Raw genomic sequence first — 230,686 nt, 5'->3', positions numbered from 1 at the left:
CCAGGCTGGCAATCTCATGCGTTGTGCCAAAACGTCGCAAGGGAATCGAAGGCTCCGCGTCAGGCTTCACGTCGCCGCCATCCATGCCGTTCATTGGCGTGGCGATCGCCCCAGGTGCGACTGCGTTCACCAAAATTTTATGCCTGACCAACTCCAGCGCCATTGCTTTGGTTAACCCGCCGAGCGCATGTTTAGCGGCTGTGTAGGCGCTGGCATCCGGCAGCGGCGTATGTTCATGTACCGATGTAATGTTGATGATGCGACCGCCCTGCCCTTGCTTCACCATCTGGCGGGCAGCAATTTGCGAGCATAAAAATGCACCATCGACATCAACGGTAAAAATCTTGCGCCACTCATCGAAAGCCATATCAAGAAACGGCGCTTTGGTCATTGCGCCCGCATTATTCACCAGCACATCAATACGCCCCAGCCGTTGAATAAGTTTCTCCAGCGCCTGCGCACCTTCTGGTAGATTGCCGAGATCCAGTTGCACGATCTCCGCACGTACGCCGTGGCTAACCACCTTACGCGCGGTATCTTTTGCCCCTTCTTCATCTGAGTGCCAGGTAATGCCAATATCAAACCCCTGCTGCGCCAGTAATAACGCGCACTCTTTGCCGATCCCCGAATCGGAGGCGGTAATTATCGCGACCTGTGCCATCGAGTTCTCCACTTAACGCTGAATAAATGTTAAGTATAGAAGGCGCATATCATCAGCGTTTGTACCCCCCGCCCAGCGCACCGGTGAGTTGAATGGAGGCATCCAGCCACTGCCCTTGCAATAACAGGCCATTGGCCCGCTCACGCAGCGCCGGGATTCTGGCTTCGCTGACCCGGGAACCAGCAATGAGGCCCGCGTTAAAGCGGGCCTGCGCAAGACCTACTACACGCAAGGCATCGCGCTCAATTTGCGCCTGATGCTGGTTTTTCTCCGCCAGTGTCTGAACCTGACTGGCTGCCCGCGCCACGTCATTCACCGCTTCAACCACCGCTTTGTTGTAGCTGGCGATAGACAAGTTGCTTTCGGCTTTAGCGATATCGAGGTTGGCGTTAAGACGACCACTATCGAAAATGGGTAGCGTCAGGCCTGCCGTAACGCCCATTTGCTGCGCGGAATGACGGAACAGATCGCTTAAGTGCAACGCATCCTGTTGCAGAAAGGCCATCAGGTTGATGTCAGGATAAAATGCCGCTTTTGCCGCATCAATAGTGCTTAACGATGACTCAACGTACCAGTGCGCCGCCTGCAAATCTGCCCGCCGCGCCAGTAAGGAGTACCCCAGTTCATCAGAAAGCTGGCTTGCCACTTTCGGCAACGCGACCGGTTTAAGCTTCAGTGACTTTGTCTGGTGATTTGTGAGTGCATTTAACCGTGCCTCAATAATTTTCATTTTACCCGCGACATCGTTGAGCTGCTGCCGGGTTTTGCTGGCATTAATATCGGTTTCCACACCTTCAACTGAAGAAGTAATCCCGTTCTGATATAGCTGGCGATCGGTCGCGATAATGGTGTTCTGCTCTTTTTCGATTTGCTGCAAGACCGTGTTTAACGCCGCCTGGGTTTGCCACTCCCAGTACAGGCGGGCTACGCTGCCAGCCAGCAATTGGCGGGTTTGCTCGCGTTCCGCCGCCCGTGCTTTAACCGTACCCAGTCGAGCAGTAACCTCCGCCCGATTCTTTCCCCAGATATCGAGATGCCAGCCCGCCGTTAAGCCAAAAGTACCGTTGGTGTACCACGGACCGGTCGTACCTGCGGCCGGATCGTTCAAAGCAAACGGCCCCATTAACCCTTCTGCCGACATTTTTTGCCGCTCCATATCCGCAGAAAAGTCGAGCTGCGGACCATCCTGAGTGGCAACTGCCTTCGCCTGGGCTTCAGCCAGCTGAATGCGCTGTTCAGCCACCTGCATATACGGTGCGTTCTGTAGTGCATTGTTAATTAATGAAGTGAGTTGATCATCGTGATACTCCAGCCACCATTGGCTGTCTGGCCAACCATTTTTCAGTGCCGTGGGTAATGCGGTGTCAACTTGCACAGCGAGCGTGTGCTGGCTTAACGCCTGGCGGGTTTCATGCATAGGCGCACACCCGGCCAGCATCAGTAACAGCGGAAAACAGGCGATGGCGGGATAAAAGGAATCACGATTCATGGGGGAATAATCAGGTAAGAAAAGGTGCGCGGAGATTACCGTGTGTTGCGATATATTTTTTAGTTTCGCGTGGCAATACATCAGTGGCAATAAAACGACATATCCAGAAAAATATACACTAAGCGAATGATATCTCCCGATTTATCTTAATCGTTTATGAATAGCGGCAAAGGGCTTCGTTTTTTCCTATACTTATTCAGCACTCACAAATAAAGGAACGCCAATGAAAATTATACTCTGGGCTGTATTGATTATTTTCCTGATTGGGCTACTGGTGGTGACTGGCGTATTTAAGATGATATTTTAAAAATCAGATATGGCATATAAGTTGTCAGGTCAGGAACTAGATATTTTGTGTACTTGATTTGCAAACAGCTCCGGTGTTGGTGGCGTCAAAATCGCTGAAGCGTTCCCCGAAGGCCGGGGCAGCCCACATGGATGTGGGCTGAGGGCGCGTCTTACAAGGACGTTACCTCGCGCCCGACCCGGTAGCCGAAGGGGATAAGCTGAAGGTACCGCGCAGCGGCGATTTTGTTCGCCAGAGCCCGGGGGTGCAGGGGGAGGAGGCGATTGTCCTCCCCCTGCGCGCTCCTTGCGCCAGTGGCAATATGTGGCTTAGCTCATGAAAGGAGCGCAACAAGATGATGAAGCTGAATAAGCGATTCATTGTCTCAGATAAGCTGCGATTCCACTATTATCGCAGCTTATCGATATCAATGGCCTGAATAGCCCTTGCAATATCAGGGGAATTATTCAACACCCGAACATGCTGAAATAATTCCGTTGCTTCATCGTATTCTTTACGCAAATAACTCAACCACTGTTTAATCCGCGCAACGTGATATAACCCGGTATCGCCCTGCTTTTCCAGACGGGTATATTTTTGCAGCAAAGCAACCACCTCCGGCCACGGCATTCGCGGTTCGTTATATTTCACCACACGGCTCAGGTTGGGAATATTGAGCGCCCCGCGACCAATCATCACTGCGTCGCAGCCGCTGATCGCCATGCATTGTTGCGCACTCTGCCAGTCCCAGATTTCACCGTTGGCAATCACCGGAATATTAAGCCGCTGGCGAATCTCGCCAATCGCCTGCCAGTCAATATGTTCCGCGCGGTAACCCTGCTCTTTTGTCCGCCCATGTACTACCAGCTCCGTAGCACCAGCCTGTTGAACCGCATCGGCGATTTCAAATTTCTTCTCACCGCTGTCCCAGCCCAGACGCACTTTTACGCTGACAGGCAAATGCGCCGGTACAGCTTCGCGCATCGCTTTTGCACCCTGGTAGATGAGTTCAGGATCTTTCAGTAACGTTGCCCCACCACCGCTACCGTTAACCGTTTTCGACGGGCAGCCGCAGTTAAGATCCACGCCCCAGGAACCTAACTCCACCGCACGGGCGGCGTTCTCTGCCAGCCACTGCGGGAACTGCCCTAACAACTGCACGCGAACCAGCGTACCGGATGGTGTCCGGCTGGCATTTTGTAGCTCAGGGCAAATGCGATGAAAGACTTTTACTGGCAGCAGTTGATCCACCACGCGGACAAACTCGGTGATGCACAGATCGTAGTCGTTAACTTCGGTCAGTAATTCCCGCACCAGAGAGTCAAGTACACCCTCCATCGGAGCCAGTAACACACGCATATCATCACCCGCAAAAAAATGAGGCGCTATGTTAGCGCCTCCGGTCAACGGATTAAAGGTCTGCAAAGAGGGATTGCTGCAAACTGCAATCCCTCTCTATGCTTGATGTATGCCTGAGTTCGCTGCGCATTGCGTAATACCGGGGAGCGAAAAAATAAGCGCTGATTTCTTAATGTGATCGGTAGCACGTTTTACGAATTAATTGTATGATGAATCCATCTCATCTGGGGTGTTGATTATGAGTAAGACACTGAACATTATCTGGCAATATTTACGTGCTTTTGTCCTGATTTATGCCTGCCTGTATGCAGGCATTTTCATTGCTTCCCTGCTACCGGTAACCATTCCGGGCAGCATCATCGGGATGCTGATCCTGTTTGTCCTGCTGGCCTTGCAAATTCTTCCGGCGAAATGGGTCAATCCGGGGTGCTACGTACTGATTCGCTATATGGCGCTATTGTTTGTGCCGATTGGCGTAGGCGTCATGCAATATTTTGATTTGCTCCGCGCACAGTTTGGTCCGGTAGTGGTTTCCTGTGCAGTCAGTACGCTGGTGGTTTTTCTGGTGGTGAGCTGGAGTTCACAACTGGTGCACGGTGAACGTAAAGTCGTAGGTCAGAAAGGATCAGAAGAATGATGGCGAATATCTGGTGGTCATTACCGCTGACGTTGATTGTCTTTTTTGCCGCCCGCAAACTGGCGGCACGGTATAAGTTTCCCCTGCTTAACCCGTTGCTGGTAGCAATGGTGGTGATCATTCCTTTTTTAATGCTGACTGGCATCTCTTACGACAGCTACTTTAAAGGTAGCGAAGTGCTAAACGATCTGCTGCAACCGGCGGTCGTCGCACTGGCCTATCCTTTATATGAGCAGCTACACCAGATCCGCGCGCGCTGGAAATCGATCATCACCATCTGTTTTATCGGCAGCGTGGTTGCGATGGTGACGGGGACTTCTGTGGCATTGTTGATGGGCGCTTCACCGGAAATCGCCGCGTCAATCCTGCCGAAATCAGTCACCACGCCTATTGCAATGGCAGTTGGCGGCAGTATTGGCGGTATTCCGGCAATCAGCGCAGTTTGCGTGATTTTCGTCGGCATCCTCGGCGCTGTGTTTGGCCATGCATTGCTTAATGCGATGCGTATTCGTACCAAAGCTGCGCGCGGTCTGGCAATGGGCACAGCCTCGCACGCCCTCGGTACGGCGCGCTGCGCCGAGCTGGATTATCAGGAAGGTGCATTTAGTTCGCTGGCGCTGGTGTTATGCGGGATTATTACTTCGCTGATCGCACCGTTCCTTTTCCCGATTATTCTGGCAGTAATGGGCTAAAATTTGCGATGCGTCGCGCATTTTTGATGTAAGTTTCACGCGTTGCATAATTAATGAGATTCAGATCACATATAAAGCCATAACGGGTTCGTAAACTGTTATCCCATTACATGATTATGAGGCAACGCCATGCATCCACGTTTTCAAACCGCTTTTGCCCAACTTGCGGATAACTTGCAATCTGCACTGGAACCTATTCTGGCAGACAAGTACTTCCCCGCTTTGTTGACCGGGGAGCAAGTCTCATCGCTGAAGAGCGCAACGGGGCTGGACGAAGACGCGCTGGCATTCGCACTACTTCCGCTGGCGGCAGCCTGTGCGCGTACGCCATTGTCGAATTTTAATGTTGGCGCAATTGCGCGCGGTGTGAGCGGAACCTGGTATTTCGGTGCCAATATGGAATTTATTGGTGCGACAATGCAGCAAACCGTTCATGCCGAACAAAGCGCGATCAGCCACGCCTGGCTGAGTGGTGAAAAAGCGCTTGCAGCCATCACCGTTAACTACACGCCTTGTGGTCACTGCCGTCAGTTTATGAATGAACTGAACAGCGGTCTGGATCTGCGTATTCATCTTCCGGGACGCGAGGCACACGCGCTGCGTGACTATCTACCGGATGCCTTTGGGCCGAAAGATCTGGAGATTAAAACGCTGCTGATGGACGAGCAGGATCACGGCTATGCGCTGACTGGTGATGCGCTTTCTCAGGCGGCGATTGCGGCGGCAAACCGTTCGCACATGCCTTACAGTAAGTCGCCAAGCGGTGTCGCGCTGGAATGTAAAGACGGTCGTATTTTCAGCGGCAGCTACGCTGAAAACGCCGCATTCAACCCGACTCTGCCGCCGTTGCAGGGGGCGTTAATTCTGTTGAATCTCAAGGGTTATGATTACCCGGATATCCAGCGCGCGGTTCTGGCAGAAAAAGCCGATGCGCCGTTGATTCAGTGGGATGCCACCTCCGCAACGCTGAAAGCTCTCGGCTGTCACAATATCGACCGCGTGCTTCTCGCTTAAGCCTGGTGCCGGATGCGGCGTGAACGCCTTGTCCGGCTTGCCAGCCCTTTCCTGGTGTCGAAAATCCCGGCAAACAGTTTGCCGTTTCTTGCGCAAAACCAGCGGGTAAAGTAGCCTGATGGAAATTTTCCTTAGATCGAGTCTCCTGCATGTTAAAGCGCGTGTTCCTCAGCCTGTTAGTCCTGATCGGCTTGCTGCTGTTGACTGTGCTCGGCCTCGATCGCTGGATGAGCTGGAAAACCGCGCCTTATATCTACGACGAATTGCAGGATCTCCCCTACCGCCAGGTCGGTGTGGTGCTCGGCACAGCAAAATATTATCGGACTGGCGTAATTAATCAGTATTATCGCTACCGCATTCAAGGAGCGATTAATGCCTATAACAGCGGTAAGGTAAATTATCTATTACTGAGCGGCGATAACGCATTGCAAAGTTATAATGAGCCGATGACCATGCGCAAAGATTTAATCGCAGCTGGTGTCGACCCATCAGATATTGTTCTCGATTACGCAGGCTTTCGTACGCTGGATTCCATCGTGCGTACACGCAAAGTTTTCGATACTAATGATTTCATTATTATCACCCAACGTTTCCACTGTGAGCGGGCATTATTTATTGCGCTGCATATGGGGATTCAGGCTCAGTGTTATGCCGTACCGTCACCGAAAGATATGCTGTCAGTACGTATTCGCGAATTTGCCGCCCGTTTCGGTGCGCTGGCTGACCTTTATATTTTTAAACGTGAACCGCGTTTTTTAGGGCCGCTGGTCCCTATTCCGGCTATGCACCAGGTGCCGGAAGATGCGCAGGGGTATCCCGCCGTCACACCCGAACAGTTACTTGAATTACAAAAGAAACAAGGAAAGTAGTTATGGATGTACAGCAGTTTTTTGTCGTTGCCGTTTTTTTCCTTATTCCGATATTTTGTTTCCGCGAAGCATGGAAAGGCTGGCGCGCAGGCGCGATTGATAAACGGGTTAAAAATGCACCAGAACCGGTGTATGTCTGGCGAGCGAAAAATCCCGGACTCTTCTTCGCTTATATGGTGGCATATATCGGCTTCGGAATTTTATCTATCGGCATGATTGTTTATCTTATTTTCTATCGTTAATATTTTCCCTTTTCTGTTAATTATTGAGAATAATTATTACTTCACTCAATAAGCTGCGGATATAACATTCTGAACCGCAGCTATTTGTGAATCCTTTCACAGTTTAAATTTCCCCACGCGCATAGCCTTAATATCAGCACGCAATATTTATTTAGCGTTCGCCTTAATTACTCATAGCATTAAGGAAGATCACATGCCGCAACAAAATTATCTGGATGAACTCACTCCGGCTTTTACGCCTTTACTGGCGATTAAAGAAGCCTCTCGCTGTTTATTATGTCATGACGCTCCCTGTAGTCAGGCTTGCCCGGCACAGACCGATCCGGGGAAATTTATTCGCTCAATCTACTTTCGTAATTTTAAAGGCGCTGCCGAGACAATTCGCGAAAATAATGCCCTCGGTGCCGTTTGTGCCAGAGTGTGCCCGACGGAGAAATTATGCCAAAGCGGTTGTACACGTGCCGGTGTTGATGCTCCCATTGATATCGGTCGTTTACAGCGTTTTGTTACTGATTTTGAACAACAAACTGGGATGGAAATTTATCAGCCCGGTACTAAAACGCTCGGCAAAGTCGCCATTATTGGCGCAGGTCCTGCCGGATTGCAGGCCAGTGTGACGCTGACAAACCAGGGTTATGACGTCACGATCTATGAGAAAGAAGCACAACCCGGTGGCTGGTTGCGTAACGGCATTCCGCAATTCCGGTTACCGCAATCGGTGCTGGATGCAGAAATCGCCCGTATAGAAAAAATGGGCGTGACCATTAAGTGCAATAACGAAATCGGTAAAACACTTACCCTGGAGCAGCTGAAAGCGGAAAACCGCGCGGTACTGGTCACCGTAGGGTTATCGAGCGGTTCCGGGTTATCGCTGTTTGAGCATAGCGACGTTGAGATTGCCGTCGACTTCCTGCAACGTGCACGACAGGCGCAAGGCGATATCAGCATTCCACAAAGCGCATTAATTATCGGCGGCGGTGATGTCGCGATGGACGTAGCCAGCACGCTGAAAGTTCTCGGCTGTCAGGCGGTAACCTGCGTAGCGCGTGAAGAGTTAGATGAGTTTCCGGCAAGCGAAAAAGAGTTTACCAGCGCCAGAGAGCTGGGCGTTTCGATCATCGATGGATTTACACCAGTAGCCGTGGAAGGCAATAAAGTCACCTTTAAGCATGTTCGTTTACCGGGTGAACTAACGATGGCGGCAGATAAAATTATTCTCGCCGTCGGTCAGCATGCCAGACTGGATGCCTTTGCGGAGTTAGAGCCGCAGCGTAACACCATCGAAACGCAACATTACCAGACCCGCGACCCGCAAGTCTTTGCTGCTGGCGATATTGTTGAGGGTGACAAAACCGTGGTCTATGCAGTGAAAACCGGGAAAGAAGCCGCCGGGGCGATTCATCACTATTTAGAGGGAGCTTGCTCATGTTAACGAAAGATCTTTCGATTACTTTTTGCGGCGTGAAGTTTCCCAACCCGTTCTGCCTTTCTTCTTCGCCGGTAGGCAACTGCTATGAGATGTGTGCCAAAGCCTACGACACAGGTTGGGGCGGCGTGGTGTTTAAAACGATCGGTTTTTTTATCGCCAACGAAGTCTCGCCGCGTTTTGATCATCTGGTGAAAGAAGATACCGGTTTTATCGGCTTCAAAAATATGGAGCAGATTGCTGAACATCCGTTGGAAGAGAATCTGGCCGCCCTGCGTCGGCTGAAAGAAGATTATCCGGACAAAGTATTGATCGCTTCAATCATGGGCGAAAATGAGCAGCAATGGGAAGAGCTGGCGCGTCTGGTGCAAGAAGCTGGCGCGGATATGATCGAGTGTAACTTCTCCTGTCCGCAAATGACTTCTCATGCGATGGGTAGCGATGTCGGGCAAAGCCCGGAGCTGGTAGAAAAATATTGTCGGGCAGTAAAACGTGGTTCCACGCTGCCAATGCTGGCGAAGATGACGCCGAATATTGGTGATATGTGCGAAGTGGCGCTGGCGGCGAAGCGCGGCGGCGCAGATGGCATTGCGGCGATTAACACCGTTAAATCCATCACCAATATCGATCTTAATCAGAAAATTGGTATGCCGATCGTTAACGGTAAATCGAGTATTTCCGGATATTCCGGTAAAGCGGTAAAACCGATCGCCCTACGCTTTATTCAGCAAATGCGCACCCATCCAGAACTGCGCGATTTCCCGATCAGCGGTATCGGCGGCATTGAAACCTGGGAAGATGCGGCGGAGTTTTTATTGCTCGGTGCAGCGACGTTGCAGGTGACCACCGGCATTATGCAGTACGGGTATCGGATAGTGGAAGATATGGCAAGCGGGTTGTCGCATTATCTCGCCGATCAAGGGTTTGATTCGTTGCAGGAGATGGTAGGTCTGGCGAATCACAATATTGTCCCGGCGGAAGATTTAGACCGCAGTTATATTGTCTATCCCCATATCAATCTTGATAAATGTGTTGGCTGTGGACGCTGTTATATTTCCTGTTACGACGGCGGTCACCAGGCGATGGAATGGAGCGAGAAAACCCGCACACCGCATTGTAATACCGAGAAATGCGTGGGTTGTCTGCTTTGTGGTCATGTCTGCCCGGTAGGTTGTATTGATCTTGGGGAAGTGAAGTTTAAGAAAGGCGAGAAAGAACACCCGGTAACGTTGTAAAACCAGCGACGCATCCGGCATTTAGTTCCTGTCGCCGGATGCGGCGTGAACGCCTTACCCGGCATACAAAACAATATAAATCAGTATGTTGTGCTCATTGTAGGCCGGATAAAACGCGCCAGCGTTGCATCCGGCATTTGGTTCCTGTCGCCGGATGCGGCGTAAACGCCTTATCCGGCATACAAAACCATACAACTCATGATGTTATGTGCATTTCTGACCGGATGCGAACTACATTCACATCACTTCTTACGCGCGTATTTCAGTGAATCCAGCGCCACGGCGAAGATAATAATCGCCCCTTTGATGATGTACTGCCAGTACGGGTTTACGCCGATATACGTCAGGCCATAGTTAATGACGGTAAAAATAATTACCCCGGTCACCACACCAATTACCGTCCCCACACCGCCGCTGAACGATACGCCGCCTACCACGCACGCCGCGATAGCATCCAGCTCATACATAAAGCCGAGGTTGTTGGTGGCTGAGCCGATACGTCCGGCTTCTAACATCCCGCCGAAGGCATAGAACACACCAGACAACGCGTAAATCATCAGCAGGTTCAGGCCGACGTTGACACCAGATACTTTCGCCGCTTCCGGGTTACCGCCAATGGCAAAAATGTTCTTACCGAAGCGGGTTTTGTTCCATAACACCCAGACAAACACCACCGCAATCAACGCATAGAAGGTGATGTAAGAGAGACGGAAACTCCCCAGCGCAATAAAGCCTTGGGCAAAAGTGGAGAAACCACTGTCAAAACCGGAAATTGGCGACGCCCCGACAAAGTCGTAATAGAGCGAGTTAATGCCGTAGACGATAATCATCGTACCGAGCGTGGTAATGAACGGCGTCACGTTGAGATAAGCGATAATCAAGCCGTTGATCAAACCGATCACCGCACCAATGGCACAGACAATCAGAATAACCAGCGCAATCGGCATCGTCGCCATTTCCGGGAACACTTTGTTGGCGTTATCCATGGACTGCAATAACGTCGCTGCTACTACTGCCGCCAGCCCCACCTGGCGACCTGCGGAAAGGTCAGTCCCTTGGGTGACAATTAACCCTGCCACACCAAGCGCGATAATAATACGCACCGATGACTGGGTGAGAATATTACTTAAGTTCAACAGACTTAAAAATGTTGGGTCCTGGAAAATAATAATCGCCAGCAAAACTAAAAGAACGACGTAAATACCGCCCTCTTTCAGGTAAGTAAGAAAACTTTTCTTATTTAACGCACTCATGGGAAGCCCCTAATCTTAAAGGTGCAAAGACGCAAGACGCAGAATTTCGCTTTGCGTTGTTGTTTTTGTATCGACAATACCGGAAACGAGACCATTGCTCATGACCAGAATACGGTCTGTTATCCCTAACAACTCTGGCATTTCGGAGGAGATAATAATAATCCCCTTGCCTTTCTTCGCCAGTTCGGCAATTAACTGATAAATCTCAAACTTAGCCCCAACATCAATACCGCGCGTCGGTTCATCGAGCATTAATATTTCTGGTTGCGTTAACAGCCAGCGACCAATAATCACTTTTTGCTGATTACCACCGGAGAGCGAACCTATTTGCGTCCGATGACCTGGCGTTTTTACCCGCATCGAATCAATGACCCACTGGGTATCGCTTTTCATCCGCGAGTTATCCAGTAAACCAACTTTATTTTTATAGTTGCGGATATTGGAAATTAACGAGTTAAAGCCAATATCCAGATAGGCATAAATTCCCGTTGAGCGGCGCTCTTCAGTTACCAGTGCAAATCCGTGGTTTATGGCTTCGTTGGCATTATGGTTATTGATCTTTTTGCCGTGCAACGTAATGGTGCCAGCCGATTTCTCGCGAATACCAAATAACGTCTCAACAATATCGGTACGTTTCGCTCCCACCAGACCGGCTATACCGAGAATCTCCCCTTTATGCAGATCAAACGAGACATCGCGAATCGACGGCTGGCGCAGCGACGTCAGGTTACGCACTTCCAGAATCACTTCGCCCGGCTTGTTTTCTTTGTCAGGGAAACGCTGGTTAAGAGAACGCCCAACCATCATGGCGATGATCTTGTCCATCGTCAGCCCTGCCAGCGGTTCGGTAGCGATCCACTGACCGTCGCGCAATACGGTAACTTCATCACATAACTGGAAGATTTCTTCCATTTTATGCGAGATATAAACAATACCGCAGCCGCGCTCTTTTAATTTACGAATAATAGTGAACAGATGATTGACCTCTTTTTCGGTTAACGAAGAAGTCGGTTCATCCATAATCACAATTTTCGCGTTATAGGAAAACGCTTTGGCAATTTCGATCATCTGCATTTGCGAAACGGATAATGTGCCGACGCGTGCACGCGGATCGATATCAATATCCAGTTCATCAAAAATCGCTTTGGTTTCGCGGTACATTTTGTCCTGATCGACAAACATGCCTTTGGTGGGATATCGCCCCAGCCACATGTTGTCCATCACCGAACGTTGTAATACCAGGTTTAACTCCTGGTGTACCATCGAAATACCATTTTCCAGTGCTTCTTTGGCGGAATGGAAATCGATCTCTTTACCCTGGAATAAAATGGTGCCGGAGTCTTTTTGATAAATACCAAACAGGCATTTTAATAATGTCGATTTTCCTGCACCGTTTTCCCCCATTAATGCATGGATAGAATGTGGTCGGACTTTTAAATTAACGTTATCAAGTGCCTTAACACCAGGAAAAGACTTGTTGATACCGCTCATTTCCAACAAGTATTCCCCGGAAGACGGAGTCGTTGAGCTGACCATATAATTTTACCTTGTTGGCCATACAATAAGGGCGCAGTAAACGACTGCGCCCAATCAGTCTTATTTCTTGCTGAATTCAGCCAGGTTGTCTTTATCTACGCCAACATAAGGTACGCGGACCACTTTGTTGTCGATTTTCCAGTTGGTGCCATCAGCCGCACCTTTGCCATCGGCCAGGTTTTTCGCCAGATCAAAGGTCGCTTTCGCCTGGTTGTTAGCATCGTTCAGTACGGTGCCCGCCAGTGCACCGGATTTCACCAGCGCCAGCGCTTCTGGCAGCGCATCGACGCCAAACACCGGAATGCTGGACTTGTTGTGTGCTTTCAGTGCTTCTACCGCGCCCATTGCCATCGCGTCGTTGTTGGCGATAACCACCTCGATTTTGTTGGCGTTCGGGCCAGACAGCCAGGCGTCCATCTTATCTTTCGCCTGAGCGGTATCCCACATAGCGGTATCTAACTGTAACTGTTCAGTTTTAATGCCTTTGTCGTTCAATTCTTTAATCACGTAAGTGGTACGTGCTTCTGCATCCGGATGCCCCGGCTCACCTTTCAGCAGTACGAATTGAATCTGACCGTCTTTGTTCAGATCCCAACCCTGATTCGCCGCCCAGTGTTTAGCAATCAAATCGCCCTGAATAATGCCGGACTCTTTGGAGTCAGTGCCAACGTAGTAGGCTTTGTCGTAGCTATCCAGCGCCTTACGAGACGGTTCTTTGTTGAAGAAAACCACCGGCACGTTTTGCCCACGCGCTTTCTCAATCACCGTACCCGCAGCTGCCGGGTCAACCAGGTTGATTGCCAGTGCCTTCACCCCTTTCGCCAGCAATACGTCGATCTGATCGTTCTGCTTGGACTGGTCATTCTGAGAATCATTCATCAGCAGCTGAACATCTGGCGCGGCTTTCGCATCTTGCTCAATAGCCTTGCGCACTACAGACATAAAGTTATCGTCGTACTTATAGATTGTTACACCAATGCGAGTATCAGCAGCGTGTGCAGCGGCACCGAATAACATGCTGGCCATCACAGCAGACAGGGTTAACACCTTCTTATTCATGGTATCTCCGGTTTTTCTTATGCAGGGTAGTGCTTGAGATAAATGCTCGGCGGGGCAGTAGAGTTAATGAAGTGTTACTGAACGCCGAAGCTCACTTTTTAAAATTCGTTCTTCCATGCCCGGTAACGCTCCAGAAAACGGCTTTAATTGTTGTTATGACGCTATTACCTCGGTGAAAGTGATTATTCACTGTTACATACTGGTTACAACGTTAAAACGGTGCAATCATAGCCATCACATTGTTAAGATACTGTGAAATCACTCACAGATTGAAAGCGGTTACATCGCCTGATTTGTTGAGTTAGTGATCGCCGCCGCATTCTGGCGTGTTGCGACAGAATGGCGACGCACTAACGTCGGCATAAAACAGTGGCTGGCACGAGGATCAATATTGTCTGCTGCCCCCTGCAAGGCCAGTTCGGTAGCTAATTTAGCCATTGAAGCAATGGGATAACGCACCGTCGTTAATTGCGGGTCGGTGTAACGGGCGATGGGAATATCATCGAAACCAATGATTGAGAGATGTAACGGAATCGCAATGCCATTATCTTTTAATGCTGTCAGTGCGCCAGCGGCCATATTGTCGTTATAAGCAAATACAGCGGTTAGTTGTAGGTTGCGCCCCAGCAGTTCAACCATCGCCGCCTCACCGCCCGGCATGTCCGGCGTGCCAGTGCCAATCCAGCTTTCCGGCGGAATAATATCCTGCTCTTTCAACGCACTCATCCAGCCTGCTTTACGCATGGCGTCATCTTCAATGCCGTGGCTGGAAGAAAGATAACCAATACGTTGATGACCGTTATTCAGCAACATGCGCGTCGCCATTCGGGCACCGCTGAGATTATCCAGGCAAACGCAACGATGGGCGTACCCCGGCACAACGCGGTTGATTAACACCATACCGGGAATGTTATCCATAAATTGTGCCAGTTCATCGTCACTCAATGCTTTTGAGTGAACAATCAACGCATTACAACGCTGGCGAATTAACACCTCAATGGCGTGACGCTCTTTTTCCGCTTCATGATAGCTATTGCCGATTAGCACGTATTTCTGATGCTGCTGGGCGACCAGATCCACCGCTTTTACCAGCGCGCCGAAAAACGCATCAGAAACGTCCATCACCACCACGCCAATGGTATCGCTAACCTGAGTTGCCAGCGCCTGGGCATTGGCGTTTGGCCGATAATCCAGCTCACTCACGGCTTTCATTACTGCTTCACGCGTATCGGCACTGACCAGCGTGCTGTTATTGAGCACCCGGGAAACCGTTGCCACAGAGACGCCAGCCTGACGCGCTACATCACGAATGGTGATCATATTCACTACCTGTTATGAGATTGCAGTAAATGACTGCTCGCTGGCGGCTATTTTGTCAGCACTGAATACAGGACTTCGTGAATCGAGTCACAGCAATGGAAACGGTTACAGCCGTTTTGTTAACGAATGTGATCCAGATCGTTATCTTGATGTTTTAGATATTGTCGGTCCGGCAGCACGCAAAGTTAACTGACGCCAGAGCCATTCCACCGGCCCCTGGCGGAAGTAACGCAGCCAGATAACAGAGAAGAAGATATTCGCCAACCATACCGGAATAACAAACGCCAGCAGCTCCAGACGGTCAAACTGCATAAACAAACCGAGGTGGTAAAAAAGCGTAGTACAAATCAGCGTTTGCAATAGATAGTTGGTCAGTGCCATCCGTCCGACACAGGCGATTGCCAGCACCAGCTTAAAGCGGCTTAATTGCGGCCAGAAGCCATAAAACAGCGACGCATAGCCAATCGCCTGAAACGGCGCACTCAGTTCCCGCGGCATCTGAAGTAAGAAGGCGCACCAACGATACGCCCAGTCCAGTCGCCATTGCAGGGCGATGGCAGGAAGGTTAATGATCACTCCAATCGCCACCAGCACAAAACCAGTACGACGATAGTGACGAAAGCTGAACTGCCCTTTCAGCCAGCCACTGCGCATCAATGCGGCACCAATGAGCATCATCCCTGCCAGTTGCCAGCCATACTGTGCGCCCAGTGCCAGTAAACTGTTGCCAACACCATCGGCACGATTACTGATCGCGTCAACACCACTGTGAAGTTTCCAGTGCTTTTCATACAAAATAGCCGATGCATCAGGTGTCCAGGCGCGGCTGGTCTGGCTATCGGAAATCAACCCCAATAACAGCAAAACGCCAAGCCCCACCAGATAAAGCATGACGCCGGTATTAAACAGGCTTTTTACCGATGGCGCATCGCGCACCAGCCGCCAGCAGATTAAGCCCACCAGCCCGTAAGCCAGCAGAATATCGCCGTCCCAGAACAATAAACCGTGAATAAAGCCCAGCAAGACTAACAGCGTTAACCGCGACTGGATCCATCGTCTGCCACGGGGCAGCAACATTTGCAGGCCCGCACCAAACAACAGCGCAAAAAGCGTGAGGAATTTCACCTGGCCGATGAGATCGAGAAATGCCCAGGTCCATGCATCCTGTGGCGTAATAGCGCCGTACCAGGCGGGATTGAGATAAGCCGCCTTTGGTAACCCAAAGGCGCTGATGTTTAATAGCAGGATCCCCAGAATGGCGACGCCGCGAACAAAATCGAGCGTGACGTTGCGCTCCACGGTTCCTGCCTTTTTATCAGTTGTGATGACGCACAGCGCGCAGAAACTCGTGGCGCGTATTCTGACTGGATTTGAACAATCCACCAAGAGAGGTCGTTGTCGTGGCACTGGTTGCATCGCGGATGCCACGCGCCTTCACGCAGTAATGCACCGCGTCGATAGAGACAGCCACGTTATTGGTGCCCAGCAGCGTTTGTAGCGCAATGAGAATTTGCTGCGTCAGACGTTCTTGTACCTGCGGACGCTGGGCAAAGAACTGCACAATACGGTTAATTTTTGACAGACCGATGACCGAATCTTTCGGGATATAGGCCACCGTCGCTTTGCCATCGATGGTAACAAAATGGTGTTCACAGGTGCTGGTCAGAGTGATATCGCGCACGGTGACCATTTCATCGACCTTCATTTTGTTTTCAATGAGGGTGATTTTCGGGAAATTGGCGTAATCCAGACCGGAGAAAATTTCATCGACATACATTTTAGCGATGCGATGCGGCGTTTCCATCAAACTGTCATCAGCCAGGTCGAGATTCAGCAGCTGCATGATTTCGGTCATATGACCAGCAATAAGGCTTTTGCGCGTTTCGTTATCCATTTCATGCACGGGCGGGCGCAGCGGTGTTTCCAGTCCTCGCGCAACTAACGCTTCATGAACCAGGGCCGCTTCTTTACTGAGTGATGGCATTTATGATTTCTCCTGCAGGTGTGACGCCTCCGCCCTGCGTGGGGGCAAAGTTATTAAGCTGATTTACAGCCTGATTATTGTGCGTGAGGCAGCGCACATAATCCAGTATTCACAGCGATAATTATTGTAATTGCCGCTGCCTTTCATCAGCAGATGTTAAAACATCGTTATGCAAATACGGAAGTGAAAGTTACTCACAGCACATTGAATAAACGGTATGATGAAGAAATTGCAAACAACACAACAAGGAGCCACGCATGGAAATGCTCGAAGAGCACCGCTGTTTTGAAGGCTGGCAGCAACGCTGGCGACACGACTCCAGTACCTTAAACTGCCCGATGACGTTCAGTATCTTTCTCCCACCACCTCGTGATCACACCCCGCCACCAGTGCTGTACTGGCTTTCCGGATTAACCTGCAATGACGAGAACTTCACCACCAAGGCGGGTGCCCAGCGCGTGGCGGCGGAACTGGGGATTGTACTGGTGATGCCAGACACCAGCCCGCGCGGCGAACAGGTTGCCAACGACGATGGCTACGATTTAGGCCAGGGCGCGGGGTTTTATCTTAACGCCACGCAACCACCGTGGGCGACGCATTACCGGATGTATGATTATCTGCGCGATGAATTACCGGCGCTGGTTCAGTCGCAATTTAATGTCAGCGACCGCTGCGCTATTAGCGGTCATTCCATGGGTGGTCACGGTGCGCTGATTATGGCGCTGAAAAATCCGGGTAAATACACCAGCGTTTCCGCCTTTGCGCCAATTGTGAATCCGTGCAGCGTCCCGTGGGGAATCAAAGCGTTTAGCACTTATTTAGGTGAGGACAAAAATGCATGGCTGGAATGGGACAGTTGCGCGTTGATGTATGCCAGTAACGCGCAGGATGCAATCCCGACGCTTATTGATCAGGGTGATAATGATCAGTTTCTTGCTGACCAACTGCAACCTGCAGTACTGGCAGAAGCCGCGCGCCAGAAAGCGTGGCCGATGACGCTGCGTATTCAGCCGGGATATGATCACAGTTACTACTTCATCGCCTCTTTTATAGAGGATCACCTGCGCTTCCATGCGCAGTATTTACTGAAGTGAAAGTCCGCCCGGTTCGCCGGGCATCTTCTCATCAGAAGCGATAATCCACTGCCATAAAGTAACGACGTCCGTCTTCGTTATAGCTGTAGTCGTCACGACTGAGATCCTTGTCGCCAAGGTTCAGCACGCCTGCGCGCAGTTTGACGTCTTTAGTCACCTGCCAGGCCGCGCCGGTATTCCAGATGGTATAACCGCCCGGTGTTTTAGCCGTCGCGCTGTCGGCGCGTTTCTGCCCGGTATAGTGACCAGAAACATAGAATGACCAGTCTTCCAGCGCCAGCGGTTTCCAGTCCAGCGTACCGTTAGCAGTATGGAACGGCAGATCGGATAGCGGTTTGTTTTCGCCGTTGCTGACATCACGACCATCGTTGTAGGTGTAGTTGATCGACAGTTTCCATTCATCGTTGAACGGAATTTTCAGTTCGGTTTCCACGCCCTGAATACGAGCTTTGTTAACGTTGTAGTAGCTAAATACCGGTATGCGCCGTCCGTTAGCGCCCGTCTCAAAACCGACAAAGTTTTGGTAGCCCGGTGCAGCATTGACGTCAGACGTACGGCTAATGCTGATACGATCTTTCACATCGTTACGGAAAACGGTAACGCTGGATTCAACCCCTTCCAGCCAGCCTTCTTCACCCATGTAGTAAAGCCCCAGCTCCCAACTTTCGCTGGTTTCTGGTTTCAGATCCGGGCTACCCACAATCTTACATGCGCCACGGCAGGAATTGCTCGTCCAGTCAGGGCTAAGTTGCAACAGAGAAGGGGCTTTAAATGCCGTCGCCCAGCCCCCTTTCACCGTTACGGTGTCGGTGGCGTTATAAACCAGGTAGGCACGCGGACTCCAGTGTTCACCGTAGGTTTCGTGATCGTCCATACGCACGCCGGTCGTCAGCGCCAGCGGCTCGAAGATCCGCCATTCATCTTCCACAAACAGCGCGTACTGGCTGGCAGACGTTTTGGAGCTGGTTCCCCCGGTCAGGTTCACCGCATCGCTAAGTTTGTCGTGACGCCATTCACCGCCAACCGTGAGAAACTGATTAATCGCCGTCAGCGGCAACGTGTATTTGCCGTCGACCGTATTGCTTTCGGAAGTTATCGGGCTGCTGTTGCCAGGGTTTTTGTTCTCGACTTTCTCACCGTAGTATTTCAGTTCGCTGGTGCCGTAATCCCAACGCCCATTATGGCTGACGGAGTAGTTCTGGCGTTCCAGGCGGTTTTTGTCCAGCGAGTCGGAATCACGATCCTGACGGTCGAAACCGTATCCGGCAGTAAAATCGTGATTTTGATTCGGTGTCCAGGCAAATTCGACATTGCCGTCGCGGCTGGAGAATCCTTCAATACGCGGCGTTTCTCCGGTATCGGTGGTCGTTGAGTTTTGCGGGTCATCCTTTTCACGTTTTGCCAGGCTGCCGTAAGCTTTCATTCCCAGCACGCCGTCAATTAATGGTCCGCTGGTAAAGAATTGACCGTTATAGGTATCACCGCGATCGCGATGTTCCTGAACGGTAGTATCGACGGTAACGGTGCCCGACCATTTCTGACCGATTTTTTTGGTGATGATATTCACTACACCGCCGAGCGCATCGGAACCGTACAGCGACGACATCGGGCCACGGACCACTTCAATACGCTCGATGGAATCGACCGGGATCCAGTTCAGATCGAAATCATTGTGGCGGAAGACGGCATTGCGGGAGTTAACGCGTTTACCGTCGACAAGAATCAGGGTGTAGCTGCTGTCCAGACCACGAATACTTACGCCCTTACGGTTATCCCCTTCGTTCGTCAGTTGTACGCCAGGCACTTCTTTGAGGACATCCTTCAGATTCTGTACCGGTTTTCGCTGCAGGTCTTCCTGGGTAATGACGCTGATACTGGCGGGAGCATCTTTAAGGTTTTGTTCAACGGAAGATGCAGTGACAACCATCGTTTCGCCATCATCATCGACCGCTAACACAGGCCATGCACAAGAAATAGCGGACAAACACAGCCCGACCCGTACGAAAGGGTTCAACCTAAACATTCCATATCTCCATGAGGTAACTACGAAAATAAAATGGGTATCGCTCACATCTTCTTTACGTCCCCTTGCGTACGGCAGCATCGCGGTGGACTTATTTGTATGCAGGTGATCATCCCAGAAAGCCGGAACAGCCTCTGATTTGTCAGCCTTTTTTGATTGCGGCGTAACGATAATGCAAACGATAACAATTATCAATCCAAATGTTAAATTTTATATCCGCATGATTTGTCAGGGAAATGGAATTGAAAAAGCCCTCTCGGTTGAGAGGGCTTAGCAAGGAAGCGAGGAAACTTATTTCTTATCGTTCTGCGGGAACTTCATTTCGCTGTAGCGTACGAAGTGAGTTCCTTTAATCAGCTTGTAGCCGAACCAAATAATCAGGAACAGCGGGATACCAATATACGTTGCCGCTACGCCGCCCCAGTCAATGGTATCTTTCAGGAACGCTTCGTAGTTCTGGCCCAAAGTGATAATCAGACACAGAATGAATGCGAAGATCGGCCCCAGTGGGAAGAAACCTGAACGGTACGGCAGATCGTTAATGTCGTGTCCCTGCAATACGTAACCGCGACGGAAGCGATAGTGGCTAATGGCAATCCCCAGCCAGGCGATAAAACCCGTCATCCCGGAGGTGTTCAGCAGCCACAGGTATACCGTCTGGTTGCCAAACATGGAGGTCAGGAAGCACAAACCGGCAATCACCGTCGTCGCATACAGCGCATTACGCGGCACGCCACCACGCGACAGTTTAGCGAAAATGCGCGGCGCTTTACCGTCACACGCCAGGGTATACAGCATACGAGTAGACGCATACATACCGGAGTTACCTGCTGACAGCACCGCCGTCAGAATAACTGCGTTCATCACCGCCGCCGCAGAGAGCAGACCCGCGTGCTGGAACACCAGGGTGAACGGACTGACGCTGATGTCTTTAACATCGTTACGCAGCAGGCTCGGATCGGTATACGGAATAATCAGGCTGATAATCAGGATCGCGAACACATAGAACAACAGGATTCGCCAGAATACCTGACGTACCGCGCGTGGAATGTTTTTCGCCGGATCTTCGGACTCGCCTGCAGCAATACCGATCAGCTCGGTTCCCTGGAAAGAGAAGCCGACAATCATAGCTACGCCGATCATCGCCGCAAAACCACCAGCAAACGGCGCTTCGCCGATTGTCCAGTTGCTCCAGCCTGCAGGCTGCGCGCCTTTGAAGATACCGATAATCATCAGCACGCCAACGATGATAAAGACAATAACTGTCGTGACTTTGATCAGTGAGAACCAGTATTCCGCTTCACCAAAGCCGCGAACAGAGATGTAGTTCAACAGGAAGATAACGCCGAGGAACAACGCACTCCAGATCCAGCCCGGTGTATCCGGGAACCACCAGCTCATGACCAGCTGTGCTGCAACCAGGTCAACGGCAATAGTTACCGCCCAGTTGTACCAGTAGTTCCAGCCCAGCGCGAAGCCAAAGCCTTCTTCAACATAGTTCTGACCGTAAGTGGCAAACGAACCGGAAACCGGCATATATGCAGCCAGTTCACCGAGACTGGTCATCAGGAAGTAAACCATCAGGCCAATCAGCATATACGAGAGCAATGCCCCGCCCGGACCTGCCTGAGAAATCGTTGCGCCAGAGGCAACAAAAAGACCTGTACCGATGGAACCGCCAATGGCAATCATCGTCAGGTGACGCGCCTTCAATTCACGGCGTAAGCCCGGCGCTTCTGTAGTTTTAGTTTCGGAACCCATACAAAAATGCTATCCATCTTAAAAATGAGGCGCGATTGTAGCAGACGATTGGCAATCCTTCCGGCAGAAATACACGGTTATAAGACACCTTCATGATCGCCCAGGGATTATAAGTAAAGCAGCCAATCTCTTTTCTGGCGAATGCATGCTGAGGGCGCTGCGTCACGAAATCGACACAGCACCAGCATGTTCTTGTACAGCACCTTAACGCGGTACATTCGCGGGATCGCAATAGTCCAGAAAGCGCCGTAGCGCGTTGGAAAGGTGTTTTTGCCGATGATGTATACGCCACAACGTACGCATCAGGCGCGGCAGAGGGACCGCAACTTCACTTAATGTGCCTGCCTGCAATTGATCTTCAATCACCCGTCGCGACAGGCAACTAATTCCCAACCCATGACGCACCGCATGTTTGATTGCCTCGGAGTTACCTAATTCCATCGCCATCTCAAACTTCGGTAAATGTGACAGCAACAGATAATCGACAATCTCCCGCGTGCCGGAACCGCGTTCACGCAGGATCCACGGCGCAGCGGCCAGCTGTTCTAAGGTGACCGGACCACGAGCCAACGGCGAAGTCGGCGCGGCGAAAACCACCAGCTCGTCTTCCAGCCACGGTTCAGAAATGATTTCAGTGCTGTGGCACGGTCCTTCAATAAAGCCAATATCAACGCGGAAATCCAGCACCGCTTGCATCACGTCCTGGCTATTCCCAACGCTAAGTTCAATCGGCAACTGCGGATAATCATGGCGATAACGGGCGATAACTGCAGGCAGAATGTAGTTACCGATGGTACTACTGGCATAGATACGAATCGCGCCGTTGTCTTCGCGAAACAGTTGTTCGATTTCAACCGCCTGTTCAAGCAGTGCCAACGCACGCGGATAGAGCAGCCGCCCGTGTTCATTAACAACCAGTCTTTTCCCCACGCGATCAAACAGTTGAACGCCAAGCTGCCCTTCCAGGTCGGTCAAGGCTGCGCTCACTGCTGATTGCGACAACGCCAGCATCACCGACGCCTGGGTGGTTGATCCACTTTTCAATACTTCTGCAAAAACTTCCAACTGCCGGAGGGTGATGTGCATAGTCGCTTACCACTTATAAAGATTAATTATAAATATATAATCAATTTTATTTTTAAACCAGTTAGTCGTAACCTTATGCCCGGTTAAAGGAGAGGGTTATGACGAATATCACCTTACAGAAACAACATCGTACACTGTGGCATTTTATTCCGGGGTTAGCCCTGAGTGCAGTTATCACCGGGGTCGCCCTGTGGGGTGGTTCCATTCCCGCTGTTGCGGGTGCCGGGTTTAGTGCCCTCACCCTCGCAATCTTGTTGGGGATGGTTTTAGGCAACACCATTTACCCGCACATCTGGAAAAGCTGTGACGGTGGTGTGCTGTTTGCCAAGCAATATTTATTACGTCTGGGTATCATTCTTTATGGCTTCCGTCTGACGTTCTCGCAAATTGCCGATGTCGGTATCAGTGGGATCATCATTGACGTGTTGACGCTGTCCAGTACCTTCCTGCTGGCTTGCTTCCTGGGGCAGAAAGTGTTTGGTCTGGATAAGCACACCAGCTGGTTGATCGGTGCCGGTAGCAGTATCTGTGGTGCTGCCGCGGTACTGGCGACTGAGCCGGTAGTAAAAGCAGAAGCCAGTAAAGTAACCGTGGCTGTTGCAACCGTTGTTATCTTCGGGACCGTCGCGATTTTCCTCTACCCGGCGATATATCCGCTGATGTCTCAATGGTTTAGTCCGGAAACTTTCGGTATCTACATTGGTTCTACTGTGCACGAAGTGGCGCAGGTGGTGGCGGCAGGTCATGCCATCAGCCCGGATGCAGAAAACGCAGCAGTTATTTCCAAAATGCTGCGCGTGATGATGCTGGCTCCGTTCCTCATCCTGCTGGCGGCGCGTGTTAAACAGCTGTCTGGGGCGAACAGCGGCGAGAAAAGCAAAATCACTATTCCGTGGTTTGCCATCTTGTTCATCGTCGTTGCCATCTTTAACTCGTTCCACCTGTTACCGCAGAGCGTGGTGAACATGCTGGTAACGCTGGATACCTTCCTGCTGGCAATGGCGATGGCGGCGCTGGGTCTGACCACTCACGTCAGCGCGCTGAAAAAAGCCGGGGCGAAACCTCTGCTGATGGCACTGGTACTGTTTGCCTGGCTGATTGTTGGTGGTGGTGCGATTAACTATGTGATTCAAAGCGTCATCGCATAAACCACTACATCTTGCTCCTGTTAACCCGCTATCATTACCGTTTTCCTCCAGCGGGTTTAACAGGAGTCCTCGCATGAAATACATTGGAGCGCACGTTAGTGCTGCTGGCGGTCTGGCAAATGCCGCAATTCGCGCCGCCGAAATCGACGCAACCGCGTTTGCCTTGTTCACCAAAAACCAACGTCAGTGGCGTGCCGCACCGCTCACGACGCAAACCATCGATGAATTCAAAGCCGCCTGTGAAAAATATCACTACACATCGGCGCAAATTCTTCCCCACGACAGTTATCTGATTAACCTCGGACATCCGGTTGCTGAAGCTCTGGAAAAATCGCGCGATGCCTTTATAGATGAAATGCAGCGTTGCGAACAACTGGGACTTTCTTTGCTCAACTTCCACCCTGGCAGCCATCTGATGCAGATTTCAGAAGAGGATTGCCTTGCGCGTATTGCCGAATCCATCAACATTGCGCTGGATAAAACTCAAGGTGTCACCGCGGTGATTGAAAACACCGCCGGTCAGGGCAGTAACTTAGGGTTTAAATTCGAACATCTCGCAGCGATTATCGACGGCGTGGAAGATAAATCCCGCGTCGGCGTCTGCATTGATACCTGCCATGCTTTCGCTGCCGGGTATGATTTGCGTACTCCTGCCGAATGCGAGAAAACGTTCGCTGATTTTGCCGGTATTGTTGGCTTTAAGTATCTGCGCGGGATGCACCTCAACGATGCGAAAAGCACCTTTGGCAGCCGCGTTGACCGTCATCATAGCCTCGGCGAAGGCAATATCGGTCATGATGCGTTCCGCTGGATCATGCAAGACGACCGTTTCGACGGCATTCCGCTGATCCTTGAAACCATCAACCCGGATATCTGGGCAGAAGAGATCGCCTGGCTGAAAGCGCAACAAACTGAAAAAGCGGTGGCCTGATCGATGAACGACAGGGAAAAGCAGATTCTTAAAATTTTACGGCGTAACCCGCTGATTCAACAGAATGAAATCGCCGATATTCTGCAAATCAGCCGCTCACGTGTTGCCGCTCATATTATGGATTTGATGCGCAAGGGTTTGATTAAAGGCAAAGGATATATCCTTACCGAGCAGGATTACTGTGTGGTTGTGGGTGCAATCAATATGGATATTCGCGGAATGGCGGATATCCGTTACCCGCAAGCAGCCTCTCATCCAGGTTCTGTTCACTGTTCCGCAGGCGGCGTCGGACGTAATATCGCGCATAACCTGGCTCTGCTTGGTCGGGATGTGCATTTAATTTCAGCTATTGGCAACGATTTTTACGGCGAGACATTACTGGAAGAAACGCGCCGCGCGGGCGTGAACGTTTCAAACTGCATTCGTCTGCATGGACACAGCACTGCAACTTATCTCGCTATCGCTAATAAGCAGGAAGAAACTATCCTGGCAATCAATGACACACATATTCTGCAACAGCTAACGCCTCAACTGCTCAATACTTCACGGGACTTGATTCGCCATGCTGGTGTGGTGCTGGCTGATTGTAATCTCACACCTGAAGCCCTGGAGTGGGTCTTTACCATTGCTGATGAAATTCCGATGTTTGTCGATACCGTTTCCGAATTTAAAGCGAACAAAGTAAAAAACTGGTACAGCCGGATCCACACTCTGAAACCGACACAAAATGAACTGGAAATTTTGTGGGGGCAACCGATTAAAGACGACAACGATCGCATCAGAGCTGTAAATTCGCTGCATCAACAAGGTGTTAAACGCATTTTTGTTTATCTGAAAGATGAATCCGTATTTTGCAGCGATAAGGATGGAGAACAATTTTTGCTGACCGCGCCAACGCATACGACAGTAGACAGTTTTGGTGCTGACGATGGTTTTATGGCGGGCCTGGTATATAGCTTTCTTGAAGGATACAGTTTCCGCGACAGCGCCCATTTTGCGATAGCCTGCGCGGCAATTTCGCGCGCCAGCGGCAGCTTAAACAACCCTACCCTGTCTGCCGATAACGCGCTTTCATTAGTGCCAATGGTGTAACAATGTTGCCGGATTCGACGCTTGACCGCATCTTATCCGGCTCATAAATTGCGCACTACGCTAAACCAATAAAGAATCCTGCAATAGTAGCGCTCATCAGGTTACTGACAGCAAAAACGCAATAGCCAGTAATACCACCATTCCCAGAACACTTCTCATGACATCCATAGTTATTATCTCTTCATGTCATTTTGGGCGACGGCTCTCTGCCCATCATAAATAGCCGGGCCTGCATCTTGCGATACTGACCCGGCTTGTTATCAACACTTAATGGGTTTTTATGTAGCCGCGTACGCACTCTTCGACTAATCCCCAGAACCAGTCGGTATCAATAGTGATGCCGACTTTGGTATTGGCGGGCTTGCCAAGAACACCCAGCTCGTCGCAGACGGTACGCCCATAGCAAGGGCCACTGTTAACGTCCACTTCGACGTACATTTCCTGGGTTTTAATGCCATCAGGGTTAATCAAATAACCGATGCAGGTGGCGTCGTGCACCGGGCCGCCAGCCAGGCCGTAGTTTTCGAACTGCGTTTTGAGAGTGAAGTTCATGATGTCGCTGAACAGCTCTCCGGCAGGGCCGCCAGCCCTTTCCATCCGAGCAATCACATCCGGGGTGCAAACGGTCTGGTTGGTAAGATCGAGGCCCATCATCACTAATGGAACGCCGGAGGTGAACACCACACGTGCGGCCTCCGGGTCAGCAAAGATGTTGAACTCAGCAGATGGGGTGAAGTTGCCAGTACCATAAGCACCGCCCATCAGAACAATTTCACGGATTTTCGGCAGGATCGCGGGTTGCATACGCATTGCCACCGCGATGTTTGACAACGGACCAACCGGCACCAGAGTGATATCGCCATCGCTTGCCATAAGGGTATCGATGATATATTTCACCGCATGAGTGTTTTCTGCCTGGCGGGTCAGCGGCTCGAATACCGGGCCATCCAGTCCGGTTTCACCGTGAATATTATCGGCAACAATTTGTTGACGCATAATGGGCTGCGGCATCCCCGCATAAACCGGAACATTAATCTCCAGTTTCTGGCAAACATTCAGGCCATTAATTAATGTTTTATCGAGGGTTTGATTACCCGCTACAATGGTGATACCTAATAAATCAATCGCCGGATGTTTCGCCGCCATCATTATAGCAATAGCATCATCATGACCCGGATCACAATCCAGAATAATTTTTCTCTTTTCCATTGTTTATTTCCTCTGTTTCCAGTTGCGTTATTGTTTCTACAGCAAAGAATATTCGACCTGGCCGATGATTGAATCTTAACAACAGCGTACGTATGCTAAATATGAGAAATCTCATAGCGGATAAACATCGTGAAAGAAATCCACAATAATGATCTTAAGCAGCAATTGATGAGTGAATCTGCGTTTAAGGATTGCTTTTCAACGGATGTTTCAGCCGATACGCGGCTGTTTCATTTTTTAGCGCGTGACTACATTGTGCAGGAAGGGCAACAGCCGTCCTGGCTGTTTTACCTGACGCGAGGCCGCGCCAGGCTTTATGTCACGCTTGCTAATGGTCGCGTGTCGCTGATCGATTTCTTTGCCGCGCCCTGTTTTATTGGCGAGATTGAGTTAATCGACAAAGACCATGAACCACGTGCAGTGCAGGCTATTGAAGAGTGTTGGTGCCTTGCGCTCCCTATGAAGCATTACCGCCCGTTGTTATTAAACGACACGCTATTTTTACGAAAACTCTGCGTCACCTTAAGTCATAAAAATTATCGTAATATTGTTTCTTTAACTCAGAATCAATCATTTCCGTTAGTGAATCGCCTGGCAGCTTTTATATTACTCTCGCAGGAAGGTGATCTTTATCACGAAAAGCATACGCAAGCGGCAGAGTATTTAGGCGTTTCTTATCGACATCTTTTATATGTTCTTGCGCAATTCATTAATGACGGTTTATTAATTAAAAGCAAGAAAGGGTATCTCATTAAAAACAGAAAGCAGTTGTCAGGACTGGCGCTGGAGATGGACCCGGAGAATAAATTCTCCGGGATGATGCAGTAAAAATTATTGGCAATAGTGCGATTGCCGGATGCAACGCTTAATAAGGCGTACATCCGGCAATGAAACTCAAGCTAAACCAATAAAGAACCCGGCAATGGTCGCGCTCATCAGGTTGGAAAGCGTCGCCGCCGCCAGCGCCCGTAAACCAAGCTGGGCGATTTCCGGCGCGCGTTTTGGCGAAATAGCCGAAAACGCTCCAACGACAACACCGATAGAACCAAAGTTTGCAAACCCACAGAGGGCGAACGAGATAATGGCAATGGTCTTGACATCCAGCGTGCCGCTCGTTTGCAGATAGGGCGAGAAATTGAGATAAGCAACAAACTCATTAATCGCCAGTTTCTGCCCAATCAAACTTCCGGCAAGATTTGCATCACTCCAGTCCACCCCCATAATCCATGCCAACGGGGCCAGCACATAGCCGAAAATGCTTTCCAGAGAGACATTGGCAAAACCAAACCAGCCGCCAACTCCACCAATAATGCCGTTGATCAGCGCAATGATCGCCACAAATGCCATTACCACCGTCGCCACACCGGCGGCGATTTTCAGCCCGGTCATTGCACCGTTCGCCGCAGCTTCAATAATGCTTTTTGGCGGTGTTTCGCTAAACGACAGATTTTCAAACGTAACTTGCGAAGGTTCCGTCGCCGGACTAAGAATACGTGCAAACAGGATACCGCCAGGAATAGCCATCAGCGAAGCGGCTAACAAATAGTCAATCGGCACGCCCATTCCGGCATAGCCAATCATCATCGAACCCGCAATAGACGCCATGCCGCTACAAATAGCCGTAAATAGCTCGTTGCGATTCATGCGATCAATAAAAGGTTTAACGATCGCCGGGATCTCATTTTGCCCGAGGAAAATAGTGGTGACTGCGACAAAAGATTCGATTTTGCTGATGTTGAGGGCTTTCTGAAAAATACTGCCAAGAATACGAATCAGCAGCCCCATTACGCCAATGTAGTACAGCAAGCTGATAAGCGCGGTAACGAAAATAATCGCCGGGAGTACGCGAAAGGCGAAGATAAAGCCCGCACCGTCAAACAGAACATCCATTTTGGGACCGACCAGCGAACCAAAAATAAAGGCACTTCCTGCGTCACTGTAGGACATCACTTTATGGACGCCTAATGCCGCCTGCTCTACTGCCCATTTTCCCGGGGGAAAATAGAGCATGATGCCACCAATGGCAATTTGCAGCAGCAGCGCAGCCCCAACCGTGCGCAAGCTGATGCTCTTTTTATTTACCGACAACAGAAATGCTATTGCCAGTAACACCACCATCCCCACAACACTTCTCATTATATCCATAATGATTTTCCCTTCATGCCAGTAAACCCGGCGTCAGCGCCAGGTTTTGGTATGTTTGATGAGTACGGGCGACGGCTTTCTGCCCACCAGAAATTAACCCACGAGACGCTGATATTCTTTGGCAATTTCGCTCGCCAGAATGGCGTTATTAAAGACCAGTTGAATATTGGATTTCAGGCTATCACCGCCGGTTAGCTCCGCAACACGCGCCAGCAGGAACGGTGTACTCTCTTTCCCAATAACACCCTGTTCTTCGGCTTCAGCAACGGCTTGATCAATTGCTGCATTGATGGTTTCTTCTGGCATCGCAAACTGTTCCGGGATCGGGTTCGCTACCACCAGGCCGCCGTTCAAACCGGTTTGCCACTTCACTGCCATCGCGCGAGCAATTTCGCGGGCACTGTCAAGACGAATGCTGACTTCAAATGGGCTGGTTCGGCAGAAAAACGCAGGCAGCGCTTTTGTCTGATAACCAATTAACGGTACACCGAAGGTTTCTAAATATTCTGTTGTTAATCCTAAATCGAGAATAGATTTTGCCCCCGCACAAACAACAGTGACATTGGTATTTGCCAGTTCCTGTAAATCGGCAGAAATATCGAAGGTATGTTCCGCTCCGCGATGCACACCACCAATACCTCCGGTTGCAAAAACTTTAATCCCAGCCAGTGCTGCAATAATCATGGTTGATGCAACGGTAGTCGCGCCATTTTTCCCTGCAGCAACGACAAAAGGTAAATCACGACGACTAACTTTCGTCACGTTATGTCCTTCACGGCCCAGCAATTCAATTTCTTCTTTACTTAAGCCCACTTTCATCACGCCGCCAATAATGGCGATAGTGGCTGGTACTGCGCCCTGTTTACGAATTGTTTCTTCTACTTCAATTGCGGTTTGGGCATTTTGTGGGAATGGCATTCCGTGAGAAATTATGGTCGATTCCAGCGCAATAACCGGTTTTTTATTTTTTAAAGCATCCTGTACTTCAGCGGATATTTGTAATAATTCAGGGGACAGAGTTAATTCAGACATTCTGTGTTCTCCACTAACGATGTAACATTGGCAATTGATAATTCAGGGTTGTTGGTATATTCACAGGCAAGTGCCATTGACGAACATCCCTGCGCAAATCGAACAGAATCGATAAACGGCATACCGTCTACCCAACAGGAGGCCAGCCCCGCCATCATGGCGTCGCCTGCCCCAGTAACATTGATGACATTCGTTTTAATAGGGGCCGACCACCCACTTTCACCGTTGATATCACTGTAGTAAACGCCATCCCCTCCCATGCTCAGCACCAGGCGGTTCAGGCCGTGTTGATGAAACCAGGCGGCGACCTTTGCGACATCTTCACGTCCGGAAAGTGCAATTCCGCTCAACGTTTCGGCTTCAAGACGGTTAGGTTTTAACGTATGGATTTTGCTCAGATGATCGCGGATTTTGACGCATTTCCATGCCGATACCGGATCAATAAATACAGGCGTTTCCCCGCTATTTTCCAGAACCCAGACCAGCGCCTCTTCACTAAGGTTGCAATCCGCGACAATAACCTTTGCACCGCGAATAAACTCCTGATGCTGGGCAAGAAATTCTGCAGAAATACAGTCACTAATACTCATATCATTTATCGCGACAAGCATTTCTCCTGTATTATCGAGCAGTGATAAATAGCTGGATGTATTCTCACCCGGAACAATTAAGCATTTATCGACATAAACACCGGATTGATTAGTTTGCGCCAGTAATGATTGCCCATAAAAATCACCACCTACTGCACTTAAAAGCCAGGCATTTTTCCCCAGTAACGCCAGATTATGAGCGATATTCCTTCCCACGCCACCTGGGGTAAATTTAATTTTTCCGGGATTCGAATCCGCATAATTCAATGGATGATGTGAATACCCAGCCACATCAATATTCGCCGAGCCAATAATTACTATGTAGTCCTTTTCGCGCATAGCACGCCCCCTGGCAATAAATTGCCAACGAAGAAATTGGGTAAAATAGTCATTACAGTCAATAAGACTATTAGAGCACGTGTTCAGATTTAAACACATGTTCATAATAAGCATGTTTAACGTAATGTAAATCGATCAGAAAAAACGAAATCGGCCAGATATGAAGGCGGTCACAAAGTTTGTCTATTTATGCAGCAACAAAAGAGAAAGTTGTGATGTGTAACACACAATATGGCAGGCAAGAAAAAGGGCAGAGATGTTTCTGCCCTCAGATTGTTGACAACGCGCGCTTTGTTCATGCTGGATGTGGCGTAAACGCCTTATCCGACCTACAAAAGCGCAAAAATTCAATATATTGCAGGGTTCATGTAGGTCTGATAAGCATAGCGCATCAGGCAATTTTGCGTTTGTCATCATCGGGGCAGAGATGTCTCAGCCCCGATGATGAAGAGAAATTATGCGTTTTTTTCTACTATTTGTGTTTCCGGGCGTTTGAGGAAGGCATAGGCCAAACCCGCCACCAGCGTACCGGCAATAATTGCTACCAGGTAACCCAATACCGGCGTAATAGCGCCAGGGATCAGCAGAACAAACAGACCACCGTGTGGTGCCATCAGTTTCGCACCAATCGCCATTGAAATTGCGCCAGTCAGCGCCCCACCAACGATACAGCACGGTAGCACACGCATCGGATCACGAGCAGCAAACGGAATTGCACCTTCCGAAATAAAGCACAGACCAAGTACCAGAGCGGCTTTGCCACCTTCCTGCTGCGCTTTGTCGAATTTGCGACGCGCCACCATTGTTGCCAGACCCATTGCCAGCGGTGGCACCATACCTGCCGCCATAATCGCCGCCATCGGGCCATAGGTTTGAGTACTCAGCAGACCCACACCGAATGCGTACGCTGCTTTGTTTACCGGACCGCCCATGTCAGTACACATCATGCCACCGAGGATCGCCCCCAGCAGAACCGCATTCGCAGTCCCCATGGTCTGCAGCCAGTGAGTCAACCCATCGAGAATGCCAGCAACCGGTTTACCGATTAGGTAGATCATCGCCAGACCGACCACCAGACTGGAAATTAGCGGAATGATCAGGATCGGTTTCAGTGCCTCCATACTCTGTGGCAGTTTCAGTTGCGTGCTGATTAACTTCGCAATGTAACCCGCCAGGAAGCCCGCAATAATACCACCAATGAAGCCAGAACCGGTGCTAACCGCCAGCATACCGCCAATCAGGCCCGGCGTGAGACCCGGACGATCGGCAATGGAGAAGGCAATATAACCTGCCAGTACCGGCACCATCAGCGCAAAGGCTGAACCACCACCAATCTGCATCAGCGCCGCTGCCAACGTACCCGGCTCTTTAAACGCTTCGATACCAAAAGCAAAAGAAAGCGCGATACACAGACCACCTGCAACAACCATCGGCAGCATGTAAGAGACGCCCGTCAGCAAGTGACGGTAAGCGCCTGCACCCTCTTTCTTACCTTCAGTGGTCGCTGTTTGAGCTTTGCCCGCTGGTTCATACGGCGTTGCTTCAGCAACCGCTTTATCCAGTTCCTGCGCAGTTTTCTTCAGCGCCAGACCGGTAGAGGTGCGATACATCGGTTTACCAGCAAATTTCGCCAGATCCACTTCGATATCTGCCGCCACAATCACCAGATCCGCTGCTGCGACTTCTTCAGGGGTGATTGCATTGCCCGCGCCAACAGAACCACGGGTTTCAACTTTCACCCACCAGCCACGTTTTTTCGCTTCGGTTTCAATGGCTTCAGCCGCCATAAAGGTGTGTGCTACGCCAGTCGGGCAAGCAGTCACCGCAACTACGCGTTTCGGACCGCTGGCAGCAACCGGTGCTGTCGCAGCGACCGGCGCAGTGTAAGGTTTCGCATGGCCTTTGGCTTCACTCAGGAACAGCTCAGGGTGCGCAACTGCCCGGGAAATATCACCCAGCCAGACATTTTTACCGTTCAGCGCGCTGTCATTCGGGATGGAATCACCGAGAACAATCGCCATTTCTGCGTCGTTCGGATTGTCGATGATTTCCAGTTTTGCTTTTCGCGCCGCCGCGCCCAGCAGGGTCTTCGCCATATAGGCGCGTGCCTGACCGAGATTAGCGTCAATAATCAGCAGCGTTTTCATTATGCCTCTCCTGCTGTCAGTTAAAAGGTTGTAAGTCGACGCGCGCCATCATTGCGGCCAACTGCGGACGATCGGTAATACCCACATTGCTTTGACTTACCGCCAGGGCTGCAACAGCTGTCGCCAGACGCAGTGTGTGTTCACTGGATTCACGCATCAGCAAGCCATAAATCAGGCCACCAACCATAGAATCCCCTGCGCCAACGGTGCTTACGACATCGACTGACGGTGGTTTGGCGATCCATTCGCCGGAGGCATTAACCCAAAGCGCGCCTTCGGCACCCAGTGAAATAACAACATGCGCAATACCTTGTTCACGCAGCGCATGCGCAGCTTCAATCACATCTTTCATTTCAGGCAGTTTACGGCCTGCCCAGATTTCCAGCTCGCGGCGGTTAGGTTTCACCAGCCACGGTGCCGCTTTCAAACCTGCTACTAACGCTTCACGGCTACTATCAAAGATAATGCAAGGACACTGACTACGCAGGCGAGTCATCCAGTCGGTGAACGCTTCCGGGCTGACGCCTGACGGTAAGCTTCCGCTGACACAGACCATATCGAACTGACCGAGCCAGCTCAGAGAATCAGTCACAAAGCGTTCCCAGTCGGCGGGGGTGACTTCAAAACCCGAGAAGTTGAAGTCGGTCACTTCGCCGTCTTTTTCCGTCAGCTTAACGTTAATTCGGGTGCGCCCCTGTACAACCTGGAAACGGTTGGCAATGCCCAGCTCGCTGAACAGTTGCTGAAAACCATCCTGATTGTCTTTACCGAGGAAGCCGCCAACGGTGACATCAATTCCCAGGTCTTTTAATACTTTGGCCACGTTGATGCCTTTACCCGCCGCATGCAGACCGGTGGTTTTCACCAGGTTCACTTCGCCGCGTTCAATTTCCGGGCAGAAACCAACAAGGTCATAAGCCGGATTAAGGGTGATAGTAGCAACACGTCTGCTCATTATGCGCCCTCCCCAAGACCAGCAGCGATAGCGTCGCCAATGGCTTTCAGCGCCTGTTCAGCATCTGCCCCCTGGGCGGTAAAGCGTAGGCGATGACCTTTCTTAACGCCAAGTGCCACAACTTTCATCAGACTACGTCCGTTTGCCGGTTTGCCGGTGCCATCAAGGTTTGTCACGGTAATATCACTGTTAAATTGTTTAATGGTATTGACCAGCATGGTACCTGGACGAGCATGCAGGCCGTGTTCATTGCGCACCACAAACTCCGCGCTTAACACGTCGTCGGTCAGCGCATCATCGCTGGTCAGCAGCGCCAGCAACGTTGCCGCATCCGCTTTCAGCAAGCGGTCAGCTTTATTGTCGAGTAACAAATCAGCGAGACGCTTAAGAACCGCAATGGGCTGATCGTCATTCATCGCCACACTCACCAGCATGGCTGCCGTTTCGCCGTCCACATCAAAAGCATTTGCCGCACGGCTTACCGCAATCGCGCTACGCAGATTGCCTTCGGCGCTATCGCTCAGCCAGATACCCTGTCCGAGGTTCAGCGGTTGTTCATTGATGGCTTTGGTGACGAAAGTGGCGTCAACTGCCCCCGCCTCTTTCAGACGCGCAGCGTTCAGCGCCTGAAGAGTCAGCAGATCGCTGGCGACGATATCCAGCGTCAGCATTTCGTTGTCGAGCTTCAGCTGCTCACTCTGCTTTTCGCCCATCAGCAATGCGCGAAGTTCTTCTGCTGTTGTTGCTGACTTCAGTTGTTCAGCAACGGAATCATCGCTCAGTACGTGGGTCAGCTGGCGTAGCAGGCCCAGATGTTCATCCGAGCTGGCAGCAATACCGATCGCCACGTACGCTACCTGGCCGTCACCCCAGGTGACGCCTTCCGGGAACTGAAATACCTGAACGCCGGTTTTCAGCACCTGATCGCGGGTGTCGGTAGTGCCGTGTGGAATAGCAATACCATTGCCGAGGAACGTTGAGGTTTGCTGTTCGCGCGCCAGCATGCCATTGACGTAGCCTTCAGCTACATTACCGGCCTGCACCAGCGCCGCAGCGACCTGGCGAATCGCCTCTTCTTTGTCTCCGGCCTTTTCGCCCGGATGGATGTCCTGTATGGATAACTGGAACATAGTTCTCCTCTCTTGCTGAATTGAAACGATTCAGCTTCTATGAGAAAAAAAGCGCCAACCTGGCTTAGGGTTAAAGACAAGATCGCGCTGAAACGTTTCAAGAAAGCATAATACTTTTGTTTCAGCACGCAAGGAAAGCCGTAAAGTTATGAGCAAAAGTTTGATGTGCTGCACAATTTTTTGTCATTTTTCCTAATTGCTGATGGGAAAATCCGTTATCAGCAATTTCATTTCAGCAGCGTCAGCAGCCAATCAGCAACAGTGAAATGGCATTTTGATTATTCGTGGCGCTTTTGATTTCGCTGTCTGTTTATTTTCTGACAAGCAGCGTAAACTCCGCGTCTTCCTCTTCCAGTGATCGACCAGCATGCATAACTCCCCCGCAGTCACCAGCGCGAAATCGTTTGACCTGACCTCGACGGCGTTTTTAATCGTTGCCTTTCTCACCGGTATTGCGGGCGCTCTGCAAACCCCGACACTCAGTATTTTTCTTACTGATGAAGTACATGCCCGTCCGGCGATGGTGGGATTCTTCTTTACCGGCAGCGCAGTCATTGGGATTCTGGTGAGTCAGTTTCTCGCCGGGCGCTCTGATAAGCGCGGCGATCGCAAATCGCTGATTGTCTTTTGCTGCCTGTTAGGCGTGCTGACCTGCACCCTTTTTGCCTGGAATCGCAACTACTTTGTTTTGCTATTCGTTGGCGTCTTTCTTAGCAGCTTTGGCTCAACCGCTAACCCGCAAATGTTTGCCCTTGCCCGTGAACATGCTGACAAAACCGGACGTGAGGCGGTGATGTTCAGCTCTTTTTTACGCGCTCAGGTTTCACTGGCATGGGTCATTGGCCCACCGCTGGCTTATGCCTTAGCGATGGGTTTCAGCTTTACGGTAATGTATCTGAGCGCAGCGGTAGCGTTTATTGTTTGCGGCGTGATGGTGTGGCTGTTTTTGCCGTCGATGCAAAAAGAGCTTCCGCTGGCGACCGGCACGGTTGAAGCGCCGCGCCGTAACCGTCGCGATACGTTGCTGCTGTTTGTCATTTGTACATTGATGTGGGGCTCGAACAGCCTGTACATCATCAACATGCCGCTATTTATTATCAACGAACTGCATCTTCCCGAGAAACTGGCCGGTGTGATGATGGGGACCGCCGCCGAGCTGGAAATCCCGACCATGTTGATCGCCGGATATTTTGCCAAACGTCTGGGTAAGCGCTTCTTAATGCGCGTTGCTGCCGTGGGTGGCGTCTGTTTTTACGCAGGAATGCTGATGGCGCATTCACCTGTCATTCTGTTGGGCTTGCAGCTGCTAAATGCTATTTTTATTGGCATTCTGGGCGGCATCGGGATGCTCTATTTTCAGGATTTGATGCCCGGTCAGGCAGGTTCAGCCACCACGCTCTATACCAACACGTCGCGCGTGGGCTGGATCATCGCAGGATCAGTGGCGGGCATCGTCGCCGAGATCTGGAATTATCACGCTGTGTTCTGGTTTGCGATGGTGATGATTATCGCCACTCTGTTTTGCTTACTGCGAATTAAAGATGTTTAAGGCGCGGTCAACATTTCCAGATCGATAAGCCAGGTCATTGCCTGCTGACGCGAGTTACCGCACATTTCAGCGCTGGCTTGTAAGCCTGCACAGACTTTCGGTCGCAGTGGCGAGGTGAAAATTTTACAGCGTTGCTGTTCATCAAGCTGAATGCAGGGCGTATTGGCGGGCTTGCCATCTGGCATACCGGGAATAGGGCTGGAAATTGAAGGGGCAGTGCAACACGCCCCGCAACCCGGACGGCATTCCATACGTTGTTCTCTTAAGGTTAACCACCGGATTGATGAGCGCGCACAGTACCACCTTTTTTGCACCAGCAAAAGTGCGAATACCACTTGCCCGAAAGGCCCGTCGCGAGTACTTTGTCGCGATATTTTTGACATTTTTGACTACAGGAATTTTTCGATGCCAAGAGCGAACGAAATTAAAAAAGGTATGGTACTGAATTACAACGGCAAACTGCTGCTGGTTAAGGACATTGATATTCAGTCGCCCACTGCCCGCGGTGCCGCTACGCTGTACAAAATGCGTTTTTCTGATGTCCGTACCGGGCTGAAAGTAGAAGAGCGTTTCAAAGGTGATGATATCGTTGACACCGTGACGCTGACCCGCCGTTACGTTGACTTCTCCTATGTCGATGGCAACGAATATGTCTTTATGGATAAAGAAGACTATACCCCGTATACCTTCACCAAAGATCAGATTGAAGAAGAGTTGCTGTTTATGCCTGAGGGCGGCATGCCGGACATGCAGGTGCTGACCTGGGACGGTCAATTGCTGGCGCTTGAGCTGCCGCAGACCGTTGATCTGGAAATCGTTGAAACTGCACCAGGCATCAAAGGGGCATCTGCCAGCGCCCGTAACAAACCGGCGACATTGAGCACTGGTCTGGTGATTCAGGTACCAGAATACTTAAGCCCGGGCGAAAAAATTCGTATCCATATCGAAGAACGCCGTTATATGGGTCGTGCTGACTAACTTCAGCCGCTTGCAGAAAAGGGATAGCTCAGGCTGTCCCTTTTTTAATTTATTATACCAATCTTCTATTTTGCGCTTCCTGAACACCTTACGCCCGCAATTTTCACTCGTTGATTGATCGCCCTCACACTTCATCGCATTAACAATCCAGACCAATTTCAATTGTTGTCATATAACTTTACACTGTCATTGTTAATTAATCGTTACTAAGACGTGACTCCTATGAATACAATCGCCTCCATTACGCTCCCGCATCATGTACACGCTCCACGCTACGATCGACAGCAGTTGCAATCACGTATCGTTCATTTTGGCTTTGGAGCCTTTCACCGCGCACATCAGGCGTTACTGACCGATCGTGTGCTGAATGCCCAGGGCGGCGACTGGGGGATCTGTGAGATCAGCTTGTTCAGCGGCGATCAACTGATGAGCCAGCTCCGCGCACAGAACCATTTATATACCGTGCTGGAGAAAGGGGCGGACGGCAATCAGGCGATAATTGTCGGTGCCGTTCACGAATGCCTGAATGCAAAACTGGATTCCTTAGCGGCAATTATTGAGAAGTTTTGCGAGCCACAGGTGGCAATTGTTTCCCTGACGATTACCGAAAAAGGCTATTGTATTGACCCGGCCACCGGTGCACTCGACACCAGCAATCCGCGGATTATTCACGATCTACAAACCCCTGAAGAACCTCACTCCGCGCCAGGTATTCTCGTCGAAGCACTGAAACGCCGCCGTGAGCGCGGCCTTACACCGTTTACCGTGCTCTCCTGCGACAATATTCCCGACAATGGCCATGTGGTGAAAAACGCGGTGCTGGGGATGGCGGAAAAACGTTCACCAGAACTCGCCGGGTGGATAAAAGAACACGTCAGTTTTCCGGGAACCATGGTCGACCGCATTGTTCCGGCTGCAACCAACGAATCACTGGCGGAAATAAGCCAGCATCTGGGGGTGAATGATCCCTGCGCGATTAGCTGCGAACCGTTTATCCAGTGGGTGGTTGAAGATAACTTCGTCGCTGGGCGTCCTGCCTGGGAAGTCGCAGGTGTACAAATGGTGAATGATGTCCTGCCATGGGAAGAGATGAAACTGCGTATGCTTAATGGCAGCCACTCTTTTCTCGCTTATCTGGGTTACCTCTCAGGATTCGCCCATATCAGTGATTGCATGCAGGATCGCGCATTTCGCCATGCCGCCAGAACATTAATGCTGGATGAGCAAGCGCCGACACTGCGGATTAAAGATGTCGATTTAACACAATATGCGGATAAGTTAATTGCACGTTTTGCTAATCCGGCACTGAAACATAAGACCTGGCAAATCGCGATGGATGGCAGCCAAAAATTACCGCAACGCATGCTGGCAGGTATTCGCATACATCTGGGGCGCGAAACGGACTGGTCGTTGCTGGCATTAGGCGTTGCAGGCTGGATGCGTTACGTCAGCGGCGTTGATGATGCCGGAAATGCCATTGATGTTCGCGATCCGCTTAGCGATAAAATTCGTGAACTTGTTGCGGGCAGCAGCAGTGAACAACGCGTAACCGCCCTGCTTTCCCTGCGTGAAATTTTCGGTGATGATCTGCCAGATAACCCGCATTTTGTGCAGGCCATCGAACAAGCCTGGCAACAAATCGCACAATTCGGCGCGCATCAGGCGCTATTAAACACCCTCAAAATTTAACGATTTCTGCGGTTAAAGCGGATGAAGCTCGCCTTCGTCCGCTCTCCCCTTCTCTTTTCTGCCTTTTTTAGCCAGGATTAACGCTCAGTTAACTTACCAGAGTATTGCGGAGCCGTTGTGACCAGAACCAACCTCATCACCGGTTTTCTCGGCAGCGGGAAAACTACGTCGATTCTTCATCTGTTAGCCCATAAAGATCCCAACGAAAAATGGGCGGTACTGGTTAATGAATTTGGGGAAGTCGGAATTGATGGTGCTTTGCTCGCCGATAGCGGCGCACTGCTGAAAGAGATCCCCGGCGGTTGCATGTGCTGCGTTAATGGTTTACCCATGCAGGTAGGGTTGAATACCTTACTGCGTCAGGGAAAACCAGACCGCTTGTTGATAGAGCCGACCGGGCTGGGCCATCCGAAACAGATCCTCGATCTCTTAACCGCACCCGTCTATGAACCGTGGATAGATCTGCGCGCCACGTTGTGCATTCTCGATCCACGCCTGTTGCTGGACGAAAAAAGCGCCAGCAATGAAAACTTCCGTGACCAACTGGCTGCCGCAGACATTATTGTCGCCAATAAATCCGACCGTGCGACGCCCGAAAGTGAGCAAGCGCTAGAGCGCTGGTGGCAGCAAAATGGTGGCGATCGGCAATTAATTCACAGCGAGCATGGAAAAATTGACGGTCATCTTCTGGATTTGCCGCGTCGCAATTTAGCCGAGTTGCCCGCCAGCGCCGCGCATTCTCATCAGCATAGCGTGAAAAAAGGGTTAGCAGCGTTAAGCCTGCCAGAGCATCAACGCTGGCGTCGCAGTCTGAACAGCGGACAAGGGCATCAGGCCTGTGGCTGGATATTCGACGCTGATACGGTATTCGACACCATTGGTATTCTGGAATGGGCGCGACTTGCACCGGTGGAACGCGTCAAAGGCGTGCTACGTATTCCCGAAGGGCTGGTGCGAATCAACCGTCAGGGCGATGACCTGCACATTGAAACGCAAAACGTTGCGCCACCGGACAGTCGTATTGAGCTGATTTCCAGCAGCGAAGCTGACTGGAATGCCTTGCAGAGCGCGCTGTTGAAGCTTCGTTTAGCGACTACCGCGTAAGGTTGCCTGCGTTTTTCAGTAAGATAATTAGAGAAAATATGATTAAAAATTTGCCGCAAATAGTGTTGTTGAATATTGTCGGCCTCGCGCTGTTTCTTTCCTGGTATATTCCCATTAATCATGGATTCTGGTTGCCGATTGATGCGGATATTTTTTATTTCTTTAATCAGAAACTGGTCGAAAGTAAGGCCTTTTTATGGCTGGTTGCATTGACCAACAATCGCGCTTTCGACGGTTGTTCACTGCTGGCGATGGGAATGTTGATGCTGAGTTTCTGGCTGAAAGAAAACGCCCCAGGCAGACGACGTATCGTGATTATTGGTCTGGTCATGCTATTAACTGCAGTGGTATTAAACCAGCTGGGTCAGGCACTAATTCCTGTAAAACGGGCCAGCCCAACGTTGACTTTTACCAATATTAACCGCGTCAGCGAACTGCTCTCTGTTCCCACGAAAGATGCCTCACGAGATAGCTTTCCCGGCGATCACGGTATGATGCTGCTTATTTTTTCGGCATTCATGTGGCGTTATTTCGGCAAAGTTGCAGGCCTTATCGCCCTTATTATTTTTGTGGTTTTTGCGTTTCCCAGAGTAATGATTGGCGCACACTGGTTTACTGACATCATCGTCGGTTCCATGACCGTGATATTGATCGGTTTGCCCTGGGTGTTGCTGACGCCATTAAGTGATCGATTAATCACCTTTTTTGACAAATCACTTCCTGGAAAAAACAAACATTTCCAAAACAAATAACTCACAGTAATTAACATCATCAGGTTTATTTTTATAGTGAGGATAATCCTGATGATGCGCCTCCTGCTTTCATCCATCGAGCGCAAAAATCATTCTCTAAGTAAATGAATGGATTGCATGCGTTTCACTCAATCGTACTTTAATTGACCAATCCCGCTGATTAACTTTCTGTATCACTTTTTCTTATAAAAAATCATGTAAAACCGCTCGCCAAGACCGCACCAATCGGGTAATCTCGAACTCGTTTTGCCTCGGCGGTAGATTATCCTCACAGCATATAATTTTGTGCGTTAGTCCACAGATTTGGCCTTAAGGAATTGTTTCAACATGCCCAGGTAATTAGTCTCGTGTCGCTTGGCATTTTTTTATAACGATATTTGTCGTTAAGGACTTCAAGGGAAAACAAACAACATGGTCAAATCTCAACCGATTTTGAGATATATCTTGCGCGGGATCCCCGCGATTGCAGTAGCGGTTCTGCTTTCTGCATGTAGTGCAAATAACACCGCAAAGAATATGCATCCTGAGACACGTGCAGTGGGTAGTGAAACATCATCACTGCAAGCTTCTCAGGATGAATTTGAAAACCTGGTTCGTAATGTCGACGTAAAATCGCGAATTATGGATCAGTATGCTGACTGGAAAGGCGTACGCTATCGTCTGGGCGGCAGCACTAAAAAAGGTATCGATTGTTCTGGTTTCGTACAGCGTACATTCCGTGAGCAATTTGGCTTAGAACTTCCGCGTTCGACTTATGAACAGCAGGAAATGGGTAAATCTGTTTCCCGCAGTAATTTGCGTACGGGTGATTTAGTTCTGTTCCGTGCCGGTTCAACGGGACGCCATGTCGGTATTTATATCGGCAACAACCAGTTTGTCCATGCTTCCACCAGCAGTGGTGTTATTATTTCCAGCATGAATGAACCATACTGGAAGAAGCGTTACAACGAAGCACGCCGGGTTCTCAGCCGCAGCTAATAAACCGTTTGGATGCAATCCCTTGGCTATCCTGACGAGTTAACTGAAAGCACTGCTTAGGCAGTGCTTTTTTGTTTTCATTCATCAGAGAAAATGATGTTTCCGCGTCTTGATCCAGGCTATAGTCCGGTCATTGTTATCTTTTAAATGTTGTCGTAATTTCAGGAAATTAACGGAATCATGTTTATACGCGCTCCCAATTCTGGACGTAAGCTCCTGCTTACCTGCATTGTTGCAGGCGTGATGATTGCGATACTGGTGAGCTGCCTTCAGTTTTTAGTGGCCTGGCATAAGCACGAAGTCAAATACGACACACTGATTACCGACGTACAAAAGTATCTCGATACCTATTTTGCCGACCTTAAATCCACTACTGACCGGCTCCAGCCGCTGACCTTAGATACCTGCCAGCAGGCTAACCCCGAACTGACCGCCCGCGCGGCGTTTAGCATGAATGTTCGTACGTTTGTGCTGGTAAAAGATAAAAAAACATTCTGTTCATCTGCAACTGGTGAGATGGACATTCCACTCAATGAATTGATTCCGGCGCTCGACATTAATAAAAACGTCGATATGGCAATCTTACCCGGCACGCCGATGGTGCCGAACAAACCCGCAATCGTCATCTGGTATCGCAACCCTTTGCTGAAAAATAGCGGCGTGTTTGCCGCTCTGAATCTCAACCTGACGCCTTCACTCTTTTATAGTTCACGGCAGGAAGATTACGATGGCCTAGCCCTCATTATTGGTAATACTGCGCTATCTACCTTTTCTTCACGTTTGATGAACGTTAATGAATTAACCGACATGCCGGTCCGTGAAACTAAAATTGCGGGCATTCCTCTGACTGTTCGGCTTTATGCAGATGACTGGACATGGAACGATGTGTGGTACGCATTTTTACTGGGTGGCATGAGTGGAACTTTCGTTGGACTTCTCTGCTATTACCTGATGAGTGTGCGTATGCGCCCAGGCAGAGAAATCATGACCGCCATCAAGCGCGAACAATTTTACGTGGTGTATCAACCGGTGGTTGATACACAAGCTTTGCGGGTAACGGGCCTGGAAGTACTGCTACGCTGGCGGCATCCAGTAGCAGGTGAAATCCCCCCGGATGCCTTCATTAACTTTGCCGAAGCGCAAAAGATGATTGTGCCACTGACTCAGCACCTGTTTGAGTTGATTGCCCGCGATGCCGCAGAATTAGAAAAAGTACTGCCGGTAGGCGTCAAATTTGGCATTAACATTGCGCCGGCCCACTTGCACAGCGAAAGCTTTAAAGCGGATATCCAGAAACTGCTCACTTCCCTGCCCGCACACCATTTCCAGATTGTGCTGGAAATTACCGAGCGCGATATGCTGAAAGAGCGAGAAGCCACACAACTCTTCGCCTGGCTGCATTCGGTCGGCGTAGAAATTGCTATTGATGACTTCGGCACCGGGCACAGCGCGCTTATCTATCTTGAGCGTTTTACGCTCGATTATCTGAAAATTGATCGTGGATTTATCAACGCCATCGGTACGGAAACGATCACTTCACCCGTACTTGACGCGGTGCTGACGCTGGCGAAACGTCTCAATATGCTGACAGTTGCTGAAGGGGTCGAAACGCCAGAACAGGCACGATGGCTAAGCGAACGCGGCGTTAATTTCATGCAAGGCTACTGGATTAGTCGCCCGTTACCGCTGGACGATTTTGTTCGCTGGCTGAAGAAACCGTATACGCCGCAGTGGTAAGGTGTGCTTACGTCCCTTATTATTCATAGTGAAAGCATGCCGGATTGCGGCTAATGATGAGTAAAAGGAAATCCGTTGCAGATGATTGTGCGCATACTGCTGCTGTTTATCGCTCTGTTCACCTTTGGTGCGCAGGCGCAGGCTATCAAGGAAAGCTATGCCTTTGCCGTACTGGGCGAACCCCGGTACGCATTTAATTTCAACCATTTTGATTATGTGAACCCCGCCGCGCCAAAAGGTGGGCAAATAACGTTGTCCGCCCTCGGCACCTTCGATAATTTCAACCGCTATGCACTACGCGGCAACCCGGGCGCACGCACCGAGCAGCTGTACGACACGCTATTTACGACTTCCGATGACGAACCAGGCAGTTATTACCCGCTGATTGCTGAAAGCGCACGCTATGCTGACGATTATTCCTGGGTGGAGGTCGCTATTAATCCGCGCGCCCGTTTTCATGATGGTTCGCCCATTACTGCCCGCGATGTAGAGTTTACTTTTCAAAAATTTATGACCGAAGGCGTGCCGCAATTTCGTCTGGTCTACAAAGGCACCACCGTCAAAGCCATTGCGCCGTTAACCGTGCGCATTGAGTTAGCTAAACCCGGCAAAGAAGATATGCTGAGTCTGTTTTCGCTGCCGGTATTTCCAGAAAAGTACTGGAAAGATCACAAACTTAGCGACCCGCTCGCCACGCCTCCGCTTGCCAGTGGTCCGTACCGCATTACGTCCTGGAAAATGGGGCAAAATATTGTCTATTCCCGCGTGAAAGATTACTGGGCAGCAAACTTACCGGTAAACCGTGGACGCTGGAATTTCGACACCATTCGCTACGATTATTACCTCGATGATAATGTCGCCTTTGAAGCGTTTAAAGCAGGTGCCTTTGATTTGCGTATGGAAAACGACGCCAAAAACTGGGCCACGCGCTATACCGGTAAAAATTTCGATAAAAAATACATCATCAAAGATGAGCAAAAGAACGAATCAGCCCAGGATACGCGCTGGCTGGCGTTTAATATCCAACGTCCGGTATTCAGCGATCGCCGGGTGCGGGAAGCGATCACTCTCGCCTTTGACTTTGAATGGATGAACAAAGCGTTGTTTTACAATGCCTGGAGTCGCACGAACAGTTATTTTCAGAATACCGAATATGCGGCCAGAAATTACCCCGACGCCGCGGAACTGGTGCTTCTGGCACCAATGAAAAAAGATCTACCGCCAGAAGTCTTCACGCAAATCTACCAGCCGCCGGTATCCAAAGGCGATGGCTACGATCGTGACAACCTGTTAAAAGCCGACAAACTTCTCAACGAAGCAGGCTGGGTGCTGAAGGGTCAGCAACGCGTTAATGTCACAACGGGTCAGCCACTCAGCTTTGAATTATTGCTTCCCGCAAGCAGCAATAGTCAGTGGGTATTGCCGTTCCAGCACAGCCTGCAACGGCTGGGTATCAACATGGACATTCGTAAGGTGGATAACTCGCAAATCACCAACCGCATGCGCAGTCGCGACTATGACATGATGCCGCGCGTATGGCGGGCGATGCCGTGGCCCAGTTCCGATTTACAGATTTCCTGGTCATCGGAATATATCAATTCCACTTATAATGCCCCCGGCGTGCAAAGCCCGGTTATCGACTCGCTGATCAACCAAATTATTGCCGCGCAGGGAAATAAAGAAAAATTACTGCCGTTGGGGCGAGCACTGGATCGCGTATTAACGTGGAATTATTACATGCTGCCAATGTGGTACATGGCGGAAGACCGTCTCGCCTGGTGGGATAAATTCTCCCAACCCGCTGTACGCCCTGTTTACAGCCTGGGTATCGATACCTGGTGGTATGACGTTAATAAAGCGACGAAACTGCCGTCAGCCAGACAACAGGGAGAGTAGATGGGCGCTTATCTGATTCGCCGTCTGTTGCTGGTGATCCCAACGTTATGGGCGATTATCACTATCAACTTTTTCATCGTGCAAATTGCGCCTGGCGGTCCGGTCGACCAGGCCATCGCCGCCATTGAGTTTGGTAATGCCGGAGTATTACCCGGCGCAGGCGGTGAAGGTGTTCGCGCCAGCCATGCGCAAACGGGCGTCGGCAATATCAGCGACAGTAATTACCGTGGCGGACGCGGATTAGATCCAGAAGTGATCGCCGAGATCACTCATCGCTACGGTTTCGATAAGCCGATCCACGAACGTTACTTCAAAATGCTCTGGGACTACATCCGTTTTGATTTTGGCGACAGCCTTTTTCGCAGCGCCTCGGTGCTGACGCTGATTAAAGACAGTCTGCCGGTCTCCATCACCCTCGGATTGTGGAGCACGCTGATTATCTATCTGGTGTCGATTCCGTTAGGCATTCGCAAAGCTGTTTATAATGGGAGCCGTTTTGACGTCTGGAGTAGTGCATTTATCATCATCGGCTACGCCATTCCGGCCTTTTTGTTTGCCATCCTGCTGATTGTCTTCTTCGCGGGCGGCAGCTATTTCGACCTGTTCCCTCTGCGCGGCCTGGTTTCCGCTAACTTTGATTCGCTGCCGTGGTATCAGAAAATCACCGATTATCTGTGGCATATCACGCTGCCGGTGCTGGCGACAGTGATTGGCGGCTTTGCGGCTCTGACCATGCTGACAAAAAACTCATTCCTTGATGAAGTGCGTAAGCAATACGTGGTGACGGCACGTGCGAAAGGGGTAAGTGAAAAAAATATTCTCTGGAAACATGTGTTCCGCAACGCCATGCTGCTGGTGATTGCCGGTTTTCCGGCGACGTTTATCAGCATGTTTTTTACCGGCTCGCTGCTGATTGAGGTGATGTTTTCACTCAATGGCCTCGGCTTACTGGGCTACGAAGCGACCGTCTCGCGCGATTATCCTGTAATGTTTGGTACCTTGTATATTTTCACCCTGATTGGCCTGCTGCTGAATATTGTCAGTGATATCAGCTATACGCTGGTCGATCCGCGTATAGATTTTGAGGGACGTTAATGTCGCGACTCAGCCCCGTCAATCAGGCCCGTTGGGCGCGTTTTCGCCATAACCGTCGCGGCTACTGGTCGTTATGGATTTTCCTCGTCTTGTTTGGTTTGAGTTTGTGTTCTGAACTTATCGCCAACGATAAACCGTTGCTGGTGCGTTATGACGGCAGTTGGTATTTCCCGTTGTTGAAAAACTACAGCGAAAGCGATTTTGGCGGCCCGCTGGCAAGTCAGGCTGATTATCAGGACCCGTGGCTGAAACAACGGCTGGAAAATAACGGCTGGGTACTGTGGGCTCCGATTCGCTTTGGTGCTACCAGTATCAACTTTGCTACCGATAAGCCCTTCCCTTCTCCACCCTCCCGGCAAAACTGGCTGGGAACGGATGCCAATGGCGGCGATGTACTGGCACGCATTCTCTATGGCACGCGGATCTCAGTTCTGTTTGGCCTGATGCTGACCCTCTGCTCCAGCGTGATGGGCGTGCTGGCGGGGGCGCTACAAGGCTATTACGGTGGTAAAGTCGATCTCTGGGGGCAACGTTTTATTGAAGTATGGTCGGGGATGCCGACGCTGTTTTTGATTATTTTACTTTCCAGCGTCGTACAGCCTAACTTCTGGTGGCTGCTGGCAATTACTGTCTTGTTTAGCTGGATGAGTCTGGTCGGCGTGGTGCGGGCGGAGTTTTTACGTACCCGTAATTTCGACTACATCCGCGCGGCGCAGGCGCTTGGCGTCAGCGATCGCAGTATCATCCTGCGTCATATGTTGCCAAATGCCATGGTCGCTACCCTCACTTTTTTACCGTTTATTTTATGTAGTTCGATAACCACCCTGACCTCACTCGATTTCCTCGGCTTCGGTCTGCCGCTCGGTTCACCGTCACTCGGTGAACTGCTGTTACAAGGGAAAAATAACCTTCAGGCCCCGTGGCTTGGGATCACCGCCTTCTTATCGGTGGCGATATTGTTGTCTTTGCTGATCTTTATTGGTGAAGCCGTCCGCGACGCATTTGATCCTAATAAGGCGGTGTAGCATGACGCAAACTCTGTTAGCGATTGAAAATTTGTCAGTGGGTTTTCGCCATCAGCAAACCGTACGTACAGTAGTCAATGATGTTTCACTACAGATTGCGGCTGGCGAAACGCTGGCGCTGGTAGGTGAGTCTGGTTCAGGTAAGAGCGTTACCGCGCTGTCAATTTTACGCCTGCTCCCTTGCCCGCCGGTTGAATATCTCTCCGGCGATATTCGTTTTCATGGCGAATCGCTGCTTCATGCCAGCGATCAAACGTTGCGCGGTGTACGCGGTAATAAGATCGCCATGATTTTTCAGGAGCCGATGGTGTCGTTAAATCCATTACATACCCTGGAAAAACAGCTTTATGAAGTGCTTTCACTCCACCGCGGGATGCGTCGGGAAGCGGCTCGTGGCGAAATTCTTAACTGCCTTGATCGCGTCGGTATCCGCCAGGCGGCAAAACGGCTGACAGATTATCCGCATCAGCTCTCCGGCGGCGAACGCCAGTGGGTGATGATTGCGATGGCGCTGTTAACGCGACCGGAATTATTAATTGCCGATGAACCAACCACCGCGCTGGACGTCTCTGTCCAGGCGCAGATTTTACAGCTGTTGCGCGAACTGCAAGGCGAGCTGAATATGGGCATGCTGTTTATTACTCATAACCTCAGCATTGTCAGAAAACTGGCCCACCGCGTGGCGGTAATGCAAAACGGTCGCTGTGTCGAGCAAAATAACGCTGCTACGCTATTTGCCTCACCCACTCATCCTTACACACAAAAGCTACTCAACAGTGAACCATCTGGCGACCCGGTGCCATTGCCAGAACCTGCCTCAACGTTGCTAGATGTTGAACAGCTTCAGGTTGCCTTCCCCATCCGCAAAGGGATTTTGAAGCGCATTGTGGATCATAATGTGGTGGTGAAAAACATCAGTTTTACGCTACGGGCGGGTGAAACACTGGGTTTAGTGGGCGAGTCCGGTTCCGGGAAAAGCACGACGGGACTGGCGCTGCTGCGACTGATTAATTCTCATGGCAGCATCGTCTTTGACGGTCAGCCACTGCAAAATTTAAATCGCCGCCAGCTGTTACCTATTCGTCATCGCATTCAGGTGGTATTTCAGGATCCAAACTCCTCACTCAACCCACGACTCAACGTTTTGCAAATTATTGAGGAAGGCTTACGGGTTCACCAGCCGACGCTTTCTGCCGCACAACGCGAACAACAAGTGATAGCCGTGATGCATGAAGTGGGATTAGATCCTGAAACACGCCACCGTTATCCGGCGGAGTTCTCTGGTGGTCAGCGGCAACGTATTGCGATTGCCAGGGCGTTAATTCTTAAGCCCTCGCTGATCATTCTTGATGAACCAACATCATCACTCGACAAAACGGTGCAGGCGCAAATATTGACGCTATTGAAATCATTGCAACAAAAGCATCAACTGGCCTATTTGTTTATCAGCCACGATTTGCACGTTGTCCGCGCGTTATGTCATCAGGTTATCGTACTGCGACAAGGGGAAGTAGTGGAACAAGGACCGTGCGCGCGCGTGTTTGCCGCACCGCAGCAGGAGTATACGCGTCAGCTACTGGCGTTGAGCTGACGCTTAAAAAGGATTGTAGTTTGAAAAGGGTTCGGCAATTGCCACACCAAAATTTTTCAATCGGCATGTTGCAGCAAATTCGTCCTGGCGATTTACAAACAGGCACGGCTCACCTTCACACTCCAGCACCGAACATGGAACTTCGATGTCGCTTAACGCCTGGCTTAGTTTGTACATCACCGACCATGCATTATCACCATCCGGGCTAAGCAATTTAAGCGCCACCAGGCTGTTGTCACCGCACGGTCCATTTTGCGGAATCGGTTCAACCTTCGAACCTGCGAAACCAGCAGACCAGCGATAGTTCTGCGGCAGTCGATGGACGATTGAGAGTTGTAATGGAGTCACTTATTTTCCCCGGAAGCACATTTATTTCACAGTTTATTTACATCAACTTTAACACATCATCAACAATCCGTCTTTATACAGATCGTAAAGATTGATGCCTCGCCAGCGTGGCCTCTATGGCTCTGATTTAAATAATATCTGCGGGCGTGGTCACGTTTGCGGGGCTATATGTACCCGTTTCTGCGATCTAACTCAACCTTTTTAACTACAATGATGTGACTTTTTACATAAATTGATTTTACATAAAATATACATACATCGGGGGAATGATAGATTTGTGGTTGACATGTATCAACAAAGGAAGCCTTTTAGCTTCCTCGTTGTGCAATAGATCACCGTTTTTTCGGCCGACTGGCGTACAAACAGAAGAGAATGGAACTGGTTGCGCAGAATGCAATTGACCAAATCATCGGCCATGCAGAGTTAAAGGTCGCAAGAGAAAGTAATGCGCCAACAATTGCCCCTATGCCGAAACGGAAGGTTCCTGCCAGCGAAGATGCCGTTCCCGCCATATGGGGAAACTCATCAAGAATGACCGCCATCGCATTGGATGACACCATCGACACGCAGCCCACAAACGCCGCAACGCCAACCACCAGCGACCAGAATCCCAGCCCCAGCAGCGCGCTAATGACCATCCACGCTGCCATAATAAACTGTATCCACAACCCCGAGCGGAACATATTTAACGCGCCAATACGGCGGACGAAGCGGCTGTTAAAGATGGTCATCACGAACAGAAAAAGAATGTTTAGCGCAAAGTAATAACCAAAGTTTTCCGGCGCGACGTGGTTGATTTCAATGTAGACAAACGGTCCGGCGCTTAAGAATGAGAACATCCCGGCAAAGCTGAAACCGCTGGCCAGCATATAACTCAGGACACGCTTATGACGGAACAGCGCCGCAAAGTTACCAATAGTGGTACGAATGTGAAAAGGCTGGCGACGCTCCGGTGGTAAGGTTTCTTTGATCAGAAAGAAGATCATTGCCGAAGCCAGAATCGCCGCCACGGCGAGGATCCAGAAGATGTAATGCCAGCTCAGCCACACCAGCACCCAGCCGCCAACTATCGGTGCCATCAGCGGTGCAATGGTCGTCACCAGCATGACAAACGACATCATCCGTGAGAACTCTTCTTTCGGGTAGATATCACGCATCAAAGCGTTGATAACCACGCTGGCCGCAGCCGCAGCCAGCCCGTGGAAGAAACGCATCACAATCAGCTGATCGATGGTTTGCGCCAACGCACACGCCACCGCGGCGGCGGCAAACACCAGCGTACCGCCAAGAACCACCGGCTTACGCCCGAAGCTGTCTGCCATCGGCCCGTAGATTAACTGCCCCAACGCAAAGCCCAGAATATAAGTACTCAGGGTCATCTGCGTACTGCCCGCCGGTACACCAAACTGCGCTGAAATTACCGGTAGCGCAGGCAGATACATATCAATCGACAGCGGCATCAACATGGCCAGCAGGCCAAGGATAAAAACAATAGCAAACGACGAATGCTGTCGGGTGGTCACAACGGGCTCCTGAAAGTCATTGAAAAGTTAGACGACGCTGGCAATTTCTTCTTCAGTTAACGGACGATATTCACCGGGGGCTAAATCAGCATCCAGCGTAATGCCGCCAATACGTTCACGATGCAGCTCAACCACATGGTTACCCACGGCGGCGAACATGCGTTTCACCTGATGATAACGCCCTTCGCTGATGGTCAGACGAACCTGCGTTGGGGTAATCACTTCCAGCACCGCCGGCTTAGTGAGATCTTTTTCGTTATGCAGCTGCACGCCTTTAGCAAATTGCTCTGCCGTATCGTCAGCTACGGGTGATTCCAGCGTCACCAGATAGGTCTTCTCGCAATGATGGCGCGGGGAAGTAATGCGGTGCGACCACTGACCATCATCTGTCATTAGTACCAGACCGGTGGTATCGATATCCAGACGCCCTGCAGCGTGCAGTTTCCACGCTACCGGTTCATCAAGAAAATAGAGCACCGTTGGGTGATCCGGGTCGTCCGTGGAGCAAACATAGCCCTGAGGCTTATTGAGCATGAAGTAACGTGGACCGTGTTGCTGCGCCAGCGGGTTGCCATCGTAAGCGACATCATGTTCAGGGAGCAGTTTGAACGCTGCATTACGGACGATTTCGCCATCGACGGTGACACGATTGCCGCGGATTTCACGCCCGGCAATAGCACGGCTAACGCCGAGTTGCTGTGCGATAAATTTATCAAGTCGCATGTGTGTGATTTTGCCTGTAAAAAACGGAGGTCGGGTAATGACCCGAAAATCTGAACTGTTGTCTGCCCAGTATAGCGGTCTAATAACTTCCCTCAAGGGAAAAAGATCCGTGGCATACTATTAGCAGAATAATCTACCTACGCGAGACCATGATTTTTACACTCCGCCCATATCAGCAAGAAGCCGTGGATGCCACGCTCAACCATTTTCGTCGTCATAAAACCCCTGCCGTAATCGTGCTGCCCACCGGTGCAGGTAAAAGCCTGGTGATAGCGGAACTGGCGCGGCTGGCGCGTGGTCGCGTGCTGGTGTTGGCACACGTTAAAGAACTGGTGGCACAAAACCATGAAAAATATCAGGCGCTGGGGCTGGAAGCCGATATTTTTGCCGCCGGGCTAAAGCGCAAAGAGAGCCACGGTAAAGTGGTATTTGGCAGCGTGCAGTCGGTCGCCCGTAATCTTGATGCCTTTCAGGGTGAATTTTCGCTGTTGATTGTCGATGAATGCCACCGTATTGGTGACGATGAAGAGAGCCAGTATCAGCAAATCCTCACTCACCTGACCAAAGTGAATCCCCACTTACGCCTGCTGGGGCTGACTGCCACGCCTTTTCGACTGGGCAAAGGCTGGATCTACCAGTTCCATTATCACGGCATGGTACGCGGCGATGAGAAAGCCCTTTTCCGTGACTGCATTTATGAGCTGCCGCTGCGTTATATGATTAAACACGGCTATCTGACGCCGCCAGAACGGCTGGATATGCCAGTAGTGCAATACGATTTCAGCCGCTTGCAGGCACAGAGTAACGGACTGTTCAGCGAAGCCGATCTCAACCGCGAGCTGAAAAAACAGCAACGCATTACGCCACACATCATCAGCCAAATCATGGAGTTTGCTGCAACGCGCAAAGGGGTGATGATTTTCGCCGCGACGGTCGAACACGCAAAAGAGATTGTGGGATTACTGCCTGCCGAAGATGCAGCACTGATTACTGGCGACACACCCGGCGCTGAGCGCGATGTATTAATTGATGATTTTAAAGCCCAGCGTTTTCGCTATCTGGTCAACGTCGCGGTACTGACCACCGGATTTGACGCCCCGCACGTCGATCTTATCGCCATTCTGCGCCCTACCGAATCGGTGAGTCTTTACCAACAAATTGTCGGGCGCGGCCTGCGCCTGGCCCCCGGCAAGACTGATTGCTTAATTCTTGATTATGCGGGTAACCCTCACGATCTCTACGCGCCGGAAGTTGGTACACCGAAAGGCAAAAGTGACAACGTTCCGGTACAGGTTTTCTGCCCTGCCTGCGGTTTTGCCAACACCTTTTGGGGGAAAACGACTGCCGACGGGACATTGATTGAACACTTTGGTCGTCGCTGTCAGGGATGGTTTGAAGATGACGACGGACATCGCGAACAGTGTGACTTCCGTTTCCGTTTTAAAAATTGCCCGCAATGTAACGCAGAAAATGATATTGCCGCCCGCCGTTGCCGCGAGTGTGATACCATTCTGGTTGACCCGGATGATATGTTAAAAGCGGCGCTACGACTGAAAGGCGCGCTGGTATTACGCTGTAGCGGCATGTCTTTGCAGCATGGGCACGACGAAAAAGGCGAATGGTTGAAAATCACCTATTACGATGAAGACGGCGCGGATGTGAGTGAGCGTTTCCGTCTGCAAACGCCCGCCCAGCGAACTGCCTTCGAGCAGCTTTTTATCCGCCCGCATACGCGCACACCGGGCATCCCGCTGCGCTGGATCACCGCCGCCGATGTCCTCGCCCAGCAAGCCTTATTGCGACACCCGGATTTTGTCGTCGCCCGCATGAAAGGCCAGTACTGGCAAGTGCGTGAAAAAGTGTTCGATTACGAAGGTCGTTTTCGTCGGGCGCACGAATTACGCGGTTAATGGTAGTTTTGATTGATGTATAAGGCGATTGAGTATAGAATCTCGCCCGCTTTTGCATACGCAAAGCAGATCACTTACCTGTTGCTGGGTCGCCTGTAGCAGGATTAATTTAAGAGAGAAAGAAATGTTTACTATCAACGCAGAAGTACGTAAAGAGCAGGGTAAGGGTGCGAGCCGCCGCCTGCGTGCCGCTAACAAGTTCCCGGCAATCATCTACGGTGGCAAAGAAGCGCCGCTGGCTGTCGAACTGGATCACGACAAAGTCATGAACATGCAAGTTAAAGCTGAATTCTACAGCGAAGTTCTGACCATCGTTGTTGACGGTAAAGAAATCAAAGTTAAAGCTCAGGACGTACAGCGTCACCCGTACAAACCGAAGCTGCTGCACATCGACTTCGTTCGCGCTTAATTGCTGAATAAGTTGTAAAAAACCCCGCTCCGGCGGGGTTTTTTGTCTCTGCAAATTATGCCTGATTACGGTATCGCTATTTTTTGCAGGCCAGATAAGGCGTTCACGCCGCATCTGGCATTCAGAACACAAAACCGATTAATTGCCGCCAGACGTCCGGCGCTGCAATTGATCGCGCAAGTTCGGCGGCGTGCCTTTAATGGTCAGGGTATCGGTTGCTGGATCCCAGAAGATGCGTTCACCTAACAGCATCGCATCAAAGTTAATAGTCAAGCCACCGCCGCTACCGGCAAACTTCGTCAACTGACGCAGTGTGCTACGGTCTGCCGGGAAGCTCTCTTCCAGTTCGTAGCCTTTTTCAGCCGCAAACTCCGTGAAGCTCACTTCGCTGACGCCTGCCAGCTCTTTCGACAGCGATTCCAGTTCAATCTCTTCACCTGCCTGCAGCTGCTCATTACAGTAGCTATAAACCTGCTGGCGCACGTTCTGTCGCTCTGCTTTATCCAGTTGTGCTTCGGCAGTGAAATCATCGACCGCTTGCAACAGCCCACGGTTTTGCGCTTTCGCGTTTAACCCTTCGCTGGCACCGAGGAAATCCATAAAGAAATCCGCCACTTTGCGCCCTACTCGCCCTTTCAGGAAAGTGAGATAGCGGGTCGACTCTGGATTGGTTTCCCACTCGGTTAAATCGATACGCGCAACAATATCCGCATGATTGATATCAAGATAATGGGTTGGGTTGATGTCGAGATTTTCGTTAACACGCATACTGCTCAGGTTGCTCAGAACTGCCACCAGCAGATACTCCACCGCCAGATAGCGATAGTGGCAAAACAGCACGAATCCACCGTCAGCAAAAGGATATTTCGCTAATTCGTCACGCAGGCGACCGGTTGCCGCGCGGCTAAATGCCAGAAAGTCCTCTTCGCCCTGACGCTGTAAGCGCAGCGTCTGCGCCAGTTCACTCTCTTCGCTAAACAAGCCGTAAGCTTTATTTTTGGCGCTATAGACCCGATGCAGTTCTGCCACCATCTCAACGACGGTTTCCGTCGGTTCCAGCAATGAATCGCGCAACACCAGCTCAAGGTTCTGCTCATCACGCTTGATAAGCTGGTGCAGAGCAATCTGGTTGATATCCAGACTCATGATAAACTCTCCTTTAAGACCGGGCGGTATTCAACCACCGCCGGTTAAGCGACGCAATAAAAGATGGCGGTCATTTTACAGAAGGCAGCGTAACGAGAATGATTTAACGCATAAAAAAGCAGAAAAAAAACCGTTGCTACGGTAATATGTTGCCCTTTCATCAACTAACTGATTTCGATTTATGCCACAAATTTCCCGCTACAGTGATGAACAGGTTGAACAATTGCTCGCAGAGCTGCTCAACGTACTGGAAAAACATAAGGCTCCGACCGACCTTTCCCTGATGGTGTTAGGCAACATGGTCACTAACCTTATCAACACCAGCATTGCCCCGGCCCAACGCCAGGCAATTGCCAACTCTTTTGCCCGCGCCTTACAGTCCTCTATCAACGAAGACAAAGCGCACTAAGGGAAACAGATAACAGGTTATGGTAACTCATCGTCAGCGCTACCGTGAAAAAGTCTCCCAGATGGTCAGTTGGGGGCACTGGTTTGCACTGTTCAATATTCTGCTTTCGCTCGTCATTGGCAGCCGTTACCTGTTTATCGCCGACTGGCCGACAACGCTTGCTGGTCGCATTTATTCCTACGTAAGCATTATCGGTCATTTCAGCTTCCTGGTGTTCGCCACCTACTTGCTGATCCTCTTCCCGCTAACCTTTATCGTCGGCTCCCAGAGGCTGATGAGGTTTTTGTCCGTCATTCTGGCAACGGCGGGAATGACGCTATTACTGATCGACAGCGAAGTCTTTACTCGTTTCCATCTCCATCTTAATCCCATCGTCTGGCAGCTGGTTATCAACCCAGACGAAAATGAGATGGCGCGCGACTGGCAGCTAATGTTCATCAGTGTGCCGGTTATTTTATTGCTTGAACTGGTGTTTGCGACGTGGAGCTGGCAAAAGCTGCGCAGCCTGACGCGTCGTCGGCGCTTCGCGCGCCCGCTGGCCGCATTCTTATTTATCGCCTTTATCGCCTCGCATGTGGTTTATATCTGGGCCGATGCCAACTTCTATCGCCCGATCACCATGCAGCGCGCTAACCTGCCGCTTTCGTACCCGATGACGGCACGACGTTTTCTTGAGAAGCATGGCCTGCTTGATGCGCAGGAGTATCAACGCCGTCTTATTGAGCAAGGCAATCCAGACGCCGTTTCCGTTCAGTACCCGTTAAGCGAACTGCGCTATCGCGATATGGGCACCGGGCAGAATGTGCTGTTGATTACTGTCGATGGCCTGAACTACTCACGCTTCGAGAAGCAGATGCCTGCGCTGGCAGGTTTTGCTGAGCAAAATATTTCGTTCACGCGTCATATGAGCTCCGGCAACACTACAGACAACGGCATCTTTGGCCTGTTTTATGGCATCTCGCCAAGCTATATGGACGGCATTTTGTCGACCCGTACGCCTGCGGCGTTAATTACTGCGCTTAATCAGCAAGGCTATCAGCTGGGGTTATTCTCGTCAGATGGCTTTACCAGCCCGCTGTATCGGCAGGCATTGTTGTCAGATTTCTCGATGCCGAGTGTACGCACCCAATCCGACGAACAGACCGCCACGCAGTGGATCAACTGGCTGGGCCGCTACGCACAAGAAGATAACCGCTGGTTCTCGTGGGTCTCTTTCAATGGCACAAACATTGACGACAGCAATCAGCAGGCATTTGCACGGAAATATAGCCGAGCAGTAGGCAATGTCGATGACCAGATCAACCGCGTGCTCAATGCACTGCGTGATTCTGGCAAACTGGACAATACGGTGGTGATTATCACTGCCGGGCGGGGTATTCCGCTGAGCGAAGAGGAAGAAACCTTTGACTGGTCCCACGGTCATCTGCAGGTGCCATTAGTGATTCACTGGCCAGGCACGCCGGCGCAGCGTATTAATGCGCTGACTGATCATACCGATCTGATGACGACGCTGATGCAACGCCTGCTACATGTCAGCACACCTGCCAGCGAATATTCGCAAGGTCAGGATTTGTTCAACCCTCAACGCCGCCATTACTGGGTTACCGCCGCGGATAACGATACGCTGGCAATTACCACCCCGAAAAAGACGCTGGTGCTGAACAATAACGGTAAATACCGCACTTACAACTTACGTGGTGAAAGAGTGAAAGATGAAAAACCACAGTTAAGTTTGTTATTGCAAGTACTGACAGACGAGAAGCGTTTTATCGCTAACTGATTAATTATAAATCAGTTAGCAAAATATCTTACTTGCAATCGGTGTGGAAAACGGTAGTATTAACAGCCACGAGTCGGCACGTAGCGCAGCCTGGTAGCGCACCGTCATGGGGTGTCGGGGGTCGGAGGTTCAAATCCTCTCGTGCCGACCAAAAATCCCAAGAAAACCAACCTATTGCGGTTGGTTTTTTTATATCTGCATTTAATTCGATAAACAGACAGCGACACATCACGACCTGTTTATTTTCTGTTATCAGAACGTCCAGACTACACCCGCCTGAGTTGTGCTGCTTTCTTCACGGGAGAAACGACTATCGATACCGAGCGTCAGGCCCGTCAATGTTTGCTCAAAGCCAGCTCCCGCATCAGTGTTCACGTTGTTGCAGCTGTTAATTGCCGAACTCCACATCGCCGTATCGTAATTAACGCCTTTTACGCTACCAAGACGCCCACGCACGGTGTCCAGTTCTGCATCAAATACCAGCGGTTGTGCTGCCGCCATATTCAGCACATCCGTGGTTGAAGGGGGCATTTGTACGCGATTCTCTGCGAGACTCCAGCTATGGTTGCCATTATCCAGCAAGGTATATTCATACGTACTGATATCAACAACGCTTCCGGCATTGCCCAACGTAAATGCCGCATCACCGCGCCCTCCTTTAATCGTGGGATCAGTCGCCGCGCCATAAACCTGTAGCACTCCATTATTGATCGTAGTCTGGTTTACCGCGCCACCCATTTGAACAATTTGATAACCATCATTTAATACTGAGTATTCTGCGGTGCCATTTATTTCAATGTACTGATATCCCCCGTTAATTTCAGTATTACTACTTACACCTAATTCTTATATATGCTGTTCTCCGCCAGGATTGATTTTCGTATTATTGGCGGTCCAATAAACCAGCTGGATATCTTTTTCCAGGACAACACCATCAACTGTCTCACCATACTCAACAGTTAATGCCAATGCTATGGGTGAATATAACGCTGTAGCCACCAGAACAGATATTGCGGAACGACAAAGAGAAACAGAACCAGATTGGTGCATTAAGCTTTCATCCTATGAAATTAATTGCTGTTAAAAGCATTGGGGACAGAAAATACCCATAGCTCCATACCCGGAGTCAGTTTTTAAAAACTGTTTAAAGAAATGCACAAGTATTGTGATTGATTTTTTAGTTGTTTTTCCTGATGAGAAGCTGATGCAAAATTCCGTCTTTATAATGAAGATGATGCCAAAGCGAACGACAAAGTTGTAGTTTTCACTACATGTCCATACATAAAATGGGGTAACATTCACGCGCCTGGTAGCGTTACCAACGCTACGCTCAAACATAATGATTCTAATAAAACCTCAGGAGACTACTATGCCTGAAGCAACGCCTTTTCAGGTGATGATTGTGGATGATCATCCACTTATGCGACGCGGTGTTCGTCAGTTACTGGAGCTTGATTCTGGCTTTGAAGTGGTCGCCGAAGCGGGCGACGGCGCAAGCGCGATCGATCTGGCGAATAGACTGGATATCGACGTGATCTTGCTGGATCTCAATATGAAAGGCATGAGTGGCCTGGATACCCTCAATGCCTTGCGCAGGGATGGCGTTACCGCGCAAATTATTATCCTGACCGTATCAGATGCCTCCAGCGATGTCTTTGCACTGATAGACGCAGGCGCAGACGGTTATCTGTTGAAAGACAGCGACCCGGAAGTGTTACTGGAAGCAATTCGTGCCGGAGCGAAAGGCAGCAAAGTCTTTAGCGAACGCGTCAATCAGTACTTACGTGAACGTGAAATGTTTGGCGCGGAAGAAGACCCCTTCAGCGTGCTGACAGAACGCGAGCTGGATGTTCTGCACGAGCTGGCACAGGGGCTGTCAAATAAACAGATTGCCTCGGTGTTGAATATTTCCGAGCAGACAGTAAAAGTCCATATTCGCAATCTGCTGCGTAAACTCAACGTCCGCTCACGCGTGGCGGCCACCATTCTGTTCCTGCAACAACGCGGGGCACAATAAAAATAGCCCGATGGCATCACCATCGGGCCACTTTTTATTTACTCTCCTGCGGCGACAAATGTTGCATCGCCTGCGCGATACTACGTTCGATCACCGCACGGCGAGTATCGTTGGCAGGTAAGAGTTTCAACATCATCTCCCACGCGGCAACGGCTTCGCCAAATCGTTGCTGCTCAAAGGCATTAAATGCATACATGCTTAACACACGGATATTGCTATGGTCCGTTCTCACCAACTGGCGCAGCAGTTCGCCGCCGAGGCGGTTGTCGTTGGGATCAGATGAACGTGTCAACGCTTCAGCGTATCCCAGTGCAGCATCGCTGTTTTTCGGATCGAGGCGATACGCAGTGGCGTATGCATCGGTGGCGATACTGGCGTTACCCAGCGCCATGCCAACGCGGCCCAACATAATCCAGCCTTCTATATCTCCCGGATTTTTTTGCAGTTGAGTACGCATCCCCAGCGCAAGGCGCGACATCTCTTCTTCGTTGAGCGGATCGGCTTTCGGATCCAGCGCCCTGTCCAGTAACGCCGGAGCCTGTGCCGTGGCCTGCTGCCAGATTTTCACCTGCTGATAATTGCCAGTCTGGTAGTAGCTGACGCCAGCCACAATTAACGCCACCACAATACCCGGCAGATAAACAATATATCCGGCACGCTTACCTTCCGGCACGCTTTGTTCTGGAAACGCTTCCGGCACCACGCGTACCCGACGCCGCGAACGGGCGTATATGACCCAACCGCCAATGCCAATAGCCACTACTGGCAGCACCCACAGCAGCACGGTCAGCGGCGTTAACGGCGGATCGTAAGTGACGAAGTTGCCGTAACGCGCCACCATATAATCGACAATCTCTTTCTTACTTTTGCCTTCCTGCATCAGTTCATACACTTTCTGGCGCAGGTCGGTGGCAATCATCGAGTTGGAATCGGCAATGCTGTTGTTCTGGCATTTCGGGCAGCGCAGTTCTTCAGTGAGCTGACGGAACTGTTGTTCCTGTGCTTCATCTTTAAACTGCAACACGTCGATAGTCGCCAGCGCTGAGCCGGAGATCATCAGCATCAGCACGCCCAATAAAAACCTCATTGTGCGGCCTCCTTACTGTATTTCTCCCACAGTGGCTTGATCTCTTCTTCCCAGACGCGAGGATTGAGATCGCCCGCATGGCGATAGCGAATGATGCCGTTGCCGTCAATAAGGAACGTTTCTGGCGCGCCATAGACACCGAGATCCAGCCCTAACATGCCGTCGCCATCAAACAGGCTTAGCGCGTAAGGATTGCCCAGCTCTTTCAGCCAGCTGATTGCCTTCTGGCGATCGTCTTTATAGTTCATGCCGACCACGCGGATGCCCTGCGCAGAAAGCTGATTCAGATATTGATGTTCCGCACGGCAGGTCGGACACCAGGTCGCCCAGACGTTAAGCAGCACCGGTTTGCCCTGAGTCAGCACATCCGCCTGATAAAACTGCCCCGGATTGTCCAGTGATTCGAGGCGAAACTTCGGCACTGGCTTGCCAATGAGCGCCGATTCCAGATTGGTCGGATCATCCCCTTCGGCATTACGCGCCAGCTGCCACAGTAGCGCCGTGGCAATCGCCAGGAAGATAATCAACGGAATTAACAATACTTTGCGCTTCATACAGCCTCCGGCGCAGTTTTCTGCGGGTTCACGCGCTTACGATAGCGAGGATCAAACAGGCACAGCAGCCCGCCCAATGCCATCATCAGCCCGCCCGCCCAAATCCAGCGAACAAACGGTTTGTAGTAAAGACGCACGGCCCACGCGCCGTTTTCCAGCTCTTCACCGAGCGCGGCGTACAGGTCACGCGTGATGCCGCCGTCAATCGCCGCTTCGGTCATCATCGACCCGGCAGTGTTGTAATAACGTTTTTCCGCATACAGCACCGTTTCCGGCTTGCCATCGCGCGTTACGCCGATAGTCGCCACACCGCCACGCCAGTTCGGGCCAGTCACCTCTTTGACATCACGGAAGGTGAAGCGATATTCATGAATATCGACACTATCGCCGGACTTCATGCGCACATCACGCTCAACGCTATAGTTCTGGCTAAAGGCAATACCAACAATTGTCACTGCCAGCCCCAGGTGAGCCGCCACCATTCCCCAATAACTGAAGGTGGTTTTCGTACCGCGTGAAATACGCAGCGCAGCTTCCGCAATTGCCAGCACCGCAATCCAGCAGGCCATTGCCAGGCCGAGCACCGTCATCGCCACAACTTTGCTTTCGAACAGCCACGGCAGCAGCAGCGACAGCACCAGCGTTGAGATGAAGGCGATAATCAATAAATTGCGGATTTTACGTGGGCGATCGCGCCCCCAGCGCACCAGAGGACCGACACCAAGCAGCAGCGCAAACGGCACCATCAGCCAGGTAAACATGGTGTTGAAGAACGGTTCGCCAATCGAAATGCTGCCCAGTCCCAGTTGCTTGTGCACTAACGGCAGCAGCGTCCCCAGTAATACCACCAGCATCGCGGCGACCAGCAAAACGTTGTTCGCTAACAGCAGAGATTCCCGCGACCACAGCGCATTGTTTACGCGTGAGCGAACTTTGTGTCCACGCGCGGCAAACAGCAGCAGCGAACCACCAATCACCAGTACCATAAAGGCGAGGATAAACATACCGCGTGCCGGATCAGAGGCAAACGCGTGTACCGATACCAGCACGCCGGAACGCACCAGGAAAGTCCCCAGCAGACACAACGAGAAGGCACTGATTGCCAGCAGTAATGTCCACGCTTTGAAGCTGGCGCGTTGTTCAGTGACCGCCAGTGAGTGCATCAGCGCAGTCCCCACCAGCCACGGCATAAACGAGGCGTTTTCTACCGGATCCCAGAACCACCAGCCGCCCCAGCCGAGTTCGTAATAGGCCCATGCGGAACCGAGCACAATGCCGAGCGTCAGGAAGATCCACGCAGCCAGCGTCCACGGACGAGTAAAACGCGCATAAGTGCTGTCCAGACGCCCACTCAACAAAGATGCAATGGCAAAAGCAAACGCCACCGAGAAACCGACGTACCCCATATAGAGCAGAGGCGGGTGGAAAATTAGCCCCGGATCCTGCAACAGTGGGTTAAGATCGCGCCCTTCAATCGGGAAATTCGGCAGCGTGCGTGAGAACGGGTTAGAGGTAAAGAGAATGAACAGCAAAAAGCCGACACTGACCATCCCCATTATCGCCAGTACGCGGGCAACAATATCCAGCGGAATACGCTGACTAAAAATCGCTACCGCAAAGGTCCAGCCGCTCATCAGTAGCACCCACAGCAGGAGCGAGCCTTCATGCGCGCCCCAGGTAGCCGCCACGCGATACCACACCGGAAGCTGGGTATTGGAGTTGCTGGCAACATAGGTGACGGTAAAGTCGTTGACCACGAAAGCATTGACCAGCACCAGAAATGCGCCAGCCACAGACATAAACAGCAGCCAGGCAAACAAGCGGGAAGACGCCATCATGCGCGCGTCCCCGCGCGCCACGCCCCATAGCGGATACACGGACAGCAGCAGCGCAATTCCTAGCGCCAGACACAGCAGCCCGTTACCAATTTCTGGCATCATGATGCTGGGTCCTTATAAACACTCGCCGGGCGACGGTGGTTAGCTTCCATCGCTTTCTCAACTTCTGGCGGCGTGTAGTTTTCATCGTGTTTCGCCAGCACTTCTTTCGCGAGGATATGATTGCCTTTTTCCAGTTCGCCCTGCACCACAACGCCCTGCCCTTCACGGAACAGATCCGGCAAAATGCCTTCGTAAGAGACATCTACTGAACCTTCAGCGTCGTAAATGGTGAAAGTTACTTTTAGCGAATTGGGATCGCGCTGCACACTCCCCGGCATCACCATCCCGCCAACGCGCAGACGCTGACCGACTTCCGGCATCTGCTGAGTTTCACGCTTGCCGTAGAGAATCTCCCCCGGCGTATAAAAGAGATCAATATTCGAGCGCAGCGCATATAGCACCAGACCGATAGTCAGCGCCAGCCCCGCCAGCACGGCACAGGCAATCCACAAGCGGTTTTTACGGCGAATATTCATGCAGCCTCCTGCTGTTGCGCAGCACGTAAACGCGCCTCACGCGCCCGCTGTTGCGCCACGCCACGCAGAATTGCGCGATGTTGCATCACCGAGTGCACGACCAAAACCACCAGCGGAATAACGGTCATCACCACCGCCAGCCAGACAAAAAAGGCGTAACCGCCCATTGCGAAAAATTCATTCCAGGAAGCAAATGCAGGGGTCATTTACGGCCTCTTTTCAGTATCAGTTCACTCACCCACGGACGGCGTTTTTCCATCAGCAAAATCAAATTACGCATCCGCATCAGCGTCAGCGTGGCAGACAGGAGCAGGAAGCCAAAAATCGACCAGCGCAGCGGCGAACGCATCGCCGGATCGATACTTTGCTGCATCCGCGTTGATCCCTGATGCAGGGTGTTCCACCACTCAACGGAGTAATGAATAATCGGCAGATTCACCACGCCAATCAGCACCAGGATACCTGCCGCACGGCCAGCCAGACGACGGTCGTCGAAGGCGTGCCACAGGGCAATGACACCAACATACAGAAACAGCAGCACCAGTTCAGAAGTCAGACGTGCATCCCATACCCACCAGGTGCCCCACATCGGTTTTCCCCATGCAGAGCCGGTAACCAGGGCAATAAAGGTAAACACGGCACCAATGGGGGCCATCGCCGCCACCGCCAGGTTGGCCATTTTCATCTGCCAGACCAGGCCAATAAACGCTGCCACCGCCATTGATGCATAAATGCCCATCGACCAGATCGCCGCAGGCACATGCAGGTAGATAATGCGGTAGCTATTTCCCTGCTGATAATCAGCCGGAGCAAAGCCGAATCCCCAGATCCAGCCGACGGTAAGCACGACCACACTGGCAATTGCCAGCCACGGTATAAACCAGCCACAGATTTGATACAGCCGTGGTGGGATCGCCAGTTGATGCAGTGTTTTCCACATAGTTTCGATACCAGACTCGAACAAAAATCAGTAATCCAGCGTTATTGAATGCTGATTCGTAACGCTGCCGCCGTCGCAAAAGGACTTAATGTCGCGGTGCCTGCCAGCAACGCGCCTAAAATTGCCAGATACCCATCAACGGGCAAATGCATAGAAGCCGCGTCCATCGCGGCGGTGGCAAAGATGAGTAATGGGATAGTCAGCGGTAACACCAGTATGCTGAGCAGCACACCACCGCGCTTAAGTCCCACTGTCAGCGCCACGCCCGGCGCACCAAGAAAGCCAAGCGTAGGGGTTCCCAGCAGTAGCGTTAACGCCATCACTTGCCAGCCATAAACATCCATTCCCAGTAGCATTGCTACCAGGGGCGAAAGGATGAGTAACGGCAGACCGGTTACCATCCAGTGCGCCATCACCTTCGCCAGCACAGCGGCGGGCAAGGGTAACGGCAACAACATCAATTGTTCAAGACTGCCGTCCTGCAAATCGTCACGGAACAGTCGCTCGAGTGCCAGCAAGGATGAAAGCAGCGCAGCAACCCAGATAATGCCCGGCGCAATACGCGCCAGCAGTTGCGGCTCCGGACCGATACTGAGCGGAAAAAGGGTAATTACAATCAGGAAGAACCACAGCGGGTTGGCGATTTCGGCGCTATGGCGAAACGCTACGCGCAGCTCAAGACGGAAAATGCGCCAGAACATCATGCGGCCCCCGTTTGCGTCAGTGAAATGCGGCGAATTTTACTTTCAGCAACGTTGAGCGGCTGGTGGGTAGTCAGAATCACAATCCCCCCCTGCTCCGTATGCTGCGCCATACGCTGGGTCAGACGATCGACGCCGTTAACGTCAATCGCGGTAAAAGGCTCGTCGAGTATCCATAACGTGGCACGGGTCAGCCACAGACGCGCTAAAGCGACGCGGCGTTGTTGCCCGGCAGAAAGTTGATTTACAGGAATATCTTCGAATCCGGCAAGCCCGGCCTGCGCCAGGGCTTCCAGACATTGTGCGGTATCGCCATCGCGATGATAAAAGTGCAGATTTTCTAACGCCGTCAGCCGGGTTTTGATCCCCGGCTGATGGCCTATCCATAACAGGTTTTGATGGTAGCTGTCGCGTACCTGATGCAAGGGCTGCCCTTGCCAGAGAACCTCGCCTGCGTCAGGGCGAGACAACCCCGTCAGCAAACGGAGAAGCGTTGTCTTCCCCGCGCCGTTGCTACCGGTGATTTGTACCCACTCTCCTGCGTTCAGCGTAAATGATAAACCACTAAATAAGGTTCGTTCATCCCGCTCGCAAAGTAACTCTCTGGCTTCAAGCATACCCACGCAATAACCCTGTTAAAAACCTGGCTCGACTTCACGCATGTCGGGCAGCTTGTGCGCTATCCCTTTATGGCAATCAATACAGGTTTGCCCATCTTTCACCGCCTGGTCATGCATCTTCGCGGCAACCGATTTCTGGGCGGTTGTATCCATATACTCGAAGTTGTGACAGTTACGGCACTCCTGCGAGTTGTTGTCCTTCATGCGCCGCCACTCATTCTGTGCCATCGTCAGGCGATGAGCTTCAAATTTCTGCGGCGTGTCAATAACGCCAAAAATTTTACCATACAGCTCTTTACTTGCTTTGAGCTTGCGTATCATCTTTGGCACAAACTCGTGCGGAACGTGACAATCCGGACAGGTCGCACGGACGCCGCTACGGTTGTTGTAGTGCACGGAATCCATGTATTCCTGATACACCGTGTTACGCATTTCGTGGCAGCTAATGCAGAACTCTTCGGTATTGGCTTTTTCCATCCCGGTGTTAAAGCCGCCCCAGAAGACGATGCCGCCGACAAAACCGATCAACAGCAGCGTCCCTAGCGCCAGACGGCTGGGGGTACGCCACCATTTCCACAGGCGCTTAATCAGACCAGGCTTACGGTCAGAATTTCCCATAATAACCTCTTATTTCCCGTAACCTTTTGATGGGGTAAAGGTATTCCCCACGATTGGCGCGGTATCGGCCTGCGGTACGTGACATTGCAGACAGAAATAACGACGCGGAGCCACTTCCGCGCCCACTTTGCCGTCGCTGTCCATAAAGTGAGTAGGACTAATGCGCGGCGCGCCAGTGGTGCGATAACTTTCGACACCGTGGCACTGCAAGCAGCGGTTGGTATTGGTCGTTACCTGATAACCTTCAACGCTATGCGGGATCATTGGCGGCTGATTCACATAGTTCAGCGGCATCCGATCCTGCTCTTTTGGCATCCGAATGGCCCCTTCCTGCGTCCCGGATACTTCCGGCGACTGGCTAAAATCGACGCCATTAGCCGCCCAAACCGCGCCGCTTACCACCAGGGCCAGCATCGCCGTCCATTGACACAGCGCTTTCTTCAGGTCATGGCTTTTCATGATTTCGCTCCCGAACTCCATCGTGTAGTTATTGTAAATACATCCTCAGAACAGACATCCACGCAGCGACCGCACGTCATGCAATCGCGGCTGGTGACCTGCACCGGGCTTTGTTCATCCAGCACCGGGGCACGTAGCACATGCGGTTCCGGGCAAACATGAAAACAATCCATACAGCGGTTACATTTCTGCCGATCGGTGGCCGCAACGGTAATCACACCTTTGCTACCCAGCACGCCATACAGTGCACCAACCGGACAAATGTGCCCGCACCAGCCGTGTTCAACGACCAGTAGATCAAATAAAAACAGCGCGAGAATAAGCAGCGCGCCGCTGCCGAAGCCCATTACCAGGCTACGCCCCATCAGAGAAACGGGGTTGATCCATTCCCAGATGAACGTGCCAGTTAAGGCCGATCCCACCAGAATGACCACCAACAGCACGTAGCGAATATGGCGAGGGATCGTCGCAGACTGATTGAGGTCAAATCGTCTGCGTAACCAATTTGCTAAGTCGGTAATCGGGTTCAGCGGACAGACCCAGCTGCAAAATAATCGCTTTCCTGCCAGGGCGTAGAGCACTGTGATAATCACCGCACCGGTCAACGCCACCGTGGCAGGCAGATGACCGCTGGCAAGACTTTGCAGTGTCATCAGCGGATCGGTCAGTGGAACGGTGTCGAATAACAGGCTACTGCTGTAGTTGCCGTGCAAGATCCACACACCAAACCACGGACCGCTCAAAAACATCCCCAGCACGAAGAACTGACAAAGGCGACGTAACACTAACCAACGGTGACTGCGCCACCAGCCTTTTTTCTCCAGCGCCTCGCGCCCGGCGTCACGTTTACGATTTGCCATTGTTCCCCTCCAGCCAGCCGAAGCGGTAATGGTGACCTAACTCCCCTTTCGCCAGTGACAGCGGTAACACCTTGATTGCCGGTTGTTCCAGCACGCACACTTTTTCGCACTTACCGCAGCCGGTACAGGCGTCGCTGTGAACCGTCGGCAGAAAGCGGGCGTGCTTACCGGTACGCGTGTTGCGCTCCAGCTCCAGGGTGATGGCCTCATCAATTTTCGGGCATTCGCGATAACAAACATCGCAGCGCAGCCCCTGAAAGTTGAGACAGTTTTCCTGGTCCACCAGTACCGCCAGCCCCATCCGCGCGTCGTCGATCGATTCGATCTCACGATCCAGCGCACCGCTCGGGCACACTTTGGCGCACGGAATGTCCTCACACATTTCGCAAGGAATATCCCGTGCGACAAAATATGGCGTGCCCGCCGACAGACCAGAGGCCAGGGTCGCCAGTTTTAAGGTGTCGTAAGGGCAAGCCTGAACACACTGACCGCAACGCACACAGGCACTGGCAAAGGCGTTCTCGTTTATGGCTCCGGGCGGGCGCAACCGCACGCCAGATGCGCGTGCGGTTTGCTGTTGTAACCCCAGCGCCACACCCACGGCAGCCAGCCCGCCTGCTGTGCGAACGACATCGCGCAGAAAGCGGCGGCGACCATTTTGAGGTTTCGCTGACCGGGACATAATGGCTTACACCTTCTCCAGTTTGACCGCGCACTTCTTGAAGTCCGTCTCTTTCGAGAGCGGATCGGTCGCGTCCAGCGTCAGTTTGTTAACCAGCTGTGCGGCGTCGAAGAACGGCATGTACACCAGGCCCTGCGGCGGACGGTTACGACCGCGCGTTTCGACAATCGAGATCACTTCGCCACGGCGAGAAACCACTTTCACTTTGTCGCCACGACGCAGATCGCGCGCTTTCGCATCCAGCGGGTGAATAAACAGGACCGCTTCAGGGAAGGCGCGGTGCAGTTCCGGTACACGGCGAGTCATACTGCCGGTATGCCAGTGCTCCAGGACGCGTCCGGTAGAGAGCCACAGGTCGTACTCTTCATCCGGTGCTTCCGCCGCCGGTTCGAACGGCAGCGCGAAGATCACCGCTTTGCCATCCGGTTTACCGTAGAACTTGTAGCCTTCGCCCGCTTTCACGTACGGGTCGTTACCTTCGCTGTAACGCCACTGCGTTTCTTTACCGTTCACCACCGGCCAGCGCAGGCCGCGTGCTTTGTGGTAATCATCGAACGGCGCGAGATCGTGACCGTGACCGCGACCAAACCATGCGTACTCTTCGAACAACCCTTTTTGCAGATAGAAGCCCAACTCGCGGGATTCGTCATTCAGCTGATCTTCCGCCAGTTCGGATACCGGGAATTTGCTCACTTCCGGAGTGGCATACAGAACCTCATACAGCGTTTTGCCACGCAGTTCAGGTTTCTTCGCCAGCAACTCTTCCGGCCACACTTCTTCAGTTTTGAAGCGGCGGGAGAACTGAACTAACTGCCAGAGATCCGATTTCGCTTCGCCCGGTGCCTGTACCTGCTGACGCCAGAATTGAGTACGGCGTTCGGCGTTACCGTAAGCCCCCTCTTTTTCTACCCACATTGCGGTCGGCAGGATCAAGTCGGCTGCCAGCGCACTGACCGTCGGATACGGATCGGAAACGATGATAAAGTTGCGCGGATCGCGCCAGCCCGGCATACGCTCTTCATTAATGTTCGGTCCGGCCTGCATGTTATTGGTACACATGGTCCAGTAAACATTCAGTTTGCCGTCTTTCAGCGCACGGTCTTGTGCCACCGCGTGCAGACCGATTTTCGCCGGAATGGTGCCACTCGGGATATTCCACTTCTTCTCGCAAATATCACGATGTTTCTCGTTAGTCACCACCATGTCCGCAGGCAGACGGTGAGCAAAGGTGCCCACTTCACGCGCAGTACCACACGCGGAAGGCTGCCCGGTCAGGGAGAACGGACCGCAACCCGGCTGGGAAATTTTGCCGGTCAGCAGGTGCAGGTTGTAGACCAGGTTGTTGGCCCATACACCACGGGTATGCTGGTTGAAGCCCATCGTCCAGTAGGAGATGACTTTCTTGTTCGGATCGGCATACAGCTGCGCCAGTTGTTCTAACTGGTCTTTCGGCACGCCGGTCATTTCGGCGGTTTTTTCCAGCGTATATTCAGCAACGAAGGCTTTGTAATCTTCAAAGCTCATTGGTTCGGAGGCGTCAGAACCCGGATTCTTCGCTGCTTTTTCCAGCGGATGGGTCGGACGTAAACCGTAGCCGATGTCCGTCGCCCCTTTGCGCAGGTTAACGTGTTTGCTGAAGAAGTCCTGATTTATCGCATTGTTTTGAATGATATAGTTGGCGATATAGTTCAGGATCACCAGGTCAGATTGCGGCGTAAAGATGATGCCGTTATCCGCCAGCTCGAAGCTACGATGCTGGTAGGTAGAAAGCACCGCCACGGTGACGTTCTGGTTAGAAAGACGACGGTTAGTGATGCGCGACCAGAGGATCGGGTGCATCTCCGCCATGTTTGCGCCCCACAGCACAAACGCGTCAGCCTGCTCGATGTCGTCGTAGCAGCCCATCGGCTCATCCATACCAAAGGTACGCATAAAGCCAACTACTGCCGACGCCATACAGTGACGCGCGTTCGGGTCGATGTTGTTCGAACGGAAGCCCGCTTTAAACAGCTTGGACGCGGCATAACCTTCCCAGATAGTCCACTGACCAGAACCGAACATACCGATCGATTCCGGCCCTTTTTCTTTCAGGGCGGTTTTGAATTTCTCTTCCATCACATCGAAGGCCTGATCCCAGGTGATTGGGGTAAATTCGCCTTCTTTGTCATATTTACCGTTTTTCATACGCAGCAGCGGCTGCGTCAAACGGTCTTTACCGTACATGATTTTGGGCAGGAAATAGCCCTTAATGCAGTTCAGGCCACGGTTAACCGGTGCGTCCGGGTCGCCCTGACAGGCCACCACACGCCCCTGCTGCGTTCCGACCAGAACGCCGCAACCCGTACCGCAGAAACGGCACGGCGCTTTATCCCATTTAATGGCTTCCTGCTGACCAACAACGGCGCGGGCAACGCCCGGCACGCTGAGACCGGCAGCCGCCGCAGCGGCCGCAACGGCGTTAGCTTTCATAAAGCTACGACGACTGAGTTTCATGGTGTTTCCTCACCTTGCTCTTCCTGCTGGTGATAAACCAGCGACACCGCCAGCACGCCCTCTACGTTGCGTACTGACTCAATGGTTTGGATCAGCGTTTCGCTGTCTTCTGCTTCCACCACCACAATCAACTGACCGCTCGGCGCGTCGCTGACAGCAACTTCACAGCCGGTAAAGGCGTTCAGTTGGGTGCTGATGTCTGAAATTCGTTCGCTTTTGGCCTGCACGACCAGGCTGCAAACTTGCCAGTTAGTGTGCATGGAGATACTCCGCAGTTATGGCTGATACCGGACAGCTGGCTGCACATGCTCCACATCCGTTGCAAAGTTGGCTATTAAGTTGCGGCTGGTAGATCCCGGAGAGCGTCGGGCGAAAGATAATTGCCATTGGCTCACAGCTATCCTGACAGCGGCGGCATTCAACTGACTGATACGCCAGGCAGGCTTCCCCGATAGTGAACTGCAAATCCCAGGCCCTGGTGTGGCGCGGAGAAAATAGTGATTCGGGGCAAGCCTGCGCGCAGGCGTAGCAGAAGCTGCACTCGTTATTTTTGAAATTAACGCTCGGATAACCACCCGCGCCGCGTTGCAGAATGTTGTTTTCACAAGCATTAATACAGGCGTCGCAGCGGGTGCAATGGGTCAGAAAATGAGATTCATCACCGGACCAGGGCGGACGGATACCGTTACTGGCTTTGCGCCAGCGACCAGTGAGTATGCCCCGACGGGATGCATCAATCTTCACATTGACCTTCCATCATTAACGCGCTCTGAAAATTGAGAGCGACCAAATAAACCGCATAATTAATAAGCCATTTTTATAGCCGCTAAGATATTAAAGGATGTGTCAAAGATGCATACCCCGATCGGGGTAAAACCTGTAGCAGGATCAAAAGAGTGGCGGGAAGCGTGGCAAAAACGGGCTTTTGCTCACATTTCAAATGGTTATAAACATATTTATATAGCGATTAATTCGCCAGAGATATTTCTGCTGGTTTGTTTTCTCATCAGAATTTAACACTAAAAGAGCAGGTAAAATTATCTGAATGTTCTTTAAGTTATTCATAAAGCAAATTAATAAATCTGATGAATATGTTAACCTTCAGCGACATCATCGGTGAAAACCTATAAATGAAGAAGGAAAGCAAAAAAATGAAGACCATTCTACCTGCAGTATTGTTTGCCGCTTTCGCCACCACTTCCGCCTGGGCGGCAGAAAGCGTCCAGCCACTGGAAAAAATCGCACCTTATCCACAAGCTGAAAAAGGCATGAAGCGTCAGGTGATTCAGTTAACTCCGCAAGAAGATGAATCTACCCTGAAAGTAGAACTGTTAATCGGTCAGACGCTGGAAGTCGACTGCAATTTGCATCGTCTCGGCGGGAAGCTGGAAAGCAAAACGCTGGAAGGCTGGGGCTATGATTATTATGTCTTTGATAAAGTTAGCTCGCCGGTTTCCACGATGATGGCCTGCCCGGATGGCAAGAAAGAGAAGAAATTTGTCACCGCGTATCTGGGCGATGCTGGAATGCTGCGTTACAACAGCAAGCTGCCGATCGTGGTGTATACGCCAGACAATGTGGATGTGAAGTACCGTGTCTGGAAGGCGGAAGAGAAAATTGACAACGCGGTTGTTCGCTAAACTGCTGTGAAGTGCTGCAACCTGTAGGCCGAATAAGGCGGTTACGCTGCATCCGACATCTAACGCCCGAGCCGGTTGCCTGATCCGACGCTGAAAGCATACGCCACATCCGGCAAACCATGCCGGATGTGGCACATCATTACAACGCAATATCCGCCACTTCTTTTTGAACGGGTTGCGGTTTCAACTGCGGTTTCGGCGTACTATCTACTGCCTGCGGCTTGTCGTATTTCAGCCCCAGCACTTCGCTGGTGTACTGCAACTCGCGTTCTGTTGCCGCTACATCACCGTTCAGCTTGCGTCCATAAGACGGAACGATCGCTTTCAACGTAGCCTGCCATTGCGGGCTGGAAACGCGATCGCCAAATACTTTTTCCAGCAGATTCAACATAATCGGCGCGGCGGTTGACGCCCCTGGCGATGCCCCCAGGAGCGCGGCAATGGTCCCTTGCTGGTCACTGACGACTTCAGTACCCAGACGCAGTACGCCACCTTTATCGGCATCACGCTTGATAATCTGCACGCGCTGCCCCGCTTGCCACAAACGCCAGTCCTCTTTTTTCGCCTGCGGATAGTACTCTTTCAACGCTTCAAAACGATCCTCTTCACTCAACATCACCTGACTCACCAGATATTTCACCAGATCGAAATTATCCAGCCCAACGTGTATCATCGGCATCACGTTAGAGGTGGTGGTGGAACTCATCAGATCCCACAATGAACCGTTTTTGAGGAATTTGGTTGAGAAGGTGGCAAATGGCCCAAACAGCACTACGCGTTTACCGTCAAGAACACGGGTATCGATATGCGGAACCGACATCGGTGGTGCGCCAACGGATGCTTTACCGTAAACCTTCGCCAGATGGTGATTAACCACGTCCGGGTTTTCCGAAACAAGGAACTGTCCACCCACCGGGAAACCGGCGTAGTCTTTCGCCTCCGGAATCCCCGATTCCTGTAACAGTTTCAGCGCCGCACCGCCCGCGCCGATAAAGACAAATTTGGCGCGGATGTTCTGTGCAGTGCCGTTTTTCAGATCGGCAACGGTGACGGTCCAGCTGTTATCGTCATTACGCTTTAGGGCGCGGACTTCGCTGCTGAGTTGCAGCGAGAAGTTAGATTTCTTCTGTAAGGAGGCGATCAACTGGCGGGTGATCTCGCCATAGTTCACATCAGTGCCAATTTCTGTGCGTGTTGCCGCTACTTTCTGTTGCGGATCGCGCCCTTCCATCACTAACGGTGCCCACTCTTTGATCTGCGCGTGATCTTCAGAGTAACGCATACCGCGAAACAGCGAGCTTTGTTGCAACGCGGCGTAACGGGCGCGCAGGAAATTAACGTTATCCTCGCCCCAGACAAAGCTCATATGCGGAACGGTATTGATAAATGAACGCGGAGTACGCAGCACACCGCGCTCGACCTGGTGCGCCCAGAACTGGCGGGAAATCTGAAATGCTTCGTTAATGGCGACTGCTTTTTCAATACTGATGCTGCCGTCGGCATTTTGCGGGGTGTAATTGAGTTCCATCAGTGCAGAATGCCCGGTTCCGGCGTTGTTCCAGCCGTTCGAACTCTCCTGCGCGACACCTTCCAGGCGCTCCACCATGGTCATCGACCATTCAGGCTCCAGCTCGCGTAAATAGGTCCCCAACGTGGCGCTCATAATGCCGCCGCCAATCAACAGTACATCAGTTTCCTGCTCCTCGGACGCTTTCGCTTTTGCCGCCATCGAAACGGCATTAAGCCCCACGGCCATCGAGAAGAGCATGGCAGTCACTTTTTTCATCTTGTTAATGCCTTACTTTTAGTCGCTTTATTGCAGGTGAGATTTGCGCGGCATCAACGGTAACACTTAAGTAACAACATTTAAATAATGTTTATAAATTATATTCTAATTTTAGAAACATTATAATTTCGTTGATTAATTATAGGGTTATTAGAAACGAAGGTATTTTTAGAATATTGACCTGCCGGCAGCAGTCCGCCAGGTCAGCGTCGTAATATTATGCCGTCCGGGCAACGGCATCACGCGAAGCAGCATCGCGCTCTTCGCCTGTCAGCTCGCTAAGTTGCCCGTTGCGCATTTCCAGCAGGCGGTCGGCGTGGATAAAGTAATGATCATCATGACTGATGGCGAAAATAGTTTTACCCATCTCCTGCATCAGCGGCAGCAGCACCTGATAAAACTCACGACGGAAGTGTGGATCCTGATCCGCCGCCCATTCATCCAGCAGGATAATATCGCGTTCTTCTGCCAGCGCCAGCAACAGCGCCACGCGTTTTTTCTGCCCTTTTGATAACTTCAGGTTAACAATACGCCCGTTGCTTAACTCAAGCTTATGAGCCATTTTCAGCTGCGCCAGCCACTTCTCAACCAGTTGCGGGTTAGCGGGTTGCCCCTCCGGCCCCAGCAGTTGATCAAACAGCCAGACATCGGTAAACACTGCCGAAAACAGTTTGCGATAATCTTCCGGTTGTTCGCCGCTGACAGGTTTGCCATCCAGCAAGATTTCGCCGCTTTGTGGTTGGTACAAGCCCGTCAGCAACATCGCCAGCGTCGATTTTCCACTACCGTTGCCACCAATCAGAAACAGCAGTTCACCACGTTTGATGGTGAGGTTAATCGGCCCAACGGAAAACGCGTTATCCTGATAAGCAAACGTCACGTTACGCAGCTCCAGCGTTTGCCAGTTGGGAAAAGCCTGCGGGCGCGGAAACTCTGCTTTGAAAGGCGCGAGCGCGAATTTGTTCAGCTTGTTAAACGCCACCTGCGCCGTCAGCAGCGTCGGTAATGCGCCAACCGCCGAAAGCAGCGGCGTACGCAGGAATAACAGCGTCAACGAATAGGTCGCGGCAACGTTGGTATCAGCCCAACCGAGACTGTTCGCCATCCAGAACACCAGGCCGATAGCGCCCAGCATCATGATGTTTGACCAGTTCACGGCACTAAGATGGAAGGTGTCTGCGCGAATAATATGATGGCGATACTCTTGCGCATCAGGAATGTAGAGGTTGTTAAACACATACTCGGCGCGTTCACGGTTCAGAGTCAGCTCTTTGCGCCCTTCGAGTACGGTTTGAAAATCCGTGTACAGCTTATCTTCGGTTTCACGCAGGGTCGCCATATGTTTGTACACCCGCGCCACCAGCACAAAACCGCCCCAGATGGTGACTGCCATCCAGATAGCCGTTACCAGCAACATTTTGCCCGACAGCATCCACAAATACGCCGCTGAACCGATAGTGAGAATGATCCCCTGCACCAGTTCCGGCAGACGCACAAAAGCAATGGTGATATTGCGCACATCGCTGGTTAATCCCGCCAGCAACGAGGCGCTACCGAGTTGTTCAATGCGCTCGACGTGAGTATCGAGAATCCGCTTGATAAATTCACTACGCAGTCGGTAAACGAAGTGATGCCCCAAAGTGGTGAGCGCCAGTTGCGATCCGAGAGTGACGGCCATCAACAGCAGCAATAACCCCAGAAACTCCGGCAATACCAGCAGACTGGTATCCGCCGTTTCGATAAGGCGCTGATTGATAAAAGCAATTAAGCCAATGCCTAATGCCGCACTGGCGAGGCTTAGCGCCATCACACTGATAAATGGCCAGCGATACTGCCGCCAGACAAGTACAAGAAGTTCCATGCAGAAAACCCGGACAATGAATTACAGCCCGCAGTTTAAACATCTTCGTGCGCACAGCAATAATAATTCTTATTTTTATTCTTTTTTACCTGCCTGACGGAATGTCAGGTTGTAGCGGCAGTCGCCGGCGAGTGGATGAAACCCCGCTTTCAACGGTTGAATGCCATGATAAAACAGCCGCGATTCACCGCCCCATACCACCACATCGCCATGTTCCAACAACAATCTTTTTAGCGGATCATTTCGTTTCAGGCCGCCAAATTGAAAAATCGCGGGTAAGCCCAGAGAAACAGAAACAATTGGCGCGCGCAGATCCGGTTCGTCTTTATCCTGATGCAGCGACAGTTTCGCGCCAGGAACGTAGCGGTTGATCAAACAGGCATCTGGCTGGAAATCTGGATAGCCCGCCGCCGTAGCCGCACGTTGACATAAATGATGAAAACTCTGCGGCATGGCGGGCCACGGTTTATTTGTTTGCGGATCAATGGGCGAATAGAGATAACCTTGCCGATGGGTCGTCCAGCCCAGATGCCCACAGTTGGTCATCGCCACCGACATGGTATATCCGCCTGGAGTGACCATCTGGCGAAACGGCGACTGGCTGGCAACGTCATTAATATCGCGGATCAGTTGCTCCGCAGCGTTAAAAGCAAAACGGTGCAAAATCACCGCTCCAGCCGCCAGTGGTTCTTGCCACGGTTCAGCATCAGCAAACAGATCCAACATTACCTTTCCTCATTTTCAGCTTCGCGGCGCAGCAGTTGCGCTTTGCGCGACACGCCCCAGCGGTAACCGGAAAGTGTGCCATCACCACGGACCACCCGATGACAAGGTATAACGATAGCCAGCTTGTTGGCGGCACAGGCACTGGCAACGGCCCGTACCGCTTTCGGTTTGCCGATGGCATTAGCCAGTTGCTGATAACTGACGGTTTCACCGCAAGGTATCGTGCGCAGTGCCTGCCAGACTTGTTGCTGAAAAGCAGTGCCGCGAATGTCCAGCGGTAACGTCAGCGGCGTATCGCGTTGATTGAGGCTGGCGATCACTTCACGCACATGTTGCTGAAACGTCAGATCGGCAGGCGCGCTGTCGGCAGCGGGAAACATCTGCTGTAACTCGCTGATTAGTGTCGCGTCATCATCGCCCAGTAATATCGCGCAAATCCCCCGCTCACTTTCTGCCACCAGGCAACGGCCCAGCTCACAATCAGCCAGCGCGTAACGCACCGCCAGATTTTCGCCACCGTGACGGAATTGTTTAGCCGTCATGCCCAGCGTTTCGTCGGCTTTGCGGTAGTAACTGCTGCTGTCGGGGAATCCGGCGTTAATAATAGATGTAGTCACGCTCTCCCCTTTCGCCAGCAATTCGCGCAAACGGCGAGCGCGCCAGGCCTGTTGCCAGGCTTTAGGCGTCATTCCGGTAGTCGCTTTAAACAACCGATGCAAATGAAATGGACTCATCGCCACCTGGTCGGCTAAGGCTTCCAGCGTTACAGGCGTTTCCTGTTCCAGAAGTCGGCAGGCGTGGGTAATTTTATCAAGGCGATGTTGCCGGGGATTGGCTTTGTCTGGCTGACAACGTTTGCAGGGACGAAAGCCAGCGGCAAGCGCCTCGCTGGCATTTGCGTAGAAGGAGACATTTTCCCGCAAGGCATGTCTGGCTCGGCAAGACGGACGGCAAAAGATACCCGTGGTGCGCACGGCGAAAACGAATTCGCCGTCGGCATTCGAGTCGCGGGCTAAGACAGATTGCCAGCGTTGATCGTCAGTTAAGCATGTGGCGTATTTCATAATCAGCTCCCTGGTTAAGGATAGCCTTTAGTCTGCCTGGTCACCATCGCACAAAAACCAACAATCTTGCGCTTTAATTTTTTTCGCTGATAAGGAAGCTTTTAAACTGCGGCGACATCCAGGTTTTAAAATTATCACCCTCTTTGGTGATCATATAAACCGCCAGCCCTTCCCGACGAACAACCTCTTTGGCTTTCTCCGGCCCCAGTACCATCAAGCCAGTATCCCAGGCATCGGCTTCCAGCGCCGTCGGGGCAATCACCGTCACGGATACCAGATTGTGTTCGATAGGACGCCCGGTTTGCGGATCGATAACATGAGAAAGACGTTTGCCGTCCAGTTCGTAATAGTTACGGTAGCTGCCAGAGGTGCTAATACCATGACCGTTGATATCCACCACGGCCTGAACCGCGTTTTCTTTATCGGTTGGTTTTTGAATCGCTACCCGCCACGGCTGGCCAGCACCGTTCATACCACGGCTGTTCAGCGCGCCGCCCACCGACACCAGATAGCGGGAAATCCCTTCCTGCTCCATCAAGCGTGCCAGGTGATCCGCCGCATAACCTTCGCCGACGGTGGAGAGATCGACATATAAATCCGGCAGGTCTTTTTGCAGATATTGCTGATGCGACTGATTAATGACCGTCAGGTGCTGTAAGCCGGTTTTGGCTTTCATCGCATCGATCTGTTCCTGGCTCGGAATTTGAACCGGTTGTTGTTCCGGACCAAAGCCCCACAGATTCACCAGCGGCCCGACGGTAATATCCATCGCACCATCGGTCCTTGCGCCAATGCGCAGCGAGGTAGTGACGATATCGGCCATCGCTTCACTTACCGGCCACGGCGACAAACTTTGCGAGTCGTTAAAGCGCATCAGCGCGGAATCTTTTTTATAGGTCGAAAGCAGCTGATCGTCAGCGTCCAGTTGGGTCTGAATCTTTTCTTTAAGTTCGGCACTGCGTTTGGCGTCAATGCCCGGAATGCTGGCACGCCAGAAGGTACCCATGGTTTTGCCTTCAAGAACGGTAACTTCAGTAGCGTGGGTTTTGGCGGGTTGTGGTTTTTGATCGCAACCAACAAAGAAGAGCGCGGCAGCCAGCAGTGCCACGCGGGTAAAGCTTATTTCCATACGTGATTATCCTCATGCGAACGGTCGCAAGAGTACACCAAAAAACTGTGTTTGTACGCTGAAAACAATGAAAAAAGGGCCCGCAGGCCCTTTGTTCGATATCAATCGAGATTAGAACTGGTAAACCAGGCCCAGAGCTACGATGTTATCAGTGTTGATGCCAGCGTCACGAGTGAACTGGTTGTCGTCCAGCAGGTTGATTTTGTAGTCAACGTAGGTGGACATGTTTTTGTTGAAGTAGTAGGTCGCACCAACATCAACATATTTCAGGATATCTTCGTCGTCGTAGTTACGGCCATTGATGACACCCAGGTTTTTACCTTTAGACTGCAGGTAAGCCAGGGACGGACGCAGACCGAAGTCGAACTGGTACTGAGCAACAGCTTCGAAGTTCTGTGCTTTGTTCGCCCAACCCAGGGAACCTACGCGAGTTGCGTTGTAGGTCTGGGTGTACTGAGCAGCCAGGTAGATGTTGTTAGCGTCGTATTTCAGACCACCAGTGTAGGTTTCAGCACGGTCGCCAGTACCGATGTAGTTATGAGTTACATTATCAACTACGTAAGTACCATTCTGAGCGTCAGTACGTTTGGAGCTGGACACTGCAGCACCGATACCGAAGCCTTCGTAATCATAAGTGATAGAACCGCCAACGCCGTCGCCGTTCTGACGCAGAGCACCACGACCGTTGTTGGTCATGCCTTCGCCATCTACGCTACCGTTTTTACCCTGGTACTGAACAGCAAAGTTCAGGCCGTCAACCAGACCGAAGAAGTCGGTGTTACGGTAGGTCGCGAAGCCGTTACCACGCTGCTGCATGAAGTTGTCAGAACCGTAAGTGTCGCCACCGAATTCTGGCAGGACGTCGGTCCAGGAAGTTACGTCATAAACAACGCCGTAGTTACGACCGTAGTCGAAAGAACCCACATCCTGGAATTTCAGACCTGCGAATGCCACACGGGTCCAGGAGTTGTTTTCGTTTTCAGCGCTGTTGCCCTGGATCTGATATTCCCACTGGCCGTAACCGGTCAGTTGGTCAGTAACCTGAGTTTCACCTTTGAAGCCAAGACGCATGTAGGTCTGGTCGCCATCTACAGACTTGTCGTCAGAGAAATAGTGCAGGCCGTCTACTTTACCGTACAGATCTAATTTGTTGCCGTCTTTGTTGTAAACTTCAGCAGCGTTTGCTGCGCCTGCTACCAGCAGAGCTGGGACCAGGAGGGACAGTACTTTAACTTTCATGTTATTAACCCTCTGTTATATGCCTTTATTTGCTTTTTTATGCCACTGCATACTGATTAACCCTCATTAATCAGTCGGCAAGTCCATTCTCCCCAAAAATGCAGAATAATCCAACACGAATATGATACTAAAACTTTTAAGATGTTTCATTTATCGCTATAGATGTTTCAGAATGTAAATGCAAGGGAACTTTTTAAGATTATTGCGGAATGGCCAAATAAGCACCTAACATCAAGCAATATTAATTCAAGGTTAAAATCAATAACTTATTCTTAATTATTTGACAGCACTGAATGTCAAAACAAAACCTTCACTCGCAACTAGAATATCTTCCGCTATCATCATTAACTTTATTTATTACCGTCATTCATTTCTGAATGTCTGTTTACCCCTATTTCAACCGGATGCCTCGCATCCGGTTTTTTTTACCCTTCTTTACACACTTTTCATTATTCTGTGCTACCACAGAAAAACTATAACGCTCGTTAACTATTTCACAAATAATTAACATCAGCATAATTTCCAGCAATCTTCGTTTATTTGCAATTAATTTCGTTAGGCTTTTTGTAGGTTATTTGTACAGCAAAATGGCGCTTGTACATCTATTTCCCCCAATGCAGGATGATAAATATCACTGGAGAATAGAGAATCATCAATCAGGTAAGAGTCTGGAATTTCACACTGTACCCTTTATACTGCCCTATCACTTCGCGAAGTTTTAACAGGTCATAAACACGAATGCGTCAGAAAGAGACAACGGCCACGACCCGCTTTTCACTCCTACCGGGGAGCATTACCCGCTTCTTTTTACTGTTGATCATTGTGTTACTGGTGACGATGGGTGTAATGGTACAAAGCGCCGTTAACGCCTGGCTGAAAGATAAAAGTTACCAGATTGTCGACATTACCCACGCAATCCAAAAGCGCGTCGATACCTGGCGTTACGTGACCTGGCAGATCTACGACAACATTGCCGCGACGACCTCCCCCTCCTCCGGCGAAGGTTTACAAGAGACGCGCCTGAAACAGGATGTCTACTATCTGGAGAAACCACGCCGCAAAACGGAAGCGTTAATCTTTGGCTCTCATGACAACTCAACGCTTGAGATGACTCAACGGATGTCCACCTATCTGGACACATTGTGGGGCGCAGAAAATGTACCGTGGTCGATGTATTACCTGAATGGTCAGGATAACAGTCTGGTGCTGATCTCAACCCTGCCCCTCAAAGATCTCACCTCCGGATTTAAAGAATCGACCGTCAGCGACATTGTTGATTCACGTCGTGCAGAGATGTTGCAACAGGCCAACGCCCTCGATGAACGCGAAAGTTTTTCTAACATGCGCCGCCTGGCCTGGCAGAACGGTCATTACTTTACCTTGCGTACCACGTTCAACCAGCCGGGACATCTGGCAACGGTCGTGGCTTTTGATCTGCCGATTAATGATTTGATCCCACCGGGTATGCCGCTGGACAGTTTCCGCCTTGAGCCAGACGCGACGGCAACGGGAAACAATGAAAATGAGAAAGAAGGGACGGATAGCGTCAGTATCCACTTTAACAGTACGAAGATTGAAATCTCCTCGGCACTCAACTCTACCGATATGCGCCTGGTCTGGCAGGTTCCTTACGGCACCTTACTGCTGGATACGTTGCAAAACATTCTGCTGCCACTGCTGCTGAACATCGGTTTGCTGGCGCTGGCATTATTTGGCTATACCACATTCCGCCATTTCTCCAGCCGCAGTACAGAAAGCGTCCCCAGCACGGCGGTCAATAACGAATTGCGCATTTTACGGGCAATTAATGAAGAGATAGTCTCACTGCTGCCGCTCGGCCTGCTGGTTCACGATCAGGAATCGAACCGCACAGTCATAAGTAACAAAATTGCCGATCATTTGCTGCCGCATTTGAATCTGCAAAACATCACTACCATGGCGGAGCAGCATCAGGGGATTATTCAGGCGACGATCAATAACGAGCTGTATGAGATCCGCATGTTCCGCAGCCAGGTTGCGCCGCGCACACAAATTTTCATTATTCGCGATCAGGATCGCGAAGTGCTGGTAAACAAGAAACTCAAGCAGGCGCAGCGTCTGTATGAGAAAAACCAGCAGGGGCGGATGACCTTTATGAAAAACATTGGCGATGCGCTGAAAGAACCCGCACAGTCCCTGGCGGAGAGCGCGGCTAAACTCAACGCCCCGGAAGGCAAACAACTGGCGAATCAGGCAGATGTGCTGGTGCGGCTGGTCGATGAAATACAGTTAGCGAACATGCTTGCGGACGATAGCTGGAAAAGTGAGACGGAGCTGTTCTCCGTGCAGGATTTAATTGATGAAGTAGTGCCTTCAGTGTTGCCTGCCATCAAGCGTAAAGGTCTGCAACTGCTGATTAACAATCATCTGAAAGCACACGATATGCGCCGCGGCGATCGCGATGCCTTACGACGTATTTTGCTACTACTGATGCAATATGCCGTGACCTCAACGCAATTGGGAAAAATCACCCTTGAGGTTGATCAGGATGAGTCCTCCGAAGACCGCCTGACGTTCCGCATTCTGGACACTGGAGAAGGCGTAAGCATTCATGAAATGGATAATTTGCACTTCCCGTTTATCAACCAGACCCAAAACGATCGCTATGGCAAGGCGGACCCGCTGGCATTCTGGCTGAGCGATCAACTGGCGCGTAAACTGGGCGGTCATTTAAACATCAAAACGCGGGATGGGCTTGGTACACGCTACTCTGTGCATATCAAAATGCTCGCAGCTGACCCGGAAGTTGAAGAGGAAGAAGAGCGATTACTGGATGATGTCTGCGTAATGGTGGATGTTACTTCGGCAGAAATTCGGAATATTGTCACTCGCCAGTTAGAAAATTGGGGGGCAACCTGTATCACACCCGATGAAAGATTAATTAGTCAAGATTATGATATCTTTTTAACGGATAATCCGTCTAATCTTACTGCCTCTGGCTTGCTTTTAAGCGATGATGAGTCTGGCGTACGGGAAATTGGGCCTGGTCAATTGTGCGTCAACTTCAATATGAGCAACGCTATGCAGGAAGCGGTCTTACAATTAATTGAAGTGCAACTGGCGCAGGAAGAGGTGACAGAATCGCCTCTGGGCGGAGATGAAAATGCGCAACTCCATGCCAGCGGCTATTATGCGCTCTTTGTAGACACAGTACCGGATGATGTTAAGAGGCTATATACTGAAGCAGCAACCAGTGACTTTGCTGCGTTAGCCCAAACGGCTCATCGTCTTAAAGGCGTATTTGCCATGCTAAATCTGGTACCCGGCAAGCAGTTATGTGAAACGCTGGAACATCTGATTCGTGAGAAGGATGTTCCAGGAATAGAAAAATACATCAGCGACATTGACAGTTATGTCAAGAGCTTGCTGTAGCAAGGTAGCCTATTACATGAACAATATGAACGTAATTATTGCCGATGACCATCCGATAGTCTTGTTCGGTATTCGCAAATCACTTGAGCAAATTGAGTGGGTGAATGTTGTCGGCGAATTTGAAGACTCTACAGCACTGATCAACAACTTGCCGAAACTGGATGCACATGTGTTGATTACCGATCTCTCCATGCCTGGCGATAAGTACGGCGATGGCATTACCTTAATCAAGTACATCAAGCGCCATTTCCCAAGCCTGTCGATCATTGTTCTGACCATGAACAACAACCCGGCGATTCTTAGTGCGGTATTGGATCTGGATATCGAAGGGATCGTGCTGAAACAAGGTGCACCGACCGATCTGCCGAAAGCTCTCGCCGCGCTGCAGAAAGGGAAGAAATTTACCCCGGAAAGCGTTTCTCGCCTGTTGGAAAAAATCAGTGCTGGTGGTTATGGTGACAAGCGTCTCTCGCCAAAAGAGAGTGAAGTTCTGCGCCTGTTTGCGGAAGGCTTCCTGGTGACCGAGATCGCTAAAAAGCTGAACCGCAGTATTAAAACCATCAGTAGCCAGAAGAAATCTGCGATGATGAAGCTGGGTGTCGAGAACGATATTGCTCTGCTGAATTATCTCTCTTCTGTGACGTTAAGTCCGGCAGATAAAGACTAATCACCTGTAGGCCAGATAAGACGCGTTAGTGTCTTATCTGGCATTTGCACGGATTGCCGGATGCGGCGTAAACGCCTTATCCGTCCTACGATTCCCATTATTTCAACAGATTACATTAAAGTAGGCCAGATAAGACGCGTCAGTGTCTTATCTGGCATTTGCACGGATTGCCGGGTGCGGCGTAAACGCCTTATCCGTCCTACGATTCCCGCGATTTCCTGACCCTCTCGGCATATACCGTCAGCGTCTGTTTTATCACATCCAGCGTTACTGGCTTCGACAGGCAGCTGTCCATACCGGACTCCAGACACCGCTGCTTCTCTTCAGCCAACGCATTAGCAGTTACTCCGATTACCGGCAACGTCAGTCCCAACTGACGAATGCGTTGCGTCAAGCGGTAACCATCCATATTTGGCATATTGACGTCGCTAAGCACGATATCAATATGATTCTTGTTAAGTACATTAAGCGCATCGACGCCATCATTCGCGGTTTTACATTGATAGCCCAACGATCCCAACTGATCTGCCAGCAGACGTCGGTTAATCGGATGATCATCCACGACCAGAATCATCATATCGTCATTATCGCTGACCGCTTTGTCCGTCGACGGCAGAGCGTTAGCAGGATCGTCGCTCTCCATCTCGATCAAATAAATACGCGCCAACAATGCCGGTAGCTCATGCGGAGCAGCCACACTGTGTACCCACTCCCCTGGCGCTTTCTCCAGCGGAATACCAATATGGCGACGACAGAAGGTCACTACCGCTCTGCCCTGCCATTTTTTACTCACTACCTCGTCAGTGATTAACACATCTTCGGGAGTCGGTTCCTGCCCTTCGTATGTTGTAACGACGATGCCGCTGCGCTGCAAACTGGTTTCCAGGAACTGACAGAGCGACGCATTGCGGACCGCCAGCCAGCAGCGTTTACCACTCAACCCTTCCACGCCTTTTTTCTGCGGATACTGAGCGCCGTACAACGGAATACGCACGGTAAACTGGCTGCCCATTCCCGGTTCTGAATCTACCGAGATGTCGCCGTCCATCATGCTGATCAGTTTTTCACAAATCGCCAGACCCAGACCAGTCCCCTGGAAGTTACGCTGTACGCCCGTTCCGACCTGGAAGAAGGGATCAAACAAGCGCACCACTTCTTTCGCCGGTATCCCCACGCCGGTATCGCGAACACGGATAGAGAGATAATCGCCATCAGCGCGAACATGCAAAACTATACAGCCGGTATCGGTGAATTTTATGGCGTTACTCAGCAGGTTAGAGATGACCTGTTGTAAACGCATCGGGTCGCCATTTAAGGCCACTGGCACATCCGGTTCAATAAAGCAGTACAAGCCTAACTGCTTGCGTACCACCAGCGGTAAATAGTTGGCGGTGATGTGGTTCATCACTTCACGCGGTGAAAACTCACGCGGTTCGATCTTCAACTGTTCTGATTCAATTTTCGAGAAATCGAGAATATCGCTGATAATTTTCAACAACAGGCTGGAAGAGTTGTTCATTGCCGTCACCAGACGATCGACGCCTTTCGGTAACTCTTTGGTTTGCAACAGATCCAGGTTACCGATAATGCCATACAGCGGCGTTCGCAGCTCATGACTGACGGTGGCCAGGAACATCGATTTTGACTGGCTCGCCTGTTCCGCTGCTTGTGCCATCTCCTGCAACGACTCTTCCATCTTCACGCGCGAAGAAACATCCACCAGCACACAAATGGCCACGTTTTCATTACGATAGCGCGAATGGACGAAGCTGATTTGCAGATTGGTATTGTTGCTGGTCAGGACATCAACAAAATTGACCTGCTGCCCACAGATAATTTGTGTCAGCCGTTGGCGGTCCTCATGCGTAAGCATATTGAGATAGGTATGCGCCAGTTCGTTACTTAAAATATTGACGCCATCAGCGGTACGCAAAATGCAGATACCCACTGGCGCGGAGGCGACAATCTTGCGATTAAACTGCTCATGTTCTTCCAGTCGCAGGGCGTCGCTTTCCGCCGGAATGAAAATACGCCGCTCGTACATCCGCGCGAGAGTAAACAATGCAGCTCCGGCAAGCACATTCAGCAAAATTGCGTTAAGGATCAACATGCGAATGCGTTCCAGCACCTTATCAACTGGCACTGAATAAACGATGCTTAGCGATGAGGGTGGCAGATTTTTCTTCAGCACCAGTTCGCGGAACCCTTCCGTATAGCCAAACCAGGAGCGTTCCTGCATCCAGCGAGGATCGCCCTTAATTTTGCTTTCTGGTCCGGTAAGCGAAATCAGGGTATGACCATTTTCATCAAGAATGGTAACCCCCATCGGCAACGTACCAGGTAAGAAAAAGTTCTCCATCCGGATGGTTTGCTCGACACCCAAAAGCGCCTGCAACCGGTTCGCCAGATAAACTGGCGTCAAGGCGTAAAAATACCCGACGCCAGGGCGCGGACCTTCGCTGATCCAGTAGAGGTTACTGCCACTATCATCTTGTGGTGCATTTCGATATTTATTAATGCGTTCATGCAAAGCTTTTAACGCGGTATCGCGTTCCACTGGCATATCACGCAGACCGAAATTAGCCATGCAGAGGTTATCGCTGCCGATTAAAAATACCCGGTTTAGATCGTAAGCCGCAGAAAAATTATCGCGCCAGTAGCGCATAAACCACGCCAATGACTCCAGAGAACCTCGCCAGGTGTTACTCATTGCGGAACAATCAGAGTCAGCAAATAGCGGTTCAAACGCAGGCACATCCGTCTGCGTTTCTCGTCCACGCGGGGAAAGCACACCGTTTTCTGCCGATAAGCGATTTTCAGCTATGTACTTCAGCTCTTTCATCACATCAGAGGTGCGTTGAATAAAGCGCTGAGCCTGATCGGAACTCAGATTAAATTCCTGACGAATTTCCGATTCTCGCTGATGTAACGCATTAACGATGTAAAAAACGGATGAAAAAGCAATCAACAGCCAGAGCACTAACGCCAATGCTCTGAACATGTAGCGCGAGGCTTTCAGGGTTGTACGAAAAGAAGCAAGGTATTTCAAAGGGGCGAAGCTCCGCCTCAGGTGACCGATGGAGTGTGGTTAAGGTAGCGGTAAAAGCGTGTTACCGCAATGTTCTCTCTTCTCTGGAATATGATACACCGCCGAGAAATCATCACCTTAACCTCTGATAATCGTCATATACCGGACAAGACTAGTGGATTTCAGCATGCATTATATGAAGTGGATTTATCCACGCCGCTTACGCAATCAAATGATCCTGATGGCAATCCTGATGGTCATTGTCCCAACGCTTACTATTGGTTATATCGTAGAAACGGAAGGACGTTCAGCAGTCTTATCTGAAAAAGAGAAAAAACTTTCTGCCGTGGTCAACCTGCTTAATCAGGCGCTAGGCAATCGCTACGATCTCTACATCGACTTACCGCGTGAGGAGCGTATCCGCGCATTAAATGCAGAACTTGCCCCCATTACCGAAAATATCACTCACGCCTTCCCTGGCATCGGCGCTGGTTATTACAACAAAACGCTGGATGCGATAATCACCTACGCGCCTTCAGCGCTATATCAGAATAATGTGGGCGTTACCATTGCCGCAGATCACCCTGGTCGCGAAGTCATGCGTACAAATACCCCTTTGGTTTATTCAGGCAGGCAGGTGCGCGGCGATATTTTGAATTCAATGATTCCCATTGAGCGTAATGGTGAAATCCTCGGCTATATCTGGGCCAATGAATTAACCGAAGATATTCGCCGCCAGGCCTGGAAAATGGATGTGAGGATTATCATTGTGCTCACCGCCGGTTTGCTGATAAGCCTGCTGTTGATTGTCCTTTTCTCCCGTCGCCTGAGCGCCAATATAGATATCATCACCGATGGCCTCTCGACTCTGGCTCAAAATATTCCCACTCGATTACCACAATTGCCCGGTGAAATGGGGCAAATCAGTCAGAGTGTTAACAACCTCGCCCAGGCACTGCGTGAAACGCGAACACTTAACGATCTGATTATTGAAAACGCTGCCGATGGCGTCATTGCCATTGACCGCCAGGGTGATGTAACCACCATGAACCCAGCAGCAGAAGTCATCACTGGCTATCAACGTCATGAACTGGTAGGGCAGCCTTACTCCATGTTGTTCGACAATACTCAGTTCTACAGTCCCGTACTGGATACGCTGGAACATGGCACCGAACATGTAGCACTGGAGATCAGTTTTCCAGGCCGTGACCGCACCATTGAACTCAGTGTCACGACCAGTCGTATTCATAACACGCACGGTGAAATGATAGGTGCTTTGGTGATTTTCTCTGATTTAACTGCCCGCAAAGAAACCCAGCGCCGCATGGCGCAAGCAGAACGCCTCGCCACACTGGGTGAGCTGATGGCTGGCGTGGCGCATGAAGTACGTAATCCGTTAACGGCTATTCGTGGTTATGTACAGATCTTGCGCCAACAAACCCGTGACCCAATACATCAGGAATATCTGTCCGTAGTACTCAAAGAAATCGATTCAATTAACAAAGTTATTCAGCAATTGCTCGAATTTTCACGTCCACGCCACAGTCAATGGCAACAAGTCAGCCTCAATGCATTGGTTGAAGAAACTCTGGTACTGGTACAAACCGCCGGCGTACAAGCGCGGGTCGACTTCATAAGCGAACTGGATAATGAATTAAGCCCGATTAACGCCGATCGTGAACTGCTCAAACAGGTACTACTGAATATCCTGATCAATGCCGTCCAGGCTATCAGTGCACGAGGGAAAATTCGCATTCGAACCTGGCAGTATAGCGACTCGCAACAGGCCATTTCGATAGAGGACAACGGCAGTGGCATTGATCTCTCGCTGCAAAAAAAGATCTTCGATCCCTTTTTCACTACCAAAGCCTCAGGAACCGGGCTTGGTCTGGCGTTAAGTCAACGCATCATTAATGCCCATCAGGGTGATATTCGCGTCGCCAGTTTGCCGGGCTACGGCGCAACCTTCACGCTTATTTTACCGATCAACCCGCAGGGAAATCAGACTGTATGACTGCTATTAATCGCATCCTTATTGTGGATGATGAAGATAATGTTCGCCGTATGCTGAGCACCGCTTTTGCACTACAAGGATTCGAAACACATTGTGCGAACAACGGGCGCACAGCATTACACCTGTTTGCCGATATTCACCCTGACGTGGTGTTGATGGATATCCGTATGCCAGAGATGGACGGCATCAAGGCACTAAAGGAGATGCGCAGCCATGAGACCCGGACACCCGTTATTCTGATGACGGCCTATGCTGAAGTGGAAACCGCCGTCGAAGCACTACGCTGCGGAGCCTTCGACTATGTTATCAAACCGTTTGATCTCGATGAGTTGAATTTAATCGTTCAGCGCGCTTTACAACTCCAGTCAATGAAAAAAGAGATCCGTCATCTGCACCAGGCACTGAGCACCAGCTGGCAATGGGGGCACATTCTCACCAACAGCCCGGCGATGATGGACATCTGCAAAGACACCGCCAAAATTGCCCTTTCTCAGGCCAGCGTCTTGATTAGCGGTGAAAGCGGCACCGGGAAAGAGTTGATTGCCAGAGCGATTCACTACAATTCGCGGCGGGCAAAGGGGCCGTTCATTAAAGTCAACTGCGCGGCGCTGCCGGAATCGTTGCTCGAAAGTGAACTGTTTGGTCATGAAAAAGGTGCATTTACTGGTGCACAAACCTTGCGTCAGGGATTATTTGAACGTGCCAACGAAGGTACTCTGCTCCTCGACGAAATTGGCGAAATGCCGCTGGTACTGCAAGCCAAATTACTACGCATTCTACAGGAACGGGAATTTGAACGGATTGGCGGCCATCAGACCATAAAAGTTGATATCCGCATCATTGCTGCCACCAACCGCGACTTGCAGGCAATGGTGAAAGAAGGCACCTTCCGTGAAGATCTCTTTTATCGCCTTAACGTTATTCATTTAATACTGCCGCCTCTGCGCGATCGCCGGGAAGATATTTCCCTGTTAGCTAATCACTTTTTGCAAAAATTCAGTAGTGAGAATCAGCGCGATATTATCGACATCGATCCGATGGCAATGTCACTGCTTACCGCCTGGTCATGGCCGGGAAATATTCGAGAGCTTTCCAACGTTATTGAACGCGCTGTCGTGATGAATTCAGGCCCGATCATTTTTTCTGAGGATCTTCCGCCGCAGATTCGTCAGCCAGTCTGTAATGCTGGTGAAGCAAAAACAACCCCTGTCGGTGAGCGTAATTTAAAAGAGGAAATTAAACGCGTCGAAAAACGCATCATTATGGAAGTGCTGGAACAACAAGAAGGAAACCGAACCCGCACTGCTTTAATGCTGGGCATCAGTCGCCGTGCATTGATGTATAAACTCCAGGAATACGGTATCGATCCGGCGGATGTATAACGCCAAAACTTGCTATGCAGAAATTTGCACAGTGCGCAATTTTCTGCATAGCCGCTCATTCTCCTTATGAATCCCCATCTAATTTATCCTTTTCTATTCAATTAGTTAAATAACAACATTCAATAATCTCATTCTGGCACTCCCCTTGCTATTCCCTGACTGTACCCACAACGGTGTATGCAAGAGGGATAAAAAATGAAAACAAAATTGATGACATTACAAGACGCCACCGGCTTCTTTCGTGACGGCATGACCATCATGGTGGGCGGATTTATGGGGATTGGCACTCCATCCCGCCTGGTTGAAGCATTACTGGAATCTGGTGTTCGCGACCTGACATTGATAGCCAATGATACCGCGTTTGTTGATACAGGCATCGGTCCGCTCATCGTCAATGGTCGAGTCCGCAAAGTGATTGCTTCACATATCGGCACCAACCCGGAAACAGGTCGGCGCATGATATCTGGTGAGATGGACGTCGTTCTGGTGCCGCAAGGTACGCTAATCGAGCAAATTCGCTGTGGCGGAGCTGGACTTGGTGGTTTTCTCACCCCAACTGGTGTCGGCACCGTCGTAGAGGAAGGCAAACAGACACTGACACTCGACGGTAAAACCTGGCTGCTCGAACGCCCGCTGCGCGCCGACCTGGCGCTAATTCGCGCTCATCGTTGCGACACACTTGGCAACCTGACCTATCACCTTAGCGCCCGCAACTTTAACCCCCTGATAGCCCTTGCGGCTGATATCACGCTGGTAGAGCCGGATGAACTGGTCGAAACCGGCGAGCTGCAACCTGACCATATTGTCACCCCTGGTGCCGTTATCGACCACATCATCGTTTCACAGGAGAGCAAATAATGGATGCGAAACAACGTATTGCGCGCCGTGTGGCGCAAGAGCTTCGTGATGGTGACATCGTTAACTTAGGGATCGGTTTACCCACAATGGTCGCCAATTATTTACCGGAGGGTATTCATATCACTCTGCAATCAGAAAACGGCTTCCTCGGTTTAGGCCCGGTCACAACAGCGCATCCAGATCTGGTGAACGCTGGCGGACAACCGTGCGGCATTTTACCCGGCGCAGCCATGTTTGATAGCGCCATGTCATTTGCGCTAATCCGTGGCGGTCATATTGATGCCTGCGTGCTCGGCGGTTTGCAAGTAGACGAAGAAGCAAACCTCGCGAACTGGGTAGTGCCTGGGAAAATGGTGCCCGGTATGGGTGGCGCGATGGATCTGGTGACCGGGTCGCGCAAAGTGATCATCGCCATGGAACATTGCGCCAAAGATGGTTCAGCAAAAATTTTGCGCCGCTGCACCATGCCACTCACTGCGCAACATGCGGTGCATATGCTGGTTACTGAACTGGCTGTCTTTCGTTTTATTGACGGCAAAATGTGGCTCACCGAAATTGCCGACGGGTGTGATTTAGCCACCGTGCGTGCCAAAACAGAAGCTCGGTTTGAAGTCGCTGCCGATCTGAATACGCAACGGGGTGATTTATGATTGGTCGCATATCGCGTTTTATGACGCGTTTTGTCAGCCGATGGCTTCCCGATCCACTGATCTTTGCCATGTTGCTGACATTGCTAACATTCGTGATCGCGCTTTGGTTAACACCACAAACGCCGATCAGCATGGTGAAAATGTGGGGTGACGGTTTCTGGAACTTGCTGGCGTTTGGTATGCAGATGGCGCTTATCATCGTTACCGGTCATGCCCTTGCCAGCTCCGCGCCGGTGAAAAGTTTGCTGCGTACTGCCGCCTCCGCCGCAAAGACGCCCGTACAGGGCGTCATGCTGGTTACTTTCTTCGGTTCAGTTGCTTGTGTCATCAACTGGGGATTTGGTTTGGTTGTCGGTGCAATGTTCGCCCGTGAAGTCGCACGGCGAGTACCCGGTTCTGATTATCCGTTGCTCATTGCCTGCGCCTACATTGGTTTTCTCACCTGGGGTGGCGGTTTCTCTGGCTCAATGCCTCTGTTGGCTGCAACACCGGGCAACCCGGTTGAGCATATCGCCGGGCTGATCCCGGTGGGCGATACTCTGTTCAGTGGTTTTAATATTTTCATCACTGTGGCGTTGATTGTGGTGATGCCATTTATCACCCGCATGATGATGCCAAAACCGTCTGACGTGGTGAGTATCGATCCGAAACTACTCATGGAAGAGGCTGATTTTCAAAAGCAACTACCGAAAGATGCTCCACCGTCCGAGCGACTGGAAGAAAGCCGTATTCTGACGTTGATCATCGGCGCACTCGGTATCGCTTACCTGGCGATGTACTTCAGCGAACATGGCTTCAACATCACCATCAATACCGTCAACCTGATGTTTATGATTGCGGGTCTGCTGCTACATAAAACGCCAATGGCTTATATGCGTGCTATCAGCGCGGCAGCACGCAGTACCGCCGGTATTCTGGTGCAATTCCCCTTCTACGCGGGGATCCAACTGATGATGGAGCACTCCGGTCTGGGCGGACTCATTACCGAATTCTTCATCAATGTTGCGAACAAAGACACCTTCCCGGTCATGACCTTTTTTAGTTCTGCACTGATTAACTTCGCCGTTCCGTCTGGCGGCGGGCACTGGGTTATTCAGGGGCCGTTCGTGATGCCCGCAGCCCAGGCGCTGGGCGCTGATCTCGGTAAATCGGTAATGGCGATCGCCTACGGCGAGCAATGGATGAACATGGCACAACCGTTCTGGGCGCTGCCAGCACTGGCAATCGCCGGACTCGGTGTCCGCGACATCATGGGCTATTGCATCACTGCCCTGCTCTTCTCCGGCGTCATTTTCGTCATTGGTTTAACGCTGTTCTGACGGCAACCCTACAGACAGAAGGAATATAAAATGAAAAATTGTGTCATCGTCAGTGCGGTACGTACTGCTATCGGTAGTTTTAACGGTTCACTCGCTTCCACCAGCGCCATCGACCTGGGGGCGACAGTAATTAAAGCCGCCATTGAACGTGCAAAAATCGATTCACTACACGTTGATGAAGTGATTATGGGTAACGTGTTGCAAGCCGGACTGGGGCAAAATCCGGCACGTCAGGCGCTGCTAAAAAGCGGACTGGCTGAAACGGTGTGCGGATTCACGGTCAATAAAGTGTGTGGTTCGGGTCTTAAAAGTGTGGCGCTTGCCGCCCAGGCAATTCAGGCAGGTCAGGCGCAGAGCATTGTGGCGGGGGGTATGGAAAATATGAGTTTAGCGCCCTACTTACTCGATGCAAAAGCACGCTCTGGTTATCGTCTTGGAGACGGACAGGTTTATGACGTAATCCTGCGCGATGGTCTGATGTGCGCCACCCATGGTTATCATATGGGGATTACCGCCGAAAACGTGGCTAAAGAGTACGGAATTACCCGTGAAATGCAGGATGAACTGGCGCTACATTCACAGCGTAAAGCGGCAGCCGCAATTGAGTCCGGTGCTTTTACAGCCGAAATCGTCCCGGTAAATGTTGTCACTCGGAAGAAAACCTTCGTCTTCAGTCAAGACGAATTCCCGAAAGCGGATTCTACGGCTGAAGCGTTAGGCGCATTGCGCCCGGCCTTCGATAAAGCAGGAACAGTCACCGCCGGGAACGCGTCTGGCATTAACGACGGTGCTGCCGCTCTGGTGATTATGGAAGAATCTTCGGCGCTGGCAGCAGGCCTGAATCCCCTGGCTCGCATTAAAAGTTATGCCAGCGGTGGCGTGCCCCCCGCATTGATGGGTATGGGGCCAGTACCTGCCACGCAAAAAGCGTTACAACTGGCGGGGCTGCAACTGGCGGATATTGATCTCATTGAGGCTAATGAAGCATTTGCTGCACAGTTCCTTGCCGTTGGGAAAACCCTGGGCTTTGAGCCTGAGAAAGTGAATGTCAACGGCGGGGCCATCGCGCTGGGGCATCCTATCGGTGCCAGTGGTGCTCGTATTCTGGTCACACTATTACATGCAATGCAGGCACGCGATAAAACGCTGGGGCTGGCAACACTGTGCATTGGTGGCGGCCAGGGAATTGCGATGGTGATTGAACGATTGAATTAACATGTAAAAACGCCCGATAGCGAAAGTCATCGGGCGTTTTCTTGAACATTGACAGTAAAGATAACCTCATTAATCACCAGTCAAAACTTTTCACCAGCGTCAGTTCGCCAGCATTACGCATCGGTACAATAAAAGTTTCCTGTTTCTCATTGACCGACCCTTCATCGGTGATCAGCGTCAGTTGGGCCGTAGTTAATTCCGTTTCGCTGCGTCCGCCATAGTAGTTGATATACACCTGATAACGGCCGTGAACTGGCGCTGGCATGGCGAAAATCTCGGGGCCGTACCCTGTCGTGACATCCATATCCAGTGCACCACTGTTTTTCAGCACGGTGTTACCGTACCAGGCATGTTCACCGTCAGGCGTAACGACATGAAGATCGAGGTCGGTATTGTCCGTATCCCACGAGAGAACCAGCCGTAAACGTGCGCGAATCGCCCCAGCACCCGGCGTTGAGTAAAACTGCATTTTTTGTCGGCTTTGCCCATCTGGGCTGATGACCTGCACGCTGTTGCTGCCTTCAGTGAAAATATAAGGGCGTGCAAAAGAACCATCTGATTCAATTCTCTGCGGCATACTGGCACCGTTGACCACCAGCCGGCCCTGCTGAACTTTACCCGCCGCAGCATAATTCTTTATTTTGCCGCGGATCTGCGCTGAGATATTTTGATCATCTGCCATGTTGACGGACGACGCCGGGTAATTGATCGTTTGTGAAAAACTGGCATCTTCACCCTCTGCCGGATGCCAGCCAGAGAGCGGTGCATCAATCTCGACTTCCTGCACACCTTCACTGTGAGCGACAGGCGAAAGCGCCACCAGTAACAACGGAAGAAAAATCTTTCGCATAGCATTAGTCCATTAATAATTGTCGGGTCAGCGTTTCGATATAGTTCTCATCAAGCCCGGTGGGATAACCATCAAAGGCCAGGTGCAGATACTCATGGGTTAAATCCAGCCGATCCTGAAGCGTAAAGAAGTTACGAATAAACAGCCGTTTCTGCTGCCGATCGGTATAGGGGAAACCTGAGACTAAACGACAGACCGCAAACACGTCTGGTTCGTTGTATCCCGTCTCACCTTGTAATATACGCCGCCACTGCGGCATTTTTTTCGCCAGCCAGGCTTTCGCTTTGGGTAATAACTGGCAGGTTGAGCGTGGCGCTCCCCAGCGGCTAAGGTTGTTGTCAGGATAAGCAAACGCAAGTATCTGATCGTAACGCTCTCCCTGCCCCGCCTGGGCAGTAGCGTGCCGCCAGGAAAGCGTCCCTTCGGTAACCCGGCTGCCATGATAATGAACCGGATCGCCCGCATAGATGAGATCCTGCGTCCAGGCGGTCATCGTCCGCGCGCCTACAGTGGCTGGCGAAGCTGAAACGCGCTGGGTAGCGCTACTGTCCGGGATGCTCAGGCAATCACCATCGCGATCAGCGTTTTGCTGTAAATACGTGCGAATCGCCACGGTCATGGCTTTCGCTGCCTCAGGAGGCGTACTTTTCGCCTCGCGATCCAGAACTCTGGCAACGTACTCTTCACGATCGAGATGCGACTGTAATTTCAGTTTGCCCTTTACCGTCAGTAACGTTGTCTCACCGTGGCTGACAAATGTCATGTGGTTACCATTGGCAAACGTCACACGATAGCGCCCATTGAGCACGCCTGGTTTGACTGCCGTCGTACTCTTTTCCTCAGTAACTTTCTTCAGCGGATAACGGGCAAACAGCTCCACCTCTACACATTGCCCACTGGCAACTTGCGTCGGCACTGGCAATACCCGATTAAGCACCGTCGCATAACGGGTCAGTACCGTTTTGCTGGTGCCACTGCCAGTAACCCACAGCGGTGTACCATCGGTTAACCAGCCGGCAAAACCACCCTGACGGATTTGCTGTTTATCATCGGCAAACCAGCTCCAGGTTTTCACCCGTACCCGACTACCGAGCATGGATGCGACACCGATTTTCGCCTCGTCCAGCACCACATCCAGTAAGACTTCCTGAGCTTTGTTTTGCGCGGGTAACGTCGCTAATGAATCAAGCAGCGATTTAACCGTTACCGAGGTTTCTGGTTTCAGCGTCGGAAGAGACGCTAACCACGCAGGTGCCTGACGCTGTTGCCAGTATTGCCCCCACATATCTGCACCAATATGCAACCGTTGCGGCGCAAAATAGAGTCCACAGGAGCGTACCAGCGCGGTATCGCGCGTTATGCTCTCCCCAGCCTGACAACAATAAACCTCTTCCGGGGAGTTTCCGCGACACTGGTAGGGCTGCTCCGGTTGATGGGTATCCTCCAGCCAGGCGTAAACATACAGTTTCCATAAACTCCCTAACGGCGTGGTGAGCGTGTCAGGTAATGCTGAGACTTTGGTCACGCCTGATGACGACATCTGATACAGTTGATCGTGCTGCGCACCGCGCAGCACCAGTTGTAACGGCGTCTCCTCCGCAAGCGTTGGCAGAGTAACCAACGCCAATAGCCAGACGATTCTGCGCCAGTTCACTTATTTCACCTGCATCCCGGTCCATTCACTCCCTGCCGCAACACTTTGCTGTGCAGGTGCATAGGAACGCACATAACGAGCAGGAGGCAGAACGAATTGCCCTTTTTGCGAGAAGCGCAGCAAATGGCGGAAAGTGACCGTTCCCGTCAGTTCTTTCACCGGCACCATATAGGCCAGTTCGCCCATTTCATTACGCGCTTTTTCCAGCAATTGCCCCTGCTGTTTTCCAGCGTTAGGTTTATTGACCGAAATGCCCCATGTTGTGCGCTCAACGTCGGCTCCCGGCGGGAGCGGTACTTCCACCTGACCATAGCGCAGAACTGCATCCTGCTCGCTGGTAAGCGTAATTTCATCGAGATACAGCGCATCGCTGTCAATCTCATTGCTGGTCACCGGCTGCAGAGTAAAGCTCATCTCTTCTTCACCGGGGATAAGCCGATACAACTGGCGTTCAACGGTCACCGGAATGTTACTTTGTTGAGCCGTTTTTGCCGGTTCACGCCAGCGGACCTGCACATTTTGCGGCGATAATTCGTCACCAAAAGAGAGAATGTCCGGCACACCCTGACCAACCCAACGCCAGTCTTCGCCCCCTCCAGTTAACTTATGTTTGGCCCATGCGCCCGCAGGCGCAGGCAACACAACTGGAGGCATCGTCGCCATATATTTCGCCAGCCAGTTCATGGCCAGCGCGCGCTCAATAGTGGATTGCTCAGCGGTCAAACCACTTAAAATAGCGGCCGCCTGGGTAGCGTCGCCACCGCTATTAAGCAGCACAACCGTGTGCGCCAGCGGCTGGTTACTGTTTGCCGCTTTATCCCACGCATATTGCTGAACCTGTGGCATCACAGTGGACTTCAACTGCGCTTTTTTCAGCAACGTCATGGTTAAGACGTTTGCCACCGCATCTGCCAGTGGAGATTCAGGTGTATCGAGGATCATGCTGTCATTGATATCGCTGGTGTCTACCTCAGAGAAATCTTTAGTTTTAGTTCCGCGCCGGGCGATAGCTTCATCCAACCCTTTCAACAACGTTTTGCACGGCAGATTCATCTCCTGCGCCCACGCCAGCACCAGCGCCCGATGCAATAACGGCATGTTATCCGCCTGCTCCGCGTAGCTGTCGAGCATATGCTGCCAGTATTCCGGTTGCTGCGTTACGCCGAGCGCCTGGCTGGCCTGCCAGTCGGCGTACCATGCCCATGCCGTGAGGAAGGCGTCGCCATTGCCATCTTCACCCCACCAGGTAAAGCGCGCTCCGGGCCCCGCCAGTTGCATCAGCCGCAGACGGTTATCCTGAATCATCTGACGAATGTCGTTAGCGGCGGCACTTTGATGATCGGCAAGCGAACGCCAGGCGAGACTGAGCGGGATCAGACGGCTACCGGTGTTGATCACGCCACCCCACGGTTCATCGACTAATGCATCAAGATTGTTACGGAAAATCTCCTGCGGCGTTTCGCTACTTTGTAGCCGGATATTGCTCGCCTGCTCGGGCAACGTCAGCGCATTATCGCCACCGCCGAGCATGACGTTTTTCTGTTGTTCAACGGGCCAGCTGTTATCCACAAAAGACAGTTTTGTGCTAATGCTGTCCTGTACTTGCCCATTTTGTTGCAGTTCTGCACTTAACAAGCCAGATTGCTGAATATTCTGCGTCAGCGAAATATAATTCGCCCCTTTGTGCAGCGTCAGCGTCTGGCGCATCTCAGCACCTGCAAATTTAGTCACCAGCGCCACCGGTTCGTTATCCTGCTGACTGAAGATAAACAGTCCTGCCGCCGGTTTGTCGCCCATGCGATACACCGTTGGCATACTCCATTTCATGTAGAGACTTTTTTCCGAACGCAGATAAGCACGCCCCTGCCCGACCAGCCCGTCGCCGTTCATCCCACGCGCGGTGATGCGCCAGCGGGTTAACGAATCAGGCATCAGGAACGTGAAATACGCTTTGCCTTGTTTATCGGTTGTGAGTGACGGCATCCAGGCCGCGGTATCCACCTCTTCACGCCGTGGACGTTCAAGCATTTTTACTCGCCGCTCGCTGCGGTTAGTCGCGCCAGGCGCAACCGGCTCGCTGGAGAGCGCCTGATCGTAGCTGATAAATGACAGGCTGGAGCTGGTACGCACATTGTTACGCCCCAGCGGATAGAAAAATTTGCCGATATTCGGCGCGATTTCCGGTTGCAGCGCGTAGATCATTTCATCGACCACGCCTACCGTTAACTGCGCAGAAACAGGTTTACCTTTCAGCGACGAGGTTAATTCGACATTGACCAGTTCACCAGGCTGGTAATGGGTTTTGTCCGTTTTCACCCGGATATCCAGCTGGGGAACGGCAACTTTAATCCCGGCGTTCTGAAAACTGTACTGACCGTTACGGGTATACAGCACCGAAAAAGTGATGTTAGGCGCAAAGGAATTGCTCACCGGTACGCGGGCTTCATACTGGGTATCGTTTAAACGTTGTAGCGTTAGCCAGTTTGCCGGATGCGATAGCAGCGACTTCTGTTCCACGCGATCGCGTTCTAGCGTCAATAATGCTTCATCAATTGGCTCCGGGAAGGTAATCAGCATCTTCGCGGTTTCGCCAGGCTGGTACAGCGTTTTATCTGCCACGATATCTACCGTACCAGTATGCGACGTGCTGCCCTTACCGCTGACTGCATGGCTTAACCCGGCGAGAATTAAGCCGTCTTTATCGCGTAATGTCAGATTGTAGTTGCCAGGTTTAGCGAAATTGACGGTAAAGGATTTGCCGCCTGACGGTAGCTCTCCGCTGTGGCTCGTGCGGTCTTCGAGACGCAACCATTCATACGTAACAGGAACCTGTTTTGAAGATTCCAGCGCGGCATAACGGAACACAACCAGCTCGCCGCTATTACTGTATTGTGCGGCGGTACTTAAAGAGTAATGCGCCAGGCCACGTTCAATGAGGATCTCTTTGGTGGTGGTAACTCGATACGCCGCGCCGTCACTGGCGGAGACGGTTAACAAATAACGGCTCGGTTTATCGGCGGCGGGGAGATTCAACGCCACATGACCATTATCGTCGGAAACCGTTTCACTGCCTTCCAGCGACACCGGGAAACGTCCTGCATAACGCAAATCGTTACCAACCATTGATAATTGCTGAGCGCGCAAACTTAACTGCACGCGAGCATTTTTTACCGGCTCGCCATCCGGGTAGAGCAGTTGCAGTTTGCCGCTGACCGCTTCGCCAGTTTTGAACTCTTTTTTATCGAGAGCTAAACCAATCTCAAAATGGGGTTTGATGTAGTTTGCCACGCGAAAACTGCTGCTATAGACCTGTTTGCGGTAAGCAAGACGTAACTCATAACCTCCGGCGACGGCATTTTCTGGCAGGCGGAAACTCCCCTGCCCGCCATTACGCGCATCCAGCGTGACATTGACGGTTTGCAACAGACTGCCGTTGGCGTCCAGCACCGAAAGCTTCGCCGGTGCGCTGACGATGGGGGATGAATGCAACGGATCGTGGAACTCGCGGCCCATCACTTTAACATCGACACGATCGCCTGCGCGATATAGCGGGCGATCGGTAAAGATATACAAGCGGGTGTTGTAGATTTCGCTTTCGTAGAAAAAGTTCTCGGAGACAAAAACGCCGCCTTCAGCATCCTTACCCAGAATATATGAACGTTCTGGCGATATATGTTGTAACTGCAAGGTACCGCTGCCATCGGTCACACCGCGGGTCATCACGCCAAGACCGTCAGTCCACAAGATCTCTGAGCCGGGCTTCGCTTCACCCTGTTTTTTCCCCGCGGTCCACACCAGAAGCTCGTTACCTGACACTTTGCTAAGCGCCACGGTATCGGAAACAAACACCACCGTCGTCGCCCGATACCCACCCACCATCGCCTCGACGAGGTACAGTCCCGGCTCTTGTTTGCCGAGAGGAATATAGATGTTGCCCGGCTGCGGCGAAATGAAATTGCTGGATGCGCCTTCCAGTTTTACCCCTTGTTGCGGCTCGACCGGTTTAGCCTGCCATAGTGGGTAACGGAACTGTTCCACTAGTGGATATTTTTTCAGCGGTGAAAACTGGTTGTTCTGTACATAACGGGAAGGTTTAATAATGGCATTACCGAGCTGTAATTCGGGTAACGCCTGAGTCACATTCTGCCGTGACTGAGAAGAGAAAGTACGCTGCATCACGCGGCGAGATTTGCCGTACCAGTTATCCCACAGCCAGGTCAGCGTATTGTTCAGTCCGTCGCCCAGATATTGCGGTTGCACCACAATGCGATGCAGGTTTTTCTGCTGGCGCAAAAATGCCATCGGGTCAGGAATACGATACAGGCGAACGTCCACGCCGCCGTACTCTTCCATCTGATAGCGCCGATAATCACGCCCCGGCGCTTCCAGTCGCACTTTCGCCTCTTCACTGCTGCTAAAACTGCTGTCAGCGAGCAAAAAGAATGTTCCCCCGGCGGGCGGCACATAGTTACTGGAAGGAAGCGAATCATCAGCATTAGCAAGCCCTGTTCCCACAAGAGACAGGGACAAGCACGCTGCTATCGCGCCAGAAAATTTAAACGATAAATGCCAATGAAATTGGGATTGGAATCGTTGGGTATCCATCGGGTGTCCTTCCATGTCATAAGTTGTTGCAGACTGACTGCGCGCATTCCGTTGTCAGTTTTCGTGGCGCTTCCGGTGTGGTAGATGATGTAACGCCCCATCCAGACCATTAAGTGCTGGGCATCGCCCTGATCGAAAAAAATCATATCGCCAGGCAGTGCCTGGTTTATGTCCTGGCCAATAAACTGGCTGTTGTACTGAATCAAATTAATCGCGGTCACATAGGGGCCGGTTTTCCCATTCCCCTGATTCCAGTTTTGCGCCAGTTGACGCTGTTCAGGTGTTAGCGTCATCTCTGGCGGCAAATACTGGTTAGATAAACCGTTACTTTTTAGCCATTTACTGTCGTGAACTTTCAGCGCCTCGTTCGCCGCAAATCGCACCAGGCCCGCGCAATCCTGTTGATACCAGCGTGGGCTTGGCCCCTGGCGGAGCTGTTCCTGTGCAATGCGCACAAACCACGCGCGAAACAGCCCGGATTGTTCGACATTTAGCATTTCACTATGGGCAACAACACAATACAGCCAGCAAATCAGCACCAGCAGCCCGTGTCTCATAGCGGTTGCCAGGTTATGGGTAGCCACTGCCAGGCGGCACCGGGTTCCATCTGGGCCAGCTTCATGACATAACGCGGTTGTTGAGATAAAGCGTCCAGCTTCGGCATTAATAAAGTTTGTGCGGCGTTATAAAAAACCGGTTCGAGATTCTTCGGCAGACTGGTCAGCGTTTCGTTACGCAGCAGTTTCGCCATTCCTTGTGGATTGATATAGAGCGGAACGATGCCATCAGTGGGTATTACATCCACCATTGCCGGGCGGGTTTTATTCAGTGCTTGAAGGGCGTTATTAACCAGCGTGTCATCGAGGGAGAAAAGCAGCGTTTTGTTTTGCATCGCCAGCGACACGCGGAAAAAATAATCCGACATTAATTGATCGGGTTGCGCCGCCTGCGCTTTCGGATACTGACCGTATCGGGAACTCACTTCGCGACGCCAGATTTGCGCTTCGCCCTGCTGAGTCTGGCTTACCGGCAAAACACCTTCTGGCGCTTTGCTTTCGTGCGCACCAATATTTTGCGTAAACAGTTTCCCTGGCAATTGCGCCTGTTCGGCAGTGCCATCAAACTGACCAACAAACAGTGGGGTTTGCAATTTTGAGTCTTCATACCAGCACAGCCCCGCGCCACCGTCTAACGCCCCATTCAGCTTGTCGTTTTCCTGGCTGATGTGCGAAAGCATCTCTTCGGCAATACCGTGTGAATACGGCACCGCCACACAGAAGCTGGCTCCGGCAGGCATACTGTTCCATACCTGCGTAAAATCGAAACTGGCATCTACGCTGGCGGATTCATCGTTTAACGCCAGAAAACTGTGCCAGCCGTCGTTACCCATTTCGAAGCGCACGCCAGCAAAAGAAGGCATTAATCGCTGGTAGCCAAACCCCAGCAACCTGGCGCTGACTACGATGCGCTGGCGTACTGGCGTTTTTTCGGCAGTACGCGCTTCCAGGCCAAAGCGGGTTTCCCAGCGTTTTTTACCACTCAACAAATCACTTGCGATCGCCGTAGCTTCGGTATCCTGTTGGTCATCTTTAAACAGCATATCCGAACTGGAAAACGCCAATATTTTGTCCTGATAAGTCGCAAACATCAGGACGTTATTGCCGTTATAGCGCAACTGATAAACAGGAATAGTTTCACTATTTATCTTGATGCTACTGATTTCCGTTTTACTTAACTGGCTGTCGCTGGTAGCGGCAAACAACAATGGCTCCAGCAGTTTGCTTAAACCACTGCGCTGGATAAGCACCATATAATGTGAAAGATGGCCTTGTTTATCGTGCCATAGCGCCGCCTGCGCAGGCTGATCTAAGAGTGACGAAAAGAGCTTATCTTTCAGCGTGAGATCGTGTTCATAGACAATGCGGCGAATGCTGCCTTCAATGCCCAGACGATCGGCATGATTCTGATAATAGAAAACGAAATCTTCGCTCAGAACATCGTGGAGAAACGGAATGGTAAGGAGATCTTTGGGAAGCTGGCTCAGAGAGTCGCTGTCGAGAAAGAGGTCCGGCTCATTGAGATCGATTTGCAGATTGTTGTGCACCACCAGTGGCGACAACGTTTTTTCTGGCCCACTGCCAGAGTATTGTAATGCCCATACGCCAGCGGATAGCAGCGCTATTGCCCCAAAACCAACAAGGCCATAAAACCGCCAGCCTTTCGCCTTTTTTTCACCACTCATTGCCACATTCCTTGTGTATAGCCAGCCATTTTTTACGGGCACAGCCAAACTTTACCGCGCCCTAATACGACAAAAGCCCAGACTTTACAGCCTGGACTTTTCAATTCAAAAAAGGGAGATGGCTCCCTTTTGGCATGAAGCGATGAAATTATTCTTCTTCTGGCTCGTCGTCAACGTCCACTTCCGGAGCGATTTCATCGTCCCCTTCCGCGGCACTGCCGTCGATGGTATCCAGATCTTCCTCGTCAACCGGTTCAGCAACACGTTGCAGACCCACCACGTTTTCATCTTCCGAAGTACGGATAAGGATTACGCCCTGGGTGTTACGGCCTACGATGCTGATTTCCGAAACGCGAGTACGTACCAGCGTACCGGCATCGGTGATCATCATGATCTGGTCGCAGTCATCTACCTGCACCGCGCCAACCACTAAACCGTTACGTTCGGTAACCTTGATGGAGATAACCCCTTTCGTCGCACGCGACTTGGTTGGGTATTCCGCCACTGCGGTACGTTTACCATAACCGTTCTGCGTTGCGGTGAGGATTGCGCCATCGCCACGAGGCACGATCAGAGAGACGACTTTATCGCCTTCGCCTAAACGAATACCACGAACACCGGTGGTGTTGCAGCCCATCGCACGGACAGAAGACTCTTTAAAGCGCACCACTTTACCTTCAGCGGAGAACAGCATTACTTCGTCTTCGCCGCTGGTCAGGTCAACGCCGATCAGCTCATCGCCTTCAACCAGTTTGATCGCCACTTTACCGGCGGTACGCAGACGGTTGAACTCGGTGAGGACGGTTTTCTTCACCGTACCGTTAGCGGTCGCCATGAAGACTTTCACGCCTTCTTCAAACTCGGTCACCGGCAGGATCGCGGTGATACGTTCGTCCTGTTCCAGCGGCAGCAGGTTGACGATCGGACGACCACGCGCGCCACGAGTAGCTTCTGGCAACTGGTAGACCTTCATCGAATAGACGCGGCCACGGCTGGAGAAGCACAGAATATGGTCGTGAGTGTTCGCCACCAGCAGTCGGTCGATAAAGTCTTCTTCTTTAATACGTGCGGCAGATTTACCTTTCCCGCCACGACGCTGCGCTTCATATTCAGAAAGCGGCTGATACTTCACGTAACCCTGGTGAGAAAGCGTGACCACCACATCTTCCTGGGTGATCAGATCTTCCAGGTTGATGTCGGCGCTGTTAGCGGTGATTTCGGTACGACGTTTGTCACCGAACTGTTCACGAACCAGCTCCAGCTCTTCACGGATCACTTCCATCAGACGATCGGCGCTACCAAGAATACGCAACAGTTCCGCAATCTGATCCAGCAGCTCTTTGTATTCGTCGAGCAGTTTTTCGTGCTCAAGGCCGGTCAGTTTCTGCAGACGCAGATCCAGAATCGCCTGAGCTTGCTGTTCGGTCAGGTAGTACAGACCATCACGCACGCCGAACTCTGGCTCCAGCCATTCCGGACGCGCAGCATCGTCGCCCGCACGTTCCAGCATCGCAGCAACGTTGCCCAGCTGCCACGGATTTGCAACCAGCGCGGTTTTCGCTTCTGCAGGCGTCGGCGCATGACGGATCAGTTCGATGATCGGGTCGATGTTCGCCAGCGCCACGGCTAATGCTTCAAGGATATGAGCACGATCGCGAGCTTTACGCAGTTCGAAAATAGTACGACGGGTCACTACTTCACGGCGGTGACGAACAAACGCCGCGATGATGTCTTTCAGGTTCATGATCTTCGGCTGACCATGGTGCAATGCCACCATGTTGATACCGAAAGAAACCTGCAACTGGGTCTGGGAGTAGAGGTTGTTGAGCACAACTTCACCGACCGCATCGCGTTTCACTTCAATCACGATGCGCATACCGTCTTTGTCAGACTCGTCACGCAGCGCGCTGATGCCTTCCACGCGTTTTTCTTTTACCAGTTCCGCAATCTTCTCGATCAGGCGCGCTTTGTTTACCTGATACGGAATTTCGTGGACGATAATGGTTTCACGTCCGGTTTTGGCGTCAACTTCTACTTCGGCACGGGCGCGGATATATACCTTGCCGCGACCGGTACGGTAAGCTTCTTCAATACCGCGACGACCGTTAATGATTGCCGCCGTCGGGAAGTCCGGCCCCGGGATGTGTTCCATCAGCCCTTCAATGCTGATGTCTTCATCATCGATATACGCCAGACAACCGTTGATGACTTCCGTCAGGTTGTGCGGCGGGATGTTGGTTGCCATACCTACGGCGATACCGGAAGAACCGTTCACCAGCAGGTTAGGAATTTTGGTTGGCATGACGTCCGGAATTTTTTCCGTACCGTCATAGTTATCAACGAAATCGACCGTCTCTTTTTCGAGATCGGCCATCAGTTCATGGGCAATTTTCGCCAGACGGATTTCCGTATAACGCATTGCCGCCGCAGAGTCGCCGTCGATAGAACCGAAGTTACCCTGACCGTCTACCAGCATATAACGCAGCGAGAATGGCTGCGCCATGCGGACGATCGTGTTATAGACCGCCAAGTCACCATGGGGATGGTATTTACCGATTACGTCACCAACGACACGGGCAGATTTTTTATAGGCTTTGTTCCAGTCATTGCCTAGTACGTTCATGGCGTAAAGTACGCGACGGTGTACCGGCTTCAGGCCATCTCGGACATCTGGCAGCGCACGGCCAACAATGACCGACATCGCATAATCCAGATAGGAGCTCTTCAGCTCTTCCTCAATGTTGACCGGTGTAATTTCTCTCGCAAGGTCGCTCATCTAACCGCTATCCCTCTACTGTATCCCGGATTCAAAGGTCGCAAATTATAACACAGCCGCGCAGTTTGAGGTAAACCTATACGCTTTATTCACATCCAATGCCTGATATACTCGTTTGTCTTGCCAATTACGGAGTAGAAGTGCCAATGAATGCCGAAAAATCGCCGGTAAACCATAACGTAGACCACGAAGAGATCGCTAAATTTGAAGCCGTCGCCTCCCGCTGGTGGGATCTGGAAGGTGAGTTCAAACCGCTGCACCGCATTAACCCGCTGCGTCTGGGCTATATTGCCGAGCGTGCTGGCGGTTTATTTGGCAAAAAGGTGCTCGATGTCGGTTGTGGCGGCGGCATTCTGGCCGAGAGTATGGCGCGCGAAGGCGCGACGGTGACCGGTCTGGATATGGGCTTTGAGCCATTGCAGGTGGCAAAACTGCACGCACTGGAAAGCGGCATTCAGGTGGATTACGTGCAGGAAACCGTGGAAGAGCACGCGGCAAAACATGCCGGGCAGTATGATGTGGTGACCTGCATGGAGATGCTGGAGCACGTCCCCGATCCGCAGTCAGTGGTCAGAGCCTGTGCGCAACTGGTGAAACCAGGCGGCGATGTCTTTTTCTCGACACTTAACCGCAACGGCAAGTCATGGCTGATGGCGGTGGTTGGTGCGGAATATATTTTGCGCATGGTGCCCAAAGGCACGCATGATGTGAAGAAGTTTATTAAACCGGCAGAATTGCTGGGCTGGGTGGATCAGACCAGTTTAAAAGAGCGGCATATCACTGGGCTGCATTACAACCCGATCACTAATACTTTTAAACTCGGCCCCGGCGTGGATGTGAACTATATGCTGCACACGCAGAATAAGTGAGGTTGATGTTTGGCCGCGCCAATGCCTGATGCGACGCTTGCCGCGTCTTATCAGGCCTACAAATGCTCCCCGTAGGCCGGATAAGGCGTTTACGCCGCATCCGGCAACCGTGCCGACTAGACAGTGATTACCATTTCACCGTCATCGACAAAAACCCTGCCGTCTGGGCAAAATCATCACTCCCTTTCTGCCACGCCACGCTGCCGCGCAGGGACACTCGCTGACTGATATTGCCCGTGACTCCCACTTTTATTTCACCCCGTTGCTTCACCGCATCGTCACTGATAGTGCTGCCATCCTCTTCAATTTCCGTCGAATGGGGATCGTGATAATAATTCAGATCTAATGTTGGTATGACATGAACAGCGGTACGCCATTCGCTGTGTAAACCCAGCCGCGTCTGAATATCATCACCCTGCGATTGTGACACGCGCGCACGGTTAGCGGCGGTAAAATCATCCTGCTGCACGCCCTGATAAATCACCTGCGCCTGCGGTTCAATCACCACACCACGCCCCGGTAACCACTGATACCCCGCCTCCAGCGAGGCGATAATCCCCGACGAGTGGTAATGATCTGTGCCATCTTCTTGTTCGGAAACATCATTGCTAAACCACGCGTATTGCAGCCAGCTATCTAGCCAGGCCCCTTGCTTCTGATTACCGTGCTGAAACCAGCTTGATGTCAGCCCAACGGCATAACCGTGGTTCTGGTTATCGGCGCGAGTTCCGGTCATATTCGAGCGGCTGTCGCCCTGGTTATCGCTGTAGCCACCAACAATCCCAAGCATCCACTCGCCATCCGTGCCCCAGCGCCCGCTAAACAGATCGCCGCTAAGTTGCACCGTAGAAGTGTCTTCATGTTGAGCCAGTTGCCCCGCTGCTGTGTAATGATAATCTCCGCCGATAACACGTAAATTCAGCGTCTGACCATCGCCACCTGCGTGATCGCGTCGCTCCATCATAAACGCCTGATTTGCCGCCCGCAGGTTATTGAGATAACCGCCAACTTTGGCATTCAACACCGGCTGGTAAGCAGGCGTAGGTTCCGGGTCGGGTGTTGGATCAGGATCCGGCGTGGGATCAGGATCGGGAGTCGGGTCTGGATCAGGTGGCGATGGCGGCGTTACTTCTTGCGATCGCAGATACCAGTCGTTGTTATCTTCCACCAGCGTGTAGTCATACGCTCCCATATTGACGTAGCCGCTGCCTGCCAGACTGAACTGCGCATTGTTTTGAAACTGCGTGGGATCAGCTGCGAAATCAACCACTTTAATGCCTGTCGATGTCGGCTCACCAATCCCTGTAATGGAGTTAACCACCACAGTTGTGTTGCCAGCAGTATTACCGTTCATCACCAATTGATCGCTTACCGAGTCATCGCCGTTTAATTCGCTATCGAGCAGTAGCGTACCGCCGCCGGTATAATCACCGTTTACCGTCAGCGTATCGCCAGCGACGCCATTTTGCAGGCTAACCGCACCGGACGTATTGGTCAGATTGCCATTAACCGTCACGTTGGAAAGATAAGTCAGGCTGTCAGTTTCAAGGTTGGTATTAAGCTCACCTGTCAACGTCACACCATCGGTGGCATTCACCAGCGTCCCATCGCCGTTAAATAGTGAGGCATTAAGGGCGACGGAAGTATCCTGCCCGGTCAGGCGCAAAACCGTACCATCGCTGATGTCGATAGTGCCGCTGGAAATAGCATCAATTGACTGAATATCCTGATCCGCGCCAGTAACGAACGTTGCCCCATCACCAACCCACAGTGACGAAGCATAAGGAAGGATATCAGCAACATCACCTTTCAGGGTGCCTTCTTCGACACGTACCGCCGACTGCGTTGTACCGCTGGCGGTCAGCTCCAGTGTACCAGCCCCCGTTTTAGTCAATGTGCTACCCTCATCCTGATGCTGCCCGCTGCTGTCAGCCATCAGTGCGCCCCACTGCGTGTCTACCCCCGCATCAACTGCCACTTCACCGTCGGCGCGCATTTCAATATCACGTCCGTGGCCTGCCGCATCTGAACGCGTGTCAACGTCGGAGGTAATCTCCATCACGCTTTCTTGTTGCTTATCGGTAAAGATAACCTGGCGGTTATAGTGGGTATCTCCAAGCTGCGAGTTGTCGCTCACCATCAGCGTACCGGAGGCGATTTGTGTTGTGCCCAAATAACTATTATTGTTTGCCAGACTTACCTGCCCGTCGCTCGCATCGACCACCACGTAGACGCCATCTTTCCCGTCGCCGCCGATATGCAAATTGTCGCCACCTGCAAGATCTACCACATCCTGACTGCCGATAACCGTTCCGCTGCTGCCACTGACTTCAAGGCCATCGTTGTATGATGTGCCGCTCTGCCAGGTGGAGAAATCAGAGAGATCGAGCACACCGCCGTTTAACACGATCGACTGCGGATCGTCCTGGAGAGCGGTAAGATCTGCCGCGTCGCCTTCCAGCGAAAGCACCGCACCATCATCAACGACTATATCGCCGGTTAGCGCCATCGACTGCGCCCCTGCCAGCACGTAGCTGCCGTTTTGCGCAATGGTGAGCTGACCAGCACCTTCGATGATGCCAGCAAAACTGCCCTGATTAACAGTAACGTTGCCACCAGCATCGATATTTAAAGTGCCATTCTGAAAGCCCGTCAATGCGTGCACAAAAGTTTGTTGGGTCGAGCCAACGTTTAGCTCAGCCTGATTCTGATACTGATCAATACTCCCTATCGTCAGACCGTAGCAGTCTTGCGGATCGTCCTGGCAATGCGTATCGCCGACATTCATCAGGGAGTTGCTGCGGCCCAGGGTAACTTCACCGTTTTCAATCTGCATCTCACCAGTAAAGTCATTGTTATCTGCATTAAGTACCAGATCGCCGGAACCTGTTTTGGTGATTAACCCGGTACCAGCAATAGAGTCAACAGCTCCGTCATTCTCTGTATTGCCAATAACCAGCGTTTTTCCGTCGGCAATATCAAAGGTAACTTCACTTAAGCCGAGATACATAAAGCCACCCGCCGCAGAGGAAGGACCATCTCCATAGCCTGCTGCGCTATTGTTCTCATCGACTAACACGCCTCCGTTCTGGCTGTAGCTGTCATCAACAGAAATATCAATAAGATAGGGAGCCGTCACGCTATTGGTATATATCGCCCCGCCATAACCTTCGGCAGTGTTATTTGTAAAGGCAGTGTTATTTACTATCGTATAACCTGAAGGATGCTTGCTGTCGCTATTATTATCGGTAACATCGATTGCCCCGCCATCGCCATCACTGTAACTTGTTGATGTATATGCCTGGTTGTTATCAAAAATAACATCACTTAAATAAACGTCATTATTAATGGTATAAATTGCGCCACCTTTGCCATCATTAGCGATGTTATTGCGAAACATGGCGTTAGTGACACGTAAATCGACGGCACCAGTATCGTTAGTACCAGAAGAATAGATTGCGCCACCATAGCCGCCTGCGACGTTACCGGAAAAAATAACATCAGTAAGATTCAGCGTTGAGTTTTCTTTAGCAAATATGGCCCCGCCGTTATTATATTCTCCTGTAACGGTGTTATTGGCAAACAGAGTCATTCCAGTTTCATTTTCTGGTAATAGTGAAAATTCCGCTCCTTGTTGCAAAAATACGGCCCCACCGCTGGCGTTATTGGTCATATCCGAAAAAACCAGCCATTGCCCATCAGCGATACTCCAGTCCTGCGTAATGCCTGAAAGGCTTTGCCTGCTGGCCTGACAACTCGCTTTGACATCATATCCCTGGCATGAATCAGTGACCGCCGCGACACCGTTAGCAGAGAAAAGAGATGCAATCATTGACGGGAGTAAAGATAAATACTCCTTGCGTAGAAAGATAATCCGCATATTAATCTAACCATCATTTTCTATAAGACGGCGTATTTAATCGCATTATACGATATGGAATATCTTTCTTTTGTAAATTGTTCAACCCGGTGCAATGGCTATTTTGTTATTATTTGATGAATAATATCAGTGCGTCATAATTCAAGTTAATAACCTTCAGGGATATCAGTTATATTTAAACTAAATTAAAGTCATGAATAATTTTCTTATAATATAAGGTAAATTAACAAAATGGCTTAGCATTTAACAATAACCGAATAGAAAACAACCATTTCGCCATCAACAATCTCTTACATTCGCTTATATATTGACCACAACTGATACATCAGATTATGTGATGACTCGTGCTTAGATCAATTTTTGCAATCATTAGCAAAAAGATTAATAAGCCATCTATATCAATTTATCTAACCTATTATGCCGTTCAAGAAATCGCCGAACAGTTATTTTTAACAAATTTTTCTCTTCCCATTGACTTTCCCGGACACCTTGTCTGACCTAAGGTGCGCGAAAGCCACTTTTTCCTTCCTGAGTTATCCACAAAGTTATGCACTTGCAAGAGGGTCATTTTCACACTATCTTGCAGTGAATCCCAAACATACCCCCTATATATAGTGTTCTAAGCAGCTTCCCGTACTACAGGTAGTCTGCATGAAACTATTGCGGAAAGAATTCCAAAAACAGGTACGACATACATGAATCAGAATCTGCTGGTGACAAAGCGCGACGGTAGCACAGAGCGCATCAATCTCGACAAAATCCATCGCGTTCTGGATTGGGCGGCAGAAGGACTGCATAACGTTTCGATTTCCCAGGTCGAGCTGCGCTCCCACATTCAGTTTTATGACGGTATCAAGACCTCTGACATCCACGAAACCATTATCAAGGCTGCCGCAGACCTGATCTCCCGTGATGCGCCGGATTATCAGTATCTCGCCGCGCGCCTGGCGATCTTCCACCTGCGTAAAAAAGCCTACGGCCAGTTTGAGCCGCCTGCGCTGTACGACCACGTGGTGAAAATGGTCGAGATGGGCAAATACGATAATCATCTGCTGGAAGACTACACGGAAGAAGAGTTCAAGCAGATGGACACCTTTATCGATCACGACCGTGATATGACCTTCTCTTATGCTGCCGTTAAGCAGCTGGAAGGCAAATATCTGGTACAGAACCGCGTGACCGGCGAAATCTATGAGAGCGCCCAGTTCCTTTATATTCTAGTTGCCGCGTGCTTGTTCTCGAACTACCCGCGTGAAACGCGCCTGCAATATGTGAAGCGTTTTTACGACGCGGTTTCCACATTTAAAATTTCGCTGCCGACGCCAATCATGTCCGGCGTGCGTACCCCGACTCGTCAGTTCAGCTCCTGCGTACTGATCGAGTGCGGTGACAGCCTGGATTCCATCAACGCCACCTCCAGCGCGATTGTTAAATACGTTTCCCAGCGTGCCGGGATCGGCATCAACGCCGGGCGTATTCGTGCGCTGGGTAGCCCGATTCGCGGTGGTGAAGCGTTCCATACCGGCTGCATTCCGTTCTACAAACATTTCCAGACAGCGGTGAAATCCTGCTCTCAGGGCGGTGTGCGCGGCGGTGCGGCAACGCTGTTCTACCCGATGTGGCATCTGGAAGTGGAAAGCCTGCTGGTGTTGAAAAACAACCGTGGTGTGGAAGGCAACCGCGTGCGTCATATGGACTACGGGGTACAAATCAACAAACTGATGTATACCCGTCTGCTGAAAGGTGAAGATATCACCCTGTTCAGCCCGTCCGACGTACCGGGGCTGTACGACGCGTTCTTCGCCGATCAGGAAGAGTTTGAACGTCTGTATACCAAATATGAGAAAGACGACAGCATCCGCAAGCAGCGTGTGAAAGCCGTTGAGCTGTTCTCGCTGATGATGCAGGAACGTGCGTCTACCGGTCGTATCTATATTCAGAACGTTGACCACTGCAATACCCATAGCCCGTTTGATCCGGCCATCGCGCCAGTGCGTCAGTCTAACCTGTGCCTGGAGATAGCCCTGCCGACCAAACCGCTGAACGACGTCAACGACGAGAACGGTGAAATCGCGCTGTGTACGCTGTCTGCTTTCAACCTGGGCGCAATTAATAACCTGGATGAACTGGAAGAGCTGGCAATTCTGGCGGTTCGTGCACTTGACGCGCTGCTGGATTATCAGGATTACCCGATCCCGGCCGCCAAACGTGGAGCGATGGGTCGTCGTACGCTGGGTATTGGTGTGATCAACTTCGCTTACTACCTGGCGAAGCACGGTAAACGCTACTCCGACGGCAGCGCCAACAACCTGACGCATAAAACCTTCGAAGCCATTCAGTATTACCTGCTGAAAGCCTCTAATGAGCTGGCGAAAGAGCAAGGCGCGTGCCCGTGGTTTAACGAAACCACTTACGCGAAAGGGATCCTGCCGATCGATACCTATAAGAAAGATCTGGATACCATCGCTAATGAGCCGCTGCATTACGACTGGGAAGCTCTGCGTGAGTCAATCAAAACGCACGGTCTGCGTAACTCCACGCTTTCTGCTCTGATGCCGTCCGAGACTTCTTCGCAGATCTCTAACGCCACTAACGGTATTGAACCGCCGCGCGGTTACGTCAGCATCAAAGCGTCGAAAGACGGTATTTTGCGCCAGGTGGTGCCGGACTACGAGCACCTGCACGACGCCTATGAGCTGCTGTGGGAAATGCCGGGTAACGATGGTTATCTGCAACTGGTGGGTATCATGCAGAAATTTATCGATCAGTCGATCTCTGCCAACACCAACTACGATCCGTCACGCTTCCCGTCAGGAAAAGTGCCGATGCAGCAGTTGCTGAAAGACCTGCTCACCGCCTACAAATTCGGGGTCAAAACACTGTATTATCAGAACACCCGTGACGGCGCTGAAGACGCACAAGACGATCTGGTGCCGTCAATCCAGGACGATGGCTGCGAAAGCGGCGCATGTAAGATCTGATATTGAGATGCCGGATGCGGCGTAAACGCCTTATCCGGCCTACGGCTCGGTTTGTAGGCCTGATAAGACGCGCCAGCGTCGCATCAGGCTCCGGGTGCCGGATGCAGCGTGAACGCCTTATCCGGCCTACGGCTCGGATTTGTAGGCCTGATAAGACGCGCCAGCGTCGCATCAGGCACAGGATGCGGCGTAAAATGCCTTATCCGGCATTAAACTCCCAACAGGACACACTCATGGCATATACCACCTTTTCACAGACGAAAAATGATCAGCTCAAAGAACCAATGTTCTTTGGTCAGCCGGTCAACGTGGCTCGCTACGATCAGCAAAAATATGACATCTTCGAAAAGCTGATCGAAAAGCAGCTCTCTTTCTTCTGGCGTCCGGAAGAAGTTGACGTCTCCCGCGACCGTATAGATTACCAGGCGCTGCCGGAGCACGAAAAACACATCTTTATCAGCAACCTGAAATATCAGACGCTGCTGGATTCCATTCAGGGTCGTAGCCCGAACGTGGCGCTATTGCCGCTTATTTCTATTCCGGAACTGGAAACCTGGGTCGAAACCTGGGCGTTCTCAGAAACGATTCATTCCCGTTCCTATACTCATATCATTCGTAATATCGTTAACGATCCGTCTGTTGTGTTTGACGATATCGTCACCAACGAGCAGATCCAGAAACGTGCGGAAGGGATCTCCAGCTATTACGATGAGCTGATCGAAATGACCAGCTACTGGCATCTGCTGGGCGAAGGTACCCACACCGTTAACGGTAAAACTGTGACCGTTAGCCTGCGCGAGCTGAAGAAAAAACTGTATCTCTGCCTGATGAGCGTTAACGCGCTGGAAGCGATTCGTTTCTACGTCAGCTTTGCTTGTTCCTTCGCATTTGCAGAACGCGAATTGATGGAAGGCAACGCCAAAATTATTCGCCTGATTGCCCGCGACGAAGCCCTGCACCTGACCGGCACCCAGCATATGCTGAATCTGCTGCGCAGCGGCGCGGACGATCCTGAGATGGCGGAAATTGCCGAAGAGTGTAAGCAGGAGTGCTATGACCTGTTTGTTCAGGCAGCTCAACAGGAGAAAGACTGGGCGGATTATCTGTTCCGCGACGGTTCGATGATTGGTCTGAATAAAGACATTCTCTGCCAGTACGTTGAATACATCACCAATATCCGTATGCAGGCAGTCGGTTTGGATCTGCCGTTCCAGACGCGCTCCAACCCGATCCCGTGGATCAACACTTGGCTGGTGTCTGATAACGTGCAGGTTGCTCCGCAGGAAGTGGAAGTCAGTTCTTATCTGGTCGGGCAGATTGACTCGGAAGTGGACACCGACGATTTGAGTAACTTCCAGCTCTGATGGCCCGCGTTACCCTGCGCATCACTGGCACACAACTGCTGTGCCAGGATGAACACCCTTCCCTTCTGGCGGCGCTGGAATCCCACAATGTGGCGGTTGAGTACCAGTGTCGCGAAGGTTACTGCGGCTCCTGTCGCACACGCCTGGTTGCAGGTCAAGTTGACTGGATTGCCGAACCGTTAGCCTTTATTCAGCCGGGGGAAATTTTGCCCTGTTGTTGCCGGGCAAAAGGCGATATTGAAATCGAGATGTGAATTGGTTGTAGTGCCAGATACAACGCTTATGCGTCTTATCTGGCCTACAACGATTACATGGCGTAGTAATACGCTTTCACCTGCTCCCAGTCCGCTTTGGGGATTGGCTCCAGATATTTTTCCAGCTGGCGGAAGTCATGATTAATCGCTTTATCGCGACGCAAGCGGCGACGACTTTTCTCCAGGTCAAGAAAACCAGCTTCTGCATTACCTTCTGTTTTCACATAGATATGGCGAACATAACAACAGCCATGCTGACGATTAATGCTATGCATTTTCTTAAACGCCAGCGCCACTGCTTTCAACATGGCTTGCCGTACTTCGTCAGAATAAGGCGATACTGCATGCTGGGCATACCAGTCAGCAATGCTGATGAACCCCGCCATATCTTCAGTCACCAGCAACGCTCGCCATTCACCCTCAATTTTCACCGCTTCACCAAAAACGATCTTCGGCACGATGACACCGGCCCGTTCCAGTTCTTTAATTACCGCAACCTCACGGACAATCGTTGGTCGGCCGAACGGATAACGTACGGAATGAAACAGATGATGCGTCATGCGCTTTACATACAGCTTTTTGCCGTTGCGCTCGACGCATTGCACCCCGCTCATACCATTACGGCGATAGTTAGGCTCTTCAACCCAGTCGCCCTCTGTTGCCCACCAGTGATTAAATTCGTCGTACTTTGCTGAAACTGCCATACCCTATCGCCTGTCATTTTTATTAACGACAATGACTATAGGTGGTTACCTGAGGAAAATCTTAATGAAACGTGTCGTATTAATGAATTTCTTTTGCCACTACTAGCTTGACACCGCTTTTACCCTTCATTTGCAGCGCATAGATTCCACCAGCCACTACCACTAATAGTGCGCCCAGCAGATAAAATGTGAATTTAATCAGGCGGATACAGCGATGAATTTTATTCGACAGGGATTAGGCATCGCCTTACAACCAGAGTTAACGCTGAAAAGCATTGCAGGTGAATTGTGTTCCGTTCCTCTCGAACCAACTTTCTATCGACAGATTTCGTTGCTGGCTAAAGAAAAGCCGGTAGAAGGCAGTCCACTGTTTTTACTACAAATGTGCATGGAACAATTAGTGGCGATTGGAAAAATTTGATATGAGACAGGATGGCGCATGAACGCCATCCTGCAGTAACATTACTCTTTATTAAGAAATTTTACTGCCTTATCAGGGAAATCAGTAAACAGTCCATTTACACCCGCTTTGTTATACAGAGCATCATATAACTGATTCACATCAGGAGTGTATTCAGGCAGTTTATCTGACCGCACGGTATAAGGATGCACTACCAGTTTATTCTGCTGAGCATCTTGCACCATGCCAGTGAGTTTGATATTACCCGGCTGCGATGTCTCCTCAATCAACATATGGTAATCCGGACCAATACCATCTGCATATTCCGCCACCTGTTTCATGGCACCCGGCTTAAACATCCAGTCGTAGTTGTAATTAACCCAGCTTCCATCCGGCTGTTTCTGCTGCGTTTCATCCCAGTCGGTATAGGCAATCAGCTGTACCAGATTGAGCTCCATGCCCATTTTGGGTTCCAGCTCATTCTTAATACGCTTCAGCTCATCAGCATCAAAACATTGCAAATAAACTTTATCGTCTTTACCGGTGTAACCATATTTCTTCAGCACTTCCAGCGTTTTTGCCGCAATATCCTTCCCTTCCTGATGATGGAACCACGGCGCTTTGATTTCTGGATAAATACCGATATTTTTCCCGGTAGAGTGATTTAACCCCTGAACAAATTCAATCTCTTCTTCAAAGGTGTGCACCCGGAAGTCGGACTTACCCATTGGGAAACGCCCCGGATAAGTCTGCACTTTTTTACCGTTTTCAATATCGAAACCTTCGGTAAATTTCAACGACTTAATTTCATCCAGCGTGAAATCTATCGCGTAGTAACGACCGTCTTTGCGCGCCCGATCCGGGAAACGATCGGCAACATCAGTAACACGATCGAGGTAATGGTCATGCAGAACAACCAGATTGTCGTCTTTGGTCATCACCAAATCCTGTTCCAGATAATCCGCTCCCTGCGCATACGCCATCGCTTTTGCTGGCAGCGTATGCTCCGGCAAATATCCACTGGCACCGCGATGGGCGATGACTATTTTTTCGTTGCTGTCCGCCGCCATTGCACTGCTTCCCATGACTATAGTGCTCATCATGATCGCCATGCTAAGGTTTTTCAGCGTCAATTTCATGCCATTAGCCTCCGTTGCGTTCTTGCAGTAATTGTTCATGGCGACGTTTTTCGCCAATCATCACAACAATCAACAAGATAACCGCCAGAATGCTGCCGCCAATCATTACCATAAAGCCGCCATCCCAGCCGAAGAAGTCCACGGTGTAGCCAACAATCGCGCTCGCCGCCACCGAACCGCCCAGGTAACCAAACAGCCCGGTAAAGCCCGCTGCCGTACCTGCCGCTTTTTTCGGTGCCAGTTCCAGCGCATGCAGACCGATCAGCATCACAGGACCGTAGATCAGGAAGCCGATAACAATCATACAAATCATATCGACGGTTGGGTTACCTGCCGGGTTCATCCAGTAAACGATAGTCGCGATGGTCACCAGTGTCATAAAGAAAACGCCGGTTGCCCCACGGTTGCCACGGAAGACTTTATCCGACATCCAGCCGCACAGCAGAGTGCCCGGAATACCTGCATATTCATAAAGGAAGTAGGCCCAGGAGGATTTATCTAGCGCGAAATGCTTAACCTCTTTCAGATAAGTCGGTGACCAGTCGAGGATGCCGTAACGCAGCAGATAAACGAACACGTTGGCGATGGCGATATACCACAGCAGTTTGTTCGGCAGTACGTACTGCATGAAGATTTGCTTCGCCGTCAGCTCCTGTTCCGCTTTTTCGTTATAGTCGTCCGGATAATCATTTTTGTACTCTTCGATCGGCGGCAAGCCACAGGATTGCGGGGTATCGCGCATCATCGCAAAGGCGAATAATGCCACCAGAATGGCGCAGAAAGCAGGCATATAGAGCGCCGCATGCCAGTCATTGAACCAGGCCATCCCCAGCAGGAACAGCAGCGGCGGAATACCACCACCGACGTTGTGCGCACAGTTCCACACTGACACAATGCCGCCACGTTCTTTCTGCGACCACCAGTGCACCATAGTACGACCACACGGCGGCCACCCCATCCCCTGGAACCAACCGCAGAGGAACAACAGTACAAACATCACCGCAATGCTCGACGTCGCCCATGGCACAAAGCCCATAAACAACATCACTGCCGCCGCCAGAATCAAACCTGCGGGCAGGAAAACGCGCGGATTCGAGCGATCCGATACCGAACCCATGATGAATTTCGAAAATCCATAAGCAATCGAGATCCCCGAAAGGGCAAAACCTAAATCACCGCGTGAGAATCCCTGCTCAACCAGATAAGGCATAGCAAGCGCAAAGTTCTTACGAACCAAATAGTAAGCCGCATAGCCAAAGAATATCCCCAGGAAAATTTGCCAGCGCAATCGACGATAAGTCGGATCGATCTCCGCGGCAGGTAAGCGCGCTTTGTGTGGCGCTGGTTTAAAAATACTCAACATTGATAGCCTCCGTGGCCCGTGGTCTTATTTATGATTAACAGCCTGATTCAGTGAGAGAACCTGCCGTTTCTTGAGTTGCCGCGATGTTAAGAAAACATTCATAAATTAAATGTGAATTGCCGCACACATTATTAAATAAGATTTACAAAATGTTCAAAATGACGCATGAAATCACGTTTCACTTTCGAATTATGAGCGAATATGCGCGAAATCAAACAATTCATGTTTTTACTATGGCTAAATGGTAAAAAACGAACTTCAGAGGGATAACAATGAAAACTCGCGACTCGCAATCAAGTGACGTGATTATCATTGGCGGCGGCGCAACGGGAGCCGGGATTGCCCGCGACTGTGCCCTGCGCGGGCTGCGCGTGATTTTGGTTGAGCGCCACGACATCGCAACCGGTGCCACCGGGCGTAACCACGGCCTGCTGCACAGCGGTGCGCGCTATGCGGTAACCGATGCGGAATCGGCCCGCGAATGTATTAGTGAAAACCAGATTCTGAAACGCATTGCACGTCACTGCGTAGAACCAACCAACGGCCTGTTTATCACCCTGCCGGAAGATGACCTCTCCTTCCAGGCCACTTTTATCCGCGCCTGCGAAGAAGCAGGGATCAACGCAGAAGCCATTGAGCCGCAGCAAGCGCGCATTATCGAACCTGCCGTTAACCCGGCACTGATTGGCGCGGTGAAAGTTCCGGATGGCACCGTTGATCCATTTCGTCTGACAGCAGCAAACATGCTGGATGCCAAAGAACACGGTGCCGTTATCCTTACCGCTCATGAAGTCACGGGGCTGATTCGTGAAGGCGCGACGGTGTGCGGTGTTCGTGTACGTAACCATCTCACCGGCGAAATTCAGGCACTTCATGCGCCTGTCGTAGTTAATGCCGCCGGGATCTGGGGGCAACACATTGCCGAATATGCCGATCTGCGCATTCGCATGTTCCCGGCGAAAGGATCGCTGCTGATCATGGATCACCGCATTAATCAGCATGTGATCAACCGCTGCCGCAAACCTTCCGACGCCGATATTCTGGTGCCTGGCGATACCATTTCGCTGATTGGCACCACCTCTTTACGTATTGATTACAACGAGATTGACGATAATCGAGTGACGGCAGAAGAAGTTGATATTCTGCTGCGTGAAGGGGAAAAACTGGCCCCCGTGATGGCGAAAACGCGCATTTTGCGGGCCTACTCTGGCGTACGCCCGCTGGTTGCCAGCGATGACGATCCGAGCGGGCGTAACGTCAGCCGTGGCATCGTGCTGCTCGACCATGCTGAACGCGATGGTCTGGACGGGTTTATCACCATCACCGGTGGCAAACTGATGACCTATCGGCTGATGGCGGAATGGGCTACCGACGCCGTATGCCGCAAACTGGGAAACACGCGCCCCTGTACGACCGCCGATCTGGCACTTCCTGGTTCACAGGAACCCGCTGAAGTTACCTTGCGTAAAGTCATCTCCCTGCCTGCCCCGCTGCGCGGTTCTGCGGTTTATCGTCATGGCGATCGCACGCCTGCCTGGCTGAGCGAAGGCCGTCTGCACCGTAGCCTGGTATGTGAGTGCGAAGCGGTAACTGCGGGTGAAGTGCAGTACGCGGTAGAAAATTTAAACGTTAATAGCCTGCTGGATTTACGCCGTCGTACCCGTGTGGGGATGGGCACCTGCCAGGGCGAGCTCTGCGCCTGCCGCGCTGCCGGACTGCTGCAACGTTTTAACGTCACGACGTCCGCGCAATCTATCGAGCAACTTTCCACCTTCCTTAACGAACGCTGGAAAGGCGTGCAACCCATCGCCTGGGGAGATGCACTGCGCGAAAGCGAATTTACCCGCTGGGTTTATCAGGGATTGTGTGGTCTGGAGAAGGAGCAGAAAGATGCACTTTGATACTGTCATTATGGGCGGCGGCCTCGCCGGATTACTCTGTGGCCTGCAACTGCAAAAACACGGCCTGCGCTGTGCCATTGTCACTCGTGGTCAAAGCGCGCTGCATTTCTCATCTGGATCGCTGGATTTGCTGAGCCATCTGCCGGATGGTCAACCGGTGACAGACATTCACAGTGGACTGGAATCTTTGCGTCAGCAGGCACCTGCCCATCCTTACACTCTTCTCGGGCCACAACGCGTGCTCGATCTCGCTTGCCAGGCGCAGGCATTAATCGCTGAAAGCGGTGCGCAATTGCAGGGCAGCGTAGAGCTGGCTCACCAGCGGATTACACCGCTAGGCACTCTGCGCTCAACCTGGCTAAGTTCGCCAGAAGTCCCTGTCTGGCCGCTGCCCGCGAAGAAAATATGTGTAGTGGGAATTAGCGGCCTGATGGATTTTCAGGCGCATCTTGCGGCGGCTTCATTGCGCGAATTGGATCTTAAAGTTGAAACCGCTGAAATTGAACTGCCGGAACTGGATGTGCTGCGCAATAACGCCACCGAGTTCCGGGCGGTGAATATTGCCCGCTTCCTTGATAATGAAGAAAACTGGCCGTTGTTACTTGATGCACTTATTCCGGTCGCCAATACCTGCGAAATGATCCTGATGCCCGCCTGCTTCGGCCTGGCCGATGACAAACTGTGGCATTGGTTGAATGAAAAACTACCTTGTTCATTGATGCTTTTGCCAACGCTGCCGCCTTCCGTGCTGGGCATTCGTCTGCAAAACCAGTTACAGCGCCAGTTTGTGCGCCAGGGCGGCGTGTGGATGCCGGGCGATGAAGTGAAAAAAGTGACCTGTAAAAATGGCGTAGTGAATGAAATCTGGACGCGCAATCACGCCGATATCCCGCTGCGCCCACGATTTGCGGTGCTTGCGAGCGGCAGTTTCTTTAGCGGCGGACTGGTGGCAGAACGTGACGGCATTCGCGAGCCGATTCTCGGCCTTGATGTGCTACAAACCGCTACGCGGGGTGAATGGTATAAGGGCGATTTTTTTGCGCCGCAGCCGTGGCAGCAGTTCGGTGTAACCACTGATGAGGCGCTACGCCCGTCGCAGGCGGGGCAAACCATTGAGAACCTGTTTGCCATCGGTTCGGTGCTGGGCGGATTTGATCCCATCGCCCAGGGATGCGGCGGCGGTGTTTGTGCCGTCAGTGCTTTACATGCCGCTCAACAGATTGCCCAACGCGCAGGAGGCCAACAATGAATGACACCAGCTTCGAAAACTGCATTAAGTGCACCGTCTGCACCACCGCCTGCCCGGTGAGCCGGGTGAATCCGGGTTATCCGGGGCCAAAACAAGCCGGGCCGGATGGCGAGCGTCTGCGTTTAAAAGATGGCGCACTGTATGACGAGGCGCTGAAATATTGCATCAACTGCAAACGTTGTGAAGTCGCCTGCCCGTCCGATGTGAAGATTGGCGATATTATCCAGCGCGCGCGGGCGAAATATGACACCACACGCCCGTCGCTGCGTAATTTTGTGTTGAGTCATACCGACCTGATGGGTAGCGTTTCCACGCCGTTCGCACCCATCGTCAACACCGCTACCTCGCTGAAACCGGTGCGGCAGTTGCTTGATGCAGCGTTAAAAATAGACCACCGTCGCACGCTACCGAAATACTCCTTCGGTACGTTCCGTCGCTGGTATCGCAGCGTGGCGGCTCAGCAAGCGCAGTATAAAGACCAGGTCGCTTTCTTTCACGGCTGCTTCGTTAACTACAACCATCCGCAGCTAGGCAAAGATTTAATTAAAGTGCTCAACGCGATGGGTACCGGCGTACAACTGCTCAGCAAAGAAAAATGCTGCGGCGTACCGCTGATCGCCAACGGTTTTACCGATAAAGCACGCAAACAGGCAATTACGAATGTAGAGTCGATCCGCGAAGCTGTGGGAGTAAAAGGCATTCCGGTGATTGCCACCTCCTCAACGTGTACATTTGCCCTGCGCGACGAATACCCGGAAGTGCTGAATGTCGACAACAAAGGCTTGCGCGATCATATCGAACTGGCGACCCGCTGGCTGTGGCGCAAGCTGGACGAAGGCAAAACGTTACCGCTGAAACCGCTGCCGCTGAAAGTGGTTTATCACACTCCGTGCCATATGGAAAAAATGGGCTGGACGCTCTACACCCTGGAGCTGTTGCGTAAAATCCCGGGGCTTGAGTTAACGGTGCTGGATTCCCAGTGCTGCGGTATTGCGGGAACTTACGGTTTCAAAAAAGAGAACTACCCCACTTCACAAGCCATCGGCGCACCACTGTTCCGCCAGATAGAAGAGAGCGGCGCAGATCTGGTGGTCACCGACTGCGAAACCTGTAAATGGCAGATTGAGATGTCCACAAGTCTTCGCTGCGAACATCCGATTACGCTGCTGGCACAGGCGCTGGCTTAAACTCCTTTCTGATGCCCGGTAAGCATGTTGTTACCGGGCATTTTTGCGTACACGATTCCGTGCCCAATGTATGCGTTGCAACGCAGTGAAAATTCCTCTGAAAACGTCTCGCAAAGGCTGAAACTGGCAGATGTCAAAGGCCTGGGATAACCGTAATGTCGCGTCATCATAAATATCAGGTGACGGACAACCATGACCGAATCAACAACCTCCTCCCCGCATGATGCGGTGTTTAAAACCTTTATGTTCACACCCGAAACCGCACGGGATTTTCTGGAAATACATCTACCAGAGCCGCTGCGCAAGCTTTGCAACCTGCAAACCTTACGCCTGGAACCCACCAGTTTTATTGAAAAAAGTTTACGCGCTTACTACTCGGATGTTTTGTGGTCCGTGGAAACCAGCGAGGGTGACGGCTATATCTACTGCGTGATTGAACATCAAAGCTCTGCAGAAAAGAATATGGCTTTTCGGCTAATGCGCTATGCCACTGCCGCCATGCAGCGTCACCTGGATAAAGGCTATGACAGAGTTCCGCTGGTGGTGCCATTGCTGTTTTATCATGGCGAAGCCTCGCCCTACCCGTACTCACTCAACTGGCTGGATGAGTTTGACGATCCGCAACTTGCCCGGCAGTTGTACACCGAAGCTTTTCCGTTGGTGGATATCACCATCGTACCTGACGATGAGATCATGCAACATCGGCGTATAGCTCTGCTGGAACTGATTCAAAAGCATATTCGCGACCGCGATTTAATCGGTATGGTCGACAGGATCACCACGCTTTTGGTTAGAGGCTTCACTAATGACAGTCAGCTACAAACACTGTTTAATTATCTGCTGCAATGCGGCGATACCTCCCGTTTCACCCGCTTTATTCAGGAGATTGCCGAACGTTCACCACTACAAAAGGAGAGATTAATGACTATTACTGAACGGCTACGGCAGGAAGGACATCAAATTGGCTGGCAAGAAGGTAAAATTGAAGGTTTGCATGAACAAGCGATTAAAATTGCCTTGCGCATGCTGGAGCAGGGCTTTGAACGTGAGATTGTGCTGGCGGCAACCCAACTCACTGATGCTGATATTCCGAACTGTCATTAAAAGGAGAGATTGATGACTATTGCTGAACGGCTACGGCAGGAAGGACATCAAATTGGCTGGCAGGAAGGTAAGATTGAAGGCTGGCAAGAAGGTAAATTAGAAGGTTTGCAGGAAGGCATGCATGAACAAGCCATTAAAATTGCTTTGCGCATGCTGGAGCAGGGCATTGATCGTGACCAGGTGCTCGCGGCCACTCAGCTAAGCGAAGCCGATCTGGCAGCGAATAACCACTAATTAACACAGGCCCACAGCCGATCCCCATGGGCCTTTGATATCAATAACTACCTTTTACGCGTGGCCCATTTTTGCCTGATTTAAACATCGCCAGTCGTTGATCCAAGGCATCGCTGTAGAGCATCGTGTCAACGCCAACAGCGACAAAGTTCGCTCCCCACGCCAGGCATTGCTGCGCCATATCAGGAGCCACAGCCAGAAAACCAGCCGCTTTACCCGCAGCACGGATCCGCCGAATGCTGGTTTCAATAATTCGCTGCACTTCCGGGTGCCCGGCGTTATCCGGGTAGCCCAACGACGCAGAAAGATCCGCAGGTCCAATAAACACGCCATCAATCCCTTCGACATCGAGGATTTCGTCCAGATTATCCAGTGCTGTTTTACTTTCCACCTGCACCAACAGACAAAGCGAATCGTTGACTTGCGCCATGTAATTCTCAATGCGTCCCCAGCGTGCAGCCCGTGCCACACTGGCCCCAACACCACGCTCACCGTAGGGAGGATAGCGCGTGGCAGACACCACCTGACGTGCCTGATCGGCAGTATCGACCATCGGGATCAGTAGAGTTTGCGCGCCAATATCCAGGACTTGTTTAATCAGCGGCTTACTGCCTTCCACCGGACGGATCACGGGGTGGCTGGCATAGGGCGCTACCGCCTGTAGCTGGTGATAAAGATCCTGAATGGTGTTTGGCGCATGCTCCCCGTCAATCAGCAACCAGTCATAACCGGAAGTGGCGGCAATTTCTGCCATATAGGCAGTCGTTGAGCTTAACCACAGACCAATTTGCACTTCGCCCTTGCGTAAACGTTCTTTAAAGGGATTGGTTAATAATGCGTTCATCGTGTTCCTTAAACTATTTAATGATGTGCCACGTCGGTCTGCGCAACAGTGCGATTTACACGCAGAGTGAAAATAATCAGCGAACCGATGACCGCCACCGCTGCCAGCGTCAGTAATCCCGCCGCATCGCTGGAAAATAACGTTTCTGCTTTCACGCGCAGGATCGGGGCAATAAACCCGCCCACTGCACCAAACAGGTTTATAAAACCAATCCCCGCAGCCAGCGCCGTACCGGAAAGAAGCTGTGTCGGCATCGTCCAGAACACCGGTTGCACGGCAATAAACCCGATGGCTGCAACACACAGCGCTACGATCGCCAGTACTGGAGAAAGCAGCCCGGACAGACCAATACCAATGCCCGCCGCCAGTAATGTCAGCGCTGCGACATTACGCCGTTCGCCGGTTTTATCGGAGTAGCGCGGAATAAGCCAGGTTCCAAACAAGGCCGCAACCCACGGAATGGCGGTGACCACCGACGCCGTAAAGCCCACTTTTGTCCCCAGCAATGCAGCAACCTGGGTCGGCAGGAAGAAAATTAATCCGTAAACCGCTACCTGAATGGTCAGGTAGATAATCGCCAGTTGCCAGACTCGGCCATTACGCAGCGCATCGCTCAATCGAGAAGTCACTTTCTGTTGTTCTTCACTTGCCAGTTGATTGATAAGCAACGTTTTTTCTTGTTTACTCAGAAAACGTGCCTGCTCCGGTGTGTCATCAAGCCAAAAGAATGTGAATACCCCAGCGCCGACTGCCAACAATCCTTCAATAACAAACATCCAGAACCAGCCGGGATGCCCCATAAATCCATGCATCTCCAGCAGCGCGCCAGAAAGCGGTGATCCCAGTGTTAACGCCAGCGGTGCGCCCATATAGAACAGCCCCATAATGCTGGCGCGATTACGCTGCGGAAACCATTGCGAGGTGAGATAAATCATACCAGGGAAAAACCCGGCCTCCGCAGCACCAAGCAGAGTGCGAACAATCAGAAATTTCGCTTCAGTATCGGCCCATGCCATGGCTGCCGAAAGAAATCCCCACAGCAGTGTTGTCGTACCAATCCAGGTTCTTGCCCCCAGTTTGCGCATCAAAAGATTCGCCGGAACCCCCAGAAACGCGTATACCACAAAGAAAATGCCTGCTCCCAGCGCATAAGCTTCATTACTCAGCCCGGTATCAATCTGGTAGGTCTGTTTGGCAAAACCAATATTCGAACGGTCGAGAAACGCCAGCACATACAGCGCCAACATAAACGGAATTAAACGCGCGCGGTTTTTCTTCACCACGGCGTCAAGCAAAGCGGTGCTCATAAAAAGCTCCTTAGAATATGTGGGCGTTACCGTTGTCACAGCAACGCCCGGAGTGATTAGTGGCTGTAGGGGCGTTTCAAATTGCAGTCACGATTGAGTTCGACGCCGAAACCGGGTTTATCAAGCACTGATTTATGAATACGACCATTCACCGGTACTGGCTCATTAAGCAGAATCGGATCAAATTGCGGACGCATCGTTGAACAATCCGGGCTGGTCATCAGGAATTCGCTGAATGGCGTATTGGTGAAGGTGATCACCGCATGGTGGGAGTAAACAGACGAACCGTGTGGCACCACCAGTTGCCCCCTGGATTTGGCGATTGCGGCAATTTCCACCAGCGTGGTTAAGCCACCGCACCAGCCAACATCCGGCTGCATAATGTCGATACCGTTTTCTGAAAGCGTACGGAAAGATTGCAGTGTGCCGTGGTGCTCACCGCTGGTGACCATCATCCCCGCTGGTGCGTTGTGTTTCAGTTCGCGATAACCTTCATACTGCTGTGGCGGCAGGCACTCTTCGATCCATTTCAGGTTATAGGGCGCGCAAGCGTGGGCCAGTTTGATGGCATAGTTCACGTCCTGACTCATCCAGCAGTCGAGCATTAACCAGAAATCCTCACCGCATTTTTCACGCATATCCGCGACCATAGCGGCATCTTTGCGGATCCCCGCATCACCATCATGTGGCCCCCAGTGCGTCGGCATTTTGCCACCGATAAAGCCCATCTCTTTTGCCAGATCCGGACGCGCACCTGTGGCGTAGAACTGAATTTCATCACGAACTGCACCACCTAAAAGTTTATAAACCGGAAGCCCGACCACTTTGCCGAACAGATCCCACAGAGCCAGATCGACACAGGAAATCGTATTCATCACCAGGCCACCAGAGCCGGAGTAATACAGGGTGGCATTGAGCATTTGATCGTGGATCAGTTTGATATCACTGACGCATTTACCCTCAATGAAACGGTTAAGATGTTTTTCGACAATAAAACAGCCCATTTCACCGGCTGTCGAAACAGCGAATCCGGTCTGGCCGTTTTCTGCTTCAACTTCAACAATCAACGTGCCAAGAACGTTAATGCCAAATGACTGGCGTGACTGCTCGTAATCGCGGTATTTACTCATCGGGGTGGCAATATGATCATCAATCCAGTGATTCGCCCCCTGGTCGTGATAATCACCGCCGCCAGCGCCTTTTTCTGCTGTCGCACCGCCAGTAAACCAGGCGCGAACCTGTTTGATTTTTGGTAGGGTCATGATGTTCTCCATTGTTATGAGGCCTGTAAGTCAAAGGGACTTTTCCATCCCAACAAACGTGAAATATCCCTGGCGCAGGCAATGGCCTTGCCCGCCAGATAATCACGGTATTCTTCATTGATTTGTAAGCGGGTACCGACCACCGAGATCGCAGCGGTAAGCTCGTTATTGGCGTTAAACACCGGCGCAGCGACACAACGGACATCGGCGTAATCTTCGCCGTTGTCATAGCTCCAGCCCTGACGGCGAATACGCGCCAGTTCTTCGTGAAGTTGCTGTGGATGAGTAATCGTTGTGGGTGTCGCCTGCTCCCAGACCAGCCCTTCGATAATACTTTGCTGTACCGCTGCAGGTTGCCAGGCAAGCAGGCATTTACCTATTCCGGAGCGATAAAGCGAAAGGCTTTTTCCTTCATGGGAACGCACGCTGATAGTGGCTGATGACTCCACTTTCAAAATGTAATAAGCGCTGCCGTTATCAATAATCCCCAGGTGACAGACATAACAGCCCGGTGGTATCCATCAGTTGCGTCAAACGCGGTCGAGCCAGTTCCCGGAGATCCATCTTGCTTAACGCATGACCGGAAAGCTCCTCCAGCCTGGTCCACAAACAAAAATTTTCCTGGTGATCAAGGCTAAGAAAACGCTGACGCCTGAGTTCATTAAGCAGCAAATAGGCCGTGCTTTTAGGGATTCCCAATGTGTCAATGATCGTCGCAGCACTACAGGGGCCAATGCGGGCAATCAAATTGAGAATATCAATAGCCCGTGTCAGGGCGGGAACTTTGCTTGATTCCAACATACTGGACTCCAGTCTTAGATACTGGAATCAGTCTCGTTGCTCAGGGGGAGTAAAATTGTGAAGCGCATCAAATCCCGCTCCTCGTCCAGCAGACTGGAGAAATTACGCACAAATTTGTGAATCAGCGCACGGATTTTTTCTTATTGAGTACAACAGGTTGGACAAATTTTGCCGGAGGGGGAATGTGCCGGTGCAGTAAACCGGCACAGAGTGGCGGAATCAGACAGATAAGGTCATGGACTCAACAACCTCAATCCAGCCATGCTCACTGGCGATATCCTGGCCGTTTAACCAACGGCGCAGCATATTCAGTGCCATCATTGCGCACACTTCCTGACGGATAGCCAGGCTGTAGCGCGTAGTGCTGAAACGCACACGCAGAGCGAAAGTGCCGTCTGGCGTGGCTAGCGCAAAGTTGAGATGCTCGTTCTCGAAACCCGAAACAGCCAGTGCCAGCCCGGCAAAATGGTTGGCCCGCCGTTCTGTAATCCAGTGCGCAGTTTGCGCCAGGGTTTCCTCCTGTGAAGGAACCACTTCACACGCCAGCAATGGAGCACCTGCGCGAGAAAGTTGCAAAGCCAATAAACCACCGGTGAATTGCTCGCTCAACGTCAGGCTGAACTGACGGTTTTGCAATTCGCGACTGATCTGCGCGGGCAGTCCTTCAGTGCCTTCGAAAATCACGCTCTGTCCGGCAACACGTTTAACATCCAGCCACAGTTTTTCCATCGCCTGTTGCTCGCTTGCCGGTCCGGTGAGTTTCAGTTCGATGATAGGCATTGAGGAGCGATAGCCCATTGTTACGCCCGGCGGCAGTTGTAGAGTGTCCAGGCTTTGTGCCAGATCGCTTTCCGAACGACCAAAAGTAGTCAAACGCAGACAAACCGGCGGCTGCGGTAAAGAAAAACGCTCGCGCAGGCGCGGCAGGATTTCGTGCTCGACCATCACCTTAAATTCTGACGGTACGCCGGGAGTAAAGAACATCAGGCAACGATTAAGCTGCACGGCAAAACCACAGGCGGTGCCTACCGGGTTATTGATAAATTCAGCACTGGCAGGCAGCTCCGCTTGTTTACGGTTGCTCGGTGCCATTACTCGTCCACGTTCGTGGAAATAGCGTTCCATCTCTTTGAGCCAGGCTTCATGCAGCACCAGGCCTTCACCTTTTGCTGTCGCAGCGGCGAGTGCGCTTAAATCATCGCTGGTCGGTCCCAGCCCGCCGTTAACGATCAGCACATCGGCGTGCTGACTACGTTCGCGAAGAATGGTGACTAAGTCATCAAGGTTATCCCCCACCGTATTGCGGCGAGATAATGGCAACCCCTGATGAAAGAAAAAATCGGCCAGCCAGGCAGCGTTAGTGTCAACGATTTGCCCGTGTAACACTTCATCCCCGGTGGATAACATTTCCACTTTTAACATGGTTATCTCCTGCTTTTGTTATCGAATCACTATAACGCAAAGGGAGACAGGGCGTAGTAAGAAACTGAATGGCGCGACAGAACGCCGCGCCGGAAGGCGTCAGAAGCTGGCATTTACCCCAACATACGGACCATCAGCAATGGCGTTATCACGATTGCCATTTTTACCTGCCAGGTTCAGGTAACGGTAGCCAGCCTCAATGCTGACTGGACGCATAATGGTGTAACGCGCGCCAGCATTCGCTTCTTCATAACTTTTAATTCCGCTGGAGAGCGAATCCGGAGAGTAGTAATACTCACCAAACAAGCGGAAGCTGTCACCAATTTGCCACTGCAAACCACCGCCAACTGCTGCGGCATAACCTTCATCACCATCGTTCGGGTTGGTGTAAACGCCTTTTCCGCCAACGGTCGCCATTAATGGCCCGAGAGGCAGATTCAACCCCAGCCCCACGCCCGCGGCATCACCGTCGTCGTCGTTATGTGTCCAGTTACCGCTTAACGCCAGGCCCGTCGATTCAGTCCCAAAACCGACACCAATATTGGTGTATTCTTTACCCGCCTGGCCGCTGATGCTCATTGCATTGACCGATGCAGAAACCAACAGCATTCCGGCCAGACCTGCTAGCGCAATTTTTTTCATTATCCTCTTTCCCACAAGCAATTAATCAAAATTCCCAAAGCTGCGGGATTGTACTGCCTGGCGCAGAGGATTCAATGAGCGAAAAAAGGGATCTAGTCACTTATTGTAACTAAATACTTCTTAAATAATTAAACGCCGAAAAAATAAACACACTTTATCGATACACACAAAAATAATAATAAATGTAGTTATCATCGCAAAAGAGATTACTGTCACTTTCACATATTTCTGAGTTACCGTATTCTCATGGTTTCTTTTTATTTATAAGGAATACCCCTGTGCGACAACGGACTATTGTATGCCCTTTGATTCAAAATGATGGTGCTTATTTGCTGTGTAAAATGGCCGACGATCGCGGCGTTTTCCCCGGTCAATGGGCGCTTTCGGGTGGCGGCGTGGAGCCTGGCGAACGAATTGAAGAGGCACTACGCCGCGAAATTCGCGAAGAACTGGGAGAACAGCTGCTTTTGACAGAAATCACGCCGTGGACCTTCAGCGATGATATTCGCACCAAGACGTATGCAGATGGTCGCAAGGAAGAGATTTATATGATTTACCTGATTTTTGACTGCGTTTCTGCCAACCGAGATGTGAAAATAAACGAAGAGTTTCAGGACTACGCGTGGGTAAAACCTGAAGATCTGGTGCATTATGATTTGAATGTTGCCACCCGAAAAACGTTACGTTTGAAAGGTCTTCTGTAACAATGATGACAGCCATTACTGGCTGTCAGATTGAAAATTTAGTGGTTAACGAATTCCCCATCCAGATAAACTTTGCCTTTTTCCACATGCATGACTAAACCATCCAGATAATCAGGTTTAAATGTCGCGTCACGCTTATCTTTAGCAATATATGTCAGGCAATGATTATGGGTGAAAATAACGATATTTTTATCAGGCGCTTTGCGTTGTAAGTCCTTAATTGCACTATAAATCTCATTACCGCACTGAAGAAGTCGTTTATCTACCGTCAATTTTTTACCCGCTGAAAACCAGGTAGCCGACTGAATGGTCCGGACGGTATTACTGGAATAAAGATCGAAATCAGGGATATCAGCACTAAAAGCGTTGCCCAGTTCACGGGCATCCTGGGTACCTTTAACCGTAATACCTGTTTTATCTGACAAGCATTGATTGGTTGAACGGTCGCAACGTTCAGCATGACGAAACAAAACGACAACCGGGTGCTGCTGTGCCAGTCTGGCCAGTGTTTTATTGTCGATACGTGGCAAACCATTGCTACTCCAGGCGGCATGAGTACCCAGTCCGGCAATTGCAGCGAGCGCCAGTAAAATGATGATATATTTTTTTGACTTCAACGAAGAGCGGCAAAAAGCTAACACGTAAACTCCACCTATAGACAAGCGCAACCAGACAATTACCGTGAAATTGAGCTACATTTCTGGCGATAATTCGCAGTTGGTGTAATATTATAAATCCTACGATGTCGGCAAAATGCCTCAAAATTTTGCCAAATGCAAAGCCTAAATAAGAAAAAATATAAAAATTTCAATATTTACGTCTAATATTAGTTTCTTAAGGTTAAGTTAATATTCTATCCTTAAAATTTCGCTCCAAATGGCAAAATATACACAACACTCTTTATAGCAAATATAAGTGGACAGGTATTCAATGGCGGAAGGAAAAGCAATGTCAGAATTTTTGCCTTTTTCGCGACCAGCAATGGGCGTGGAGGAACTCGCTGCAGTTAAAGAGGTTCTCGAATCCGGTTGGATCACAACCGGTCCGAAGAATCAGGCGCTTGAGCAAGCTTTTTGCCAGTTGACGGGAAATCAGCATGCCATCGCGGTCAGTTCAGCCACCGCCGGAATGCATATCACGCTAATGGCGTTGAAAATTGGCAAGGGCGATAAAGTGATTACGCCTTCCCTGACCTGGGTTTCAACCCTCAATATGATTTCCTTGTTGGGTGCAACGCCGGTAATGGTGGATGTCGACCGCGATACGCTGATGGTCACGCCTGAAGCTATCGAGTCAGCCATTACGCCACGCACTAAAGCCATCATTCCGGTGCATTATGCCGGTGCGCCAGCAGATATTGACGCCATTCGCGCCATTGGCGAACGTTACGGCATCGCAGTTATCGAAGATGCTGCCCATGCCGTCGGTACGTATTACAAAGGGCGACATATTGGCGCAAAAGGTACTGCTATTTTTTCGTTTCACGCCATCAAAAATATTACCTGTGCGGAAGGTGGCCTGATTGTTACTGATAATGAAAATCTTGCCCGCCAGCTGCGGATGCTGAAATTTCACGGTCTGGGTGTCGATGCCTATGACAGACATACCTGGGGCCGTGCACCGCAGGCTGAAGTCTTAACGCCGGGCTATAAGTACAATCTGACCGATATTAACGCCGCGATTGCCCTGACACAGTTAGTCAAATTAGAGCACCTCAACACCCGTCGGCGCGAAATTGCCCAGCAATATCAGCAAGCACTGGCAGCTCTCCCCTTTCAGCCATTAAGCCTTCCCGCCTGGCCGCACGTTCATGCCTGGCATCTGTTTATTATTCGTGTCGATGAACAACGTTGTGGTATCAGTCGCGATGCGTTGATGGAAGCGTTAAAAGAAAGAGGCATTGGTACCGGGTTACATTTCCGCGCCGCTCACACACAAAAATATTATCGCGAGCGTTTTCCCACGCTGTCGTTACCGAATACCGAATGGAATAGCGAACGCATCTGTTCGTTGCCGCTGTTCCCGGATATGACCACCGCCGATGCCGACCGCGTCATCACAGCCCTTCAGCAACTCGCAGGACAATGAGCCATGTTTGAAATCCACCCTGTTAAGAAAGTCTCGGTGGTTATTCCCGTTTATAACGAGCAGGAAAGCTTACCGGAATTAATCAGGCGCACCACCGCAGCCTGTGAATCACTGGGGAAAGAGTATGAAATCCTGCTGATTGATGACGGCAGTAGCGATAATTCCGCGCATATGCTGGTCGAAGCCTCACAAGCGGAGGGCAGCCATATTGTGTCTATCTTGCTTAACCGCAATTACGGGCAACATTCAGCGATTATGGCGGGATTCAGTCACGTCACCGGCGACTTAATTATTACCCTCGATGCCGATCTCCAGAATCCGCCAGAGGAAATCCCCCGTCTGGTGGCAAAAGCCGATGAAGGTTACGACGTGGTAGGGACTGTACGCCAGAACCGCCAGGACAGCTGGTTTCGTAAAACCGCTTCGAAGATGATTAACCGGCTTATTCAGCGCACCACTGGCAAAGCGATGGGTGACTATGGTTGTATGCTGCGCGCCTATCGCCGTCATATTGTCGATGCGATGTTGCACTGCCATGAACGCAGCACCTTTATCCCGATTCTGGCGAATATCTTCGCCCGCCGTGCCATTGAAATTCCAGTGCACCATGCCGAGCGTGAGTTTGGTGAATCCAAATACAGCTTTATGCGCCTGATTAATTTGATGTACGACCTGGTGACCTGCCTTACCACAACGCCGCTACGTATGTTGAGTTTGCTCGGCAGCATTATTGCGATTGGCGGTTTTAGCATTGCGGTGCTGCTGGTGATTTTACGCCTGACCTTCGGACCACAATGGGCGGCAGAAGGCGTCTTTATGCTATTTGCCGTACTGTTTACTTTTATTGGCGCTCAGTTTATCGGCATGGGATTGCTCGGTGAATATATCGGCAGGATCTACACCGATGTCCGCGCCCGCCCCCGCTATTTTGTTCAGCAAGTTATCCGTCCATCCAGCAAGGAAAATGAATAATGAAAACCGTCGTTTTTGCCTACCACGATATGGGATGCCTCGGTATTGAAGCCCTGCTGGCTGCCGGTTACGAAATTAGCGCTATTTTTACTCATACTGATAATCCCGGTGAAAAAGCCTTTTATGGTTCGGTAGCTCGTCTGGCGGCGGAAAGAGGCATTCCGGTTTATGCGCCGGATAACGTTAATCATCCGCTGTGGGTGGAACGCATTGCCCAACTATCACCAGAGGTGATTTTTTCTTTTTATTATCGCCATCTTATTTGCGACGAAATTTTGCAGCTCGCTCCCGCAGGTGCATTTAATCTGCATGGTTCGCTGTTACCCAAATATCGTGGTCGCGCGCCGCTGAACTGGGTGCTGGTGAACGGTGAAACGGAAACTGGCGTTACATTGCACCGAATGGTGAAACGTGCCGATGCCGGGGCCATTGTGGCACAACTGCGCGTTGCCATTGCGCCAGACGATATCGCCATTACGCTGCATCATAAATTGTGCCATGCCGCGCGCCAGCTACTGGAACAGACATTACCCGCCATTAAACACGGAAATATTCTGGAAATCGCCCAGCGCGAAAACGAAGCCACCTGTTTTGGTCGCAGAACGCCGGATGACAGTTTCCTCGAATGGCATAAGCCGGCATCCGTACTGCACAACATGGTGCGTGCCGTTGCCGATCCGTGGCCGGGTGCCTTCAGCTATGTTGGCAATCAGAAATTCACCGTCTGGTCGTCGCGTGTTCATCCTCATGCCAGCAAAGCACAGCCGGGGAGCGTGATTTCTGTTGCACCACTGCTGATTGCCTGTGGCGATGGCGCGCTGGAAATCGTCACTGGACAGGCGGGCGACGGCATTACTATGCAGGGCTCGCAATTAGCGCAGACGCTGGGCCTGGTGCAAGGTTCACGCTTGAATAGCCAGCCTGCCTGTGCCGCCCGACGCCGTACCCGGGTACTCATCCTCGGGGTGAATGGCTTTATTGGCAACCATCTGACAGAACGCCTGCTGCGCGAAGATCATTATGAAGTTTACGGTCTGGATATTGGCAGCGATGCGATAAGCCGTTTTCTGAATCATCCGCATTTTCACTTTGTCGAAGGCGATATCAGTATTCATTCCGAATGGATTGAGTATCACGTCAAAAAATGTGATGTCGTGTTGCCGCTGGTGGCGATAGCCACGCCGATTGAATATACCCGCAACCCGCTGCGCGTATTTGAACTCGATTTCGAAGAGAATCTGCGCATTATCCGCTACTGCGTGAAGTACCGTAAGCGAATCATCTTCCCGTCGACTTCAGAAGTTTATGGGATGTGTAGCGATAAATACTTCGATGAGGATCATTCTAATTTAATCGTCGGCCCGGTGAATAAACCACGCTGGATTTATTCGGTGTCTAAACAATTACTTGATCGGGTGATCTGGGCCTATGGCGAAAAAGAAGGTTTACAGTTCACCCTCTTCCGCCCGTTTAACTGGATGGGGCCACGACTGGATAACCTTAATGCAGCGCGAATTGGCAGCTCCCGCGCTATTACGCAACTCATTCTCAATCTGGTAGAAGGTTCACCGATTAAGCTGATTGATGGCGGAAAACAAAAACGCTGCTTTACTGATATTCGGGATGGTATCGAGGCGTTATACCGCATTATCGAAAATGCGGGAAATCGCTGCGATGGCGAAATTATCAACATTGGCAATCCTGAGAACGAAGCGAGCATTGAAGAACTGGGTGAGATGCTGCTGGCGAGCTTCGAAAAACATCCGCTGCGCCATTACTTCCCACCGTTTGCGGGCTTTCGTGTTGTCGAAAGTAGCAGCTACTATGGCAAAGGATATCAGGACGTAGAGCATCGTAAACCGAGCATCCGCAATGCCCGCCGCTGCCTGGACTGGGAACCGAAAATTGATATGCAGGAAACCATCGACGAAACGCTGGATTTCTTCCTGCGCACCGTTGATCTTACGGATAAACCATCATGACCAAAGTCGGCTTACGCATTGATGTCGATACCTTTCGTGGCACCCGTGAAGGCGTGCCGCGTCTGCTGGAAATCTTGAGTAAGCATAATATTCAGGCCAGCATTTTTTTCAGCGTCGGCCCGGACAATATGGGCCGCCATCTCTGGCGACTGGTGAAGCCACAGTTTTTGTGGAAGATGCTGCGCTCAAACGCGGCATCGCTTTATGGCTGGGATATTTTACTGGCAGGTACGGCCTGGCCAGGTAAAGAGATTGGTCATGCCAATGCTGATATCATTCGTGAAGCGGCTAAACATCACGAAGTCGGCCTGCACGCCTGGGATCACCATGCCTGGCAAGCCCATAGCGGTAATTGGGATCGGCAAACAATGATCGACGATATTGCACGCGGCCTTCGCACCCTGGAAGAGATTATCGGTCAACCGGTAACCTGTTCTGCCGCTGCGGGCTGGCGTGCTGACCAACAGGTGATCGAAGCAAAAGAAGCGTTCCATTTGCGCTACAACAGCGATTGTCGTGGGGCGATGCCGTTTCGTCCATTGCTCGAATCAGGAACCCCCGGCACTGTGCAAATTCCGGTGACCTTACCCACCTGGGATGAAGTGATTGGTCGGGATGTGAAAGCAGAAGATTTTAACGGTTGGTTACTCAACCGCATCCAGCGAGATAAAGGCACGCCGGTTTATACCATTCATGCCGAAGTTGAAGGCTGCGCTTATCAGCATAATTTTGTGGATCTCCTGAAACGCGCAGCTCAGGAAGGCGTGACATTTTGCCCTTTAAGCGAACTATTATCAGGGACGTTGCCGCTCGGACAAGTTGTTCGCGGAAATATTGCCGGACGTGAAGGCTGGCTGGGTTGCCAACAAATTGCGGGTAGTCACTGATGAAATCGGTACGTTACCTTATCGGCCTCTTCGCATTTATTGCCTGCTATTACCTGTTACCGATCAGCACGCGTCTGCTCTGGCAACCAGATGAAATGCGTTATGCGGAAATCAGTCGGGAAATGCTGGCATCCGGCGACTGGATTGTTCCCCATCTGTTAGGGCTACGTTATTTCGAAAAACCCATTGCCGGATACTGGATTAACAGCATTGGGCAATGGCTATTTGGCGCGAATAACTTTGGTGTGCGGGCAGGCGTTATCTTTGCGACCCTGTTAACTGCCGCGCTGGTGACCTGGTTTACTCTGCGCTTATGGCGCAATAAACGTCTGGCTTTACTCGCCACAGTAATTTATCTCTCATTGTTTATTGTCTATGCCATCGGCACTTATGCCGTGCTCGATCCGTTTATTGCCTTCTGGCTGGTGGCGGGAATGTGCAGCTTCTGGCTGGCAATGCAGGCACAGACGTGGAAAGGCAAAAGCGCAGGATTTTTACTGCTGGGAATCACCTGCGGCATGGGGGTGATGACCAAAGGTTTTCTCGCCCTTGCCGTGCCGGTATTAAGCGTGCTGCCATGGGTAGCAACGCAAAAACGCTGGAAAGATCTCTTTATTTACGGCTGGCTGGCGGTTATCAGTTGCGTACTGACGGTTCTCCCCTGGGGACTGGCGATAGCGCAGCGGGAGCCTGACTTCTGGCACTATTTTTTCTGGGTTGAGCATATTCAACGCTTTGCACTGGATGATGCCCAACATAGAGCGCCGTTCTGGTACTACTTGCCAGTCATCATTGCCGGTAGCCTGCCGTGGCTGGGATTACTCCCCGGTGCACTGTACGCTGGCTGGAAAAACCGCAAGCATTCCGCAACCGTCTATTTGTTGAGCTGGACGATAATGCCGCTGCTGTTTTTCTCCGTCGCTAAAGGCAAATTGCCCACCTATATTCTTTCCTGCTTTGCACCTCTGGCAATGCTGATGGCGCATTACGCGTTGCTGGCAGCAAAAAATAATCCTCTGGCGTTGCGGATTAATGGCTGGATTAACATCGCTTTTGGCGTCACTGGCATTATTGCCACATTTGTGGTCTCCCCCTGGGGACCAATGAACACACCGGTGTGGCAAACCTTCGAGAGCTATAAAGTCTTTTGTGCCTGGTCTATTTTTTCGCTATGGGCTTTTTTCGGCTGGTACACCTTAACAAACGTCGAAAAGACCTGGCCTTTTGCCGCGCTTTGCCCGCTGGGGCTGGCGTTGCTGGTAGGATTTTCAATTCCTGACAGAGTCATGGAAGGAAAACATCCGCAATTTTTTGTCGAGATGACACAAGAATCACTTCAGCCAAGCCGCTATATTCTTACTGATAGCGTCGGTGTTGCCGCAGGTCTGGCATGGAGCCTGCAACGCGATGACATCATCATGTATCGCCAGACAGGTGAGTTGAAATATGGCCTTAATTATCCGGATGCAAAAGGGAGATTTGTCAGCGGTGATGAGTTCGCAAACTGGCTTAATCAACATCGTCAGGAGGGGATTATTACACTCGTGCTTTCGGTTGACCGCGATGAAGATATCAACAGTCTCGCCATTCCGCCCGCAGATGTCATCGATCGTCAGGAGCGTCTGGTGCTAATTCAGTATCGGCCCAAATGATCTGGTTAACATTAGTCTTTGCCAGCTTGCTTAGCGTTGCCGGGCAGTTGTGTCAGAAACAGGCAACCTGCTTTGCGGCGGTAAACAAACGGCGCAAACATATCGTGCTGTGGCTGGGACTGGCGCTGGCTTGTCTTGGCCTTGCCATGGTGCTCTGGCTGCTGGTCTTGCAGAACGTACCGGTAGGCATTGCCTACCCGATGTTAAGTCTGAATTTTGTCTGGGTAACGCTGGCTGCAGTAAAACTGTGGCACGAGCCGGTATCGCTGCGTCACTGGTGTGGGGTGGCGTTCATTATTGGCGGCATTGTGATCCTCGGGAGTACGGTGTAATGGGCCTGATGTGGGGATTATTCAGCGTCATTATCGCCTCCGCTGCGCAATTAAGCCTGGGTTTTGCGGCGAGTCATCTGCCGCCAATGACGCACTTATGGGATTTTATCGCGGCGCTGTTAGCTTTTGGCCTGGATGCCCGGATACTGTTACTCGGGCTGCTGGGTTATCTGCTTTCCGTTTTTTGTTGGTATAAAACACTACATAAACTTGCGCTAAGCAAAGCCTATGCCTTGCTCAGTATGAGTTATGTGCTGGTATGGATTGCTTCAATGGTACTTCCCGGCTGGGAAGGGACTTTTTCGCTGAAAGCACTACTGGGAGTAGCCTGTATTATGAGCGGGTTGATGCTGATTTTCCTGCCCACAACAAAACAACGTTACTGAGTTTTCCCTGCCGCTTTACACTGCCGTTCCCACTCATCGGGGCTATAACAGCTTGCAGAAAGGACTTTCACCGTGTGCAGCTTTTCACGATTAATACAGTAAAGCGCATTCTGCAAAGGCGAGAGTAAATCCCCCACTTTCACGGCGAAGTCACTCTTCACTTCGGCGATCATTTTTATCGCGCCGCCAGCATCGCAGAGCATAATTACATGTCTGTTATCTTGTTTATTGCAGCACGATTTTTTGACCAGCCATTCCATTGCATTATCCTGTTTGCTAAGAGTTTTCACATCAATTTACAGATTAACAGATAAACTCTTTATCAACGGCAATGGAATGGCAGAAATGAGAAGTGAAACGGTGGGTTAATTATTGCTGGCGTTTCACCCACTCTTTTAGCGCCTGACGTGAAATTTTAATACCGCCGTTTTTCAGCTCCGGCGGCAGAGTCAGCCAGCGCACCGGTTGTTGAAAACGAGCCAGCTTATCTTTCACCCATTCGTCAAGATCAACGCTTTGCTGGTCATACTCCACCACCGCTACCGGCCGATGACCAAACTCCTTGTCGGCAACGGGAACGATAAACACCTGCAAAACCGCAGGATGTGCAGCAATAACGCGCTCGACTTCTTCCGGCTGAATACCCTCACCGCCACTGAAGAATAGATTGTCTAAACGTCCGACAATGGTCAACTTGCCATTATGCATCTCACCGCGATCGCGCGTGGCGTACCAGCCTTCGTCATTAACCAGTGGAACCCGTTGCCCGTTACGCCAGTAACCTTCTGCCATACTGGCAGCCCGCAGCCACACTTCATCATTAACGATTTTCACTTCCCGACCCGGCAGCGGCGAACCAACGTCTGCCAGACCGTCGGCTTCTTTCGCACACACTGTGGAGGCAAACTCGGTCAGACCATAGCCGCAAAAGCACCGAATCCCCTGCTCGCGCGCCTGTTCCGTCAACTCGACCGGGATAGCCGCGCCGCCAAGTAAAACCGCTTTCAGGGAAACGGAACTACGGTTAACCAGCAAACGCCAGAGTTGTGTTGGCACCAGTGAAGCGTGAGTACAGCCTGCCAGCATCTGCTCCAATGGCTGTTTATCACGCACCGTCATCCGCGCACCAGCGTATAACCAGCGCCACATAATTCCCTGACCGGAGACGTGAAACAGCGGTAAAGAGAGCAACCAGTCATCGTGATCACCAAAAGGAATCAGCGATAACACCCCTTCGGCGCTGGCAAGATGAGCCTGATAAGTATGAACAGCGGCTTTCGGCAAGCCAGTGGAACCAGAGGTTAACGTCATTGAGCACAGACGCGTCGGCTGCCACGCCGCGGCATGTGCGCCTTCAACCAGCTGAATGTGCAGCGACGCTAACGCCGGAAACGTGTTTTCCCCTTCCGGCACCAGCGCAAATTGCAGCGTAAGATTGGGCAGCAATTCCTCAAGCAGCGGTTGCGGCAGCTGAGGGTTCACGGGCAACACCCGCGCCCCGCATTGCAGTAACGCCAGCCAGGCCAGCAGCGTTTGCGGCGTATTCCACGCCCGCAACATCACGCTGCTGCCCTCAACCACACCCTGCACCGCAAAGCTGGAGGCTAATTCATCGACGCGAGCACAAAGTTCGCGCCAGTTGAGTTGCTCGTCATTGAGACGTAAGGCGATGGCTTCTCCCCGCACTTGCCGCCAGTGACGCCACGGCCAGTCAGAGAAGATCATAACAGCCGCTCCAGTGCATCAACGTCCACTAACGGCAGTGGGCTCCCCGGCCAGCGACGAACCTGCTGCGCCTGCATCAGATCCAGCGTGTCCAGTCCCGGAATGGTGTCTGGCGTTAACCAGGCAGCAATCCGCGCCAGTTGCGTTAGACCTAAGCTCGACTCAATGGAAGAGCTGATCACCGCCGTCAGCCCCAGCGCATGCGCCGCCTGCACTTGCTCGCGTACTTTATCCAGGCTGCCCGTGAGCGTGGGTTTGATAACTACCGCGCGCACGCCCTCTTCAGCTACAAAGGCAAAATCCGGCTCGCGCAAGCTTTCATCCCAGGCAATGGCAATGCCGGTTTCACGGGCAAACGCACGCGAATCATCGCGGGTTTTGCACGGCTCTTCGAGAAACGCGATGCGGTGGCGATAATCCGGGTTAACGTATTTGGCAAACTGCTGGCCTTTCAGCGGTGTCCAGGCGCGGTTCGCGTCAAGACGCAAATGCAGATCCGGAATTGCCTCCAGCAACAGATTCACCACCATGCCGTCGCGCACGGCTTCGTACAATCCCACTTTGACCTTCGCCACTTTCTCGCCAGGCATATCGGCAAGTTTGAGGATCAGATCGTCAGGATCGCCATTACACAGCGGCGCCGCACGGTAATTGGCCGCCTGCGGGAGCGTCTCTGCCAGCTCCGCCAATGCACAACTTACGCCAAAGGCAACGGAAGGCATCTGCGGTATCTCGCAATCGCCTGCCAGCCAGTTATTTACCCAGGCAAGCAGCACACTTTGCGCATCTTCCCAGGTTTCCTGACTGAAGCCCGGCAGTGGGGAGATCTCCCCCCACCCTTCGCGCTCGCCCTCACGCAGGCAAACATACAGCCCGTCGCGGGTTTTTAACCGCCTGTCGCGCAGAACCACCCCCGCGTCCATGGGGATCTGCCAGCGGTATACCTGCGCGCTACGCATTACGGATTCCGTTTAAATTTGCTGAAATCAGGCTGACGTTTCTGGTTGAAAGCGTTGCGACCTTCCTGACCTTCTTCCGTCATATAGAACAGCATGGTGGCGTTACCTGCCAGCTCCTGCAGACCTGCCTGACCGTCACAGTCGGCATTCAGCGCAGCTTTCAGGCAGCGCAGCGCCATCGGGCTGTTTTGCAGCATTTCGCGGCACCAACGGACGGTTTCTTTTTCCAGATCCGCCAGCGGTACCACGGTGTTCACAAGGCCCATATCCAGCGCCTGTTTTGCGTCGTACTGACGGCACAGGAACCAGATTTCACGCGCTTTTTTCTGCCCGACGATGCGAGCCATGTAGGAAGCGCCCCAGCCGCCGTCGAAGGAACCGACTTTCGGGCCAGTCTGACCGAAGATGGCATTATCTGCCGCGATAGTCAGGTCGCACATCATGTGCAGAACGTGACCGCCGCCGATGGAGTAGCCAGCCACCATCGCGACAACCGGTTTCGGACAGGTACGGATCTGACGCTGGAAGTCCAGCACATTCAGGTGATGTACGCCGGAATCATCTTTATAGCCGCCGTAATCACCACGCACTTTCTGGTCACCACCGGAGCAGAACGCTTTATCGCCTGCACCAGTCAGAATGATCACGCCGATGTTGTCGTCATAACGCGCATCTGCCAGCGCCTGGATCATCTCTTTTACCGTCAGAGGACGGAAGGCATTGCGCACCTGCGGACGATTAATGGTGATTTTTGCGATACCGTCGGTGGATTTTTCATAACGAATGTCCTCGAAACCTTCGGAGCAGTCGTGCCATTCAACCGGTGCGTAAAGCATTGCTTCATCAGGATAAATCATATTGTGTCCTTTAGTCAGAAACGCAAGATCTGCGCCAGACTTGCGATTACGCCAGCGGGATTTTCCCGATGCGCGTTATGTCCGGCGCGAGGAATGACATGGCAGTCGGCAGCCAGTTCCGCCGCCAGGGCGCGGAATTTGCTGTCACGTTCACCACATAAATAATAAAACGCAAATGTGCGGGCGCTAAGGTTAGCACGTAAATCAGGCTGGACGGCGAGAGAAGTCGCCTCCAGCATGGCGGCAAGCGTTGCGCCATTATTGTTGCTGCGCAGCGCCACCAGCTCCCGGCGTTGATCGTCATTGAGTGAGGCAAAAACAGGCTGTTGATACCAGTCGGCAAATACCGCCGTTAACGGTTCTGTGAGAAAACGCTGCACCCATTGGCGATCGGAACGCTGACGTTCCGCACGTTGTTCAGCATTTTGCAGCCCCGGATGCCCGCCTTCGACAACAACTCCACAAAGCCCCGCCGGCTCCTGGCAAGCCGCCATCATCGCCACCCGTCCGCCAAGCGAGTACCCCACCAGCCAGAAGTTAAGTATGTTGTAACTAACCAGCGTTTTACACAATAAGCCGGTGACATCATCAAATCCATCGACGCTGATCGTCGCTGAACCACCGTGACCTGGGAGATCAACATACAACCGCGAGTAGTCGGCAAACGCCTCGCCCACTTCTTGCCATTCATGGCAATCGCCAGAAAAACCGTGCAAAAACACCAACCAGGGTAAACCTGGTTTGCCGTGTTTTGCCTGCGCGTGCAGGATCATAAATGGCTTACCTGCGCCAGAAGTTGCTGGAGCGTTTGCGCACCATCGGTGTCGTTAACCACCATTTCAATCACCGTGGTGGTCGGCGTACGCCAGGCATCGACTAGTGTCGTTTCAAGTTCCTGCCAGTTTTGCGGACGATGATATTTCAGCTCGAACATCGCAGCGGCGTGCTCAAAATGGACGTTTTGCGGCATCAGATAGAAACGCTCGCGCTCGCTTTTCGGCGTTGGCAACAGCGAAAAAATTTGCCCGCCGTTGTTGTTCACCACAATTAATACCAGCGGTGCGGAAACCTGGCGCAATAACGCCAGCGCGTTGAGATCGTAAAGTGCGGAGAGATCGCCCACAATCGCCAGCGTCGGTTTGCCGCTTGCCCGCTGAACGCCGGCGGCAGTCGAGAGCAGCCCGTCGATACCGCTGGCACCACGGTTGCTGTACACCGGGTAACCTGCCGGAAGTTGCGAAAGCGCATCAATCAGACGCACCACCAGGCTGTTACCGACAAACAATTGCCCCTGTTCAGGCAAGTAGTCGCTGATGCGATGCGCCAGTTGCGCTTCGCCAAACGCATCGCGACGGGCAATAACCGCCTGCATTGCCTGTTCCGCCAGGCGCGGGATTTCAACGCACCAGGGCTGGCGTTTTTCTGCCGGATGCAGCTCCAGCCAGTCGGCAATATTGGCAATTAAGCGACGTCCGCGATGGTGTGCCGGATCAAGTCGCCCTTCAATGTCATCAACAATCCAGTACTCTTCTGGTTCACAGCTTGCCTGCCATTGGAGGAGTCGTTTCCCCGTCAGGCTGCTTCCCAGTTGCACCACTATTTGTGCCTGTTGCAGTTCGCTGGTCGCTTTGGCATTGCCTAACCAGAGATCGGCACACGGCAGCGGCTGTCCGGTTTGCGACAGCACGTCGCCAATCAGCGGCCAGCCAAGAGTTTGCGCCCACAGTGCAACTTTTTTGCCCTCTTCCGCACTCATGCGCCCGGCAACCACCACGCCGCGCTTTTGTCGCCAGAAGAACCAGTCACGCTGTTTTTCACTTTCCCGACGAGGCGCTTCACGCAGCCACGGTTTGTCGTCCTGCCACCAGTCGCCCAGCCGCTGTTGCCAGCTAATCCCGGTGTCGTCCATTTCGCCATACAGCGGTTCAGCAAACGGGCAGTTGATATGGACTCCACCAGCATGAAGCGTACCGAGAGCGTGGTCGATGGTAGAAACCAGCCAACGTGCGGGGATATCCTGGGTCGGGCGCGGCAGTGAAATACTGTGCGTGGGGTGAGAGGCGAACATTCCCGGCTGACGAATCGCCTGATTCGCGCCGCAGTCAATCAGCTCCGGCGGGCGATCGGCGGTTAACAGGATCAGTTTTTCTCCGGTTAACCCAGCTTCAATCAGTGCCGGATAGAGATTTGCTACCGCCGTGCCGGAGGTCACAATCACCGCCACCGGCTGCTTGCTGACTTTCGCCAGCCCCAGTGCCAGATGCCCCAGTCCACGCTCATCGAAATGGGTATGATGAATAAATGCGGAATTCTCCGCCGCCGCTAAAGTTAACGGTGTAGAACGCGAGCCAGGGGCGATACAGATGTGTCTGACGCCGTGACGCGTTAATGCTTCCAGAATGACCGCCGCCCAGCGTCGGTTAAATGCGCTTACTGACATGAGTTTGTCCGGTATCAATATTGCGGCTAAGTATAAGGAGCTACAAAAATAGATTATTGATATGAATCGGTAATGATGCGACTCATTACTATTCCATTTGTAATAAAGTACGCAGCCCTGCCGCTTTGTTGTCGATTTCCTGCCACTCTTGCTCGGGGTCGGAACCACGGACAATGCCTGCGCCAGCATATAGCCGCACGATATTGCCGCTGATTTTTGCTGAGCGCAGGGAAACGCAGAATTCACTTTGCTGTAATGAGAGATAGCCCGCAGAACCGGCGTACCATTCTCGAGTGAACGGTTCGTGACGGGCGATAAACTGTCGCGCCAGATCGCGCGGTAAGCCAGCAACTGCTGCCGTTGGCTGCAACTGATGTAAACAGATCACATCATCCGCTTTGTTGAGTGAAGTCCAGATACAGCGGCGAAGATGCTGTACTTTACGTAGACGCAGTACCTGCGGCGGTAAAACATCCAGCGTTTGGGTATCGGCCTGCAATCGTTGGCAGATATCTTCCACCACCAACATGTTCTCGCGCTGGTTTTTATCATCCGCCATCAGCCACTCACCTAACTGCTGCGCCTGCTTATCATCAGGATGATTTGCTACCGTTCCCGCCAGCGCTTCGGTACGCAGCGCTTTGTCACGCCGCCGCCATAACCGTTCCGGTGAAGAACCAAGAAAAGCATTTTCGCCATCAAAGGCCATGTAAAAATGGTAGCAATTCAGATTGAGCCGACGACTGGCAGCCATCATCGCTGCCGCATTGACCGGACTTGCGAAATGCAGGTCGGTTGCCCGAGCAAGCACAACTTTGTCGAGCTCGCCTTCGGCGATGGTTTTCGTTGCCAGTTCGATTAATTGCGTCCAGCCCGTTTTGTCCGGCCAGTGTTGTTCTCGCGTGGTGGTTAAATGTAATCCAGGCAGGGGCTTGATACTCACCAGTGTGGCGATAAATTCTTTTGCCTTGATTGCATCGTGCTGAAGGGAGCTTTCGCTGAATAGCGTCAGCCGCAGCGTGGCTTTACCGCCACAACGTCGCCATTCCAGGCGTGGTAAAAGTAAATTGCCCTGCGACGGGTCAAACGCATTCAACCCCCAGATGCGTAAGTCGGCGTGTTCCGGGTGCTGGCGAAGAAAACGTTGTGCCTGGTCCAACGACGTAAAACGGGTAATCGCACCCAGGACGGCAGCTTCTTCATCACCATTACGTTGTTGCCAGTAGAATTGCGGATACACCTGCTGACTGGTCAGCCAGCTCAAGGCATCAAAAGCGTCTTTGAGAGGGAAAGGAATATCGATAACCCGAATGCCGGGTGTCGCCGGAATCTCTTGCGACAAATGGCGCAGTAGATTTTCCAGCGCCGTAGTAAGTGATTGCACGCGGACCTCTCCCTGTTAAAAGCCTCACATTATACGGGGTACGACAAAAAAAATGCAGTACCCCGGTGTAGGGAGGTTTTAACGGCGTGCCAGCAACAGTCCCAGAACCAGCCCAACGGCCGCACCCACACCAATTCCTTGCCAGGGTTTTTCGTGGACGTAGTCATCAGCACGATAAACAGCCTGCTTCGCCCGATAGTAATAACTGTCTGAAGCCTGGCTAACCCGTTTTTTCACATCATCCAGCGCTTTTTCTGCACGCGCTTTCAGCTCAACATATTTCTGATCGGCGGGATCGCCAGAGGAGCGGAGCACCTCTTCCAGTGTTTCACTAAGCAGCGTCAGGTCATCATCAATACGTGTATCACCAAACTGATTAGACATTCTCGTTCTCCATTTGTGTAAAACCTGTCACTAACTATAGACAAGGGTTATTGATTACGCCTGAATTACCTCGCGTGCCATCCCAATGTGTGGGATACCATCTTCTTCATAAATATCGGTCACAGGGATGAAACCAAATTGCCCATAAAAGTTTTGTAAATGCGCCTGCGCCCCCAGATAAATCGGCTTCTCCGGCCAGCGGCGAGTACACGATTCCAGCGCCTTACTCATCAATTGCTGACCGATTTTTTCACCGCGTAAGGCTTCGCTGACAATCACCCGACCAATCACAACGGGTTGCAGTTCGTCGTCACTTTTCAGAATCCTCGCATACGCCACCAGTGTCCCGTTATGCCAACCGAGAATGTGGCGATTTTCTCCCTCCAGATCGTCACCATCGATATCCTGGTAAGGACAGTTTTGTTCCACTACAAATACCGCACAACGCAGTTGTAATAAGGCATAAAGCTGAGAAACGGATAAATCAGAATGATGCAGATCTTGCCAGTCGATCATGGAAGGCTCCTTTGTGCTGTTTGCTTTATACTAGCCGGAATATTTTCAGCAGCGCGATGAACTCATGGAATTAATTTTTTTAGGTACTTCAGCCGGTGTGCCAACCCGTACGCGTAATGTCACGGCAATATTGCTTAACCTGCAACATCCGACCCAGAGCGGACTTTGGTTATTTGACTGCGGTGAAGGCACCCAGCATCAGCTACTGCATACCGCCTTTAACCCTGGAAAACTGGACAAGATTTTTATCAGTCACCTTCATGGCGATCATCTCTTTGGTTTACCCGGCTTACTGTGCAGTCGTTCTATGTCAGGCATTATCCAACCCTTAACGATTTATGGTCCGCACGGTATCCGTGAATTTGTGGAGACCGCGCTGCGGATTAGCGGCTCATGGACCGATTATCCGCTGGAAATTGTCGAAATTGGCGCTGGCGAAATTTTCGATGATGGCCTGCGCAAAGTGACCGCTTATCCGATGGAACACCCACTGGAATGTTATGGTTATCGTATTGAAGAACATGATAAACCAGGTGCATTAAATGCCCAGGCATTAAAAGCTGCTGGCGTGCCGCCAGGCCCGCTGTTTCAGGAATTAAAAGCGGGCAAAACAATCATGCTGGATGATGGAAGGCAGATTAATGGCGCAGATTACTTAGCCGCTCCAGTGCCGGGTAAAGCGCTCGCTATTTTCGGCGATACGGGCCCCTGCGATGCCGCGCTGGAGCTGGCTAAAGGCGTCGACGTAATGGTTCACGAAGCGACTCTGGATATGGCGATGGAGGCCAAAGCCAACAGTCGCGGCCATAGTTCTACACGCCAGGCGGCGGCACTAGCCCGTGAGGCTGGAGTCGGTAAGCTAATCATTACCCACGTCAGCTCGCGCTATGATGACAAAGGTTGTCAGCACCTGTTACGTGAATGTCGGTCAATTTTCCCGGCGACTGAACTGGCGAATGATTTCGCGGTGTTTAACGTTTAACTCTGCTTATTATTAAAAACAGGGCGAAACTTGCCCTGTTATCGCAACCCGCGCTACATATATCCACCCACACGGGTATATTGAGCGATTTTTTATATTTATTCATCTCCTCATGCACTATATTCAGAGCTATAAGTTGCCTCTTTTTATCTTGATTCAGCACCACCTTTGCAACTAAAAGGAGCCTATGATGGTTACAGTTATCAGCAATTATTGTCAATTATCTCAAACCCAACTCTGTCAGACATTTGCAGAAAAATTTACTGTGACCGAGGAATTACTGCTGTCTTTAAAAAAACACTCATAACTCATTACAAATAATGATGAAATAACGCTTTTTATTGATAATTTACATATGAAAAAAATGACATCTCTTTGTTTTATACCATTACTACTATCGCTTACTTTTATTATTTTTTACCAACCCTGGGTCAGGGCATTACCACCAACGCCCCGACACGCTAGTCCTGAGCAATTAGAAAAAACAGTTCGTTATCTTACACAAACTGTGCATCCACGTAGCGCCGACAATATTGATAATCTGAATAGGTCCGCAGAGTATATAAAAGAGGTCTTTATCAGTAGCGGTGCCAGAGTTACCGCGCAGGATGTCCCCATTACGGGTGGCCCCTACAAAAACATTGTTGCTAATTATGGTCCTGCCGATGGACCGCTGATTATTATTGGTGCGCACTATGACTCTGTCAGTAGTTATGAAAACGATCAATTGACCTATACGCCGGGCGCGGATGATAACGCCAGCGGCGTGGCAGGATTACTCGAACTGGCACGTTTGTTACAGCAGCAGACTCCAGGGATTGGCGTCCAACTGGTCGCCTATGCGTCGGAAGAACCGCCCTTCTTTCGTAGCGATGAAATGGGGAGCGCGGTACATGCAGCTTCGCTTGAGCGTCCAGTGAAATTAATGATAGCGCTGGAGATGATTGGTTATTACGACTCAACGCCTGGTAGCCAGGATTACCCATCCCCGGCAATGTCCTGGCTTTATCCCGATCGGGGAGACTTTATTGCCGTGGTCGGCAGAATGCAGGATATCAACGCCGTTCGTCAGGTAAAAGCGGCATTGTTATCATCCCGGGATTTATCTGTTTATTCTATGAATGCCCCAGGTTTTATTCCCGGTGTTGATTTCTCTGATCACCTTAATTATTGGCAACACGATATTCCCGCCGTAATGATTACTGACACCGCTTTTTATCGTAATAAACAATACCACTTGCCCGGTGATATCGCAGACAGATTAAATTATCAGAAAATGGCTCAGGTAGTGGATGGAGTTACAACCTTGTTATACAACAGTAAATAATAAAAATTTCTCGAGGCGGATCCAGAAAAAGCAACATGCGCATTTTATTTTCTTTCGTCTGTTTTAAGATGCGAAACATGAAATTCAACGGAGGAAAAATAAATGGGAATGATTGGCTATTTTGCAGAAATTGACTCAGAAAAGATTAACCAACTGCTTGAGTCTACTAAAAAACCTTTGATGGATAATATACATGACACGCTTTCAGGATTACGCCGACTGGATATTGATAAACGCTGGGATTTTTTACACTTTGGGCTGACAGGCACCTCTGCTTTTGATCCCGCGAAGAATGACCCGCTGAGTCGCGCCGTGCTTGGTGAACACAGCCTAGAAGATGGCATAGATGGCTTCCTGGGATTGACCTGGAATCAGGAGTTAGCCGCGACAATCGACCGACTGGAATCACTGGATCGAAGTGAGCTGCGTAAACAGTTTTCCATTAAGCGACTCAATGAAATGGAGATTTATCCGGGAGTAACCTTTTCAGAAGAGTTAGAGGGGCAACTCTTTGCTTCGATCATGCTTGATATGGAAAAGCTGATTAGCGCGTATCGACGTATGCTGCGACAAGGGAATCATGCGCTGACGGTTATTGTTGGGTGATGGTGTCAGGGCACCAAAAAAAACCGCCGAACATGTCGGCGGCTTTCTGACTTACAAACTGACTGTTTACATCAGCGGCATTGCTAACCGCACAATGCTAATCAGCGGTTGTGGCCATACACCCAGCACCAGTACCAACAGTGCAGAGATCAGCACCACGATACCGCTTGCGCTGTACTGCCAGTTTGATGGTGCATCGCGACCCGGTTGTTCCGGAGCGTGCAGGTATAAGCTCACCGCCACGCGCAGGTAGTAGTAAAGGCCGATTGCCGAACCAACAACCACGGCACCCACCAGCCACCACAAGTGTGCCTGGACACCGACCGCCAGCACGTAGAACTTACCGATAAAGCCCAGCGTCATTGGGATACCAGCCAGTGAAAGCATCATCACCGTCATCACTGCCGCGAGGATCGGACGATGCCAGAACAGACCGCGGTAAGAGAACAGGGAATCAGCATCCGGGCCACGATACGGGCTGGACATCAGGCTGACCACGCCGAACGCGCCGAGGCTGCTGAACAGATAACCGACCAGGTAAACCCCTACCGCTTCCATCGACATCTCGCCGGTTTGCAGCGCAATCAGCGCCACCAGCAGATAGCCGAGGTGAGAGATAGATGAGTAACCGAGCAGACGTTTGATATTGGTCTGGCTCAGCGCCATCAGGTTACCGAAGATGATAGAGGCAAAGGCGATAATCGCCAGCACTACGCGAATCGCTTCACTGTCACCCACCGGTGCGTAAAGGAACAAACGCATCACCACGCCGAAGATAGCGATTTTGCTCGCCGTCGCCAGGAAAGTGGAAACCGGCGCAGGCGCGCCCTGGTATACGTCTGGCGTCCACAGGTGGAACGGCACCAGAGAGAGTTTGAAACCGAGGCCAACAATCATCAGGCCAAAACCTGCCAGCAACAGCGGCTCGTTGAGCATACCGTCGCCGAGGTTTTTACCCAGTGCGACAAACGACAGGTCGCCAGACTGCGCATACACCAGCGCCATACCGAACAGCAGGAAAGAAGACGCTGCGGCAGAAAGGATGGTGTATTTGATACTGGCTTCCAGCGAACGTTTCTGGCGGAAAGCGTAACCGACCAGGCCAAACAGCGGCAAAGAGATCAGTTCGATACCGAGGAACAGAGACGCCAGATGGTTGGCATTCGCCAGCAGGATCCCGCCCAGCGCGGCAATTAACACCAACAGGTAGAACTCGTCCTTGTTGTCGTTATAGCCTTCAAGCCACGGGTAGGCGAAAGTACAGGTGGCGAGGCTCGCCAACAATACCAGCCCGGTGTAAAGCATGGCGAAACCATCAACGCGCATCAGCGGCGTAACGTCCATAGCGCCCGCCTGGCCGACAAACCAGAGCGATACCAGCGCCGCGTTAAGCCCAATAACCGAGAGCGTAGCGTTGAGGAAATGATTGCGTCGCCACGCAATGGAGAGCATCACAACCACCACCGTCAAGCCGACGATCAGCAACGGTAGCAGTGCGATCAGGTTTTGTGGAGTTATTGTCATGGCGATTTACGGCCTTGTAGTAGTAACGGAATTAACAAACCACTGCTGGATATTGCCAATCGCGGAGTGCGAGGTATCCAGAATCGGCTGCGGATAGAAGCCCAGCAGTACCAGCAGCACCACCAGCAACAGGATCATAAACAGCTCACGCAGCGACATCCCTGGCAGTTCCTGGCTGGCAATCTGGCTTTTCGCTTTACCGAAGTAAGCGCGATGCAGCATCGCCAGCGAATAAACAGAAGCAAAGACCAGCCCAAAGGTAGAGATAACGGTAATCACCGGGACAACCTGGAAGCTGCCGAACAGAATCATAAATTCGCCGACGAAGTTACCGGTGCCAGGCATCCCAAGCGTTGCCACCGCAAAGAACAGCGACAGTGCTGGCAGCCATTTCATTTTGCTCCACAGACCGCCCATCATGCGCATGTCGCGGGTATGGATACGTTCATAAAGCTGACCACAAAGAATAAACAGACCCGCCGCCGACAAGCCGTGCGCAATCATCTGGATTACCGCGCCCTGGTAGGCCAACTGGCTGCCGGTGTAGATAGCAATCAGCACGAAGCCCATGTGGGAAACCGAGGTGTAGGCGATCAGACGTTTGATATCGGTCTGGGCGAAGGCCATCCACGCACCATAGAAGATGCCGATAACACCCAGCCACATAGCGATTGGCGCGAACTCTGCCGACGCGTTCGGGAACAGCGGTAGGGAGAAACGCAGCAGACCGTAAGCGGCGGTTTTCAGCAAGATCCCCGCGAGGTCAACGGAACCGGCGGTCGGTGCCTGGGAGTGCGCATCCGGTAACCAGCCATGCAGCGGAACCACCGGCATTTTCACTGCGAAGGCGATGAAGAAGCCCAGCATCAACAGGTATTCCACGCCGTTAGACATCGGCGTATTCAGCAGCTCTTCATAGTTGAAGGTCCAGACGCCGGTCGCATTGTAGTGAACGAAAACCAGCGCCAGGATGGCGATCAACATCACCAGACCACTCGCCTGGGTGTAAATGAAGAACTTGGTTGCCGCCGTGATACGCGTTTTACCGTCAGAGGCTTTATGCCCCCACAGTGCGATCAGGAAGTACATCGGCACCAGCATCATTTCCCAGAAGAAGAAGAACAGGAACATGTCGATGGCAAGGAACACGCCGATAACGCCGCCCAGGATCCACATCAGGTTGAGGTGGAAGAAGCCCTGATATTTTTCGATCTCTTTCCACGAACAGAGTACCGCCAGCACACCGAGCAGACCGGTCAGCACGACCATCAGCAACGACAGACCGTCAATGGCGAGATGAATAGAGATACCAAAACGCGGGATCCACGGCATGTCGAATTCAGACTGCCACTGCGGAATTCCGGCGGATTGCGTCAGTGAATAACCGCCCTGCAACCACAGTTGCAGCGACAGCGCCAGCGTCAATCCCATGGTTACCAGCGCGATCCAGCGCGGCACCTTGACGCCAAAGCGTTCGGTCTGCCAGCACAGGAAGCCGCCGATAAAGGGAATTAATATTAGCCAGGGTAGTAACATGGCGATCTTTATTCCTTGTAAAAGTCCCGTCAGGACCGGATTTTCAACGAATTCTCACGACAGAAAATTCTCTTCGGACTGGGGGTAGTGTCGGATGCGCCGCGAAGACGGCTTATCCGACCTACGTTCTTATATGCCCAGGGGCAATCCCACAATCCTTAACTCAACGCAGTACCATCAACAGTGCCAGCACCACGACCGCACCGATGCTCATGGATGCCACATACCAGCGCAGATAACCGTTCTCGCTTAACAGCAGACCTTTACCTGCAAAGCGGGAAAGGACAGCCGGGATGTTCATCATTGAGTTCAGCGGATCGCGTTTCAGCAACCAGGCAATACCCAGGAACGGCTTGACGAACACTTTGTCGTACAGCCAGTCAAAGCCCCAGGCGTTGTACCACCAGGTACCCAGCAGACGGCCCGGCGCACTGTTGGCGATGGAGGTCACCAGAGTACGTTTACCCAGCCACAGCCAGGCAGCCAGCAGAATGCCGACCACCGCGACCACGCCAGAGGTAATTTCCAGGGTCAACATGCTGCCGTGCGCCAGTTCCGTCGTTTGCGGAAGCACGCCCTGCAGCGGCGGTACAATCAGTGCGCCAACGAAGGTGGAAAGGATCAGCAGCACAATCAGCGGCAGGCTGTGAGTTACCCCTTTCACGGCGTGAGCGTGAATTTGTTCTTTTCCGTGGAAGACGATGAAAATCATACGGAAGGTGTAAAGCGAGGTCATAAACGCACCGACCAGACCTGCCACCATCAGATTGATATGTCCATTCGCCATCGCACCCGCGAGGATCTCATCCTTACTGAAGAAGCCCGCAGTGACCAGCGGCAGTGCCGACAGTGCTGCGCCGCCCACCAGGAAGCAGAGATAAACCAGCGGAATAGATTTACGCAGACCACCCATCTTAAAGATGTTCTGTTCGTGATGGCAGGCCAGAATGACGGAACCGGATGCCAGGAACAGCAGCGCTTTAAAGAACGCGTGGGTCATCAAGTGGAAAATCGCCGCATCCCATGCCTGCACGCCAAGCGCGAGGAACATGTAGCCAATCTGGCTCATGGTAGAGTAAGCGAGAACACGTTTGATGTCGGTCTGTACCAGCGCCGCAAAACCGGCCAGCAGCAGCGTAACCGCCCCAACAATGCCCACCAGATGCAGAACTTCCGGCGTCATCAGGAACAGACCGTGGGTACGGGCGATCAGGTAGACACCCGCGGTTACCATCGTTGCGGCGTGGATCAGCGCGGAGACAGGCGTCGGGCCCGCCATCGCGTCGGCAAGCCATGTCTGCAACGGCAACTGCGCAGATTTACCGACCGCACCGCCCAGCAGCATCAGCGTCGCCCACATCAGCATGTTATTGCCGTCAGCAAAGTGCGCTGGTGCCAGTTCCACCATTTCGCGGAAGTTCAGGGTGCCCAGTTCGTTGTAAAGAATGAACAGCGCGAAAGCGAGGAAGACGTCACCCACACGGGTCACGACGAACGCTTTCATTGCCGCTGCGCCATTCTTCGGATCGGTGTAATAGAAACCGATCAGCAGATAGGAGCACAGGCCCACGCCTTCCCAGCCGAGGTACATCAGCAGCAGGTTGTCGGCAAGCACCAGAACTACCATGCTGGCGATGAACAGGTTGGTGTAAGCGAAGAAGCGAGAGTAGCCCTCTTCACCGCGCATATACCAGGAGGCGTACATGTGAATAAGGAAACCCACACCAGTGACCACCGAGAGCATGGTCAGCGACAGGCCGTCCAGCACCAGGTTAAAACCGATGTTAAAGTCGCCTACCGACATCCACGTCCACAGCGGCTGGCTGTATGCCTGCTCACCGTTAGCGAAGAAGTCAACGCCGATAAAGGCAGTTACCAGCGCCGCCAGGCCCACAGAGCCAACGCCGACGATCGCCGAGACGTTTTCAGACCAGCGCCCACGGGAGAACGCCAGCAGGACGAAGCCAATCAATGGCAAAATAATGGTTAAGGCAAGCATGTTCATCCGCGCATCTCACTTACTGAATCAATGTTCAGGTTCTGGCGACGACGGTGAAGTTGCAGCAGCAGCGCAAGGCCGATACTCGCTTCTGCCGCCGCGAGGCTGATGGCGAGAATGTACATCACCTGACCGTCGGTCTGGCCCCAGTAGCTTCCGGCGACCACAAAGGCCAGCGCGGAGGCGTTAATCATGATTTCCAGACCAATCAGCATAAACAGCAGATTGCGACGGATAACCAGACCGGTTAAGCCAAGAACGAATAAGATTGCCGCGAGGATCAGTCCATGTTGTAAGGGGATCATGCGTGCTCCTCCGTTTTTCTTTTCGCGCTGTCGTCTTTACGATTGCTCAGCACTTCACCCGCACGCTCTTCACGACCAACGTGGAAGGCCACAACCAGACCCGCGAGCAGCAGCATAGAAGCCAGTTCCACCGCCAGTACGTAAGGCCCGAACAGCGTAATACCCACTGCTTTAGCACTGATTGGCGTACCGTCGATACCCTGATCGTTAACACCGAGAATGGCGTAAACAATCACCACCAGCATGATGGCTGACAAAATTGCCGGACCAATCCACACCTGCGGTTTCAGCCACTGGCGTTCCTGTTCGATTTCTGAACCGCCCAGGTTGAGCATCATCACCACGAACACGAACAGCACCATAATGGCACCCGCATAGACGATAATTTCCAGCGCACCGGCGAAGTAAGCGCCCAGTGAGAAGAACACCCCAGAGATCGCCAGCAGCGAAATAATCAGGTACAGCAGCGCGTGTACCGGATTGGTATGGGTGATCACTCGCAAGGTCGCAAGTATGGCTATCAGGCCACAGATATAAAAAGCGAACTCCATTGCCCCTCTCCTTACGGTAACAGGCTCTTGACGTCGATAGGCTTGGCTTCGTTCTCTGCTTCGCCCTTATCTTTGCCGTCGATTGCCATACCTGCCATCCGGTAGAAGTTATATTCCGGGTATTTGCCCGGACCGGAGATCAGCAGATCCTCTTTCTCGTAAACCAGATCCTGGCGCTTGTATTCCCCCATTTCGAAATCCGGGGTTAACTGAATCGCCGTGGTCGGACAGGCTTCTTCGCACAGACCACAGAAAATGCAGCGTGAGAAGTTGATGCGGAAAAATTCCGGATACCAGCGACCGTCTTTGGTTTCTGCTTTTTGCAGCGAGATACAGCCGACCGGGCAGGCTACCGCGCAGAGGTTACAGGCTACGCAACGCTCTTCGCCGTCCGGATCGCGGGTCAGAACGATACGACCACGATAACGGGGCGGCAGATAGACCGGCTCTTCCGGGTACATTCGCGTTTCGCGTTTGGCGAACGCGTGCAGGCCGATCATCCAGATACTACGAACCTGGGTACCGAAACCTACTAACAATTCTTTTAAGGTCATGGTCTTATTGCCCCTTATTGCGCCTGCCAGAGAATGACAGCCGCCGTTACCAGCAAGTTGATCAGCGTCAGCGGCAGGCAGATTTTCCAGCCGAAGGACATTACCTGGTCATAACGCGGACGCGGTAACGACGCACGAATCAAAATGAACATCATCATAAAGAACGCGGTTTTCAGCGCGAACCAGATGAATGGCGGTAACAACGGGCCTTGCCAGCCACCGAAGAACAGCGTCACCATCAGTGCAGAGATGGTCACAATCCCGATGTATTCGCCCACGAAGAACAGACCGAACTTCATACCGGAATATTCAATGTGGTAACCATCCGCCAGTTCCTGCTCGGCTTCCGGCTGGTCAAACGGGTGACGGTGACACACCGCCACGCCCGCGATGGCAAAGGTAATAAAACCAAAGAATTGCGGGATGACGTTCCACACATGCGCCTGGCTGTTGACGATGTCGGTCATGTTGAATGAACCGGCCTGCGCCACCACGCCCATCAGGGAAAGCCCGAGGAACACTTCGTAGCTCAGGGTCTGCGCAGAAGCACGCATCGCCCCCAGCAGCGAGTATTTGTTGTTACTTGACCAGCCCGCAAACAGCACCGCGTAAACCGCCAGACCTGCCATCATCAGGAAGAACAAAATCCCGATGTTCAGGTCGGCAACCACCCAACCCGGACTGACTGGCACAATTGCAAAGGCCAGCAGCAGCGAGGTAAAGGCAATCATCGGTGCCAGGGTAAAGATGACACGATCCGAGAATTTCGGGATCCAGTCTTCTTTAAAGAACATTTTGATCATGTCCGCAACCAGCTGGAGCGAACCGCCCCAGCCAACACGGTTAGGTCCATAACGGTTCTGGAACAGACCCAGCAGGCGACGTTCGCCAAAGCTCATGAATGCCCCACAGGTGACTACCACCAGCAGGATCACCACCGCTTTAAGGACGGTCAGCAGGATCTCAATCAGTTCCGGTGATATCCAACTCATTGTTGTGCCTCCTTGAGATCCTCAAGATGCGCGCCAGCCAGCACCGGAGCAATGCCGGACATACCCATCGGCAAGCCCACCTGCCCTGCTGTCAGCCCTTCGGCGATTTCAACCGGCAGCGTGACCGTGTTGCCATCGTAACTAAAGGAGACGCGTGTACCTGCGTTCACACCCAACTTCGCGGCATCCGCTGGGTTGAGTTTGATGTACGGCTGCGGCATACGGCTCTGGAAGACCGGAGCACGCTGTGACAATTCATCGCTGCCAAACAGGTGGTAGTACGGCGCGATACGCCATTTCCCGTCCTGCGGCTGGAAGCGTGCCGGTACGCTGGTGAAGTAATCCAGACCGTTTTCGCTGGTTTCAAACAGACGCACGCCCGGATCGCCAAAACGCAGTTTGCCGCCCACTTCGTCCTGGAATTTGTTCCACGCCTGCGGGGAGTTCCAGCCTGGCGCCCAGGCAAACGGCACTTGCGAACGGTGCGCGGTCGGCTGGTTGTTACCTTCCATCGAGAAGGTGAACATGGTGTCAATATCCTGCGGCTGACGCGGCTCATGAACGCTGATATTGGCGCGCATGGCGGTACGACCGCTATAGCGATGCGGTTCACGGGCCAGTTTCTGCCCACGAATACGGAATGTCGCATCCGGCGCAGCATCTTTGATACCTGCCAGTTCCGGGATTTTCGCCACAACAGCGTCAATCACGTGGTCGAGCTGCGTCCAGTCCACTTCACGGCTCAGCAGGGTGCTATGCAGCGAGTGCAGCCAGCGCCAGCTTTCCAGCATGACAGTTTGGCTGTCGTAATAAGCCGGATCGTAAACTTGGAAGAAACGTTGGGCGCGGCCTTCGTTGTTGATCACCGTACCGTCGCTTTCAGCAAAGCTGGCGGCGGAAAGTACCAGATGAGCGTTTTCCATAATCGCTGTGCGTTGATGGTCAACCACCATCACCAGCGGCGCTTTAGCCAGCGCAGCATTCACGCGGGTAGCGGAAGCGTGACGATGCAGATCGTTTTCCAGCACCACCACCGCGTCGGCGCGTCCGGTTTCCAGTTCAGTTAACGCTTCTTCAAGCGATCCACCGCCTATAATGCCCAGCCCCATGCTGTTGACGGAACGGGCAATCATGGTGATACCGACGTCAGCGCCGCGACCTTTCAGGGCTTTCGCCACGTTAGCCGCAGCCTGAATCACTTCAGCGCTACCAGCGTTCGTCCCGGAGATAATCAACGGTTTCTTCGCACCAGCCAGTGCCTGCACGATGACGTCGATTTTGCTTTGCAGCTCAGGCTCTATGCCGTCAACTGCCGGTGCGGAGTTGTCCAGCGCATGGGCGATGGCAAAACCTAAACGCGCCTGATCTTCAACCGGTGCGCGGTAAGTCCACGCCGCGATATCATCCAGACGGGTGTCATCAACGTTGGTAACAAACAGCGGATGCTTCGCACGTTGACCGATGTTGAGGATTGCCGCAATCTGCCAGTCAGCCACTTTCTGTGCTGCCGCCATTTCGCGCGCTTTACCTTTTACCGCCTGGCGCACCGCCAGCGCAACGCGCGCGCCGGTCTGGGTAACGTCTTCGCCCAGCACCAGTACCGCATCGTAAGATTCGATTTCACGCAGAGCCGGAGTATAAATGCCGCCTTCACGCAGTACTTTCAGCGCCAGTTGCAGACGTTCCTGCTCACCGTGAGCGATACCGGTATAGAAGTTTTCTTCGCCCACCAGCTCACGCAGCGCAAAGTTGCTTTCCACGCTGGCACGCGGAGAACCAATACCGATCACTTTCTTCGACTGACGCAGAATATCTGCTGCACCCTGCATTGCCTGTTCGGCGTTGAGGGTAATGAAATCATCGCCACGACGCTGTACTGGCTGACGCGGACGATCTTTCAGGTTGACGTAACCGTAACCGAAACGACCACGGTCGCAGAGGAAGTAGTGGTTTACCGTACCGTTGTAACGGTTTTCGATACGACGCAGTTCGCCATAACGCTCGCCGGGGCTGATGTTACAGCCGATGGAACATTGCTGGCAGATGCTCGGCGCAAACTGCATATCCCATTTACGGTTGTAACGCTCGGAGTGCGTTTTGTCGGTGAATACGCCGGTCGGGCAAATTTCGACCAGGTTACCGGAAAATTCGCTTTCCAGCGTGCCGTCTTCCGGGCGACCGAAGTAGACGTTGTCGTGCGCACCGTAAACGCCCAGGTCCGTACCGTCAGCGTAATCTTTGTAGTAACGCACACAGCGGTAGCAGGCGATGCAGCGGTTCATTTCGTGAGAGATGAATGGCCCCAAATCCTGATTACGGTGGGTACGTTTAGTGAAACGGTAGCGACGGAAGCTGTGTCCGGTCATCACAGTCATATCCTGAAGATGGCAGTTACCGCCCTCTTCACATACCGGACAGTCGTGCGGGTGGTTGGTCATCAACCACTCGACCACACTTTCACGAAACTGTTTCGCTTCTTCGTCGTCAATGGAAATAAAGGTGCCATCGGAAGCCGGTGTCATACAGGACATCACCAGGCGACCACGCGTGTCTTCCGCGTTTTGGTATTGCTTCACCGCACACTGGCGGCAAGCACCGACGCTTCCCAGCGCCGGATGCCAGCAAAAGTAAGGAATATCAAGGCCCAGAGACAGACAAGCTTCCAGCAGGTTGTCCGCTCCGTTGACCTCGTATTCTTTGCCGTCTACATGAATTGTAGCCATTAGCATGCTTCCAGTTTTCTCAGTCAGAGACTGAGCGTTAATCGAAATTCGGTTACCAGCGCTCTTTCAGCAGGTTTGGCTGAATCCCATTAATCAAATGGGTATTGCTGAACGGCTGTTTGATTCCCGCCTCAAATTCTTCGCGGAAATATTTGATGGCGCTCTGTAACGGCTCCACTGCACCAGGTGCGTGGGCACAGAAAGTTTTACCCGGGCCTAAGAATCGACACAGTTGCTCAAGTGTTTCGATATCGCCCGGCTGGCCTTCGCCACGCTCCAGCGCACGCAGAATTTTCACGCTCCACGGCAGACCGTCGCGGCATGGCGTACACCAGCCGCAGGACTCACGGGCGAAAAACTCTTCCAGGTTACGCACCAGCGACACCATGTTGATCTCATGGTCAACCGCCATCGCCAGCGCCGTACCCAGACGGCTTCCCGCTTTACCGATACTTTCGAATTCCATCGGCAGGTCAAGGTGCGCTTCGGTCAGGAAGTCAGTCCCCGCTCCGCCTGGCTGCCAGGCTTTGAATTTCAGACCGTCACGCATACCACCAGCGTAGTCTTCGAGGATCTCGCGTGCGGTGGTGCCGAACGGCAATTCCCACAGACCCGGATTTTTCACCCGACCAGAGAAGCCCATCAGCTTGGTGCCAGCATCTTTACTTTTCGAGATGTTCTGATACCACTCCACGCCGTTAGCGAGGATCGCCGGAACGTTACACAGGGTTTCGACGTTGTTAACGCAGGTTGGTTTACCCCATGCACCGGAGGTTGCCGGGAAGGGCGGTTTCGAGCGTGGGTTAGCGCGACGCCCTTCCAGGGAGTTGATTAACGCTGTTTCTTCACCGCAGATGTAGCGCCCTGCCCCGGTATGGACGAACAGTTCGAAATCGAAACCTGTTCCCATAATGTTTTTGCCAAGCAGACCCGCTTCGGTGGCTTCGGCAATGGCACGACGCAGATTCACTGCCGCTTCGATATATTCGCCGCGCAGGAAGATATAGCCACGGTAAGCTTTCAGCGCAAACGCGGAGATGAGCATGCCTTCCACCAGCAGGTGCGGCAGTTGCTCCATCAGCAGACGGTCTTTATAGGTGCCCGGCTCCATTTCATCGGCGTTACACAGTAGGTAACGGATATTCATGGATTCGTCTTTCGGCATCAGGCTCCACTTCAGGCCAGTCGAGAAGCCTGCGCCACCGCGCCCTTTCAGACCAGAGTCTTTTACCTGATTAACGATTTCGTCCGGAGACAACCCGGTCAGCGCCTTACGCGCGCCTTCGTAACCGTTTTTGCTGCGATATTCGTCCAGCCACACTGGCTGTTTGTCATCGCGCAGACGCCAGGTCAGCGGATGCGTTTCGGGAGTACGGATAATGTTTTTCATTTATACCGCTCCAGCAGTTCAGGGATCGCTTCCGGGGTCAGATGCGCGTGAGTGTCCTCATCGATCATCATGTTTGGCCCTTTATCACAGTTCCCCAGGCAGCAAGTTGGCAGCAGCGTGAAGCGACCGTCAAATGTCGTTTGCCCTGGTTTGATGTTCAGTTTTTTCTCCAGCGCCGCCTGAATACCCTGGTAACCGTTGATGTGACAGACCACGCTGTCGCAATAACGGATCACATGGCGGCCTACTGGCTGACGGAAGATCTGGCTATAAAACGTTGCCACGCCTTCGACGTCGCTCGCCGGAATACCCAGCACATCGGCGATCGCGTGGATCGCGCCATCCGGCACCCAGCCACGCTGCTTCTGAACGATTTTCAGCGCTTCAATGGACGCCGCACGCGGGTCTTCGTAGTGGTGCATCTCGTGCTCAATCGCTTCACGCTCTGCCGCACTCAGCTCAAAAGCCTCGGTTTGTGGTTGTTGATTCTCGTGCATAATTAGCGGTCCACATCTGACATAACAAAATCGATACTGCCCAGATAAACAATCAGGTCAGACACCAGGCTGCCGCGGATCGCCGCCGGAATTTGCTGCAAATGCGCATAACTCGGCGTACGGATACGGGTGCGATAACTCATGGTGCTGCCGTCGCTGGTCAGGTAGTAACTGTTGATCCCCTTGGTCGCCTCAACCATCTGGAAGGATTCATTGGCAGGCATCACCGGACCCCACGACACTTGCAGGAAGTGGGTGATCAGGGTTTCGATATGTTGCAGCGTGCGCTCTTTCGGCGGCGGCGTGGTCAGCGGGTGATCCGCTTTGAACGGGCCTTCCGGCATGTTGTTGAGGCACTGCTCAAGAATACGCAGACTCTGGCGCAACTCTTCTACTTTCAGCATTACGCGGGTGTAGCAGTCAGAAACACCACCGCCCACCGGAATTTCGAAGTCGAAGTTTTCATAGCCAGAATAAGGACGCGCCTTACGCACGTCGAAGTCGATCCCGGTGGCACGCAGGCCCGCGCCGGTGGTGCCCCACTCCAGCGCCTCTTTCGCGCCGTAAGCGGCAACGCCCTGGGAACGACCTTTCAGAATGGTGTTTTGCAGCGCCGCTTTCTCGTAAGACGCCAGACGTTTCGGCATCCAGTCGAGGAACTCACGCAGCAGGCGATCCCAGCCGCGCGGCAGGTCGTGCGCTACGCCGCCAATACGGAACCACGCCGGGTGCATACGAAAACCAGTGATTGCTTCCACCAGATCGTAAATTTTCTGACGATCGGTAAAGGCGAAGAACACTGGCGTCATCGCGCCGACGTCCTGAATAAAGGTGGAGATATACAGCAGGTGACTGTTGATGCGGAACAGTTCGGAGAGCATTACGCGAATGACGTTAACGCGATCCGGCACGGTGATCCCAGCCAGTTTCTCTACCGCCAGCACATAAGGCATTTCGTTAACGCAGCCGCCGAGGTATTCGATACGGTCGGTATACGGAATGTAGCTGTGCCAGGACTGGCGTTCGCCCATTTTCTCTGCGCCACGGTGGTGGTAACCGATGTCTGGTACGCAGTCGACAATCTCTTCGCCATCAAGCTGCAAAACGATACGGAAAGCACCGTGCGCAGACGGGTGGTTCGGACCGAGGTTGAGGAACATGAAGTCCTCATTTTCGGTGCCGCGCTTCATCCCCCACTCTTCCGGTTTGAAGGTCAGGGCTTCCATCTCCAGATCCTGTTTGGCTTTGGTCAGCTCAAACGGCGAGAATTCGGTAGCGCGCGCCGGGTAATCTTTACGCAGCGGGTGACCTTTCCAGGTTTGCGGCATCATGATGCGGCGCAGGTTCGGGTGACCGTCGAATGTAATGCCAAATAGATCCCAGGTTTCACGCTCATACCAGTTAGCGTTCGGGAATAATTTGGTAAAGGTCGGTACGTGCAGGTCGTTTTCTGCCAGCGCCACCTTCAGCATGATGTCGCGGTTACGATCGATAGAAATCAGATGGTAGAAAACGGAAAAATCCGCGGCAGGTAACCCTTCGCGGTGTGTGCGCAGACGTTCGTCCATGCCGTGTAAGTCAAACAGCATGACGTAAGGTTTCGGCAGTTTCTTTAAGAAATCGCCCACTTCCAGTAATTGTTCACGCTTGATCCACACAACGGGAACCCCGGTGCGAGTCGCCTGAACAGTAAAGGCATCCGGCCCAAAACGGTTGCGCAGTTCGCCAATCACCGGATCATCAAGATGATCGCGGGTCTGCCAGGCGGGTTCTTGCGCGGTTAAGTCGGTCATATTGTTCACCATTGCAAATGGTCCGTGGTGACTGTCGGCGCAGTAAGCTTCGCGAAATAGATTTAGGAATAAGCGAAGAAAATTCCCTTTGCCGACAGGCGCAAATTAAATCTCGTCAGGTGTACGCAGGTTGGTAACGGCAATGCGTTCACCGCGCTTGCGTTCGCGCTCTGATTGCATATTGGCGCGATAAACGCCCTGATCGCCAACCACCCAGGAGAGCGGACGACGTTCTTTACCGATAGATTCCTGCAACAGCATCAGTGCCTGCATGTACGCTTCAGGACGCGGCGGACAGCCCGGGATATACACATCAACCGGGATGAATTTATCAACGCCCTGCACAACGGAATAAATATCGTACATACCGCCGGAGTTGGCACAGGCACCCATTGAGATAACCCATTTTGGTTCCAGCATCTGGTCATACAAACGCTGAATAACCGGTGCCATTTTGGTAAAGCAGGTTCCTGCAACCACCATCAGGTCAGCCTGACGCGGCGAAGCACGCAATACTTCAGCGCCAAAACGCGCCACGTCATGCACCGCGGTAAACGAAGTCACCATCTCAACGTAACAGCAGGAAAGACCGAAGTTATACGGCCAAATTGAGTTTTTACGACCCCAGTTAACCATGTCATTGAGCTTGCCCATAAACACGTTTTTGTTAACTTCTTGCTCCAGAGGGTCGGTTACGATCTCCTGCTTTTGCAGGGGGTAACGGTCGTTCTCACCGTTGGGATCTATGCGGGTGAGCGTATAATCCATCTTAATGCCTCGCGGTTAGCGTTGACGATTAGCGATACTGTTCGTTTCCGGGTTCATACGCTCGCGGCGTGAACGCGCGGGCGTCCAGTCCAGCGCGCCAATACGCACCAGATAAACCAGACCTGCCAGTAACACAAAAATAAAAATTGCAGCTTCCACAAAGCCTACCCAGCCGCTTTCGCGGATAGAGGTTGACCATGCGAACAGATACAGCGCTTCAACGTCGAAGATAACGAAGAACATGGCCACCAGATAAAACTTGGCGGACAGGCGTAAGCGGGCGGAGCCGACCGAGTCGATACCGGATTCAAACGGAACGTTTTTTGACCTCGCGCGTGCGCGACCGCCTAAAAACCAACCGCCTACCAGCATCAGGCAACACTGGCCAATGGCAACGATAAGAAAGATAGCGAATGCCCAGTGATGAGCGATGACTTCAGTGGATGTTGACATACTCATTGCTTACTCATCAAAAGTAGCGCCTGATTCTCTGCTCTTTACGGCAGATGGACGCCACATCGATTCATGGGGAGGAATAAAAAAACCTTACAATAACTGCAGAAACTATTTTATACAGCTAATTGATGTGGTCTTTTACTCCTTTCTATAACCTTTTGTCAACTTTAACAAAGGTTTCTTCACACTGATTTACACAATGACAACAACATTTGCATTTGGCGCCCTTTCTCCCCAGATCATTGACGACTCCAGGAAAATTAGATGTTGTTGAATCGTGTCCGTTGTGAAGCAATGGAAAAAATACGGGTCTATTTTGACAGGAATTTGTGTCGATTCCTCCCCCCAAAAGAGAGTATTTTCTTGATCTGTGACACGCTTTTGTCATTCTATAACAAAAATGCAGCAACAAATTCACGTATTTTTTAACATTATTGTAGCAGGAGATTTTTTTCAGGTGATTATTTGTGCGTACGGGGCGTGAATCTCTGGTGATTGAAAAATGAACAGTTTTGTACGTTCTGCACGATACGAGGAAGGCTTTTTACTAAAAAAAAGCCGCTGGGGTTTAAAATAAACCCAGCGGTTCGTTTTTACACTATTGTCTCAGGAATTATCTATCGTCCGTCGATTACTCGATATCCCTTTCAATCAACAATGAGTCATCTCCTTCCGGAGCAGACATTGGGCTGTATTGCCACGGATTATGGTAGCTCTCCATCGCCTGATAGATCACCTGGGCCAGCTCATTATTACTGGACGGGTCATAGCACAGCAAATATTCGGTATCAGGTAGCGGCGGTAAGCCATCTACTCCACTCAGCACACGCAGGTCCGGACTCATCATCTCGACCGGCCTTGCCGTCACGCCAAGACCGGCTTTCACTGCCGCACGAACGGCCGGAAGCGTCGATGCGACATAAGCCAGTCGCCAGGGAATATCTGCTTTATTAAGCGTCGCCAGCACCATATCGCGAAACGGACTTGGATCATCCAGCAACACAAGAGGGATCGGCTCACCTTTTTGCAATACGTATTCCGCTGCGCAGTACCAGTGTGTTGGCGAGGTACGCAGGTTCAATGCCTTAAACGTTGAAGGACGATGGGTGGTTACCATCAAATCCACTTCCTGGGATTCCAGCATTTCTGCCATATAGGCATTACGTTTAACGCGGACATCCAGCGCTAGTTTCGGATAAACCGAACTCACGCGATTTAACAGGAAAGGTAAGATCGTATCGGCAGATTCATCTGAAGCACCGATAGTTAACACGCCCTGAAGATTACTGAACATTAATGATGAGCAGGCCTCATCATTAAAACGCAGAATTTTTCTGGCGTAACCAAGAAGTTGAATGCCATGTTCAGTTAACAGTTTGTTGCGACCGTGACGAGCGAACAGTTCTTTCCCAACGAGTTGTTCCAGACGCTGCATTTGCTGACTTACGGCGGACTGAGTACGACACACAGCGGCAGCTGCGGCAGCAAAAGTGTTCAGATCGGCAACAGCAACAAATGTTCTCAGCAGATCGAGGTCGAGGTTAATTATCGGACGATTTGCACTTATCATATATTATCACTTACTGGCGGCTCATACTGAGCTGGTTAATGCTGTGCACACACAAACAAGCAATTCCATTTGTAATGTGCCTCCCTGGCAGTTTCATCCGGAACCCGGACGAAAGTAAAAATGCATATGAGTTGCACTAAAAAAGTGACTCACATTGTTCCGTTATAATGCCTGAAGTAGATCACAGAATATATCTTCAGGGATCGCATATCTATTAAGTTACTCACTCTTTTCTATTTATGACATGCGCGTGTTTGTATAAATGTAAATGTGAGTCCTTGTTCCACTCTCGTACAGCATCGCTGGTCATACGCGAACACGTACAAACAGCAATGGTGAGGCGGCATCAAGAGCAGGGATCCGTCATTTATGCAAGCATTTTACCCCAAAAACCTTTTATTTATAAGGGTCATTGCGAATTATCTGATGCAAAGTTATGTTATGTTAGGCAAAGTAATCTTCTATTATTAATAAGCACAACAAAACCTTTTTGAATATTAAATAATAATTAATTAGCATCATCCCCATTCATTAATTCCGCTTAACAATAGTTTCACGCCTTGCCCCCATTGTGACACCTCGGAAATCATCACGCTGTTAAACTCTCCGTAATGCGGAAATATCATCATCGCGATTCAGTAGTGAATTCTTAAACGAGGCATTTTCACACAATTATCTTACAGATAAAAAAACCACACTTACAATTAAGAATCAGAATAATTCACTACATAACATTACTTATTAAGCATATGCACCTCATTATTTTGCCATTATTAAGTTATTAACAGCACAATCGAGCCTTCCCCTCTGGCAAAATCTTATTCTGCAGACCTTCAAAACACCGTCCTGGGGGAGTACATTGTTCTAAGCTGACTTCCACGGCAGGGAGTGGCGATAACAGCAAAAAAGGTCAAGATTCATGTCCCCCATTGAAAAATCCAGCAAATTAGAGAATGTCTGTTATGACATCCGTGGTCCGGTGCTGAAAGAAGCAAAACGCCTGGAAGAAGAAGGTAACAAGGTACTGAAACTGAACATCGGCAACCCTGCCCCGTTCGGTTTTGACGCGCCAGATGAAATTCTCGTTGACGTGATACGCAACCTGCCTACCGCTCAAGGGTATTGCGATTCCAAAGGTCTTTACTCCGCGCGTAAAGCCATCATGCAGCACTACCAGGCTCGTGGCATGCGTGATGTTACCGTGGAAGATATTTACATCGGCAATGGTGTATCGGAGCTTATCGTTCAGGCAATGCAGGCATTGCTGAACAGCGGGGACGAAATGTTGGTTCCTGCACCTGATTACCCACTATGGACCGCAGCGGTTTCGCTCTCCAGCGGTAAAGCGGTGCATTATCTTTGCGATGAATCCTCTGACTGGTTCCCGGACCTCGATGATATTCGCGCTAAAATTACGCCTCGTACGCGTGGGATCGTTATTATCAACCCAAATAACCCAACCGGCGCGGTATATTCCAAAGAGCTTTTAATGGAGATTGTGGAGATTGCACGTCAGCATAATCTCATTATCTTCGCCGATGAAATTTATGACAAAATTCTCTACGACGACGCTGAGCATCACTCCATTGCGCCGCTGGCACCTGACCTGCTGACCATTACCTTTAACGGACTGTCGAAAACGTACCGCGTTGCAGGCTTCCGTCAGGGGTGGATGGTGTTGAACGGGCCGAAAAAACACGCCAAAGGTTACATCGAAGGTCTGGAAATGCTGGCTTCAATGCGCCTGTGTGCTAACGTTCCTGCGCAACACGCCATTCAGACCGCACTGGGTGGTTATCAGAGCATCAGTGAATTTATTACCCCTGGCGGTCGTCTTTATGAGCAGCGTAACCGCGCGTGGGAATTGATCAACGATATTCCGGGCGTTTCCTGCGTGAAACCTCGTGGTGCGCTGTATATGTTCCCGAAAATCGACGCCAAACGCTTTAACATTCACGACGATCAGAAAATGGTGCTGGATTTCCTGTTGCAGGAAAAAGTCCTGTTGGTGCAAGGGACGGCATTCAACTGGCCGTGGCCGGATCACTTCCGCATTGTCACGCTACCGCGTGTCGATGATATCGAGCTGTCTTTGAGCAAGTTCGCGCGTTTCCTTTCTGGTTATCATCAGCTGTAATCTTAATTTCACTGCCGGAGATTGCATCCGGCAGTGTTATCCCGCCACAATGACCTGATGATGTCATCATACGTAAGGTCACTATGAAACAGAGCCATTTTTTTGCCCATCTCTCCCGCCTGAAACTCATTAACCGCTGGCCGCTAATGCGCAACGTGCGGACGGAAAATGTGTCCGAACACAGTTTGCAGGTAGCGATGGTCGCCCATGCGCTGGCAGCTATCAAAAATCGTAAATTTGGCGGTAATGTCAACGCCGAACGTATCGCTTTACTGGCGATGTACCACGATGCTTCAGAAGTGCTCACCGGAGATCTCCCTACTCCGGTGAAATACTTCAATTCGCAAATCGCTCAGGAATACAAGGCTATTGAAAAAATCGCTCAGCAAAAACTGGTCGATATGGTTCCGGAAGAGCTGCAGGATATCTTTGCGCCGTTAATTGACGAGCATGCATATAGCGATGAAGAAAAATCGCTGGTGAAACAGGCAGATGCACTGTGTGCATATCTGAAATGTCTGGAAGAGCTCGCGGCCGGAAATAATGAATTCTTGCTGGCAAAAACGCGACTGGAAGCGACGCTTGAAGCGCGCCGCAGCCAGGAGATGGACTACTTCATGGAAGTATTTGTTCCCAGCTTCCATCTTTCGCTCGATGAGATTAGCCAGGATTCACCGCTGTAAGCAGCCGGAGTCTGCGTCGCATCAGGCAATAAGCACCGGATGCGACATCAGGCTCTTGTCAAAACGGAAACAGCATCGGGATCATCACCACACAAACCGCCATCACGATAATGGTGAACGGTACCCCCAACTTAACAAAGTCACTGAAGCTGTAATTCCCCGGACCTAAAACCAGTGTGTTAACCGGTGAAGAAACCGGCGTCATAAAGGCGGCGGATGCTGCCATCGCCACGACCATCGCAAATGGATAAGGCGACACACCCATCGTTTTGGCAGCAGCCAGCGCAATCGGAGCCATCAACACCGCCGTCGCGGTATTAGAAATAAATAGCCCAATAACCGCCGACAAGACAAACAAACAACCCAGCATCATATGTGGCCCATAACCGCCGCCAATGTCCATCAGCCCTTTCACCGCCAGCGCGACACCTCCCGTTTTCTGTAATGCCACAGCAAACGGCATCATCCCAACGATCAAAATAATGCTCGGCCAGTGAATGGATTTATAGGCACTTTCGGCATCGATACAGCGGAATTTCCCCATCAGCAGGCAGGCGATGATAGCGGCAACTGGATTAGGAATTTCATCGGTCAGCATTAACGCCACCATTAGCACCAGACAGAAAATCGCATGGGGTGCCTGGCTGTGCGCGGGCGATGCTTCACTCACCTCTTCCGGTAAGTTCAGCGCTACGAAGTCGCGGCCCTGTTTGGCCAGCATACCGATCAGTTTCCAGTTACCCACAACCAGGATGATATCGCCCAGCAGCAGAGGCTCATCCGCCAGCGAACCTTCCAGCGCCACGCCATTGCGCTTTAGCCCCACTACATTCAATCCGTAGCGGGTACGAAAACCAATTTCGCGCACCGATTTACCAATAAGTTCTGACTCAGGAATTAATGAAATCTCTGCCATGCCCACATCAAGGGCCTGGTCAGAAAAATACTCGCCGCGCAGTACCATCGGCTCCAGCAATTGCTCACTACAAAATTGCCGGAGATCGACATCAGCCGCAGACATATCAATAAGCAAAACGTCACGCGCGCGAAATTCAGAAACCCCATTAACGTTCACGATAACGCGACGAAAACGCCGCCAGCGTTCAACACCGATGACGTTAGCACCATAACGTTCACGTAATTTGAGATCGTCCAGTCGTTGACCAATCATTGGCGATCCGGGGCGAATAGCCAGACGTCGCGCACGCCCGGTCAGTCGATATTCACGGATAAGATCGCGAAAGGTTCGGCGCGTCCAGCCTTCGCGTTGTGGGGTCTGGGTATCCCCTTTCAGCATGAAACGCATCACTAACATATACAAAATACCCAGCACCAGCACGACCAGGCCAATAGGTGTTACGCTAAAGAAACTGAAGCCGTGATAGCCTTCACGCAGCAATTCACTGTTGACTACCAGGTTCGGCGGTGTCGCCACCAGCGTCATCATGCCGCTTATGAGCCCGGCAAAACTTAACGGCATCATCAGACGCGACGGCGACGTTTGCATACGCATGGCAACGCTTAACACCACGGGAATAAAGATAGCGACAACGCCGGTTGAACTCATAAACGCGCCAAGCCCCGCGACGGTCAGCATCAACAAAACCAACATTTTGATTTCACTGTTGCCCGCCACTTTGACCAGCCATGTCCCCATTACAGTGGCAACACCGGTACGGACCAAACCATCGCCAATAATAAACAAGGCGGCAATCAGGACAACGTTAGGATCGGAAAAGCCGGAAAATACTTCGGGGACCGTCAGCGTTCCGCTTAATGCAAACGCGACAATAACAAACAAAGCGACCGCATCCATACGCACTCTGCCCGTCGCAAACAAGACGATGGCAACGGCCAGTAATGAAAGAACCCAAATCAATTCACCGTTCACAACTTATCCTTGTTAATTGAGGGGGATAACTTGATTCTGCCATAAAAAAGCCCCGACGAGACGGGGCTAAATCATGATCAGGTGTTTCACTGAATAATAACATCGCCATTTGGCTGTTTGGTCACAGTAATTTGCTCCAGACTGTGGAGGACTAAATCGACTTCATTCAGGCGCGGGGTATCTGCCGGGGCATTAACCGCAATAACATGGCAACCCGCCGCCAGACCTGAAAGCACGCCAGCGGGAGCATCTTCCACCACAACACACTCCTGCGGCGCAAGCCCCAGCAGCTGCGCGCCTAACAGATACGCATCAGGTTCTGGTTTTCCGCGCTTCACCCGCTCAGCGGTTACAAACACCTCTGGCGCGGGAAGCCCCGCTATTTTATGACGCGCTCGCGCTACCGGCATGGAGCCAGAAGTCACAATAGCCCACGGAATACCTGCTTTATTCAAATGATTGAGTAAGGCGATTGCCCCCGGAAGCGCGGTAATACCTTCGGTTTCCGTGGCCTCGATGTGCTCCAGACGCGTAAACTCGGCGGCAATGTCTGCCTCGGATTTGCCCGCCATAAAATGGCGCAGAGAGGTGATCGCCTGTTTACCGTGAATGAAAGCCAGCACCTCTTCCGGCGATAACCCATGACGTCTGGCCCAGTTGCTCCACGCCCGTTCTACCGCAGGCAGGGAATCCACCAGCGTTCCATCAAGATCAAACAGAAAACCTTTGCACCGCACGCGGGCCTCCTCAGGCGTTAATAATTTGATTAATTTCGTTGGCGCTCAAATGGTACTGACGCGGGCAGGCATGCCAGACATTAAGCATGCGCTGATATTTTTCCCACATTGGCGTCTGGGCGTTAAAACCGTGAGTTCCAGCGTCAAAATGGGTATAGCGCCCTTCCACATTAACCATAAAGCGGACATAACCGAGGTAACGTGCTTCAGTGGCGGCGTCAAAGCCGAGGAAGGTGACACGACGTTCATCGATGGATTGCTGGTCCTGCAAATTAGACCAGGAAACATGCAACGCATGATACATCTCCATAATGTCGATGATAGTGCGGCAGGTTTCTTCTTTCAGCTCGCCAAACTCGTGATCCAGTTCACGCATCTGTAATCCATAACCACGCTCAATGATTGTTTGCAGGCGACGGTAACGTTCAGCATTTGCCGGATCGAGCATAGTCATCATCTTGTACTGGTTAGACAAAATAAGACGTTGCGCGTTGGTCATTTCCATTATTGACTCCTGTATCACTCTACTACGGTGAAAAAAAAGAAGGCTGAGTATGCCTTCTTTTATATGCGTAATCAGGGGTCAATTACAAATCATCAAGGAAAGTTTTATCCAGTTGTTTGAAGGCACGCTTAAGCGTGTCAGCTAATGCCTGGTAATCAGGCTTGCCTTCAACGGGTGCCAACACCTGTCCAGACTCCTGCAATTTACCGCGAACGTCATAAAACCAGTTGAGGATTGCAGGAGGTAATGGCGTTACAGAACGCTTGCCCAGCCACCACAATCCCTGCATGGGTAAACTTAAGGCGAACAGCGCAGTGGCAACTGCCGGCCCAAGCTGACCGCCCAGAGCAATCTGCCAGCAGAGAGTAAATACGGCGATCGGCGGCATAAAACGGATCGCATAACGCGTCATCTTGATAACGCGATTTTCGACAAAGACTGGGGCAAGGCGTTTTTCCAGCGGCCACGTCTTTGAGTAATGCTGTCCCCGGCGAAACAAGCTAAAAAAATTAACAGAACGATTATCCGGCGTTGACATGCTTCACCTCAACTTCACATATAAAGATTCAAAAATTTGTGCAAATTCACAACTCAGCGGGACAACGTTCAAAACATTTTGTCTTCCATACCCACTATCAGGTATCCTTTAGCAGCCTGAAGGCCTAAGTAGTACATATTCATTGAGTCGTCAAATTCATATACATTATGCCATTGGCTGAAAATTACGCAAAATGGCATAGACTCAAGATATTTCTTCCATCATGCAAAAAAAATTTGCAGTGCATGATGTTAATCATAAATGTCGGTGTCATCATGCGCTACGCTCTATGGCTCCCTGACGTTTTTTTAGCCACGTATCAATTATAGGTACTTCCATGTCGAGTAAGTTAGTACTGGTTCTGAACTGCGGTAGTTCTTCACTGAAATTTGCCATCATCGATGCAGTAAATGGTGAAGAGTACCTTTCTGGTTTAGCCGAATGTTTCCACCTGCCCGAAGCACGTATCAAATGGAAAATGGACGGCAATAAACAGGAAGCGGCTTTAGGTGCAGGCGCCGCTCACAGCGAAGCGCTCAACTTTATCGTTAATACTATTCTGGCACAAAAACCAGAACTGTCTGCGCAGCTGACTGCTATCGGTCACCGTATCGTACACGGCGGCGAAAAGTATACCAGCTCCGTAGTGATCGATGAGTCTGTTATTCAGGGTATCAAAGATGCAGCTTCTTTTGCACCGCTGCACAACCCGGCTCACCTGATCGGTATCGAAGAAGCTCTGAAATCTTTCCCACAGCTGAAAGACAAAAACGTTGCTGTATTTGACACCGCGTTCCACCAGACTATGCCGGAAGAGTCTTACCTCTACGCCCTGCCGTACAACCTGTACAAAGAGCACGGCATCCGTCGTTACGGCGCGCACGGCACCAGCCACTTCTATGTAACCCAGGAAGCGGCAAAAATGCTGAACAAACCGGTAGAAGAACTGAACATCATCACCTGCCACCTGGGCAACGGTGGTTCCGTTTCTGCTATCCGCAACGGTAAATGCGTTGACACCTCTATGGGCCTGACCCCGCTGGAAGGTCTGGTCATGGGTACCCGTTCTGGTGATATCGATCCGGCGATCATCTTCCACCTGCACGACACCCTGGGCATGAGCGTTGACGCAATCAACAAACTGCTGACCAAAGAGTCTGGCCTGCTGGGTCTGACCGAAGTGACCAGCGACTGCCGCTATGTTGAAGACAACTACGCGACGAAAGAAGACGCGAAGCGCGCAATGGACGTTTACTGCCACCGCCTGGCCAAATACATCGGCGCCTACACTGCGCTGATGGATGGTCGTCTGGACGCTGTTGTATTCACCGGTGGTATCGGTGAAAATGCCGCGATGGTTCGTGAACTGTCTCTGGGCAAACTGGGCGTGCTGGGCTTTGAAGTTGATCATGAACGCAACCTGGCTGCACGTTTCGGCAAATCTGGTTTCATCAACAAAGAAGGTACCCGTCCTGCGGTGGTTATCCCAACCAACGAAGAACTGGTTATCGCGCAAGACGCGAGCCGCCTGACTGCCTGATTTCACACCGCCAGCTCAGCTGGCGGTGCTGTTTTGTAACCCGCCAAATCGGCGGTAACGAAAGAGGATAAACCGTGTCCCGTATTATTATGCTGATCCCTACCGGAACCAGCGTCGGTCTGACCAGCGTCAGCCTTGGCGTGATCCGTGCAATGGAACGCAAAGGCGTTCGTCTGAGCGTTTTCAAACCTATCGCTCAGCCGCGTACCGGTGGCGATGCGCCCGATCAGACTACGACTATCGTGCGTGCGAACTCTTCCACCACGACGGCCGCTGAACCGCTGAAAATGAGCTACGTTGAAGGTCTGCTTTCCAGCAATCAGAAAGATGTGCTGATGGAAGAGATCATCGCGAACTACCACGCTAACACCAAAGACGCTGAAGTCGTTCTGGTGGAAGGTCTGGTCCCGACACGTAAGCACCAGTTTGCCCAGTCTCTGAACTACGAAATCGCCAAAACGCTGAACGCAGAAATCGTCTTCGTTATGTCTCAGGGAACTGATACTCCGGAACAGTTGAAAGAGCGTATCGAACTGACTCGCAACAGCTTCGGCGGTGCAAAAAACACCAATATTACCGGCGTTATCGTTAACAAACTGAACGCTCCGGTTGATGAGCAGGGTCGTACCCGTCCGGATCTGTCCGAGATTTTTGACGACTCCACCAAAGCAAAAGTGAACAACGTTGATCCGGCGAAGCTGCAAGAATCCAGCCCGCTGCCAGTTCTCGGCGCTGTGCCGTGGAGCTTTGACCTGATCGCGACTCGTGCGATCGATATGGCTCGCCACCTGAATGCGACCATCATCAACGAAGGCGACATCAATACTCGCCGCGTTAAATCCGTCACTTTCTGCGCACGCAGCATTCCGCACATGCTGGAGCACTTCCGTGCCGGTTCTCTGCTGGTGACTTCCGCAGACCGCCCTGACGTGCTGGTTGCCGCTTGCCTGGCTGCCATGAACGGCGTAGAAATCGGTGCCCTGCTGCTGACTGGCGGCTACGAAATGGACGCGCGCATTTCTAAACTGTGCGAACGTGCTTTCGCTACCGGCCTGCCGGTATTTATGGTGAACACCAACACCTGGCAGACTTCTCTTAGCCTGCAGAGCTTCAACCTGGAAGTTCCGGTTGACGATCATGAGCGTATCGAAAAAGTTCAGGAATACGTTGCTAACTACATCAACGCTGACTGGATCGATTCTCTGACTGCCACTTCTGAGCGCAGCCGTCGTCTGTCTCCGCCAGCGTTCCGTTATCAGCTGACTGAACTTGCGCGCAAAGCGGGCAAACGTATCGTTCTGCCGGAAGGTGACGAACCGCGTACCGTTAAAGCAGCCGCTATCTGTGCTGAACGTGGTATCGCAACTTGCGTACTGCTGGGTAATCCAGCAGAGATCAACCGTGTTGCAGCCTCTCAGGGTGTAGAACTGGGTGCAGGCATTGAAATCGTTGATCCAGAAGTGGTTCGCGAAAACTATGTTGGTCGTCTGGTCGAACTGCGTAAGAACAAAGGCATGACCGAAACCGTTGCCCGCGAACAGCTGGAAGACAACGTGGTTCTCGGTACGCTGATGCTGGAACAAGATGAAGTTGATGGTCTGGTTTCCGGTGCTGTTCACACCACCGCAAACACCATCCGTCCGCCGCTGCAGCTGATCAAAACTGCACCGGGCAGCTCCCTGGTATCTTCCGTGTTCTTCATGCTGTTGCCGGAACAGGTTTACGTTTACGGTGACTGTGCGATCAACCCGGATCCGACCGCAGAACAGCTGGCAGAAATCGCGATTCAGTCCGCTGATTCCGCTGCGGCCTTCGGTATCGAACCGCGCGTTGCTATGCTCTCCTACTCCACCGGTACTTCTGGTGCTGGTAGCGACGTAGAAAAAGTTCGCGAAGCAACTCGTCTGGCGCAGGAAAAACGTCCTGATCTGATGATCGACGGTCCGCTGCAGTACGACGCTGCGGTAATGGCTGACGTTGCGAAATCCAAAGCACCGAACTCTCCGGTTGCAGGTCGCGCTACCGTGTTCATCTTCCCGGATCTGAACACCGGTAACACCACCTACAAAGCGGTACAGCGTTCTGCTGACCTGATCTCTATCGGACCGATGCTGCAGGGTATGCGCAAGCCGGTTAACGACCTGTCCCGTGGCGCACTGGTTGATGATATCGTCTACACCATCGCGCTGACTGCGATTCAGTCTGCACAGCAGCAGTAATCTCGTCATCATCCGCAGCTTTGCGCTGCGGATATCTGAACCGGAAATAGTCACTATTTCCGGTTTTTTATTCTATTAATTTGCATTAATCCTTTCTGATTATCTTGCTTAACTGCGCTGCATCAATGAATTGCGCCATCTCACTTTGCATACTTACCACTTTGTTTTGTGCAAGGGAATATTTGCGCTATGTCCGCAATCACTGAATCTAAACCAACAAGAAGATGGGCAATGCCCGATACGTTGGTGATTATCTTTTTTGTTGCCATTTTAACCAGCCTTGCCACCTGGGTAGTTCCGGTGGGCATGTTTGACAGTCAGGAAGTGCAGTATCAGGTTGATGGTCAAACAAAAACACGCAAAGTCGTAGATCCACACTCATTTCGCATTCTGACTAACGAAGCAGGCGAACCTGAGTATCACCGCGTACAGCTGTTCACGACGGGCGATGAACGCCCGGGTCTGATGAACTTCCCGTTTGAAGGGTTAACCTCAGGATCGAAATACGGGACAGCCGTTGGCATCATCATGTTTATGCTGGTGATTGGCGGCGCGTTTGGCATTGTGATGCGTACAGGAACCATTGATAACGGTATCCTGGCGCTTATTCGCCATACCCGCGGAAATGAAATTCTCTTTATTCCTGCGCTGTTTATTCTGTTTTCACTTGGCGGCGCAATATTTGGTATGGGAGAAGAGGCCGTCGCCTTTGCCATTATCATCGCACCGCTAATGGTCCGGCTGGGCTATGACAGTATTACCACCGTCCTTGTGACCTATATTGCCACGCAAATCGGTTTTGCCAGTTCGTGGATGAACCCGTTTTGTGTGGTTGTTGCTCAGGGTATTGCCGGCGTTCCGGTGCTTTCTGGCTCCGGGTTGCGCATCGTGGTGTGGGTTATCGCCACTCTGATTGGCCTGATCTTTACCATGGTGTACGCCTCACGAGTGAAAAAGAATCCTCTTCTGTCACGCGTGCATGAGTCCGACCGCTTCTTTCGTGAAAAGCAGGCTGATGTTGAACAACGTCCGTTTACCTTTGGTGACTGGCTGGTATTGATTGTCCTGACCGCCGTAATGGTCTGGGTTATTTGGGGCGTGATCGTTAATGCCTGGTTTATTCCTGAAATTGCCAGCCAGTTCTTCACCATGGGTCTGGTGATTGGCATCATCGGCGTTGTTTTCCGCCTTAACGGCATGACGGTTAATACCATGGCTTCATCCTTTACCGAAGGGGCGCGAATGATGATCGCCCCTGCCCTGCTGGTGGGTTTCGCCAAAGGGATTTTGCTGCTGGTCGGTAATGGTGAAGCGGGTGATGCCAGCGTGTTAAATACCATCCTCAACAGCATTGCCAATGCCATTAGCGGTCTGGATAACGCAGTCGCGGCCTGGTTTATGTTGCTCTTCCAGGCGGTATTTAATTTCTTCGTGACGTCCGGTTCTGGTCAGGCGGCGTTAACCATGCCGTTACTGGCACCGCTTGGCGATCTGGTCGGTGTTAACCGTCAGGTTACCGTGCTGGCGTTCCAGTTTGGTGATGGCTTCAGCCACATCATTTACCCAACCTCAGCTTCGTTAATGGCGACGCTCGGTGTTTGCCGGGTGGACTTCCGTAACTGGCTGAAGGTGGGTGCGACCCTGCTTGGACTGCTGTTTATTATGTCCAGCGTCGTGGTGATCGGCGCTCAGTTGATGGGCTACCACTAAAAATGTTAAGAGCCGCGATTGCGGCTCTTTTTTCATTCTGCCGTTTCAGTCTCTACGGCTTCATTTTTGGCATTGCGCTTCATCCACAACGCCAGCGCTTTCAGCGAGTCTGGAGTGAACTCATCGCAGCGTGCGGTGATTTCTTCCGGCGTCAGCCAGCAAACTTCACTGACTTCATCTTCCTGTAGAGCGAAGGGACCGTGAGAGACGCAGCTGAACAACGCGCCCCAGACACGGCAATTTTTATCTTCGAAATAGAACTGCCCGTGCTCGGCAAAGGGGACACCGGCAATGCCCAACTCTTCTTCCGCTTCGCGACGCGCGGATTCCAGCAGCTGCTCATCGGCCTGGACTACACCGCCTGCGGTCGCATCTAACATGCCGGGTAAAAAGTCTTTTGTCTCGGTACGACGCTGGACCAGAATTTTGCCCATGCCATCATGCACGACGATATAAGTTGCACGATGACGCAGACACTGTGCCCGCATTTGTTCCCGGCTGGCTTGTGCAATGACTTCGTTCTCTTCATTGACAATATCCACCCATTCAGTACTTGCCAAACGACGCTGTTCCATTATCAGGAAACCTTCTTTTTCTGGCGCTCTTACGGCGCATTTTGAGTTGTGGGTAAATTACGGATTAATCGCGACCTGCGCAATGATACTTTGATCATTGAGTGCGATTACACTAAGTACGTCATTATCCAGCATGCCATAACTCGCCGGATTACCGCCTTTCGGAATACTCACCGAGCCGGGGTTGAAGTGGAAAATCTCCCCCCGCTGTTCTGCCACTGGCAGATGGGTATGACCGTACACCAGCACATCGTTCTGGTTTAAAGCAGGTAGATTTTCCGGGCCAAAAAGATGACCATGCGTCAAAAACAGACGTTGTTTTTCCAGTAATACCTGTTGCCACGGCGCGGTTATCGGGAAATGCAGCAGCATTTGATCCACTTCGCTGTCGCAGTTGCCGCGCACAGCGATAACCTTATGTGCCACTTCATTAAGCCGTTCAGCGACTTTGGCTGGCGCGTAACCCTCCGGTAAAGCATTACGCGGGCCATGATTCAACACGTCGCCAAGGATCACCAGCCACTGGGCACCGCTTTGGACAAACAACTCCAGAACACGTTCCGTCGCCGGTAACGACCCATGAATGTCCGATGCAAACATCAGTTTCATCACTCACTCCTCGTCGAAAAAACGTAAGCTATGATACTGGATTCTGTCGTTGCTATCAGCCAGATTGCTTCGCCGAAAGTGCAATAAAACGCTGGACAGACGCTCGCTGCCACTGGAATGTCGCATAATCCACCAGGCGTTCCGGCACCTCATCGCCATGTAGTACCAGGCGGTTAATCATTAGCGCCAGATCAGTATCAGCAATGCACCATTCACCAAATAAATTCGGCTGACCCAGTGCTAACAAATGTTCTGCCATCGCGAACAGTTTCTCTGCACTGGCTTTTCCCTCGGCCGTTAGTGGCGCTTTTTTCGCCCCCGCAAAGACAACATCCGTCGGGCGTTCTTCGCGGATGGGCATCAGATCGCTGCGCAGCCAGGCCTGAATCTGTCGTGCTCGCGCACGATTTTCTAAATCAAGCGGATAAATACGTTCCCAGGTCGGTGGCGCAAATCGATCTTCCAGATACTCCGCAATGGCAGAAGATTCACTCAACTCAAAATCATCGATTTGTAATAACGGCACACGGCGTGTCTGACCGTAACCTTGCCACGTCGGCTGCAAATGTTCACCGCTGTCGAGGTCGATGGTCTTGATATGAAACGACAGGCCTTTCTCCTGCAACGCCACCCAGGCGGATAACACATAAGGGGAGAAAAAATGGGCATCTGACCAAAGCGTGATAGCGGGTTTACTCATTATGTCCTCGGCAATAAAGGGGGCTTGCTATCAAACTATAGAGCCTTTTTGTCACTGTCACGTGACGAATACTCACGCAAGTCGCCGCGCTTTCTATACTTGTGGTGTTCAGATGATTAGACAACCGGAGCTGCAATGATCGATCTCTATTTCGCCCCGACACCCAATGGTCACAAAATTACGCTGTTTCTCGAAGAAGCAGGGCTGGATTATCGCTTAATAAAGGTAGACCTGGGGAAAGGAGGTCAGTTTCGCCCGGAATTTTTGCGCATTTCGCCTAACAACAAAATTCCGGCAATTGTTGATCATTCTCCAGCCGATGGCGGCGAACCGCTAAGCCTCTTTGAGTCTGGTGCCATTTTGTTGTATCTGGCTGAGAAAACGGGACTCTTTTTGAGTCATGAAACGCGTGAACGCGCCGTCACATTACAGTGGTTATTCTGGCAGGTAGGCGGACTGGGGCCGATGCTTGGGCAAAATCATCATTTTAATCACGCAGCCCCCCAAACCATTCCTTACGCTATTGAACGTTATCAGGTTGAAACTCAGCGTCTGTACCATGTACTGAACAAGCGGCTGGAAAACTCGCCCTGGCTGGGTGGCGAGAACTACAGCATTGCGGATATTGCCTGCTGGCCGTGGGTTAATGCCTGGACTCGCCAGCGAATTGACCTCGCAATGTATCCGGCAGTCAAGAACTGGCATGAGCGGATCCGTTCGCGCCCTGCCACCGGGCAGGCACTGCTAAAAGCACAACACGGTGATGAGCGTTCGGATAGTTAACAGAAACAGGTTCTCGTGTATTATTTCATTCTAAGTAAAACAACGGAGAACCTGCAATGGCACAACCTGCCGCTATTATTCGTATAAAGAACCTTCGTTTGCGTACGTTTATCGGAATTAAGGAAGAAGAAATTAACAACCGTCAGGATATTGTTATCAATGTGACTATCCACTACCCCGCCGATAAAGCGCGCACTAGCGAAGATATCAACGATGCGCTGAATTATCGCACCGTAACGAAAAACATTATTCAGCATGTAGAGAATAACCGTTTCTCTTTGCTGGAAAAATTAACTCAGGATGTGCTCGATATCGCACGTGAACATCACTGGGTGACGTATGCTGAAGTGGAGATCGATAAACTGCACGCGCTGCGCTACGCCGATTCGGTATCCATGACCTTAAGCTGGCAGCGTTAACCGCCATATCGGGAGGCTGCATGAACATAGTGATCACCGGAGGGACGGGATTAATTGGTCGCCATTTGATTCCACGTTTGCTGGACCTGGGCCATCAAATCACGGTAGTGACGCGTAACCCGCAGAAAGCCAGTTCCGTTCTCGGCCCTCGGGTGACACTATGGCAAGGGCTTGCCGAACAAAGCAACCTCAACGGCGTTGATGCGGTAATCAACCTGGCCGGAGAACCGATTGCTGATAAACGCTGGACTCACGAGCAAAAAGAGCGTCTCTGCCAAAGCCGCTGGAATATCACGCAAAAACTGGTCGATTTGATTAATGCCAGCGACACGCCGCCGTCGGTACTCATTTCCGGCTCGGCAACGGGCTATTATGGCGACTTAGGTGAAGTGGTGGTTACCGAAGAGGAACCGCCGCATAACGAATTTACCCATAAACTCTGCGCCCGCTGGGAAGAGATTGCCTGTCGGGCGCAAAGTGACAAAACGCGAGTGTGCCTGCTGCGTACCGGCGTAGTGCTGGCACCAGACGGTGGTATCCTCGGTAAAATGCTGCCGCCATTTCGTTTTGGCCTGGGCGGGCCGATTGGCTCTGGTCGGCAGTATCTGGCCTGGATTCATATTGATGATATGGTCAACGGTATTCTCTGGCTGCTGGATAAAGAGCTGCGCGGGCCATTTAATATGGTTTCGCCCTACCCGGTGCGCAATGAACAATTTGCCCATACACTGGGTCATGCGCTGCATCGCCCGGCCATTTTGCGCGTCCCTGCGACCGCCATTCGGTTGTTAATGGGCGAATCTTCAGTTCTGGTATTAGGCGGTCAACGCGCGCTGCCAAAAAAGCTGGAAGAAGCGGGTTTTGCGTTTCGCTGGTACGATTTAGAAGAGGCGCTGGCGGATGTCGTTCGCTGATGTGGTTTACTGCAAACATCCGCCAGTTAACTCCCGGTGTTACAGGGTTAGTGGCTTTGCGCGATAAGATCGTCTGGTGAAAGTCGGGTCAGCGTCAGGATGACTTCGTGGTCAAATCCTTTTTCCATCATCTCCTGAGCAATGCGCAGGGCTTCTTCGTGTTTGCCCTGCATTGCGCCTTCTTCACGTAATCTGTCAGCAATGGTCATCAGTTTCTCCTTTTCTTGTGGTGCGCGTTCCGCTATCTCACCAATAAATGCACGGAAACGCCGGGCATCCCCCGTTTGTAATACGTAATTAAACAGGGCTTTTAGCTGTCTGTCATTAGTGTTCCCTGTAACTAGCAGCGAAACAATTTGGTCGACTAATCCCAACAGATCGCGCTGACGAATATGTTTCTGAATTAACTCCAACAGCGCCATTTTGCGATGTTGCATAATCTCGTCATCCGGCACCACGGTAATATCCACCAGCGGAAAAGCCGATGAATAAATTTTGCGGGCAATCGCAGGCTCGGCAAATTCATCAAGCCAGCAGAGTGAATATGGATAAGGGCTTCTGCAACCATGATAAAACAGCATCGGGATCACTAATGGAAGCTCTTTATAACCCGCATCAAGATGGTTTTGCATCGCCGCAATGGAATAGCGCATCATGCGAAAAGCCATTAATTCCTCTGGCTTACTTTGGTGCTCTATCACCACATAAATATAACCCGCTCCCTCCTGCGTTTTCACAGACCACAAGAGGTCGGAATAATATTGCCGCAGGTCTTCATCAATAAAACTGTTTGGTTCCAGTTTAAGCGTCGTTAAATCACACAGTTTGCGCAGCGGCGCGGGAAGATGAATATCAATAAAATCCCGCGCGGTGTCTGGATGGCGTAAAAAAGATTTAAATACCGCATCATGCGGCGTGGAAGTTGTCGATATTGTCATGGCGTTCCGTCACCCCTCAAATTTAAGATGACGCGACAATAACCACGATTTACACCCAATGCAGCAGGCAGTTTTTATCTTTGGACAGCGAATTCAGAACTATTTTTAGCGGACTGCAACTTTTACATTTCAGCGGAAGCGGACTCGCAAATTCCCCATGAAATACTCCGGCAGCGTTAACCACCGGAGAGGAAATTATTTCAGCGAACCTTTAAGGAACTGTTGCAGACGAGGGCTTTGCGGGTTACCGAATAACTGCTCCGGCGCCCCTTCTTCTTCTATTTTCCCCTGATGGAGGAAAATGACGTGAGTAGAAACATGACGAGCAAAGCCCATTTCGTGAGTCACTACCACCATGGTTTTCCCCTCTTCTGCCAGTTGCTGCATAATACGCAACACTTCGCCTACCAGTTCAGGATCGAGCGCTGAAGTAGGTTCATCAAACAGTAAAACTTCCGGTTCCATCGCTAGCGCCCGCGCGATAGAAACACGCTGTTGCTGACCACCGGACAGGTGTACCGGGTATTTCCCCTGCGCACGTTCGTCTATCCCGACTTTTGCCAGATATTTCACCGCCCGCTCGCGCGCTTCCTGCTTGCTCAGGCCCAACACCTGAATCGGCGCTTCCATGACGTTTTCCAGCACCGTCATATGGCTCCAGAGATTGAAGTGCTGGAATACCATCGTCAGGCGTGTGCGCAATAAGCGCAGCTGATTTTTATCGGCGACTTTGAGTTGACCGTCTTTATCGCGCACCAGATTGATCGTCTGGCCATTGACCACGATCGATCCTTCGCTCGGTTTTTCGAGGAAGTTAATGCAGCGCAGAAAGGTACTTTTACCCGATCCCGACGATCCGATGATGCTTATGACATCTCCGGCATTCGCTTGCAATGAGACCCCTTTCAGCACTTCGTGTTCGCCGTAGCGTTTGTGCAAATCGATAACGTTTAATTTATTCTCGGACATCGTATTCTCAGTGCGTTGAAGAAGGTTTCACATGCTGCAACCAGCGTTTTTCAGCTCTACGAAAGAGGCTGATCAGGACATAAGAGATGATTAAATAGAGCACCGCGGCAATGCCGAAAGCGGTAAAAGGTTGATATGTGGCGGCGTTAATATCGCGGGCAATTTTCAGCAGATCCGGCACCGTGGCAGTAAATGCCAGCGCAGTAGAGTGCAGCATCAGGATCACTTCGTTGCTGTACGCCGGTAACGCAATACGCAGCGCAGAAGGCAAAATAATGCAGCGATACATTTTAAAGGTCGAGAAGCCATAGGCTCTGGCGGCTTCAATTTCCCCATGCGGCACTGAACGGATTGCCCCGGCAAAAATCTCGGTAGTGTAAGCGCAGGTGTTAAGCGTCAGCGCCAGCACGGTACAGTTCAGACCACTGCGAAAAAAGGCGTTAAGGAACTCGGTTCCCTTAACAATCTCCAGCGTGTACATGCCGGAATAGAACACCAGCAACTGAACATACAGCGGCGTACCGCGAAAAATATAGGTAAATAACCAGATTGGAAACTGGATGTATTTATTACTTGAGACGCGACCAATCGCCAGAAACAGCGCCAGAACTCCGCCTATCACTACCGACAAAATCAGCAGCCACAGGGTGATCGCCACGCCAGTAAAGCGATAACCGTCAGTCCACAGCAGTGGTTTCCAGTATTCATGTAAGATTTCGATCACAGGTCAGCCCTCTTCACACCCACGGAGTAGCGGCGCTCAAGGAACAGCAGCACACCATTGGAAACGGTGGTGAAAACAAGATAAATCACGCCACAGACGATAGCGAAATAGAACGGTTCCCAGGTACTTTTGCCTGCCAGTTGCGTGGCTTTGACCACATCTTCCAGGCCGAGTAACGAAACCAGTGCGGTAGATTTGAGGATCACCTGCCAGTTGTTGCCAATGCCTGGCAGGGCGTAACGCATCATCGCCGGAAACATGATCCGCCGAAACACTTGCCCACGAGTAAAACCGAACGCCGTCGCCGCCTCTATATGTCCTTTCGGCACTGCCATAAACGCGCCACGAAACGTTTCGGTAAAATAAGCACCATAGATAAAACCGAGAGTGATAATACCTGCGACCATCGGATCAATATCAATCTGCCCGACGCCCATCGCCTCCGTCACCGTGTTTAGCGCAATCTGCAAACCGTAGAAAATCAGCAGCATCAATACTAAATCCGGCACGCCTCGAATCAGCGTGGTGTACCCTTCGAAAATAAGGCCCGAAAGCCGATTTTGTGAGAGCTTACCGCCAGCGCCAATTAAACCGATGATTACAGCGAGCACTACAGAGCTGATAGCCAGCTCCAGCGTGACGAGCGCACCCTGTAAAATAACACCTGAAAACCCATACAACATGCTGCCTGTCCTGTCGTGTGTGGTGAATTACCGCCTCTTGTCTCCCTCCGGTTACCCGAAGGGAGCGGGCTTTCTTTCACCGATGGCGATTAACCACCATAAACATCAAAATCGAAGTACTTTTTCGCTAATTTCTCGTAAGTACCGTCAGCGCGCATTTCGGCAAAGGCTTTGTTCAGTGCCTCGCGCAGTTCGTTATCTTCTTTACGCAGGCCCATGCCGGTCCCTACGCCAAACAGTTTTTCATCTTTAACAGACGGGCCACCGAATTTGTAATCTTTACCGACGGGTTGTTTGAGGAAACCTTCGCTGGCTGCGACCTCATCCTGGAACGCGGCATCAATACGTCCGGCAGTCAGGTCAGAATAAATATTGTCCTGCCCTTGATAAGAAACGATTTCAATGCCTTTTGGTGCCCAGTGTTCGTTACCGAACGTCTCCTGGGTGGTGCCCTGCAATACGCCTACCCGTTTGCCTTTCAGCGATTCGACTGTCGGCTGAATGTCGGAATTTTTCGCCACCACCAGACGAGAATCGGCAGCGTACAGTTTGTCGGTGAAGGCTATTTCTTGCTGACGTTTTTCCGTAATGGAAAGCGATGACATGATGGCGTCAATCTTCTTCGCTTTTAAGGACGGGATTAACGCATCGAGTGGGTTTTCGACAAACGTACATTGCGTATTGATGCGTTTGCACAACTCCTTCGCCAGATCGATATCGAAGCCAACCAGTTCACCTTGTGAATTTTTTGATTCAAATGGCGCATAGGTCGGATCGGTACCGATGCGGATGTTTTGCGGAATCGCAGCAAATGCCGCAGTTGCGCTGGAGAAGGCCAGAACCAGAGAGAGCGATAGCACCAGTTTTTTCATAATGTCCTCAACTGACAGTCTTTTTATCGGGAATATTTACAGGTTTGTTACACTTATCGTGCCATAAAATTGACCATCAAGGCAAAATATCCCGCCCCGCCAGACGTATTATTTTTCATTAAAAATGCTTAAGTATGCATTTCAATGCACCACGATAGTGCAACAAACCTGGCGTGCACCATGATGATCATTCCATCAGGTACAGCTTCCCTGCGACGTATCAGTCACCGTAGACATTAAAGTCGAAATACTTTTTCGCCATCTTGTCGTAGGTGCCGTCCTGACGCAGCTCGTTAAGCGCCTTATTGAAGGCCGCCGTCAGTTCAGCATCATCTTTACGCAGCCCTACACCGGTGCCGTCACCGAAGTATTTTTTGTCTTTCACTGATGGGCCTGCAAAGGCGAAATCTTTACCGGCGGGTTGCTTAAGGAAACCTTCGCTGGCAGCAACTTCATCTTGTAACGCAGCATCCAGACGTCCTGCAGCCAGATCGGAATAGACTAAATCCTGGTTGGCATAGGCCACCACATCCACGCCTTTGCTACGCCAGGTCTCGTTAGCGTATGCTTCCTGGGTTGATCCCTGCAGCACACCAACATGTTTACCTTTCAGTGAATCCAGCGTTGGCTGAATCGGTGAACCTTTGGCGGCAATCAAACGAGAATCTGCGGCGTACAGCTTGTCAGAGAAGGCTATCTCCTGCTGACGTTTATCGGTAATGGAGAGCGACGAAATAATGGCGTCGATTTTTTTCGCTTTCAGTGAGGGGATCAGCGCGTCAAAGTCGCTGGCAACCCAGGTACATTTCACCTGCATCCGTTTGCACATCTCGTTACCGAGATCGATATCAAAGCCAACAAAGTCACCTTTGGCATCTTTCGATGAGAACGGTGCGTAGGTGGTATCGGTTCCGATACGTACCGTCTCCGGTAGCGCCGCATAGCTGGAAGCCGCTGCGGAGAGACCGACTAACAAAGACAGAGCGAGAATCGACTTCTTCATACATAACCCTCAAGTGAAAATGGCTTTTTTATGTTGTGTATTGTGTTGTGTGTTTGCAGGCTCTTTCATGCAGGTCTTATGCCATCTTGACGACAGCAGTAACATTCAACGTTAAATATGTTAATAAGACGTTGCATTATTGTCCTAAAGTTGAAGATAGCAGGTATAGCGATTGAATCGCAGCGTTTCGATTGAATGGCAGAAACAAAATGTCGAGGATTTGATCGCGGTTGCAAAATTGCCCTGAAACAGGGCAACAGCGGAGTTATGCGCCCTGCCAGCGGGCAAAGAGATCTTCAGGAAGGGTTACCGCAAACTGGTCAAGAACACGATTAACCGTCTGATTTATCACATCATCAAGGGATTGTGGGCGATGATAAAACGCCGGAACGGGAGGCATAATCACCGCACCGATTTCTGCCGCCTGAGTCATTAAACGCAGATGGCCTAAGTGCAGTGGCGTTTCACGCACGCAGAGCACCAACGGGCGACGTTCTTTCAGCACCACATCTGCCGCACGGGTCAGTAAGCCATCAGTATAGCTATGGACAATGCCGGACAGGGTTTTGATTGAACAGGGTAAAATCACCATCCCCAACGTCTGGAAAGAACCGGAAGAAATGCTGGCAGCAATATCGCGCGCATCGTGTGTCACATCAGCTAACGCCTGCACTTCGCGCAGGGAAAAATCCGTTTCGAGGGATAAGGTCTGGCGCGCCGCCTGGCTCATTACCAGATGCGTTTCGATATCTGTGACATCGCGCAGAACCTGTAATAAACGCACGCCATAAATCGCGCCGCTGGCACCGCTGATGCCTACAATGAGTCGTTTCATAAATAGTTGCCCTGTCAGACTTGCAGGCAGACTTTGCAGGATTTCGGCGGGAGTTGCAAGTCAGGGTGCCAGACCGGCACCCTGAGTGAAGGCATCATCCTTCGTTATGCATTTCGAGATTTTCCACTTCGTTCTGACGTTGCACTGCTTTGGCGTCGTCATTACGTAAAGTATCGAGGAAATCGAGGTAGCCCTGATCAACGTCTTTGGTGACGTAGACGCCGTTGAACACCGAGCATTCAAACTGCTGGATATCCGGGTTTTCAGCGCGAACGGCTTCGATCAGATCGTTCAGATCCTGGAAAATCAACCCGTCAGCACCGATGATCTGGCGAATTTCATCTACTTCGCGACCGTGAGCGATCAGTTCCGTGGCGCTCGGCATATCGATACCGTAAACGTTCGGGAAGCGAATTTCCGGTGCCGCAGAAGCGAGGTACACTTTCTTCGCTCCGGCTTCGCGTGCCATCTCGATAATCTGCTCAGAAGTGGTGCCACGGACGATAGAGTCGTCGACCAGCAGGACGTTTTTATCGCGGAACTCGGCGCGGTTGGCGTTCAGTTTACGGCGCACGGACTTACGACGCAGCTGCTGACCCGGCATGATGAAGGTGCGGCCAACATAACGGTTTTTAACGAAGCCCTGGCGGTACGGTTTGCCCAGAATACGCGCAATTTCCAGCGCGATATCACACGAGGTTTCCGGAATAGGGATCACCACGTCGATATCCAGATCTTCCCATTCGCGGGCAATTTTTTCGCCCAGTTTGGTGCCCATATTCACGCGCGCGCTGTAAACGGAAATTTTGTCGATGAACGAGTCCGGGCGGGCAAAGTATACATACTCAAACAGGCACGGATTGCTGACCGGATTGTCAGCACACTGACGGGTAAATAACTGCCCTTCTTCAGTGATGTAAATCGCTTCGCCCGGCGCGACGTCACGCAGGAAATCAAAGCCCAGCGTATCGAGCGCAACGCTTTCGGAAGCGACCATATATTCTGTGCGGTTCTCGTCAATATCACGTTTTCCCAGTACCAGCGGACGAATCCCGTTAGGATCGCGGAAAGCAACCATACCGTGGCCGATGATCATCGCCACACAGGCATACGCACCGCGGATTAAGCGGTTTGTAGCAGCGATGGCGGCGAAAATGTTGTCGGCTTCCAGCGGGTAGTGGCGGAAGTTGTCCAGCTCGCTGGCGAAGATATTAAGCAGAATTTCCGAGTCGGAAGTGGTGTTGATGTGGCGACGTTTTTCTTCAAACAGTTTTTTACGCAACTCGTGAGCGTTGGTCAGATTGCCGTTGTGGGCAAGCGTAATGCCATACGGGGAGTTAACGTAAAACGGCTGCGCTTCAGAGGCGCTGGAGCTGCCAGCCGTGGGGTAACGCACATGACCAATGCCCATATTGCCCTGCAAACGCTGCATATGGCGAGCTTCAAATACATCGCTCACCAGCCCGTTCGCTTTCCGCAAACGGAAGCAGTTATTGGCATCTATGGTGATGATGCCGGCGGCATCCTGACCGCGATGCTGAAGCACCGTTAAGGCATCATAAATCGACTGGTTAACCGGCATAACACCGGCGATACCGACAATACCGCACATACGTCTTTTTCCTCGTTAAGCCACATCTCAGAGCACTTACGCTCTGGGCAAGAAACTTGACGAGCTTTGCAGATAATCAAAAAACCATCTGATGATAAAACTGAACTGCGGGATCAGCTGTGATTTGCTCCAGTCTTCGCTTTTCGACACCCCGGTAAAGGAGTCGAGAAAGAAGAGAATGGCGGCAACAATCAACACACCGCGCAACGCACCGAAACAGACGCCCAGCACCCGATCGGTGCCTGACAACCCCGTTTTCTCCACCAACTGGCCTATCACGAAGTTCACGATAGCACCAACGATCAGGGTAGCGATAAACAGTACCGCGATGGCAATCCCATTTCGAACCAGTTCGTCTTCAAAGCCCGTAAACCAGACTGACAGGTAAGTGTAGTAATGACTGGCAACAAAGAAAGCACAACCCCATGTCACCAGCGATAACGCTTCACGAACAAAGCCGCGGATCAGGCTAACCAGAGAGGAAAAAGCAATCACCGCGATTATGGCGTAATCAATCCAGACCATATGTGTCCCACGATTTTACGCCCTGTCATCCTGTTCGGGGCGCATTCTAACAGAAAAAGAAAACGTTTGCGTAGGGATTTCCTTCCCGCGCATCAATAAAAATGGCGCTGAAAAAATATTCAACGCCATCGACTTTTTATGCCTTTGCGGCATCGGGCAATGCGTGTCGGATGCCGCATGAACGCCTTATCCGACCTACAGTTCTGCTCCAGCACAGGCCTGATAAGACGCGCTGGCGTCACATCAGGCAACGGCTGTCGGATGCAGCGTGAACGCCTTATCCGACCTACTGTTCTACTCCTGCGTAGGCCTGATAAGACGCGCTAGCGTCGCATCAGGCAACGGCTGTCGGATGCAGCGTGAACGCCTTATCCGACCTACTGTTCTACCCCTGCGTAGGCCTGATAAGACACGCCAGTGTCGCATCAGGCAACGACTGTCGGATGCGGCGTGAACGCCTTATCCGACCTACGGTTCTACCCCTGCACAGGCCTGATAAGATGCGCCAGCGTCGCATCAGGCAAGACCGTATTAATTCGGTGTATAGCCCATTACCACGCCACTTAAGCCAGAAAGCTGCTTGAGCTCACCCAGCGATCCTTTCAGCTTCTCTTTGGAAGCATCCGGCCCAACCAGAATACGGGTAATTTTACCCTGCACTGGCGTGGATGGCGACGTATAAACCCGATAACCGGCACCGCGCAGCTTACCGACAATCTCATTCACTTTATCGGCATTTTTCAGCGCGCCCAGTTGCACAACATAAGCTTTACCCGTTGGCGCTGCTTTTTCTTCCACGACCGGCTTCGGTTCTGGCTTCGGCGCAGGTGGTGCTTCAACCTTTGGCTTAAGCGGCTCCACCGGTTTCGGCTTCGGTGGGGCGACCGGTGCAGGTTCCGGTTCAAACTCGGTGTTATTGGCTGCAATAGTGGCCGGATCGAGCGACGGTGCTGCGGCATCACCTGCCCGTACCTCTTCCGCTGCGCCTTCCGGCGGCTGCGTCGGCAACGCCTGGGTGGCGGCTGGCATCATATCAGGCTCATCGCGATCGCCCGCTTTTGGCACCAGCGGGATAGCCGCGAACTCATCCTGATAATGTTTTTTCTGCCCGTCCAGCAGCCCTGGAAGTACAATCACCCCCAGCGCTACCAGCACGATCGTGCCCACTAACCGATTCTGAAACTTACTTGCCACCGCTTCTCCTCGCGTCAATCATTTCCATGACATGTGCGACCGTGTGGAACGAACCACACACCAGCACGGTGTCTTCCGCTTTAGCGTCCGCCATTGCGGCATCCCATGCCTGCGCAACGCTATCAAATGATTTGCCGTTACCCAAATGCTCAAGCAGTTGTTCTGCCGTGGCACCGCGCGGCCCTTCCAGTGGCGCACAATACCAGTCATCAACCACGCTTTTCAACCAGGCCAGAGTTCCGGCAATATCTTTATCATGTAGCATACCGATAACCGCCAGCACGCGCCCGTTTTTCGGTAGCGCTTTCATACGCCCGGTGAGATATTCCGCCGCATGTGGATTATGCGCGACATCAAAAATAACGCGTGGCGACTCGCTCACAATCTGGAAACGTCCCGGCAAAATTGCGCTGGCAATCCCGTCGCGAATGGCATTTTCACTGACCTCCAGCCCGCTGGCACGCAGTGCCGCCAGCGCCGTTGCGGCATTCGGTTGCGGGACAAGCGGCAACGGCAGATTTTCCAGCGTGCCGTGAGCATCGCTAAACGTCCAGTCATGATCGGTGACGGAATAGTTCCACTCAACGCCCCGACGTTGTAGCAGTGCACCTTTTTCCTGCGCCACATCAGCAATGGTAGAAGGCATCTCCGGCTCACCGACAATTGCCGGTTTTTCGCTGCGAAAGATACCTGCTTTCTCGCGACCAATACTTTCACGATCTGGCCCCAGCCAGTCGGTATGATCCAGCGCAATACTGGTTACTACCGCGACATCGGCATCGACAATATTGGTTGCGTCCAGACGACCGCCCAGCCCTACTTCCAGAATCACTACGTCAAGTTGTGCCTGCTTGAACAGCCACAACGCCGACAGCGTACCGTATTCGAAATAGGTCAGGGAAATATCACCGCGTGCCGATTCAATCTCCGCAAAAGAAGCGGTGTGGGCCGATTCCGGCAATTCCTGACCCTGCACACGTACGCGCTCGGTATAACGCACCAGATGCGGCGAACTGTAGACGCCCACTTTGTACCCTGCCGCCATCAGAATCGACTCCAGCGTACGGCAGGTGGTGCCTTTGCCATTCGTACCCGCAACGGTAAACACAAATGGCGCTGGTTTCAGAACGCCAAGACGCGCCGCGACCTGGCTCACGCGCTCAAGGCCGAGATCGATAGTTTTACTGTGCAGGTTTTCCAGATAAGAAAGCCACGAAGCCAGAGGCGACGCGGCTTGAGGAGTGCGTTTGATAATCATGGTATCCGCTGATTCGTTACGGTGAGAATAGCAAAAGGGCAGAGCCAGTGGCCCTGCCCTTATCAGTTATCAGGCCTCAGGTTCCTGATCCGGTACCGGTGGCACCACTACGCCTTCACGCGGCGCTTCAGGATTCGGCGCTGGCAGATTCATCAACTTCGCCAGAATGCTCGCCAGTTTCAGGCGCATTTCCGGACGACGGACGATCATGTCGATCGCGCCTTTCTCGATCAGGAATTCACTGCGCTGGAATCCTGGCGGCAGTTTTTCGCGAACGGTCTGTTCGATAACACGCGGACCGGCAAAGCCAATTAACGCTTTCGGTTCAGCGATGTTGAGATCGCCCAGCATGGCGAAACTTGCAGAAACACCGCCCATGGTCGGGTCGGTCAGCACGGAGATGTACGGCAAGCCGCGCTCCTGCATTTTTGCCAGTGCCGCAGAGGTTTTCGCCATCTGCATCAGCGACATCAGTGCTTCCTGCATACGTGCGCCACCAGAGGCGGAGAAGCAGATCAGTGGGCAGTTATCTTCCAGCGCCTGCTCAACGGCACGCACGAAACGCGCACCTACCACAGATCCCATGGAACCGCCCATAAAGGCGAACTCGAATGCCGCAGCGACAACCGGCATTCCATACAGAGTGCCTTTCATCACCACCAGCGCATCTTTTTCGCCGGTTTCTTTCTGCGCAGATGCCAGACGGTCTTTATACTTCTTGGAGTCACGAAACTTCAGCACATCTTTCGGCTCAAGCTCGCTACCCAGCTCCACAAGGCTTCCTTCATCTAACAGGCTATGCAGGCGATTACGCGCTGTCATACGCATGTGATGGTCACACTTCGGACAGACCTCAAGATTACGTTCCAGCTCAGCGCGGTATAAAACCTGACCGCAGCTATCACACTTAGTCCACACCCCTTCAGGAATGCTCGCCTTGCGGGTGGGAGTAATGTTGCTTTTAATTCGTTCAATCCAGCTCATTAGGGACCTTTCTGTCTGAACCTGGTTCGATGCCAGTTTTATCTTTGGGGACGCATAATGCCATTTTTGCCCCCAACAGACCATGAATGTTGCACATTAAAACATAACAGCCCGAAACTTTGGATAAAAAAGTGGTCGAACCGCAGAGTTACTTTTTATTTTGCGGCGCGTGCCGCTGCGCGTTTGTGGCGAATAAATTCGAAAACACCTGGCAATATTGAAACAAAAATAATGCCAACAATCATCAGTTTAAGGTTGCTCTGAATGAAGGGGAGCGTGCCGAAGAAATAGCCTGCGTAGGTAAAAAGCAGTACCCACAACAGTGCGCCAATCACGTTATAAGCGGCGAAATGACGGTACGACATGTGGCCCATTCCCGCAACAAACGGGGCGAACGTTCTGACGATCGGCACAAAACGGGCGAGAATAATCGTTTTGCCGCCATGTTTCTCATAAAACTGATGGGTTTTGTCGAGATAACTGCGACGGAAAATTTTCGAATTGGGATTACTGAATAACTTTTCACCGAACAACCGCCCGATAGTGTAATTGACCGCGTCACCCACAATCGCGGCGATCAGCATCAGCACCACCATCATATGGACGTTGAGATCGTTGGTCTCCAGTGATGCCAACGCTCCGGCAACAAACAGCAATGAATCACCCGGTAAAAACGGCGTTACCACCAGACCGGTTTCACAGAACAAAATTAAGAACAAAATGGCATAAACCCAGACGCCGTACTCCGCGACCAGCTCTGCCAGATGCACGTCAATGTGCAGGATAAAATCGATGAGGAAATAAATCAGGTCCATATTTGCCTATGCCTTGTACTCGTCATCTATCAGGCTGTAACTACGTTGGCTACAGCCTGAAATGTTCCGAGCATTATTCTCGTTAGTCCGCCAGAAATAGCGGGCCCATTGGCGGTTTTGGAAGATCATATCGGTCAGGGTAATCCACCGCGACCAGATATAGCCCTTCCGCTTTTGCCGTTGCTGCCGCCAGCGTTCTGTCCTTTGCCGCCAGCAACTCTGCTATCCAGCTCTCCGGCTGGTTGTGGGCACCGACTTCCATCAGGCTGCCGACAATATTCCTGACCATATGATGTACAAAGGCATTCGCTTTGATATCTACCACCACATAAGGACCGTGACGCGTGACATTAATATGCATAACGTTGCGCCACGGGGTCCGGGACTGACACTGCACCGCACGGAACGAGGTGAAATCATTCTCGCCCAGCAAACATTGCGCAGCCCGATGCATCCGTTCAGCGTCCAGCGGTTCGTAAAAATGGGTTACCCCTTTACTCAATACCGCCGGGCGCAGCCGATGATTGTAGATGATGTAGCGATAACGGCGAGCCGTGGCGCTAAATCGGGCATGAAAATCATCAGGTACAGCTTTAACCCAACGCACGGCGATGTCACCAGGTAAATTCGCATTTACGCCTAACGTCCACGCAGCGTCTTTGCGCTGCGCGGTCGTTTCGAAATGCACCACCTGCCCGGTACCGTGTACCCCTGCGTCAGTACGCCCGGCGCAGAAGACGGTGATGGGTTCGTTCGCCACCTGGGAGAGCGCCTTTTCCAGCTTCTCCTGCACACTGCGGACTTCATTCTGCCGTTGCCAGCCGTAATACCTACTGCCGTCGTACTCAATGCCCAGCGCAATTTTATAAACTGGCGGTTGTTGCTGGTCGGACATTAGTACAGATACTCCTGCACCAGTTTCTCGGCGATTTTTACTGCCATCAGCGCGCCGCCAAAGCGAACGTTATCGGCCACCGACCAGAACTGGACTTGCTCCGGCATACCGTAGTCATTACGTACGCAGCCAACAGAAAGATGCGGACTACCAGAAGCATCTCCTACCTGAGTCGGGAATTCGTTCTCTTCAGAGAGCACAATATCTTCGCCCTGAGCAAACGCATCACGCGCTTCTTCTGCCGCCAGCGGACGCAGTGCTTCAAAGTTGACCATCTGGGCATGACCGTAGAATACCGGTGCCTGGACGACGCTTGCCGAAATCATCAGCCCTTCGTCCTGCAGGATTTTGCGTACTTCGTCAACGATACGACGTTCTTCACGCACGCTACCTTCGCTATCCGGCAGTAACGGCAGCATGTTGAACGCCAGCTGACGCCCGAAGAAATCTTCTTCGTCAATCGGAATGCCATTGAGTAATTTAGCACTCTGCCCCGCTAATGCATCGACCGCTTTTTTACCCTGGGCGGAGGCTGAAATCAGGCTGGTAACGCTGATACGTGATAAACCGCCCTGATCAATTAGCGGTTTCAGTGCCGCCAGCAGCTGGCTGGTCAGACTGTCTGGTACGGCGATGACATTCCGGTTGCGGTAATCGGTCAGTATAAACGGGTTTACTTCCGGCACCACCAGCGGTACGTCGGGTTCGAGAGCAAACAATCCGCTGCTGTCGATCACCAGACAACCTGAGTTGGTCGCTTCTTCAACCCAGGCAGCGGTAGCTTCTTTGCCTGCGACAAAAAATGCCAGCTGCGCCTGCGTCCAGTCGAATTCAGCGGCATCCTGCACGGTGATTGTCTTACCACCAAAGCGCAGTTGTTCGCCTGCGCTTTCGTTACGTGCCAGTGCATAAATTTCCCCAACCGGGAACTGACGTTCAGCCAGCGTTTCAAGCAGGGCTTCGCCCACAGCGCCAGTTGCGCCCAGGACGGCAATGTTCCAGCCTTCAGACATGGTGGTTTACTCCAGAAATAGCAAAGCTCCCTGCCAATGTTACAGCAGAGAGCATGAAGAAGAGATTAACGTGCCGGATGATGAACGGCGTTAAAACCCAGTTTACACAGCAATGATGCCGCACTGGCGTCATCACAAATTACATACAGAGATGACCATTCACGGCGCTCAAGATAGTTTTTGCGCAGTTTATCGAACTCACCCGGTATCCCGGCGACTTTACGCAGCGGTGCGTCATCGCGGCGCACATCATACACCAAATGCACCAGCCTTTTCAGCGTTGGCTGATCGAGCGGGCCATGCAGCGTAATGCGACCAAACTCTGGCGCGGGCAGTAATGTATCCAGTGCAACGTGCTGTTCATGCCCAATAAACTTGCTATAAGCTTCAAACACTTGCGTAGTACCGCGTGCTTTACCTTCCAGGGTATAGCCTGCGATATGCGGCGTGCCGATATCCACTTTTTTCAGCAATTCCACGTTAAGTTCCGGTTCGCCTTCCCAGACATCCAGCACTACGCTTAACTTCTGGCCTTCGTTCAGGCAGGTCAGCAGGGCGGTATTATCGACGACTGCGCCACGGCAGGCGTTAATCAGAATCGCTCCCGGTTTCAGGCTGCGGATCAGTTTTTCATCCGCCAGATGCAGCGTTTTGTACGGACCATCTTTAAAGAGTGGCGTATGGAAAGTCAGAATATCCGCATGCTGGACTAACTCATTCAGCGAGCGGAAATCCCCCTCATCCCCACGGTCGGCGCGAGGCGGATCGCAAAGCAAGGTTGTAATCCCTAACGCTTCCAGTCGCGCCTGTAAACGACGACCAACGTTACCAACGCCAACGATCCCCACGGTACGCTCGTGCAGTGAAAATCCATCGCGTTCGGCAAGCATCAGCAGGGAGGAGAAAACATATTCCACTACCGCAATCGCATTACAGCCAGGTGCAGCGGAAAAACCAATTCCCGCCTGCTTTAACCATGCTTCATCGACATGGTCGGTCCCCGCGGTGGCAGTGCCAACAAATTTAATGGGTTTTCCTGCCAGCAAAGATTCATTCACTTTCGTGACCGAACGCACCATAAGCGCATCCGCGTCTGCCAGTTGAGCGACGGGAATTGGACGCCCGGGAACCGCGGTCACCTCACCCAAACGGCTAAATAAGTCGCGGGCATAAGGCATATTTTCATCAACAAGGATTTTCACGTTTGTGTTACCTGTATGAGACGAGAGTTAACCAGACAAGTGTGCCATAATCTCGCGGCCAGGCATACTTGCGAAGATTTCAGGTATAAGGATACGTAATGATACAACCTATTTCCGGCCCTCCTCCTGGGCAACCACCAGGTCAGGGAGATAACCTGCCGTCTGGCGCGGGCAATCAGCCTTTATCCAGTCAGCAACGTACTTCGCTGGAAAGCTTAATGACGAAAGTGACCTCACTGACGCAACAACAAAGAGCAGAACTGTGGGCGGGTATCAGGCACGATATTGGTCTGTCGGGAGATTCACCGCTGCTTTCGCGTCACTTCCCTGCCGCTGAGCATAATCTGGCGCAACGTCTGTTGGCCGCGCAGAAAAGCCATTCTGCCCGCCAGCTTTTAGCGCAATTAGGGGAGTATTTACGTCTGGGGAATAATCGTCAGGCGGTCACGGATTATATCCGTCATAACTTTGGTCAGACGCCGCTGAATCAGCTCTCACCGGAGCAATTAAAAACCATTCTCACCCTGTTGCAGGAAGGGAAGATGGTTATTCCGCAACCACAGCAGCGCGAGGCGACCGACCGTCCTTTATTACCGGCGGAGCACAATGCGCTCAAACAGCTGGTGACCAAACTTGCGGCAGCAACGGGGGAACCCAGCAAACAGATCTGGCAATCGATGCTGGAACTTTCCGGGGTGAAAGATGGCGAGTTAATTCCAGCGAAACTGTTTAACCATCTGGTGACCTGGCTACAGGCGCGTCAGACGCTAAGCCAGCAAAATACGCCGACGCTTGAATCACTACAGATGGCGCTGAAACAACCTTTAGATGCCAGTGAACTGGCGGCGTTATCGGCATATATCCAGCAAAAATATGGCCTTTCTGCGCAATCATCGCTTTCTTCTGCCCAGGCCGAGGATATTCTTAACCAGCTTTATCAACGGCGGGTTAAAGGGATTGAGCCGCGTGATATGCAACCGCTGCTTAATCCTTTTCCACCGATGATGGACACGTTGCAAAATATGGCAACGCGTCCCGCGCTGTGGATACTGTTAGTCGCGATTATCCTGATGCTGGTCTGGCTGGTTCGTTAACCCCGACGAAACGACAGTATCGTGACAATAATTCCCAGCACCGCAGAGATCGCCCCGGCAAGAAATACCGAAGAGTAACCAAACATGGTCGCCAGCATTCCCGCAAGCGGCCCGGAGACGCCGAGGGCGATATCCTGAAACGCGGCGTAACCGCCCAGTGCGGTGCCGCGAACGTGTGAGGGGACGCGTTTAACCACCTCCACGCCCAGCGCAGGAAAGATAAGCGAACATCCGGCTCCAGTTAACGCCGCGCCCGCTAATGCGACCCACGCCCCTGGGGCTTGCCAGAGCAGCAACAAGCCCACCGTTTCTACAAGCAGAGAGACGATCGCCACTTTCACGCCGCCAAAACGGTCCGGCATCCAGCCAAACATGACGCGCATCACGACAAATGCGCCGCCAAACGCGGTAAGAGTAAAGCCCGCCATCGCCCATCCTTTGCTGGCAAAGTAGAGCGAAACGAAAGTCCCGATAACCGCAAAACCAACGCCTTGTAGTGCCAGACCTAACCCTGGTTTCCAGATAAGCCCGACAACGCTCCACAGCGATGGACGTTCCCCCGCCAGGGCCGGTACTTTGCGCACTGTGCCGTTACAGGCCCACGCCAGTAAGGGTAATGCCATTGTGGTGAGCGCCAGTGCGGCAAAACCGTAATGGCTATGAATCAACAGGCCAAGCGGCGCACCAACAGCGAGGGCACCGTAAATAGCCATTCCGTTCCATGACATCACTTTGCCGGAATGTTTTGGCCCAACGATGCCTAATCCCCAGGTCAGAGCGCCCGTCAGTAACTGGCTTTCACCAAAGCCAAGAATCAAACGCCCGACGACCAACAGAGCAAATTTGAACGGTGCGGGGACGGGCAAAATCGCCGCCAGCAGCAACGCGCCCCCCGCCAGACCACAAGCTAACATCCCCTGAAGCGCCGAACGTTTTGCGCCATATTGATCGGCCAGTCGCCCGGCGTAACCACGCGTCAGCACCGTAGCCAGAAACTGAATCCCGACGGCAATGCCGACCATAGTGTTGCCATAGCCCAGTTCATGATGAACAAACAGCGGGATAACCGGCAACGGTAAACCTACGGTCATGTAGGTGAGAAAAACCGCAAAAGCGATGCGGAAGAGCGAAAAATTGGCAGAAGATCGTGTTTCGGTTTGGCTTACAGCAGTCATGCATTACTCCAGAATGCAGCGCAAGGCGAGGAGTATCCCCGTCTCATCTCTCTGGTTTCAGGGTTACGGTGCGTTGGCAGGATTTAACGCGTACGTCTTTTCTGCAGGAAATCGACAAAGCGGGAAGTTTGCCTGGAACTGGCGGCGATTGTCAATGATGTGAAAAAGGGAACCATCGGGTTCCCTTTTGCGTTAGTGCCGGAGGCAGCATTGGCGCGTAACGTCGGATGCGGCGCTGGCGCGTCTTATCCGACCTACTCCGAATTAATCTTTCAGCTTGCGCATTACCAGCGTGGCGTTGGTGCCGCCGAAGCCGAAGCTGTTAGACATAACTGTGGTCAGTTCGCGATCGGTCGTTTCGGTCACGATGTTCAGACCCGCAGCCTGCTCGTCCAGCTCTTCAATGTTGATGCTCGGGGCGATAAAACCGTGTTCCAGCATCAGCAGAGAGTAGATAGCTTCCTGTACGCCAGCAGCGCCCAGTGAGTGACCGGTCATTGCTTTGGTTGCAGAAATCGCCGGGCTCTTATCGCCGAACACTTCACGGATAGCTGCCAGTTCTTTCACGTCGCCAACCGGAGTCGAAGTACCATGAGAGTTCAGGTAGTCGATTGGGGTATCAACACCGTGCATCGCCATCTTCATGCAGCGCACTGCACCTTCGCCAGACGGAGCAACCATGTCTGCGCCGTCAGAGGTTGCGCCGTAGCCAACGATTTCAGCATAGATGTGAGCACCACGCGCCAGCGCGTGTTCCAGCTCTTCAACCACTACCATACCGCCACCGCCAGCGATAACGAAACCGTCACGGTGAGCGTCGTAAGTACGGGAGGCTTTTTCCGGGGTGTCGTTGTATTTAGTAGACAGCGCACCCATCGCGTCGAATTCGCAAGCCATTTCCCAGCACAGCTCTTCGCCGCCGCCAGCAAACACGATGTCCTGTTTGCCCAGTTGGATCTGCTCTACTGCGTTACCGATACAGTGTGCGGAAGTCGCACACGCGGAGCTGATGGAGTAGTTAACGCCGTGAATTTTAAACGGCGTGGCGAGGCAGGCAGAAACGCCGGATGCCATCGCTTTGGTGACCACATACGGGCCAACCGCTTTCAGGCCGCGCGGGCCGCGCATTGCGTCAGCGCCGAACACCTGAAAACGCGGGGAACCGCCGCCGGAACCTGCAATCAGGCCAACGCGCGGGTTATTCTGGTAAGCTTCCGGGGAGAGGCCAGCATCTGCAATTGCCTGCTCCATAGAAAGGAATGCATAAATGGATGCGTCGCTCATAAAGCGCACAACTTTGCGGTCAATGAGGCCAGTGGTATCCAGTTTTACGTTGCCCCAGACGTGGCTACGCATGCCGGAATCCTTCAGCTCCTGAGAGAAAGTGATCCCTGAACGTCCTTCACGCAGAGATGCCAGGACTTCCTGCTGGTTATTACCGATGCTGGAAACAATGCCCAGGCCAGTAATCACTGCACGTTTCATTCAATACCTCTGTAAGTCGCACATAGAGTAAGTTTCGAATGCACAATAGCGTACACTTGTACGCCGAACAAGTCCGATCAGCCAATTAATAGAGAAATTTGCGCAGCCTGACACACATCGCTAAGATCGAGCCACCGCCTGTAAGACGAGTAACTTACGTGAAACACTACGCCATACAACCTGCCAACCTCGAATTTAATGCTGAGGGTACACCTGTTTCCCGAGATTTTGACGATGTCTATTTTTCCAACGATAACGGACTGGAAGAGACGCGTTATGTTTTTCTCGGGGGTAACCATTTAGAGGCACGTTTTCCTGAACATCCACATCCTCTGTTTGTGGTAGCAGAGAGCGGCTTCGGCACCGGATTAAACTTCCTGACGCTATGGCAGGCATTTGATCAGTTTCGCGAAGCACATCCGCAAGCGCAATTACAACGCTTACATTTCATTAGTTTTGAGAAATTTCCCCTCACCCGTGCGGATTTAGCGCTGGCGCATCAACACTGGCCGGAGCTGGCCCCGTGGGCGGAACAGCTTCAGGCGCAATGGCCTTTGCCCTTGCCCGGTTGCCATCGTTTATTGCTCGATGAAGGCCGCGTGACGCTGGATTTATGGTTTGGCGATATTAATGAACTGACCAGCAAACTGGACGATTCGCTAAATCAAAAAGTAGATGCCTGGTTTCTGGACGGCTTTGCGCCAGCGAAAAACCCGGATATGTGGACACAAAATCTGTTTAACGCCATGGCGCGACTGGCACGTCCGGGCGGCACGCTGGCGACATTTACGTCTGCCGGTTTTGTCCGCCGCGGTTTGCAGGAAGCCGGATTCACTATGCAAAAACGTAAGGGCTTTGGGCGCAAACGGGAAATGCTTTGTGGGGTGATGGAACAGACATTACCCCTCCCCTGCTCCACGCCGTGGTTTAACCGTACGGGCAGCAACAAACAAGAAGCGGCAATTATTGGAGGCGGTATTGCCAGCGCGTTGTTGTCGCTGGCGCTATTGCGTCGCGGCTGGCAGGTAACGCTTTATTGCGCGGATGAGGCTCCCGCACTGGGTGCTTCCGGCAATCGCCAGGGGGCGCTGTATCCGCTTTTAAGTAAACACGATGAAGCGCTAAACCGTTTTTTCTCTAATGCGTTTACTTTTGCTCGTCGGTTTTACGATTTATTGCCCGTTAAATTTGATCATGACTGGTGCGGCGTCACGCAGTTAGGCTGGGATGAGAAAAGCCAGCATAAAATCGCACAGATGTTGTCGATGGATTTACCCGCAGAACTGGCTGTAGCCGTTGAGGCAAATGCGGTTGAACAAATTACGGGCGTTGCGACAAATTGCAGCGGTATTACTTATCCGCAAGGTGGCTGGCTGTGTCCGGCAGAACTGACCCGTAATGTGCTGAAACTGGCGCAACAGCAGGGTTTGCAGATTCATTATCAACATCAGTTACAGGATTTATCCCGTAAGGATGACTGTTGGTTGTTGAATTTTGCAGGAGATCAGCAAGCAACACACAGTGTAGTGGTACTGGCGAACGGGCATCAAATCAGCCGTTTCAGCCAAACGTCATCTCTGCCAGTATATTCGGTTGCCGGGCAGGTCAGCCATATTCCGACAACGCCGGAGCTGGCGAAACTGAAGCAAGTGCTGTGCTATGACGGTTATCTCACGCCGCAAAATCCGGCGAATCAGCATCATTGTATTGGTGCCAGTTATCACCGTGGTAGCGAAGAGACGGCGTACAGTGATGAAGATCAGCAGCAGAATCGCCAGCGGTTGATTGATTGTTTCCCGCAGGTACAGTGGGCAAAAGAGGTTGATGTCAGTGGTAAAGAGGCGCGCTGCGGTGTGCGTTGTGCTACTCGCGATCATCTGCCAATGGTAGGCAACGTGCCTGATTATGACGCTACACTCGTGGAATATGCGTCGCTGGCGGAGAAGAAAGATGAAGCGGTAAGCGCGCCGGTTTATGACGATCTCTTTATGCTTGCTGCTTTGGGCTCGCGCGGTTTGTGTTCTGCCCCGCTGTGTGCCGAGATTCTGGCAGCACAGATGAGTGAAGAACCGATTCCGATGGATGCCAGTACGCTGGCGGCGTTAAATCCGAATAGGTTATGGGTGCGGAAGTTGTTGAAAGGTAAAGCGGTTAAGGCGGGGTAATCTGCTTTGGCATTGTTTGTCGGATGCGGCGTAAACGCCTTATCCGACCTACGCGTTACCTGTAGGCCTGATAAGACGCGATAAGCGTCGCATCAGGCATGGTGCTCCAGACGTCACAACTTACTGCTGTGAGGCCTGCTGAAACAGGTGTTCCCACATATCGGTTACCAGCGCCTGGTCACGCGGTGACAATTCACCCGCGCCAATGGCTTTTTCCAGACTCTGGCTAACGGTTGTATGTACCGCCTGAGCGGAGTGGTCGTCACCACTTTCCAGTTCTGCGATGGCTAATGTCAGGTGGCCACGCAAATACCCACTGGCAAACAACTCATCATCACTGGCATGGTCAACCATACCGTCGATTAATGCCAGAATGCGTGATTCAAACTCCGCGATCATCTTCTTTCCTCATTGTAAAACGTGGCGCTGGCTTCAGTTGAGCGCTTCCGGCCACGGGAACTGTTCCGCCGTAAGTTCCGGCGTGTGATAATAATTTTGTAGTGCTTTAATGAAGCGTGCCGGACGTTCGGGAATGCCGTTTGCCAGATAATCCATCACCTGCGCATGTACCCGCCGTTGAAACACCACGCGGTCCGGTTCGAAATCCCCTTCCAGATTGTCGCAGCTAACATTAAACGGATATCCCGCTGCCACGCAGAACAACCAGTCCAGCGCCTGCGGCTTCACTTCAACATCTTCAAACTGGCTTTGTGTCTGGGCATCGCGTCCGTCCGGGCAATACCAGTAGCCGAAATCAACCAGCTCACGGCGCGCTTTCCCGGCAATACACCAGTGCGAAATCTCGTGGATGGCGCTGGCATAAAAGCCATGAGCGAAGACGATTCTGTTATACGGTACTTCCGCATCAGCAGGAAGATAGATCGGTTCGTCGTCGCCTTTAATCAGACGGGTATTAAATTCATCGGCAAAGCAGCTATTAAAAATCTCAATCAACTGCTCATAGTGGTGTGTACTGTTCATTAGTTCATCCCCAACCAGTGGAGGATCTCCTGTCCATGGCTATCGTAAAGTAATTTGGCACTCATCACCGCCGAGACGATAACGATCATCGGGCGGATCAGCTTTTGTCCTTTGCTCAACACCAGTCTTGAACCCATGCGCGCGCCGAGGAACTGCCCCACCAGCATCACAAAGCCCGTCGCCCAAATCACTTTGCCGCCGAGAATAAACAGCAGCAGACCGCCAATGTTTGACGTTGCGTTAAGTAATTTGGCGTGAGCAGTGGCTTTGGCGAGGTTGAATCCGCACAGCGTAACGAAGGCCAGCGCGTAAAACGATCCGGCAGCCGGGCCAAAAAATCCATCGTAAAAACCGACGCAGCCCCCCGCCACCAGCGCAAATGGCAGTCCATACATCCGACGCTGGCGATCTTCTTCCCCCAGCTTTGGCATCAGCAAGAAATAGAGACCGATACAAATGACCAGGACAGGCAAAATCTGCCGTAAGACATCGGCCTGAACATACTGCACCAGTAGCGCGCCGCTCATTGAGCCGACAAAGGTCATGGCGATATTGAGTTTTTGATCGCTTAAACTAACCACTTTACGGCGAATAAAGTAGATAGTGGCGGAAATAGAGCCACCGCAGGCTTGCAGTTTATTGGTTGCCAGCGCGTTAGCGGGAGACATCCCCGCCGCCATCAATGCCGGAATGGTGAGTAACCCACCGCCACCGGCAATCGAGTCGATAAACCCCGCCAGCATGGCGACAAAAAAGAGAACTCCCAGCAGCAGCGGGGAAACCATAAACAGGCTATTAAACGTTTCCATTAGATCACGTGCTCATCCAGTAGCGCCTGGCAGGAAGGCGGCAACGGAGGCGGTGTCTTCTTCTCAGGCTTTGTTGTTCCCGGTTTTGGAGGTTCAAACCAGCTTTGCAGTTCTGCCCCGCAACCATCGCCTGGTGGCGGTAAAGGTTGATCCTCACACTCCAGACTATCGGCAGGACAACGTAATCGTACATGCATATGCGCGCGATGCTGGAACCAGGGTCGCACTTTGCGCAACCAGTCGCGATCGGTGCCCGCATCAAGGCAAAGTTGTTGTTTAATCGCCGGATTAACAAAAATGCGCGTGACGTCTTTGTCCTGGGCGGCGAGTTTGATCAAGCTGAAAATTTCTGGCTTCCACAGCGCGGGGACAACGTGTTTACCGTCGCGGGATACTAAGTCCAGTGCTTGCGGGCGCAAGAGCTGCGCGGAGGTCCAGCGTGTTTTTGGCAGTTGCAGGAAGATATCGACATCCAGTCCGGTCTGGTGGCTGGCGTGACCGCCGTTGAAACGACCACCAGCAGGCATCCCCATATCGCCAATCAGCACCGTACCCATGCCCAGATTGCTCACCTGGCGACTCAGACGCTGGATAAACATCACCAGATCCGGATGTCCGAAATAGCGACGCTGATCGGTACGCATGACCTGATAATGTTCGGACTGTATCGGCAACGTGTCAGCACCGACGATACAGCCATTAGAAAAACTGCCTATCGATTGTGCGCTACCCGGCACAGGTTGGGTTATTTTTTGCCACGGCGTCGCTGCCAGGCTGGCGCTACTGGCAAGCAGGGCCAGCAGCGCAATCGCGGTTTTGTTCATTTTTTACCAGCGTGGAATATCAGTCTTCACATCAGCATTTTGCGCCCGTTGCCGTAACAGGTGATCCATTAAAACGATCGCCAGCATCGCTTCCGCGATCGGCACCGCGCGGATCCCAACACAAGGATCGTGACGACCTTTGGTGATCATCTCAACTTCTTCGCCAAAGCGGTTAATGGTGCGCCCCGGCACGGTAATGCTGGAGGTTGGCTTCAGCGCCATATGGGCAATGATTTGCTGCCCGCTGCTGATACCGCCAAGAATGCCGCCCGCATGGTTGCTCTGGAAACCGTCTTTGGTGATTTCGTCGCGGTTCTGGCTGCCACGCAGCGCTACCACGTCAAAACCATCACCAATTTCCACACCTTTCACCGCGTTAATGCTCATTAGCGCATGGGCGATGTCGGCATCCAGGCGATCAAAGACCGGCTCGCCAAGTCCGGCGGGTACGCCACTGGCAACGACGGTGACTTTCGCGCCGATGGAGTCGCCCTCTTTTTTCAGCGCGCGCATCAGTTCATCTAAGGCGTCGATTTTGTCCGGGTCCGGGCAGAAAAACGGATTTTGCTCGACCTGAGACCAGTCTTTGATTTCCAGTGGAATGTCGCCCATCTGGGTCAGGCAACCGCGAATCTCAATGCCAAATTTCTCGGCGAGATATTTTTTGGCAATCGCCCCTGCCGCCACGCGCATAGCGGTTTCACGGGCGGAAGAACGTCCACCGCCGCGATAATCGCGCAGGCCGTATTTTTGTTCATAGGTGTAATCGGCATGACCTGGACGGAAAACGTCCTTAATCGCACTATAATCCTGAGAACGCTGGTCGGTATTTTCGATCAACAAGCCAATGCTGGTGCCAGTAGTAACACCTTCAAAAACACCGGAGAGAATTTTGACCTGATCCGACTCGCGGCGTTGGGTGGTATAGCGCGATGTCCCAGGGCGACGACGATCAAGGTCATGTTGCAGGTCCGCTTCCGTCAGCGGAATGCCTGGCGGAACACCATCGACGATGCAGCCGAGCGCCAGCCCGTGCGATTCGCCGAAGGTGGTTACGCGAAAGAGTTGTCCAATTGTGTTTCCAGCCATCACGGCTCCGTTATTGTTGTGTTTGCGTGTTTACTTAATCTTTATAAATCGCGAAATGTTCACGGACCGCCAGCAGCTGCTCTTTGGTGAGCATAAACACACCATCGCCGCCGTTATCAAACTCCAGCCAGGTGAACGGAACATCCGGATATTGTTCCATAAGATGTACCATGCTGTTGCCGACTTCACAAATCAGCACGCCATCATCAGCGAGGTAATCTGCCGCGTTACCGAGAATGCGACGCGTCAGTTTCAGGCCGTCGGTGCCAGATGCCAGACCCAGTTCCGGCTCGTGGCGGTATTCGTTTGGCAGGTCGGACATATCTTCTGCATCGACGTACGGCGGGTTGGTGACGATCAGGTCGTACTGCACTTTCGGCAAGTCACGGAACAAGTCGGAACGAATCGGAATGACGTTGTGGATCAAACCGTGTTCTTCGATGTTCTGTTCAGCAACCGCCAGCGCGTCTGGAGAGATGTCCACCGCGTCGACTTCCGCTTCCGGGAAGGCATAAGCACAGGCAATGGCGATGCAGCCGCTACCGGTACACATATCTAAAATATGCTGCGGTTGCTTGCTGATGAGTCCGGCAAATTTATTGTTGATCAGTTCACCAATCGGCGAGCGCGGCACCAGCACGCGTTCATCGACGTAAAATTCATGGCCGCAGAACCAGGCTTTGTTGGTCAGGTAAGCCACCGGAATGCGCTCGTTGACGCGGCGGATCACGCGCTCAACAATACGGTGTTTTTCGCTGGAGGTCAGACGCGCGGTGCGCATGTCTTCCGGAATATCCAGCGGCAGGTAGAGCGAAGGCAACACCAGTTGCACGGCTTCATCCCACGGGTTATCGGTGCCGTGGCCGTACCAGATATTCGCCGCGCTGAAGCGGCTCACCGACCAGCGCAACATGTCCTGAATGGTTTGCAGCTCATTTACTGCTTCATCAACGAAAATTTTATCCACGTATTCCTCCAGGGCATGATCGCAATAATTTCGGCGGCTAGTTTGCCATGAAGATGACGATAAATCAGCATTCACGCGCGGTGAGTGAGGAAAAATACGTTTAAAACGATCGATTGTGCTACGAGTCGGGTAAACTGTAGGAAAATTAGAAATAGAGACAGTTAAATGAAAAAGAAAACAACACTTAGCGAGGAGGACCAGGCGCTGTTTCGCCAGTTGATGGCGGGGACTCGCAAGATTAAGCAGGACACGATTGTCCATCGACCACAACGCAAGAAAATCAGCGAAGTACCGGTCAAGCGGTTGATTCAGGAGCAGGCCGATGCCAGCCATTATTTCTCTGACGAGTTTCAACCATTATTAAATACTGAAGGTCCGGTGAAATATGTTCGCCCGGATGTCAGCCATTTTGAAGCGAAGAAACTGCGGCGCGGTGATTATTCCCCGGAGTTGTTTCTTGATTTGCACGGTCTGACGCAGCTACAAGCCAAACAGGAACTGGGGGCGTTGATTGCCGCCTGCCGCCGTGAACATGTGTTTTGCGCCTGTGTGATGCATGGTCATGGTAAGCATATTTTAAAGCAGCAAACGCCACTGTGGCTGGCGCAACATCCCCATGTAATGGCATTTCACCAGGCACCAAAAGAGTATGGTGGTGATGCGGCATTGCTGGTGTTGATAGAAGTAGATGAGTGGCTGCCGCCGGAATTGCCCTGAATATTTAAAGGTGGACGAGTCTGTCCATTTAGCCTTGAATACTGGCGTCTCAACCCTGGCGATAATGAACGTAATAATCGGGCATTAATTGAAAAACGTAAGCAGCTTTCCGACAGCCTTCTGTGGGCTAATGGCATTGCCCCTTCAGAGGGGCTTGAGGATGACGACCTGCTGCAAGCGCTTATCGACGAATTACTCACCCTCGTCGACGGTTATCTGGCACCTTTCGCTCCCGTGATGGCGAATATTCTAAAAAACTGGATGACCGCATGACATAACGGACAACGGGGCCTGATGGCCCCGTTGTGTGGTGTATACGCTACAGCTCGTTGAGCGTGTACTGGAAGCGGCAGGTGGAATCAATGGGCTGGCGGCTGCTGGTATCAACATGCACCACCATGTCGTGCAGTTGTTTGTCAGTAATGGGATGTCTGTTTGGCGTCACCGTAACATTAGCATTATCGCAGCCTGACGATGAAAACGTGATCATTTGCGCGACCCAGCGACAGTAAGCGCCCTCTTCATTCATTTGCGAGCCATCACATAGTTTGCCGTCTTTCATCAGATAGGTTGAAAGCGTTTTTTCAATTACTCCGCCCGTCGATTGCAAAGACAGTGTTTTCGTTTTATTGATATAGTTTTCATCCCATGAAACATCATACGGCGTAACTGACACGGTTGGGCACACGGACACGGTTGCATTTGGTCCATAATAGATATCTTTATCAACAGAACCGACCACAACCTGGCTGGTGGCTCTGATACTCACTAACCACGGGCAGCCTCCCACATCACCATCGACGGTAATATCCAGAGGCAGCTTGAGACATTCCCAGCGGCTGTCTTTGGCTTCCAGTGCCTCCATGCCCGGACAAAATGAATTATTTACAGTTGTCCCATCTTTTACCGTAATCGTCGGCGCAGGAGAACTGCCCGTTCCTGTCCATGTGCGATTGGGTAAGTTGCCAAGCGTCATAACATAATTACTTTGATAATAGGTACCGTAGTAAACACTCGAAACCTCAGCAACATCAAGATACAGTTCGACCTGACTATTCCAGCCAAACGTAGCATAGTAGATATACACATTACGAAATGTCTGCCCCATCCCGGCCCGACTACCGAGCATAAAAACCATCAGGATCAAAAGACGAAACAGCAAGTTAGTTATTTTCATCTTAAATGTACTCAAACGTTGCGGTTAAAGAAGCGGTAAATTCACCCATCGTCACTTCCCGGCCGCTTTTCGCCTGGAGCCAGGCATTAAAATTCAGATTGTTATTGCCGTTACTCAGCACAAAGGTCGCGCCGCTGGTATTGTTAATCGGCACCGGTGTTCCATCGGTTTTTTCCATGCCAATCCCCACGCCCTGCGCCCCTGAGGACGCATCCAGCGCCAGAAAGCCGGGCTGTTCACTGTCTTCTGTACCGGTCAGCGTCACCCGAACCTCATACTGGGCTGGCCCTTTACAATCTTTCAACTGAAACACTACCGGCACCCGCGCCGACTGCCCGGTCACCATCAGGTCTTTGCGGCTAACGGTGGGGAAATGCACGTCCGCCAGCGACTCGCCCTGAACGACTAACGTGCAGGACTTGCTGAGTAAATTGCCGTAGAAATGCAGGTTGTCAGCCGCCTGAACATGGGGCGTCAGCAGCACCGTCGCCAGTGCAGCCGCGCAGTGAGATATCCGTTTTAGGTTCATTGGTAATCCACCTGTAATGTTGCGTAGGCAGAAAAGGTTCCGTCGCTGAGCGCCGCATCATTGGCTTTCACCGGCACAGCTTGCAGCGTTGGCGGCGTTGACGGGTCAATTTTCAACGGTGTTCCCAGCTTAAACGGCTGGCCGTTTTGCTGTAGCTCAATCCCCAGGCCGCTAACGTCCGTTTCAATGGCGGAATCATCATAAGGGGTTTGGCTGCCCGTCCAGGTCAGGCTCATCTCCCAGGCGTCGTCGCGCACATCGGGGTCACATGTGATGGTGTAAGGCACATCCTGACGGAAATTATCGCCGTTAATGTTGTCGATAATGACGTTGCGAAACTCAACTTCGATCGTCTTACCATCGCTGATAGTACAGGCGGGCGGCGAAACCAGCGTGCCGTGAAAAGTAACGTCGTTAATCGCGGCCTGCACCAGGCCAGCAAAACCGTAAATTAAGCACCATGCGAGTCGTTTCATTGGTAGTCCACCACCATGGTCATGGTCGCGTTAAACTCCGATGCCATCAGTTCCACACCGCTCTGCTTCACCGGAACGGCTTCGAAGTCTGGCTGAGTATTGATGTTGAACGGCAGCCAGCTACTGTTACCTACTGCCACCAGCGAATGATCGACAGCATTCTGAATACGAATGCCAAAACCGCTGATTCCAGTACTCAGCACCGTTTCGCCGTTGATGGTCGTGGTGGTGGCCTGAAGCTGCATTTGCAGGTCGTCGCTGACACTGTTTGAGCAGTTCAGGGTGTAGCCCACTGGCTGACGGTAGTTGGCACCATCAATGCTTTTAATAATCACATTGCCGCACTCCACCACGCTTCCCTTTACCGAACAGGGCGGCGGTCCATCCACCAGCACGCGCAACGTCAAATTGACGATTTTGCCGCCCGCCATTGCCGGGAAAACGGTCACGCCACAGGCCAGCAATAGCGCGGCAGATCCGGTCAGAAAGAACGCTTTCATGTTGCTTCTCCCGTTATCAACCTTTGCTGCTTTGATCTTCATCCACCTTGCAGGTGTTCCCTTCACAACGGAAGATCAGCGGCATGCGCGCGCCGTAGTCGTTGATATAGGTCAGCACCGGGGCGCTCGCCATTTTTGCCTTTAACGGTTGTGACGTTTTCGGTGGCATCACCAGCGGTTTAAACCCGGCGGCGGTCAGCCCTTTCTTCTGTGTGCTGGCATCGCTGATGATGACGTGGTACGGCGTCGGGTTATTGACGGTATAGTCCTGGCCGCTGCGCGTGAGTGTGACCTTAAACTGCCACGGTTTTCTCATGTCAATCTTCTCCAGCGCCTTTGGTCGCCAGAACAGCTTGATGCGCGTTTGCAGCGCAATTTGCAGGGTGTTGGCTTTCCCGGTCTTTGGCGGGATCTCACGCACGTTATAGTAGAACAGGCTTTCGCGGTCCGACGGCAGCGAGTGAATGTCCGGCAGCGCCTGAATCTTCACCTGGCCGTTCATCATGGCGTCAATACGCTGCACCGGCGGCAGTACCGCCAGCGGCGAGGTGATTTTGTTGCCCTTCTCGTCTTCCAGCCAGCTTTGCGCCAGGTAAGGCAGCTTTTCGTTGTTGTTACGCAACGTCACGCTGATCGATTTATCGCTTTCGTTAAACACCAGACGGGTGCGATCCGGGGTGACCGATGCATGCGCCGTCAGGCTGGCGGTGGTAAGCAGTGCCATCAGCGCTGTGCTGACGAGCATTGGACAGGATAATTTATAAGACATTGATCGTTCCTTAATCAGATTATTGAGTTGCTGAAATTGACGTCGGCGCTTCCGTTGGTGTGACTTGCCGCGTCTGGTCCTGAATAACAGGCTTAATTTCTGGCGCTGAAGAATCAGGGGCTGCCGTTCCCTTTTGTTCACACGGCAACAACAGGCCGCTGAACAAATCGGCAGGTAGCGGCTTCGGCAATACGATCTCGCATTGTGCGCTGCCTTCCCAGAACACCATCATATGCTCGCCCGCATTGACCCCCGCCAGATAGACATTGCCTTCATCATCCACAATGCCAACCTGCTGCTGCTCGTCGTTTTTCACTTCCGCGCCAAACGGCGGGTAGCTACCGTCACGCAACCGCAGTACCGCCATCGCTTTTTGCCCGCTGATCACTTTGAATTTACGATAGCCGATTGCGCCTTCCGTCAGAGTCGCCTGCACCACCGACTGGGTGGCTTCCGCATCTTCCGGCAAGTTGTTTAAATCGATATACGCCTGATTGCGATAGTAGTTGTTAATATCGGCGACCACCGCCTTGCCAAACATATTGGTGTACACCGGCGCGCCGTTGCTTTCGACCGGCACGTTGGCAATCCCGTCGGCGTCAATCAGCAGGCGCGTGCCGCCCATGTTCTGGGTACGGTGCAGCGCCCCACCATGCGCGGTCAGCGTTGCCCCGCCCTGTAAGGCGATCCCCGCCGAACGGTATTCCCCTTCATGGTAGTTGGCGCTGAGATCAACCTTCGCCAGCGAACCGTCGTGGCTCAGATAACCATCCACGCTGCCGTGCTGCTCGCTGGTGCCAACGTTAACCTGGTAGTGCGTTGCGTCATCGACGCGCTTAAAGTAACCGACCTGGCTGCTGTCCGACCCGCTGCCGTAGGAACCGTTGTAGGTCACGGTGCTGCTGTCGCTCCAGGGAATGCTCATACTGAGGTACATCCCCTTATCCGCATTATCGTCATATTCGTAGCGATAGCCGGTCACCGAGATGCTCATGTTGCGAATGCTCCCCATATTAAAATAGTGGGAAAACATCAAGTTATAGTTTGTCTGTTCCGGGCGATCCCAGTAAGTACGATGGGAGTAGTTGAGATAGATCGAGACACCCGCAGCGGCAAAGTTCTGGTTATAGGTGATCGTATACATCTCTTTGTCGTTACCGGTCCGCGCCATGTCCGACTGGTTCGCGTCCAGATACTCGCTCATGGTCATGAAGTTCTTTTCAGAAAAACGGTAGCCTGCAAAGGTGACGCGGCTGTTGAGTTCGTCAAAGTCTTTGGCATAGCTCACGCGAAAGGAGTTGCCGTCCAGTTTTCCTTTGCCGTATGCGCTGTCATGATCCAGGTTGACGTGCGAGTGAGTCACATCGAACGCCAGCGCGCCAAACTGTGCGAGGTCGCGCCCCACCCCCATCGCCGCCGACTGATAGTGTTTATCTGCCAGCGCACCACCGTAGAGCGACCAGCCATCTGCCACCCCCCATGACGCTTCTCCGCCGGAGAAAAAGCCGCCTTCGGTCTTGTGGTTCCAGTCTTCCGGACGCCCCATCATCACTTTGTAACGCACCTGCCCCTGGCGCGTGAGGAATGGCATAGATGCGGTCGTAACGTCATATTCCTGCACCTGACCATTCTGTTCTTCAACGCGGACGTGCAGTGTGCCGGAGACGGAGTCGCCGATATCCTGAATGCGGAATGGCCCGGCTGGAACCTGGGTTTCGTAAAGTACCCGGCCCATCTGGCTAATGGTGACTTTTGCACTGCTGTGCGCCACGCCGGAAACATCCGGTGCATAGCCGCGCAGGTTGGGCGGCAGCATTTGGTCATCGGTGCTGACGCTGCTGCCGATATAGTTAAAGCCGTCGAAAATATCGGAATTGAGATAATCTTCCCCCAGCGACAGCTTCGCTTTTAAAGAGGGCAAGGCTCGCCAGGCATAATAACGACTCCAGTCCCAGTGTTTACTCGTTGTGCTGTTACTGCTGTCATCGTCGTCATCGTTGCTGCGGGTGTGCTGATAATCACTTTGCCAGTCTGCACGGAAACGCCATGCCCCCAGGTTCGCCCCAACGGTACCGTTGCCGCTGATATCATGTGAGTCCTCGCCCCCCTGCTCCTGGTGGCGAGTTTGCGCATTGAGGCTGTAGTCGGCAATCAGGCCAGGAATACCGTCGTCCCAGCGTGAGGGAGGGTCCCAGTCGCTGCTGGTATATTCGAGGTAAGCCTGTGGCACTGTCAGCAGCAACGCCGACTGGCTTAAATCATTCTCGACTTCCATCCCGTCTAATTGGCCTGGTTTAAGGCATTCATCGTTGTGCGTCCACTGCAGGCTTTTTGCTATCCCTTCTTTCAGCCCCAGCGCCGCCACTAACTCAGGTGTCAGGCAGGCATAGTTTTTTGTTGGATCGTTTTCAGAGACGTACCAGTTAATGTCGTATTCATCAGAAAGGGGTTGTTTATTTATAAATACACGTAAATTATATTTACCCGCGTCGACATACCCTTTTTTTGAAAACTTACCGAGATCAATTTTCGTATCGCCCTTTAACTCAAGGAAACGGGGGTCAAATTGAATTGAATCATCAGCCCATGCATTGACTGACCCACCAGAGATTGCCAGCGCAATATAGCAGGCGATTCCCCGCAGCCGAAAATTTGAGTGATTAGGCATACACATATCCGTTTGTGAAACAGTCGTAAATCTGTTGCGTGTTGAATAACCCCACAGCAGAACGCTGTGGGGTTGTCACATCAGAGATAGGTAATCTGGAATGTGGTCAGGGTTTCGAACTGGCCGAGATCCGGCGCATCGGTTTCACCCACCAGCCAGGCTTTAAAGTTCAGCGTTTGCTTGTCTTTACCCTTGCTGGTTGAAGTATCCATCACGATTGGCTGAACAATCTTTTCGCCCACTTTATAACCTTTGCCATGGGTATCGCCGATTACCAGGCTCACGTGGTTCATGGCAACACCGCTGTCAACATTGAATAACGCATAGTTATCTGCGTTGGCTGGCCCCGCGTAGTTAGTGCCGGTGAACGTGGTCTCCATGTTTGTTTCAGTGGTAAACACGCAATCCTGTAAACGGATCTGGAAATCTTTCGGTGTGGTAGTGCCACCGCCGGTCAGTTTAGCCGCACCGATGTCACCCATATCGACTTCCAGTTTGTGATCGTCTGGAACGATAGAGCACGGGGAGTCTTCAATGGTGCCGTAGAAGCGCGCGGTACCGTTGTTGCCTGCTGCAAAAGCAGAACTGGAAACAACTGCGCCCATGACCATCGCCGCAGCAATGGCTGTTTTGGCAAACTTACTCATTATTTGTCCTTAAATCATTAAGAGTTATAATATAAGCACCTGACATAAAATTAATATATGTCATGTCCAATACTTATAGTTAGCCATTGAACATATACACTCCAATATAATCATAGAATGTAAACAAGTATTCTCTGGTGTGTCTGTATCTTGGTCTTATCTATAAAAAACTCAATTTAGTAATACTTAAACTCTCATGTAGATTTTATTAATTAATACATCATCAAAATACTTTAACCAATTTCCAACAAAAAAATATGCGAATTATCAACAAAAAACAAACCATTATAATCAACGGAAATGAATTGATTATAAAGCACACTAAAAAAATTATAATGACCTTGCCGTTATTTATTGCTAAAATTTAATATTAATTAAATCAATAAATATATATTCAAGACACAAAACCATTATCTTCTTTATTTTATTACGGGATTCAATAATGGGAAAATATAATAACTATCGAGAGTTGTTAAATATTAACAACATTTAGACAAGAAAAAGAATGATTGTATGACGGAGAAACTGCCCGGTGTACGCGCACGTAACCGGGCATTGATTGCTTAAATTGCTTTTGCCATCTTCAAATTACAAGGGCTCATTTGCCAGTTGAATTGGCCTTTTCCGCTTTCATCAAGCGTTACGCTGGCAATCGCTGAAGTGGTAAACATAGGCGGCGTTTCGCCCGGACATAACTCGGCAACCAGATACCCGACTAACGGTAAGTGGGAGATCACCAGTACCGAAGCAACACCTTCATTGGTCAACGCCTGCAAATAGGCGCCGACCAGACCAACATCGCCGCAGGGCGTTAACTCCGGCAGAACTTCTGCACTGGAAGGCAGGTTCAGACAATCCCCTACTTCTTCCAGTGTTTGCTCGGCTCGCAGGAACGGGCTCACCAGAACGCGTTCGATTTCCACTTTTTGACCTTTCAGCCAGTTCGCCATCAGGCGAGATTCGTCACAACCGTTAGTAGTCAGAGGACGAACCGAATCACTGGCGGCATCGAGGGCTGCGTCGCCGTGACGCATGATAAAAACTTGCATATTGCACCGCTTTTGTTAACCAGATTCGCCCGTTTTCTTTCATCTGAAACCAGAGAAAGAAAACGGTGGCCGGCATTGTGCCTTATCCATTCACCGAATGAAACGCTGTTTTTTACCTCAATGGCGTAAGTATAGTCAATATGCGTTTACATTTTGAGCAACACTCCGCCATTCAGCGCGGATTCATATAACTTTGACCTTCTTATTGCAGGTCAGTTGCAGTTGTTTTCCAAAAACTTTCCCCACGCTCGCTCATCTCAACTAAACGATTGCAAGGGGTAAAACGGGAACCATACTGCGTGGCCAGTCGTTGCATTATTGCAACCACTTCGCCTGCGCCGAGAGAATCGATATAGCGGAACGGTCCACCGAGAAATGGCGGAAAACCAATGCCAAATACCGCGCCAATATCCCCGTCACGCACGCTACGGATAACCTGCTCGTCCAGACAACGTACTGCTTCATTCAGCATCAACATCACACACCGTTCAGCAACCTGCGGTGCGGAGAGTCGCCCCTGCCCTTGTGCGCCAATGAGCGGGTAAATGGCGGGATCGACCTGTTTTTTGCTTTTACGCCCTTTCTGACCATAAAGATAGAAACCCCGGCCATTTTTTCTGCCTTTGCGATCGTCGTTCAAAATTGAAGAAACAACATTTGCAGGCGCGCTAAAACGTTCTCCATAAGCGGCTTCCAGTACAGGCATAATTTTAGTCCCGGTGTCGATTCCTACCTCATCCAAAAGTTGGATTGGGCCTACCGGAAAACCAAATTTCACCAGCGCGGCATCGATATGCTCAATACGCTCGCCTTCGGTCAACATGCGGATAGCTTCATTGATGTAAGGCGCTAAGATGCGATTGACGTAAAACCCCGCTTTGTCACGCACGACAATTGGCGTTTTGCCCTGTTTTTTCGCCAGTTTTACCGTGGTGGCGATGGTTTGCGCCGATGTACTCGCATGAGGAATAATCTCCACCAGCGGCATTTTTTCCACCGGACTGAAGAAATGCAGGCCAATAACTTGCTCAGGTCGCGCGGCGTGAGCGGCGATATCGCCAATCGGTAAAGATGACGTGTTCGAAGCAAAGATGGTATGAGTAGCGCAATTTTGCTCCACTTCCGCCACCATCTGTTGTTTTAATTCGAGATTTTCAAACACCGCTTCAATAATCAGATCGCGATGGGCAAAGCCGCAATAGTCCGTCGTTCCGGAGATTAATGCCAGCTGTTTGTCACGTTCGCTGGCTTTGAGATGACGACGGCGAACTTTGCCCTCAAGCTGATCCCAACTGTACTTCAGCGCATGATTTATGCCCTGCGGGTTGATATCTTTAATTCTGACCGGAAGCCCCGCTTTACAAGCAGTGACATAAGCAATACCGCCGCCCATCAAGCCACCACCTAGAATCCCCACGCTGTTTAATGGCGCAGGCGGCGCATCACTGCCGGGATCTTTTTTCACTTCCGTACTGGCAAAAAAGATATTGCGCAGCGCCTGCGATTGCGGCGTCATCGCCAGTTCGCCAAACGCCCGTGCTTCAGCGTCATAGCCGCTGCTGGTGCCCTGCGCTAATCCCGTTTCGACAACCTCCAGGATGCGTTCTGTCGTCGGATAGTTACCTTGCGTTTTGTGTTCTGTTTTCTTACCGACCATTTTGAACAGCAGCGCACGACCTAACGGCCCCGCCAGAATACGCTCGCGTACAGGTAGAGGGCGTGAAGATGGGCGATCCTGCTTTGCCAGCTCAACAGCGGCTTCCAGCAATATGGAGTGCGGAACGACGTCATCCACCAACCCCAGCTTTACCGCCTGTTTCGCCCGAAGTTGTTTTCCGGTGAGGATCATCTCTAATGCTGTGCTGACACCTATCAGGCGCGGTAAACGCTGGGTACCGCCTGAACCGGGTAACAATCCAAGTTGTACTTCAGGCAAACCGAGCACCGTTTTAGGATCGTCAGTACAAACACGACCGTGGCACGCCAGCGCCAACTCCAGCCCGCCGCCCAGGCAAGCGCCATGAATAGCCGCGATAACCGGAATGGGCAAAGCATGAATCTCCGCCATTAACTGTTGCCCCTGCCGCGCCAGTACTTCCGCTTCTTGCGCCGTTTTGCAGTTGCCGATCATCTTGATGTCTGCGCCAGCAATGAAGTTGTCTGGTTTCGCGGAGACAAACACCACGCCACGCAACTCTTTGTTTTCACGGAGTTGCTTAATAATGGCGCGTACCTGCGAGGCAAATTCCACCTTCAGGGTATTCATTTTCTCACCCGGTACGTCGATGGTGATGATAGCAATGTTGTCCAGACGAACATTAAGGGTAAACGCTGATGCCATTTCCATTATTCCGCCTCCAGAACCATTGCTGCGCCAAGCCCACCCGCAGCACAGGCGGTCACTAAACCAAATCCACCGCCACGACGGCGAAGTTCATGCAATGTCTGGGTAATCATCCGCGCGCCGGTCGCTGCGAAGGGATGTCCATAAGCAATCGAACCGCCAAGCACGTTAAATTTGCTATCGTCCACTTCGCCAGTGGCATGTGCACGCCCCAGTACGTCGCGAGCAAAACGTTCGCTGCCAAGCAACTGAATATTGGCCAGCGTCTGGGCGGCAAAGGCTTCGTGCATATCGATCAATGTCAGATCGCTCATCGTCAATCCGGCACGTTCCAGCGCCAGCGGTGTTGACCAGGCTGGACCGAGCAACATGTCCTGCCAGACATCTATCGCAGTAAATGCGTAGCTGCGCAGATACCCCAGCGGTACCAGCCCTAATTCTTTCGCCCGGGATTCAGTCATCAGGATCACCGCTGCCGCGCCATCGGTCATCGGCGTACTGTTCGCCGCCGTTACCGTCCCGTGTTTACGATCAAACGCCGGACGCAGCTTTGCGTAATCAGCAAGAGAGGAATTACCGCGAATATTGTTGTCTTCGACAAGCGGTTGTTTATAAGGGGGGATAAAGGCAGTCATCACCTCTTCTTTGAGTTTACCTTCTGACCACGCCTGAGCGGCACGCTGATGCGAACGGTGCGCCAGTGCATCTTGCTGTTCTCGGGTGATGCCGTAGGTTTTCGCCATTTGCTCTGCGGTGTCCCCCATCCGTAATCCAGTGGAGTATTCCGCCACTGCCGGAGGCACCGGCATTAAGTCACGCAAACGTAAGCGAGAAAAAAGTTTCAGGCGCTGGCTCATTGTGCGGGCTTTGTTGACATCAACCAGTACGCGCGCCAGTTTTTTACTGACGCCAATTGGCAATACGGAAGAGGAATCTGCCCCACCGGCAATCCCCGCTCGAATAGTTCCCGCCATCAGGCTTTCTGCGACGTTTGCAACCGCCTGGAAACTGGTAGCGCAAGCGCGGCTAACGCTGTAAGCATCGGTATGCACATTCATTCCAGTGCCAAGAACAATTTCACGGGCAATGTTGGGCGCTTCCGGCATTTGCACAACCTGACCGAAGACCAGTTGTTCAATCACTTCAGCGGGGATCTCGGTGCGTGCCAGCAGTTCGCCTACCACCATCTTCCCTAAATCAACCGCGGGAATGCCATGAAAAGCCGTCGCCTGTCGGGCAAAAGGCGTACGTAAACCGCTAACAATGGCGATACGATCGCCCTGGCGGGTAACCAGCGGTAAAACCTGACCCATAACACTCCCCTGTAAAAAAATAAATAAAGTAGTCTGACCTGATCATAGTCTTAACCATTTTTTTACATTTAGCCAAGTGGAGAAAAGGGAAAGTGGGAGTTATGACACAGAGAGAAAAGAAGAAGAGAAAAGAAGAAGAGAAAAGAAAACGCCCCTGCCAGCAACTGACAGGGGCGTATGTACCCGAGAGGAATTAACGCAGACCCAGCTGGAAGATCAGCATTTCAGCTTCGCAGGCAAAAGTGAAATCGATATCCAGGCGCACACCGTCAGACTCTTCAGTGAAAGTCGGGGTGATTTTGCACGGTTCGGATTCCACGCTACGGGCTTTTTCAGTCAGCGCCGCCAGCGTTTGTTCTGCTTCTGCGCGGTTTGCAAACACACGGCTGTAAGACGCGGTGCAGTCGGAGTTGTCCATAATGGTGCCAACATCCATACAGCAGCAAACCGGGGTTTCATCAGCACTACATTTACTCATCGTTGATTTCCTCTGTATGTGCACCCAAGGTGCCAGATAAACGTTGTGGATATTTTACGCTTCCGGAAAGTGCTGCTCCAGTTGTTAATTCTGCAAAATCGGATAAGTGACCGAAATCACACTTAAAAATGATCTAAAACAAAATTCACCCGAATCCATGAGTGCGCCACCTCCCAATTTTGCCAGCTGGATCGCGTTTCTTAGATCATATCTGAAAAAAGATAGAAACATACTTGCAACATTCCAGCTGGTCCGACCTATACTCTCGCCACTGGTCTGATTTCTAAGATGTACCTCAGACCCTACACTTCGCGCTCCTGTTACAGCACGTAACATAGTTTGTATAAAAATAAATCATTGAGGTTATGGTCATGAGCCAGAAAACCCTGTTTACAAAGTCTGCTCTCGCAGTCGCAGTGGCACTTATCTCCACCCAGGCCTGGTCGGCAGGCTTTCAGTTAAACGAATTTTCTTCCTCTGGCCTGGGCCGGGCTTATTCAGGGGAAGGTGCAATTGCCGATGATGCAGGTAACGTTAGCCGTAACCCCGCATTGATTACCATGTTTGACCGCCCGACATTTTCTGCGGGTGCGGTTTATATTGATCCGGATGTAAATATCAGCGGAACGTCTCCGTCTGGTCGTAGCCTGAAAGCCGATAACATCGCGCCTACGGCATGGGTTCCGAACATGCACTTTGTTGCACCGATTAACGACCAATTTGGTTGGGGCGCTTCTATTACCTCTAACTATGGTCTGGCAACAGAGTTTAACGATACTTATGCAGGCGGTTCTGTCGGTGGTACAACCGACCTTGAAACCATGAACCTGAACTTAAGCGGTGCGTATCGCTTAAATAATGCATGGAGCTTTGGTCTTGGTTTCAACGCCGTCTACGCTCGCGCGAAAATTGAACGTTTCGCAGGCGATCTGGGGCAGCTGGTTGCCGGTCAGATTATGCAATCTCCTGCTGGACAAACTCAGCAAGGGCAAGCATTGGCAGCTACCGCCAACGGTATCGACAGTAATACCAAAATCGCTCATCTGAACGGTAACCAGTGGGGTTTTGGCTGGAACGCCGGAATCCTGTATGAACTGGATAAAAATAACCGCTATGCACTGACCTACCGTTCTGAAGTGAAAATTGACTTCAAAGGTAACTACAGCAGCGATCTTAATCGTGCATTTAATAACTACGGTTTGCCAATTCCTACCGCGACAGGTGGCGCAACGCAGTCAGGTTATCTGACGCTGAACCTGCCTGAAATGTGGGAAGTGTCGGGTTATAACCGTGTTGCTCCGCAGTGGGCAATTCACTATAGCCTGGCTTACACCAGCTGGAGTCAGTTCCAGCAGCTGAAAGCGACCTCAACGAGTGGCGACACGCTGTTCCAGAAACATGAAGGCTTTAAAGATGCTTACCGCATCGCGTTGGGTACCACTTATTACTACGATGATAACTGGACCTTCCGTACCGGTATCGCCTTTGATGACAGCCCAGTTCCGGCACAGAATCGTTCTATCTCCATTCCGGACCAGGACCGTTTCTGGCTGAGTGCAGGTACGACTTACGCATTTAATAAAGATGCTTCAGTCGACGTTGGTGTTTCTTATATGCACGGTCAGAGCGTGAAAATTAACGAAGGCCCATATCAGTTCGAGTCTGAAGGTAAAGCCTGGCTGTTCGGTACTAACTTTAACTACGCGTTCTGATAACGCGTTAGCTTAATAAGAAAAAAGGTGAGTTTTGCGACTCACCTTTTTTGTTTGTTTCTTATTCAGAATCGATATCTTTTAAATCATCCTGAATCGCTTGCGCGTTCGGATTTTCCTGCGGTTTGAGTTCACCGCCATTAGCGATGAAATCATGACGCTGGAAGTACGCTTCACGCACCATAATATAAGGATCGGACGACTGACGCAGCAGACCGTCGGAATCCAACAACTGCGCACGAGTTTCTATCCCTTCAAGCGTCCATTTACCCACAGACATCGGCCAGGTCAGCCAGGAAAGAACCGGGTAAAGACTATCCGCCATATCACCACCGTCATCACGCAGCGTGAAGCTACCGTAGAACGGTAACTGAACGTACGGCCCATAACCCACACCATAATGACCAAGCGTACTACCGAAGCGGTGAGGTTCAGTCCGTTGCAGTTTCGGGTTCGCCATCCCTGCAACATCAATAAAGCCGCCCATTCCCAAAATGGTATTCAGGAAAAAGCGGGTAAAGTGGACCATCCCCTGATAAGGGTCGCCCTGCAAGAAGTAGTTAACCATCACCGCAGGTTCTTCAAGGTTGCCGGTAAAGTTGCTCAAACCGTTACGCGCAGGTTGCGGAACATAATCACGCCAGGCGACAGCGACCGGTCGAACAATATACGGGTCTAATACATTGAAGTTGAAGTTGTACATAGTGCGGTTAAACCCTTCTAACGGGTCAGAACGCCCTTGCTGATCTGTACCGGAACTCGCACACCCCACCAGAAGCGTAGTTCCCAGAGCAAGCGCCGACAGGCGAAGCTTCATAAATGTCTCCCTGTTTTTTTATGGCTTATGCAGTTTGCCATCCATGACGGAACGATACCGTATCCGCCTGTTTAGGTGTGGGCGATTGTAACAGCACGTCAACTGATGTCCAGACGCCCTGATTTGCTGATTTGATCATAGCCTGGTAATCGCCGCCCTGTAGGCTACTTGATTCAATAGAAACAGAAAAAGGCAAACGCGGCCTTTTCTACATTTTCAGAGTAACTCCCGCCAGTTGCGAGCAAAAAAGCCGCTACGCTTTAGCTATACGTGCTAATTCAAGAGAAGAGACCATGGACAACGACAAAATTGATCAACACAGCGACGAAATTGAAGTTGAGAGCGAAGAAAAAGAGCGCGGTAAAAAAATAGAAATAGATGAAGACCGACTCCCCTCCCGGGCGATGGCAATTCATGAGCATATCCGCCAGGATGGTGAAAAAGAGCTGGAACGCGACGCAATGGCGCTACTGTGGTCAGCCATTGCGGCGGGCCTGTCGATGGGCGCTTCGCTACTGGCAAAAGGGATATTTCATGTCGAACTGGAAGGCGTGCCGGGCAGCGTCTTGCTGGAGAATCTCGGTTATACCTTTGGTTTTATTATCGTCATAATGGCCCGCCAGCAATTATTTACCGAAAACACCGTAACTGCGGTACTACCCGTCATGCAAAAACCGACAATGAGCAACGTCGGCTTACTTATGCGGTTATGGGGCATCGTGCTGCTGGGTAATATTATCGGGACAGGTATTGCTGCGTGGGCATTTGAATATATGCCTATCTTCAATGAAGAAACTCGCGATGCATTTGTCAAAATCGGCATGGATGTGATGAAGAACACCCCCAGCGAGATGTTTGCCAACGCGATCATTTCCGGCTGGCTGATCGCCACTATGGTATGGATGTTTCCTGCAGCGGGTGCGGCAAAGATTGTGGTGATTATATTGATGACCTGGCTTATTGCCCTGGGTGACACCACCCACATCGTTGTCGGTTCTGTAGAAATCCTCTATCTGGTGTTTAACGGTACGCTGCACTGGAGCGATTTCATCTGGCCCTTCGCACTACCTACTTTAGCGGGGAACATCTGCGGCGGCACCTTTATCTTCGCGTTAATGAGTCATGCACAGATTCGTAACGACATGAGCAACAAGCGCAAAGTAGAAGCACGTCAAAAAGCAGAACGTGCGGAAAACATTAAGAAAAATGATAAAAACCCGGCATAAATGGCGAGGGTTTAAGCAATCGAGCGGCTGTGTACTTACCCCGTAGTCCATTAGCGGGTATACTCATGCCGCATTGTCCTCTTAGTTAAATGGATATAACGAGCCCCTCCTAAGGGCTAATTGCAGGTTCGATTCCTGCAGGGGACACCATTTATCAGTTCGCTCCCATCCGTACCAGTCCGCAAAATCCCCTGAATATCAAGCCTTCCGTAGATTCACAGTTCGTAATGGTTCGCGTCAGATCGTTGACAGCCGCACTCCATGACGGGTAAAAAGTGGATAAAATAATTTTACCCACCGGATTTTTACCCATGCTCACCGTTAAGCAGATTGAAGCAGCAAAGCCGAAAGAAAAACCATACCGCCTTCTCGATGGTAATGGTCTGTACCTTTATGTCCCTGTATCCGGAAAAAAGGTATGGCAGCTTCGCTACAAGATTGACGGTAAGGAGAAAATCCTGACCGTCGGAAAATATCCGCTTATGACTTTGCAGGAGGCAAGGGATAAAGCATGGACCGCGAGGAAAGACATCTCGGTTGGCATCGATCCTGTAAAGGCGAAAAAGGCTTCGCCTAACAACAATTCCTTTAGTGCGATTTACAAGGAATGGTACGAGCACAAGAAGCAAGTCTGGTCTGTAGGCTATGCAACTGAACTTGCCAAAATGTTTGATGACGACATTTTACCCATCATCGGCGGTCTTGAGATTCAGGATATTGAGCCGATGCAACTGCTGGAAGTAATCCGCAGATTTGAAGATCGCGGCGCAATGGAGCGAGCCAACAAAGCACGCAGAAGATGCGGCGAGGTTTTCCGTTACGCTATTGTTACTGGTAGGGCTAAATATAACCCGGCACCTGACCTTGCAGACGCCATGAAAGGATACCGCAAGAAGAACTTCCCGTTTCTTCCAGCAGACCAGATCCCTGCATTCAACAAAGCACTGGCAACATTTTCAGGAAGCATCGTATCGCTCATTGCGACCAAAGTTTTACGCTACACAGCCCTAAGAACGAAAGAGCTTCGTTCCATGCAATGGAAGAACGTCGATTTTGAAAACAGGATTATCACTATCGACGCCAGTGTGATGAAGGGCCGCAAGATTCATGTTGTTCCTATGTCAGACCAGGTGGTTGAACTTCTCACTACGCTAAGCTCCATCACTAAACCAGTATCAGAATTTGTTTTTGCCGGGCGCAACGATAAGAAGAAGCCAATCTGCGAGAACGCGGTATTGCTTGTGATCAAACAAATTGGCTATGAGGGTCTGGAAAGCGGTCACGGATTCAGGCATGAATTCAGCACGATTATGAACGAGCACGAATGGCCCGCTGATGCTATTGAAGTGCAACTAGCACATGCCAACGGCGGTTCTGTGCGTGGAATTTACAACCATGCTCAGTATCTCGATAAGCGCAGAGAAATGATGCAGTGGTGGGCGGATTGGCTTGATGAGAAGGTAGAGTGATCCGCCTTAACAACTATCGAAGAGCACAAAGCCTTGTGTGTCTCATAGGCTATGAAACAATCATTTCACATGGTTACTTCACTACTTCCGCACAATATGATATCGTTCACAATCTAAAAACATTAATAATTTATCCATTACCGCGGTTAATGCCCGTCGCTTCCAACGGGCTTTTTTGTAAATTATATTTTTATTACCTTATATTAATATTGGTAATATGTCTGCATGATTTTTTATATTTATTGCGTGAGCTTCGCATGATAGCTGGAGCATCTCTTGTCATCACTAATTAGCTCCGCTTTATCCGTTCTTGCCCATATTATATTTCTTTTTATTATTTTTGCTGGATTACCGGCTGCTGCACACATAGATGGCACATCTTTAGTTACAATACTCCCATACCCAATGACAGATCCGCTTCCAACAGATACCCCTTTCATTATAGAGACATTTCTCCCTACCCATACGTAACTAGATATAATGATATCTTTTGCCCAATTAATCCTTTTTTTGCTATGAATATCAAATATAGGATGCCCATCTGATGCACGCAAAATAACATCTCTTGCTATCATGCAGTCATGGCCAATTGTAACATTGCACTTATCAGTGACGACTTCAAAACCTGCACCTATTGTCGTTCTTCTACCGATAATAACTTTTGAACCTTTTGTTGCGACAATATCACCTTTAATCTTACTGTTTTTATGTATTCTTACGTAATTATTATCACCCCTAAATATTACGGTAAGCCATCGACACTCAACATCATCTTCTATAATAAGTTTGTTATTGTTTCCATTGAACTGAACTTTATTCTCTTTGCTATTTACAAGATCTCCACATACAAAAATATTACCTGATCCATTATCATCAACGGAAAACGAGTCTTGAGTCTTGTGAACCGCCCCGGGAATCCTGGAGACTAAACTTCCTGAGAAAGAGGTAAACAGGATGACTAAAAATACTCGTTTTTCCCCCGAAGTCCGTCAACGGGCAGTCCGTATGGTTCTGGAAAGTCAGAGCG

General features: G+C 51.5%; 203 protein-coding genes, 2 tRNA genes and 6 pseudogenes (1 of these 211 cut by a window edge). 77 read left to right on the top strand and 134 right to left on the bottom strand.

The window, feature by feature from the left end:
* Positions 1-661 carry the 5' portion of an SDR family oxidoreductase gene (locus C4F37_RS03880; protein WP_000079562.1) on the bottom strand. Its footprint begins 101 nt before the window's first position, so only the first 661 of its 762 coding nucleotides appear in the window; it begins with the start codon at positions 659-661; its stop codon lies beyond the left edge, outside the window.
* A gap of 52 nt (positions 662-713) precedes the next feature.
* Positions 714-2,150, bottom strand: coding sequence for a multidrug resistance outer membrane protein MdtQ (gene mdtQ / locus C4F37_RS03875; RefSeq protein ID WP_106106702.1), 1,437 nt, complete (start codon positions 2,148-2,150; stop codon positions 714-716).
* Between the two features lie 223 nt (positions 2,151-2,373).
* On the opposite strand from mdtQ, the gene yohP reads away from it, so the two are divergent.
* Positions 2,374-2,457, top strand: a complete 84-nt coding sequence (gene yohP / locus C4F37_RS28345; RefSeq protein WP_000691708.1) for a small membrane protein YohP — start codon at positions 2,374-2,376, stop codon at positions 2,455-2,457.
* A gap of 387 nt (positions 2,458-2,844) precedes the next feature.
* On the opposite strand, the gene dusC is transcribed toward yohP, so the two are convergent.
* The gene (gene dusC / locus C4F37_RS03855; RefSeq protein ID WP_001264872.1) at positions 2,845-3,795 is read right to left on the bottom strand and encodes a tRNA dihydrouridine(16) synthase DusC; all 951 of its coding nucleotides are present in this window, start codon (positions 3,793-3,795) and stop codon (positions 2,845-2,847) included.
* 238 nt (positions 3,796-4,033) lie between these two features.
* On the opposite strand from dusC, the gene C4F37_RS03850 reads away from it, so the two are divergent.
* The 7 genes from C4F37_RS03850 to preA all read left to right on the top strand — a co-directional run bounded on the left by C4F37_RS03850 (position 4,034) and on the right by preA (position 9,910).
* Positions 4,034-4,432 (top strand): CidA/LrgA family protein, encoded by a 399-nt coding sequence (locus C4F37_RS03850; RefSeq protein WP_001295452.1) that lies wholly within the window; start codon positions 4,034-4,036, stop codon positions 4,430-4,432.
* On the top strand, positions 4,429-5,124 hold the full coding sequence (locus tag C4F37_RS03845; protein WP_001538984.1) for a CidB/LrgB family autolysis modulator: 696 nt from the start codon (positions 4,429-4,431) through the stop codon (positions 5,122-5,124). The genes C4F37_RS03850 and C4F37_RS03845 overlap by 4 nt, the downstream gene beginning before the upstream one ends.
* A gap of 129 nt (positions 5,125-5,253) precedes the next feature.
* Positions 5,254-6,138 carry a cytidine deaminase gene (gene cdd, locus C4F37_RS03840; protein ID WP_000553553.1) on the top strand — a complete coding sequence of 295 codons (885 nt, stop codon included), beginning with the start codon at positions 5,254-5,256 and terminating at the stop codon, positions 6,136-6,138.
* Positions 6,139-6,287: 149 nt separating this feature from the next.
* A complete protein-coding gene (gene sanA / locus C4F37_RS03835; protein ID WP_000920064.1) occupies positions 6,288-7,007 on the top strand; it encodes an outer membrane permeability protein SanA in 720 nt (239 codons plus the stop codon).
* Positions 7,008-7,009: 2 nt separating this feature from the next.
* Positions 7,010-7,249 (top strand): DUF2542 family protein, encoded by a 240-nt coding sequence (locus C4F37_RS03830; protein ID WP_000383096.1) that lies wholly within the window; start codon positions 7,010-7,012, stop codon positions 7,247-7,249.
* 193 nt (positions 7,250-7,442) lie between these two features.
* A complete protein-coding gene (gene preT / locus C4F37_RS03825; protein ID WP_001136338.1) occupies positions 7,443-8,681 on the top strand; it encodes an NAD-dependent dihydropyrimidine dehydrogenase subunit PreT in 1,239 nt (412 codons plus the stop codon).
* Positions 8,675-9,910 carry an NAD-dependent dihydropyrimidine dehydrogenase subunit PreA gene (gene preA / locus C4F37_RS03820; RefSeq protein ID WP_000956067.1) on the top strand — a complete coding sequence of 412 codons (1,236 nt, stop codon included), beginning with the start codon at positions 8,675-8,677 and terminating at the stop codon, positions 9,908-9,910. Before preT ends, preA begins: the two co-directional genes overlap by 7 nt.
* A 242-nt stretch (positions 9,911-10,152) precedes the next feature.
* Here the strand turns inward: preA and mglC are convergent, their stop codons facing one another.
* The 6 genes from mglC to folE form a co-directional block, all read right to left on the bottom strand.
* Positions 10,153-11,163 carry a galactose/methyl galactoside ABC transporter permease MglC gene (mglC, locus tag C4F37_RS03815; RefSeq protein ID WP_001275112.1) on the bottom strand — a complete coding sequence of 337 codons (1,011 nt, stop codon included), beginning with the start codon at positions 11,161-11,163 and terminating at the stop codon, positions 10,153-10,155.
* A 15-nt stretch (positions 11,164-11,178) separates the two neighbouring features.
* Entirely contained in the window at positions 11,179-12,699 is a 1,521-nt protein-coding gene (mglA, locus tag C4F37_RS03810; RefSeq protein WP_000255034.1) for a galactose/methyl galactoside ABC transporter ATP-binding protein MglA, read from the bottom strand.
* Positions 12,700-12,759: 60 nt separating this feature from the next.
* Positions 12,760-13,758 (bottom strand): galactose/glucose ABC transporter substrate-binding protein MglB, encoded by a 999-nt coding sequence (gene mglB, locus C4F37_RS03805; protein WP_001036964.1) that lies wholly within the window; start codon positions 13,756-13,758, stop codon positions 12,760-12,762.
* Between the two features lie 279 nt (positions 13,759-14,037).
* Complete coding sequence (gene galS / locus C4F37_RS03800; RefSeq protein WP_000628655.1) at positions 14,038-15,078, bottom strand: HTH-type transcriptional regulator GalS; 1,041 nt, start codon at positions 15,076-15,078, stop codon at positions 14,038-14,040.
* A 141-nt stretch (positions 15,079-15,219) separates the two neighbouring features.
* Positions 15,220-16,377 carry a DUF418 domain-containing protein YeiB gene (gene yeiB, locus C4F37_RS03790; RefSeq protein ID WP_001538987.1) on the bottom strand — a complete coding sequence of 386 codons (1,158 nt, stop codon included), beginning with the start codon at positions 16,375-16,377 and terminating at the stop codon, positions 15,220-15,222.
* Positions 16,378-16,393: 16 nt separating this feature from the next.
* Positions 16,394-17,062 carry a GTP cyclohydrolase I FolE gene (gene folE / locus C4F37_RS03785; RefSeq protein ID WP_001139613.1) on the bottom strand — a complete coding sequence of 223 codons (669 nt, stop codon included), beginning with the start codon at positions 17,060-17,062 and terminating at the stop codon, positions 16,394-16,396.
* 257 nt (positions 17,063-17,319) lie between these two features.
* Here folE and yeiG point away from each other — a divergent pair, with 257 nt between their 5' ends.
* Positions 17,320-18,156, top strand: coding sequence for an S-formylglutathione hydrolase (gene yeiG, locus C4F37_RS03770; protein ID WP_000425463.1), 837 nt, complete (start codon positions 17,320-17,322; stop codon positions 18,154-18,156).
* A 31-nt stretch (positions 18,157-18,187) separates the two neighbouring features.
* On the opposite strand, the gene cirA is transcribed toward yeiG, so the two are convergent.
* From cirA to yieE, 3 genes are all read right to left on the bottom strand, one after another.
* Positions 18,188-20,179, bottom strand: coding sequence for a catecholate siderophore receptor CirA (gene cirA, locus C4F37_RS03765; RefSeq protein WP_000489277.1), 1,992 nt, complete (start codon positions 20,177-20,179; stop codon positions 18,188-18,190).
* 291 nt (positions 20,180-20,470) lie between these two features.
* Positions 20,471-21,940: a lysine-specific permease gene (gene lysP / locus C4F37_RS03755; protein ID WP_000534384.1), complete on the bottom strand. Its 1,470-nt coding sequence runs from the start codon at positions 21,938-21,940 to the stop codon at positions 20,471-20,473.
* 204 nt (positions 21,941-22,144) lie between these two features.
* On the bottom strand, positions 22,145-23,026 hold the full coding sequence (yieE, locus tag C4F37_RS03745) for a DNA-binding transcriptional regulator YeiE (protein ID WP_000548294.1): 882 nt from the start codon (positions 23,024-23,026) through the stop codon (positions 22,145-22,147).
* Between the two features lie 98 nt (positions 23,027-23,124).
* On the opposite strand from yieE, the gene C4F37_RS03740 reads away from it, so the two are divergent.
* The 3 genes from C4F37_RS03740 to C4F37_RS03730 all read left to right on the top strand — a co-directional run bounded on the left by C4F37_RS03740 (position 23,125) and on the right by C4F37_RS03730 (position 26,197).
* Positions 23,125-24,174 (top strand): YeiH family protein, encoded by a 1,050-nt coding sequence (locus tag C4F37_RS03740; RefSeq protein ID WP_000182053.1) that lies wholly within the window; start codon positions 23,125-23,127, stop codon positions 24,172-24,174.
* Positions 24,175-24,247: 73 nt separating this feature from the next.
* The gene (gene nfo, locus C4F37_RS03735; RefSeq protein ID WP_001538989.1) at positions 24,248-25,105 is read left to right on the top strand and encodes a deoxyribonuclease IV; all 858 of its coding nucleotides are present in this window, start codon (positions 24,248-24,250) and stop codon (positions 25,103-25,105) included.
* A gap of 3 nt (positions 25,106-25,108) precedes the next feature.
* Positions 25,109-26,197, top strand: coding sequence for a sugar kinase (locus tag C4F37_RS03730; protein ID WP_001538990.1), 1,089 nt, complete (start codon positions 25,109-25,111; stop codon positions 26,195-26,197).
* Between the two features lie 102 nt (positions 26,198-26,299).
* Here the strand turns inward: C4F37_RS03730 and C4F37_RS28340 are convergent.
* Together C4F37_RS28340 and rihB are read right to left on the bottom strand one after the other, a co-directional pair.
* Positions 26,300-26,365 (bottom strand): annotated as a pseudogene (locus C4F37_RS28340) (hypothetical protein); the annotation flags it as partial.
* A gap of 99 nt (positions 26,366-26,464) precedes the next feature.
* Positions 26,465-27,406 (bottom strand): ribosylpyrimidine nucleosidase, encoded by a 942-nt coding sequence (gene rihB, locus C4F37_RS03725; protein WP_000415422.1) that lies wholly within the window; start codon positions 27,404-27,406, stop codon positions 26,465-26,467.
* Between the two features lie 129 nt (positions 27,407-27,535).
* On the opposite strand from rihB, the gene C4F37_RS03720 reads away from it, so the two are divergent.
* Complete coding sequence (locus C4F37_RS03720) at positions 27,536-28,234, top strand: transcriptional regulator YeiL (protein ID WP_000658608.1); 699 nt, start codon at positions 27,536-27,538, stop codon at positions 28,232-28,234.
* A 66-nt stretch (positions 28,235-28,300) separates the two neighbouring features.
* Here C4F37_RS03720 and C4F37_RS03715 read toward each other — a convergent pair whose 3' ends face one another.
* The 6 genes from C4F37_RS03715 to fruB form a co-directional block, all read right to left on the bottom strand.
* Positions 28,301-29,551, bottom strand: a complete 1,251-nt coding sequence (locus C4F37_RS03715; protein WP_000353883.1) for a NupC/NupG family nucleoside CNT transporter — start codon at positions 29,549-29,551, stop codon at positions 28,301-28,303.
* 93 nt (positions 29,552-29,644) lie between these two features.
* Positions 29,645-30,583: a pseudouridine-5'-phosphate glycosidase gene (gene psuG / locus C4F37_RS03710; protein ID WP_001293144.1), complete on the bottom strand. Its 939-nt coding sequence runs from the start codon at positions 30,581-30,583 to the stop codon at positions 29,645-29,647.
* The gene (locus C4F37_RS03705; RefSeq protein ID WP_001207098.1) at positions 30,571-31,512 is read right to left on the bottom strand and encodes a pseudouridine kinase; all 942 of its coding nucleotides are present in this window, start codon (positions 31,510-31,512) and stop codon (positions 30,571-30,573) included. Before C4F37_RS03705 ends, psuG begins: the two co-directional genes overlap by 13 nt.
* 455 nt (positions 31,513-31,967) lie before the next feature.
* Positions 31,968-33,659, bottom strand: a complete 1,692-nt coding sequence (fruA, locus tag C4F37_RS03700) for a PTS fructose transporter subunit IIBC (protein ID WP_001538991.1) — start codon at positions 33,657-33,659, stop codon at positions 31,968-31,970.
* A gap of 16 nt (positions 33,660-33,675) precedes the next feature.
* Positions 33,676-34,614: a 1-phosphofructokinase gene (gene fruK / locus C4F37_RS03695; protein WP_000091263.1), complete on the bottom strand. Its 939-nt coding sequence runs from the start codon at positions 34,612-34,614 to the stop codon at positions 33,676-33,678.
* Positions 34,614-35,744 carry a fused PTS fructose transporter subunit IIA/HPr protein gene (gene fruB, locus C4F37_RS03690; protein ID WP_001538993.1) on the bottom strand — a complete coding sequence of 377 codons (1,131 nt, stop codon included), beginning with the start codon at positions 35,742-35,744 and terminating at the stop codon, positions 34,614-34,616. The genes fruK and fruB overlap by 1 nt, the downstream gene beginning before the upstream one ends.
* A gap of 367 nt (positions 35,745-36,111) precedes the next feature.
* Between fruB and setB the strand changes: the two genes are divergently transcribed.
* A complete protein-coding gene (setB, locus tag C4F37_RS03685) occupies positions 36,112-37,293 on the top strand; it encodes a sugar efflux transporter SetB (protein ID WP_001538995.1) in 1,182 nt (393 codons plus the stop codon).
* On the opposite strand, the gene C4F37_RS03680 is transcribed toward setB, so the two are convergent.
* Positions 37,290-37,544 carry a YkgJ family cysteine cluster protein gene (locus tag C4F37_RS03680; RefSeq protein WP_000389030.1) on the bottom strand — a complete coding sequence of 85 codons (255 nt, stop codon included), beginning with the start codon at positions 37,542-37,544 and terminating at the stop codon, positions 37,290-37,292. The genes setB and C4F37_RS03680 overlap by 4 nt on opposite strands.
* A 154-nt stretch (positions 37,545-37,698) precedes the next feature.
* Between C4F37_RS03680 and yeiP the strand changes: the two genes are divergently transcribed.
* From yeiP to yejF, 10 genes are all read left to right on the top strand, one after another.
* Positions 37,699-38,271 carry an elongation factor P-like protein YeiP gene (gene yeiP / locus C4F37_RS03675; protein ID WP_001136827.1) on the top strand — a complete coding sequence of 191 codons (573 nt, stop codon included), beginning with the start codon at positions 37,699-37,701 and terminating at the stop codon, positions 38,269-38,271.
* 222 nt (positions 38,272-38,493) lie between these two features.
* Entirely contained in the window at positions 38,494-39,960 is a 1,467-nt protein-coding gene (locus C4F37_RS03670; RefSeq protein WP_001538996.1) for a mannitol dehydrogenase family protein, read from the top strand.
* 117 nt (positions 39,961-40,077) lie between these two features.
* Positions 40,078-41,064 (top strand): zinc-binding GTPase YeiR, encoded by a 987-nt coding sequence (yeiR, locus tag C4F37_RS03665; RefSeq protein ID WP_000198798.1) that lies wholly within the window; start codon positions 40,078-40,080, stop codon positions 41,062-41,064.
* A gap of 38 nt (positions 41,065-41,102) precedes the next feature.
* A complete protein-coding gene (gene lpxT / locus C4F37_RS03660; protein ID WP_001296239.1) occupies positions 41,103-41,816 on the top strand; it encodes a Kdo(2)-lipid A phosphotransferase in 714 nt (237 codons plus the stop codon).
* Between the two features lie 411 nt (positions 41,817-42,227).
* Entirely contained in the window at positions 42,228-42,794 is a 567-nt protein-coding gene (mepS, locus tag C4F37_RS03655; RefSeq protein ID WP_000241011.1) for a bifunctional murein DD-endopeptidase/murein LD-carboxypeptidase, read from the top strand.
* Positions 42,795-42,974: 180 nt separating this feature from the next.
* Complete coding sequence (locus C4F37_RS03650) at positions 42,975-44,531, top strand: cyclic di-GMP phosphodiesterase (protein ID WP_000470587.1); 1,557 nt, start codon at positions 42,975-42,977, stop codon at positions 44,529-44,531.
* 81 nt (positions 44,532-44,612) lie between these two features.
* Positions 44,613-46,427 carry an extracellular solute-binding protein gene (locus tag C4F37_RS03645; protein ID WP_001538998.1) on the top strand — a complete coding sequence of 605 codons (1,815 nt, stop codon included), beginning with the start codon at positions 44,613-44,615 and terminating at the stop codon, positions 46,425-46,427.
* Positions 46,428-47,522 carry a microcin C ABC transporter permease YejB gene (locus C4F37_RS03640; protein ID WP_000501604.1) on the top strand — a complete coding sequence of 365 codons (1,095 nt, stop codon included), beginning with the start codon at positions 46,428-46,430 and terminating at the stop codon, positions 47,520-47,522.
* On the top strand, positions 47,522-48,547 hold the full coding sequence (locus C4F37_RS03635; RefSeq protein ID WP_001538999.1) for an ABC transporter permease: 1,026 nt from the start codon (positions 47,522-47,524) through the stop codon (positions 48,545-48,547). The genes C4F37_RS03640 and C4F37_RS03635 overlap by 1 nt, the downstream gene beginning before the upstream one ends.
* A gap of 1 nt (position 48,548) precedes the next feature.
* Entirely contained in the window at positions 48,549-50,138 is a 1,590-nt protein-coding gene (yejF, locus tag C4F37_RS03630; RefSeq protein WP_106106701.1) for a microcin C ABC transporter ATP-binding protein YejF, read from the top strand.
* Positions 50,139-50,141: 3 nt separating this feature from the next.
* Here yejF and C4F37_RS03625 read toward each other — a convergent pair whose 3' ends face one another.
* The 3 genes from C4F37_RS03625 to rsuA form a co-directional block, all read right to left on the bottom strand.
* Entirely contained in the window at positions 50,142-50,486 is a 345-nt protein-coding gene (locus C4F37_RS03625; RefSeq protein WP_000188242.1) for a YejG family protein, read from the bottom strand.
* Between the two features lie 332 nt (positions 50,487-50,818).
* The gene (gene bcr / locus C4F37_RS03615) at positions 50,819-52,009 is read right to left on the bottom strand and encodes a multidrug efflux MFS transporter Bcr (RefSeq protein ID WP_000213379.1); all 1,191 of its coding nucleotides are present in this window, start codon (positions 52,007-52,009) and stop codon (positions 50,819-50,821) included.
* Positions 52,010-52,036: 27 nt separating this feature from the next.
* Positions 52,037-52,732: a 16S rRNA pseudouridine(516) synthase RsuA gene (rsuA, locus tag C4F37_RS03610; RefSeq protein WP_001234850.1), complete on the bottom strand. Its 696-nt coding sequence runs from the start codon at positions 52,730-52,732 to the stop codon at positions 52,037-52,039.
* Between the two features lie 149 nt (positions 52,733-52,881).
* On the opposite strand from rsuA, the gene C4F37_RS03600 reads away from it, so the two are divergent.
* Both C4F37_RS03600 and rplY read left to right on the top strand, forming a co-directional pair.
* Positions 52,882-54,642 (top strand): DEAD/DEAH box helicase, encoded by a 1,761-nt coding sequence (locus C4F37_RS03600; protein WP_106106700.1) that lies wholly within the window; start codon positions 52,882-52,884, stop codon positions 54,640-54,642.
* Positions 54,643-54,766: 124 nt separating this feature from the next.
* Positions 54,767-55,051 carry a 50S ribosomal protein L25 gene (gene rplY, locus C4F37_RS03595; RefSeq protein ID WP_000494186.1) on the top strand — a complete coding sequence of 95 codons (285 nt, stop codon included), beginning with the start codon at positions 54,767-54,769 and terminating at the stop codon, positions 55,049-55,051.
* A gap of 138 nt (positions 55,052-55,189) precedes the next feature.
* Here rplY and yejK read toward each other — a convergent pair whose 3' ends face one another.
* A complete protein-coding gene (gene yejK, locus C4F37_RS03590; protein WP_000050789.1) occupies positions 55,190-56,197 on the bottom strand; it encodes a nucleoid-associated protein YejK in 1,008 nt (335 codons plus the stop codon).
* Positions 56,198-56,378: 181 nt separating this feature from the next.
* Here yejK and C4F37_RS03585 point away from each other — a divergent pair, with 181 nt between their 5' ends.
* From C4F37_RS03585 to C4F37_RS03575, 3 genes are all read left to right on the top strand, one after another.
* Complete coding sequence (locus C4F37_RS03585; protein WP_001135667.1) at positions 56,379-56,606, top strand: YejL family protein; 228 nt, start codon at positions 56,379-56,381, stop codon at positions 56,604-56,606.
* Between the two features lie 19 nt (positions 56,607-56,625).
* The gene (yejM, locus tag C4F37_RS03580) at positions 56,626-58,386 is read left to right on the top strand and encodes an LPS biosynthesis-modulating metalloenzyme YejM (RefSeq protein ID WP_001539003.1); all 1,761 of its coding nucleotides are present in this window, start codon (positions 56,626-56,628) and stop codon (positions 58,384-58,386) included.
* A 74-nt stretch (positions 58,387-58,460) separates the two neighbouring features.
* Positions 58,461-58,537: transfer RNA gene (locus tag C4F37_RS03575), tRNA-Pro, on the top strand.
* Between the two features lie 101 nt (positions 58,538-58,638).
* Here the strand turns inward: C4F37_RS03575 and C4F37_RS27495 are convergent.
* A pseudogene (locus C4F37_RS27495) lies at positions 58,639-59,436 on the bottom strand (autotransporter outer membrane beta-barrel domain-containing protein).
* Between the two features lie 319 nt (positions 59,437-59,755).
* Here C4F37_RS27495 and narP point away from each other — a divergent pair.
* Positions 59,756-60,403: a nitrate/nitrite response regulator protein NarP gene (gene narP / locus C4F37_RS03555; RefSeq protein ID WP_001113641.1), complete on the top strand. Its 648-nt coding sequence runs from the start codon at positions 59,756-59,758 to the stop codon at positions 60,401-60,403.
* Positions 60,404-60,437: 34 nt separating this feature from the next.
* Here narP and ccmH read toward each other — a convergent pair whose 3' ends face one another.
* The 15 genes from ccmH to napF are packed head-to-tail and all read right to left on the bottom strand — an operon-like array spanning position 60,438 to position 72,577.
* Entirely contained in the window at positions 60,438-61,490 is a 1,053-nt protein-coding gene (gene ccmH / locus C4F37_RS03550; protein WP_001211564.1) for a cytochrome c-type biogenesis thiol:disulfide oxidoreductase CcmH, read from the bottom strand.
* A complete protein-coding gene (dsbE, locus tag C4F37_RS03545) occupies positions 61,487-62,044 on the bottom strand; it encodes a thiol:disulfide interchange protein DsbE (protein ID WP_000824456.1) in 558 nt (185 codons plus the stop codon). Before dsbE ends, ccmH begins: the two co-directional genes overlap by 4 nt.
* A complete protein-coding gene (gene ccmF, locus C4F37_RS03540; protein WP_000982446.1) occupies positions 62,041-63,984 on the bottom strand; it encodes a cytochrome c-type biogenesis heme lyase CcmF in 1,944 nt (647 codons plus the stop codon). Before ccmF ends, dsbE begins: the two co-directional genes overlap by 4 nt.
* Positions 63,981-64,460 (bottom strand): cytochrome c maturation protein CcmE, encoded by a 480-nt coding sequence (ccmE, locus tag C4F37_RS03535; protein WP_001026418.1) that lies wholly within the window; start codon positions 64,458-64,460, stop codon positions 63,981-63,983. Before ccmE ends, ccmF begins: the two co-directional genes overlap by 4 nt.
* The gene (gene ccmD, locus C4F37_RS03530) at positions 64,457-64,666 is read right to left on the bottom strand and encodes a heme exporter protein CcmD (protein WP_000186540.1); all 210 of its coding nucleotides are present in this window, start codon (positions 64,664-64,666) and stop codon (positions 64,457-64,459) included. The genes ccmE and ccmD overlap by 4 nt, the downstream gene beginning before the upstream one ends.
* Positions 64,663-65,400: a heme exporter protein CcmC gene (ccmC, locus tag C4F37_RS03525; protein WP_001295447.1), complete on the bottom strand. Its 738-nt coding sequence runs from the start codon at positions 65,398-65,400 to the stop codon at positions 64,663-64,665. Before ccmC ends, ccmD begins: the two co-directional genes overlap by 4 nt.
* A 41-nt stretch (positions 65,401-65,441) precedes the next feature.
* Positions 65,442-66,104: a heme exporter protein CcmB gene (gene ccmB / locus C4F37_RS03520; protein WP_000971720.1), complete on the bottom strand. Its 663-nt coding sequence runs from the start codon at positions 66,102-66,104 to the stop codon at positions 65,442-65,444.
* Positions 66,101-66,724, bottom strand: coding sequence for a cytochrome c biogenesis heme-transporting ATPase CcmA (gene ccmA / locus C4F37_RS03515; RefSeq protein WP_000525586.1), 624 nt, complete (start codon positions 66,722-66,724; stop codon positions 66,101-66,103). Before ccmA ends, ccmB begins: the two co-directional genes overlap by 4 nt.
* A 12-nt stretch (positions 66,725-66,736) precedes the next feature.
* The gene (napC, locus tag C4F37_RS03510) at positions 66,737-67,339 is read right to left on the bottom strand and encodes a cytochrome c-type protein NapC (RefSeq protein ID WP_000528376.1); all 603 of its coding nucleotides are present in this window, start codon (positions 67,337-67,339) and stop codon (positions 66,737-66,739) included.
* Between the two features lie 9 nt (positions 67,340-67,348).
* Positions 67,349-67,798: a nitrate reductase cytochrome c-type subunit gene (napB, locus tag C4F37_RS03505; RefSeq protein WP_000835174.1), complete on the bottom strand. Its 450-nt coding sequence runs from the start codon at positions 67,796-67,798 to the stop codon at positions 67,349-67,351.
* Entirely contained in the window at positions 67,795-68,658 is an 864-nt protein-coding gene (napH, locus tag C4F37_RS03500) for a quinol dehydrogenase ferredoxin subunit NapH (protein WP_001539009.1), read from the bottom strand. Before napH ends, napB begins: the two co-directional genes overlap by 4 nt.
* Positions 68,645-69,340 (bottom strand): ferredoxin-type protein NapG, encoded by a 696-nt coding sequence (gene napG, locus C4F37_RS03495; RefSeq protein ID WP_000091291.1) that lies wholly within the window; start codon positions 69,338-69,340, stop codon positions 68,645-68,647. The genes napH and napG overlap by 14 nt, the downstream gene beginning before the upstream one ends.
* Before the next feature lie 6 nt (positions 69,341-69,346).
* A complete protein-coding gene (gene napA / locus C4F37_RS03490; RefSeq protein WP_000778067.1) occupies positions 69,347-71,833 on the bottom strand; it encodes a periplasmic nitrate reductase subunit alpha in 2,487 nt (828 codons plus the stop codon).
* Complete coding sequence (gene napD, locus C4F37_RS03485; RefSeq protein WP_000557384.1) at positions 71,830-72,093, bottom strand: chaperone NapD; 264 nt, start codon at positions 72,091-72,093, stop codon at positions 71,830-71,832. Before napD ends, napA begins: the two co-directional genes overlap by 4 nt.
* Positions 72,083-72,577 carry a ferredoxin-type protein NapF gene (gene napF / locus C4F37_RS03480; RefSeq protein ID WP_000686730.1) on the bottom strand — a complete coding sequence of 165 codons (495 nt, stop codon included), beginning with the start codon at positions 72,575-72,577 and terminating at the stop codon, positions 72,083-72,085. Before napF ends, napD begins: the two co-directional genes overlap by 11 nt.
* Positions 72,578-72,685: 108 nt before the next feature.
* Here napF and C4F37_RS28210 point away from each other — a divergent pair, with 108 nt between their 5' ends.
* Both C4F37_RS28210 and eco read left to right on the top strand, forming a co-directional pair.
* Positions 72,686-72,850 (top strand): hypothetical protein, encoded by a 165-nt coding sequence (locus C4F37_RS28210; RefSeq protein ID WP_001296243.1) that lies wholly within the window; start codon positions 72,686-72,688, stop codon positions 72,848-72,850.
* Between the two features lie 113 nt (positions 72,851-72,963).
* Positions 72,964-73,473 carry a serine protease inhibitor ecotin gene (gene eco, locus C4F37_RS03470; RefSeq protein WP_000712252.1) on the top strand — a complete coding sequence of 170 codons (510 nt, stop codon included), beginning with the start codon at positions 72,964-72,966 and terminating at the stop codon, positions 73,471-73,473.
* Positions 73,474-73,612: 139 nt separating this feature from the next.
* Here the strand turns inward: eco and mqo are convergent, their stop codons facing one another.
* The 6 genes from mqo to ompC form a co-directional block, all read right to left on the bottom strand.
* Positions 73,613-75,259 (bottom strand): malate dehydrogenase (quinone), encoded by a 1,647-nt coding sequence (gene mqo, locus C4F37_RS03465; protein WP_001539011.1) that lies wholly within the window; start codon positions 75,257-75,259, stop codon positions 73,613-73,615.
* A gap of 217 nt (positions 75,260-75,476) precedes the next feature.
* Positions 75,477-77,120: a microcin J25 efflux ABC transporter YojI gene (yojI, locus tag C4F37_RS03460; RefSeq protein WP_000422211.1), complete on the bottom strand. Its 1,644-nt coding sequence runs from the start codon at positions 77,118-77,120 to the stop codon at positions 75,477-75,479.
* Positions 77,121-77,195: 75 nt separating this feature from the next.
* On the bottom strand, positions 77,196-77,846 hold the full coding sequence (alkB, locus tag C4F37_RS03455) for a DNA oxidative demethylase AlkB (protein WP_001539014.1): 651 nt from the start codon (positions 77,844-77,846) through the stop codon (positions 77,196-77,198).
* Positions 77,846-78,910, bottom strand: coding sequence for a bifunctional DNA-binding transcriptional regulator/O6-methylguanine-DNA methyltransferase Ada (ada, locus tag C4F37_RS03450; protein WP_001539016.1), 1,065 nt, complete (start codon positions 78,908-78,910; stop codon positions 77,846-77,848). The genes alkB and ada overlap by 1 nt, the downstream gene beginning before the upstream one ends.
* 73 nt (positions 78,911-78,983) lie before the next feature.
* Complete coding sequence (gene apbE / locus C4F37_RS03445; RefSeq protein WP_001539017.1) at positions 78,984-80,039, bottom strand: FAD:protein FMN transferase ApbE; 1,056 nt, start codon at positions 80,037-80,039, stop codon at positions 78,984-78,986.
* Between the two features lie 111 nt (positions 80,040-80,150).
* Positions 80,151-81,278, bottom strand: coding sequence for a porin OmpC (ompC, locus tag C4F37_RS03440; protein WP_001539019.1), 1,128 nt, complete (start codon positions 81,276-81,278; stop codon positions 80,151-80,153).
* Positions 81,279-82,016: 738 nt separating this feature from the next.
* Between ompC and rcsD the strand changes: the two genes are divergently transcribed.
* Both rcsD and rcsB read left to right on the top strand, forming a co-directional pair.
* Positions 82,017-84,689, top strand: a complete 2,673-nt coding sequence (gene rcsD / locus C4F37_RS03425; RefSeq protein ID WP_001249136.1) for a phosphotransferase RcsD — start codon at positions 82,017-82,019, stop codon at positions 84,687-84,689.
* A 16-nt stretch (positions 84,690-84,705) separates the two neighbouring features.
* Positions 84,706-85,356 carry a response regulator transcription factor RcsB gene (rcsB, locus tag C4F37_RS03420; protein WP_001061917.1) on the top strand — a complete coding sequence of 217 codons (651 nt, stop codon included), beginning with the start codon at positions 84,706-84,708 and terminating at the stop codon, positions 85,354-85,356.
* A gap of 199 nt (positions 85,357-85,555) precedes the next feature.
* Here rcsB and rcsC read toward each other — a convergent pair whose 3' ends face one another.
* Entirely contained in the window at positions 85,556-88,405 is a 2,850-nt protein-coding gene (gene rcsC, locus C4F37_RS03415; RefSeq protein ID WP_000876057.1) for a two-component system sensor histidine kinase RcsC, read from the bottom strand.
* Positions 88,406-88,571: 166 nt separating this feature from the next.
* On the opposite strand from rcsC, the gene atoS reads away from it, so the two are divergent.
* The 6 genes from atoS to atoB all read left to right on the top strand — a co-directional run bounded on the left by atoS (position 88,572) and on the right by atoB (position 95,822).
* Positions 88,572-90,398 carry a two-component system sensor histidine kinase AtoS gene (atoS, locus tag C4F37_RS03410; protein ID WP_001296244.1) on the top strand — a complete coding sequence of 609 codons (1,827 nt, stop codon included), beginning with the start codon at positions 88,572-88,574 and terminating at the stop codon, positions 90,396-90,398.
* Positions 90,395-91,780, top strand: coding sequence for an acetoacetate metabolism transcriptional regulator AtoC (atoC, locus tag C4F37_RS03405; RefSeq protein WP_001539140.1), 1,386 nt, complete (start codon positions 90,395-90,397; stop codon positions 91,778-91,780). The genes atoS and atoC overlap by 4 nt, the downstream gene beginning before the upstream one ends.
* Positions 91,781-91,975: 195 nt before the next feature.
* Positions 91,976-92,638 carry an acetate CoA-transferase subunit alpha gene (gene atoD, locus C4F37_RS03400; protein WP_000850538.1) on the top strand — a complete coding sequence of 221 codons (663 nt, stop codon included), beginning with the start codon at positions 91,976-91,978 and terminating at the stop codon, positions 92,636-92,638.
* Positions 92,638-93,288 carry an acetate CoA-transferase subunit beta gene (atoA, locus tag C4F37_RS03395; RefSeq protein WP_000339055.1) on the top strand — a complete coding sequence of 217 codons (651 nt, stop codon included), beginning with the start codon at positions 92,638-92,640 and terminating at the stop codon, positions 93,286-93,288. The genes atoD and atoA overlap by 1 nt, the downstream gene beginning before the upstream one ends.
* On the top strand, positions 93,285-94,607 hold the full coding sequence (locus C4F37_RS03390; RefSeq protein WP_000580278.1) for a TIGR00366 family protein: 1,323 nt from the start codon (positions 93,285-93,287) through the stop codon (positions 94,605-94,607). Before atoA ends, C4F37_RS03390 begins: the two co-directional genes overlap by 4 nt.
* A gap of 30 nt (positions 94,608-94,637) precedes the next feature.
* Positions 94,638-95,822 carry an acetyl-CoA acetyltransferase gene (atoB, locus tag C4F37_RS03385; RefSeq protein ID WP_001539142.1) on the top strand — a complete coding sequence of 395 codons (1,185 nt, stop codon included), beginning with the start codon at positions 94,638-94,640 and terminating at the stop codon, positions 95,820-95,822.
* A 73-nt stretch (positions 95,823-95,895) separates the two neighbouring features.
* Here atoB and C4F37_RS03380 read toward each other — a convergent pair whose 3' ends face one another.
* The 6 genes from C4F37_RS03380 to gyrA form a co-directional block, all read right to left on the bottom strand.
* Positions 95,896-96,672, bottom strand: coding sequence for a YfaP family protein (locus tag C4F37_RS03380; protein ID WP_001225879.1), 777 nt, complete (start codon positions 96,670-96,672; stop codon positions 95,896-95,898).
* Between the two features lie 4 nt (positions 96,673-96,676).
* Positions 96,677-98,326, bottom strand: a complete 1,650-nt coding sequence (locus C4F37_RS03375; RefSeq protein ID WP_001539144.1) for a YfaQ family protein — start codon at positions 98,324-98,326, stop codon at positions 96,677-96,679.
* A complete protein-coding gene (locus C4F37_RS03370) occupies positions 98,327-102,841 on the bottom strand; it encodes an alpha-2-macroglobulin family protein (protein ID WP_023151516.1) in 4,515 nt (1,504 codons plus the stop codon).
* A gap of 23 nt (positions 102,842-102,864) precedes the next feature.
* Positions 102,865-103,488 (bottom strand): DUF1175 domain-containing protein, encoded by a 624-nt coding sequence (locus C4F37_RS03365; protein ID WP_001297934.1) that lies wholly within the window; start codon positions 103,486-103,488, stop codon positions 102,865-102,867.
* Entirely contained in the window at positions 103,485-105,173 is a 1,689-nt protein-coding gene (locus tag C4F37_RS03360; RefSeq protein ID WP_000012324.1) for a DUF2138 domain-containing protein, read from the bottom strand. The genes C4F37_RS03365 and C4F37_RS03360 overlap by 4 nt, the downstream gene beginning before the upstream one ends.
* A 148-nt stretch (positions 105,174-105,321) precedes the next feature.
* Complete coding sequence (gene gyrA / locus C4F37_RS03355) at positions 105,322-107,949, bottom strand: DNA topoisomerase (ATP-hydrolyzing) subunit A (RefSeq protein ID WP_001773998.1); 2,628 nt, start codon at positions 107,947-107,949, stop codon at positions 105,322-105,324.
* Between the two features lie 146 nt (positions 107,950-108,095).
* Between gyrA and ubiG the strand changes: the two genes are divergently transcribed.
* Entirely contained in the window at positions 108,096-108,818 is a 723-nt protein-coding gene (gene ubiG / locus C4F37_RS03350; protein ID WP_000990765.1) for a bifunctional 2-polyprenyl-6-hydroxyphenol methylase/3-demethylubiquinol 3-O-methyltransferase UbiG, read from the top strand.
* A 127-nt stretch (positions 108,819-108,945) separates the two neighbouring features.
* Here ubiG and yfaL read toward each other — a convergent pair whose 3' ends face one another.
* The gene (gene yfaL, locus C4F37_RS03345; protein ID WP_001220077.1) at positions 108,946-112,698 is read right to left on the bottom strand and encodes an AIDA-I family autotransporter adhesin YfaL/EhaC; all 3,753 of its coding nucleotides are present in this window, start codon (positions 112,696-112,698) and stop codon (positions 108,946-108,948) included.
* Positions 112,699-113,122: 424 nt separating this feature from the next.
* Entirely contained in the window at positions 113,123-113,266 is a 144-nt protein-coding gene (gene ypaB / locus C4F37_RS28205) for a protein YpaB (RefSeq protein ID WP_001753443.1), read from the bottom strand.
* A 127-nt stretch (positions 113,267-113,393) separates the two neighbouring features.
* On the opposite strand from ypaB, the gene nrdA reads away from it, so the two are divergent.
* The 3 genes from nrdA (at position 113,394) to yfaE (ending at position 117,297) form a co-directional block, all read left to right on the top strand.
* Positions 113,394-115,679, top strand: a complete 2,286-nt coding sequence (gene nrdA, locus C4F37_RS03335; RefSeq protein ID WP_001075164.1) for a class 1a ribonucleoside-diphosphate reductase subunit alpha — start codon at positions 113,394-113,396, stop codon at positions 115,677-115,679.
* Positions 115,680-115,912: 233 nt separating this feature from the next.
* Complete coding sequence (gene nrdB / locus C4F37_RS03330) at positions 115,913-117,043, top strand: class Ia ribonucleoside-diphosphate reductase subunit beta (protein WP_000332037.1); 1,131 nt, start codon at positions 115,913-115,915, stop codon at positions 117,041-117,043.
* A complete protein-coding gene (gene yfaE / locus C4F37_RS03325) occupies positions 117,043-117,297 on the top strand; it encodes a ferredoxin-like diferric-tyrosyl radical cofactor maintenance protein YfaE (protein WP_000135040.1) in 255 nt (84 codons plus the stop codon). Before nrdB ends, yfaE begins: the two co-directional genes overlap by 1 nt.
* Before the next feature lie 53 nt (positions 117,298-117,350).
* On the opposite strand, the gene inaA is transcribed toward yfaE, so the two are convergent.
* Together inaA and C4F37_RS27700 are read right to left on the bottom strand one after the other, a co-directional pair.
* A complete protein-coding gene (gene inaA / locus C4F37_RS03320) occupies positions 117,351-118,001 on the bottom strand; it encodes a lipopolysaccharide kinase InaA (RefSeq protein WP_000301050.1) in 651 nt (216 codons plus the stop codon).
* A 79-nt stretch (positions 118,002-118,080) separates the two neighbouring features.
* Positions 118,081-118,185 (bottom strand): annotated as a pseudogene (locus C4F37_RS27700) (hypothetical protein); the annotation flags it as partial.
* Between C4F37_RS27700 and C4F37_RS03315 the strand changes: the two are divergent.
* A pseudogene (locus C4F37_RS03315) lies at positions 118,180-118,422 on the top strand (LysR family transcriptional regulator); the annotation flags it as partial. The pseudogenes C4F37_RS27700 and C4F37_RS03315 sit on opposite strands and share 6 nt — an antisense overlap.
* Positions 118,423-118,463: 41 nt before the next feature.
* Here the strand turns inward: C4F37_RS03315 and glpQ are convergent.
* Positions 118,464-119,540: a glycerophosphodiester phosphodiesterase gene (glpQ, locus tag C4F37_RS03310; RefSeq protein ID WP_001773999.1), complete on the bottom strand. Its 1,077-nt coding sequence runs from the start codon at positions 119,538-119,540 to the stop codon at positions 118,464-118,466.
* A gap of 4 nt (positions 119,541-119,544) precedes the next feature.
* Positions 119,545-120,903, bottom strand: a complete 1,359-nt coding sequence (glpT, locus tag C4F37_RS03305) for a glycerol-3-phosphate transporter (protein ID WP_000948731.1) — start codon at positions 120,901-120,903, stop codon at positions 119,545-119,547.
* A 272-nt stretch (positions 120,904-121,175) separates the two neighbouring features.
* Here glpT and glpA point away from each other — a divergent pair, with 272 nt between their 5' ends.
* The 5 genes from glpA to C4F37_RS03280 all read left to right on the top strand — a co-directional run bounded on the left by glpA (position 121,176) and on the right by C4F37_RS03280 (position 126,578).
* Positions 121,176-122,804: an anaerobic glycerol-3-phosphate dehydrogenase subunit A gene (glpA, locus tag C4F37_RS03300; protein WP_000857227.1), complete on the top strand. Its 1,629-nt coding sequence runs from the start codon at positions 121,176-121,178 to the stop codon at positions 122,802-122,804.
* A complete protein-coding gene (glpB, locus tag C4F37_RS03295) occupies positions 122,794-124,053 on the top strand; it encodes a glycerol-3-phosphate dehydrogenase subunit GlpB (protein ID WP_001774000.1) in 1,260 nt (419 codons plus the stop codon). Before glpA ends, glpB begins: the two co-directional genes overlap by 11 nt.
* Positions 124,050-125,240: an anaerobic glycerol-3-phosphate dehydrogenase subunit GlpC gene (gene glpC / locus C4F37_RS03290; protein ID WP_001000377.1), complete on the top strand. Its 1,191-nt coding sequence runs from the start codon at positions 124,050-124,052 to the stop codon at positions 125,238-125,240. Before glpB ends, glpC begins: the two co-directional genes overlap by 4 nt.
* Before the next feature lie 192 nt (positions 125,241-125,432).
* A complete protein-coding gene (locus tag C4F37_RS03285) occupies positions 125,433-126,344 on the top strand; it encodes an ISNCY family transposase (RefSeq protein ID WP_001539153.1) in 912 nt (303 codons plus the stop codon).
* A gap of 12 nt (positions 126,345-126,356) precedes the next feature.
* Entirely contained in the window at positions 126,357-126,578 is a 222-nt protein-coding gene (locus C4F37_RS03280; RefSeq protein WP_000150331.1) for a hypothetical protein, read from the top strand.
* Positions 126,579-126,618: 40 nt separating this feature from the next.
* Here the strand turns inward: C4F37_RS03280 and yfaU are convergent, their stop codons facing one another.
* From yfaU to C4F37_RS03250, 6 genes and pseudogenes are all read right to left on the bottom strand, one after another.
* Entirely contained in the window at positions 126,619-127,422 is an 804-nt protein-coding gene (gene yfaU / locus C4F37_RS03275; RefSeq protein ID WP_000992976.1) for a 2-keto-3-deoxy-L-rhamnonate aldolase, read from the bottom strand.
* A 17-nt stretch (positions 127,423-127,439) separates the two neighbouring features.
* Positions 127,440-128,729, bottom strand: coding sequence for an MFS transporter (locus C4F37_RS03270; protein ID WP_001297939.1), 1,290 nt, complete (start codon positions 128,727-128,729; stop codon positions 127,440-127,442).
* Between the two features lie 56 nt (positions 128,730-128,785).
* The gene (gene rhmD / locus C4F37_RS03265) at positions 128,786-129,991 is read right to left on the bottom strand and encodes an L-rhamnonate dehydratase (RefSeq protein ID WP_001297916.1); all 1,206 of its coding nucleotides are present in this window, start codon (positions 129,989-129,991) and stop codon (positions 128,786-128,788) included.
* 14 nt (positions 129,992-130,005) lie between these two features.
* A pseudogene (locus tag C4F37_RS03260) lies at positions 130,006-130,792 on the bottom strand (IclR family transcriptional regulator).
* A 219-nt stretch (positions 130,793-131,011) separates the two neighbouring features.
* Complete coding sequence (locus C4F37_RS03255; protein ID WP_000921621.1) at positions 131,012-132,214, bottom strand: nicotinamide mononucleotide deamidase-related protein YfaY; 1,203 nt, start codon at positions 132,212-132,214, stop codon at positions 131,012-131,014.
* Between the two features lie 99 nt (positions 132,215-132,313).
* Positions 132,314-132,856 (bottom strand): YfaZ family outer membrane protein, encoded by a 543-nt coding sequence (locus tag C4F37_RS03250; protein WP_001296251.1) that lies wholly within the window; start codon positions 132,854-132,856, stop codon positions 132,314-132,316.
* A gap of 278 nt (positions 132,857-133,134) precedes the next feature.
* Between C4F37_RS03250 and nudI the strand changes: the two genes are divergently transcribed.
* A complete protein-coding gene (gene nudI, locus C4F37_RS03245) occupies positions 133,135-133,560 on the top strand; it encodes a nucleoside triphosphatase NudI (RefSeq protein ID WP_001249883.1) in 426 nt (141 codons plus the stop codon).
* A 38-nt stretch (positions 133,561-133,598) separates the two neighbouring features.
* Here the strand turns inward: nudI and ais are convergent, their stop codons facing one another.
* A complete protein-coding gene (ais, locus tag C4F37_RS03240) occupies positions 133,599-134,201 on the bottom strand; it encodes a lipopolysaccharide core heptose(II)-phosphate phosphatase Ais (protein WP_001774001.1) in 603 nt (200 codons plus the stop codon).
* 307 nt (positions 134,202-134,508) lie between these two features.
* Here ais and arnB point away from each other — a divergent pair, with 307 nt between their 5' ends.
* The 7 genes from arnB to arnF are packed head-to-tail and all read left to right on the top strand — an operon-like array spanning position 134,509 to position 141,859.
* Positions 134,509-135,648 carry a UDP-4-amino-4-deoxy-L-arabinose aminotransferase gene (arnB, locus tag C4F37_RS03235; RefSeq protein ID WP_106106699.1) on the top strand — a complete coding sequence of 380 codons (1,140 nt, stop codon included), beginning with the start codon at positions 134,509-134,511 and terminating at the stop codon, positions 135,646-135,648.
* A gap of 3 nt (positions 135,649-135,651) precedes the next feature.
* Entirely contained in the window at positions 135,652-136,620 is a 969-nt protein-coding gene (arnC, locus tag C4F37_RS03230) for an undecaprenyl-phosphate 4-deoxy-4-formamido-L-arabinose transferase (protein WP_000461633.1), read from the top strand.
* Entirely contained in the window at positions 136,620-138,602 is a 1,983-nt protein-coding gene (gene arnA, locus C4F37_RS03225) for a bifunctional UDP-4-amino-4-deoxy-L-arabinose formyltransferase/UDP-glucuronic acid oxidase ArnA (RefSeq protein ID WP_001539159.1), read from the top strand. The genes arnC and arnA overlap by 1 nt, the downstream gene beginning before the upstream one ends.
* Positions 138,599-139,489, top strand: a complete 891-nt coding sequence (arnD, locus tag C4F37_RS03220; RefSeq protein ID WP_001539160.1) for a 4-deoxy-4-formamido-L-arabinose-phosphoundecaprenol deformylase — start codon at positions 138,599-138,601, stop codon at positions 139,487-139,489. Before arnA ends, arnD begins: the two co-directional genes overlap by 4 nt.
* Entirely contained in the window at positions 139,489-141,141 is a 1,653-nt protein-coding gene (gene arnT, locus C4F37_RS03215) for a lipid IV(A) 4-amino-4-deoxy-L-arabinosyltransferase (protein WP_001539162.1), read from the top strand. The genes arnD and arnT overlap by 1 nt, the downstream gene beginning before the upstream one ends.
* On the top strand, positions 141,138-141,473 hold the full coding sequence (gene arnE, locus C4F37_RS03210; RefSeq protein ID WP_000638016.1) for a 4-amino-4-deoxy-L-arabinose-phosphoundecaprenol flippase subunit ArnE: 336 nt from the start codon (positions 141,138-141,140) through the stop codon (positions 141,471-141,473). Before arnT ends, arnE begins: the two co-directional genes overlap by 4 nt.
* A complete protein-coding gene (arnF, locus tag C4F37_RS03205) occupies positions 141,473-141,859 on the top strand; it encodes a 4-amino-4-deoxy-L-arabinose-phosphoundecaprenol flippase subunit ArnF (protein ID WP_000523864.1) in 387 nt (128 codons plus the stop codon). The genes arnE and arnF overlap by 1 nt, the downstream gene beginning before the upstream one ends.
* On the opposite strand, the gene pmrD is transcribed toward arnF, so the two are convergent.
* The 9 genes from pmrD to C4F37_RS03160 all read right to left on the bottom strand — a co-directional run bounded on the left by pmrD (position 141,853) and on the right by C4F37_RS03160 (position 150,124).
* Positions 141,853-142,119 carry a signal transduction protein PmrD gene (pmrD, locus tag C4F37_RS03200; protein ID WP_001297897.1) on the bottom strand — a complete coding sequence of 89 codons (267 nt, stop codon included), beginning with the start codon at positions 142,117-142,119 and terminating at the stop codon, positions 141,853-141,855. The genes arnF and pmrD overlap by 7 nt on opposite strands.
* 109 nt (positions 142,120-142,228) lie before the next feature.
* A complete protein-coding gene (gene menE, locus C4F37_RS03195) occupies positions 142,229-143,584 on the bottom strand; it encodes an o-succinylbenzoate--CoA ligase (protein ID WP_001539164.1) in 1,356 nt (451 codons plus the stop codon).
* The gene (gene menC / locus C4F37_RS03190; RefSeq protein ID WP_001255587.1) at positions 143,581-144,543 is read right to left on the bottom strand and encodes an o-succinylbenzoate synthase; all 963 of its coding nucleotides are present in this window, start codon (positions 144,541-144,543) and stop codon (positions 143,581-143,583) included. The genes menE and menC overlap by 4 nt, the downstream gene beginning before the upstream one ends.
* Positions 144,543-145,400, bottom strand: a complete 858-nt coding sequence (menB, locus tag C4F37_RS03185) for a 1,4-dihydroxy-2-naphthoyl-CoA synthase (RefSeq protein ID WP_000639996.1) — start codon at positions 145,398-145,400, stop codon at positions 144,543-144,545. The genes menC and menB overlap by 1 nt, the downstream gene beginning before the upstream one ends.
* Before the next feature lie 14 nt (positions 145,401-145,414).
* Positions 145,415-146,173, bottom strand: a complete 759-nt coding sequence (gene menH, locus C4F37_RS03180) for a 2-succinyl-6-hydroxy-2,4-cyclohexadiene-1-carboxylate synthase (RefSeq protein ID WP_001774003.1) — start codon at positions 146,171-146,173, stop codon at positions 145,415-145,417.
* A complete protein-coding gene (gene menD, locus C4F37_RS03175; RefSeq protein WP_000116370.1) occupies positions 146,170-147,840 on the bottom strand; it encodes a 2-succinyl-5-enolpyruvyl-6-hydroxy-3-cyclohexene-1-carboxylic-acid synthase in 1,671 nt (556 codons plus the stop codon). The genes menH and menD overlap by 4 nt, the downstream gene beginning before the upstream one ends.
* An 88-nt stretch (positions 147,841-147,928) precedes the next feature.
* Positions 147,929-149,224 (bottom strand): isochorismate synthase MenF, encoded by a 1,296-nt coding sequence (gene menF, locus C4F37_RS03170; RefSeq protein WP_001774004.1) that lies wholly within the window; start codon positions 149,222-149,224, stop codon positions 147,929-147,931.
* A 78-nt stretch (positions 149,225-149,302) separates the two neighbouring features.
* Entirely contained in the window at positions 149,303-149,608 is a 306-nt protein-coding gene (gene elaB, locus C4F37_RS03165; protein WP_000070621.1) for a stress response protein ElaB, read from the bottom strand.
* A 54-nt stretch (positions 149,609-149,662) separates the two neighbouring features.
* Positions 149,663-150,124: a GNAT family N-acetyltransferase gene (locus tag C4F37_RS03160; protein WP_000568142.1), complete on the bottom strand. Its 462-nt coding sequence runs from the start codon at positions 150,122-150,124 to the stop codon at positions 149,663-149,665.
* 64 nt (positions 150,125-150,188) lie between these two features.
* Here C4F37_RS03160 and rbn point away from each other — a divergent pair, with 64 nt between their 5' ends.
* From rbn to C4F37_RS03140, 4 genes and pseudogenes are all read left to right on the top strand, one after another.
* Positions 150,189-151,106 carry a ribonuclease BN gene (gene rbn / locus C4F37_RS03155; RefSeq protein ID WP_000420113.1) on the top strand — a complete coding sequence of 306 codons (918 nt, stop codon included), beginning with the start codon at positions 150,189-150,191 and terminating at the stop codon, positions 151,104-151,106.
* 187 nt (positions 151,107-151,293) lie between these two features.
* Positions 151,294-151,404 (top strand): annotated as a pseudogene (locus C4F37_RS03150) (deubiquitinase); the annotation flags it as partial.
* Positions 151,405-151,461: 57 nt separating this feature from the next.
* Entirely contained in the window at positions 151,462-152,433 is a 972-nt protein-coding gene (locus C4F37_RS03145) for a M28 family metallopeptidase (RefSeq protein ID WP_001539172.1), read from the top strand.
* A gap of 102 nt (positions 152,434-152,535) precedes the next feature.
* Positions 152,536-153,039 (top strand): YfbM family protein, encoded by a 504-nt coding sequence (locus C4F37_RS03140; protein WP_000525373.1) that lies wholly within the window; start codon positions 152,536-152,538, stop codon positions 153,037-153,039.
* A 66-nt stretch (positions 153,040-153,105) separates the two neighbouring features.
* Here the strand turns inward: C4F37_RS03140 and nuoN are convergent, their stop codons facing one another.
* The 14 genes from nuoN to lrhA form a co-directional block, all read right to left on the bottom strand.
* The gene (gene nuoN / locus C4F37_RS03135) at positions 153,106-154,563 is read right to left on the bottom strand and encodes an NADH-quinone oxidoreductase subunit NuoN (protein WP_001539173.1); all 1,458 of its coding nucleotides are present in this window, start codon (positions 154,561-154,563) and stop codon (positions 153,106-153,108) included.
* Between the two features lie 6 nt (positions 154,564-154,569).
* Positions 154,570-156,099: an NADH-quinone oxidoreductase subunit M gene (gene nuoM / locus C4F37_RS03130; RefSeq protein ID WP_000926460.1), complete on the bottom strand. Its 1,530-nt coding sequence runs from the start codon at positions 156,097-156,099 to the stop codon at positions 154,570-154,572.
* Positions 156,100-156,262: 163 nt separating this feature from the next.
* Entirely contained in the window at positions 156,263-158,104 is a 1,842-nt protein-coding gene (gene nuoL / locus C4F37_RS03125; protein WP_001056618.1) for an NADH-quinone oxidoreductase subunit L, read from the bottom strand.
* On the bottom strand, positions 158,101-158,403 hold the full coding sequence (nuoK, locus tag C4F37_RS03120) for an NADH-quinone oxidoreductase subunit NuoK (RefSeq protein WP_000612644.1): 303 nt from the start codon (positions 158,401-158,403) through the stop codon (positions 158,101-158,103). The genes nuoL and nuoK overlap by 4 nt, the downstream gene beginning before the upstream one ends.
* A complete protein-coding gene (gene nuoJ, locus C4F37_RS03115; RefSeq protein ID WP_000393511.1) occupies positions 158,400-158,954 on the bottom strand; it encodes an NADH-quinone oxidoreductase subunit J in 555 nt (184 codons plus the stop codon). The genes nuoK and nuoJ overlap by 4 nt, the downstream gene beginning before the upstream one ends.
* An 11-nt stretch (positions 158,955-158,965) precedes the next feature.
* Positions 158,966-159,508, bottom strand: a complete 543-nt coding sequence (gene nuoI / locus C4F37_RS03110; RefSeq protein WP_000172749.1) for an NADH-quinone oxidoreductase subunit NuoI — start codon at positions 159,506-159,508, stop codon at positions 158,966-158,968.
* A 14-nt stretch (positions 159,509-159,522) separates the two neighbouring features.
* The gene (gene nuoH, locus C4F37_RS03105) at positions 159,523-160,500 is read right to left on the bottom strand and encodes an NADH-quinone oxidoreductase subunit NuoH (RefSeq protein ID WP_000118512.1); all 978 of its coding nucleotides are present in this window, start codon (positions 160,498-160,500) and stop codon (positions 159,523-159,525) included.
* On the bottom strand, positions 160,497-163,223 hold the full coding sequence (gene nuoG / locus C4F37_RS03100; RefSeq protein WP_001297919.1) for an NADH-quinone oxidoreductase subunit NuoG: 2,727 nt from the start codon (positions 163,221-163,223) through the stop codon (positions 160,497-160,499). Before nuoG ends, nuoH begins: the two co-directional genes overlap by 4 nt.
* A gap of 52 nt (positions 163,224-163,275) precedes the next feature.
* A complete protein-coding gene (gene nuoF / locus C4F37_RS03095) occupies positions 163,276-164,613 on the bottom strand; it encodes an NADH-quinone oxidoreductase subunit NuoF (RefSeq protein WP_000789507.1) in 1,338 nt (445 codons plus the stop codon).
* Positions 164,610-165,110 (bottom strand): NADH-quinone oxidoreductase subunit NuoE, encoded by a 501-nt coding sequence (gene nuoE / locus C4F37_RS03090; protein WP_000545042.1) that lies wholly within the window; start codon positions 165,108-165,110, stop codon positions 164,610-164,612. Before nuoE ends, nuoF begins: the two co-directional genes overlap by 4 nt.
* A 2-nt stretch (positions 165,111-165,112) precedes the next feature.
* Entirely contained in the window at positions 165,113-166,915 is a 1,803-nt protein-coding gene (gene nuoC, locus C4F37_RS03085; protein WP_000247881.1) for an NADH-quinone oxidoreductase subunit C/D, read from the bottom strand.
* A 93-nt stretch (positions 166,916-167,008) separates the two neighbouring features.
* Positions 167,009-167,671: an NADH-quinone oxidoreductase subunit NuoB gene (gene nuoB / locus C4F37_RS03080; protein WP_000386733.1), complete on the bottom strand. Its 663-nt coding sequence runs from the start codon at positions 167,669-167,671 to the stop codon at positions 167,009-167,011.
* Positions 167,672-167,686: 15 nt separating this feature from the next.
* Positions 167,687-168,130 carry an NADH-quinone oxidoreductase subunit NuoA gene (gene nuoA / locus C4F37_RS03075; RefSeq protein WP_106106698.1) on the bottom strand — a complete coding sequence of 148 codons (444 nt, stop codon included), beginning with the start codon at positions 168,128-168,130 and terminating at the stop codon, positions 167,687-167,689.
* Positions 168,131-168,758: 628 nt separating this feature from the next.
* Positions 168,759-169,697, bottom strand: a complete 939-nt coding sequence (gene lrhA, locus C4F37_RS03070) for a transcriptional regulator LrhA (protein ID WP_000622290.1) — start codon at positions 169,695-169,697, stop codon at positions 168,759-168,761.
* 919 nt (positions 169,698-170,616) lie between these two features.
* On the opposite strand from lrhA, the gene alaA reads away from it, so the two are divergent.
* On the top strand, positions 170,617-171,834 hold the full coding sequence (gene alaA, locus C4F37_RS03060; protein WP_000074527.1) for an alanine transaminase AlaA: 1,218 nt from the start codon (positions 170,617-170,619) through the stop codon (positions 171,832-171,834).
* 83 nt (positions 171,835-171,917) lie between these two features.
* Positions 171,918-172,517 carry a 5'-deoxynucleotidase gene (yfbR, locus tag C4F37_RS03055; protein WP_000813854.1) on the top strand — a complete coding sequence of 200 codons (600 nt, stop codon included), beginning with the start codon at positions 171,918-171,920 and terminating at the stop codon, positions 172,515-172,517.
* Positions 172,518-172,575: 58 nt separating this feature from the next.
* Here yfbR and C4F37_RS03050 read toward each other — a convergent pair whose 3' ends face one another.
* The 4 genes from C4F37_RS03050 to yfbV all read right to left on the bottom strand — a co-directional run bounded on the left by C4F37_RS03050 (position 172,576) and on the right by yfbV (position 176,188).
* The gene (locus tag C4F37_RS03050) at positions 172,576-174,408 is read right to left on the bottom strand and encodes an SLC13 family permease (protein ID WP_001012899.1); all 1,833 of its coding nucleotides are present in this window, start codon (positions 174,406-174,408) and stop codon (positions 172,576-172,578) included.
* Between the two features lie 86 nt (positions 174,409-174,494).
* Positions 174,495-175,145 (bottom strand): hexitol phosphatase HxpA, encoded by a 651-nt coding sequence (gene hxpA, locus C4F37_RS03045; protein ID WP_001203415.1) that lies wholly within the window; start codon positions 175,143-175,145, stop codon positions 174,495-174,497.
* A 10-nt stretch (positions 175,146-175,155) separates the two neighbouring features.
* On the bottom strand, positions 175,156-175,650 hold the full coding sequence (locus C4F37_RS03040; protein ID WP_001774006.1) for a YfbU family protein: 495 nt from the start codon (positions 175,648-175,650) through the stop codon (positions 175,156-175,158).
* Positions 175,651-175,732: 82 nt separating this feature from the next.
* Positions 175,733-176,188 carry a terminus macrodomain insulation protein YfbV gene (yfbV, locus tag C4F37_RS03035; protein WP_000106625.1) on the bottom strand — a complete coding sequence of 152 codons (456 nt, stop codon included), beginning with the start codon at positions 176,186-176,188 and terminating at the stop codon, positions 175,733-175,735.
* Between the two features lie 337 nt (positions 176,189-176,525).
* On the opposite strand from yfbV, the gene ackA reads away from it, so the two are divergent.
* The 3 genes from ackA (at position 176,526) to yfcC (ending at position 181,657) form a co-directional block, all read left to right on the top strand.
* A complete protein-coding gene (gene ackA, locus C4F37_RS03030; protein WP_000095707.1) occupies positions 176,526-177,728 on the top strand; it encodes an acetate kinase in 1,203 nt (400 codons plus the stop codon).
* Between the two features lie 74 nt (positions 177,729-177,802).
* Positions 177,803-179,947 carry a phosphate acetyltransferase gene (gene pta, locus C4F37_RS03025; protein WP_000086709.1) on the top strand — a complete coding sequence of 715 codons (2,145 nt, stop codon included), beginning with the start codon at positions 177,803-177,805 and terminating at the stop codon, positions 179,945-179,947.
* A gap of 189 nt (positions 179,948-180,136) precedes the next feature.
* Positions 180,137-181,657, top strand: coding sequence for a putative basic amino acid antiporter YfcC (gene yfcC / locus C4F37_RS03020; protein WP_001274489.1), 1,521 nt, complete (start codon positions 180,137-180,139; stop codon positions 181,655-181,657).
* A gap of 32 nt (positions 181,658-181,689) precedes the next feature.
* Here the strand turns inward: yfcC and yfcD are convergent, their stop codons facing one another.
* From yfcD to yfcF, 3 genes are read right to left on the bottom strand one after another with little or no spacing between them, the layout of a single operon-like run.
* Positions 181,690-182,232, bottom strand: coding sequence for an NUDIX hydrolase YfcD (gene yfcD, locus C4F37_RS03015; RefSeq protein WP_000437935.1), 543 nt, complete (start codon positions 182,230-182,232; stop codon positions 181,690-181,692).
* A gap of 57 nt (positions 182,233-182,289) precedes the next feature.
* Positions 182,290-182,841, bottom strand: coding sequence for a phosphodiesterase (gene yfcE / locus C4F37_RS03010; protein WP_001314009.1), 552 nt, complete (start codon positions 182,839-182,841; stop codon positions 182,290-182,292).
* 55 nt (positions 182,842-182,896) lie between these two features.
* Positions 182,897-183,541, bottom strand: a complete 645-nt coding sequence (gene yfcF, locus C4F37_RS03005) for a glutathione transferase (protein WP_000042440.1) — start codon at positions 183,539-183,541, stop codon at positions 182,897-182,899.
* Between the two features lie 135 nt (positions 183,542-183,676).
* Here yfcF and yfcG point away from each other — a divergent pair, with 135 nt between their 5' ends.
* The 3 genes from yfcG to C4F37_RS02990 are packed head-to-tail and all read left to right on the top strand — an operon-like array spanning position 183,677 to position 185,657.
* Positions 183,677-184,324, top strand: a complete 648-nt coding sequence (yfcG, locus tag C4F37_RS03000; protein ID WP_000566502.1) for a GSH-dependent disulfide bond oxidoreductase — start codon at positions 183,677-183,679, stop codon at positions 184,322-184,324.
* A 56-nt stretch (positions 184,325-184,380) separates the two neighbouring features.
* Positions 184,381-184,743: a dihydroneopterin triphosphate 2'-epimerase gene (gene folX / locus C4F37_RS02995; RefSeq protein WP_000068457.1), complete on the top strand. Its 363-nt coding sequence runs from the start codon at positions 184,381-184,383 to the stop codon at positions 184,741-184,743.
* A 20-nt stretch (positions 184,744-184,763) separates the two neighbouring features.
* On the top strand, positions 184,764-185,657 hold the full coding sequence (locus C4F37_RS02990) for a TIGR01777 family oxidoreductase (protein ID WP_001539184.1): 894 nt from the start codon (positions 184,764-184,766) through the stop codon (positions 185,655-185,657).
* A gap of 47 nt (positions 185,658-185,704) precedes the next feature.
* On the opposite strand, the gene rpnB is transcribed toward C4F37_RS02990, so the two are convergent.
* From rpnB to pdxB, 16 genes are all read right to left on the bottom strand, one after another.
* The gene (rpnB, locus tag C4F37_RS02985; RefSeq protein ID WP_000156131.1) at positions 185,705-186,595 is read right to left on the bottom strand and encodes a recombination-promoting nuclease RpnB; all 891 of its coding nucleotides are present in this window, start codon (positions 186,593-186,595) and stop codon (positions 185,705-185,707) included.
* A gap of 195 nt (positions 186,596-186,790) precedes the next feature.
* Positions 186,791-187,564, bottom strand: a complete 774-nt coding sequence (gene hisP / locus C4F37_RS02980; RefSeq protein ID WP_001293612.1) for a histidine ABC transporter ATP-binding protein HisP — start codon at positions 187,562-187,564, stop codon at positions 186,791-186,793.
* 7 nt (positions 187,565-187,571) lie between these two features.
* Positions 187,572-188,288 (bottom strand): ABC transporter permease, encoded by a 717-nt coding sequence (locus C4F37_RS02975; protein WP_000569958.1) that lies wholly within the window; start codon positions 188,286-188,288, stop codon positions 187,572-187,574.
* On the bottom strand, positions 188,285-188,971 hold the full coding sequence (gene hisQ, locus C4F37_RS02970) for a histidine ABC transporter permease HisQ (RefSeq protein WP_000965518.1): 687 nt from the start codon (positions 188,969-188,971) through the stop codon (positions 188,285-188,287). The genes C4F37_RS02975 and hisQ overlap by 4 nt, the downstream gene beginning before the upstream one ends.
* Positions 188,972-189,060: 89 nt before the next feature.
* On the bottom strand, positions 189,061-189,843 hold the full coding sequence (gene hisJ, locus C4F37_RS02965) for a histidine ABC transporter substrate-binding protein HisJ (RefSeq protein WP_000737621.1): 783 nt from the start codon (positions 189,841-189,843) through the stop codon (positions 189,061-189,063).
* A 220-nt stretch (positions 189,844-190,063) separates the two neighbouring features.
* Positions 190,064-190,846, bottom strand: a complete 783-nt coding sequence (gene argT, locus C4F37_RS02960; protein WP_000748259.1) for a lysine/arginine/ornithine ABC transporter substrate-binding protein ArgT — start codon at positions 190,844-190,846, stop codon at positions 190,064-190,066.
* Positions 190,847-191,111: 265 nt separating this feature from the next.
* Positions 191,112-191,681, bottom strand: coding sequence for a flavin prenyltransferase UbiX (gene ubiX / locus C4F37_RS02955; protein ID WP_000825701.1), 570 nt, complete (start codon positions 191,679-191,681; stop codon positions 191,112-191,114).
* 94 nt (positions 191,682-191,775) lie between these two features.
* Positions 191,776-193,293, bottom strand: a complete 1,518-nt coding sequence (purF, locus tag C4F37_RS02950) for an amidophosphoribosyltransferase (RefSeq protein WP_000334221.1) — start codon at positions 193,291-193,293, stop codon at positions 191,776-191,778.
* A 36-nt stretch (positions 193,294-193,329) separates the two neighbouring features.
* A complete protein-coding gene (gene cvpA / locus C4F37_RS02945) occupies positions 193,330-193,818 on the bottom strand; it encodes a colicin V production protein (RefSeq protein WP_000262113.1) in 489 nt (162 codons plus the stop codon).
* A gap of 531 nt (positions 193,819-194,349) precedes the next feature.
* Entirely contained in the window at positions 194,350-195,012 is a 663-nt protein-coding gene (gene dedD / locus C4F37_RS02940; protein ID WP_000146989.1) for a cell division protein DedD, read from the bottom strand.
* Entirely contained in the window at positions 195,002-196,270 is a 1,269-nt protein-coding gene (folC, locus tag C4F37_RS02935) for a bifunctional tetrahydrofolate synthase/dihydrofolate synthase (protein WP_001539189.1), read from the bottom strand. Before folC ends, dedD begins: the two co-directional genes overlap by 11 nt.
* A gap of 69 nt (positions 196,271-196,339) precedes the next feature.
* Positions 196,340-197,254 carry an acetyl-CoA carboxylase, carboxyltransferase subunit beta gene (gene accD, locus C4F37_RS02930; protein ID WP_000118404.1) on the bottom strand — a complete coding sequence of 305 codons (915 nt, stop codon included), beginning with the start codon at positions 197,252-197,254 and terminating at the stop codon, positions 196,340-196,342.
* A 155-nt stretch (positions 197,255-197,409) separates the two neighbouring features.
* Positions 197,410-198,069, bottom strand: coding sequence for a DedA family protein (locus C4F37_RS02925; RefSeq protein WP_000364337.1), 660 nt, complete (start codon positions 198,067-198,069; stop codon positions 197,410-197,412).
* 82 nt (positions 198,070-198,151) lie between these two features.
* Positions 198,152-198,964, bottom strand: a complete 813-nt coding sequence (gene truA / locus C4F37_RS02920) for a tRNA pseudouridine(38-40) synthase TruA (RefSeq protein ID WP_001283598.1) — start codon at positions 198,962-198,964, stop codon at positions 198,152-198,154.
* Positions 198,964-199,977, bottom strand: coding sequence for an aspartate-semialdehyde dehydrogenase (locus C4F37_RS02915; protein ID WP_001289157.1), 1,014 nt, complete (start codon positions 199,975-199,977; stop codon positions 198,964-198,966). Before C4F37_RS02915 ends, truA begins: the two co-directional genes overlap by 1 nt.
* A 65-nt stretch (positions 199,978-200,042) precedes the next feature.
* Positions 200,043-201,179, bottom strand: coding sequence for a 4-phosphoerythronate dehydrogenase PdxB (gene pdxB / locus C4F37_RS02910; RefSeq protein WP_000699143.1), 1,137 nt, complete (start codon positions 201,177-201,179; stop codon positions 200,043-200,045).
* A gap of 98 nt (positions 201,180-201,277) precedes the next feature.
* Here pdxB and flk point away from each other — a divergent pair, with 98 nt between their 5' ends.
* A complete protein-coding gene (gene flk, locus C4F37_RS02905) occupies positions 201,278-202,273 on the top strand; it encodes a flagella biosynthesis regulator Flk (protein WP_000615816.1) in 996 nt (331 codons plus the stop codon).
* Here the strand turns inward: flk and C4F37_RS02900 are convergent.
* Together C4F37_RS02900 and fabB are read right to left on the bottom strand one after the other, a co-directional pair.
* Positions 202,270-203,448, bottom strand: coding sequence for an MFS transporter (locus tag C4F37_RS02900; RefSeq protein WP_000127768.1), 1,179 nt, complete (start codon positions 203,446-203,448; stop codon positions 202,270-202,272). The genes flk and C4F37_RS02900 overlap by 4 nt on opposite strands.
* Before the next feature lie 264 nt (positions 203,449-203,712).
* The gene (gene fabB / locus C4F37_RS02890) at positions 203,713-204,933 is read right to left on the bottom strand and encodes a beta-ketoacyl-ACP synthase I (protein WP_000817178.1); all 1,221 of its coding nucleotides are present in this window, start codon (positions 204,931-204,933) and stop codon (positions 203,713-203,715) included.
* Positions 204,934-205,091: 158 nt separating this feature from the next.
* Here fabB and mnmC point away from each other — a divergent pair, with 158 nt between their 5' ends.
* Positions 205,092-207,098 (top strand): bifunctional tRNA (5-methylaminomethyl-2-thiouridine)(34)-methyltransferase MnmD/FAD-dependent 5-carboxymethylaminomethyl-2-thiouridine(34) oxidoreductase MnmC, encoded by a 2,007-nt coding sequence (gene mnmC, locus C4F37_RS02885; RefSeq protein ID WP_001539239.1) that lies wholly within the window; start codon positions 205,092-205,094, stop codon positions 207,096-207,098.
* 120 nt (positions 207,099-207,218) lie between these two features.
* On the opposite strand, the gene C4F37_RS02880 is transcribed toward mnmC, so the two are convergent.
* The 6 genes from C4F37_RS02880 to prmB are packed head-to-tail and all read right to left on the bottom strand — an operon-like array spanning position 207,219 to position 211,768.
* Positions 207,219-207,497, bottom strand: coding sequence for a YfcL family protein (locus C4F37_RS02880; RefSeq protein WP_000559761.1), 279 nt, complete (start codon positions 207,495-207,497; stop codon positions 207,219-207,221).
* Between the two features lie 33 nt (positions 207,498-207,530).
* Positions 207,531-208,079: an elongation factor P hydroxylase gene (gene epmC / locus C4F37_RS02875; RefSeq protein ID WP_001089235.1), complete on the bottom strand. Its 549-nt coding sequence runs from the start codon at positions 208,077-208,079 to the stop codon at positions 207,531-207,533.
* On the bottom strand, positions 208,079-208,888 hold the full coding sequence (locus tag C4F37_RS02870; RefSeq protein WP_001539241.1) for a sulfite exporter TauE/SafE family protein: 810 nt from the start codon (positions 208,886-208,888) through the stop codon (positions 208,079-208,081). The genes epmC and C4F37_RS02870 overlap by 1 nt, the downstream gene beginning before the upstream one ends.
* Complete coding sequence (gene mepA, locus C4F37_RS02865; RefSeq protein WP_001043802.1) at positions 208,888-209,712, bottom strand: penicillin-insensitive murein endopeptidase; 825 nt, start codon at positions 209,710-209,712, stop codon at positions 208,888-208,890. Before mepA ends, C4F37_RS02870 begins: the two co-directional genes overlap by 1 nt.
* Positions 209,713-209,715: 3 nt before the next feature.
* Positions 209,716-210,801 carry a chorismate synthase gene (aroC, locus tag C4F37_RS02860; RefSeq protein WP_001374741.1) on the bottom strand — a complete coding sequence of 362 codons (1,086 nt, stop codon included), beginning with the start codon at positions 210,799-210,801 and terminating at the stop codon, positions 209,716-209,718.
* A gap of 34 nt (positions 210,802-210,835) precedes the next feature.
* The gene (prmB, locus tag C4F37_RS02855; protein WP_001539244.1) at positions 210,836-211,768 is read right to left on the bottom strand and encodes a 50S ribosomal protein L3 N(5)-glutamine methyltransferase; all 933 of its coding nucleotides are present in this window, start codon (positions 211,766-211,768) and stop codon (positions 210,836-210,838) included.
* A gap of 165 nt (positions 211,769-211,933) precedes the next feature.
* Between prmB and smrB the strand changes: the two genes are divergently transcribed.
* Positions 211,934-212,485, top strand: a complete 552-nt coding sequence (gene smrB / locus C4F37_RS02850) for an endonuclease SmrB (RefSeq protein WP_000730805.1) — start codon at positions 211,934-211,936, stop codon at positions 212,483-212,485.
* A 319-nt stretch (positions 212,486-212,804) separates the two neighbouring features.
* Here smrB and C4F37_RS02840 read toward each other — a convergent pair whose 3' ends face one another.
* The 11 genes from C4F37_RS02840 to C4F37_RS02790 form a co-directional block, all read right to left on the bottom strand.
* Entirely contained in the window at positions 212,805-213,662 is an 858-nt protein-coding gene (locus tag C4F37_RS02840) for a StfH/YfcO family fimbrial adhesin (RefSeq protein ID WP_001539247.1), read from the bottom strand.
* Position 213,663: 1 nt separating this feature from the next.
* Positions 213,664-214,191, bottom strand: a complete 528-nt coding sequence (locus C4F37_RS02835; RefSeq protein ID WP_001539249.1) for a fimbrial protein — start codon at positions 214,189-214,191, stop codon at positions 213,664-213,666.
* Positions 214,188-214,667, bottom strand: a complete 480-nt coding sequence (locus tag C4F37_RS02830; protein WP_001539250.1) for a fimbrial protein — start codon at positions 214,665-214,667, stop codon at positions 214,188-214,190. Before C4F37_RS02830 ends, C4F37_RS02835 begins: the two co-directional genes overlap by 4 nt.
* A complete protein-coding gene (locus tag C4F37_RS02825; RefSeq protein WP_001774007.1) occupies positions 214,664-215,167 on the bottom strand; it encodes a fimbrial protein in 504 nt (167 codons plus the stop codon). Before C4F37_RS02825 ends, C4F37_RS02830 begins: the two co-directional genes overlap by 4 nt.
* Before the next feature lie 16 nt (positions 215,168-215,183).
* Complete coding sequence (locus C4F37_RS02820; protein WP_001539253.1) at positions 215,184-215,936, bottom strand: fimbria/pilus periplasmic chaperone; 753 nt, start codon at positions 215,934-215,936, stop codon at positions 215,184-215,186.
* A gap of 19 nt (positions 215,937-215,955) precedes the next feature.
* The gene (locus tag C4F37_RS02815; RefSeq protein WP_001539255.1) at positions 215,956-218,604 is read right to left on the bottom strand and encodes a fimbrial biogenesis outer membrane usher protein; all 2,649 of its coding nucleotides are present in this window, start codon (positions 218,602-218,604) and stop codon (positions 215,956-215,958) included.
* 80 nt (positions 218,605-218,684) lie between these two features.
* Entirely contained in the window at positions 218,685-219,251 is a 567-nt protein-coding gene (locus tag C4F37_RS02810) for a fimbrial protein (RefSeq protein WP_000032637.1), read from the bottom strand.
* Between the two features lie 563 nt (positions 219,252-219,814).
* On the bottom strand, positions 219,815-220,300 hold the full coding sequence (gene sixA / locus C4F37_RS02805) for a phosphohistidine phosphatase SixA (RefSeq protein WP_001195816.1): 486 nt from the start codon (positions 220,298-220,300) through the stop codon (positions 219,815-219,817).
* Positions 220,301-220,502: 202 nt separating this feature from the next.
* A complete protein-coding gene (gene fadJ, locus C4F37_RS02800) occupies positions 220,503-222,647 on the bottom strand; it encodes a fatty acid oxidation complex subunit alpha FadJ (protein ID WP_001539257.1) in 2,145 nt (714 codons plus the stop codon).
* Positions 222,647-223,957 carry an acetyl-CoA C-acyltransferase FadI gene (gene fadI, locus C4F37_RS02795; protein WP_001774008.1) on the bottom strand — a complete coding sequence of 437 codons (1,311 nt, stop codon included), beginning with the start codon at positions 223,955-223,957 and terminating at the stop codon, positions 222,647-222,649. The genes fadJ and fadI overlap by 1 nt, the downstream gene beginning before the upstream one ends.
* 193 nt (positions 223,958-224,150) lie before the next feature.
* Complete coding sequence (locus tag C4F37_RS02790; RefSeq protein WP_001296261.1) at positions 224,151-224,435, bottom strand: YfcZ/YiiS family protein; 285 nt, start codon at positions 224,433-224,435, stop codon at positions 224,151-224,153.
* Between the two features lie 371 nt (positions 224,436-224,806).
* Here C4F37_RS02790 and fadL point away from each other — a divergent pair, with 371 nt between their 5' ends.
* Positions 224,807-226,147, top strand: a complete 1,341-nt coding sequence (gene fadL / locus C4F37_RS02780; RefSeq protein ID WP_001298574.1) for a long-chain fatty acid transporter FadL — start codon at positions 224,807-224,809, stop codon at positions 226,145-226,147.
* Positions 226,148-226,208: 61 nt separating this feature from the next.
* Here the strand turns inward: fadL and mlaA are convergent, their stop codons facing one another.
* Positions 226,209-226,964: a phospholipid-binding lipoprotein MlaA gene (gene mlaA / locus C4F37_RS02775; protein WP_000776774.1), complete on the bottom strand. Its 756-nt coding sequence runs from the start codon at positions 226,962-226,964 to the stop codon at positions 226,209-226,211.
* Positions 226,965-227,257: 293 nt separating this feature from the next.
* Between mlaA and C4F37_RS02765 the strand changes: the two genes are divergently transcribed.
* From C4F37_RS02765 to intS, 3 genes are all read left to right on the top strand, one after another.
* A complete protein-coding gene (locus tag C4F37_RS02765; protein WP_001539260.1) occupies positions 227,258-228,190 on the top strand; it encodes a formate/nitrite transporter family protein in 933 nt (310 codons plus the stop codon).
* Between the two features lie 75 nt (positions 228,191-228,265).
* A tRNA-Arg gene (locus C4F37_RS02760) sits at positions 228,266-228,340 on the top strand.
* A 161-nt stretch (positions 228,341-228,501) separates the two neighbouring features.
* Positions 228,502-229,659 (top strand): prophage integrase IntS, encoded by a 1,158-nt coding sequence (gene intS, locus C4F37_RS02755; protein WP_023351771.1) that lies wholly within the window; start codon positions 228,502-228,504, stop codon positions 229,657-229,659.
* A gap of 239 nt (positions 229,660-229,898) precedes the next feature.
* Here intS and C4F37_RS27695 read toward each other — a convergent pair whose 3' ends face one another.
* The gene (locus C4F37_RS27695; protein ID WP_011478229.1) at positions 229,899-230,234 is read right to left on the bottom strand and encodes an acyltransferase; all 336 of its coding nucleotides are present in this window, start codon (positions 230,232-230,234) and stop codon (positions 229,899-229,901) included.
* Positions 230,235-230,686: the final 452 nt, after the last annotated feature.

Origin of the sequence: Escherichia sp. R1, from assembly GCF_003000935.1 — a bacterium.
Taxonomy (GTDB): Bacteria; Pseudomonadota; Gammaproteobacteria; order Enterobacterales; family Enterobacteriaceae; genus Escherichia; species Escherichia coli.
This window is presented reverse-complemented; position numbering and strand designations above follow the sequence as displayed.

Bases quoted from the DNA above. Each gene is read 5' to 3' on its own strand.
- yejK (WP_000050789.1), bottom strand. From the start codon at position 56,197: ATGAGTCTGGATATCAACCAGATTGCTCTGCACCAGCTTATCAAGCGT.
- yejF (WP_106106701.1), top strand. From the start codon at position 48,549: ATGACGCAAACTCTGTTAGCGATTGAAAATTTGTCAGTGGGTTTTCGC.
- napB (WP_000835174.1), bottom strand. From the start codon at position 67,798: ATGAAAAGCCATGACCTGAAGAAAGCGCTGTGTCAATGGACGGCGATG.
- yfaE (WP_000135040.1), top strand. From the start codon at position 117,043: ATGGCCCGCGTTACCCTGCGCATCACTGGCACACAACTGCTGTGCCAG.
- C4F37_RS03715 (WP_000353883.1), bottom strand. From the start codon at position 29,551: ATGGATATAATGAGAAGTGTTGTGGGGATGGTGGTGTTACTGGCAATA.
- mepA (WP_001043802.1), bottom strand. From the start codon at position 209,712: ATGAACAAAACCGCGATTGCGCTGCTGGCCCTGCTTGCCAGTAGCGCC.
- C4F37_RS02830 (WP_001539250.1), bottom strand. From the start codon at position 214,667: ATGAAACGACTCGCATGGTGCTTAATTTACGGTTTTGCTGGCCTGGTG.
- C4F37_RS03145 (WP_001539172.1), top strand. From the start codon at position 151,462: ATGAAAAAAATGACATCTCTTTGTTTTATACCATTACTACTATCGCTT.
- dusC (WP_001264872.1), bottom strand. From the start codon at position 3,795: ATGCGTGTGTTACTGGCTCCGATGGAGGGTGTACTTGACTCTCTGGTG.
- yohP (WP_000691708.1), top strand. From the start codon at position 2,374: ATGAAAATTATACTCTGGGCTGTATTGATTATTTTCCTGATTGGGCTA.
- C4F37_RS03380 (WP_001225879.1), bottom strand. From the start codon at position 96,672: ATGCGAAAGATTTTTCTTCCGTTGTTACTGGTGGCGCTTTCGCCTGTC.
- alaA (WP_000074527.1), top strand. From the start codon at position 170,617: ATGTCCCCCATTGAAAAATCCAGCAAATTAGAGAATGTCTGTTATGAC.
- C4F37_RS02835 (WP_001539249.1), bottom strand. From the start codon at position 214,191: ATGAACCTAAAACGGATATCTCACTGCGCGGCTGCACTGGCGACGGTG.
- yfcD (WP_000437935.1), bottom strand. From the start codon at position 182,232: ATGGAACAGCGTCGTTTGGCAAGTACTGAATGGGTGGATATTGTCAAT.
- arnT (WP_001539162.1), top strand. From the start codon at position 139,489: ATGAAATCGGTACGTTACCTTATCGGCCTCTTCGCATTTATTGCCTGC.
- C4F37_RS03140 (WP_000525373.1), top strand. From the start codon at position 152,536: ATGGGAATGATTGGCTATTTTGCAGAAATTGACTCAGAAAAGATTAAC.
- C4F37_RS03645 (WP_001538998.1), top strand. From the start codon at position 44,613: ATGATTGTGCGCATACTGCTGCTGTTTATCGCTCTGTTCACCTTTGGT.
- C4F37_RS02840 (WP_001539247.1), bottom strand. From the start codon at position 213,662: ATGAAAATAACTAACTTGCTGTTTCGTCTTTTGATCCTGATGGTTTTT.
- C4F37_RS03680 (WP_000389030.1), bottom strand. From the start codon at position 37,544: ATGGAATGCCGTCCGGGTTGCGGGGCGTGTTGCACTGCCCCTTCAATT.
- atoD (WP_000850538.1), top strand. From the start codon at position 91,976: ATGAAAACAAAATTGATGACATTACAAGACGCCACCGGCTTCTTTCGT.
- truA (WP_001283598.1), bottom strand. From the start codon at position 198,964: ATGTCCGACCAGCAACAACCGCCAGTTTATAAAATTGCGCTGGGCATT.
- C4F37_RS03650 (WP_000470587.1), top strand. From the start codon at position 42,975: ATGTTTATACGCGCTCCCAATTCTGGACGTAAGCTCCTGCTTACCTGC.
- lysP (WP_000534384.1), bottom strand. From the start codon at position 21,940: ATGGGTTCCGAAACTAAAACTACAGAAGCGCCGGGCTTACGCCGTGAA.
- C4F37_RS03390 (WP_000580278.1), top strand. From the start codon at position 93,285: ATGATTGGTCGCATATCGCGTTTTATGACGCGTTTTGTCAGCCGATGG.
- C4F37_RS27695 (WP_011478229.1), bottom strand. From the start codon at position 230,234: ATGATAGCAAGAGATGTTATTTTGCGTGCATCAGATGGGCATCCTATA.
- dsbE (WP_000824456.1), bottom strand. From the start codon at position 62,044: ATGAAGCGCAAAGTATTGTTAATTCCGTTGATTATCTTCCTGGCGATT.
- hisP (WP_001293612.1), bottom strand. From the start codon at position 187,564: ATGTCCGAGAATAAATTAAACGTTATCGATTTGCACAAACGCTACGGC.
- C4F37_RS03640 (WP_000501604.1), top strand. From the start codon at position 46,428: ATGGGCGCTTATCTGATTCGCCGTCTGTTGCTGGTGATCCCAACGTTA.
- glpC (WP_001000377.1), top strand. From the start codon at position 124,050: ATGAATGACACCAGCTTCGAAAACTGCATTAAGTGCACCGTCTGCACC.
- mepS (WP_000241011.1), top strand. From the start codon at position 42,228: ATGGTCAAATCTCAACCGATTTTGAGATATATCTTGCGCGGGATCCCC.
- nuoA (WP_106106698.1), bottom strand. From the start codon at position 168,130: ATGAGTATGTCAACATCCACTGAAGTCATCGCTCATCACTGGGCATTC.
- arnF (WP_000523864.1), top strand. From the start codon at position 141,473: ATGGGCCTGATGTGGGGATTATTCAGCGTCATTATCGCCTCCGCTGCG.
- C4F37_RS03250 (WP_001296251.1), bottom strand. From the start codon at position 132,856: ATGAAAAAAATTGCGCTAGCAGGTCTGGCCGGAATGCTGTTGGTTTCT.
- mqo (WP_001539011.1), bottom strand. From the start codon at position 75,259: ATGAAAAAAGTGACTGCCATGCTCTTCTCGATGGCCGTGGGGCTTAAT.
- mlaA (WP_000776774.1), bottom strand. From the start codon at position 226,964: ATGAAGCTTCGCCTGTCGGCGCTTGCTCTGGGAACTACGCTTCTGGTG.
- narP (WP_001113641.1), top strand. From the start codon at position 59,756: ATGCCTGAAGCAACGCCTTTTCAGGTGATGATTGTGGATGATCATCCA.
- nuoL (WP_001056618.1), bottom strand. From the start codon at position 158,104: ATGAACATGCTTGCCTTAACCATTATTTTGCCATTGATTGGCTTCGTC.
- C4F37_RS03670 (WP_001538996.1), top strand. From the start codon at position 38,494: ATGAATACAATCGCCTCCATTACGCTCCCGCATCATGTACACGCTCCA.
- nuoH (WP_000118512.1), bottom strand. From the start codon at position 160,500: ATGAGTTGGATATCACCGGAACTGATTGAGATCCTGCTGACCGTCCTT.
- napA (WP_000778067.1), bottom strand. From the start codon at position 71,833: ATGAAACTCAGTCGTCGTAGCTTTATGAAAGCTAACGCCGTTGCGGCC.
- ccmF (WP_000982446.1), bottom strand. From the start codon at position 63,984: ATGATGCCAGAAATTGGTAACGGGCTGCTGTGTCTGGCGCTAGGAATT.
- argT (WP_000748259.1), bottom strand. From the start codon at position 190,846: ATGAAGAAGTCGATTCTCGCTCTGTCTTTGTTAGTCGGTCTCTCCGCA.
- nuoM (WP_000926460.1), bottom strand. From the start codon at position 156,099: ATGTTACTACCCTGGCTAATATTAATTCCCTTTATCGGCGGCTTCCTG.
- yieE (WP_000548294.1), bottom strand. From the start codon at position 23,026: ATGCACATCACCCTCCGGCAGTTGGAAGTTTTTGCAGAAGTATTGAAA.
- C4F37_RS03040 (WP_001774006.1), bottom strand. From the start codon at position 175,650: ATGGAAATGACCAACGCGCAACGTCTTATTTTGTCTAACCAGTACAAG.
- preT (WP_001136338.1), top strand. From the start codon at position 7,443: ATGCCGCAACAAAATTATCTGGATGAACTCACTCCGGCTTTTACGCCT.
- yejM (WP_001539003.1), top strand. From the start codon at position 56,626: ATGGTAACTCATCGTCAGCGCTACCGTGAAAAAGTCTCCCAGATGGTC.
- arnA (WP_001539159.1), top strand. From the start codon at position 136,620: ATGAAAACCGTCGTTTTTGCCTACCACGATATGGGATGCCTCGGTATT.
- alkB (WP_001539014.1), bottom strand. From the start codon at position 77,846: ATGTTGGATCTGTTTGCTGATGCTGAACCGTGGCAAGAACCACTGGCG.
- arnB (WP_106106699.1), top strand. From the start codon at position 134,509: ATGTCAGAATTTTTGCCTTTTTCGCGACCAGCAATGGGCGTGGAGGAA.
- arnD (WP_001539160.1), top strand. From the start codon at position 138,599: ATGACCAAAGTCGGCTTACGCATTGATGTCGATACCTTTCGTGGCACC.
- purF (WP_000334221.1), bottom strand. From the start codon at position 193,293: ATGTGCGGTATTGTCGGTATCGCCGGTGTTATGCCGGTTAACCAGTCG.
- menD (WP_000116370.1), bottom strand. From the start codon at position 147,840: ATGTCAGTAAGCGCATTTAACCGACGCTGGGCGGCGGTCATTCTGGAA.
- nuoI (WP_000172749.1), bottom strand. From the start codon at position 159,508: ATGACCTTAAAAGAATTGTTAGTAGGTTTCGGTACCCAGGTTCGTAGT.
- cdd (WP_000553553.1), top strand. From the start codon at position 5,254: ATGCATCCACGTTTTCAAACCGCTTTTGCCCAACTTGCGGATAACTTG.
- ompC (WP_001539019.1), bottom strand. From the start codon at position 81,278: ATGAAAGTTAAAGTACTGTCCCTCCTGGTCCCAGCTCTGCTGGTAGCA.
- fabB (WP_000817178.1), bottom strand. From the start codon at position 204,933: ATGAAACGTGCAGTGATTACTGGCCTGGGCATTGTTTCCAGCATCGGT.
- rpnB (WP_000156131.1), bottom strand. From the start codon at position 186,595: ATGACAATATCGACAACTTCCACGCCGCATGATGCGGTATTTAAATCT.
- fruB (WP_001538993.1), bottom strand. From the start codon at position 35,744: ATGTTCCAGTTATCCATACAGGACATCCATCCGGGCGAAAAGGCCGGA.
- ccmB (WP_000971720.1), bottom strand. From the start codon at position 66,104: ATGATGTTCTGGCGCATTTTCCGTCTTGAGCTGCGCGTAGCGTTTCGC.
- C4F37_RS02825 (WP_001774007.1), bottom strand. From the start codon at position 215,167: ATGAAAGCGTTCTTTCTGACCGGATCTGCCGCGCTATTGCTGGCCTGT.
- lrhA (WP_000622290.1), bottom strand. From the start codon at position 169,697: ATGATAAGTGCAAATCGTCCGATAATTAACCTCGACCTCGATCTGCTG.
- arnE (WP_000638016.1), top strand. From the start codon at position 141,138: ATGATCTGGTTAACATTAGTCTTTGCCAGCTTGCTTAGCGTTGCCGGG.
- ccmC (WP_001295447.1), bottom strand. From the start codon at position 65,400: ATGTGGAAAACACTGCATCAACTGGCGATCCCACCACGGCTGTATCAA.
- nfo (WP_001538989.1), top strand. From the start codon at position 24,248: ATGAAATACATTGGAGCGCACGTTAGTGCTGCTGGCGGTCTGGCAAAT.
- cvpA (WP_000262113.1), bottom strand. From the start codon at position 193,818: ATGGTCTGGATTGATTACGCCATAATCGCGGTGATTGCTTTTTCCTCT.
- aroC (WP_001374741.1), bottom strand. From the start codon at position 210,801: ATGGCTGGAAACACAATTGGACAACTCTTTCGCGTAACCACCTTCGGC.
- C4F37_RS02810 (WP_000032637.1), bottom strand. From the start codon at position 219,251: ATGAGTAAGTTTGCCAAAACAGCCATTGCTGCGGCGATGGTCATGGGC.
- menC (WP_001255587.1), bottom strand. From the start codon at position 144,543: ATGCGTAGCGCGCAGGTATACCGCTGGCAGATCCCCATGGACGCGGGG.
- glpQ (WP_001773999.1), bottom strand. From the start codon at position 119,540: ATGAAATTGACGCTGAAAAACCTTAGCATGGCGATCATGATGAGCACT.
- C4F37_RS03160 (WP_000568142.1), bottom strand. From the start codon at position 150,124: ATGATCGACTGGCAAGATCTGCATCATTCTGATTTATCCGTTTCTCAG.
- C4F37_RS03285 (WP_001539153.1), top strand. From the start codon at position 125,433: ATGACCGAATCAACAACCTCCTCCCCGCATGATGCGGTGTTTAAAACC.
- yfcC (WP_001274489.1), top strand. From the start codon at position 180,137: ATGTCCGCAATCACTGAATCTAAACCAACAAGAAGATGGGCAATGCCC.
- rhmD (WP_001297916.1), bottom strand. From the start codon at position 129,991: ATGACCCTACCAAAAATCAAACAGGTTCGCGCCTGGTTTACTGGCGGT.
- fruA (WP_001538991.1), bottom strand. From the start codon at position 33,659: ATGAAAACGCTGCTGATTATTGACGCTAATCTCGGTCAGGCACGCGCC.
- yojI (WP_000422211.1), bottom strand. From the start codon at position 77,120: ATGGAACTTCTTGTACTTGTCTGGCGGCAGTATCGCTGGCCATTTATC.
- apbE (WP_001539017.1), bottom strand. From the start codon at position 80,039: ATGGAAATAAGCTTTACCCGCGTGGCACTGCTGGCTGCCGCGCTCTTC.
- napD (WP_000557384.1), bottom strand. From the start codon at position 72,093: ATGCACACTAACTGGCAAGTTTGCAGCCTGGTCGTGCAGGCCAAAAGC.
- menB (WP_000639996.1), bottom strand. From the start codon at position 145,400: ATGATTTATCCTGATGAAGCAATGCTTTACGCACCGGTTGAATGGCAC.
- gyrA (WP_001773998.1), bottom strand. From the start codon at position 107,949: ATGAGCGACCTTGCGAGAGAAATTACACCGGTCAACATTGAGGAAGAG.
- rcsB (WP_001061917.1), top strand. From the start codon at position 84,706: ATGAACAATATGAACGTAATTATTGCCGATGACCATCCGATAGTCTTG.
- ccmE (WP_001026418.1), bottom strand. From the start codon at position 64,460: ATGAATATTCGCCGTAAAAACCGCTTGTGGATTGCCTGTGCCGTGCTG.
- C4F37_RS02900 (WP_000127768.1), bottom strand. From the start codon at position 203,448: ATGACTGCTGTAAGCCAAACCGAAACACGATCTTCTGCCAATTTTTCG.
- mglC (WP_001275112.1), bottom strand. From the start codon at position 11,163: ATGAGTGCGTTAAATAAGAAAAGTTTTCTTACTTACCTGAAAGAGGGC.
- C4F37_RS03730 (WP_001538990.1), top strand. From the start codon at position 25,109: ATGAACGACAGGGAAAAGCAGATTCTTAAAATTTTACGGCGTAACCCG.
- menH (WP_001774003.1), bottom strand. From the start codon at position 146,173: ATGATCCTGCACGCGCAGGCAAAACACGGCAAACCAGGTTTACCCTGG.
- C4F37_RS02870 (WP_001539241.1), bottom strand. From the start codon at position 208,888: ATGGAAACGTTTAATAGCCTGTTTATGGTTTCCCCGCTGCTGCTGGGA.
- ccmH (WP_001211564.1), bottom strand. From the start codon at position 61,490: ATGAGGTTTTTATTGGGCGTGCTGATGCTGATGATCTCCGGCTCAGCG.
- yfbV (WP_000106625.1), bottom strand. From the start codon at position 176,188: ATGTCAACGCCGGATAATCGTTCTGTTAATTTTTTTAGCTTGTTTCGC.
- C4F37_RS02915 (WP_001289157.1), bottom strand. From the start codon at position 199,977: ATGTCTGAAGGCTGGAACATTGCCGTCCTGGGCGCAACTGGCGCTGTG.
- preA (WP_000956067.1), top strand. From the start codon at position 8,675: ATGTTAACGAAAGATCTTTCGATTACTTTTTGCGGCGTGAAGTTTCCC.
- mdtQ (WP_106106702.1), bottom strand. From the start codon at position 2,150: ATGAATCGTGATTCCTTTTATCCCGCCATCGCCTGTTTTCCGCTGTTA.
- C4F37_RS03845 (WP_001538984.1), top strand. From the start codon at position 4,429: ATGATGGCGAATATCTGGTGGTCATTACCGCTGACGTTGATTGTCTTT.
- nrdA (WP_001075164.1), top strand. From the start codon at position 113,394: ATGAATCAGAATCTGCTGGTGACAAAGCGCGACGGTAGCACAGAGCGC.
- folE (WP_001139613.1), bottom strand. From the start codon at position 17,062: ATGCCATCACTCAGTAAAGAAGCGGCCCTGGTTCATGAAGCGTTAGTT.
- cirA (WP_000489277.1), bottom strand. From the start codon at position 20,179: ATGTTTAGGTTGAACCCTTTCGTACGGGTCGGGCTGTGTTTGTCCGCT.
- yfcG (WP_000566502.1), top strand. From the start codon at position 183,677: ATGATCGATCTCTATTTCGCCCCGACACCCAATGGTCACAAAATTACG.
- rcsD (WP_001249136.1), top strand. From the start codon at position 82,017: ATGCGTCAGAAAGAGACAACGGCCACGACCCGCTTTTCACTCCTACCG.
- fruK (WP_000091263.1), bottom strand. From the start codon at position 34,614: ATGAGCAGACGTGTTGCTACTATCACCCTTAATCCGGCTTATGACCTT.
- sanA (WP_000920064.1), top strand. From the start codon at position 6,288: ATGTTAAAGCGCGTGTTCCTCAGCCTGTTAGTCCTGATCGGCTTGCTG.
- intS (WP_023351771.1), top strand. From the start codon at position 228,502: ATGCTCACCGTTAAGCAGATTGAAGCAGCAAAGCCGAAAGAAAAACCA.
- rsuA (WP_001234850.1), bottom strand. From the start codon at position 52,732: ATGCGACTTGATAAATTTATCGCACAGCAACTCGGCGTTAGCCGTGCT.
- setB (WP_001538995.1), top strand. From the start codon at position 36,112: ATGCATAACTCCCCCGCAGTCACCAGCGCGAAATCGTTTGACCTGACC.
- napC (WP_000528376.1), bottom strand. From the start codon at position 67,339: ATGGGAAATTCTGACCGTAAGCCTGGTCTGATTAAGCGCCTGTGGAAA.
- pmrD (WP_001297897.1), bottom strand. From the start codon at position 142,119: ATGGAATGGCTGGTCAAAAAATCGTGCTGCAATAAACAAGATAACAGA.
- C4F37_RS02820 (WP_001539253.1), bottom strand. From the start codon at position 215,936: ATGTCTTATAAATTATCCTGTCCAATGCTCGTCAGCACAGCGCTGATG.
- sixA (WP_001195816.1), bottom strand. From the start codon at position 220,300: ATGCAAGTTTTTATCATGCGTCACGGCGACGCAGCCCTCGATGCCGCC.
- folX (WP_000068457.1), top strand. From the start codon at position 184,381: ATGGCACAACCTGCCGCTATTATTCGTATAAAGAACCTTCGTTTGCGT.
- elaB (WP_000070621.1), bottom strand. From the start codon at position 149,608: ATGTCTAATCAGTTTGGTGATACACGTATTGATGATGACCTGACGCTG.
- menE (WP_001539164.1), bottom strand. From the start codon at position 143,584: ATGATCTTCTCTGACTGGCCGTGGCGTCACTGGCGGCAAGTGCGGGGA.
- C4F37_RS02765 (WP_001539260.1), top strand. From the start codon at position 227,258: ATGGACAACGACAAAATTGATCAACACAGCGACGAAATTGAAGTTGAG.
- atoC (WP_001539140.1), top strand. From the start codon at position 90,395: ATGACTGCTATTAATCGCATCCTTATTGTGGATGATGAAGATAATGTT.
- C4F37_RS03360 (WP_000012324.1), bottom strand. From the start codon at position 105,173: ATGAGTGGTGAAAAAAAGGCGAAAGGCTGGCGGTTTTATGGCCTTGTT.
- C4F37_RS02990 (WP_001539184.1), top strand. From the start codon at position 184,764: ATGAACATAGTGATCACCGGAGGGACGGGATTAATTGGTCGCCATTTG.
- fadL (WP_001298574.1), top strand. From the start codon at position 224,807: ATGAGCCAGAAAACCCTGTTTACAAAGTCTGCTCTCGCAGTCGCAGTG.
- mglB (WP_001036964.1), bottom strand. From the start codon at position 13,758: ATGAATAAGAAGGTGTTAACCCTGTCTGCTGTGATGGCCAGCATGTTA.
- hisJ (WP_000737621.1), bottom strand. From the start codon at position 189,843: ATGAAAAAACTGGTGCTATCGCTCTCTCTGGTTCTGGCCTTCTCCAGC.
- psuG (WP_001293144.1), bottom strand. From the start codon at position 30,583: ATGTCTGAATTAACTCTGTCCCCTGAATTATTACAAATATCCGCTGAA.
- nuoG (WP_001297919.1), bottom strand. From the start codon at position 163,223: ATGGCTACAATTCATGTAGACGGCAAAGAATACGAGGTCAACGGAGCG.
- inaA (WP_000301050.1), bottom strand. From the start codon at position 118,001: ATGGCAGTTTCAGCAAAGTACGACGAATTTAATCACTGGTGGGCAACA.
- C4F37_RS03830 (WP_000383096.1), top strand. From the start codon at position 7,010: ATGGATGTACAGCAGTTTTTTGTCGTTGCCGTTTTTTTCCTTATTCCG.
- rplY (WP_000494186.1), top strand. From the start codon at position 54,767: ATGTTTACTATCAACGCAGAAGTACGTAAAGAGCAGGGTAAGGGTGCG.
- yfaU (WP_000992976.1), bottom strand. From the start codon at position 127,422: ATGAACGCATTATTAACCAATCCCTTTAAAGAACGTTTACGCAAGGGC.
- nuoC (WP_000247881.1), bottom strand. From the start codon at position 166,915: ATGGTGAACAATATGACCGACTTAACCGCGCAAGAACCCGCCTGGCAG.
- C4F37_RS02815 (WP_001539255.1), bottom strand. From the start codon at position 218,604: ATGCCTAATCACTCAAATTTTCGGCTGCGGGGAATCGCCTGCTATATT.
- C4F37_RS28210 (WP_001296243.1), top strand. From the start codon at position 72,686: ATGCATACCCCGATCGGGGTAAAACCTGTAGCAGGATCAAAAGAGTGG.
- smrB (WP_000730805.1), top strand. From the start codon at position 211,934: ATGAAAAAGAAAACAACACTTAGCGAGGAGGACCAGGCGCTGTTTCGC.
- napH (WP_001539009.1), bottom strand. From the start codon at position 68,658: ATGGCAAATCGTAAACGTGACGCCGGGCGCGAGGCGCTGGAGAAAAAA.
- eco (WP_000712252.1), top strand. From the start codon at position 72,964: ATGAAGAAGGAAAGCAAAAAAATGAAGACCATTCTACCTGCAGTATTG.
- galS (WP_000628655.1), bottom strand. From the start codon at position 15,078: ATGATCACCATTCGTGATGTAGCGCGTCAGGCTGGCGTCTCTGTGGCA.
- C4F37_RS03740 (WP_000182053.1), top strand. From the start codon at position 23,125: ATGACGAATATCACCTTACAGAAACAACATCGTACACTGTGGCATTTT.
- yeiG (WP_000425463.1), top strand. From the start codon at position 17,320: ATGGAAATGCTCGAAGAGCACCGCTGTTTTGAAGGCTGGCAGCAACGC.
- ypaB (WP_001753443.1), bottom strand. From the start codon at position 113,266: ATGACCCTCTTGCAAGTGCATAACTTTGTGGATAACTCAGGAAGGAAA.
- napG (WP_000091291.1), bottom strand. From the start codon at position 69,340: ATGTCCCGGTCAGCGAAACCTCAAAATGGTCGCCGCCGCTTTCTGCGC.
- C4F37_RS02925 (WP_000364337.1), bottom strand. From the start codon at position 198,069: ATGGACCTGATTTATTTCCTCATCGATTTTATCCTGCACATTGACGTG.
- flk (WP_000615816.1), top strand. From the start codon at position 201,278: ATGATACAACCTATTTCCGGCCCTCCTCCTGGGCAACCACCAGGTCAG.
- C4F37_RS03270 (WP_001297939.1), bottom strand. From the start codon at position 128,729: ATGAGCACCGCTTTGCTTGACGCCGTGGTGAAGAAAAACCGCGCGCGT.
- C4F37_RS03635 (WP_001538999.1), top strand. From the start codon at position 47,522: ATGTCGCGACTCAGCCCCGTCAATCAGGCCCGTTGGGCGCGTTTTCGC.
- ackA (WP_000095707.1), top strand. From the start codon at position 176,526: ATGTCGAGTAAGTTAGTACTGGTTCTGAACTGCGGTAGTTCTTCACTG.
- glpT (WP_000948731.1), bottom strand. From the start codon at position 120,903: ATGTTGAGTATTTTTAAACCAGCGCCACACAAAGCGCGCTTACCTGCC.
- yeiP (WP_001136827.1), top strand. From the start codon at position 37,699: ATGCCAAGAGCGAACGAAATTAAAAAAGGTATGGTACTGAATTACAAC.
- nuoE (WP_000545042.1), bottom strand. From the start codon at position 165,110: ATGCACGAGAATCAACAACCACAAACCGAGGCTTTTGAGCTGAGTGCG.
- C4F37_RS03850 (WP_001295452.1), top strand. From the start codon at position 4,034: ATGAGTAAGACACTGAACATTATCTGGCAATATTTACGTGCTTTTGTC.
- nrdB (WP_000332037.1), top strand. From the start codon at position 115,913: ATGGCATATACCACCTTTTCACAGACGAAAAATGATCAGCTCAAAGAA.
- ccmD (WP_000186540.1), bottom strand. From the start codon at position 64,666: ATGACCCCTGCATTTGCTTCCTGGAATGAATTTTTCGCAATGGGCGGT.
- C4F37_RS02790 (WP_001296261.1), bottom strand. From the start codon at position 224,435: ATGAGTAAATGTAGTGCTGATGAAACCCCGGTTTGCTGCTGTATGGAT.
- yfcF (WP_000042440.1), bottom strand. From the start codon at position 183,541: ATGAGTAAACCCGCTATCACGCTTTGGTCAGATGCCCATTTTTTCTCC.
- arnC (WP_000461633.1), top strand. From the start codon at position 135,652: ATGTTTGAAATCCACCCTGTTAAGAAAGTCTCGGTGGTTATTCCCGTT.
- mglA (WP_000255034.1), bottom strand. From the start codon at position 12,699: ATGGTCAGCTCAACGACTCCGTCTTCCGGGGAATACTTGTTGGAAATG.
- C4F37_RS03585 (WP_001135667.1), top strand. From the start codon at position 56,379: ATGCCACAAATTTCCCGCTACAGTGATGAACAGGTTGAACAATTGCTC.
- yfbR (WP_000813854.1), top strand. From the start codon at position 171,918: ATGAAACAGAGCCATTTTTTTGCCCATCTCTCCCGCCTGAAACTCATT.
- glpB (WP_001774000.1), top strand. From the start codon at position 122,794: ATGCACTTTGATACTGTCATTATGGGCGGCGGCCTCGCCGGATTACTC.
- glpA (WP_000857227.1), top strand. From the start codon at position 121,176: ATGAAAACTCGCGACTCGCAATCAAGTGACGTGATTATCATTGGCGGC.
- nuoB (WP_000386733.1), bottom strand. From the start codon at position 167,671: ATGGATTATACGCTCACCCGCATAGATCCCAACGGTGAGAACGACCGT.
- ubiG (WP_000990765.1), top strand. From the start codon at position 108,096: ATGAATGCCGAAAAATCGCCGGTAAACCATAACGTAGACCACGAAGAG.
- fadI (WP_001774008.1), bottom strand. From the start codon at position 223,957: ATGGGTCAGGTTTTACCGCTGGTTACCCGCCAGGGCGATCGTATCGCC.
- rbn (WP_000420113.1), top strand. From the start codon at position 150,189: ATGGAATTAATTTTTTTAGGTACTTCAGCCGGTGTGCCAACCCGTACG.
- hisQ (WP_000965518.1), bottom strand. From the start codon at position 188,971: ATGTTGTATGGGTTTTCAGGTGTTATTTTACAGGGTGCGCTCGTCACG.
- fadJ (WP_001539257.1), bottom strand. From the start codon at position 222,647: ATGGAAATGGCATCAGCGTTTACCCTTAATGTTCGTCTGGACAACATT.
- atoA (WP_000339055.1), top strand. From the start codon at position 92,638: ATGGATGCGAAACAACGTATTGCGCGCCGTGTGGCGCAAGAGCTTCGT.
- nuoN (WP_001539173.1), bottom strand. From the start codon at position 154,563: ATGACAATAACTCCACAAAACCTGATCGCACTGCTACCGTTGCTGATC.
- atoS (WP_001296244.1), top strand. From the start codon at position 88,572: ATGCATTATATGAAGTGGATTTATCCACGCCGCTTACGCAATCAAATG.
- nuoF (WP_000789507.1), bottom strand. From the start codon at position 164,613: ATGAAAAACATTATCCGTACTCCCGAAACGCATCCGCTGACCTGGCGT.
- ubiX (WP_000825701.1), bottom strand. From the start codon at position 191,681: ATGAAACGACTCATTGTAGGCATCAGCGGTGCCAGCGGCGCGATTTAT.
- folC (WP_001539189.1), bottom strand. From the start codon at position 196,270: ATGATTATCAAACGCACTCCTCAAGCCGCGTCGCCTCTGGCTTCGTGG.
- ada (WP_001539016.1), bottom strand. From the start codon at position 78,910: ATGAAATACGCCACATGCTTAACTGACGATCAACGCTGGCAATCTGTC.
- accD (WP_000118404.1), bottom strand. From the start codon at position 197,254: ATGAGCTGGATTGAACGAATTAAAAGCAACATTACTCCCACCCGCAAG.
- yfaL (WP_001220077.1), bottom strand. From the start codon at position 112,698: ATGCGGATTATCTTTCTACGCAAGGAGTATTTATCTTTACTCCCGTCA.
- C4F37_RS03280 (WP_000150331.1), top strand. From the start codon at position 126,357: ATGACTATTGCTGAACGGCTACGGCAGGAAGGACATCAAATTGGCTGG.
- nuoK (WP_000612644.1), bottom strand. From the start codon at position 158,403: ATGATCCCCTTACAACATGGACTGATCCTCGCGGCAATCTTATTCGTT.
- C4F37_RS03365 (WP_001297934.1), bottom strand. From the start codon at position 103,488: ATGAGACACGGGCTGCTGGTGCTGATTTGCTGGCTGTATTGTGTTGTT.
- epmC (WP_001089235.1), bottom strand. From the start codon at position 208,079: ATGAACAGTACACACCACTATGAGCAGTTGATTGAGATTTTTAATAGC.
- nuoJ (WP_000393511.1), bottom strand. From the start codon at position 158,954: ATGGAGTTCGCTTTTTATATCTGTGGCCTGATAGCCATACTTGCGACC.
- atoB (WP_001539142.1), top strand. From the start codon at position 94,638: ATGAAAAATTGTGTCATCGTCAGTGCGGTACGTACTGCTATCGGTAGT.
- C4F37_RS03255 (WP_000921621.1), bottom strand. From the start codon at position 132,214: ATGTTAAAAGTGGAAATGTTATCCACCGGGGATGAAGTGTTACACGGG.
- C4F37_RS03600 (WP_106106700.1), top strand. From the start codon at position 52,882: ATGATTTTTACACTCCGCCCATATCAGCAAGAAGCCGTGGATGCCACG.
- lpxT (WP_001296239.1), top strand. From the start codon at position 41,103: ATGATTAAAAATTTGCCGCAAATAGTGTTGTTGAATATTGTCGGCCTC.
- C4F37_RS03705 (WP_001207098.1), bottom strand. From the start codon at position 31,512: ATGCGCGAAAAGGACTACATAGTAATTATTGGCTCGGCGAATATTGAT.
- C4F37_RS02880 (WP_000559761.1), bottom strand. From the start codon at position 207,497: ATGATCGCGGAGTTTGAATCACGCATTCTGGCATTAATCGACGGTATG.
- yfcE (WP_001314009.1), bottom strand. From the start codon at position 182,841: ATGAAACTGATGTTTGCATCGGACATTCATGGGTCGTTACCGGCGACG.
- rihB (WP_000415422.1), bottom strand. From the start codon at position 27,406: ATGGAAAAGAGAAAAATTATTCTGGATTGTGATCCGGGTCATGATGAT.